The organism is Pseudomonas sp. QTF5 (assembly GCF_000512695.2).
Classification (GTDB): Bacteria; Pseudomonadota; Gammaproteobacteria; order Pseudomonadales; family Pseudomonadaceae; genus Aquipseudomonas.
In genome coordinates, this window is record NZ_AZRW02000001.1 from 1 (window position 1) to 230686 (window position 230686).

The 230686-nt window shown below is 58.3% G+C and carries 211 protein-coding genes, 1 tRNA gene and 10 pseudogenes (1 of these 222 cut by a window edge); 111 read left to right on the forward strand and 111 right to left on the reverse strand.

Going from position 1 to position 230686, the window contains the following annotated elements:
- Together IC37_RS00005 and IC37_RS00010 are read right to left on the reverse strand one after the other, a co-directional pair.
- A pseudogene (locus tag IC37_RS00005) lies at positions 1-351 on the reverse strand (zinc-binding dehydrogenase); the annotation flags it as partial.
- A 152-nt stretch (positions 352-503) separates the two neighbouring features.
- Positions 504-1400: pseudogene (locus IC37_RS00010) on the reverse strand (LysR family transcriptional regulator).
- A gap of 100 nt (positions 1401-1500) precedes the next feature.
- On the opposite strand from IC37_RS00010, the gene IC37_RS00015 reads away from it, so the two are divergent.
- Positions 1501-2163: an NADPH-dependent F420 reductase gene (locus IC37_RS00015; RefSeq protein ID WP_030131067.1), complete on the forward strand. Its 663-nt coding sequence runs from the start codon at positions 1501-1503 to the stop codon at positions 2161-2163.
- A gap of 256 nt (positions 2164-2419) precedes the next feature.
- Here the strand turns inward: IC37_RS00015 and IC37_RS00020 are convergent, their stop codons facing one another.
- Positions 2420-3319 carry a DMT family transporter gene (locus IC37_RS00020; RefSeq protein ID WP_030131066.1) on the reverse strand — a complete coding sequence of 300 codons (900 nt, stop codon included), beginning with the start codon at positions 3317-3319 and terminating at the stop codon, positions 2420-2422.
- A gap of 365 nt (positions 3320-3684) precedes the next feature.
- Positions 3685-4215, reverse strand: coding sequence for an Lrp/AsnC family transcriptional regulator (locus IC37_RS00030; RefSeq protein WP_256580592.1), 531 nt, complete (start codon positions 4213-4215; stop codon positions 3685-3687).
- A 196-nt stretch (positions 4216-4411) separates the two neighbouring features.
- Between IC37_RS00030 and IC37_RS00035 the strand changes: the two genes are divergently transcribed.
- Complete coding sequence (locus IC37_RS00035; protein ID WP_033864918.1) at positions 4412-5800, forward strand: amino acid permease; 1389 nt, start codon at positions 4412-4414, stop codon at positions 5798-5800.
- A 160-nt stretch (positions 5801-5960) separates the two neighbouring features.
- On the opposite strand, the pseudogene IC37_RS00040 reads toward IC37_RS00035, so the two are convergent.
- Positions 5961-6293 (reverse strand): annotated as a pseudogene (locus tag IC37_RS00040) (integrase); the annotation flags it as partial.
- Between the two features lie 191 nt (positions 6294-6484).
- Between IC37_RS00040 and IC37_RS00045 the strand changes: the two are divergent.
- Positions 6485-7051, forward strand: a complete 567-nt coding sequence (locus tag IC37_RS00045) for a nucleotidyltransferase family protein (RefSeq protein ID WP_033864924.1) — start codon at positions 6485-6487, stop codon at positions 7049-7051.
- Between the two features lie 158 nt (positions 7052-7209).
- Here IC37_RS00045 and IC37_RS00050 read toward each other — a convergent pair whose 3' ends face one another.
- From IC37_RS00050 to IC37_RS00080, 7 genes are all read right to left on the reverse strand, one after another.
- Entirely contained in the window at positions 7210-7707 is a 498-nt protein-coding gene (locus tag IC37_RS00050; RefSeq protein ID WP_030131062.1) for a GNAT family N-acetyltransferase, read from the reverse strand.
- 296 nt (positions 7708-8003) lie between these two features.
- A complete protein-coding gene (mqo, locus tag IC37_RS00055) occupies positions 8004-9650 on the reverse strand; it encodes a malate dehydrogenase (quinone) (protein ID WP_030131061.1) in 1647 nt (548 codons plus the stop codon).
- Positions 9651-9964: 314 nt separating this feature from the next.
- Entirely contained in the window at positions 9965-10675 is a 711-nt protein-coding gene (locus IC37_RS00060; protein ID WP_030131060.1) for a GNAT family N-acetyltransferase, read from the reverse strand.
- Positions 10676-10747: 72 nt separating this feature from the next.
- Complete coding sequence (locus IC37_RS00065) at positions 10748-11317, reverse strand: YceI family protein (RefSeq protein WP_030131059.1); 570 nt, start codon at positions 11315-11317, stop codon at positions 10748-10750.
- Between the two features lie 201 nt (positions 11318-11518).
- Positions 11519-11899, reverse strand: a complete 381-nt coding sequence (locus IC37_RS00070) for a nuclear transport factor 2 family protein (RefSeq protein ID WP_030131058.1) — start codon at positions 11897-11899, stop codon at positions 11519-11521.
- 164 nt (positions 11900-12063) lie between these two features.
- Positions 12064-13323 (reverse strand): cation:dicarboxylate symporter family transporter, encoded by a 1260-nt coding sequence (locus IC37_RS00075; protein WP_030131057.1) that lies wholly within the window; start codon positions 13321-13323, stop codon positions 12064-12066.
- Between the two features lie 113 nt (positions 13324-13436).
- The gene (locus IC37_RS00080) at positions 13437-13862 is read right to left on the reverse strand and encodes a VOC family protein (RefSeq protein ID WP_008013629.1); all 426 of its coding nucleotides are present in this window, start codon (positions 13860-13862) and stop codon (positions 13437-13439) included.
- A 117-nt stretch (positions 13863-13979) separates the two neighbouring features.
- On the opposite strand from IC37_RS00080, the gene IC37_RS00085 reads away from it, so the two are divergent.
- Positions 13980-14858, forward strand: a complete 879-nt coding sequence (locus tag IC37_RS00085) for a LysR substrate-binding domain-containing protein (RefSeq protein ID WP_030131056.1) — start codon at positions 13980-13982, stop codon at positions 14856-14858.
- Here the strand turns inward: IC37_RS00085 and IC37_RS00090 are convergent.
- Positions 14849-16180, reverse strand: coding sequence for a PLP-dependent aminotransferase family protein (locus tag IC37_RS00090; protein WP_030131055.1), 1332 nt, complete (start codon positions 16178-16180; stop codon positions 14849-14851). The genes IC37_RS00085 and IC37_RS00090 overlap by 10 nt on opposite strands.
- 88 nt (positions 16181-16268) lie before the next feature.
- Here IC37_RS00090 and IC37_RS00095 point away from each other — a divergent pair, with 88 nt between their 5' ends.
- From IC37_RS00095 to IC37_RS00110, 3 genes are all read left to right on the forward strand, one after another.
- Positions 16269-17165 carry a DMT family transporter gene (locus IC37_RS00095; protein ID WP_030131054.1) on the forward strand — a complete coding sequence of 299 codons (897 nt, stop codon included), beginning with the start codon at positions 16269-16271 and terminating at the stop codon, positions 17163-17165.
- A gap of 429 nt (positions 17166-17594) precedes the next feature.
- Complete coding sequence (ftsH, locus tag IC37_RS00105) at positions 17595-19421, forward strand: ATP-dependent zinc metalloprotease FtsH (RefSeq protein ID WP_030131053.1); 1827 nt, start codon at positions 17595-17597, stop codon at positions 19419-19421.
- Positions 19422-19584: 163 nt separating this feature from the next.
- On the forward strand, positions 19585-21405 hold the full coding sequence (locus IC37_RS00110; RefSeq protein WP_030131052.1) for a DAHL domain-containing protein: 1821 nt from the start codon (positions 19585-19587) through the stop codon (positions 21403-21405).
- A 149-nt stretch (positions 21406-21554) separates the two neighbouring features.
- On the opposite strand, the gene IC37_RS00115 is transcribed toward IC37_RS00110, so the two are convergent.
- On the reverse strand, positions 21555-22373 hold the full coding sequence (locus tag IC37_RS00115; RefSeq protein ID WP_033864923.1) for an aldo/keto reductase: 819 nt from the start codon (positions 22371-22373) through the stop codon (positions 21555-21557).
- Between the two features lie 122 nt (positions 22374-22495).
- Positions 22496-23719, reverse strand: coding sequence for an NTP/NDP exchange transporter (locus IC37_RS00120; RefSeq protein ID WP_051414846.1), 1224 nt, complete (start codon positions 23717-23719; stop codon positions 22496-22498).
- Between the two features lie 243 nt (positions 23720-23962).
- Here IC37_RS00120 and IC37_RS00125 point away from each other — a divergent pair, with 243 nt between their 5' ends.
- A complete protein-coding gene (locus tag IC37_RS00125) occupies positions 23963-24751 on the forward strand; it encodes an alpha/beta hydrolase (protein WP_030131049.1) in 789 nt (262 codons plus the stop codon).
- Between the two features lie 2 nt (positions 24752-24753).
- Here IC37_RS00125 and IC37_RS00130 read toward each other — a convergent pair whose 3' ends face one another.
- From IC37_RS00130 to IC37_RS00175, 10 genes are all read right to left on the reverse strand, one after another.
- The gene (locus IC37_RS00130; RefSeq protein WP_030131048.1) at positions 24754-25266 is read right to left on the reverse strand and encodes a DUF6644 family protein; all 513 of its coding nucleotides are present in this window, start codon (positions 25264-25266) and stop codon (positions 24754-24756) included.
- A complete protein-coding gene (locus IC37_RS00135) occupies positions 25266-25616 on the reverse strand; it encodes a DUF6152 family protein (RefSeq protein ID WP_030131047.1) in 351 nt (116 codons plus the stop codon). The genes IC37_RS00130 and IC37_RS00135 overlap by 1 nt, the downstream gene beginning before the upstream one ends.
- 70 nt (positions 25617-25686) lie before the next feature.
- Positions 25687-25962 carry a hypothetical protein gene (locus IC37_RS00140; protein WP_256580593.1) on the reverse strand — a complete coding sequence of 92 codons (276 nt, stop codon included), beginning with the start codon at positions 25960-25962 and terminating at the stop codon, positions 25687-25689.
- A gap of 440 nt (positions 25963-26402) precedes the next feature.
- On the reverse strand, positions 26403-27413 hold the full coding sequence (locus IC37_RS00145; protein ID WP_030131045.1) for a YhcG family protein: 1011 nt from the start codon (positions 27411-27413) through the stop codon (positions 26403-26405).
- A 90-nt stretch (positions 27414-27503) separates the two neighbouring features.
- Entirely contained in the window at positions 27504-28319 is an 816-nt protein-coding gene (locus IC37_RS00150; RefSeq protein ID WP_030131044.1) for a YfaP family protein, read from the reverse strand.
- 3 nt (positions 28320-28322) lie between these two features.
- The gene (locus IC37_RS00155; protein ID WP_030131043.1) at positions 28323-29942 is read right to left on the reverse strand and encodes a DUF2300 domain-containing protein; all 1620 of its coding nucleotides are present in this window, start codon (positions 29940-29942) and stop codon (positions 28323-28325) included.
- A gap of 1 nt (position 29943) precedes the next feature.
- Positions 29944-34518, reverse strand: coding sequence for an alpha-2-macroglobulin (locus tag IC37_RS00160; protein WP_081729366.1), 4575 nt, complete (start codon positions 34516-34518; stop codon positions 29944-29946).
- Positions 34515-35153, reverse strand: coding sequence for a DUF1175 domain-containing protein (locus tag IC37_RS00165; protein ID WP_018925702.1), 639 nt, complete (start codon positions 35151-35153; stop codon positions 34515-34517). The genes IC37_RS00160 and IC37_RS00165 overlap by 4 nt, the downstream gene beginning before the upstream one ends.
- Positions 35150-36862 carry a DUF2138 domain-containing protein gene (locus IC37_RS00170; RefSeq protein WP_030131041.1) on the reverse strand — a complete coding sequence of 571 codons (1713 nt, stop codon included), beginning with the start codon at positions 36860-36862 and terminating at the stop codon, positions 35150-35152. The genes IC37_RS00165 and IC37_RS00170 overlap by 4 nt, the downstream gene beginning before the upstream one ends.
- A gap of 33 nt (positions 36863-36895) precedes the next feature.
- Positions 36896-37687: a YfaP family protein gene (locus IC37_RS00175; RefSeq protein ID WP_030131040.1), complete on the reverse strand. Its 792-nt coding sequence runs from the start codon at positions 37685-37687 to the stop codon at positions 36896-36898.
- A 320-nt stretch (positions 37688-38007) separates the two neighbouring features.
- On the opposite strand from IC37_RS00175, the gene IC37_RS00180 reads away from it, so the two are divergent.
- Positions 38008-38757, forward strand: coding sequence for an SDR family oxidoreductase (locus IC37_RS00180; protein WP_030131039.1), 750 nt, complete (start codon positions 38008-38010; stop codon positions 38755-38757).
- 16 nt (positions 38758-38773) lie between these two features.
- Here IC37_RS00180 and IC37_RS00185 read toward each other — a convergent pair whose 3' ends face one another.
- Entirely contained in the window at positions 38774-40132 is a 1359-nt protein-coding gene (locus IC37_RS00185) for an MATE family efflux transporter (protein ID WP_030131038.1), read from the reverse strand.
- Between the two features lie 273 nt (positions 40133-40405).
- On the reverse strand, positions 40406-40942 hold the full coding sequence (locus IC37_RS00190) for a helix-turn-helix domain-containing protein (protein ID WP_030131037.1): 537 nt from the start codon (positions 40940-40942) through the stop codon (positions 40406-40408).
- Between the two features lie 135 nt (positions 40943-41077).
- On the opposite strand from IC37_RS00190, the gene IC37_RS00195 reads away from it, so the two are divergent.
- From IC37_RS00195 to IC37_RS00205, 3 genes are all read left to right on the forward strand, one after another.
- Entirely contained in the window at positions 41078-41860 is a 783-nt protein-coding gene (locus IC37_RS00195) for an aldolase (protein WP_030131036.1), read from the forward strand.
- A gap of 41 nt (positions 41861-41901) precedes the next feature.
- Positions 41902-42789, forward strand: a complete 888-nt coding sequence (locus IC37_RS00200) for a dihydrodipicolinate synthase family protein (protein ID WP_030131035.1) — start codon at positions 41902-41904, stop codon at positions 42787-42789.
- 120 nt (positions 42790-42909) lie between these two features.
- The gene (locus IC37_RS00205) at positions 42910-43629 is read left to right on the forward strand and encodes a type 1 glutamine amidotransferase (protein WP_030131034.1); all 720 of its coding nucleotides are present in this window, start codon (positions 42910-42912) and stop codon (positions 43627-43629) included.
- A gap of 226 nt (positions 43630-43855) precedes the next feature.
- On the opposite strand, the gene IC37_RS00210 is transcribed toward IC37_RS00205, so the two are convergent.
- On the reverse strand, positions 43856-44239 hold the full coding sequence (locus IC37_RS00210; RefSeq protein WP_030131033.1) for a hypothetical protein: 384 nt from the start codon (positions 44237-44239) through the stop codon (positions 43856-43858).
- A 94-nt stretch (positions 44240-44333) separates the two neighbouring features.
- On the opposite strand from IC37_RS00210, the gene IC37_RS00215 reads away from it, so the two are divergent.
- Together IC37_RS00215 and IC37_RS00220 are read left to right on the forward strand one after the other, a co-directional pair.
- Positions 44334-45179 (forward strand): LysR family transcriptional regulator, encoded by an 846-nt coding sequence (locus IC37_RS00215; protein ID WP_030131032.1) that lies wholly within the window; start codon positions 44334-44336, stop codon positions 45177-45179.
- 326 nt (positions 45180-45505) lie between these two features.
- Positions 45506-45850 (forward strand): hypothetical protein, encoded by a 345-nt coding sequence (locus tag IC37_RS00220; protein ID WP_218244331.1) that lies wholly within the window; start codon positions 45506-45508, stop codon positions 45848-45850.
- Positions 45851-46112: 262 nt separating this feature from the next.
- On the opposite strand, the pseudogene IC37_RS00225 reads toward IC37_RS00220, so the two are convergent.
- Positions 46113-46373, reverse strand: a pseudogene (locus IC37_RS00225) (hypothetical protein); the annotation flags it as partial.
- Between the two features lie 305 nt (positions 46374-46678).
- Between IC37_RS00225 and IC37_RS00235 the strand changes: the two are divergent.
- Positions 46679-46960: pseudogene (locus IC37_RS00235) on the forward strand (phage infection protein); the annotation flags it as partial.
- A gap of 181 nt (positions 46961-47141) precedes the next feature.
- Positions 47142-47462: an isochorismate lyase gene (locus tag IC37_RS00240; RefSeq protein WP_030131028.1), complete on the forward strand. Its 321-nt coding sequence runs from the start codon at positions 47142-47144 to the stop codon at positions 47460-47462.
- Between the two features lie 41 nt (positions 47463-47503).
- Here the strand turns inward: IC37_RS00240 and IC37_RS00245 are convergent, their stop codons facing one another.
- Both IC37_RS00245 and IC37_RS00250 read right to left on the reverse strand, forming a co-directional pair.
- The gene (locus tag IC37_RS00245) at positions 47504-48100 is read right to left on the reverse strand and encodes a DUF4157 domain-containing protein (protein ID WP_030131027.1); all 597 of its coding nucleotides are present in this window, start codon (positions 48098-48100) and stop codon (positions 47504-47506) included.
- A gap of 184 nt (positions 48101-48284) precedes the next feature.
- Positions 48285-51308, reverse strand: coding sequence for an FAD-binding and (Fe-S)-binding domain-containing protein (locus IC37_RS00250; RefSeq protein ID WP_030131026.1), 3024 nt, complete (start codon positions 51306-51308; stop codon positions 48285-48287).
- Positions 51309-51466: 158 nt separating this feature from the next.
- Between IC37_RS00250 and IC37_RS00255 the strand changes: the two genes are divergently transcribed.
- On the forward strand, positions 51467-52351 hold the full coding sequence (locus tag IC37_RS00255; RefSeq protein WP_030131025.1) for a LysR substrate-binding domain-containing protein: 885 nt from the start codon (positions 51467-51469) through the stop codon (positions 52349-52351).
- A gap of 9 nt (positions 52352-52360) precedes the next feature.
- On the opposite strand, the gene IC37_RS00260 is transcribed toward IC37_RS00255, so the two are convergent.
- Positions 52361-53242: a LysR family transcriptional regulator gene (locus tag IC37_RS00260; protein ID WP_030131024.1), complete on the reverse strand. Its 882-nt coding sequence runs from the start codon at positions 53240-53242 to the stop codon at positions 52361-52363.
- 120 nt (positions 53243-53362) lie between these two features.
- Between IC37_RS00260 and IC37_RS00265 the strand changes: the two genes are divergently transcribed.
- The 5 genes from IC37_RS00265 (at position 53363) to IC37_RS00280 (ending at position 57667) form a co-directional block, all read left to right on the forward strand.
- Positions 53363-53779 carry an ester cyclase gene (locus tag IC37_RS00265; protein WP_030131023.1) on the forward strand — a complete coding sequence of 139 codons (417 nt, stop codon included), beginning with the start codon at positions 53363-53365 and terminating at the stop codon, positions 53777-53779.
- A 10-nt stretch (positions 53780-53789) separates the two neighbouring features.
- Complete coding sequence (locus IC37_RS00270; RefSeq protein WP_030131022.1) at positions 53790-54800, forward strand: SDR family oxidoreductase; 1011 nt, start codon at positions 53790-53792, stop codon at positions 54798-54800.
- 51 nt (positions 54801-54851) lie between these two features.
- Positions 54852-55394 (forward strand): hypothetical protein, encoded by a 543-nt coding sequence (locus tag IC37_RS00275; protein ID WP_030131021.1) that lies wholly within the window; start codon positions 54852-54854, stop codon positions 55392-55394.
- A gap of 300 nt (positions 55395-55694) precedes the next feature.
- Complete coding sequence (locus tag IC37_RS28700) at positions 55695-56108, forward strand: hypothetical protein (RefSeq protein WP_143519132.1); 414 nt, start codon at positions 55695-55697, stop codon at positions 56106-56108.
- 122 nt (positions 56109-56230) lie between these two features.
- On the forward strand, positions 56231-57667 hold the full coding sequence (locus IC37_RS00280; protein WP_030131020.1) for an IS1182 family transposase: 1437 nt from the start codon (positions 56231-56233) through the stop codon (positions 57665-57667).
- Positions 57668-57941: 274 nt separating this feature from the next.
- Here IC37_RS00280 and IC37_RS00285 read toward each other — a convergent pair whose 3' ends face one another.
- Both IC37_RS00285 and IC37_RS00290 read right to left on the reverse strand, forming a co-directional pair.
- The gene (locus IC37_RS00285; RefSeq protein WP_030131019.1) at positions 57942-58514 is read right to left on the reverse strand and encodes a hypothetical protein; all 573 of its coding nucleotides are present in this window, start codon (positions 58512-58514) and stop codon (positions 57942-57944) included.
- 379 nt (positions 58515-58893) lie between these two features.
- On the reverse strand, positions 58894-59943 hold the full coding sequence (locus IC37_RS00290; RefSeq protein ID WP_051414843.1) for a DUF3592 domain-containing protein: 1050 nt from the start codon (positions 59941-59943) through the stop codon (positions 58894-58896).
- Between the two features lie 469 nt (positions 59944-60412).
- Between IC37_RS00290 and IC37_RS00295 the strand changes: the two genes are divergently transcribed.
- The gene (locus IC37_RS00295; RefSeq protein WP_051414842.1) at positions 60413-60841 is read left to right on the forward strand and encodes an NUDIX hydrolase; all 429 of its coding nucleotides are present in this window, start codon (positions 60413-60415) and stop codon (positions 60839-60841) included.
- Positions 60842-60926: 85 nt separating this feature from the next.
- Here IC37_RS00295 and IC37_RS00300 read toward each other — a convergent pair whose 3' ends face one another.
- A complete protein-coding gene (locus IC37_RS00300; protein WP_030131016.1) occupies positions 60927-61106 on the reverse strand; it encodes a hypothetical protein in 180 nt (59 codons plus the stop codon).
- Positions 61107-61207: 101 nt separating this feature from the next.
- Positions 61208-61507 (reverse strand): hypothetical protein, encoded by a 300-nt coding sequence (locus tag IC37_RS00305; RefSeq protein ID WP_030131015.1) that lies wholly within the window; start codon positions 61505-61507, stop codon positions 61208-61210.
- Positions 61508-61652: 145 nt separating this feature from the next.
- On the opposite strand from IC37_RS00305, the gene IC37_RS00310 reads away from it, so the two are divergent.
- Positions 61653-62426, forward strand: coding sequence for a ParA family protein (locus tag IC37_RS00310; protein WP_030131014.1), 774 nt, complete (start codon positions 61653-61655; stop codon positions 62424-62426).
- 125 nt (positions 62427-62551) lie between these two features.
- Positions 62552-62965 (forward strand): arsenate reductase ArsC, encoded by a 414-nt coding sequence (locus IC37_RS00315; protein WP_030131013.1) that lies wholly within the window; start codon positions 62552-62554, stop codon positions 62963-62965.
- A gap of 102 nt (positions 62966-63067) precedes the next feature.
- Here the strand turns inward: IC37_RS00315 and IC37_RS00320 are convergent.
- Positions 63068-63690, reverse strand: a pseudogene (locus IC37_RS00320) (tyrosine-type recombinase/integrase).
- A 206-nt stretch (positions 63691-63896) separates the two neighbouring features.
- Between IC37_RS00320 and IC37_RS00325 the strand changes: the two are divergent.
- Positions 63897-64595: an ion channel gene (locus tag IC37_RS00325; RefSeq protein WP_030131012.1), complete on the forward strand. Its 699-nt coding sequence runs from the start codon at positions 63897-63899 to the stop codon at positions 64593-64595.
- Between the two features lie 166 nt (positions 64596-64761).
- On the opposite strand, the gene IC37_RS00330 is transcribed toward IC37_RS00325, so the two are convergent.
- The 12 genes and pseudogenes from IC37_RS00330 to IC37_RS00390 form a co-directional block, all read right to left on the reverse strand.
- Positions 64762-65331, reverse strand: a complete 570-nt coding sequence (locus IC37_RS00330) for a YSC84-related protein (protein ID WP_030131011.1) — start codon at positions 65329-65331, stop codon at positions 64762-64764.
- Between the two features lie 314 nt (positions 65332-65645).
- Complete coding sequence (locus tag IC37_RS00335; protein WP_030131010.1) at positions 65646-66698, reverse strand: alpha/beta fold hydrolase; 1053 nt, start codon at positions 66696-66698, stop codon at positions 65646-65648.
- Between the two features lie 901 nt (positions 66699-67599).
- Positions 67600-68940, reverse strand: a complete 1341-nt coding sequence (locus IC37_RS00345) for a tetratricopeptide repeat protein (RefSeq protein ID WP_051414841.1) — start codon at positions 68938-68940, stop codon at positions 67600-67602.
- A gap of 166 nt (positions 68941-69106) precedes the next feature.
- The gene (gene arsJ / locus IC37_RS00350) at positions 69107-70327 is read right to left on the reverse strand and encodes an organoarsenical effux MFS transporter ArsJ (protein WP_030131008.1); all 1221 of its coding nucleotides are present in this window, start codon (positions 70325-70327) and stop codon (positions 69107-69109) included.
- A 9-nt stretch (positions 70328-70336) separates the two neighbouring features.
- On the reverse strand, positions 70337-71341 hold the full coding sequence (locus IC37_RS00355; protein WP_030131007.1) for an ArsJ-associated glyceraldehyde-3-phosphate dehydrogenase: 1005 nt from the start codon (positions 71339-71341) through the stop codon (positions 70337-70339).
- A gap of 23 nt (positions 71342-71364) precedes the next feature.
- Positions 71365-71877 carry a cyclin-dependent kinase inhibitor 3 family protein gene (locus tag IC37_RS00360; protein WP_030131006.1) on the reverse strand — a complete coding sequence of 171 codons (513 nt, stop codon included), beginning with the start codon at positions 71875-71877 and terminating at the stop codon, positions 71365-71367.
- Positions 71878-71889: 12 nt separating this feature from the next.
- Positions 71890-72060, reverse strand: a pseudogene (locus IC37_RS00365) (arsenical resistance protein ArsH); the annotation flags it as partial.
- Positions 72061-72170: 110 nt separating this feature from the next.
- Positions 72171-73244 carry an ACR3 family arsenite efflux transporter gene (arsB, locus tag IC37_RS00370; protein ID WP_030131005.1) on the reverse strand — a complete coding sequence of 358 codons (1074 nt, stop codon included), beginning with the start codon at positions 73242-73244 and terminating at the stop codon, positions 72171-72173.
- Between the two features lie 101 nt (positions 73245-73345).
- Entirely contained in the window at positions 73346-73708 is a 363-nt protein-coding gene (locus tag IC37_RS00375) for a metalloregulator ArsR/SmtB family transcription factor (RefSeq protein ID WP_030131004.1), read from the reverse strand.
- A gap of 8 nt (positions 73709-73716) precedes the next feature.
- Positions 73717-74130: an arsenate reductase ArsC gene (locus tag IC37_RS00380; protein ID WP_030131003.1), complete on the reverse strand. Its 414-nt coding sequence runs from the start codon at positions 74128-74130 to the stop codon at positions 73717-73719.
- A 297-nt stretch (positions 74131-74427) separates the two neighbouring features.
- Positions 74428-75498: an NAD(P)/FAD-dependent oxidoreductase gene (locus IC37_RS00385; RefSeq protein WP_030131002.1), complete on the reverse strand. Its 1071-nt coding sequence runs from the start codon at positions 75496-75498 to the stop codon at positions 74428-74430.
- Between the two features lie 38 nt (positions 75499-75536).
- Positions 75537-75887, reverse strand: a complete 351-nt coding sequence (locus IC37_RS00390) for a helix-turn-helix transcriptional regulator (RefSeq protein ID WP_030131001.1) — start codon at positions 75885-75887, stop codon at positions 75537-75539.
- Between the two features lie 258 nt (positions 75888-76145).
- Here IC37_RS00390 and IC37_RS00395 point away from each other — a divergent pair, with 258 nt between their 5' ends.
- The 3 genes and pseudogenes from IC37_RS00395 to IC37_RS30285 all read left to right on the forward strand — a co-directional run.
- Positions 76146-76760, forward strand: a complete 615-nt coding sequence (locus tag IC37_RS00395) for a LysE family translocator (RefSeq protein WP_030131000.1) — start codon at positions 76146-76148, stop codon at positions 76758-76760.
- 83 nt (positions 76761-76843) lie between these two features.
- Positions 76844-76975 (forward strand): annotated as a pseudogene (locus IC37_RS00400) (AAA family ATPase); the annotation flags it as partial.
- Positions 76976-77394: 419 nt separating this feature from the next.
- Positions 77395-77613 (forward strand): annotated as a pseudogene (locus tag IC37_RS30285) (dienelactone hydrolase); the annotation flags it as partial.
- Between the two features lie 243 nt (positions 77614-77856).
- Here the strand turns inward: IC37_RS30285 and IC37_RS00410 are convergent.
- Positions 77857-78762 carry a LysR family transcriptional regulator gene (locus tag IC37_RS00410; protein WP_030130999.1) on the reverse strand — a complete coding sequence of 302 codons (906 nt, stop codon included), beginning with the start codon at positions 78760-78762 and terminating at the stop codon, positions 77857-77859.
- 116 nt (positions 78763-78878) lie between these two features.
- Here IC37_RS00410 and IC37_RS00415 point away from each other — a divergent pair, with 116 nt between their 5' ends.
- From IC37_RS00415 to IC37_RS00430, 4 genes are all read left to right on the forward strand, one after another.
- Complete coding sequence (locus IC37_RS00415; protein WP_030130998.1) at positions 78879-79721, forward strand: type 1 glutamine amidotransferase domain-containing protein; 843 nt, start codon at positions 78879-78881, stop codon at positions 79719-79721.
- A 98-nt stretch (positions 79722-79819) separates the two neighbouring features.
- The gene (locus IC37_RS00420) at positions 79820-80542 is read left to right on the forward strand and encodes an SDR family oxidoreductase (protein WP_030130997.1); all 723 of its coding nucleotides are present in this window, start codon (positions 79820-79822) and stop codon (positions 80540-80542) included.
- A 101-nt stretch (positions 80543-80643) separates the two neighbouring features.
- On the forward strand, positions 80644-81348 hold the full coding sequence (locus IC37_RS00425; protein ID WP_030130996.1) for a type 1 glutamine amidotransferase domain-containing protein: 705 nt from the start codon (positions 80644-80646) through the stop codon (positions 81346-81348).
- 28 nt (positions 81349-81376) lie between these two features.
- Positions 81377-82564, forward strand: coding sequence for an L-dopachrome tautomerase-related protein (locus IC37_RS00430; protein WP_030130995.1), 1188 nt, complete (start codon positions 81377-81379; stop codon positions 82562-82564).
- Between the two features lie 208 nt (positions 82565-82772).
- On the opposite strand, the pseudogene tnpB (IC37_RS28705) reads toward IC37_RS00430, so the two are convergent.
- A pseudogene (tnpB, locus tag IC37_RS28705) lies at positions 82773-82991 on the reverse strand (IS66 family insertion sequence element accessory protein TnpB); the annotation flags it as partial.
- Between the two features lie 233 nt (positions 82992-83224).
- Complete coding sequence (locus IC37_RS30805) at positions 83225-83356, reverse strand: transposase (protein ID WP_081729364.1); 132 nt, start codon at positions 83354-83356, stop codon at positions 83225-83227.
- 929 nt (positions 83357-84285) lie between these two features.
- Here IC37_RS30805 and IC37_RS00450 point away from each other — a divergent pair.
- The 4 genes from IC37_RS00450 to IC37_RS00465 all read left to right on the forward strand — a co-directional run bounded on the left by IC37_RS00450 (position 84286) and on the right by IC37_RS00465 (position 88044).
- Positions 84286-85734: a hypothetical protein gene (locus tag IC37_RS00450; RefSeq protein ID WP_030130993.1), complete on the forward strand. Its 1449-nt coding sequence runs from the start codon at positions 84286-84288 to the stop codon at positions 85732-85734.
- Between the two features lie 143 nt (positions 85735-85877).
- Complete coding sequence (locus IC37_RS00455) at positions 85878-86063, forward strand: hypothetical protein (protein ID WP_030130992.1); 186 nt, start codon at positions 85878-85880, stop codon at positions 86061-86063.
- Between the two features lie 37 nt (positions 86064-86100).
- On the forward strand, positions 86101-86493 hold the full coding sequence (gene tnpB / locus IC37_RS00460) for an IS66 family insertion sequence element accessory protein TnpB (RefSeq protein WP_256580596.1): 393 nt from the start codon (positions 86101-86103) through the stop codon (positions 86491-86493).
- 18 nt (positions 86494-86511) lie between these two features.
- Positions 86512-88044 (forward strand): IS66 family transposase, encoded by a 1533-nt coding sequence (locus IC37_RS00465; RefSeq protein ID WP_030130991.1) that lies wholly within the window; start codon positions 86512-86514, stop codon positions 88042-88044.
- Positions 88045-88188: 144 nt separating this feature from the next.
- Here IC37_RS00465 and IC37_RS00470 read toward each other — a convergent pair whose 3' ends face one another.
- Positions 88189-89118 (reverse strand): LysR family transcriptional regulator, encoded by a 930-nt coding sequence (locus tag IC37_RS00470; RefSeq protein ID WP_030130990.1) that lies wholly within the window; start codon positions 89116-89118, stop codon positions 88189-88191.
- A 109-nt stretch (positions 89119-89227) separates the two neighbouring features.
- On the opposite strand from IC37_RS00470, the gene IC37_RS00475 reads away from it, so the two are divergent.
- The 5 genes from IC37_RS00475 to IC37_RS00495 all read left to right on the forward strand — a co-directional run bounded on the left by IC37_RS00475 (position 89228) and on the right by IC37_RS00495 (position 92652).
- Positions 89228-90313: a TauD/TfdA family dioxygenase gene (locus IC37_RS00475; protein WP_030130989.1), complete on the forward strand. Its 1086-nt coding sequence runs from the start codon at positions 89228-89230 to the stop codon at positions 90311-90313.
- 4 nt (positions 90314-90317) lie between these two features.
- The gene (locus IC37_RS00480) at positions 90318-91076 is read left to right on the forward strand and encodes a TSUP family transporter (RefSeq protein WP_030130988.1); all 759 of its coding nucleotides are present in this window, start codon (positions 90318-90320) and stop codon (positions 91074-91076) included.
- 16 nt (positions 91077-91092) lie between these two features.
- The gene (locus IC37_RS00485) at positions 91093-91572 is read left to right on the forward strand and encodes a YbaK/prolyl-tRNA synthetase associated domain-containing protein (RefSeq protein ID WP_030130987.1); all 480 of its coding nucleotides are present in this window, start codon (positions 91093-91095) and stop codon (positions 91570-91572) included.
- Between the two features lie 76 nt (positions 91573-91648).
- Positions 91649-92041 (forward strand): VOC family protein, encoded by a 393-nt coding sequence (locus IC37_RS00490; RefSeq protein ID WP_030130986.1) that lies wholly within the window; start codon positions 91649-91651, stop codon positions 92039-92041.
- Positions 92042-92346: 305 nt separating this feature from the next.
- Positions 92347-92652 carry a hypothetical protein gene (locus IC37_RS00495; RefSeq protein ID WP_030130985.1) on the forward strand — a complete coding sequence of 102 codons (306 nt, stop codon included), beginning with the start codon at positions 92347-92349 and terminating at the stop codon, positions 92650-92652.
- A gap of 23 nt (positions 92653-92675) precedes the next feature.
- On the opposite strand, the gene IC37_RS00500 is transcribed toward IC37_RS00495, so the two are convergent.
- The gene (locus IC37_RS00500; protein WP_030130984.1) at positions 92676-93065 is read right to left on the reverse strand and encodes a cytochrome c family protein; all 390 of its coding nucleotides are present in this window, start codon (positions 93063-93065) and stop codon (positions 92676-92678) included.
- A gap of 134 nt (positions 93066-93199) precedes the next feature.
- Between IC37_RS00500 and IC37_RS00505 the strand changes: the two genes are divergently transcribed.
- Positions 93200-93997, forward strand: a complete 798-nt coding sequence (locus IC37_RS00505; protein WP_030130983.1) for an alpha/beta fold hydrolase — start codon at positions 93200-93202, stop codon at positions 93995-93997.
- A gap of 15 nt (positions 93998-94012) precedes the next feature.
- On the opposite strand, the gene yfcF is transcribed toward IC37_RS00505, so the two are convergent.
- Both yfcF and IC37_RS00515 read right to left on the reverse strand, forming a co-directional pair.
- The gene (yfcF, locus tag IC37_RS00510) at positions 94013-94645 is read right to left on the reverse strand and encodes a glutathione transferase (protein ID WP_030130982.1); all 633 of its coding nucleotides are present in this window, start codon (positions 94643-94645) and stop codon (positions 94013-94015) included.
- Positions 94646-94758: 113 nt separating this feature from the next.
- The gene (locus IC37_RS00515) at positions 94759-95724 is read right to left on the reverse strand and encodes a GlxA family transcriptional regulator (protein ID WP_030130981.1); all 966 of its coding nucleotides are present in this window, start codon (positions 95722-95724) and stop codon (positions 94759-94761) included.
- 112 nt (positions 95725-95836) lie between these two features.
- On the opposite strand from IC37_RS00515, the gene IC37_RS00520 reads away from it, so the two are divergent.
- Genes IC37_RS00520 through IC37_RS00530 form a run of 3 tightly spaced genes read left to right on the forward strand, consistent with a single transcriptional unit; the run spans position 95837 to position 97502 of the window.
- Positions 95837-96409, forward strand: a complete 573-nt coding sequence (locus IC37_RS00520) for a thioesterase family protein (RefSeq protein ID WP_030130980.1) — start codon at positions 95837-95839, stop codon at positions 96407-96409.
- A gap of 56 nt (positions 96410-96465) precedes the next feature.
- Positions 96466-96969, forward strand: a complete 504-nt coding sequence (locus IC37_RS00525; RefSeq protein WP_008075107.1) for an SLATT domain-containing protein — start codon at positions 96466-96468, stop codon at positions 96967-96969.
- A 47-nt stretch (positions 96970-97016) separates the two neighbouring features.
- Entirely contained in the window at positions 97017-97502 is a 486-nt protein-coding gene (locus tag IC37_RS00530) for an adenosine-specific kinase (protein ID WP_030130979.1), read from the forward strand.
- Positions 97503-97690: 188 nt separating this feature from the next.
- On the opposite strand, the gene IC37_RS00535 is transcribed toward IC37_RS00530, so the two are convergent.
- From IC37_RS00535 to IC37_RS00545, 3 genes are all read right to left on the reverse strand, one after another.
- Positions 97691-98512 (reverse strand): MinD/ParA family protein, encoded by an 822-nt coding sequence (locus IC37_RS00535; RefSeq protein ID WP_030130978.1) that lies wholly within the window; start codon positions 98510-98512, stop codon positions 97691-97693.
- 284 nt (positions 98513-98796) lie between these two features.
- On the reverse strand, positions 98797-99183 hold the full coding sequence (locus IC37_RS00540) for a cupin domain-containing protein (RefSeq protein ID WP_030130977.1): 387 nt from the start codon (positions 99181-99183) through the stop codon (positions 98797-98799).
- Between the two features lie 96 nt (positions 99184-99279).
- Positions 99280-100092 carry an AraC family transcriptional regulator gene (locus IC37_RS00545; protein ID WP_030130976.1) on the reverse strand — a complete coding sequence of 271 codons (813 nt, stop codon included), beginning with the start codon at positions 100090-100092 and terminating at the stop codon, positions 99280-99282.
- A gap of 251 nt (positions 100093-100343) precedes the next feature.
- On the opposite strand from IC37_RS00545, the gene IC37_RS00550 reads away from it, so the two are divergent.
- A complete protein-coding gene (locus IC37_RS00550; RefSeq protein WP_030130975.1) occupies positions 100344-101207 on the forward strand; it encodes a CAP domain-containing protein in 864 nt (287 codons plus the stop codon).
- 175 nt (positions 101208-101382) lie between these two features.
- Here the strand turns inward: IC37_RS00550 and IC37_RS00560 are convergent, their stop codons facing one another.
- The 3 genes from IC37_RS00560 to IC37_RS00570 all read right to left on the reverse strand — a co-directional run bounded on the left by IC37_RS00560 (position 101383) and on the right by IC37_RS00570 (position 104937).
- Positions 101383-102615 (reverse strand): nucleoside permease, encoded by a 1233-nt coding sequence (locus IC37_RS00560; RefSeq protein WP_030130974.1) that lies wholly within the window; start codon positions 102613-102615, stop codon positions 101383-101385.
- A 55-nt stretch (positions 102616-102670) separates the two neighbouring features.
- A complete protein-coding gene (locus IC37_RS00565) occupies positions 102671-103690 on the reverse strand; it encodes a sugar phosphate isomerase/epimerase (RefSeq protein WP_256580611.1) in 1020 nt (339 codons plus the stop codon).
- 80 nt (positions 103691-103770) lie between these two features.
- Positions 103771-104937: a Gfo/Idh/MocA family protein gene (locus IC37_RS00570; RefSeq protein ID WP_030130972.1), complete on the reverse strand. Its 1167-nt coding sequence runs from the start codon at positions 104935-104937 to the stop codon at positions 103771-103773.
- A gap of 199 nt (positions 104938-105136) precedes the next feature.
- On the opposite strand from IC37_RS00570, the gene IC37_RS00575 reads away from it, so the two are divergent.
- Both IC37_RS00575 and IC37_RS00580 read left to right on the forward strand, forming a co-directional pair.
- Entirely contained in the window at positions 105137-106138 is a 1002-nt protein-coding gene (locus tag IC37_RS00575) for a LacI family DNA-binding transcriptional regulator (RefSeq protein ID WP_030130971.1), read from the forward strand.
- 10 nt (positions 106139-106148) lie between these two features.
- On the forward strand, positions 106149-106646 hold the full coding sequence (locus tag IC37_RS00580) for a heme-degrading domain-containing protein (protein WP_030130970.1): 498 nt from the start codon (positions 106149-106151) through the stop codon (positions 106644-106646).
- Between the two features lie 153 nt (positions 106647-106799).
- On the opposite strand, the gene IC37_RS00585 is transcribed toward IC37_RS00580, so the two are convergent.
- The 6 genes from IC37_RS00585 to IC37_RS00610 all read right to left on the reverse strand — a co-directional run bounded on the left by IC37_RS00585 (position 106800) and on the right by IC37_RS00610 (position 114757).
- Positions 106800-107453, reverse strand: coding sequence for a peroxiredoxin (locus IC37_RS00585; protein WP_030130969.1), 654 nt, complete (start codon positions 107451-107453; stop codon positions 106800-106802).
- 162 nt (positions 107454-107615) lie between these two features.
- The gene (locus tag IC37_RS00590; RefSeq protein WP_030130968.1) at positions 107616-109028 is read right to left on the reverse strand and encodes a cytosine permease; all 1413 of its coding nucleotides are present in this window, start codon (positions 109026-109028) and stop codon (positions 107616-107618) included.
- A 55-nt stretch (positions 109029-109083) separates the two neighbouring features.
- Positions 109084-109824, reverse strand: coding sequence for a TorF family putative porin (locus IC37_RS00595; RefSeq protein WP_030130967.1), 741 nt, complete (start codon positions 109822-109824; stop codon positions 109084-109086).
- A gap of 110 nt (positions 109825-109934) precedes the next feature.
- The gene (locus IC37_RS00600) at positions 109935-111677 is read right to left on the reverse strand and encodes an amidohydrolase (protein ID WP_030130966.1); all 1743 of its coding nucleotides are present in this window, start codon (positions 111675-111677) and stop codon (positions 109935-109937) included.
- 18 nt (positions 111678-111695) lie between these two features.
- Positions 111696-113564, reverse strand: coding sequence for an amidohydrolase (locus IC37_RS00605; RefSeq protein WP_030130965.1), 1869 nt, complete (start codon positions 113562-113564; stop codon positions 111696-111698).
- 305 nt (positions 113565-113869) lie between these two features.
- Positions 113870-114757: a LysR family transcriptional regulator gene (locus IC37_RS00610; RefSeq protein ID WP_030130964.1), complete on the reverse strand. Its 888-nt coding sequence runs from the start codon at positions 114755-114757 to the stop codon at positions 113870-113872.
- A 173-nt stretch (positions 114758-114930) separates the two neighbouring features.
- On the opposite strand from IC37_RS00610, the gene IC37_RS00615 reads away from it, so the two are divergent.
- The 4 genes from IC37_RS00615 (at position 114931) to IC37_RS00630 (ending at position 118522) form a co-directional block, all read left to right on the forward strand.
- On the forward strand, positions 114931-116463 hold the full coding sequence (locus IC37_RS00615; RefSeq protein ID WP_030130963.1) for an MFS transporter: 1533 nt from the start codon (positions 114931-114933) through the stop codon (positions 116461-116463).
- Positions 116464-116886: 423 nt separating this feature from the next.
- Positions 116887-117249, forward strand: a complete 363-nt coding sequence (locus IC37_RS00620; RefSeq protein ID WP_030130962.1) for a DUF6124 family protein — start codon at positions 116887-116889, stop codon at positions 117247-117249.
- Positions 117250-117449: 200 nt separating this feature from the next.
- Entirely contained in the window at positions 117450-118025 is a 576-nt protein-coding gene (locus IC37_RS00625; RefSeq protein ID WP_030130961.1) for an antitoxin Xre/MbcA/ParS toxin-binding domain-containing protein, read from the forward strand.
- A complete protein-coding gene (locus tag IC37_RS00630) occupies positions 118025-118522 on the forward strand; it encodes an RES family NAD+ phosphorylase (RefSeq protein WP_030130960.1) in 498 nt (165 codons plus the stop codon). Before IC37_RS00625 ends, IC37_RS00630 begins: the two co-directional genes overlap by 1 nt.
- 146 nt (positions 118523-118668) lie before the next feature.
- Here IC37_RS00630 and IC37_RS00635 read toward each other — a convergent pair whose 3' ends face one another.
- The 3 genes from IC37_RS00635 to ggt form a co-directional block, all read right to left on the reverse strand.
- Entirely contained in the window at positions 118669-119673 is a 1005-nt protein-coding gene (locus IC37_RS00635) for a helix-turn-helix transcriptional regulator (protein ID WP_030130959.1), read from the reverse strand.
- 106 nt (positions 119674-119779) lie between these two features.
- Positions 119780-120313: a cysteine hydrolase family protein gene (locus tag IC37_RS00640; RefSeq protein ID WP_030130958.1), complete on the reverse strand. Its 534-nt coding sequence runs from the start codon at positions 120311-120313 to the stop codon at positions 119780-119782.
- A 218-nt stretch (positions 120314-120531) separates the two neighbouring features.
- Complete coding sequence (gene ggt, locus IC37_RS00645) at positions 120532-122259, reverse strand: gamma-glutamyltransferase (RefSeq protein ID WP_030130957.1); 1728 nt, start codon at positions 122257-122259, stop codon at positions 120532-120534.
- Between the two features lie 151 nt (positions 122260-122410).
- Here ggt and IC37_RS00650 point away from each other — a divergent pair, with 151 nt between their 5' ends.
- The gene (locus tag IC37_RS00650; RefSeq protein ID WP_030130956.1) at positions 122411-122929 is read left to right on the forward strand and encodes a methylated-DNA--[protein]-cysteine S-methyltransferase; all 519 of its coding nucleotides are present in this window, start codon (positions 122411-122413) and stop codon (positions 122927-122929) included.
- A 42-nt stretch (positions 122930-122971) separates the two neighbouring features.
- Here IC37_RS00650 and IC37_RS00655 read toward each other — a convergent pair whose 3' ends face one another.
- The 4 genes from IC37_RS00655 to IC37_RS00670 all read right to left on the reverse strand — a co-directional run bounded on the left by IC37_RS00655 (position 122972) and on the right by IC37_RS00670 (position 125554).
- On the reverse strand, positions 122972-123790 hold the full coding sequence (locus tag IC37_RS00655) for a helix-turn-helix transcriptional regulator (RefSeq protein ID WP_030130955.1): 819 nt from the start codon (positions 123788-123790) through the stop codon (positions 122972-122974).
- 5 nt (positions 123791-123795) lie between these two features.
- Positions 123796-124335 carry a kinase inhibitor gene (locus IC37_RS00660; protein WP_030130954.1) on the reverse strand — a complete coding sequence of 180 codons (540 nt, stop codon included), beginning with the start codon at positions 124333-124335 and terminating at the stop codon, positions 123796-123798.
- 135 nt (positions 124336-124470) lie between these two features.
- Entirely contained in the window at positions 124471-125064 is a 594-nt protein-coding gene (locus tag IC37_RS00665; RefSeq protein ID WP_030130953.1) for an NUDIX domain-containing protein, read from the reverse strand.
- 52 nt (positions 125065-125116) lie between these two features.
- Entirely contained in the window at positions 125117-125554 is a 438-nt protein-coding gene (locus IC37_RS00670; RefSeq protein ID WP_030130952.1) for a hemerythrin domain-containing protein, read from the reverse strand.
- A 153-nt stretch (positions 125555-125707) separates the two neighbouring features.
- Here IC37_RS00670 and IC37_RS00675 point away from each other — a divergent pair, with 153 nt between their 5' ends.
- Positions 125708-126139, forward strand: coding sequence for a GNAT family N-acetyltransferase (locus IC37_RS00675; RefSeq protein WP_030130951.1), 432 nt, complete (start codon positions 125708-125710; stop codon positions 126137-126139).
- Between the two features lie 151 nt (positions 126140-126290).
- Here the strand turns inward: IC37_RS00675 and IC37_RS00680 are convergent, their stop codons facing one another.
- Complete coding sequence (locus tag IC37_RS00680) at positions 126291-126641, reverse strand: hypothetical protein (protein WP_030130950.1); 351 nt, start codon at positions 126639-126641, stop codon at positions 126291-126293.
- Positions 126642-126803: 162 nt separating this feature from the next.
- Between IC37_RS00680 and IC37_RS00690 the strand changes: the two genes are divergently transcribed.
- From IC37_RS00690 to IC37_RS00730, 9 genes are all read left to right on the forward strand, one after another.
- The gene (locus IC37_RS00690; RefSeq protein ID WP_008008546.1) at positions 126804-127058 is read left to right on the forward strand and encodes a hypothetical protein; all 255 of its coding nucleotides are present in this window, start codon (positions 126804-126806) and stop codon (positions 127056-127058) included.
- A gap of 2 nt (positions 127059-127060) precedes the next feature.
- Positions 127061-127390 carry a DUF6388 family protein gene (locus tag IC37_RS00695; RefSeq protein WP_030130949.1) on the forward strand — a complete coding sequence of 110 codons (330 nt, stop codon included), beginning with the start codon at positions 127061-127063 and terminating at the stop codon, positions 127388-127390.
- Positions 127391-127418: 28 nt separating this feature from the next.
- The gene (locus tag IC37_RS00700) at positions 127419-128123 is read left to right on the forward strand and encodes a YoaK family protein (RefSeq protein ID WP_030130948.1); all 705 of its coding nucleotides are present in this window, start codon (positions 127419-127421) and stop codon (positions 128121-128123) included.
- A 205-nt stretch (positions 128124-128328) separates the two neighbouring features.
- Positions 128329-128721 (forward strand): sulfurtransferase complex subunit TusD, encoded by a 393-nt coding sequence (tusD, locus tag IC37_RS00705; RefSeq protein WP_030130947.1) that lies wholly within the window; start codon positions 128329-128331, stop codon positions 128719-128721.
- Position 128722: 1 nt separating this feature from the next.
- Positions 128723-129085, forward strand: a complete 363-nt coding sequence (gene tusC, locus IC37_RS00710; protein WP_030130946.1) for a sulfurtransferase complex subunit TusC — start codon at positions 128723-128725, stop codon at positions 129083-129085.
- Positions 129085-129378, forward strand: a complete 294-nt coding sequence (gene tusB, locus IC37_RS00715) for a sulfurtransferase complex subunit TusB (RefSeq protein WP_030130945.1) — start codon at positions 129085-129087, stop codon at positions 129376-129378. Before tusC ends, tusB begins: the two co-directional genes overlap by 1 nt.
- Positions 129375-129710 (forward strand): TusE/DsrC/DsvC family sulfur relay protein, encoded by a 336-nt coding sequence (locus IC37_RS00720; protein ID WP_030130944.1) that lies wholly within the window; start codon positions 129375-129377, stop codon positions 129708-129710. Before tusB ends, IC37_RS00720 begins: the two co-directional genes overlap by 4 nt.
- Positions 129707-130708, forward strand: coding sequence for a glycosyl transferase family protein (locus IC37_RS00725; RefSeq protein WP_030130943.1), 1002 nt, complete (start codon positions 129707-129709; stop codon positions 130706-130708). Before IC37_RS00720 ends, IC37_RS00725 begins: the two co-directional genes overlap by 4 nt.
- 90 nt (positions 130709-130798) lie before the next feature.
- Positions 130799-131803 carry a glutathione S-transferase family protein gene (locus tag IC37_RS00730; protein ID WP_030130942.1) on the forward strand — a complete coding sequence of 335 codons (1005 nt, stop codon included), beginning with the start codon at positions 130799-130801 and terminating at the stop codon, positions 131801-131803.
- A 139-nt stretch (positions 131804-131942) separates the two neighbouring features.
- Here the strand turns inward: IC37_RS00730 and cysG are convergent, their stop codons facing one another.
- The 6 genes from cysG to IC37_RS00760 form a co-directional block, all read right to left on the reverse strand.
- On the reverse strand, positions 131943-133337 hold the full coding sequence (gene cysG / locus IC37_RS00735) for a siroheme synthase CysG (protein ID WP_030130941.1): 1395 nt from the start codon (positions 133335-133337) through the stop codon (positions 131943-131945).
- Positions 133338-134618: a serine--tRNA ligase gene (gene serS, locus IC37_RS00740; protein ID WP_030130940.1), complete on the reverse strand. Its 1281-nt coding sequence runs from the start codon at positions 134616-134618 to the stop codon at positions 133338-133340.
- A 15-nt stretch (positions 134619-134633) separates the two neighbouring features.
- Positions 134634-135008, reverse strand: coding sequence for a fluoride efflux transporter CrcB (crcB, locus tag IC37_RS00745; protein ID WP_030130939.1), 375 nt, complete (start codon positions 135006-135008; stop codon positions 134634-134636).
- On the reverse strand, positions 135008-136330 hold the full coding sequence (locus tag IC37_RS00750; RefSeq protein WP_030130938.1) for a replication-associated recombination protein A: 1323 nt from the start codon (positions 136328-136330) through the stop codon (positions 135008-135010). The genes crcB and IC37_RS00750 overlap by 1 nt, the downstream gene beginning before the upstream one ends.
- 173 nt (positions 136331-136503) lie before the next feature.
- Positions 136504-137127 (reverse strand): outer membrane lipoprotein chaperone LolA, encoded by a 624-nt coding sequence (lolA, locus tag IC37_RS00755; RefSeq protein ID WP_030130937.1) that lies wholly within the window; start codon positions 137125-137127, stop codon positions 136504-136506.
- 68 nt (positions 137128-137195) lie between these two features.
- Positions 137196-139601 (reverse strand): DNA translocase FtsK, encoded by a 2406-nt coding sequence (locus IC37_RS00760; RefSeq protein ID WP_030130936.1) that lies wholly within the window; start codon positions 139599-139601, stop codon positions 137196-137198.
- A 305-nt stretch (positions 139602-139906) separates the two neighbouring features.
- On the opposite strand from IC37_RS00760, the gene trxB reads away from it, so the two are divergent.
- From trxB to infA, 4 genes are all read left to right on the forward strand, one after another.
- Positions 139907-140866 (forward strand): thioredoxin-disulfide reductase, encoded by a 960-nt coding sequence (trxB, locus tag IC37_RS00765; protein WP_030130935.1) that lies wholly within the window; start codon positions 139907-139909, stop codon positions 140864-140866.
- 68 nt (positions 140867-140934) lie between these two features.
- Positions 140935-141615 carry a leucyl/phenylalanyl-tRNA--protein transferase gene (gene aat / locus IC37_RS00770; RefSeq protein ID WP_030130934.1) on the forward strand — a complete coding sequence of 227 codons (681 nt, stop codon included), beginning with the start codon at positions 140935-140937 and terminating at the stop codon, positions 141613-141615.
- Positions 141616-141702: 87 nt separating this feature from the next.
- The gene (locus tag IC37_RS00775; protein WP_030130933.1) at positions 141703-142410 is read left to right on the forward strand and encodes an arginyltransferase; all 708 of its coding nucleotides are present in this window, start codon (positions 141703-141705) and stop codon (positions 142408-142410) included.
- A 100-nt stretch (positions 142411-142510) separates the two neighbouring features.
- Positions 142511-142729: a translation initiation factor IF-1 gene (gene infA, locus IC37_RS00780; RefSeq protein ID WP_002553999.1), complete on the forward strand. Its 219-nt coding sequence runs from the start codon at positions 142511-142513 to the stop codon at positions 142727-142729.
- A 234-nt stretch (positions 142730-142963) separates the two neighbouring features.
- On the opposite strand, the gene clpA is transcribed toward infA, so the two are convergent.
- Both clpA and clpS read right to left on the reverse strand, forming a co-directional pair.
- Positions 142964-145234 carry an ATP-dependent Clp protease ATP-binding subunit ClpA gene (gene clpA / locus IC37_RS00790; protein ID WP_030130932.1) on the reverse strand — a complete coding sequence of 757 codons (2271 nt, stop codon included), beginning with the start codon at positions 145232-145234 and terminating at the stop codon, positions 142964-142966.
- Positions 145235-145264: 30 nt separating this feature from the next.
- On the reverse strand, positions 145265-145648 hold the full coding sequence (clpS, locus tag IC37_RS00795) for an ATP-dependent Clp protease adapter ClpS (protein ID WP_030130931.1): 384 nt from the start codon (positions 145646-145648) through the stop codon (positions 145265-145267).
- A gap of 224 nt (positions 145649-145872) precedes the next feature.
- Here clpS and IC37_RS00800 point away from each other — a divergent pair, with 224 nt between their 5' ends.
- Positions 145873-146154 carry a cold shock domain-containing protein gene (locus IC37_RS00800; protein WP_030130930.1) on the forward strand — a complete coding sequence of 94 codons (282 nt, stop codon included), beginning with the start codon at positions 145873-145875 and terminating at the stop codon, positions 146152-146154.
- A 60-nt stretch (positions 146155-146214) separates the two neighbouring features.
- On the opposite strand, the gene icd is transcribed toward IC37_RS00800, so the two are convergent.
- The gene (icd, locus tag IC37_RS00805; protein ID WP_007905029.1) at positions 146215-147471 is read right to left on the reverse strand and encodes an NADP-dependent isocitrate dehydrogenase; all 1257 of its coding nucleotides are present in this window, start codon (positions 147469-147471) and stop codon (positions 146215-146217) included.
- Positions 147472-147964: 493 nt separating this feature from the next.
- On the opposite strand from icd, the gene IC37_RS00815 reads away from it, so the two are divergent.
- The 24 genes from IC37_RS00815 (at position 147965) to IC37_RS00930 (ending at position 175156) form a co-directional block, all read left to right on the forward strand.
- Positions 147965-150190, forward strand: coding sequence for an NADP-dependent isocitrate dehydrogenase (locus tag IC37_RS00815; RefSeq protein ID WP_030130928.1), 2226 nt, complete (start codon positions 147965-147967; stop codon positions 150188-150190).
- Positions 150191-150342: 152 nt separating this feature from the next.
- Complete coding sequence (locus IC37_RS00820) at positions 150343-150789, forward strand: NUDIX hydrolase (protein ID WP_030130927.1); 447 nt, start codon at positions 150343-150345, stop codon at positions 150787-150789.
- Between the two features lie 59 nt (positions 150790-150848).
- Complete coding sequence (gene mnmA / locus IC37_RS00825; protein ID WP_030130926.1) at positions 150849-151982, forward strand: tRNA 2-thiouridine(34) synthase MnmA; 1134 nt, start codon at positions 150849-150851, stop codon at positions 151980-151982.
- Positions 151979-152602 carry a high frequency lysogenization protein HflD gene (gene hflD / locus IC37_RS00830; protein ID WP_030130925.1) on the forward strand — a complete coding sequence of 208 codons (624 nt, stop codon included), beginning with the start codon at positions 151979-151981 and terminating at the stop codon, positions 152600-152602. The genes mnmA and hflD overlap by 4 nt, the downstream gene beginning before the upstream one ends.
- 127 nt (positions 152603-152729) lie before the next feature.
- A complete protein-coding gene (purB, locus tag IC37_RS00835) occupies positions 152730-154100 on the forward strand; it encodes an adenylosuccinate lyase (RefSeq protein ID WP_030130924.1) in 1371 nt (456 codons plus the stop codon).
- Between the two features lie 86 nt (positions 154101-154186).
- Positions 154187-155356 carry a cupin domain-containing protein gene (locus tag IC37_RS00840; protein WP_030130923.1) on the forward strand — a complete coding sequence of 390 codons (1170 nt, stop codon included), beginning with the start codon at positions 154187-154189 and terminating at the stop codon, positions 155354-155356.
- Positions 155349-155774: a GNAT family N-acetyltransferase gene (locus tag IC37_RS00845; RefSeq protein WP_030130922.1), complete on the forward strand. Its 426-nt coding sequence runs from the start codon at positions 155349-155351 to the stop codon at positions 155772-155774. Before IC37_RS00840 ends, IC37_RS00845 begins: the two co-directional genes overlap by 8 nt.
- A 244-nt stretch (positions 155775-156018) precedes the next feature.
- Positions 156019-156780 (forward strand): secretin N-terminal domain-containing protein, encoded by a 762-nt coding sequence (locus IC37_RS00850; protein ID WP_030130921.1) that lies wholly within the window; start codon positions 156019-156021, stop codon positions 156778-156780.
- Positions 156781-157291: 511 nt separating this feature from the next.
- A complete protein-coding gene (gene aceA, locus IC37_RS00855; protein ID WP_030130920.1) occupies positions 157292-158617 on the forward strand; it encodes an isocitrate lyase in 1326 nt (441 codons plus the stop codon).
- A 639-nt stretch (positions 158618-159256) separates the two neighbouring features.
- Positions 159257-159670, forward strand: coding sequence for an NADH-quinone oxidoreductase subunit A (locus IC37_RS00860; RefSeq protein WP_007905050.1), 414 nt, complete (start codon positions 159257-159259; stop codon positions 159668-159670).
- Positions 159671-159680: 10 nt separating this feature from the next.
- The gene (locus IC37_RS00865) at positions 159681-160355 is read left to right on the forward strand and encodes an NADH-quinone oxidoreductase subunit B family protein (RefSeq protein ID WP_007940869.1); all 675 of its coding nucleotides are present in this window, start codon (positions 159681-159683) and stop codon (positions 160353-160355) included.
- Between the two features lie 72 nt (positions 160356-160427).
- Positions 160428-162212: an NADH-quinone oxidoreductase subunit C/D gene (nuoC, locus tag IC37_RS00870; protein ID WP_007905056.1), complete on the forward strand. Its 1785-nt coding sequence runs from the start codon at positions 160428-160430 to the stop codon at positions 162210-162212.
- 2 nt (positions 162213-162214) lie between these two features.
- On the forward strand, positions 162215-162712 hold the full coding sequence (gene nuoE / locus IC37_RS00875) for an NADH-quinone oxidoreductase subunit NuoE (protein ID WP_030130919.1): 498 nt from the start codon (positions 162215-162217) through the stop codon (positions 162710-162712).
- Entirely contained in the window at positions 162709-164064 is a 1356-nt protein-coding gene (gene nuoF, locus IC37_RS00880; RefSeq protein WP_030130918.1) for an NADH-quinone oxidoreductase subunit NuoF, read from the forward strand. The genes nuoE and nuoF overlap by 4 nt, the downstream gene beginning before the upstream one ends.
- 137 nt (positions 164065-164201) lie before the next feature.
- A complete protein-coding gene (nuoG, locus tag IC37_RS00885; RefSeq protein ID WP_030130917.1) occupies positions 164202-166916 on the forward strand; it encodes an NADH-quinone oxidoreductase subunit NuoG in 2715 nt (904 codons plus the stop codon).
- A complete protein-coding gene (nuoH, locus tag IC37_RS00890) occupies positions 166913-167920 on the forward strand; it encodes an NADH-quinone oxidoreductase subunit NuoH (RefSeq protein ID WP_008014900.1) in 1008 nt (335 codons plus the stop codon). The genes nuoG and nuoH overlap by 4 nt, the downstream gene beginning before the upstream one ends.
- A gap of 12 nt (positions 167921-167932) precedes the next feature.
- A complete protein-coding gene (gene nuoI / locus IC37_RS00895; RefSeq protein ID WP_218244332.1) occupies positions 167933-168478 on the forward strand; it encodes an NADH-quinone oxidoreductase subunit NuoI in 546 nt (181 codons plus the stop codon).
- Positions 168479-168487: 9 nt separating this feature from the next.
- Positions 168488-168991, forward strand: coding sequence for an NADH-quinone oxidoreductase subunit J (nuoJ, locus tag IC37_RS00900; RefSeq protein WP_030130915.1), 504 nt, complete (start codon positions 168488-168490; stop codon positions 168989-168991).
- 2 nt (positions 168992-168993) lie between these two features.
- A complete protein-coding gene (gene nuoK, locus IC37_RS00905; protein WP_007940879.1) occupies positions 168994-169302 on the forward strand; it encodes an NADH-quinone oxidoreductase subunit NuoK in 309 nt (102 codons plus the stop codon).
- Positions 169299-171152 (forward strand): NADH-quinone oxidoreductase subunit L, encoded by a 1854-nt coding sequence (nuoL, locus tag IC37_RS00910; protein WP_030130914.1) that lies wholly within the window; start codon positions 169299-169301, stop codon positions 171150-171152. Before nuoK ends, nuoL begins: the two co-directional genes overlap by 4 nt.
- Positions 171153-171191: 39 nt before the next feature.
- Entirely contained in the window at positions 171192-172724 is a 1533-nt protein-coding gene (nuoM, locus tag IC37_RS00915; RefSeq protein ID WP_030130913.1) for an NADH-quinone oxidoreductase subunit M, read from the forward strand.
- A 7-nt stretch (positions 172725-172731) separates the two neighbouring features.
- Entirely contained in the window at positions 172732-174195 is a 1464-nt protein-coding gene (nuoN, locus tag IC37_RS00920; protein ID WP_030130912.1) for an NADH-quinone oxidoreductase subunit NuoN, read from the forward strand.
- A gap of 306 nt (positions 174196-174501) precedes the next feature.
- A complete protein-coding gene (locus tag IC37_RS00925) occupies positions 174502-174852 on the forward strand; it encodes a toxin (RefSeq protein WP_030130911.1) in 351 nt (116 codons plus the stop codon).
- A complete protein-coding gene (locus IC37_RS00930) occupies positions 174842-175156 on the forward strand; it encodes a DNA-binding transcriptional regulator (protein ID WP_030130910.1) in 315 nt (104 codons plus the stop codon). The genes IC37_RS00925 and IC37_RS00930 overlap by 11 nt, the downstream gene beginning before the upstream one ends.
- Positions 175157-175344: 188 nt before the next feature.
- Here the strand turns inward: IC37_RS00930 and IC37_RS00935 are convergent, their stop codons facing one another.
- The 6 genes from IC37_RS00935 to IC37_RS00960 are packed head-to-tail and all read right to left on the reverse strand — an operon-like array spanning position 175345 to position 181282.
- The gene (locus tag IC37_RS00935; protein ID WP_030130909.1) at positions 175345-177087 is read right to left on the reverse strand and encodes an ABC transporter substrate-binding protein; all 1743 of its coding nucleotides are present in this window, start codon (positions 177085-177087) and stop codon (positions 175345-175347) included.
- A gap of 48 nt (positions 177088-177135) precedes the next feature.
- Positions 177136-177408, reverse strand: coding sequence for a DUF2160 domain-containing protein (locus tag IC37_RS00940; RefSeq protein ID WP_030130908.1), 273 nt, complete (start codon positions 177406-177408; stop codon positions 177136-177138).
- A gap of 10 nt (positions 177409-177418) precedes the next feature.
- On the reverse strand, positions 177419-178219 hold the full coding sequence (locus IC37_RS00945; protein ID WP_007896138.1) for a carbohydrate ABC transporter permease: 801 nt from the start codon (positions 178217-178219) through the stop codon (positions 177419-177421).
- A gap of 8 nt (positions 178220-178227) precedes the next feature.
- Positions 178228-179094 carry a carbohydrate ABC transporter permease gene (locus IC37_RS00950; RefSeq protein WP_030130907.1) on the reverse strand — a complete coding sequence of 289 codons (867 nt, stop codon included), beginning with the start codon at positions 179092-179094 and terminating at the stop codon, positions 178228-178230.
- Positions 179091-180188, reverse strand: coding sequence for an ABC transporter ATP-binding protein (locus IC37_RS00955; protein ID WP_030130906.1), 1098 nt, complete (start codon positions 180186-180188; stop codon positions 179091-179093). The genes IC37_RS00950 and IC37_RS00955 overlap by 4 nt, the downstream gene beginning before the upstream one ends.
- On the reverse strand, positions 180188-181282 hold the full coding sequence (locus IC37_RS00960) for an ABC transporter ATP-binding protein (protein WP_030130905.1): 1095 nt from the start codon (positions 181280-181282) through the stop codon (positions 180188-180190). The genes IC37_RS00955 and IC37_RS00960 overlap by 1 nt, the downstream gene beginning before the upstream one ends.
- A 337-nt stretch (positions 181283-181619) precedes the next feature.
- Here IC37_RS00960 and IC37_RS00965 point away from each other — a divergent pair, with 337 nt between their 5' ends.
- Positions 181620-183485 (forward strand): sigma-54-dependent Fis family transcriptional regulator, encoded by a 1866-nt coding sequence (locus IC37_RS00965; RefSeq protein WP_030130904.1) that lies wholly within the window; start codon positions 181620-181622, stop codon positions 183483-183485.
- A gap of 107 nt (positions 183486-183592) precedes the next feature.
- Here IC37_RS00965 and cysS read toward each other — a convergent pair whose 3' ends face one another.
- Positions 183593-184975, reverse strand: a complete 1383-nt coding sequence (gene cysS / locus IC37_RS00970; RefSeq protein WP_008014309.1) for a cysteine--tRNA ligase — start codon at positions 184973-184975, stop codon at positions 183593-183595.
- 15 nt (positions 184976-184990) lie between these two features.
- Positions 184991-186688, reverse strand: a complete 1698-nt coding sequence (locus IC37_RS00975; protein WP_030130903.1) for a glutamine--tRNA ligase/YqeY domain fusion protein — start codon at positions 186686-186688, stop codon at positions 184991-184993.
- 261 nt (positions 186689-186949) lie between these two features.
- Here IC37_RS00975 and IC37_RS00980 point away from each other — a divergent pair, with 261 nt between their 5' ends.
- Together IC37_RS00980 and lpxH are read left to right on the forward strand one after the other, a co-directional pair.
- The gene (locus IC37_RS00980) at positions 186950-187453 is read left to right on the forward strand and encodes a peptidylprolyl isomerase (RefSeq protein WP_030130902.1); all 504 of its coding nucleotides are present in this window, start codon (positions 186950-186952) and stop codon (positions 187451-187453) included.
- The gene (gene lpxH, locus IC37_RS00985; RefSeq protein ID WP_030130901.1) at positions 187450-188202 is read left to right on the forward strand and encodes a UDP-2,3-diacylglucosamine diphosphatase; all 753 of its coding nucleotides are present in this window, start codon (positions 187450-187452) and stop codon (positions 188200-188202) included. Before IC37_RS00980 ends, lpxH begins: the two co-directional genes overlap by 4 nt.
- A 123-nt stretch (positions 188203-188325) precedes the next feature.
- Here the strand turns inward: lpxH and IC37_RS00990 are convergent, their stop codons facing one another.
- The 6 genes from IC37_RS00990 to IC37_RS01015 all read right to left on the reverse strand — a co-directional run bounded on the left by IC37_RS00990 (position 188326) and on the right by IC37_RS01015 (position 198260).
- Positions 188326-189855, reverse strand: coding sequence for a DHA2 family efflux MFS transporter permease subunit (locus IC37_RS00990; RefSeq protein ID WP_030130900.1), 1530 nt, complete (start codon positions 189853-189855; stop codon positions 188326-188328).
- Between the two features lie 158 nt (positions 189856-190013).
- Positions 190014-191216, reverse strand: coding sequence for an HlyD family efflux transporter periplasmic adaptor subunit (locus IC37_RS00995; RefSeq protein WP_030130899.1), 1203 nt, complete (start codon positions 191214-191216; stop codon positions 190014-190016).
- Between the two features lie 192 nt (positions 191217-191408).
- On the reverse strand, positions 191409-191891 hold the full coding sequence (locus IC37_RS01000) for a MarR family winged helix-turn-helix transcriptional regulator (protein WP_030130898.1): 483 nt from the start codon (positions 191889-191891) through the stop codon (positions 191409-191411).
- A gap of 261 nt (positions 191892-192152) precedes the next feature.
- Positions 192153-195821 (reverse strand): translocation/assembly module TamB domain-containing protein, encoded by a 3669-nt coding sequence (locus tag IC37_RS01005; RefSeq protein ID WP_030130897.1) that lies wholly within the window; start codon positions 195819-195821, stop codon positions 192153-192155.
- Positions 195818-197545, reverse strand: a complete 1728-nt coding sequence (locus tag IC37_RS01010) for an autotransporter assembly complex family protein (RefSeq protein WP_030130896.1) — start codon at positions 197543-197545, stop codon at positions 195818-195820. The genes IC37_RS01005 and IC37_RS01010 overlap by 4 nt, the downstream gene beginning before the upstream one ends.
- A gap of 64 nt (positions 197546-197609) precedes the next feature.
- Positions 197610-198260, reverse strand: a complete 651-nt coding sequence (locus IC37_RS01015) for an N-acetyltransferase (protein ID WP_030130895.1) — start codon at positions 198258-198260, stop codon at positions 197610-197612.
- A gap of 315 nt (positions 198261-198575) precedes the next feature.
- Between IC37_RS01015 and xthA the strand changes: the two genes are divergently transcribed.
- A complete protein-coding gene (gene xthA / locus IC37_RS01020; protein WP_030130894.1) occupies positions 198576-199388 on the forward strand; it encodes an exodeoxyribonuclease III in 813 nt (270 codons plus the stop codon).
- Between the two features lie 190 nt (positions 199389-199578).
- Positions 199579-200919, forward strand: a complete 1341-nt coding sequence (locus IC37_RS01025) for a substrate-binding domain-containing protein (RefSeq protein ID WP_030130893.1) — start codon at positions 199579-199581, stop codon at positions 200917-200919.
- 132 nt (positions 200920-201051) lie between these two features.
- Here IC37_RS01025 and IC37_RS01030 read toward each other — a convergent pair whose 3' ends face one another.
- A complete protein-coding gene (locus IC37_RS01030) occupies positions 201052-202281 on the reverse strand; it encodes an acyl-CoA dehydrogenase (protein WP_030130892.1) in 1230 nt (409 codons plus the stop codon).
- 169 nt (positions 202282-202450) lie between these two features.
- Between IC37_RS01030 and IC37_RS01035 the strand changes: the two genes are divergently transcribed.
- The 3 genes from IC37_RS01035 (at position 202451) to IC37_RS01045 (ending at position 205053) form a co-directional block, all read left to right on the forward strand.
- Complete coding sequence (locus tag IC37_RS01035) at positions 202451-203380, forward strand: LysR family transcriptional regulator (protein WP_030130891.1); 930 nt, start codon at positions 202451-202453, stop codon at positions 203378-203380.
- Positions 203381-203576: 196 nt separating this feature from the next.
- A complete protein-coding gene (locus tag IC37_RS01040) occupies positions 203577-203978 on the forward strand; it encodes a MerR family DNA-binding transcriptional regulator (protein ID WP_030130890.1) in 402 nt (133 codons plus the stop codon).
- Between the two features lie 175 nt (positions 203979-204153).
- A complete protein-coding gene (locus tag IC37_RS01045) occupies positions 204154-205053 on the forward strand; it encodes a hydroxymethylglutaryl-CoA lyase (protein WP_030130889.1) in 900 nt (299 codons plus the stop codon).
- Between the two features lie 676 nt (positions 205054-205729).
- Here IC37_RS01045 and IC37_RS01050 read toward each other — a convergent pair.
- Positions 205730-207427 carry an AMP-binding protein gene (locus tag IC37_RS01050; RefSeq protein ID WP_030130888.1) on the reverse strand — a complete coding sequence of 566 codons (1698 nt, stop codon included), beginning with the start codon at positions 207425-207427 and terminating at the stop codon, positions 205730-205732.
- A gap of 280 nt (positions 207428-207707) precedes the next feature.
- Here IC37_RS01050 and IC37_RS01055 point away from each other — a divergent pair, with 280 nt between their 5' ends.
- The 4 genes from IC37_RS01055 (at position 207708) to IC37_RS01070 (ending at position 213377) form a co-directional block, all read left to right on the forward strand.
- Positions 207708-208871 (forward strand): isovaleryl-CoA dehydrogenase, encoded by a 1164-nt coding sequence (locus IC37_RS01055; protein WP_030130887.1) that lies wholly within the window; start codon positions 207708-207710, stop codon positions 208869-208871.
- A gap of 12 nt (positions 208872-208883) precedes the next feature.
- A complete protein-coding gene (locus IC37_RS01060; RefSeq protein WP_008014290.1) occupies positions 208884-210491 on the forward strand; it encodes a carboxyl transferase domain-containing protein in 1608 nt (535 codons plus the stop codon).
- Between the two features lie 115 nt (positions 210492-210606).
- A complete protein-coding gene (locus tag IC37_RS01065; protein WP_030130886.1) occupies positions 210607-211422 on the forward strand; it encodes a gamma-carboxygeranoyl-CoA hydratase in 816 nt (271 codons plus the stop codon).
- On the forward strand, positions 211422-213377 hold the full coding sequence (locus IC37_RS01070; RefSeq protein WP_030130885.1) for an acetyl/propionyl/methylcrotonyl-CoA carboxylase subunit alpha: 1956 nt from the start codon (positions 211422-211424) through the stop codon (positions 213375-213377). Before IC37_RS01065 ends, IC37_RS01070 begins: the two co-directional genes overlap by 1 nt.
- Before the next feature lie 39 nt (positions 213378-213416).
- Here IC37_RS01070 and IC37_RS01075 read toward each other — a convergent pair whose 3' ends face one another.
- Positions 213417-214082, reverse strand: coding sequence for a LexA family transcriptional regulator (locus IC37_RS01075; protein ID WP_030130884.1), 666 nt, complete (start codon positions 214080-214082; stop codon positions 213417-213419).
- Positions 214083-214212: 130 nt separating this feature from the next.
- Here IC37_RS01075 and IC37_RS01080 point away from each other — a divergent pair, with 130 nt between their 5' ends.
- The 3 genes from IC37_RS01080 (at position 214213) to IC37_RS01095 (ending at position 217705) form a co-directional block, all read left to right on the forward strand.
- Entirely contained in the window at positions 214213-214554 is a 342-nt protein-coding gene (locus IC37_RS01080; RefSeq protein ID WP_030130883.1) for a DUF6124 family protein, read from the forward strand.
- A gap of 485 nt (positions 214555-215039) precedes the next feature.
- Positions 215040-216191: a M14-type cytosolic carboxypeptidase gene (locus IC37_RS01085; protein WP_030130882.1), complete on the forward strand. Its 1152-nt coding sequence runs from the start codon at positions 215040-215042 to the stop codon at positions 216189-216191.
- Between the two features lie 209 nt (positions 216192-216400).
- Complete coding sequence (locus IC37_RS01095; RefSeq protein WP_030130880.1) at positions 216401-217705, forward strand: leucine-rich repeat-containing protein kinase family protein; 1305 nt, start codon at positions 216401-216403, stop codon at positions 217703-217705.
- Between the two features lie 92 nt (positions 217706-217797).
- Here IC37_RS01095 and IC37_RS01100 read toward each other — a convergent pair whose 3' ends face one another.
- Positions 217798-218502, reverse strand: coding sequence for a YebC/PmpR family DNA-binding transcriptional regulator (locus IC37_RS01100; protein ID WP_030130879.1), 705 nt, complete (start codon positions 218500-218502; stop codon positions 217798-217800).
- Positions 218503-218733: 231 nt separating this feature from the next.
- Between IC37_RS01100 and IC37_RS01105 the strand changes: the two genes are divergently transcribed.
- Positions 218734-220158: a type VI secretion system Vgr family protein gene (locus IC37_RS01105; RefSeq protein ID WP_030130878.1), complete on the forward strand. Its 1425-nt coding sequence runs from the start codon at positions 218734-218736 to the stop codon at positions 220156-220158.
- Positions 220159-220380: 222 nt separating this feature from the next.
- Here the strand turns inward: IC37_RS01105 and IC37_RS01110 are convergent, their stop codons facing one another.
- Both IC37_RS01110 and IC37_RS01115 read right to left on the reverse strand, forming a co-directional pair.
- Positions 220381-221307, reverse strand: coding sequence for a 1-aminocyclopropane-1-carboxylate deaminase/D-cysteine desulfhydrase (locus tag IC37_RS01110; RefSeq protein ID WP_030130877.1), 927 nt, complete (start codon positions 221305-221307; stop codon positions 220381-220383).
- Between the two features lie 189 nt (positions 221308-221496).
- A complete protein-coding gene (locus IC37_RS01115; protein ID WP_030130876.1) occupies positions 221497-223536 on the reverse strand; it encodes an FAD-dependent oxidoreductase in 2040 nt (679 codons plus the stop codon).
- A 207-nt stretch (positions 223537-223743) separates the two neighbouring features.
- Between IC37_RS01115 and IC37_RS01120 the strand changes: the two genes are divergently transcribed.
- Together IC37_RS01120 and IC37_RS01125 are read left to right on the forward strand one after the other, a co-directional pair.
- A complete protein-coding gene (locus IC37_RS01120; protein WP_030130875.1) occupies positions 223744-224874 on the forward strand; it encodes a carbon-nitrogen hydrolase family protein in 1131 nt (376 codons plus the stop codon).
- A 3-nt stretch (positions 224875-224877) separates the two neighbouring features.
- On the forward strand, positions 224878-225918 hold the full coding sequence (locus IC37_RS01125) for an AraC family transcriptional regulator (RefSeq protein ID WP_030130874.1): 1041 nt from the start codon (positions 224878-224880) through the stop codon (positions 225916-225918).
- A 44-nt stretch (positions 225919-225962) separates the two neighbouring features.
- Here IC37_RS01125 and IC37_RS01130 read toward each other — a convergent pair whose 3' ends face one another.
- From IC37_RS01130 to lon, 6 genes are all read right to left on the reverse strand, one after another.
- The gene (locus IC37_RS01130; protein ID WP_081729361.1) at positions 225963-226145 is read right to left on the reverse strand and encodes a hypothetical protein; all 183 of its coding nucleotides are present in this window, start codon (positions 226143-226145) and stop codon (positions 225963-225965) included.
- 159 nt (positions 226146-226304) lie between these two features.
- Positions 226305-227138 (reverse strand): DUF2242 domain-containing protein, encoded by an 834-nt coding sequence (locus IC37_RS01135; protein ID WP_030130873.1) that lies wholly within the window; start codon positions 227136-227138, stop codon positions 226305-226307.
- A 204-nt stretch (positions 227139-227342) separates the two neighbouring features.
- Entirely contained in the window at positions 227343-229214 is a 1872-nt protein-coding gene (locus IC37_RS01140) for a SurA N-terminal domain-containing protein (RefSeq protein WP_030130872.1), read from the reverse strand.
- Between the two features lie 102 nt (positions 229215-229316).
- Positions 229317-229393 (reverse strand) — tRNA-Asp (locus tag IC37_RS01145).
- Between the two features lie 53 nt (positions 229394-229446).
- Positions 229447-229719: an HU family DNA-binding protein gene (locus IC37_RS01150; RefSeq protein WP_002552737.1), complete on the reverse strand. Its 273-nt coding sequence runs from the start codon at positions 229717-229719 to the stop codon at positions 229447-229449.
- Between the two features lie 149 nt (positions 229720-229868).
- Positions 229869-230686, reverse strand: partial view of an endopeptidase La gene (gene lon / locus IC37_RS01155; RefSeq protein WP_030130871.1) — the final stretch only. Its footprint extends 1579 nt past the window's final position; 818 of the gene's 2397 nt are visible here — the last part of the coding sequence; its start codon lies off the right edge, out of view; its stop codon occupies positions 229869-229871.

Sequence of the window (230686 nt, forward strand, 5' to 3'; positions counted from 1 at the left end):
CAGGACGAGAAAAGAGCGGCATAGCTGGACGGTTGACGCGACAACTACCTTGAAAAACGCCGCACCGGCCACATCGAGCAGCAGATCCACGCCTTTACCTTCGGTCAGCCTCAGCACTTCGTCTGCCCAGTTCGGGGTAGTTCTGTAGTTGACGCCCGCTACGGCTCCCAGCCCCTTCACGGCTTGCAGATTCTCGTCGCTACTCGACGTTGCGATCACCTTCGCGCCAAGCGCAGTAGCGATCTGCACGGCAAATATGGACACACCGCCAGTGCCTTGAACCAACACGGTTTGCCCGGGCTGAATTTGTCCAAAGTCTACCAGTGAGTACCACGCCGTGAGCGCGGCAATAGAGGCCGAATATACGTGTGCAGTCGGCACGGGCGCCAAAGCAACGGGGCTTGCAATGAGGGGGAGTCCATATACGGACAGTCAAAGAAGCAGTAGCCTGCGACCGAGATCAATCACAGGTAAATGCGACTGAGGCAACTAAAAAAACCTTCTCAAGGAGCACCAAAGCGGGCGAGCGCAGCATCGATAAATCGTCGGAGTTTGGCTGTTCTCTGACGATTGGCCGTGTAGAGCAAATGCATTTGTCGGCTCGATGCCTGGTAGTCAGCAAACAGTCGAACTAACCCGCCGCTGCGCAATGCGGGCTCAAGAAAGTCTTCCGGTCCAAGGACAATCCCGAACCCGTCCAGTGCTGCCGACAACAGTGCTTTGCTCTCGTTGACCTGCAATCGACTGCCCACTTGCACCCGTTCAACTGCCGAGCCTTTGCAGAATACCCATTCGCGGTCGGCCGGCCGGGACCAGTAGGCATACCCCAGACACTCATGGTTCTTCAGATCACCCGGTGTTTGCGGCACTCCGCGGTCGGTCAGATAGCTCGGTGCCGCACAGGCTAACAATCGATAAGGCGCCAATGGCCTGGCGGTCAAACTGGATGCGGCCAATGGGCCAATCCTGAAAGCCACTTCATACCCCTCCTCCACCAGATCGACGAAGCGGTCGGTCAAATGCAGATCGATTTCAACCTCCGGGTGTTGACGCAAAAACTCCGTCACAAAGGGCATGAGGCTATAGGAGCCGAACGTTACGGGAGCGCTGATTCTCAGTTTGCCGCGCGGGGTGTCGTTCATGATCTGCGCAAGGGAGTCGGCAGCCTGAGCCTCGCTCAGAATGTGCTTACAGCGTTCGTAGTAAGCGCTGCCCAACTCAGTCAGGCTCTGGCGTCGGGTTGGTACGGTTCAGTAGCCGCGCACCTAGCCGCTGCTCAAGCGCGGAAACATGCTTGGCCACCATCTGCGGCGATAGGCCCAAGCGCTCGGCGGCGCTGGCATAGGAGCCGGACTCCGCCGCCATCACAAACGCCCCATGCTCGTCAGGCGATCCATCATTCAACACTCCTGGTAACGAGACTAAGTAGCCGATGATTATTTATCTGCCCTTGGTTGGCAATCATCATAGTTTCTTCTTACCAACCAGCGGAGCAAGGACATGCGTATCGGCATTATTGGGGCAGGCTTCATCGGACGTGCAGTAGCGCAATTGGTCATCGCGGCGGGACACGAGGCGATGCTCAGCAATTCACGTGGGCCACAGACCATGAACAGCGTGCTCAGTGGCATTCCTGGCAGTCAGGTCGGCACTGTCGAGGACGCAGCACAATTTGGTGAAGTTGTACTCGTGGCCATTCCTTTTGAGTATTACCGAAGCGTGCCGGCCAAGTGGCTAGAGGGCAAAACCGTGCTGGATGCCAACAATTACTACCCGGAACGCGACGGTCACATTGCCGCTCTCGACCGATTCGAAACCACCACCAGCCGCCTGCTCGCCGAGCATCTGCCCCACTCCAGCGTGGTCAAGGTGTTCAATGCAATCCTCGCCCAGGACCTGGTGCAGGACTCGCGCCCGAAAGCAGCGCCCGACCGACGCGCACTGCCGATCGCGGCGGATGATCCGGCGGCGAAAGCGCTGGTGATCACGTTGCTGGACGAGATTGGATTCGACGCGGCAGATGCGGGCAGCCTCGATGAAAGCTGGCGATTCGAACGGGCTAAACCCGCCTACTGCATACCGCTTGATAAAGAGGGGCTGAAGGTTGCCTTGGCTGCGGCCCATCGGCAGGTCGAATTGCCCGAGGGATCGTGGCGCCGCTGAATACCCACAACCGACTGGATCCAGAGAAGACTTGGAGCTGACTGAGAACAACGTCAGCTTTGGGTCGTTCACTGCCGGTCCGTCTTACCGGGTTGTACCAGGTCATCCATTACCAGCATGGTCATTCCCTTCCATGGTCACACCGTTCGACGGTGCTCTCATCCTGAGGTAGCACGAGCCTGCCATTAAAGTGGGGCGGCAAGGTAGTGACGGGGAGCGTTGAAGCCAATATGCCAGCAAAGGCCCCGTCAATCGCTCACTCAGTCGTGGGGGCCGGGGCTTTACTGCCCAAGCGGATCAGCTCATTGGAGAAACACAGCCCGACGATGATCAGTGCCGCACCCGCGAACAGGCTTTCGCGCGGTACTTCATGGAGCACCACAAACGCCAGCAGCGCGGCGAACAGTGGCTCGGTCAGTTCCAGCGCCTGCACTTGGGATGGCTTGAGATATTCGATGGCCTTGGTGGTGCAAAAGAAGCCGAGGATGGTCGGCAGCGCGGCCAGCGCCAGCAGTGCGGCGATCGCCAATGGCGACAGCTCGCCGATCACAAAACCATCGGCCGCAGCTGGCATCAGCAGGTACAGGCTGCCAAAAAAAAGCAATTGCCGGGTGAAGTGCAGCCCCCCGGACACACCCATTTGCTTCATGGCAACCGAAAAGGCCCCATAACCGCAGCCGGCCATGGAGGCAAGCGCAGCGCCTTGCAGGGTAAAGCCCTGTTGCAGGTCGGCGCCAAAGATCACCGCGATCCCGGCGATGGCCAGTGCGGCGCCCACGGTCGCGTTCGCGGTGATGGCATCCTTGAGGAAAATGCGCCCCAGGATGATCGAGGAAATCGAGGCACTGGCCATCAGCACCACCACTACACCTGCCGCAGCGTAATGCCGATAGGCGGACGTTTCGAAGTGAAACAGCACGAAGATGCCAAGGAAGGCGCAGATTGCCGCCTGAGTCCATTTGGCCGTAGATGCCGGGCGCTTGAGGAAAAGCAATAGGATCGAAAGTAGCATGCAACCCACCAGGGTCTTGATGACGGCCACACTGCTGGCAGTGAAGCCATTACTCATGAGTACTTTGCTAAGCACACCGATCGTTGCGTTCAATGCCGCGGCGGAGAGTGCAAACATGACGCCTTTGCTGAAACTGGATTGCATTGATGACGGTCCCTGTCGTTGCTTTGTCGTTAGATAGAATGCCGGCCCACATCGACGGCGCTAAGTTCGAGGATACAAAGATCCCGTCAAACCCGGCATTGATTGTGGCATAAACCGGATCGCCCAGCAGAATCCTGTGGGCCTTCTTGAGGTTCTGAAAAACTGTGTTTGCCAATGTCGATACCGAGAAGTGTCACCGTATTCATGAGAGATCCACCGTCTGAAAACGAGAAAAGCCCTGCAAAGCGTAAACTCGCTGGGCTTCCCGGTCAGGCTGACCATCTCATTAAGCCCCGCTCAGGATCTCTTGGCGGGGCTTTTTTGTGGTGCTTGACTCGTCCTGAATAAGGGGCAAGTCCAGGCACTTACAGTGGCAAGGTATTGCAGTGCTTGATCTCCTTGAGCGAAAACCCGGTGTACATTTCCTTGATATTGCCGAGCGTACGTATGCGATGCATGGCGAGTTCATGGAAGGCCTCCATGTCTTTGACGACTACCTGCAAGAGGTAGTCGTATTTCCCCGACACTTTGTGACAGGCAATAATGTTGGGCAGCGCCAGAACGCCCGCTTCGAAATGCTCCATAGCGTCCTCGGAGTGGCTATCGAGGGTGACGCTGATGAAAGCAAAAAGTCCCAGCCCCATGGTCTTTGGGTTCAGGTGCGCGTGATACCCGACAATCACCTCCTCTTCCAGGCGCTTCAGGCGCTTCCAGCAGGCTGGCGCTGACAGGCAAACACGAACGGCGATCTCGGCGTTCGTCAGGCGACCATTCATTTGCAGAATTTCCAGAATTGAACGATCAACCTTATCCATTTCCGCCATGTGTTCTCTCCCTTTAACAATGAGTACGCGGTAGGGCGGTTGGCCCCATCCCGCAGGTCCTTGATCAAGCATCCATTTCCAGAGACGACAAATATTAGAAAGGAAATTTCATAAAGAACACGTTTTGGATAATTAACGTCTGAAAAATAATTAAATACAGACCCGTTTCGAAAGCTAATTTTCGAGGCGCTGAAATACAATTTCTTGTCGTTTCCGACAACCAAGCCACTGGCTCTGACAATAAAAATAAGTAACAACGGAGGCAATATTGAGCATTTTCAGAACAAAAGACCTGGACGCAATGATTGCTGCTGCCCGAGCTCCCGCCGGGTTGAAAAAAGTGCTGGGGCCGATGGATCTGGTCCTGATTGGTATCGGTGCAATCGTGGGGACGGGCATCTTTGTATTGACCGGAACCGGCGCATTGACTGCGGGACCGGCCCTCACTGTTTCATTCCTGATAGCGGCGTTGGCCTGTGCATTTGCAGCGCTCTGTTATGCCGAGTTCGCCTCCTCTGTACCGGTAGCAGGCTCGATTTACACCTACAGCTACGCGACGCTGGGAGAGTTGGTGGCCTGGATGATCGGCTGGGATCTGATGCTCGAGTACGGACTGGCCAGCTCGGCTGTGTCTGTTGGGTGGTCGGGTTACTTCCAGTCCCTGCTGAGCGGATTTGGGCTGAGTCTTCCGGTTGTGCTTACGGCGGCTCCAGGCTCTTTGCCCGGTGTGGAAACCTGGTTCAACCTACCCGCGCTGGTGATTATGCTGGCAATCACCTGGATGCTTTCCATGGGCATCAAGGAATCGGCACGTGTAAACAACGTGATGGTGATCATCAAAATCGCCGTGGTGCTGCTCTTCATAGCCGTTGGTGCGCGACATGTTCAGCCGGCTAACTGGCAACCTTTCGCTCCCTTTGGTGGCCAGGGCATTTTGAGTGCTTCGGCCTTGGTGTTTTTTGCTTTTATTGGTTTCGATGCGGTTTCTTCTGCCGCCGAAGAAGTGAAAAAACCGGCGCGTGACCTCCCCATCGGTATTATCGGTTCCTTGGCCGTTTGTGCGGTGTTGTACGTTGCCGTTTCAATGATCATGACCGGCATCGTGCCCTATGCCCAATTCCTTGGCGTTGATCATCCAGTCTCATTGGCATTGCAATATGCCGGTGAAAGCTGGGTTGCCGGGTTCGTTGATTTAGGCGCAATCGTTGGCATGACGACTGTCATTCTGGTTATGGCTTACGGTCAAACCAGGATCATCTACGCGATGTCGCGCGATGGACTGCTTCCCCAGCGCCTTTCCAGGGTTCATCCACGATTCGGCACCCCATTTTTCGCCACCTGGATGGTCGGAATAGTCTTCGGGCTGATCTCGGCACTGATTCCGCTGAACGTCCTCGCCGAGCTGATCAACATCGGTACATTGGCCGCATTCAGTCTGATCTCGGTGGCAGTGATCGTATTGCGCAAGACCCGACCCGATCTCCCTCGCGCATTCAGATGCCCGGGCGTGCCCGTTGTTCCGTTGCTCGCCATCGCGTTCTGCGTAACCTTGATGACCTTCCTCAAGCTGACGACCTGGCTGGCATTTGGGGCGTGGTTGGCAATTGGCCTGGTGATCTACTTCGCCTATGCGAGGCGCCGCTCGTTGTTGCATTAATCCTGCATTTCGTCAGGTCTCTTTGGAGTGTCAATCAACCTCCAATAGTTTTCAGGTGCGAAATTGCATTCCAGTTGCGCACCTGACTGAACTCCCGCCAGGCCGAGTGATTCAATATCCGGAAGACTGTCAATGTAGCTGATCGATTGGTGATACTGTCTTTTACTATTCGAGCGTATTCCTGGTGGAGAGATGATCTGAGCCGTGCAACCGGGTCGGAAACAAGAAGTCCTCACTCCGGAGGCGGGCCTGATGCATCCAGGTTTCCAGAACCGTTCGGGTTTGCTCAGTGATTTCAAGCTGGGCTGGGTGCTGAGTTTTCTGCTGCATCACGATGGCCCGTGACGACACAGAGGGCCAGATCCCGTGTCATCTCCGCGGGCTGGAGTCTAACCCGGATGGCCCAGAAATCTCTGACTCGAAGCGGGGCTTTCTGCCCGACAAGCTTTCCCTTGTTCCAAGGCTGATGGCTGTATGCACCAATAATCTTCATGTCTTGTCCTCCAGGGAGGACAAGAGTGCATCAGTCACGGTGCGTGGTGGTCGCTAACCGACCCCTAACTGCCGCTCGCAACCGGCAGCGATAACCCCGTATGCGAGCGAGAAGCACAGTCATTTCGCGAATTTTGCGTACCACTGAGGTATCGTCAACCCCCAGAATTAGATCGATCTCAAAGCATGAAGATGACATTGACTGTCGAAGATTTGGTCCGGGTGGCAATGGCCAATCCAATAAACGCTGAAATCACCTCACGCTTGCCTGCGCTCGGTTTAGGTCAGTGCATGCTTACGGCTGGTTGCTTGTTCCAAGCCATTTGGAATCATCGGTCGCGGCTGCCGCCAGCGTGGGGAGTGAAGGATTACGACGTCTTTTACTTCGATGATGATTTGTCCTGGGAGGCCGAGGATGAGGTTATCCATTCAGTTCGGCGTCTGTTTCAGGACCTTGATGTAAATGTCGAGATCAAGAACCAGGCTCGCGTTCACCTTTGGTACAGCCAGCGATTTGGCGGGTCCTATCCTCAGCTTGATTCAACTAAAGACGGTATCGATCGATATCTGATTGCAGGTACGTGCATTGGTCTGGATGTGGACACTGGCGAAATCTACTCTCCCAATGGGCTAGGCGACACACATCAAGGGATTCTCCGCATAAACCCGAGAAATCCAAAGCCAGACTTGTTCGCTCAGAAGGCGAAAAGTTATCAAGCTCGCTGGCCTTGGCTCAGGATTATTGATTCCAGCATTTGATAAAGATCGCAGACCTTCCCAGTACGATTGTGTCGCCAAGCGCCGATTTATTGCCCGCTTTGAAGGACCGCTTTTGGCCAATTGCTGACCGTCGCCAAGGGCAGCAGGCGACCTAGTGCAGATGCTAAAACCTGATTGTCTGGCGCTACCAGTCGTTCTCAAGCTGGGCAATGAGGTTTAGGTCGAACCTGCGTCATTTGTATGAGAGCTGATCGACCGTTTCCCAACGAAGGTCGTTCCTCAATGGCACAAGGCACAAACCCAAGCCTGGGATAGAGCAACAGCCCAGCCGTATTTTCGTTGAAACAGGAGATCTGCACCTCGTTGGCTTCATAGCGCTCGAATGCCAAACACGTCATTGTCTCTACGATAAACGTGGCCACGCCTTTGCCCCGAGCGGTCGGCGAGACGATGACATTGCCGATACAGCAAACGCCATTGCGTTCAGCTCGATAGAAATTGGCGAATCCGACGACGGCTCCATCGATCTCAACGACAGTAGAGTCGAAGCGTTGGGTGATCGCAGCGATCAATTGCGCTTCCGTTAGCGGGTAGTGCGCTTTCGGAAACATGAAAAACAACTCTTGAGCGTTCTGAGGAAAGCCGCATATCGTTTTAATGTCGTCTGTCTTCACTGGCCTGTGGTTCAGTTTCATTGCATATCCCTAAGCTCCATGAATCAGCACTCTAGCCGAATCCCAAGGTTCGCGCAGGGTGAGGGAAATTATTGGTATGGATGGCTGATTATCTCCCTTCAAAAGCGCCAATGATGACAGGGTCAACAAACGGCTGATCACGCGCTGGGGCTGCTCCGCAGCCCAACGGCAGCAAGCTCCCTCGCCACAACAGCATCTCCTTTTGGCGATTCTCGCAAATCATCTTCACTGAATCCCACGCACAAAAAAGCCCACTGACCGTCACCGGTTCAGTGGGCTTTTGACAAGGCCTCTAGTTACAGAGCCATATCTGTCGCAGCATTAGCCTTCGGCGCCTTAGCCGGAGCGGCCGGAGCAGCAGCCGGAGCCGCTACCTGACCAATCACCGGCGGTGGAGTCAGCTGCAATACCTTGGCGGTATAAGCCCACTCTTCAGCCACTTTCACAGGGTTGCTGTTCAGTTGAGTGCCATAGCTTGGCACGATCTGGTGCAGCTTTTCCTGCCAGGCTGGGGTCGCAACCTTGTCCTTGAACACTTTCTGCAGCACGGTCAGCATGATCGGTGCAGCAGTCGAAGCGCCTGGCGATGCACCCAGCAGACCAGCGATGGTGCCGTCAGCAGAAGCAACGATCTCGGTGCCCAGTTTCAGCACGCCACCCGCTGCTTCATCACGCTTGATGATTTGCACGCGTTGGCCGGCTTGCCACAGGCGCCAGTCTTCGGCTTTGGCGTTCGGGAAGTATTCTTTCAGGGCGTTGAGGCGGTCTTCGTCAGACAGCATCAGTTGGCCTGCAAGGTACTCGACCAGCGGGTATTCCTTGATGCCGACCTTGGTCATTGGCCACACGTTGTGCGTGGTCGTGGTGGTCAGCAGGTCCAGGTACGAACCTTCTTTCAGGAACTTGGTGCTGAAGGTCGCGAATGGGCCAAACAGGATGACGCGCTTGCCGTCCAGAACACGGGTGTCCAAGTGCGGAACCGACATTGGCGGTGCGCCAACGGAGGCTTTGCCGTAGGCCTTGGCCAGGTGTTGCTCGGCGATGGTCGGGTTTTCGGTCACGAGGAACGAGCCGCCGACCGGGAAGCCTGCGTATTCCTTGGCTTCAGGAATGCCGGACTTCTGTAGCAGGTGCAGTGCACCGCCGCCCGCGCCGATGAAGACGAACTTGGCGTCGGTTTCGGTTTTGGTGCCGTCTTTCAGGTTTTTGTAGCTGACGCGCCAGGTGCCGTCTTCGTTCTTGGTGATGTCTTGCACTTCGCTAGACAGTTTCAAGTCGAACTTCGGCGTGGTTTGCAGGTGTGCGACGAACTGGCGGGTGATCTCGCCGAAGTTGACGTCGGTACCGAGCGGGCTCCAGGTGGCCGCGACTTTCTGGTTCGGGTCACGCCCTTCCATCATCAGCGGAACCCACTTCTTGATGACAGCCGGGTCTTCGGAGTACTGCATGCCGGCGAACAGCGGGCTCGCTTGCAGGGCTTCGTAGCGCTTCTTCAGGAACTTGATGTTGTCGTCGCCCCACACAAAGCTCATGTGCGGAGTGGAGTTGATGAACGAACGCGGGTTCTTCAGCACGCCTTGCTGAACTTGCCAGGCCCAGAACTGACGGGAGATCTGGAAAGCTTCGTTGATTTCAACGGCTTTCGGGATCTGGACGTTGCCCTTGTCGTCTTCCGGGGTGTAGTTCAACTCGGCCAGGGCGGAGTGACCGGTACCGGCGTTGTTCCAGCCGTTGGAGCTTTCCTGGGCGACGCCGTCGAGGCGCTCGACCATTTCCATCGACAGACCAGGTTCCAGCTCATTAAGCCAGACACCCAGCGTTGCACTCATGATGCCGCCGCCAATGAGCAGCACATCGACTTTCTTTGCCTCTTCCGCGTGAACGGACGTGATCCCCATCGACAAAGCCAGCCCCAGCAGGGCCGTGTTCAGTTTCTTAAACATCTGTAGCACCTATGATAAACGCCATCCGCCCCCAATCCTCAACATGAGCAACCCAGGTGTACGGGTACGCAGGCAGCGTGCCGTGGGTTCCTGCACTTACAAGGATTTGAAGGTGGGCACACAAGGCCGACGTGTCCATCGACCTCAGTTATATGTCCCTCGTGCACTGATTTTTATCATTATTGGCTCAGTTACTTGAGCGACATTGATTCTGTCGGACGTCTGTGGACGTACGAACCGAATAAGTCAAACCAAGTTAATGCGACAGAATATCACGCCTCGACCAGCCTGCGCGCCCGAAAGGACTCAACAGTCTAGTCGGGACGGGGTCCGCGATCGGCGTCTTTGCTCAAACGATCCAGCACAAATGCCTTGGCGTTGCGCGTCATCTGGTCGAGATGCCGGTCGCGCTGCTTCTCTGCATCGATCATCGCCCGCTTGCCGTGTTTCTGCAGCAGATACGTATGTATCTGCCGCACCTCTAAAGAACTGTAGATTGATGTGACATCCAGTAAGCCCATCAAGCCTTCAGTGCCGTGATCACGGGTGTTCATCAGCACTTGAGTGCCGCGCACGTCCAACACTTGAAAGCCCATCGATTCAAACCAGGGCACCTTGGCAACGGTGCAGGTCAGTTCGGCATGCGGGTAGCGGCCGAGCATGTCTTGCAGCATCGCCCGGGCAACGCCCCGCCGCCGATGACTGGCCTGCACCGCCATATACGCCACGCCGCACGCCTCGGGATCGTCCTTGACTGGCAGGTACAGCAGAAAGCCGATGACCGTCTCGGGGTCTTCGTCATCCGTTGCAACGATCAATTCGACAGCAATGCCTTTGGCGCCGCTGAGCGCTTCGAGGTAGAGATGAACCTCATAGCCCACTGCGTATTGATACACGTTGTACAACGGGTTGCTCGGCGCGATGCCCACCATGCTGATGTCGGTCAGGTTGTCGACGACCATCTGCAGGATCTGGCTGTTGATGGGCTCTGGGCATGGCGTGGCAAAGTGGGTGAGCTGGGGCATTGCGTTGTTGACTCCGGGTTAAGCTGAGCATCAGCCCCGCTATTGTCACAGATCGAGCCCCTCACAGGAAAATCACTGCTCGGGCGCGACGATGCGGAAGCGGATGCTGATGTCGTTAGAGACAACCTTGTCGCCCCACTCCCCTTCCCCGATGTTGAAGTCCCTGCGTTTCACAACGATGTCGCCATCGAAGATCCCGATGGCATGTTCCGGCTTCAACAGCACCTTCACCTGCAACTCGCGCGTCATGCCCCTGAGCGTGAGGTTGCCGGTGATCAAGTAGCGGTGGTCGCCCAGTGCTTTCACCCCGGTCGATTCAAAGGTGGCCACCGGATACTTCGCCGTGTTGAACCAGGCAGGCTTTTGCAGCTCACTGTTGGCATCGCTGCCCCCGGCTTCGATGCTGGCAAGGTCGATGGTCAGCGTGGCGCGGGCCGCGGTGGGGTTCGCCGTGTCGAAATCGAGCGTGGCGTCGAACTTGCCGAAGGTGCCATACGCCCTGGTGCCGAACTGGTTATAGGTGAACGATATCTTGCTGGCGGTGGTATTGACCTGGGTGTATTCGACGGCGTGGGCGCAGGGCAAAGTGCCGACCAGGAGGATGGCGAGCAATGCGGCGAAACGCGGGAATCGAGGAGGCATGGGATTCTCCGGTTGAAGCGCCCTTCAGGGATTGAAGTACCGCACCGACGTGGCTGCGATAGCTGGACTTAAGCAAATAATCGTTGGTTACGCTAGGTCCGGGGGTAAATGCGATCTGTCGAGGCTGACACTGATTGGAAAGTCCTCGGCGTTGAGGACTTTCCTGGTTTTTTCAAACAGTAGTGCCACCAACCCGAAGGATCAGACGCTCGGATGGGTATGGTAAATCTTGCTGACGATGGTCCACTTGCCTTCTACCTTCAGCAGGTTGAAGAAGTCGGTGAAGCGGAACCCCGAGACGTTGTCGGTATCGACCCGCGCACTGGCCGCCGTGCCGACGATGTCGATGCGCACGATGGCGGCTTTGGCTTCCGGGGATGGACGGAACGCGTTGTCGATGACGTCGTAGAGATTCTGGATTGCGCCGCCGACGAGCTTGTCGCCATCGACACCAAACATCGTGGCCTGCTCGTTGAAGGCGGGCTTCATCAGTGCGCTGTCGGCTTTCGCGCCACCTTCGTTGTACTGGTTAAGTACGTCGACAATCGCGTTGTATTCCTGAACGTAAGTAAGACTGCTCATTGCATGACTCCTGATAAGTAACTGACACGGGTTATTGCACGGAACCTGTGGGAGCGGGCTTGCTCGCGAAAGCGGACTGACAGTCGACAACGATGTTGAATGTTATGACGCCTTCGCGAGCAAGCCCGCTCCCACAGGGATTGCGTTTGACTGGAGGAGGGTGATCAGGTTTTCTGCACCACCCGGGCAACCCCTGAAGGCTCAATGCTGACCTTTTCCCACTTGGCGATGACCAAGGGTGCAATCGCATTGCCCAGCACGTTCAGGGTGGTGGTGCCGCTGTCGATAATCCGGAAGATGCCGGCAATCAGTGCGACCCCTTCCAGTGGAAGACCGGCCGATGCCAAGGTGGCGGACAGGATGATGATGGCGAACCCGGGAACCCCGGCGGCCCCTTTGGACGTCAGCACCATCGTCACCACCAGCAGTATCTGCTGGGACAGCGACAGGTCGATCCCATAGAGTTGCGCGACAAAAATCGTCGCCACACCGAGGAAGATTGACGCACCATCCAGGTTGAATGCGTAACCCACCGGCACCACAAAACTGACGATACGGCGCGGCACGCCATAGTGTTCCAGCTTGCTCATCAGCTGCGGCATGACCGACGCCGATGCGGCGCTGGAGAACGCCAGAATCAGTTCATTACGGAAATACTTGATCAGTTTGAAAATATTCTCGCCAATCAAGTAGCAAATACCGCCCAGCACCACCAGCGCAAAGACAATCAGAGCCAGGTAAACCACGCCGATCAACTTGAGCAAAGGCAATAGCGAGGCAAAGCCAAAGGTCGCCACGGTAGCGCCGATCATGCCAAATACCCCGATCGGTGCATAAGCCATGACAATACTGACGACCTTGAACATGGCATCAGAAATGCCTTGAACCACCGCCACCACTGGTGCGCTCTTCTCTTTGGGGAGCGAGTTCAATGCCAGGCCAAACAGCACAGCGAAGAACAGCACCGAGAGCAACTTCGCTTCCGACATCGCGACAAAAACGTTATCGGGAACGATGTTTTGCAGGATGACGAGAGCGCCCTTCGAAGGCTCCATGTTGACCGAGGCGGTGCTGTGGGAAATGCCCGAAATATCGGTGCCCGTGCCGGGCTCGAAAATATTGGCGAAACACAGCCCCATCACAATGGCCAGTCCGGTAATCGCGAAGAAATACCCCAGCGACTTGACGCCCATGCGCCCAAAAGACTTGTTATCACCGCCGCCGGCAATCCCCAGAATCATGCAACAGAACACAATGGGAACAACGACCATCTTCATCATCTTGATGAAAATATCGCCAAGGGGTTTGAGGATTTCAGAACTGATCCAGCCTTGATATTGCGGGTGTGTATTGAAGTACCAACCGACGAGCACGCCAAGCAACAGCCCGGCAACTATTTGCCAAACCAAAGGGATACGTTTCATGTCTAGCCTTCTTGTTGGAATGAAAGGACTGCGTTACATGGCAGTTGCTAGAGTCATGAGCTTCCAGCTCACTTGAAATCGAATGGCACAACAAGGTTGTGCCATTACTTCTATTACTTGGCGAAGAGCTGGCTCATATCCTTGAACGCCTTGAACTCAAGTGCGTTGCCACACGGATCGAACAGGAACATGGTGGCTTGTTCGCCGACCTGCCCCTTGAATCGAATGTAGGGTTCAATCACAAACTCGGTACCAAAGGACTTCAGGCGCTCGGCCAGGGCCTCCCACTGCTGCCACTCCAGGATGATGCCGAAGTGCGGAACGGGGACGTCGTGCCCGTCTACCGGATTGCTATGGACGCTCTCCTGAGAAGCAGTTTTGGGGTGTTCATGGATAACCAGTTGGTGACCGTAGAAATCAAAGTCGACCCACTGCGTGCTGGAGCGACCCTCTTGCAGCCCGAACACTTCACCGTAAAAGGTGCGTGCCGCCGCGAGGTCATAAACAGGGATCGCCAGGTGAAAAGGAGAAAGGCTCATCGGAACTCCAATCAAGGTTGTTATCGGTTTTGTTTTGAGTACGGAGCCAATCGTAGAGCCGCAGACCAAGCAAAAAAATCAATATATATTTCTTAGAAACACAATTAATATTTGTGAATGATCAAAGAACTGAAAACACTCATCGCCGTCGCACGGGAAGGCACCTTTGCCGCTGCCGGCAACAGGATCGGGCTGACGCAGGCCGCCGTGAGCGCCCAGATGCAACGTCTGGAGGCCGAGTTGGGTTTCCAGATTTTCGACCGCAAGGGCCGCTCGGCTCACCTGAACAGAATGGGGCATCAGATACTTCTGCAGGCGCAGGAGTTGCTTCGCCTTTATGACAATCTGGGGTCCACCACGGTTGGACTGCCAGCCAGCGTTCTGGTGAACATCGGCGCCATCGCTTCCGTGCAGCGCTCGTACTTACCGGATGCGCTCGCCAAATTTCACCAACAATGTCCGCAATGCCGAACCCGTGTGATCCCGGGTCTGTCGATGGAGTTGGTCAACCTGGTGGATGCCGGCGAGATCGACATGGCGGTGATCATTCGCCCGCCCTTCTCACTGCAAAGCGATCTGCGCTGGACGACCCTGGCCCTTGAGCCCTACCGGCTGATCGTTCCGCGTGATGTGCCCGGAGAAGACTGGTCGGCACTGCTTTCCAGCCAACCTTTCATTCGCTACGACCGATCATCTTTTGGCGGCAGGCAGGTCGATCGTTTCTTGCGGCAAATGCATTTCACCTTGCGTGAAGTGTGCGAGCTGGATGAACTGGAGGCCATTATCAAGCTGGTCGAAAATGGCGTCGGCGTGGCGCTGGTGCCGCAGACGGCGACCCATCAGGATTGGCCCGCCGGGGTGCGCGTGCTGGACCTGGGGCAACACACCTTCCATCGTGATATCGGTCTCGTCCATCGGGCTCGGCAAAGTTTTACCGAACCGGTACGGGTACTGGCCCAACTGATCGTTGAGCAGGTTCAGAGCGGTTACGAATAAGCCCCAATCATCCACTTCACCTTTTCCAGCGCCTCGCGCAGTGCGCCCATCTCCACAGAGCCCAGCGCCAGGCGAAACGCATGCGGGACATTGGCCGAAGTGGCAAACGGTTCGGCGGTGGAAACCGACACATTTTCGCGCATCAACGCCATGGCGATCTGGTCGGCCCTTGCGTCTTCCGACAACGGCAGCCAAAGAAAATACGACGATGGATGGCGAATGAACCGCAGTCCCGCCAGTACCTCGCCGGCCACGACTTGCCTCGCTTGCGCGTCCCGGCGTTTTTCAGCTTCCAGTTGCATGACGGTGCCGTCGTCGAGCCATGTCGTGGCGATCGCCGTCATCACGCCTGGGGTATTCCAGGTGGTCGCTTTGATCGTGCGCTCCAGCGCGGGCACGTTTTGGAGGGGGGCGACGACGAAGCCGACGCGCAATCCGGTAGCCACACTCTTGGAGAGCCCTGACACGTAAACCGTCCTCTCGGGGGCGAGTTCCGCCAGCGGTGCGGGGGGATTTTCCGCCAGGAAGGCGTAAGCGGCGTCCTCGATGATTAGCAGCCCATGCCGGCGCGCAATCGTCACCAGAGACTCGCGTTGATCGGTACTCATCACCCATCCCAGCGGATTGTGCAGGGTCGGCATCGTGTACACGGCCCGCACGCGTCTATGCCGGCACAGGCTTTCCAGCGCCTGCAGATCAGGCCCGTGATCGAGCACTGGAATGGGCACGATTTCAAGGTGCAGTGAGTCGGCCAGGACCTTGAATCCTGAATAGGTCAACGCATCCGCCGCAATCACGTCACCGGGTTGCAGCAGCGCCATCATCGTCACGGCTAGCCCCTGCTGGGCACCGTTGACGATCAGCACCTGCTCCGCCTCAACCGTCAGGCCCCGGACGCGCAGATGGCGCGCCACAGAGGCGCGTTCATGCGGGCGCCCGGCGTGTGGCTGGTAGCGCAGCAGCGATTCCAGATCGCCGGCCGCTGCGAGCTGGCGCAGGGCATTGCGCAACAGTTCTGCCTGCCCGGGAAGCGCTGGATAGTTGAAGTTCAGGTCGGTCATGCCAGCGGCAACGGCATGCTGGTCGATTGCCTGGTTAGGCGACCACGAGGTTTCCCTGACGAACGTCCCCCGCCCCGCTTCCCCGCTGACCAGGCCCATGGCTTCAAGCTCCGCATAAACCCGGGTTGCGGTCACCAGAGCCAGCCCTTCGGTTGCCGCCAACTGACGGTGCGTCGGCAAACGCGTGCCCGGCAACAATCGTCCGGAACGGATATCCGCCGCAAATGCATCCACCAGTGATTTGTAGCGGGAACGAGGCATGTGCAAGTGTATCCATGACAATATTTTGATTGTATTGAGTTTCGTTTATACGATGCCTCCCATGCAACCTGCATAAAGGGGATCCTCAATGGAACGCACATCGAACCTGCAACACCACACCACGGAAAAGACCGCGAGCGGATGGCTCAACGGGTTCATCGGCGTGCTCATCTTCAGCGGCTCGCTGCCGGCGACACGAGTGGCCGTTCTGGAATTTGACCCAGTCTTCTTGACCGTTGCCCGGGCCAGCATCGCGGCTATTCTGGCGCTGTGCATGCTGCTGCTTTTCAACGAAAAACGGCCGGCCAAAAGTCAGCTTTTCTCCCTGGCAATCGTGGCGCTCGGCGTTGTTTTGGGGTTTCCGCTGTTGACCGCGTTGGCGCTGCAATATGTGACGTCCGCGCATTCCATCGTCTTCGTTGGCCTGTTGCCACTCGCCACCGCAGCGTTCGGTGTCTGGCGCGGTGGCGAGCGGCCCCGGCCGGTTTTCTGGTTTTTCTCGGTGCTGGGAAGCCTGCTGGTGGTGGGGTTTGCCGTCTCCCAAGGCCTGACCGCCTCTCCTGCGGGGGACATCCTGATGTTGCTGGCCATCCTCGCCTGCGGATTGGGCTATGCAGAAGGCGCGAAGCTTTCAAGAACACTGGGCGGCTGGCAGGTGATTTCCTGGGCCTTGGTGCTGTCGTTGCCCGTCATGATGCCGCTGACCTGGTTCCTGGCCCCGCCTTCGCTCTCGGGAATCACCCCGACCGCATGGTTCAGCCTGGCTTACGTCTCGCTGTTCAGCATGTTTCTCGGTTTCGTGTTCTGGTACCGCGGGCTGGCCCAGGGCGGAATTGCCGCCGTCGGTCAGCTTCAGCTGCTACAACCATTTTTTGGCCTGGCGCTGGCAGCCACACTGCTGCATGAGCAAGTCAGCCTTGGCATGCTGGGTGTGACCGTTGCGGTGATCCTTTGCGTGGTTGGTGCACGAAAGTTCTCGAAGTAGACCGCTCACGGTCAGAAACCGACTGGTGGTCGGCTTCGGGGTGGCAGGAAGGCTACCCTTTTGGCGTGCTGAGTATTTCGCTGCCGAAGAAGCCCGAAACCATGAACGCGGACAAAAAGGTGCAGATCAAATCCAGTTGAATCCGAGACAGTCCTTCGCGCAAAAAAAGCCCCTTGTCGGGAAGCCGGCACGGGGCTTTTTTTATGTGGTCAAAAAAATAACCGGGCGGGCGCGGTTAATGCCAGTCAGTTAATCCATGTGGGAGCGGGCTTGCTCGCGAAGGCGGCGGGACAGCCAGCATCAATGTTGAATGACACACCGCTTTCGCGAGCAAGCCCGCTCCCACAGGTTTCGTTTCTTAACTGACCGGCAATTAGACGGTCGCGGCTCGTTATGAACGACCCTGCGTTCTCACGCTGAGCCAAGGCCATGAAAAAGAACGAACAGTGGAACCTGTCCTACTTCGCAATCGCTTTTATCGTGCTGAGCCTGATGCAGATATTCTTTGGCGAGCGCCAGGCGGTGCAGCCCCTCCCGTACAGCCAATTCCTGCAACTGCTGAACGAGCAAAAAGTCAGTGATTTGCGGATCGACAAGGACCAGATCAGCGGCAAGTTGCAAGAGCCCATCGACGGACGCGAGCGGTTCTCCACAGTGCGGGTCGACCCGGCGCTGGCGAGCGAACTGTCCCAGTCGGGCGTCGGTTTTACCGGGACCACCGAAAACACCTTTATGAACAGTCTGTTGGGCTGGTTGTTGCCGTTTATCCTGCTCATGGTGTTCTGGAATTTTTTGTTTCGGGGGATGGCGGACAAACAAGGCCTGGGCGGGCTGATGAATGTCGGCAAGTCCCGGGCCAAGGTGTTTGTCGAACGCGACACCGGAGTGACCTTCGCCGATGTCGCGGGCATCGACGAAGCCAAGGCCGAACTGGTGGAAATCGTCTCGTTCCTCAAGGACAAGGCCCGATACGCACGCCTGGGCGCGCACATTCCCAAGGGCACCTTGCTGGTCGGCCCGCCGGGCACCGGCAAAACCCTGGTGGCCAAAGCTATCGCCGGTGAAGCCGGGGTGCCGTTTTTCTCGATCTCGGGGTCCGAGTTCGTCGAGATGTTTGTCGGCGTCGGTGCGGCCCGGGTCCGCGACCTGTTCGAACAGGCACGGCAGGCGGCGCCCTGCATCATCTTCATCGATGAACTCGACGCGCTGGGCAAGATGCGCGGCGTCGGTACGCTGGGTGGCAATGACGAAAAAGAACAGACCCTCAACCAGTTACTGGCCGAGCTGGACGGCTTCGATCCCCGTGAGGGCGTCGTATTGCTGGCCGCGACCAACCGGCCGGAGGTTCTCGATCCGGCGTTGTTGCGGGCCGGCCGCTTCGACCGGCAGATTGTGATCGACCGCCCCGATCGCAAAGGGCGGGAGGCAATCCTTAAGGTTCATCTGCAGAAAATCATCGTGGAGCCAGGGCTCGATGGTGCGCGTATTGCCGAGATCACCACTGGCTTCACCGGCGCCGACCTCGCCAACCTGGTTAACGAAGCGGCCATCGTCGCCACCCGTCGCGGCGCCGAAGCGGTCAATCTGGACGATTTTACCGCGGCAGTAGAACGCCTCATCGCAGGGCTCGAACGCAAGAGCAACCTGCTCGATCCCGACGAGCGCCGGGTGGTGGCCTATCACGAAATGGGGCATGCCCTGGCCGCCAGCACGCTGCCGGCGATGGATCCGGTGCATAAAGTGTCGATCGTGCCCCGCGCCATCGGCTCGCTCGGCTATACCCTGCAGCGACCGACCGAGGATCATTTCCTGATCAGTTGTCAGACGCTCAAGGACCGGATTGTCGTGCTGATGGCCGGGCGCGCCGCCGAGGACCTTGTCTATGGCCAGATCTCCACCGGGGCCGCCGATGATCTGGGCCGCGCGACCGATATCGCCCGGCAACTGATCACCCGGTTCGGCATGAGCGCCGAACTCGGACAGTCGGTGCTGGAGCGGCAAACCCCAACGTACCTGGGGGATCGCATGGCCACGTTGGGTGATAAGGACTATTCGGAACAGACCGCCCGGGAAATCGATCTGGCTATTCGCGCCCTGCTCGATGAAGCCTACCAACGGGCCAAGGCATTGCTGGAAAGTCGGCGAGCCGACCTGGATGAGGGGGCCCGCCTGTTGCTGGAGAAGGAAACCCTCACGCCCGAGGAATTCCCGCCTCTGCTGCCGCTCAAGCCTGCCCCGGCATTACCGCGACCGTGACGCCACGAATCCCCTTTCAATGTTTTTCCGACACTGTTCGCCAACAACGCTAGGCTTACAAACAATGTGGTGATTATCGCCATTTTGCAGGGAGCGCAAAAATGGAAATCATTAACCGTTGGCAAAACCTCTCTCTCAGGATGGCCCAGGGAGGAATGCCGCAATGAAGCTTTCCAATCATTACAAATGGTCTGCCTTGGGCGTCATTGCGCTTGCCCTTTTCAGCGTATTGATATTTTTGCTGATCAAATCCTACTCGTACGATACTTCGTCCTACTTCGAATCGCGCGACTTTGTTCGCCAACTCAAACAGTTCGATGCCACTTGGAACGGGAAGGTTCTGAGAGCAAAAATCGGCATGAACAACAATTTGCTTCTGGTGGCGCATCCTGAAGCAGAACAGCGATGGGCGCAGCTCGATAGCCTTAACGCCGTCGGCCCGTTTTCGACCCTTTGGCAATCTCGACGGCAGGGTTATCTGGATGCGGTAGAAAACAAAACCCGGTTGGTTGAACAATTCAAACAGCACAACACCGTGCTGCGAACTTCACTCGATGCCCTGCCTGAGCTGGAAGATGGCATTCAGGCGCTGCGGGAAGACTTCAACGACAAACCCCCGTTGCTGCATGCTGCGGCGGCCTCACTGGTGTTCGATGTTACGTTGGATACCTTTGAATACGCCCTCAATGTCTCCAGCGAAATGGCTGAGGAAATCGCCGAACATCTGAAAAATCTGAATGAATACGTCAATCAACTGCTGCCGGAACAGCGCCCGCCTTTCACTGCATTTGTAGGCGCTGTGAATGCCATTGTTCGAGAGCAGCCCATCGTCAATGACTTGGTTGATCGCATCAGTGTGATTCCGGTCGCACAGCAACTGGACAGCATCAATGAGTTATTGAACGAAACACAACGGCGCACCAGCGCGACAGACCGCCAATACCACCTTTACCTGGGCATCTGCGCCGGCATCATGGCGCTGCTGTTGTTGTACCTGGCCGCCCGCCTGATTCGCAGTTATGCCGTGATCAACAAGATGAACAATGCATTACAGACAGCAAACGAGCGCCTGGAGCAACGCGTCGAGGAACGCACCCGCGAACTGCTGGAAGCCGAGCGCGAGTTGGTCGAAGCCGCGCGGATGGCCGGTATGGCAGAGGTCGCCACCAATGTGCTGCACAACGTCGGCAATGTGCTGAACAGCGTTAACGTCTCGGCAGATTTGATCACCCGCAAATTGGCGGCCAGTAAAACCCTGGGCCTGGGTAAAGCGGTGAACATGATGAACGAGCATGCCGAAGACCTGGGGCAGTTCATGGCGTGCGATGAAAAAGGCAAACTGCTTCCCATTTACCTCAATCAACTGGTCGACTCCATCGCGGCCGAGCAATCGAGCATCGTTGACGAACTGGCGCAACTGACCAAAAGCATCGATCACATCAAGGACATCGTAGCCACCCAACAAGCCTATGCCGGTGCCGCCAGGCTGGTCGAGCCGTTGAACGTCGTCGATCTGTTCGAGGATGCGTTACGCATGAATTCCGGCGCCTTGAGTCGGCACCATGTCGTCGTCACCAAGGACTACCAGGACACGCCGACCATCATTGGCGACAAACACCGACTGCTGTTGATCCTGATCAACCTGATCAGCAATGCCAAATATGCAATGTCCAAGGTCAGCGACCGTCAGCGCCACATGACCCTGGGCGTGAAGATTATCGATAACGCAACGCTGCGCCTCAGCGTAGAGGATCAGGGCGAAGGAATTGCTGCCGAGAACATGACCCGCATCTTCAATCACGGCTTCACCACGCGCAAGGAAGGTCATGGTTTTGGCTTGCACAGTTGTGCGCTCGCGGCGGTAGAGATGAACGGGCACCTGCGCGTCCATAGCGATGGACCCGGCCAGGGAGCGGTTTTCACCTTGGACATACCGCTGGAGACAGCGCATGCATTGCCGGCAGCCGGAATGTCAGTTAGTTAAGTCGCAAAACCTGTGGGAGCGGGCTTGCTCGCGAAGAGGGCGTGTCAGTCGATATTAATGTTGCCTGACACACCGCCTTCGCGAGCAAGCCCGCTCCCACAGGGATTGTGGTTTTACTCACTGGCATTAGTCGCCCCGCCAAAATACGACTAACCAATCAGAGCCATCAACTGTTGCCGCTGCGCATCCGTCAGCATCGGGCCGAAACCTGCACCGGCGTTTTCCGCCATGTAGCGCGGGTTGCTCGTGCCGGGGATGACACAGGTCACCGCCGGATGAGCCAGCAGGAACTTGAGCGCCAGTTGCGCCCAGCTATTGACCCCCACTTGCGCAGCCCATCCCGGCAGCGGTTTGCCTTTCAATCGAGCCAGCAAACCACCGCCGCCGAAAGGCCGATTGCAGATCACCGCCACACCGCGTTCGCGACACAGCGGCAGGATTCGTTTCTCGACGCCGCGGTCGTCCAGGGCGTAGTTGATCTGTAAAAAGTCCAGCGGCTCGGCTTTCAACACGGCCTCCACTTCGTCGTAGGCCGACGCGGTGTAATGGGTGATGCCGATGTAGCGGATGCGCCCTTCTGCCTTCCATTGGCGCAGGGTCGGCAGGTGGGTTTTCCAGTCCAGCAGGTTGTGAATCTGCATCAGATCGATACGGTCGGTCTGCAACAGCTTGAACGACTGCTCCATCTGCGCGATGCCTTCTTCGCGACCCTGGGTCCAGACCTTGGTGGCCAGAAAGGCCGGCGAGCGCGGCCGATGAATCGACAGCAGTTCACCGGTGGTCTGCTCGGCGCGACCGTACATGGGCGAGCTGTCGATCACCGTGCCGCCCTTCTCGAACAACGCGATGAGCACGGCGGGCAGTTGCTTGTAGGCCGCGTCGGAAGGCGCGACATCAAAGCCGCGATACGTGCCCAACCCGACCATGGGTAACGGCTCGTTGCTGGAAGGAATGGCTCGGGTCAGCATGTTCTTGCCTCCTGTTTCCGTCGACGGCGCCGATGCGGCAAAGGCCGGATCGAAGGTGAAGACCGCCGAAACACCGGCAGCCAGCGTGAGTAGTTTTCTACGCGTGAAGACAGCAGGATCGGTCATGGAATTCCCCCTGACTGTTCATTCATGGTCGCCCTTTGTTCTTGTCGTCTGGCCAGCCACAGACATAACCAGCCCCACAGCCCGGCAAACGGCACGATCACCACCGCCACCAGACCAAACCCCGCGCCCAGTACCGTCAACCCGGCGGAGAGCCAGCCACTGGCGGCATCGCCGCCGCGATACACCAGGGTTTCGATCACATTCTTGGCCTTGTACTTTTCCTCGCGGCTCACCACCGTCCACAGCACTTCTCGCGCCGGGCGCACGATGGCGAACTCGACGGCGCGGCGCAGCCCTTGCGCCAGCGCGACGGTTGCAGGCTCGGGCGCCAGGGCCATGGCGCTAAACGCCACAATCGTCGCCAACGGCAATGCCACCAGCGCCCCGCCGATACCGATCAGGCGGATCAACGGTGCGGTCAGCAGCAGTTGAAATAGCAACGTCAGCGCCGACACGATCAAATCGACGATGGCGAAGAATTGCGTCCTGCTGGCCACATCAGCATAGCTGCCAGCGACAATCCGTCCCTGTTCGAAATACAGCAAGGTCGCGGCACTGGTGTGCAACAACATGAACAGCACCAGCCCCATCAGATAGCGCGAGCGCAGGATCAGTGTGATCCCGGCCAGCATGCTGCCGCCCATGCGCCGCTCATCCAGCCAGCGGCTGCCAGACTGCGACGCTGTGCGCGACAACAGCGCCCGATAGCAGCGCACCGCACATTCCAGCAGCACAGCCGCCGCGACGGTCAATGCCAGCGGCCCAAGACGGGTGGCCATGGTCGCGGCCAGCAACGGCCCGATGAACGTGCCCAGGGTGCCACCCGCCGCAATGAAACCGAACAGCCGCCGCCCTTGTTCACTGGAAAAGCGGTCGACCAGCACGCTCCAGAAAATCGAAACGATGAACAGGTTGTAGATGCTGATCCAGACGAAAAAAACTCGCCCCACTGTCACCGGCGCAATGCGCTGAGCGATCAACACGCCAAACACCAGCATCGACAAGGCGATCAAGCGATAGATCAACGGCACGAAGCGCATGGCAGGCAGCCGCGAAACCAGCGCGCCAAACAGCGGCACCATCACCAGCATCACCACGAAAGTGGCGGTGAACAGCCACTGCAACTTGTCGGCACCGCCCTCAAGACCCAAGGCATCGCGCAAGGGTCGCACCAGGTAATAACTGGCGAGCACGCAGAAATGGAAGGCGAAACCCAACATCAGGGCCGTTCGTTCGGATGGCAGAACCTTGACCCATTTCAGCGCGTCGGTGGCCGTCACGGCGCAGCGCCCGCAGCTTCCAGGTACGAACTTCGAACCATGGGCACCTCTCCTGTACAGCTGAAATTGCTGAACTACACTCTTGCAACACTCAAGCAATAGCTGTCTTAAGGCCCAAAACAGTCAATGTCGTCTAATGCCCAGTCATGTGGGAGCGGCTCCTTAACTGACCAGTATTAGTCCATGTCGCCCACTAAAGTTAGTCGAATGTCGCGAACCCTGATGTCTCTCTTCGTATTCGTTGCCGTTGCGTACCTGGTGCTCTGCGCAGCGCTGTTCGTGTTTCAACGCGCCCTCATTTACTACCCGCAACCACGCGCTATGGACGCGCCCGAAACACTGCTGACGCTGCAAGTCGCCGATGCGCAGGTGCTGGTGACTGTCAGACCGCACGCCGGTCCGAAGGCGTTGATCTACTTTGGCGGCAATGCCGAGGACGTTTCCCGTAATCTGCCCGGCTTCTCGCAGGCCTTTGCGGATCATGCGATCTACTTGCTGCATTACCGAGGCTACGGTGGCAGTTCCGGGTCGCCGTCCGAGGAAGCGATTCAGCGCGATGCGATGACCTTGTTCGACATGGTCTACAACACCCATCCCACTATCGCCGTGGTCGGGCGCAGCCTGGGCTCGGGCGTCGCCGTACGCCTCGCCAGCCAGCGCCCGGCTTCGCGGCTGATTCTGATCACGCCCTACAACAGCCTTGAAGACCTCGCCGCCCGCCAGTTCCGCTGGTTCCCGGTAAAGTGGCTGCTTCAGGACAGGTTCGAATCCTGGAGATACGCGTCTCATATCACCATGCCGACACTGTTGATCGCGGCCGAACACGACGAAGTCATACCGCGCTCAAGCACGGAAAAGCTCTACACGAATTTTGCCAAGGGCGTGGCCACGCTGCAGGTGATACCGGGCACGGGCCACAACTCGATATCCGAGAGCCCGCAGTACCTCAAGCTTCTTGGTTCCGCGTTGTGAAGTCAGGTGTAAGCCAACAGTCGGCCGCACAGCACCACAGTGACCCATAACCCTATCGAGAGCACTGCCTGCATTTTGGCCATTGCAGGTGCCGCGATGTCTGTATTCCACCGGCCGACTGAACGGTAAACACCGACGTGAAAAAGGCCTGCGTTGATGCCCGCCGTAGCGATCAGGCACAGCTTTAAAATGAAAATATTGTTGGTGGCGAAGTCATGGGGATGGGCTGTAAACATCATCAGACCAGCCGGTACGATCAATACCAGGGCAGCGACGGACCATCTCAGCAAATGGCGAGCCAGCGCCGTCACCGGAATATCTTTTGATAGGCCCAGCACCCGCAGATCGAACATGAAAACCGAGCCGACAAGCACCACGAAGCCAATGATATGAACCACCTCGACTACCGGGTACAGCCACAACTCGCTGCGCATGGCCAGCCCAAGTCGCGAATCATCCAGCCAGTCCAGCCAGCTATCCGGACCTGTCCCCGCGCGGGCACTTGTGGTGTCCATCAGCGCAACTCGGTGGTTTTATCGCCGATGGTGATGCGTTCGGCTCGCAGTTCTTCGGGTTTGTTTCGATTCGGATAGCCGACCACGGTAACCGTCGTACCGACATTCAGCATGTCCTTCGACAGCCCACGGTTCTCCATGCGCGATGGCGGTGCCAGAACGATGATCCACGTCTTGTCGGCGGTTTTGAGACGCAAGAACCCGTGCGGATGGGAATAACCGGATTCCTCGATGGTTCCGTTCAGCTGCATGGACTTGCTGGAGTCGTATTCACTCCAGCCGTGATGAGCGAACGCCGCAGTGGCCACCAGTAGCGATGACAGTCCAATGCTCTTGAGCAAGGCTTTCATGATGCGGTCCTCCTGTTGCAGACATTGATTAACATCAGTCATGCGAGAACAGCGTAGCCCGAACGATCGATCAATCGCCGTCGCATTTGACCTCTTTCTTGTACTCATCCCGCTTGGCTTCGATCTTGATCTTGCAGCCACGCTCCCGGTACTCGTCTTTCCACTCTCCACTACGCCAATTGGCGCCGCGACCATTCGGGCATTTGATCTCTTCCTTGTACTCATCGTTTTTGGATTCGATCTTTACCTTGCATGGCCCGTCCCAGTATTCGTCCTTCCACTCGCCCCCCTCGCGCCCGCCCCGCCAGTGATCCGCTGACGCCGGCGTCAAGATGACTGAGCTCATCACAGCCACCATCCACATGCCCAGCATGGATCTCGCGCTCATTTCACTTCCTCTGCAATTAAAGACTATGCGACAGGCCAGGCTTTCCCACAGCCCACCGTATCAGCGCCCTGATCGTAACGGTGGGCCTGCAGGTGATACGACAACGATCTGCGGCAGCTTTCTCCTTGAGCGAGACAAAAGGCTGGTCGGGCTGAAACCGGCTCGCGGTAGAAAGGATGTGTAGCCTGAGTGAGTATCTGGAGATGTCGATTAAACAGTGCTTGTTTACCGGTCTTACTGTGGGTTTTGTAGTGGATGGGCCGGCCTCTTCGCGAGCAAGCCCGCTCCCACAGGGGATCTGCTGTGAACCCATTTTTTGCGATCGCCGCAGATTAAATGTGGGAGCGGGCTTGCTCGCGAAGAGGCCCGCAAGAACACCCTCAAACATAACCACTGATTTACTCGTCAACATTCAACGCATAAAACTCATGCAACTTGGCCTGCAACAGTTTCTTGTCAGGCAGCTGAGTCTGATATTCCGCGATCAATGCGGGCGAAAGTGAACGGTTCAGGGCGTACTCGACGACTTCGTCATCTTTGCTGGCGCACAGCAAGACCCCGAACGCCGGGTTTTCATGGGGCTTACGGACGTTGCGATCCAACGCCTCAAGGTAGAAGTCCAGCTTGCCGAGATATTCTGGCTCGAAACGCCCGACCTTGAGCTCAATCGCCACCAGGCAATTGAGCCCGCGATGGAAGAAGAGCAGGTCCAACGCAAAGTCACGGCCGCCAACTTGCAACGGATACTGCGAACCGACGAAACAAAAGTCACGCCCAAGCTCGATCAGAAAATCCCTGAGCCTGCGCAGTAATCCACCATGCAGATCAGACTCGACATGACCGTGCGCCAAATCGAGAAACTCGACCATGTAGGTGTCCTTGAACACGCTCAAGGCTTCGGGATGTGTTTGCCTAACCAACGGCGAGACTTTTGCGGGATTGATGACGCTTCGCTCAAACAGAGCGGCTTTGAACTGACGTTCGAGTTCGCGGCTCGACCACTTCTCCTGAATCGCCATGCGCAGGTAAAACTCACGTTCTTCCGGGCGTTTGCTTTGGTTGAGAATGATCAGGTTTTGGGTCCAAGGCAATTGTCGCAGCAGTGCTGCGACAATTGGGTCATGCCTGTATGCCTCGTAAAACTTGCGCATACGAAAGAGATTAGCTCTGGTAAAACCACGCAATCCCGGCTGAGTAAGAGCGAGGTGAGTAGCCAATTGAGCGACCACTCCATCCCCCCACTCCGCGGCTTCGATCTTCCGGCTGATGTAAGCCCCGACCTGCCAATGCAATTCAATCAACTCGGTGTTGACTGCCTGCACCGCTCGCTGCCGGGCAGTGACGATCAGTTGCGTGATTTCGTTAAAGCTTGCACCAACGGATGGCGCAGTAGCGCTGAGGTCATTCACGTGAAGGCGTTCCTGTTTAGTAGGTGACGACCTTTCTAGTACTCCTCAACCCGAAATAATAATCACGATGTGTGTCGAAGTGAAACAGACTCACGGATAACTAAACCCCTTAACCAACATCAACTCCCCCGCCGCCCGCATCGGCACCAGGAACGTTTCCATCTTCTCGTTCGGCGTCCCCTCTTCCGTAATCACCGTGATGTGCGCAGTGGTCAACGCCTGCTGAGCCTCTTCCTGCCCTTCATCATCACTGCGATACCCGCCACCGTAGTAGTTCACGTACACCAGGTATTGCCCCTTGATCGGCGCCGGCATGGCGAAGATTTCGGGGCCGTAGCCGGTGGTGACGTCGACGTCGAGTGCGCCGCCGTTGGCCGCGACGCGGTCGCCGTACCAGATGTGGCCGCCGTCAGGCGTGACGAGGTGCAGGTCGAGGTCGGTGCCGTCGCTGTCCCACGCCAGCAGCACGCGCAACTTGGCCGGGGTGGCGCCGCCGCTGGTGTTGAGGAATTGGGTGCGGTGGCGTTGTTGACCATCGGGGCTGCGGACTTCAACGCTGTTGCTGCCGTTGGGGAATGAGAACGGGCGATCGTAGCGGCCGGCGGGGTCAATTTTCAGCGGCATGCTGACGCCGTTGACGATCAGCTTGCCGGGCTCATTGTCCTTCGGGGCGGATTTGATCTGGCCGGTGATGCGAGCAGTGTTGGCCTGCCCTACCGGTGTGTTGACCGAGGAAGCCGGGTAATTCACCTTCTGCCGAAAATTTTCACCTTCGCCTTCGGGCGCGCCCGTGCGCCAGCCGCCAACGGGCGTGTCGAGTTTGACCGCGCTATCGGCGGCGAACGTGGTCGGCCATACGCAAAAGGAACAAAGGAACAGGAGGACCTGTGGGTAACGGAGTTTCATGGCCTATTCCAGCAAGAGGTGGCGGGCGAGCCCTTCGATGTAGGTTTCATCCTGGCCGTTGGGGTGTGCTTCGAAGGCCAGGTGCAGGTATTCGTGGGTCAGGTCGAGGCGGTCTTGCAGCGACAGCACGCCACGCACGTAAATGCGCTGGCGTTCGCGGTCGACAAAAGGACGGCCGAAAGCCAGGCGGCAGACGGCGAAAGTGCCGACTTCGTTGTAGCCGACCTCGCTTTCCAACCGCGGACGCCAGCTGCGGCGTTGGCTCAGCAGCCAGTCTTGGGCCGCGGGCAATGCGTCGCAGGAAGCGACGGGGTTGTCCCAGCGGCTGAGGCTCGCGCGCGGATAAGCGTGCAGCAGGATGGCGTCGTAGCGTTGACCGGCATTGGCCTGTTCGACGGCTTGCTGCCAGGAGAGCTTGTCCGGCCCCGGTTGGTCGGAGTGATAGGTGACGGTGCTGCCGGCGAGGACGAGGTCGCTGGTCCAGGCGGCGATGTTGCGCGACTCGGTCGCGGCCGGGCGTGGGGCGACGCGTTGTCGGCTGCTGCTGTCATCGATGCTCAGGCAATCGCCGTTGCGGGTAGCGTTTTGCAGCAGGTAGGTGCGGATTGCGACGCTCAAGGCTTTGGCGGCTTCGGCGGGTTCGGGTCTGGCTTCGCGCTGCAGGACGCGGGCGACGTACTCTTCGCGGTCCAGGCGGGCGACGAGTTTGTCTTTGAGCAAGAACAACTCGCCGTCGCTGTGAATTTCGAGTTGATTGCCGTTGGCGAACTCGACGCGATAGTCACCTTGCAAAGGCCCAGGCGCTAACACGCGATCCCCCGACAGCACGCGTTTCAGCGGATAACGCGCGAACAGTCCGACCTCAACGCACTTCCCCGCCTCGGCAGGCCATGACAAAGGCAACACCGTCGCCAGCGACTGCCCAAAATTGCGCAAGACCATTTGACTGGTACCACGCCCACCGGCCCAGATCGGTGTGCCGTCCGCCGTCCAGCCAGCGAACCCGCCCTGTCGCGACGAAGGATCCTGATCCCCCAGCCAGCTCCAGGTTTTCACCCGCAACCGGCCACCGAGTTCGCCCACGACATTGCCGTCAGCCGCATTCAGCACCACATCGAGCAACACTCTTCGGGCCTGATCCTGGGCCGGCATCACGGCCAATACCTTCAGCAACTCAGCCACCGAAACCCGGGTCTGCGGTTGCAACGACGGCAAGTCCAGCAACCACTTCGGCGCTTGTCTCGCCTGCCAATACTCGCGCCAATCAGCGCCAGCAATGCCCAGACGCGCAGGTTCAAAATATAACCCGCAAGACTTCACCAACGCCTGATCGCGCTCAATCCTGCCGCCCGCCATGCAGCAATACACTTCGTCCTTCGATTGCCCGCGACACTCATATGCCGGTTCCCGCGCGCCGGTGTCCACCAGCCAGCCGTAGACAAACAGCTTCCACAAACTGCCCAGCGGCGTCTGCACATCAGCAGGCAATGGCTCACGCGAGATCACCTGCGTTGGGCTCAACGAAAGCAATTCACCCTTGAAGCCCAGGCGCAACGGCTCGTCCTGCGCTGTCGCCAGCGCAGGCATCAAACACAGCAGCCACCAGACCAAACGCCGGGGCATGTCAGTGGACCGTGACCTGACCGAGCGCCGGCTTCTGTTCCTGGGCCTGATGCTGTGGCGCATAGACTTGAGTGAAACGCACCGGCGGCAAATTGAACTGACCTTTTTGCGAGAAGCGCACCAGATGACGCAGGCGCAATTCACCGCTCAAGGCATCCACCGGGATCGCGTAAGCCAGTTGCCCCGGTTCGAAACGGGCCTTCTCCAGCGAGGTCGGCTCGGTGCCGGCCTTGCCCATCAGCTTGATGCCCCACGTGGTGCGCTCGACGTCCGCGCCCGGTGGCAGCGGCACTTCGAGCATGCCGTAGCGCAGCGGTTTCGCAGCCTTGCTGGTGATGATCACTTCGTCCAGGTACAGGCTGTCGCTGGACAACGGTTTGCTGCCGACAGCTTCGAGTTTGAATTCGAACGCTTCGTCACCCGGCACCAGACGCGACAGACGACGAGTGATGGTCACGGCCATTGGGTCCACCGGGGGTTGCTTGCTCTGGAAGCTCAACGCGGCGCGAAGCGGGCGTTCTTGCTCCCCGGTCAGCGACAACACTGTCGGCACGGGCACAGCCCCCTGCCACGTCCAATACATCTCACCGGTATCACTGTGCTCTTTCTTCCAGCCTTCACCCGGTGCCAGCGCGATGGTAGGCGAGGCCTGCTCAATGCTGCGTTGCAGCCAGGTCAGCGCCAAGGCACGTTCCAGGGTCGATTGCTGCGGCAACAGGCGTTGCAACAACGTTTGCGCATGCGCCTGATCGAAAGCTTGCAGCGACAGGTTCAGCGCTTCGACAAATGGTTGAGAGCTGACGGCGACTTGTTGTTGCGCAGCCTCCAATTGACCATTGAACGCCGACGGCAAATTGACCTTGGCCTGACGCGCCAACGAGGCGGTCAGCACTCGAGCGCTGGCCAGCCCCAACGCCGAATCCGGATCGCTCATGACCAGGCTCTCTGCGCCATCGTCCATCATGCTCGCCGCATTGCCCTCGCCGGCTTTCACCAGATCGTCGATCAAACCACTGAGCAGCGTGTTCACCGGCAATTGCATCTGTTTGGCAAACGACAGAATCAGCGCACGCTGCAACAACGGCGTGTTCTGCGACTGCTTGGCGTACACCTCCAGCACCCGCTGCCAATGCTCCGGCGGCAGGCTCAGTTCCAGCGCTTTACTGGCGTGCCAGTCGGCGTAATAGGCGTAAGCGGTCAAGAATGCATCCGGCTCACCGTCATAGCCCCACCAAGTGAAACTCGCCGACGGGCCGGCCATTTGCACCAAACGCAGGCGGCTGTTCTGCATGATCAAACGCAAACGATCGCGGATCTGCGGGTTCGACGACAAGGCCGGATAAGCGATGCTCAGCGGCAGCAGACGGCTAGCGGTCTGTTCGACGCCGCCGTACGGATAGCTCAGCAGATCATCAAGCGCCGAACGGAACAGCGCTTGCGGGCTGTCGTCCAGACGCAGGCGAATATCCGTGGCGTCTGCCGGCAACGCTAGCGGCGTATCACCGCTGGCCACATCCAGGCTTTGACTCTGGGTCACCTGCCAGCCTTCGCCGGTCGCGGTCAGGCGCACTGCCAAGGCATCAGCAGTTTTGCCATCCTGCACCAGTTCGGCGGTCCACTCGCCATTGGCCACTGTGAACGCGGGCAATGCGATGTAGTTGATGCCGTTGTTCAAGGTGACCGGTACACGTTGCTCAGCGCCAGCGTAATGAATCACCAGCTCAGCCTTGACCGGTTTCTCGGCCTGACTGAAAGCGAACACGCCGAGATCCGGTTTGTCGCCGTTACGGAACTTGGTCGGGCCGCTCCACTTCAGGTACAGCGGTTTTTCCGAGCGGACAAATTGCTTCTTCTGCCCGACCTGGCCGTCATCGGCGATGGCGCGGGCGGTGATGCGCCAGCGGGTCAGCGAGTCCGGCATTTTGAAGGTAAAGCGGGTTTTGCCATTCGCATCGGTGATCAATTCAGGCTGCCACGCGGCGGTGTCGACGTCTTCGCGACGCGGCCGCTCCAGCACTTTCACGCCACGCTCGCTGCGGTTGGCTTTGCCCGGTGCGCCTGGGCTGCCCGGCAATGCCACGTCGTAGCTGATGAACGACAAACTGGCGCTGGTGCGCACGTTGTTGCGGCGTGGGTGATAGAAGAACTGGTCGATGGTCGGCGCGACTTCCGGTTGCAGCGCGTAGACCATTTCGTCGACCACGCTGACCGTGAGGTGCGCCGGAATCGGCTTGCCGGCGAACTGCGTGGTCAGGTCAACCGACACGGTATCGCCGGGCTGATACGCCTCTTTGTCGGTGGTGATGGTCACGTCGATTTGCGGCGCAACCACCTTGATGCCAGCGTTCTGAAAGCTGTACTGACCGCCCTTGGTGTAGAGCACGGAGAACGTCAGGTTCGGCGCGAAGTTGTCCTTCACCAGGATGCGCGCGCGGTATTGGGTGTCGCTGATTTTTTCCATCTTCAGCCAGTCGCTGCCCTTGGACAGCAGCGCGGTGGCCTCGACCTTGTCGCGCTCGAGCGACACCAGCGCATCGATAATCGGCTCGGGGAAAGTGATCAACGCGAGCGCTTCGTCGCCCGCCTTGTACTCGGGTTTATCGAGGACGATTTCCACGGTGCCGGGCACGGCTTTGACGCCATCGCCGGTGACCGAATGACCGGTCGCGCCAAGCACGCGGCCGTGATCATCCTTCAGCGTCAGGTTGTAAGTGCCCGGACGGTCGAAGGCCAGGGTGAAGCCTTTATCTTTGGCGGCGAGTTTACCTTCGCCAGTGGTCTGATCTTCGAGTCGCACCCAGCTGTAGCTGCTCGGGTTGACCGCTTTGCTCTGCTCGCTGCCACCTTCGTTGGCATAGCTGAATGCAACCTTGCCGCCCACCGCGCTGAACCGCTGAGGCGCGCTCAGGCGGAAACTCGCGGCACCGCGGTCGATGAGGATTTCCTTGGTGGTCTTGACCCGATACGCCGCGCCGTCGCTGGCGAACACGGTGAGCATGTAGCGGCTCGGTTTCTCGGCAGCGGGCAGATCGAGGCTCGCGTTGCCCTTGGAATCGGTGGTCAATTCGGCGCTGGTCAGCTCCACCGGGAATTGCCCGAGGTATTGCAGCTCGTTATCGACCATCGACAATTGTTGGGCGCGCAGGCTCAGGCTCAACTTGGCATTCGCAACAGGTTTGCCGTCCGGGTACAGCAACACCAGACTGCCCTTCACCGGTTCGCCGGTGCGGTAATCCTGCTTCGCCAGGTTCAGGGAAATCTCGAAATGCGGCTTGATGTATTCCGCGACGCGGAAGGCGCTGCTGTAGGCCTGATCCTTGTAGCTGAAACGCAGCTCATAACCGCCCGCCACCGCGTTGTCCGGCAACTGGAAACGCCCCTGAGTACCGGCCTTGGAATCGAGCTTCAGCGCCAGCGATTGCAGCGCGGTGCCCGTGGCATCGAGCACGGTCACATTGACGTCGGCAGCGGTCGGTGCCACGGAATCCCGTGCATTCTTGAACTCGCGGCCGACGATTTTCAGCGACACCCAATCCCCCGGCCGATACAGCGGTCGGTCGGTGAACGCATAGAGTTTGGTGTCGTAGATTTCGCTGTCGTAATAGAAGTTCTCGGAGACGAACACCCCGCCCTCTTCGTCCTCGCCGATCACGAACGAGCGCTCCGGGCTGACGTGTTTCAGACGCAGCAAACCGTCGGCGTCAGTAGCGCCGCTGCTCATCACGCCCAGGCCGTCGGTCCACAGCACATTGACCTTGGGCACCGAACTGCCTTCGTGTTTGCGCGCGGCCCACACCAGCAATTCATCGCCGGCAATCTTGCTCACGGCCACAGTGTTGGAGACGAAAACCATGGTGGTCGCGCGGTACTTGCCGATCAGTGCTTCCACCAGATACAGGCCCGGCTTCAGGTTGCCCAACGGGATGTACACGTTGCCCGGCGAGACACTGACGAACTCGCTGGAAGAACCGGCCAGGTTCACGCCCTCAGGCGGTTGGATCGGTTTGGCTTGCCACAACGGATAACGGAATTGACTGACCACCGGCAGGCCCGGAATCAACGCGAATTGCGGCTGTGCGTCGTAAGGCGTTGGCGCGGCGATGGCGGTGCCCATCTTCAGTTCCGGCACTTCCTCGGTGACTTGTTTGCGCGATTCGTAGGAGAACGCTCGCTGCATCACCCGACGGGATTTGCGGTACCAGTTGTCCCACAAATACGCGAGGGTGTTCGACAGGCCCTCGCCCTTGAACTGGCCGTCACTGACCACACGGTGCAGGTTCTTCTGGCGCTTGAGGAAATCCAGCGGCTTGTCGATGCGATACACACGAATGTCCGCGCCGCCGTAAGGCTCCATGCGGAACCGGCGGTAATCGCGGCCCGGCGCTTCGAGGCGAACCATCGCCTGTTCGTCGCTGGCGAAACTGCTGTCGGCCAGCAGGAAGAAACTCTCACCGGCCACCGGCGTATAGCCGCTCGGCTCGACGGTGTCTTCAGCATTGACCGTGGCTAATGGAGCCAGCAGGGCCAGCAGCAGTGGAATTCGAGAGCAAATGCGCAGCATGCGGGCACCGATCATTGGGAGAGGAAGTTCAGTCGATAGACGCCGATGAAGTTGGGGTTGGCTGCGTCGGGTATCCATCGGGTGTCCTTCCATGTCATGAGTTGCTGCAGGCTTGCGGAGCGCATGCCGTTGTCAGTCGGGGTAGTAGTGCCGGTGTGATAGGCAATGAAACGGCCCATCCAGATCATCAGGTGCTGGTCGTCGCCTTGATCGAAGAACATAAGGTCGCCGGGCCGGGCCTGGGCCAGATCGCGACCGACCAGATGGCTGTTGAACTGGATCAGTTTGATCGCGTTGACGTAGGGCCCGACCTTGCCGCCGCCCTGCTGCCATTGCTGGGCGAGGCCGCGTTGGGCGTCGCTCAGTTGCAGTTCCGGCGGCAGGTAGCGATTGGACAGGCCATTGCTGCGCAGCCATTTATCGTCATGGACCTTCAGCGCTTCGTTGGCGGCGAATCGCACCAGCCCCGCGCAGTCCTGCTGATACCAGCGCGGGCTCGGGCCTTGGGTCAGTTGTTCCTGGGCGATGCGCACGAACCAGGCGCGGAATACCTGGGATTGCTGCGGGTCAAGCGCTGCGGCTTCGCTGGCAAAGGTGCGAGTCCCCAGCAACAACGCCAGCAGGCCGAGGCCTCGGATGAGTGCGGTCACAGGGCCTTCCACTCCAGCGGCAGCCACTGCCAATGGCCGTCGGGCTCGCTGCCTTTGGGCAAGGTCAGGGCGTATTTGCCGTAGCCGCCGAGGGTGCGCAGTTTCGGGATCAGGTAGGTTTGCGCGGCGTTGTAGAACACCGGTTCCATGTCCTGCGGCAGGCTGTCGAGGGTTTCCTGTTGCATCAGTTGCGCCATGGAATCCGGACCGAAATAGATCGGCATCAGCAGGTCTTTCGGCAGCACGTCAGCCAGCGGCGGGAAGCGTTTGTCGAGGGTGCCGAGGGCTTTGTCGACGAGTTTGTCGTCGAGGGAAAACAGCAGCGTCGAACCGTGGCGCGCCAGGCTTACGCGCATAAAGGCTTTGCCGGTGATCGCGTCCGGTTGCTCGGCATCCTTGGCCTTATAGGGACCGAAATTGGAACTGACCTGGCGCTGCCACTGATGGGTCTGGCCTTGCTGTTTCTCGACCACCGGGAACGCGTGATCGGCGACGTTGCCTTCGTAGGCGCCGACCATTGAGCCGAACAGGTTACCCAGGTCGTCGTTGAGTTTGGCGCTGTCATCGTCATTCAGGCTGGCCACCAGCAGCGGCGTGTACAGCCGCGACTCGGCGTACCAGCACAAGCCGGCGGCACCGTCCATGTGTTCGGTCAGGGCTTGGGCCACGGCGTCGTCGGCACCGAGTTTCACCAGCAGCGGTTTCTGTTGTTCGGCGGCCAGTGGCAAGGCCACGCAGGCACTGGCGCCCATCGGCATGGCTTGCCAGATCGGTTTGAAGTCGAAGTCTGGTTGGTTTTCCACTTCGTCCATGGCGAGGAAGCTGTGCCAGCCCTTGTCGTCCATGTCGAAACGCAGGCCGGCGAAATTCGGGATGAAGCGCTGGTAACCCATGGCCAAAACGCTGGAATTGACCGAGAGACGTTGTTTCACCTCGGGCGTACGCGGTGGCAGGCCGAAGGCTTCGGGGAACAGTTTGTCGCCGTTGAGCAAGGCGGCAATGGCTTTGGTCGAAACGCTGCCGGTGTCCTCCGAGGCGCCGTTTTCCGGATCGTAGAGCTTGGCCGGATTGGACAGCACCACCAGTTTGTCGCCATGGGAGGCGAACACCAATGACTTGCTGGCGTTGTAGTTGAGCTGATAAAGCGTGACGGCGTCGGTGCCGACTTTCACCTCGCTGAGTTTGCTCAGCTGCGTATCATCCAGCGCCACTTTCGCCAACGGCTCCAGCACCTTGACCAGCCCGCCGCGATCCATCACCAACAGGAAATCCTTGAGACGCCCATCCGCCCCGCGCCACAGCGCCACATCCGCCGGTTGATCGAACAGCTGCTCGATCAGGCTGTCCTGCAATTTCAGGTCATGTTCGTAAATGATCCGCCGCAGACTGCCAATCAAACCGAGGCGGTCGGCGTGGGCTTCGTAATAGAAGACGAAATCTTCGGTCAGGGTTTCCTTGAGAAACGGCACCGCCAGCAAATCCTTGGGCAGTTGACTCAGGGAATGGGTTTCGAGCAGACCGTCCGGCCGGCTCATGCCCAGTTTGTCACTGGCCAGTTCCGCAGGCGGAGCCTTGGGTTTGTTCAGGAACCACCCTAACCCGCCCGCCACGCCAGCCACCAGGCACAGCCCGACCAGCAGCGTTGGCCAACGGCGAGGAGATTTGGCGGCTGGCGTGTCGGCGGCCGGCGAAACTGTCTTATCACTCATGTTCAAACCCAATTCATCCGTGGTGCGGGATGTTTAATAGTTGAAAGTCTTGACCAGCAGCAGGTCGCCGATCGCCCGCAAGGGCACGATGAACGTCTCGCGTTTTTCGTCGACGGTGTTTTCGTTGAGTACCAGATTGATTTGCGAGGTGATCACCTCGTTCTGGTTGCTGGTCTCATCGAAGTTATAGCCGCCGCTGCCGAAGTTGCCCCAATAGTTCACGTAAACCAGATACGTGCCATGCATCGGCGCAGTCATGGTGAACATCTCCGGGCCGGGGCCATCGACCCCGTCCGGGTCCAGACCGCCGCCGTTGCTCATCGCCGGACGAGCCCAGAACGCATGTTGGCCGTCGGGGGTAATGATGTGCAGATCGAGTTCAGCCTTGGGATCGTCCCAGCCCAGCACCACGCGAATGCGCGCCGGCGTGCGCAGGTTGTTGGCTTCATAGAATTGAACGCGCTTGAGCGACTTGCCCTCGGAACTGCGTACTTCGACGCTGTTGGACCCGGCGCCGAACGCATACGGCCGGGCAAAACGCCCTTGGTCGTCGGTGTACAGATTCAGGGGATTGCCGTTGACCGCCAGGCTGTGCGGCGGACGGAGCGTGCCGAGGGCCTTGAGTTGGCCTTCGATCATCGTGCGATTGCGCTGCACGCCCCGGTCGATGGGCGGCGTGGGATAGGCGACGCGGGGGTTTTCGCTGCGGTCCAGCAGGCCGTGATAACGCCAGCCGCCCACCGGTTCCGACAACTCGGCCGTGGGCTCGGCCCATGCCACCTGGGCGCAGACCAGCGAGATCAGCAGTGAAAGAACACAACGCATGTAACGCCTCCTGCCATGCATACGAAACCTGGCGCCCGATCCTCGGCGCGGTGTTTGACTTTGACTGCTGGGCCTTCGAGCTTCAAAAAATGAGGGGCCAGAAGCTAATGCCAGTCTGTAGGAGCCAGGCTGGCATTAGGCCAGAGGTCGGCAATATAACATTGCCAGCAGTGCAATTTTCTGATCTTTTTGTGAACCAGGTTGTATTTTCTCCGATAACCCGATCGTCGCCCCCGCCGTCATTCAGCAGATTCCGGGTCTTTAATGGTTGCAGGATTTAAAGCCACTACACCCACTGCGCACGCATCGAGAGATTGAACATGAAAATCGTCGTCATTGGCGGTACCGGGCTGATCGGCAGACACCTGTGCAAAAACCTGCAAGACCTGGGGCATGAAACCCTGGCCGCATCACCGAGCACCGGCGTCAACGCCCTCACCGGCGAAGGATTACAAAACGCCTTGCAAGGCGCCGACGTGGTGGTCGACGTGGCCAACTCGCCCTCCTTCGAAGACGCCGCCGTGCTCGATTTCTTCGAAACCAGCGGGCGCAACCTGCTTGCCGCCGAGAAAACCGCAGGCATCAAACACCATGTCGCCCTGTCGGTGGTGGGCACTGAACGCATGCTGGACAGTGGTTACTTCCGGGCGAAAATGGCGCAGGAAACACTCATCAAAAACTCAGGCATACCTTACACAATCCTGCGGGCCACGCAGTTTTTCGAATTCATCGGAGCCATTTCGTACTCAGGCGTGCAAGAAGGCGACACCGTGCGTTTGACCTCCGCCGAGCTGCAACCGATTGCCGCGGTCGATGTCGCGACGGCGCTGGCGAAAGTCGCGGTACAAGCGCCGAACAACCAGACCCTGGAAGTGGCCGGCCCTGAACGCTGGCCGCTGGTGGAATTCGTGCGCTTGTTTTTGCAACACACTAACGACCCGCGCCAGGCCCAACCGGACGACACGGTCCCCTACTTCGGTGCGCCGATCGATGACCACTCGCTGACGCCGGGAGAGCACCCCATCGTCGGGCCGACGCGCTTCGAAACCTGGCTCAAGAGCAGCGTTTGATACTCAAACGAGGGCCCTACACCAACCGTTCGATCTTCTGATGCTGCCAGACCATTTTGTAATACAGCGTCTGCAGCATCAGCATGCCCAGATACGCCACCGGAAACGCCATCCAGACACCTTGCAGCCCAAAACGCGCATCCAGCAGATACGCCACCGGCAACTGCACACCGACCACGCAAATGATCGAAACCGCCACCGGTACCAACACCGTGCCGCTGGCGCGCATGATGCCGCCGATGATCGCCTGAAAGCCAAATACCAACAGGCTCCAGAGCATGATGTGCAACAGGTGTTCGGCCATCACCCGCGTGGAATCATCCGTGAGAAACAACCCCAGCAACCAGTGCGACAACAGATACCCCAACACCACCAAACCACCGGTCAGGCACACGTTGATCAACAACCCGGTGCGCAGAATCGGCCCCATGCGCTCGATGCGCCCGGCGCCGATGGCCTGCGCACCGAGAATCGACGCCGTGATCGCAATCGACAGCGCCGGGAACTGCACGTAATTGACGATCTGCGTCACCGCCCCGTACGCCGCCGTCGCCTGAGAGCCGTGCTGGTTCACCAACGCCAGAATCACCAACTCCGACAACGACAGCACCACCATTTGCAGCCCCGTGGGCAGCCCGATGCGCAGCACCTTGCCGAGGATCTCCATGTCCAGCCGCATCGCCGCCAACATCTCCCGATCCGGCGCCAACGGGTGCCCCTTGCGAATCAACCGCCACGCCAGCCACCCCATCGCCGACAAGTTACCCACCAACCCCGCCCACGCGGCACTCTGAATTCCCATCGGCGGCAGCCCCAACCACCCGAGAATCAACGCCGGTGTCAGTGCCAGCCCGACACACGTCGACACCACCAGTGCCAACAACGGCGACAGCGTATCGCTCACCCCACGCAGCAACTGCGTGAACAACACAAACACCAATAGCGACGGCAAGATCCACATCATCACCTGCGCATACGCCACCGCATCGTCCAGCACATCCACTGGCATGCCCAACCCCTGCAACGCCGGCCGCGCAAACACACTGCCCAACACCGCCGCCACCAACCCGATCATCGCCCCCAACAGCAACGTCGAACCGGCGATGGCCTTCACCAAATGCGGCTCACGAGCGCCCCAGGCCTGGCCGATCAACACGCCAGCGCCCGCGCCGAGGCCGATGACCAGGGCGATGAAGAAGAACACGATAGGGAACATGCCCGATACCGCCGCGAGAGCTTGGGTGCCGAGCATTTGGCCGATGTAGATGCTGTTGATCGTGCCCGACATGGATTGGAGGAAATTGGAGAGGACCATGGGGGCGAGGAATAGGAGGTAGGTTTGCCAGAGGGGGTGGGATTTGGTGGGGGTTTGCATTGAGGGTCCGTCTCGGGTGGGGGCTGGCATTTGGGAAATTCTACGCTACGGAACTGGGAACGAGGCGCTTCTGTTTTGCGGATTTGTGTTGCATCGACCGGTTGAATCCACAGCCAAAAGCTGCCTGTCGCTTCCATGTTCAGGCCATTTTTGCATGTCAACCAGGCCCCCAGAAAAGGCTGGTGAAGAAACGGGTATCCGAACTAATTTCGACGTTAAACGTTTTTAGCTAACGCCGCCGTATGCCCCCCAGATCTGATCGAACCCTGGCGCCTAATCCGAGCTATGTACGACTACGAGCAACTCTGCTTGCTCGTCAGAAACTGTGCGCAAACGGTGAGATTTCTGCGCATTGAAATGCAGGGCGTCGCCTTCATCCAGGGTCTGCCGTTCGTTACCGAAATCGACTTCGACACGGCCACGAACCACGTAGATGAACTCTTCTCCCAGGTGTTCCTTGAAGGCGGACTGGCCAAACGAGCGTGGCGGATAGACCAGAAATGGCAACAACGCCCGATGACCGATATGGCGCGCCAGCGGTACGTGAGCCGCTGGTACACCACCATCATTGGCCTCGCGCTGCTGGCGTCGAACCAGGCTGTAGCCTTCGGCGGGCACCGCCTCGGTGCTGAATAACTCTTCAGCCTGGGCATTCAATGCCTTGGCCAGTTTGAGTGCCACCGCAATGGAGGGCGAACTCACACCCCGCTCCACCTTCGACAGATAGCTCTTGGTCAATCCGGTTTGCCCGGCCAGCTGCTCCAGGGTTATCCCCATCTTCTTACGCAAAATTCTCAGCTGCACCGCCATCCAACGCCGTTCCTTGAAAAATAATGACACTTGGCTTGATTATGACACACGGTGTCATTACGATCACTCTGTGTCCTTGAGAGTCGTTGCAGCGACTCCTTGGCAATTTGAACTGTTTTCGACCAGGTACTGACCGTGACCACGACCATGCAGATCCCCAAGGATCAGCTCGTCACCCTCGCTGAGAAGCAAATGGTGACGACACTGATCGATAACGAATATACCCCGAGACAGAAGCTTGCACTCACCTGCCGAATTCTTTTTGACGGCGGCCATGACTCAGGGCTAGCCGGGCAGATCACCGCCCGCGCCGAAACGCCAGGCAGCTATTATACGCAGCGCCTGGGCCTGGGCTTTGATGAGATTTCCGGGTCGAACCTGTTGGTGGTCGATGAAGACCTCAAGGTGCTTAAGGGCCAAGGCATGGCAAACCCCGCCAATCGCTTTCACAGCTGGCTCTACCGGGCTCGCCCGGATGTGAATTGCATCATCCATACGCACCCACTGCACAGCGCCACGCTGTCGATGCTGGAAGTGCCGCTCGCAGTTTCCCATATGGACATCTGCCCGCTTTTCGACGACTGCGCCTTTCTCAAGGATTGGCCAGGCATTCCGGTGGGCAATGAAGAAGGCGAGATCATTTCCAAGGCCATCGGTGACAAGCGCGCGATCTTGCTTTCCCACCATGGCTTGCTGATTGCGGGCGGCTCGATTGAAGAAGCTTGCGTTCTGGCGCTGTTATTCGAACGTGCGGCCAGGATGCAACTGCTGGCGATGAGCGCGGGAGAAATTCGCCCCATTCCCGAGGCCCTGGGCAAAGAAGCCCACGACTGGATCTCCACCCCGAAACGTCACGGTGCCGCATTCAGCTATTACGCGCGGCGCGCACTGCGTGCCCATGGCGACTGTCTGGCCTGATGGTACCCACACTCATTCATAGAAACGGCAAAGGTGCCTGTATGTCTACTTCTGTAATTCGCGGCATTATCGGCTATACCATCACTCCATTCGCGGTCGACGGCTCACTGGATCTGGCTGCCTTGGGGCAATCTATCGATAAGCTGATCGCTTCCGGCGTGCATGCCATTGCACCTCTGGGTAGTACCGGGGAAGGGGCCTATCTCTCCGATAGCGAATGGGAGTCGGTTGTCCGCTTCAGCCAAGAGAAAATCGCTGACCGAGTTCCGACTGTGGTCAGCGTTTCAGACCTGACCACTGCGCGTACCGTACAGCGTGCTCAACTGGCTGAAGCTTGTGGTGCCGCGGCTGTAATGGTGCTTCCGGCCTCTTACTGGAAGCTGACTGATACGGAAATCGTGGATCATTTCAAGGCTGTAGGTGCAGCCATCAACATCCCGATCATGCTCTACAACAACCCAGGCACCAGCGGCACTGACCTGTCGGTCGATCTGATCCTGCGCATTCTGAGCGAAGTCAAGAATGTCACCATGGTCAAGGAAAGCACTGGCGACATTCAACGCATGCACCGCTTGTTCAAGGCAACAGATGGCAAGGTGGCCTTCTACAACGGCTGCAACCCTTTGGCCCTGGAGGCGTTGGTTGCCGGTGCGACGGGTTGGTGTACCGCCGCCCCCAACCTCATTCCCAAGCTGAACCTGGCGCTGTGGGAGGCTGTTCAGAGCGGCCAGATGGAAGAAGCGCGGACGTTGTTTTATCGCCAGTACGAAATGCTGGAATACATCACTCGTCGTGGCCTGCCGACCACTATCAAGGCAGGTTTGAAAATGCAGGGGCTTGACGTCGGCGGCCCCCGCCTTCCACTTCAACCGCTCGATACTCAAGGTTGCATCTTCCTGAAAGGACTGCTGGACGAGTTGGCATCGTAGTCGCTGGTCGAAGCGGCGTATGAGGCGTTCGCTGCCTACAGGCAGCGAGCGTTGTTATTTTCGTGATCGCGGAAGCGCGATCACCATAGACCTAAAGATCTGGAAGCCGAGGGTAAAACGTTGAAAGTCCATTTCGTGATGCACGAATCCTTCGAAGCACCCGGTGCATTTGAGGACTGGGTAAAAGCTCGCGGTTACCAAGCCACCTGTTCCCGCGTCTACCAACATGATGTCCTGCCAGATACCGCACAATCGTTCGACCTTCTGGTGGTGTTAGGTGGCCCGCAAGATCCGGCGACTACGCTGGAGCAATGTCCGCATTTCAATGCCTTGGCCGAGCGCGAACTCATTAGCAAAGCCATCTCGGCCCGGCGGGCTGTGGTTGGTGTTTGCCTGGGGTCGCAATTGATCGGGGAAGCGCTGGGTGCCACTTTCAACCACAGCCCCGAAAAGGAAATTGGCAAATTCCCGATTTATTTAACCCAAGAGGGTTTGGCTAATCCGAAGTTTTCGCACTTCGGGGAAACCCTGGAAGTCGGCCATTGGCACAATGACATGCCAGGGCTCACTCAGGACGCCAAGATCATTGCCAGCAGCGAGGGTTGCCCGCGTCAAATCGTTGAATATAGCCAGCTGGTATACGGCTTTCAATGCCATATGGAACTCACCAAAGACCTCGTGGAACTGCTGATCCAGGCATCGGAGGCGGAACTGATAACGCTCACTGACCGGCGTTTTGTTCAGCAGCCAGCCGCGCTGCGGGCTAACGACTACGATGAGATGAACCAGAAGCTATTCGTATTTTTGGACAAGCTCGTTGCCGATTACCAGGCCGAGTAGCGACTCAAGACAACGCCGCTGTTTAGGAGGCAGTGGCGTTTATGTGCCAGCTACGGCGGGCAGCTTTGGGTCGATAGCTGCCCTTTGTGACCGGCAGAAATCGGCCAGAAGCAGTCACACACATGGCTGGCATGCCCCTTGGTACAGCCCGCTGTATCTCGAGTCTATGGTTTTTAACTCAGGCTGCTTCTGGTTAAGAAATGCATTCGTGCAGTCGAAAACCTGCTTAAGCCTTGCACCTTGCACGGTCGGCCTGAGTTCTTCCGTCATAGCCCCAATCGGTTGCCGGGTTCTCATTCACAACGATATAAGTCGCCAGTTCGAGATCCGGCAACGTTCGACGAAGCAACGACATGGCGCTTGCCATGAAAGCCCCTTTCTCTTCTTCAGAGTTCGTCCCTGCGGTCACGCAGACTTCAAGATGTGCCGCTGTCCGCTGACCACTACCGCCAATAGTCCAGTGATGCCCCCCCGGCACATCTATCAGCACTGACGTGAGTTCCTGGCGTTTTCCAAGCTCGTCGGCGATCAGGTCAGTCAATTCATTGCATAGGCGACTGCCCTCGTCGGGGGAAAGATCGAGTGACAGCGTAAGTCTGGCAAAAGGCATTTTCGTTCTCCTCGCGGTGTTGAAGACCGAAGTTTATTTGAGAAAAACAAAAGTATACTTGGGACATTCTATGTATCAGGTTTGAGTTTTCCTCATGATTGCGGATATTCCTTCCCCTCTGCTTCGCACGTTCGTCGCGGTGGTCGATTGTGGCTCGCTGGCAGCGGCGGCTAGGCGCGTCGCGCGCAGCGAGTCGGCGCTAAGCCTTCAAATCGCCCGTCTTGAAAACATCATTCGCCAGCCGCTCTTCGACAGGGATGGCCGGGCACTGCGGCTTAACCATACTGGGGGGCTTTTGCTGGCGCATGCGCGCTCGATTCTGGGCCGAATAGACGCCGCGCGAGCAGAGCTCGCGCCGGACACGGTAGTGCCGGTTCGAATCGGTGTCGTTCAGGATTTCGTGGCAGGGGTATTGCGCCCGACTCTCGCCGACGTCCTCGCCGCCACTCCTGGAGCTGCTTTTTCAATTGTCATTGCGAGCACGGCAGAGCTGTTGCAGGCGATAGGCGAGGACCGGATCGACGCCGCACTGTGCGCTGGTGAGCCGTTCGGCGCAAACATCGTTACGCGCCTCCCCATGAAGTGGTTCGGCTACCCGGATCTACTACTCGGTGACGTGGTTCCGCTGGTTGGGATCACTCTGCCCTGCCCGTTTCTTTTGGCCGCGCAGCGAGTGCTGGACGCCGCCGGACGCCCATGGCGCATGGCGCTCACCACCCCGAGCCTTGATGGTCTACGCGCTGCGGTCGAGGCAGGATTGGGCATTACCTGCCGCACTGAAGCAGGATTTGGCCTACCGGCGATGTCGAGAACATCGCTGCCGCAACTGCCGGAAATCGCCTATTCCATCGTTGAGCGGCGCCAAGGGGATGCGGGCACCAAGCTGGCCGTGAGCCGAATGATTGCCCACCTTGAATCAGTAGCGGCATTGCAACAGTGAATGCGATAACTGTAGAAGATAGCTTGTACTTAGAGGCAGCAATCGGCCATATACGGACGTTCATGACCTGCCTATTTCCGATCGATAGGCCAATGGTTCGAAATGTTTTTTAAAACACATGAAGAAACGAGCTAGATAGCTTCGATGCGTATTTCTTATTGCGAATTGAAGTAATAACGATGAGGCTAATAGCGACAAAATTCACAATAAGATTTTTAATTTATTGGATTTGCATGTTGTGCCTTTTCTGCTAGATTCATGTAGCCATACGCATGGTTTGGTAACACTTCTTTGGAATCCGGCTATCAATTAATAGGGAGATTATTATGTCGTATTCATGTGTTGTTATTTATAACTCTACTCCATACAAGGTAAGTGCAGAAGTTGAGTATATGAGTTTGTTTTGCAGTAATGATGAACTTACGATCGATCCCTTTTCTTCTTGGGAGGCAAGTAGTCGAGGCGTTTGTCTGTTGACAGAGATCTCTGCTACTGTTTTTACACCTGACGGAAATGTCGTAGCAACCCCTTATATTTCTTCTGGCACCTCGGATTATCGATTTGCCATTATTCAAACTGGCGCCCATTCATTTGAAGTGACTAGCGTGGAGAATCTAGCAAAAGATATTGTACCTGAAGGGTATCGAGAGCCAACTGTAAGCCAAAAATAACTTTCGCCGAATCGACGGCCTGGCTTTTTAGTAGATACAGGTCGTCATTGCCACTGCAGGAGGCCTTCAATACATATTGAAGGCGGCAGCTGTCGAGGAAATATTTCGGGAACATGAGTGTCCGTTCTTGGTCGATTTCAGCCGGTCGCCACAGGCAGAAAACGGCCAGAAGCGGACAGTCAAAGCTTGCCGCATCTGTCGATTATCTGCCAGGCGATACAACGCATGAACATGGATGCGATCAGACCGTTGATCACTCGTTTCAAGTCTCCAGATAGCCATCTACGATTTGCGAAACGACCGTCAACGCAGTACGCAGCAACTCCGGTTCAGTGCGATAGTGCAACGGCGTGTAGCCATAGGTGTTGGCGCCGTTGAATACGGTGATCGGCTCGTTGCGCTGCCAGATCAGTTCCTCGCCGCGTCTCATGACACCGCTCACGGTAATCGTCGAATACACCACACTGCTGAAGCCTTGAGTCAGCGCGAAACCCCAGTTCAGGACGGTCAATTCGATCTGCGCATACTCATGATGTCGTCCGGTAAACGCCACACATCCAATAGGCTCGCAATGAGGCCAGCACATCCAACAATTGATGTTGGCTGACCCTACGGCATCGCGAGGAAGCTCGCTCCCACAGGTGTATTTGGCGTTTGGAGGATTGCGCTCGGTCAGGCGTTTGCCCCAGCGTAGACGCGACGCTCACCCGCTCCTTGCATCCATCGCTCGCATCGATAGTCACCATCAGCGCAATGAAGTTCTCATAAAAAATCCTCGGCGTAACATCCGCTCCATACCCAATCAATAACACCCCGGAGCACACCATCATGAAACGCCAAATCCTCCTCAGTATCGCTTTCTCGGTTTTTGCAGTTAACGCTTTCGCCGCTTCCTCTGCTCACCCGGTTGTCGCTGAAGGCGGCTCGGATCGTCTGATCGAAAACCGCGTCGCTGAAGGTGGCTCGGATCGTCTGATCGAAAATCGCGTCGCTGAAGGTGGCTCGGATCGTTTGATCGAAAATCGCGTCGCTGAAGGCGGTTCCGATCGTTTGATCGAAAACCGCGTCGCTGAAGGTGGCTCGGATCGTCTGATTCAAAATCGTACTGCATGAATGAGTGGCTTTGCCGCGACACCCGAAAAAGAACCGGCCTCATCAGCCGGTTTTTTTTGCGTTTTTTTTGCCCAATTGCATCGTCAAATGGATTATTGTCGATGCTCGCCTAAGGTAGCCGAGGGTGGGGTTTCGGCGTGTTGGCGTCTCATCAACTGCAGCAAACGGAGTCACTTACATGGAAGTCATCAATCAGTTGCAACCCGCAGAGTGCGCAGGCATGGAGGACATCCGACGCGAAATCGATGCCCTTGATCAGGGCGTTATCAAGCTGTTGGGCAAGCGTTTTCACTACGTGCTGGCGGCCTCGAAGTTCAAGACCTCGGCGACTTCGGTGCGTGCTCCGGAGCGTTTCAAGGCGATGCTGGCGACACGTCGCGAGTGGGCCGAGGCCGAGGGCCTGAGCCCGGATGCCATCGAGAAGATGTACAGCGATCTGGTGAACCACTTCATTGCCGAAGAGATGAAACACTGGGCGGCCCATCAAGCCGAAACCTGATTCTGGTGTCCGGGCTGCATGTCAGGCAGCCTCGCGACACTTCAGTGAGTCTCTTCCCGCACCCACCGTCTGACCTCAGCCTGTATGGCATAAGCCGGCGCTTCCACAGCATTGAAATCTTGGGTATATCGCTGGGCAAACTCTTCTACCCCCCATTCCTGAAACTGCTGCACATGCTTTAGTTCGTGAGCCCAGAGCGCGATGTTCTGTTCCGCGGTTTGAGCGTCACGGAAGAGGATGATGTCGATCAGCGTCACGGCACCGACATCGGGGTTTTGCAGCATGGCAGTGGCGGCGCTGAATTCGCCGTTGTCGCTAACTTTGTAGCGCGCGGTATCGAGGACGCTGGGGTCGTACCAGCGCAGCAGTTGCTCCCGGATGTGCGGTGGAATGGGTTGGAGGCCGGCGTTGGCTGCTTCAGCGCGGGCTTGGGTCAGCCACAGCGCCAGGGCAGGTGCCGCGATCTGATAGATGCCATCTGGCAAGGGGCCGAGCACCTGTCTCGGATCTGGCAGGCAGATGCAGCCGTCCAGGCACACTTGTTTCTCGCCAGCTGGGCAGGCGTTGGTCTGGGCTGGCACTTCAAGAGTCAGGCAAAGAGCAAACAGCGCCATCAGGCGCGTGGTGATGGGCGGCATTGGGCGCTCCAGGGGCGGACGCAGCGCGAACAGTGGATCACCATTGATCGACGACTCGCATAGCTTTAGCGTAGCCCTGAACTAAACGCCCTCAAGATAATCGCAGAGACCGACAGACCACCTTTCCTGCGAATCCCCACTTTAGTAGACATGCGTGCGCGGCAGCTTTTGTATTCAAGCTCCCCTACTCTGCGCGCGCATGCTCCAACACCACTTCCAATGGGTGGCGCAGTTGCCTGTTGGCCTGGCGCTTTACCTGACTGCGGCAGGAGTAACCCGTCGCCAGTGCTTCACCCGACTTGTCGAGCTTGCCGGCCCATGACTGCTCGAAAATGGTCCGCGAGGTGTCCTGGTTTCGTGCCTCGTGGCCGTAGGTACCGGACATGCCACAACAGCCGGTCGCCTCAGTCACCAGCTTAAGCCCAAGCCTTGCGAACACTGCTTCCCATTGCGACGTACTGGCTGGCACATTGGTCTTCTCGGTGCAGTGCGCCAACAAACGGAATGTCTGGGTAGCGGGCTGCGGGTTTTCGGGCAACACATCGAAGAGCCACTCCTGAGGTAGCAAGACTTTCGGGCAATCATTGAGCCCCGGTACTTTTTGATACTCCTGGCGGTAGACCAGCGTCATCGCCGGATCCAGACCCACCAGCGGTACTTCGCAGTCAGCCAGTGCCTTGAGCTGATGAGCGTTGCGGATCGCCGCCTTGGCGAATGCGCCGAGGAAGCCCTGTACGTGCAAAGGCTTGCCGTTGGCGCTATAGGGTGCCAAAAACACCCGATAGCCCAACCGATGCGCCAACTGGATAAAGCTCGCCAGCAACGGGGTTTCGAAGTAACGGGTAAAGGCGTCCTGCACCAACACCACGCTACGCTCACGTTGAGCAGGCGTCAGTTCGCGCAGGGCCGGCACGCTGGCGACAACGACCTTGCAGCGGGTCAACGTGGCCTGCAAGTCGTAGCGGTTGATCAGCGGACTGTCGAGCATGCCGACGTGTCGCTCAAGCAAGCGACTCATCCATTTCGAGCCCATCACTGCGTTGTACAGGCCCGGCGCGTAGGCCATGTAAGGAATGGTGAACTCCAGCGAGCCGATCAGGTAGTCGCGAATCGGGCGTTGATAGCGACCGTGATACAACTCTAGAAAACGCGAGCGGAATTCCGGGACGTTGACCTTGACCGGGCATTGTCCCGCACAGGATTTACAGGCCAGACAGCCCGCCATCGCATCGTAGACCTCGTGGGAGAAATCCGCCTCGCCGCGCGAGCGCGCCAGGTTATTGCGCAACCGCGTCGGTAACCCGCTCAACCACGACAATTTGCCCCGCGCCGCTTCCAGAACATCAATATTGGCCGCGCCTTGCAGACGCAACCACTCGCGAATCAATGACGCCCTGCCCTTCGGCGAATGCTGGCGTTCACGGGTGGCTTTCCACGACGGGCACATCGCATCGTTGGGGTCGTAGTTGTAGCAAGCGCCGTTACCGTTGCAGTGCACGGCGGTGCCGAAACTTTGCCAGACGCGCTCATCGATTTGCCGATCCAGATCACCGCGCAGCGTCACTTCGTTGACCTTGAGCAAGCCTTGGGCGGCATCCGGCGGCGTGCAGATCTTGCCGGGATTGAGCTGATTGTGTGGGTCGAACGCGCCCTTGAGCGATTGCAGCGCCGGGTACAGCTCGCCAAAAAACTCAGGGACATATTCCGAACGCAAACCCTTGCCGTGCTCGCCCCACAGCAGACCACCATAACGCAGGGTCAGCTCGGCCACGGCATCGGAGATCGGCTTGATCAGAGCGGCCTGGGCCGGGTCTTTCATGTCCAGCGCCGGGCGCACATGCAACACACCGGCATCGACGTGACCGAACATGCCATAGGCCAGGCCATGGCTGTCGAGCAAGGCACGGAACTCAGCAATGTAGTCGGCCAATTTCTCCGGCGGCACGGCGGTGTCTTCAACGAAAGGCTGCGGGCGAATCTCGCCTTCGACGTTGCCCAGTAACCCGACCGAGCGTTTGCGCATGGCGTATACGCGGGTCACTGCTTCGGCACCTTCGGCCAGCGTGTGGCCCAGCCGCTCGATCGTTGTGTCGGCCTGCAGATGCTCCACGAACGACGCCACGCGAGCGTTCACTTGCGTCAGGTCTTCCCCGCTGAACTCCACCAGATTGATACCCAGCGTCGCGCGCTCGGCGTCGGTCGGGAAATACTCGGCGACGCTGTGCCAGACAATGTCTTTCATCGCCAGCAGCAACACCTTGGAGTCCACGGTTTCGATGGACAGCGGCTTGTGCGCCAACAACGCGTTGGCGTCGCGCAGCGCATCCATGAAGCTGCCGTAGCGTACGCTCACCAATACCGAATACTTGGGAATCGGCAGCACGTTGAGTTTGGCTTCGACGATGTAGCCCAACGATCCTTCCGCACCGCACAGCACGCTATTGAGGTTGAAACGTCCGTGCTCATCGCGCAGGTGCGCCAAGTCGTAACCGGTCAGGCAGCGGTTGAGTTTGGGGAACACCGACTCGATCAGGTCGGCCTGGGTTTCCTGAATATGCCGCGCCACCCGATGCACCTCGCCGATGCGGCCGGGCTGCGCGCACGCCACTTCCAGCTCCGCATCGGACAGAGGCTGGCTGTGCAGACGCTCACCACCGAGCAGTACGCTGTGCAGTTCCAGCACATGATCGCGGGTCTTGCCATAGGTGCAACTGCCCTGGCCGCTGGCGTCCGTGTTAATCATGCCGCCCACGGTGGCACGGTTGGAAGTCGACAGCTCCGGGGCGAAGAACAGCCCATGAGGCTTGAGCGCGGCATTCAACTGGTCTTTGACCACGCCCGCCTGCACCCGCACCCAACGCTCGGCGACGTTGATTTCGAGGACCGTGTTCATGTGCCGCGACAGGTCGACCACGATGCCATCGGTCAATGACTGGCCATTGGTCCCGGTGCCACCGCCCCGCGGGGTGAGCTTGATCTGGCGAAAGCGTGGTTCGGCCATCAAGGTAGCGATGTGCACGATGTCGTCCGCGTCCAGGGGGAACACCGCCGCTTGCGGCAAACGCTGGTAAATCGAGTTGTCGGTCGCCAGTACGGTCCGAGTGGCATAGTCGGCACTGAGCTGACCGCGGAAGCCGCTGGCACGCAGGGCTTGCAGAAATTGCGGGTACTGTGCCGCGGGTTCAACGGTCGTCAACTGGGCGATCATCGCAGGATGGTCTCTTGTGGGTCTAATCACGGAAAAATCAAAACACTTGTCGCCTGAGCATTAATAGGTCAGCCTCAGGTCGTCGGCTGCGCCAATGATCCTGCAGGTTGTAGCCCCGGACAAACGGATAATCCTGCCGCTATCGATGACTTTTACGAATGAATTACCGCCACCTCACCCCCTCCATGTCGTTGCTGCTGGCCTTTGAAGCCGCCGCCCGACATGAAAGTTATACCCGTGCCGCGATGGAACTCTCGCTGACGCAAAGCGCAGTCAGCCGGCAAGTCCAGGCGCTGGAGCAGCAACTGGGCCTCACGCTGTTTCGCCGTGAAGGCCGGCAGGTGCAGTTGACCGATGTCGGTCGTCTTTATCAGCGGGAAATGAGCGAGGCGCTCGGACGCATCCGCAGCGCCACGTTGCAGGCCATGGCTTATCAATCAGGCAGCGGCACGTTGCGCCTGGCCACATTGCCGACCTTCGGCTCGAAGTGGTTATTGCCGCGCCTTCATGACTTCTACAAAACCCATCCCGGCATGCTGGTGCACATCAACTCCCGGATCGACGCCATCGACTTTGAAACCAGCGGCATCGATGCCGCGATCATCGTCGGCAATGCCGATTTACCGGGCCTGATCAGCCATCGCCTGCACGCAGAAGAAATGATGGTGATCATTTCGCCGCAAGCGGCCCAGGCCCATGACGACTGGACACCAGAGCGCATTGGTGGACAGATACTGCTCAATGTCACGAACAATCCCAACGTTTGGGGGGAGTGGTTCAGCCACCACGGCTTGCCCCATCGAATGATGCGCCTGGGGCCGAGTTTCGAACTCACCTCACACTTGATCCAGGCCGTCAGAGCCGGCATCGGAATCGGTCTGGTGCCTCGTATTCTGGTGGCCGACGAGTTAGCCAACTCAGAGCTGATCAGCCTGGACCTGCCTTTCGCCAGCCAGCGCAGTTACTACCTGACCTATCCGCCGCGCAATGAAATGCTGCCGTCACTCATGGCGTTCCGTACCTGGTTGCTGGAACAGATATGAACGCAGCTTTCAACCAGTGCCGACATCTACGCAAAGGGTTTCAAGCAGCACCTGCTCCAGGATGACAAAAAAACATTTGATGTGAGCCTGTTTCAATGCCTGCGGTCGGGTCACCAGATAGACCTCCATATCTGGAAGTTGGAGATCCGGGAACAACCCGATCAGGTCCTTCGCCAGAATACGGGGCAGCACTGCCACGCCCATACCTCGCTTCACCGATTCGAGCTGAACCGCGAATGAGTTCACGCTGATCTGCGTGCGATCCAGACCCGCGGCCTTTGCCACACACATTTGCGGCAACATATCCAGCGGAGGAAGCAAGCCAATATTGACCGCAGTGGCCGGCGTCACCCCTGGAAACCGCTTCAGATAACCTGCATCGGCGAAGACACCGTAAGCGAGCCTGCCTATGGGGCGATAAATCAGCGACGGCTCGCCCAGATGAACTGTGCGTACTGCAATGTCTGCGGCGCCGCGGACAATCTTGTGAAAGTCGGCTGTTATCAGCAATTCCACCGAGCATCGTGAGTGCGCGGATGTGAAGCGACTCGCGGCCTCCAGCACGCAGGACGAGAATCCCTCTCCTGCACTGACCACGACACTGCCAGATAGCTCTGTGTGTAACTCGGACATGCCCGTAACGGTTTGACGCCTCAAACCCGCTTCAGCAGCCAGGGCAACGTCCACGAGGGATTGGCCTCGCGGGGTCAACCAGCATCCTTCAACTCCCCGCTCGACGAGTGGCTCGCCCAAGGCGCCCTCAAGTTGGGTCAATCGGCGGGAAACGGTAGACGCCGCGACCCCCAGCAATTGGCCAGCCTGAAGAAAGCTGCCACGCCGCGAGACGGCCAACAGCAGACGAAGATCATCCCAATTTGCTTGCAACGCCATGCTTCATAGCCTCCCTGGTCTGCATATGTGCAAAGCCATTATGCAGTAGTCGCTGTTTTTCGACAGAGGCCTCAAAGGTATATCTACAGGCCTCGAAACGAATGGAATGGAACGGACTGTATGACTACTGGCCCCAACGACTTTGCGGAACGCGCCGCCAGCGCCTTCAATCGCCGTGATGTGGAGGCGATGCTTGCGCTGGTTTGCGAAGACTTCATCTACTTCGATGGGATGGGGATGCAAACCGGTCGCGAATCCATGCGCCAGCGAGAAATCGCATTACTCGAAGCGTTCCCCGATGCCCAGCTGACCTTCAGCCCATTTGCCGTCGATAACGATCGTTTAGCACTGACCGCCTTCCTGACCGGCACCTTCACCGCACCATTAGTGCTGCCGGACCGGGTGATTCCACCCCATGGCCGCCACATTGCCGTGTACTACGCCGCACACTTCACCTTCAAAGACGGGCTGGCCATCCGTGAAGAGGCCTTCTTCGACAGTGCGGTGTTGATGTCATTTTTTAGCCGATCAAACTGAGGGTTGAGCGATGCATAGTGTATTCGTTACTGGAGCAACAGGCTTGCTGGGCAATAACCTGGTGCGTGAATTGGTCGCTCATGGCTGTACGGTCAAAGCGCTGGTCCGATCAAGGGCCAAAGGTGAACAGCAATTCAACAACCTGCCGGGGGTGGAACTGGTCGTAGGGGACATGGCCGATGTCGACGCATTCGCAGCGTCACTGCAAGGCTGCGATACGGTATTTCACGCTGCGGCGTTCTTTCGCGACAACTACAAGGGCGGCAGCCACTGGAAGGAACTCGAAAAGATTAATGTGTCGGGTACGCGGCGCCTGCTAAACCAGGCCTACAGCGCCGGTATACGACGGTTCATCCATACGTCTTCCATTGCCGTGCTCGACGGCGCACCTGGCACGTCCATCGATGAGACATGTCTGCGGGCCGACGCCGATGCGGATGATTACTACCGTAGCAAGATCCTCGCCGACCGTGTCGTCTTGTCGTTCCTGGAGGTCCATCCCGAGATGCATGCCTGCATGGTCCTGCCTGGCTGGATGTGGGGCCCTGCCGACATTGGCCCGACCTCCTCGGGCCAGTTGGTCAACGATGTCGTGCGCAGTAAATTGCCCGGACTGATCCCCGGTAGTTTCTCCGTTGTCGATGCCCGCGATGTGGCATTGGCGCAGATTGCCGCCGCCAGGCATGGACGGCGAGGCGAGCGCTATCTCGCGGCGGGCCGGCATATGACAATGCGTGAGCTGGTGCCTGTTCTGGGACGTATAGCGGGCGTCAAGACACCCGTTCGACAATTACCGCTGGCCTTTCTATACACTTTGGCGGCTGTGCAGGAAATCTATGCGCGTATTACCGGCAAGCCCATTCTGCTGAGCATGGCCACGTTGCGCCTGTTGGTACGAGAGAAGGACCGCTCGTATTTCAACCACAGTAAAAGTGAACAAGAGCTTGGCCTGAGTTTCCGGGCGCTAGAGCTGACAATCACCGACACCGTGGCGTGGTACCGTGATCACGATTGGTTTTGAAACACACCAGGACAAGGACGTAAACAAACTGTGAGCAGGAAAATAATCCTGATGCGCCACGGCCAGCCAAAGTTGGTCGCAACCGAAAAAATGTCAGCGCTCGATATGAAAGACTGGATCGAACACTACAACCAGTCCGAAATTACCAACCAACCCGTCCCGGATGCCAGCCTGCAGCTCGCCGCATCCGCCACGGTGGTTGTCTCAAGCGACGCGCCTCGTGCGCTGACTTCCGTCCAGGCTCTTGGCCTGAAGCCCGCCCTCGTCGACGCGCTTTTCGGTGAAGCGCAACTGCCTTATGGTCACTGGAAACTGCCACGGCTATCGCCGTTTACCTGGGCATTTATCCTTCGAGTCTTATGGTTGTGCGGTTACTCACGCAGCGTCGAATCCGTCGGCACGGCGAGGATGCGCGCCAGCACGGCAGCTCAACGACTTCAGTCCCTTGCCAGCGAAGGACCGGTTCTGCTGCTCGGTCATGGCTTTATGAATCGAATGATCGCCAAACAACTGGTGGCAGATGGATGGACTCGCCAAAAACGTAATGGCAGCCAGTATTGGAGTGCGACGGTGTATCAATACGGCGGTGTTTAAGAGGTGCCTGTTGAACGACGTTGCACCGGACCTGCACCAGCATGATCAACCGGGCCGACGCCAAGGCTCCATAGGTAATGGTTCAGCGTTGATCTGTACGGGCGACTAAATTACAGCGGAGCAAGCAGCAATCAATCCTGAGCTGACGTTGACGAGTGTCCGCTCAGGGTCCAGGCTGTGTGAAAACACATTTTTAGAACGATTCGGCCATGGGGGCATTTGTCCAGGTTTTGAGGCACCATATGGTCTCTAGGAATCCAGCAGCTCGACGCAGCTCGCAAACCAAATCAGGAAGAATGAATGCCTTCCCGTCGCCGCCTCAGTAGTGTCTGTCAAAGTATTGCGCACCACGCTGCGAGCAGTCTGTCGTACGTACACCCACATCTGTTGCAAGCACTCAAAGCGACCGCGGAATCGATCGCGACGGTGGATCTACTGAGTGCGACCCCATACCCGAAGGAGCTTCGCAGTCATCCCCACCTTCCCACCGCCCTCTCTTCACTACGTGATCGTTTTGAACAGATTTTGAAATCTGAAGGATTTTTAATAACCGACCTCAACGAGGCCAAGCTATTTTTCATACCTGATGGCCAATACCACGACGAGTATTGTTGCGAATGCCACGCAAGGTTGTCCCATTCAAGCGGCCGTAAATACTTTGCGGCAGTCAATTGCATGGGTAAATCCATTGTTCCCCAGCTTGCCAATATCTGACCAATCCCCTCCGGTAATGTCCTCAATCCAGGTGGAAGGCGAGCTTTGCTTTAAGGCCAAAAGCCGGAATACGCCGAGGATGATCTAAGCTTTTTTTCGTCTAGATCGTATCGGGGGCGATCATGAAGCGATTCATTGAGGGTGAGGCTCGGACGCAAGTCACCTTGCTGCCGGAGTGTCTGGACGATTACGTAGCCGAAGAAAATCCAGTGCGCGTGGTCGATGTTTTCGTCGATGAACTCGACCTGGGCGCACTTGGTTTTGAGGGCGTCGATCCTGCAGCAACTGGTCGTCCGGCGTACCACCCGGCGGTGTTACTGAAGATCTATATTTACGGCTACCTCAATCGGATTCAGTCCAGCCGTCGGCTTGAGCGTGAGGCCGAACGCAACGTCGAGTTGATGTGGCTAACAGGGCGTTTGGCTCCGGACTTCAAAACCATTGCCGACTTTCGCAAAGACAACGGCAAAGCCATTCGCAGCGTATGCCGCCAGTTCGTAGTGCTTTGTCGCAACCTCAATCTCTTCTCCCGATCGATCATCGCCATCGACGGCAGCAAATTCAAAGCCGTCAATAATCGCGACCGCAACTTCACTCAGGGCAAGGTGAAGGCACGCATGCAGCAGATTGAGCAGAGCATTGATCGCTATCTGGCGGCGATGGATTCGGCGGATCGGGCAACGCCCGAAGTGGCCGAGGCCAAAGCAGAGCGGCTTAAAGAAAAGATAGAAACACTGAAAAAGCAGATGCAGAAACTCAAGGAAATCGAGGTGCAGCTCCACGAAAGTCCAGACCAGCAGATCTCCCTCACAGACCCAGATGCACGCTCAATGGCCACGAGCGGCCGAGGCACCGGAACGGTTGGCTACAACGTACAAACAGCTGTCGACGACAAACACCATCTGATCATTGCCCATGAGGTGACCAACGTTGGTAATGATCGTGGGCAACTGAGCAATATGGCGAACCAAGCGCGTGAAGAAATCGAGGCTGAATCGCTAACGGTGGTTGCCGACCGAGGCTATTACAAAGGTCTGGAAATCCTTGCTTGCGAGCAAGCCGGCATCACTACCTACGTACCGAAACCCCTCACATCTGGCAGCAAAGCCGAAGGCAGATTCGGCAAGCAGGATTTCATTTATCTTATTGCGTCGGACGAGTATCGATGCCCTGCGGGGCAGTTACTAACCAGGCGGCATTCGTCGATGGAAGACGGCATGTTATTGCATTGTTACTACTTCTCGGGCTGCCAGTCCTGCTCAATGCAAAAGCAATGTACGACGGGTAAGGAACGCCGTGTGAAGCGCTGGGAACATGAGGCTGTAGTCGACGCGATGCAGGTTCGGCTAGAACATGATCCAGCGATGATGAGGGTTCGTCGACAGACCGTTGAACATCCTTTTGGAACGCTCAAGTACTGGATGGGAAGTACCCACTTCCTGACCAAAACACTTCCGCGGGTAAGTACCGAAATGAGCCTTCATGTGCTCGCCTACAACCTCAAACGAATGATGAGCATCTTCGGCATCGCAGGACTTCTTGAGGCGATCCGGGCGTGAATCCAGCTGCTTGCTCGCCCGTGAGTAGCCATTTGGGCCGCTGACGCGGCCCAAATGGCATTACGAACGATTATGTACCTGACTGAGGTAATTCGCGCTTCCGCCCGCTGATTTCACAGGCAATCCTCGCGCCTCTCAGTTTTCGACATATTTAGCGCGTTTTCACACAGCCTGGGTCGTTGCGGGCCTTCGCGACAGGCAGAAATCGGCCAAAAGCAGCCAGTTGCGATCGGCTGCAAACGGTCAGCGACTTGCCGCTTGGCCATGGCAGAGTTCAATTACGTGTTGGCGACCTCCGGCCCAGCAAGTTAGAAAACTCAAATAAAATCCACACCCAAAACGTCAAAGAGAGCAGAAAATACGCAACGCTCCCACCAGTTATCAATAATCGATTTCCCGACATCGTCTTAAGCACATGATATGAGTAACGTAGATCACTACTTGGCAAAACTTGAAACAGCGGGACCAACAAAAGCATTAGCATGAACCCGACGCTCAAAACCCTTACAAGATAGCTTTTACTCTCAATAGGTTGTAAAGCATGCATGTGAAGACGAGTCAATGACATCACAATAGCAGCAACCCATGACAAAATAATCGCCATAGAAAAGCTAACCATTATTACCAATGGATACCTTGAGCCTTCACTAATGCTCCCAATATCCTTGTAACAAACCAAAATCATCTGCTGGACCAGCAACCATCCCCCCTCAGCCGTATCGGGCACAAGGGCGCTGACCATTACCAGTAAAAGGAGAAGCAACACAATCACCAGTTTTGCCTGCCCTATGCTGAAAACTGGAAAAAAAATACTTGTCCTGCTGCGTCCATAGCCGTCATAGGACATAACCTAACCTCAGTTGATACCTGTGTATTGTGATCGAGATATGCTAATGCGAGTGTAGACCAGAAAATTCCGGTAAATTAGAAACGCTTAGATCAAAATACTATCGCGCATGTCGGGACGAAGACCTGCCGCTCGCCAAATTGTAGAGCTCATGGATTGCACTATTGCGCGTATCGAGAGTTGGCATCGAAAATAAGCGAGCAAACTTGCAAGAGCGACTCTACTAATGACCGCTTCGGGTCGGTTGCTGCCGTGACAGGCAGAAATCGGCCAATAGCTGCCTGCTGGAACCGGTTGAAATCGACCCGAAGCAGTCTTCGCTAACGATTAAACTCACAGGCCTGGACAGCCGTTCGGGCAGATCCGGCGGCATGATGGGTCAGCCCGTAAAGAAGTACTTGCCTTTGATTTTCCTGGGATTGACGAAGACGAAGTCTGGAAAGATTTTTCCTCGGACGTACCAAACAAAAGCCAGGATAACGATACTTATAGCTAATGCGATAGTGGTTGTTGCCGGACTCGATGTAAACCCCTCAAGTGATCTTGGGAATTGGAGAAGCGAAAGGAGTATGTACGCGTTGTAGGCGCCGACGCGATGGTTGTAGAAGCCCCATACCAAAAACAAGGGAATCAAGGTCATTGAAACACCCATAACCCATTTGGCCGTTGGCTCCATCCTGGCGCCGATATCCAATCCCAGAAAGAATGCAATCAAAGCCTGGGCGAGCATTATCGTGATGAGAATATTGACCTTGCGATCGTGCTCGTCACAACGAATTGGATCTGCATACGAGGCTATAAAGTAGGCAAGATGACTGTCTTTTACACCCCGCCCGGAGAGTTGTGAAAACACTTCCGACTTTGCAGTGCCGGCGGCGAGTAGCTCGCGAACTTTTTCCTGAACTTCTTTCTTGCTCAAAGTTGAATGTGAAATGCTTTCTCTTTGCGTCAACTTGACAGATTTCTTAGCAGGAAACACCAGGACAGCCACGGCCCCGATAAAGGCTAGCGTGCCCAAGAAAACGCCGAGGTAAAAACCCCCTCCTAGTGAGTAAGTACCTGGCTTCACTCTACCCGGCTTTGCAGGGTCGACAAGAATTTCGATCACTTTTCCTTCCCTGAATGTTGCAACTGATCTTTCGACCGACTCCAGGCTGGTTTTGCAGGGCCGCTGCGATATTTCGAGCGGATAAGTGTATTGCTCTCCGTTCAACTCAAAGGTCACGTTAACCAGAGGGCAATAGGTCATACCCTTACTGCGCATCTCCTCAGAAATGGAGACAGTGGCGACAGTGGCATTCCACTTCTGCCAAGTCTTCGTCTCGTCCACCTCCTTGTACGAGGAAAGAGACACGAGAAGACAGAGCAAGCCAAAGGAAAATAAAACAACGAACAGGGCCGTCCTTAGCAAGAGCAAGAAGGTCTTCATAAGGCTCCTTGGCCAACGTGAAATGGAGGTCAGTTGGGATATGACACCTTGGCGGCAAGTCCCCCTGCGCGCGGTGTAATGATGCACTGAGGTTAGTCCGTAGATACTCAAATGCAATGCAACTTCCCGCGCTTCCGCTCCTGGCCGGTTTCTGCCGGTTCCCAGCGGCAGCTTTGGGTCGTTTTCTGCCTCTCGCGATGGGCAGAAAACGACCCAAAGCGGACGGTGAAAAAAAGAACTTGTCTCGATTCGCTCCCCTTCAATGTCATCCGGACTTGAGCTGAAGGCCCGTTCGCACGACCGTCGTTTACGAAGCTCCTCAATGGCTTGGCCGATCCAAGAGTTCATCCGGCAGCCAGCAAGAAACTAGTTGAACGGTCATCAAATCGACACCTTTGTGGCGCAGCATTCTCGAAGAGTTACTTCGTGCTTGATCTGCTTTTTAGTCAGCAGACAGAGGGTGCCGCTCATGGGTGCAACGGAAGCCACTGCAAAGCAAAAAGATCTGAAAAGGCGCGCCACGGTGATCTATCGCCGCGACGAGGAAATTCTTTTTGTCCGCAAACGCAACGCCAAATGGAATTTACCTGGTGGCCGCGTCGAGCAAGGTGAGACGCCCCTACAAGCCGCTCTGCGTGAGATGGCAGAGGAGACTGGGTTGACGTTAGACCAACTCTCCTATGTCTCCGAATACGAAGACAGCAGAGTCATTCACTTTCTCTTCGAAGCACTGGTGGCAGGGCAACGCAAACCTCGCCCTTGTAACGAGATCGATGACTGCCGCTGGTTTTCAACAAAGGACTTGGACAAGCGTAATGTCCGTGGTTCGATCCGTACATTGCTCAAGCACTGTGCGTCCGAGTCGAGCAATAGTTCAGCCACATCTAATGCTTGTTAGAAAGAGCGATGGTTAATGCTCAGCCTCGTCGAGCAATCAGGTCGCGTAAGCAGACTGGCCTCATAGGCGACCGCTGACGAGATGCTTACCTAACCTCCGGGTTTCCAGCATCCTGGGCAAAAGTATGAGAGGCCGCCTCTATCCGCTCTTCGAGTTGGGCAATGTAGGTTTTAGCGTCCTCTAGGCTGGGGAACGAAACTGCCGTTTCGCCAAGCCAAACTTTGCAACCGCTTCCTTGCTCATTTGTTTCAATAGTGATTTTCATCTGCAAACCCTTTGCTGTTGAGGTGGCGGAGGGTAGCGCACTTTTTAGATAATTCAAATGTATCAGAGGCTCTATATCAAGCCTTTCAAGGTGATTCGATATCAGTCTTTAGACTTCGTTAGGTCTTTCTCTAGGTGATCAAGCAGTGACGCCAATTTCAGCTCGGCATCAGCCAACGCCTGTTCTGACGCGACTTCCCAGTAGGGTGCGATTTCGAGCAAATCAGGTTCCACTTCGGCCCGCAGGCACCATTGATGATGATCGTGCCATGAGCCGAGCGACCCTTGTATCGACTTCAGGGCTTCGCTGTCACTGTTAGCTTGCAGCCGAGCGCGCGAGTGATAGAGGGAGACTTCCAGGGAAATGATCTGAGCCACAAAATCGTCGACAAAAGACATCATCGTCCTCGCTTGTGAGTGGGTTCGCAGAGCTACTGTTCGTTGCAGCCATTGCGCACGGGCACTGCAATATAAAATTCATCAAGTTGCCCCTGTGGATACGCAGGAAGTCGATAGACTGGAATCTTTTGCCGCAGGAATGGTGTTGATGCGTCGTGTCGTTTTCAATAAAAAAGGTGGGGTAGGCAAGTCGAGTATTGTGTGCAACCTGGCTGCCGCCAGCGCAATGGAAGGCTACCGGACGCTCGTTGTCGACCTGGATGCCCAGGCCAACTCCACGTATTACCTTACCGGCCTGACCGGGGACGACATCCCGGTGGGTATTGCGGACTTTTTCAAGCAAACGCTGTCTTCTGGGCCGGCAGCCAAAAAAAGCCGCACTCATATCGTTGAGACACCCTACGACAATCTTCACCTCATCACTGCCAGCGGCGAGCTTGCTGATTTGCAGCCCAAGCTGGAAGCGAAGTTCAAGATAAACAAGCTGCGTCGGCTGTTGGACGACATTTCCCAGGATTACGACCGGGTTTACATCGATACGCCTCCGGCGATGAACTTCTATACGTTCAGTGCACTCATCGCAGCGGATGCGGTTTTGATTCCATTTGATTGCGATACCTTCGCTCGTCAGGCGTTGTACCAGGTGCTGGCACAGGTGGCAGAACTTCAGGCTGACCATAATGAATCGCTGGTCGTTGAAGGGATTGTCATCAATCACTACGTCAGCACTACTGGCTTTCACCGCAATCTGGTCGAGGAACTCGTCGCAGAAGGGCTGCCGATTCTCCCGGCGTATCTCGGCAGCTCGGTCAAGATGCGTGAATCTCATGAGCGGTGCCAACCGTTGATTCACCTCGACCGACATCACAAGCTGACAGGCCAGTTTGTTGATCTCTTGCGCGTGCTGGAGGAGGCAAACTGAATCGGCACGGGCACTGGAAGATTTGGAAATAGTGCATTCCATCGACTTGAAGACTGGCGATCAAAAACGCTGCTTAACTGAGCAATGTCGTTTTCTCAGGTCACTGTTTGAGCGGGGAGAAAGGAATGGCTGACAAATTCCGGGTGCTGTTTGTCTGCGCCAAAAATGACGTCCGTTCAGTGTTGGCCGAAGCGCTTCTTCGCCACACTGATTCATCAAACTTCGAAGCTTTCAGTGCTGGCCTTGAACCCAGTGAGGTTGATATTCGAACGCTGGAATCTCTCGAACACATTGGCATCGAGACCTACGGCCTGCGCAGCAAGTCGATCAATGAGTTCGAGGGGCAGGAGTTTCACTACGTGATCACGCTGTGTGACAAGTCCTCGGAGGAAGCCTCACGAATGCCGACCTCCGGTGAGGTGATCGTGTGGAGTTTTGAAGACCCGACGACCAGTGAGAAACATGAGCCTTTCCGTCATGCACTCCAAGAGATTCACGACCGCATCAAAATGTTCGTCACAGTGAAGACAAGGCAGTGAACTTGGATCCGCGATAACGATTACGAGCTGTTCTTAGACGTGCATTCCAATGACCGCTTCTGGCCGGATAGCGACGGTTAAGTTGCGACCGTCGCTGGGAATTTACACCTCCGTCTGTTCAGCCATTTCCAGGGCATCATCGACCTCAATGCCTAGGTATCTGACGGTGCTTTCAAGCTTCGTATGACCAAGCAAGAGTTGGACTGCTCTCAAGTTCTTTGTCCTGCGATAGATCAACGATGCCTTGGTTCGCCGTAGTGTGTGAGTACCGTACATGGTTGGGTCAAGGCCAATGGCTGTTACCCAGGCTTTGACTATTCGAGCGTATTGCCTGGTGGAGAGATGATCTGAGCCGTGCAACCGGGTCGGAAACAAGAAGTTCTCACTGCGAAGGTGGGCCTGATGCATCCAAGCCTCCAGAGCCGTTCGGGTTTGCTCAGTAATTTTTCAAACTGGACTGGGTGCTGAGTTTTCTGCTGCATCACGATGGCCCGTGACGACACATGTTCCCCATGGGCTATGTCTCGTACTCGCAGCTTGGTTAAGTCACAGGCGCGCAGCTTGCTGTCGATGGCCAAGTTGAAGAGGGCCAGATCCCGTGTCTTCTCCGCGAGCTGGAGTCTGACCCGGATGGCCCAGATATCTCTGACTCGGAGCGGGGCTTTCTGCCCGACAAGCTTTCCCTTGTTCCAAGGCTGATGGTTGTATGTAGCAATAGTGTTCATGGCTCGTCCTCCACATTGAGGGAGGACAAGGTTGGATCAGTCACGGTGTGTGGTGGTCGCTAACCGCCCCATAGCTGTCAGGCTGAATCCTCTCACATGCATTCGCGACTAGAGTTTCACTGCCGACTCTTCTAAAGCCTGGTCGGATTTCAACCGTGCAGCGTCAGGTCTTGAGCGTTATATATTTCGGTCTATGGGAAACCGGTATGACAAATCCGCAAGATAAAGCCGAATCCGACGAGGATTTAGGTCAGATGGTAATAGGGCGAGGGCCCTGCACCTATCTATTGCTGCTCCTGCTAGGATTGATCCTCCTATTTCCCTTTCTTGAGGAAGGTATATTTGCCCGCACATTGCTCGGCATTCTGTTTTCAATCGTGCTGCTCGTGGGCGCTTTCGCCACCAGGCAAACTCGGCAGGGGTTCATCCTCAAACTAGGCCTGGCGTTGCTTGGGGTTGGCCTTCAATGGGCGGCGTTGTGGGCTGAAAGTACCGCGATTCTTGTCCTTGCCGGGATATCTTATGTGGCGTCCCTTGCAGTCTCGTTCATCGGAGTGCTTCGCTATATTCTCAAGCGCGGGCCAATTACCGCCGACAAGCTGCATGGCGCGCTTGCGGGTTACATCATGCTCGCCTTCGTTTGGTCCTTCGTCTATGCCCTGGTCGAGATATCCAGCGCTGGCTCATTCGGCCCTGGCCACCTTGACTTCGTACAGCCCGGCACCTTCTTCAAACTGATCTATTTTAGCCTCACGACGCTCACGACCACCGGTTACGGTGATGTTATCCCATTGACCAACCACGCCCGCTCACTTGTGATGGTCGAAGAATTTTCAGGCGTCTTTTACGTTGGCGTTGTGATAGCACGGCTTGCCGGTCTGTATCCGTCGAATCAGGCTAAGTGACTCTTGATTTGCCTGAGCCACCTCCGGGCATTAGTGGTCGGTGCGGCCTGTTACGACTGGTCGAAATCGACCCATTGCTGCCCTCCGCTAAGGGCAGCTAGGGATTGTGAATTCAGCAGGTCGATGCAACACAACTAAATTCTATGTAAGCGACATGCAGACGGCCTCAGCGATTGAGCCTGGTAATTTTTGAACCCTGCAATCCCAGCCCGGCCATTAAGCCCTTTTGATCAAAGATGAACGCATAGACATCGGACTGAGCCGTTGAAGTAGTCATCGACTTGGCCATGCCTGAATCTACGACCACGATGCTTGGGCCCACGCCGACCTCGAATCCATTAACATTTTTCAGATCGTTCATCGCTGAATAGGTCATGAAGAACATCACGTATCCAAACCGCTGCACGCCCGCCTGAAGGCCGTATGAGGCTGCTGTGGTCGCGTAGTAGCCCGTCACTTTTCCGTTCTCAATCAATTCGCCTTCGCCATGCTGTGCGCCGGCGATGAGGCCCGCTTTCAGCACATCAGGGAAAACGAGGATACCCTTGGCTCGCTGCGCGAGGGCGCGCGCTTGCGGCGTTTTGGTATACAAACTCTGTAACGCCGCTTTCGCCTCGCGGTCCATTTCCGCGTTAGCAGCCATCGCATCAGAGGCGGAAGTTGATTGACCCATTTGGCAGCCCGCTGTGATCGCGAGGATTGAAATCATTGCCATCATTCGAAGGTATTTGATCATGAGCAATACTCCGTTTCTGTACCTGCCATTGAGGAACCTGCGTGGCGATAGCCGTTGCGGATCAAAGACTGACGGGGTCGATCTTTCCCTTAGACTTTAATCCTAATAAGCAGTTGGTCAAATGCTATGCACATGCATGTTCCTCAGACGAAATCGACAGTCAGCTGTTGGCCGACATCTGCCTTTCGTGATGGGCAGATATCGGCCGAGGCTGTGTAAAAACGTTTTTGATCGTAATAGGTGGCTGGATTCGACACAAAAATTGCGCTCCTCCGCAAATTTCAGGTCTGCTGAGTTGCCGAGTGCCAGCAATCCTAGAGGTCCACTTTGTTGTTCGCGGACTGCGTCAAAAACTCGCTGATCAGTGACGTAACCTGCTGTTGGATTACCTCGCGCGGGCGAGCATTGTCGCCATCCCCGCAAATGATGCCATCGCCAGGAATGTCCTCTTCGAGCAATGCCACTGCACCTGGTTTGCAAATCGACAAGAAGCTGAAATGGCTGGCGTCACTGATCTCGACATAGCGGCTGGACGCTTGGGGCAGGCGTGTGGCCAGGTTGGCGGACTCCAACTGAGCAGGCAGTTCCACCGATGGTGCGCCGGCAGCGATAACTAGCACCGGCACCGGCAGTGCCGCAAGGCTCTCATCGGTCATCCCGCGCGAGAGTCCCAGGTCCAAAGAAACCACAGCGGTGACGCGTTGATCGCGCAAATCGCCGGCCAGACCAGCCTTTAATGCCGGAGTACTCTCAGGGTTGATCTTTTGATAATTGGTGCAACTGGATAACTGCGGATGGAGTTTGCAGTCACGGGCAAACAGGGCCGGGTCGAAACGAGCACCGGCGATCTCCATTGCAGTCCAGCCGCCGAGTGAATGGCCCACTACAGCAATTTGACGCTTTGCGACCACGCCAAATTTTTCAGGTTGAGTGGTGACCGCCTCAATGGCCCGATGCAGGTCAATGGGCCGCTGCCATAACTGCGCCGCCGCTTGCGGGCTGCGATCATGGGTCGTGGTGCCGGGGTGGTTGACCGCTGCGACAATGTAACCCTTATGGGCCAATGCACTCGCCAACCAGTTCTGATTGTTCCAATTGCCTCTGAATCCATGGGAGAGCACCACCAATGGGTGCTCGCCAGCAGAGGGTGGCGCGTTGCGAACCGCAGAAGCACCGACAAACACCACATCGTCGCCGATCAACTGTGGGGTGACGGTCGTTGTACTGGGATACCAGACGACCATCTCCAGCGGACGCTCATTGTGTGGGTCCAGCAGGGTGGAGGATTGGAAGCCGACAGAGTTGACGTCAGCGAGAGCGCTGGTCGTCAGACAGGTTAAAAGCAGGGCGCCGAGAGCTGGTTTCAATGGGGTTGTCTTCCTTGATTTAGATAGGGGTTCAGAACCTGAAACCCACCGATAGCGTGTATCACATCTCGCAAATTATAGAAATCCAGCGCCGTGAGCAGGTGAATCTGCATCGACATTAAAGCCGATACTCCGACTGACATGCATAGTTTTCGTTATCTGCATTGACCGGTCAGCAGCCGGGCTTTCGGGGCAAGTCCGAAGGGCCGCTATTGGCCGATTCTGTTGAAAAAGTCGACCATGGTTTCCGCAGCAGAAAAGTATGCGTCCGAGATTGAAATCTCTACTTTCGGCAGAGGCTTTTCCGGACTCAGATTTCACGTAGCAGTGTGCAAAAAAGGCGTATTAACCAGTCAATGACCAGGCTGTTTGGGCGAACCGACTTTTTCAACAGAATCGGCCGAATTCTGCCTGTCACCAAGGGCAGCAACCGACCCAGGCTGTGTGAAAACGTATGCACCGTTTTGAAGTCTGCGTTGCTACGTAAAATCTGGCAGCGTTTGGCTGGTTAGCCAGACCTAAAATTTGCGTAGGAATGCGATTTCCGTTGCGGTTCTGAGTGTCAAACTCGCTCTAAAACGTTTTCACACAGCCTGGACCCATAGCGGTCATCAGTAAGCGTCGTCCTGTAGTAGACGGTATACGGATGCACCTTGCTGCCCCAACTGCGTGCACTAGCCTAAATACAGGCCGCTAGGAGTTTCATCACTAAGGTGTTTCACCATGCCCACATACTCGCCCACGCTGCGGGGCACTGGGGGGCGGCTGCACAATACCTGCTGCGAACCGTCACCATGCTTTAGCAGCACGGAATTCATGATCGCAATATGTGGCGCCTCCAATCCCTCGTCGCAAACGAGATCGAACGCGCCTTCGCAGTGCGCGGATGATTGACTTCCTGTTATCCCGCATGCAGCGACTGTAATTGACCAGCGCGCATTTTCCAGGCGCGGTTGATCGGGCTCTCAGGCTTTAATGCAAGGCGCTCGGCAACCAGTGCCTCGGCAAGTGCGCGGTTGCCAAGGCGAATAGCTGCTTCGGTCAGCGTCCATGAGAAGACATCACGCTGCGCGTGACTACCGCCGAAGCGGTTAGCTTTGGCGCGTAGCGGCATCAACGATGCTATAGCTTGGGCGTAATCCCCACGACCAAACGCCACCAACCCTTCGCACGCTGGCACACCAATCTCTCTACTCATCATGGCGTTGGTACCACTGCCAGCAGCGGCCCGCTTCAGGGCATCCAACTGCTGAGCTTGTGCGCGACTGTTTCCAGAACCCACGAATGACATCATCGCGTTCACGTCGTTAAAGGCGTAGAAGCCGTCTTCACAACGAGACTCCCATTTTTTGGCCAGTCCTTTCCACCGATCTCCAACGTCATGACCGAGCAGGGAGAGTCTCCAGAGCAGCGCTGATCCATCAAGTAGCTCAAGCGCTTGACCAAATCCACCCGCTGAAATGTCCTCATCAAAGAGACGAAGCGCGCCAGCCACGTCATTAGCCTCAAGGAGGAATAGTGCTTTATGCCACCACAAATGGAAGGCAAACATGCTATTGGGAGCCCAAGCATTGGCGCTGGATGAAAGGTACTTAGCCCCTTCTTCGCTACGGCCCTGCATTTCCATGACATGAGTGACGGCATGCACTGCCCAACCATCCTGCGGGTTCAAGGCAACAGCTTCGCGACCCTGCTCTTCGGCCTGCCGGTAATCCCCTGCCTCTTCCAAGCCAAAGGCATACATCCCTTTCACAAAGCCAAAACCAGGAACGTCGTTATCCCAGCGCGGCATCACACGAGCCACACGATCACGTAGCATGTGCGAGTAACCTAGATAGAAGTCGCCCAAATGGGCGTATTGCAGTGCCAGCAGATCGCGGGGGTGCTCGATCGAAACACGCCCCCAGATTTCGATTGCCCGCTCCCAGTCGCCGCCGAACCAAGCGCGTACTGCACGGATATGCTGTCGCTCGCGATCATTCGCTTTCGGCGCCAACCGCTCTGCCGCGTCCAAGCTCTTGAACAGCTCTGAGTCAAACGTTTTGTCGGTCGCAGTCGTAATCGCGCCAGCACGAAAGGCGTAGGCCAGCGCAAAATCTGGGTGCTCCGCGATAATTTTGTCAGCCGCAGCCAGAGGATCGGCCTGGTAGGCATGCATCAAGTCGCAAGCTCTATCCAGAGCATCGATTGCCTCCTGCGAGCCATAGGAAACAGGATTGCCACGCTTGTCGCGTTTGCTCATGGTTTCCTCCTGACCACGCCCTAAGGGCATACATGATCGAGATGTGAAGATCGCTCTCGATTGTCCCCCCGAATTTGGCTCAGAGACACTTTTCCGACGAAACGTGAATGGCTGCTTCTGGCCGGTTTCAGCCGGTCGTGGAAGGCAGAAATCGGCCAGAAACAGTTCATTTACCAAGCGTGTGACGAGGCAATGCAATCGAAATCAACGCTGCAATCAGCACGAATCCACTCGATATCCATAGGCACGCTTCCAATCCATACACCTGATAGACCCAACCGGAAAGCACCGTGCCGATCAGACGGCCCATGGCGTTGGACATGTAATAAAAACCCACATCCAGCGACACGCCGTCTTCTTTGGCATAGGACACGATCAGGTAGCTGTGCAGCGAAGAGTTCACCGCGAACAGCGCGCCAAAGACCATTAATCCGCCGAGCAGCACCCCCTGTTGCGATAACCCGGTGTTCAGTCCGAGAGCAATTGCCGCAGGCAGGCCCGCCAGTGCAAGTGCCCACAGAAATGCCGCACGACCATCCGGTACGTGCCCACGTTTCTTTCCTGTAATGTTGGGCGCGAAAGACTGCACGATGCCATAGCCAATCACCCAGGCCGCAAGAAATCCGCCAACCTTCCAGAAGCCCCAGTCGAAGACACTGCTCAGGTACACCGGCAAGGCCACCACGAACCAGACATCGCGGGCACCGAACAGGAACATCCGTGCCGCTGAAAGGATATTGATCGCCCGGCTCTTGGACAGGATGTCGCGAAATTTTGGCTTGGCTTTGGCCTTGCCCAAGTCCTTCTTCAACAAAATCAAGCTGCTGATCCAGATCAGCGCCAGAACACCGGCCATGGCCAGCAAGGCGCCTTTGAAACCGATCAATGCCAGCAAGGCTCCGCCAAGAAAGAAGCCGACACCTTTGAGTGCGTTCTTCGAGCCGGTGAGGATTGCCACCCACTTGTAGAGTTTGCCCTGCTGCCCATCAGGAACCAGAAGTTTGATGGAGCTTTTGGCACTCATCTTGTTCAGGTCTTTGGCAATCCCCGAAAGCGCCTGAGCGCCCATCACCCATGGAATCGTCAGCCAGGCCACTGGCACCGTCAGCATCAACAACGCCACAACCTGCATTCCCAGCCCGATGTTCATGGTCCGGTTCAGGCCCAATCGGGCGCCGAGATAACCGCCCACCAGGTTGGTGATCACACCAAAGAGTTCGTAGAACAGAAATAACGCCGCGATTTGCAGCGGGCTGTAGCCCAACGCGTGAAAGTGCAGCACCACCAACATGCGCAAGGCGCCGTCGGTGAGGGTGAAGGCCCAGTAATTGCCCGTCACGAGCAGGTACTGTCGCACTTCCGGCGCGAGGGCTGACAACGCTTTCATCACCGCTCCTTATACGGCCAGGCCGACCATTCTGGCCAGTTCGACGGTGCGGTTCGCGTAACCCCATTCATTGTCGTACCAGGCATAGAGTTTGACCTGGGTGCCGTTGATGACCATGGTCGATAGCGCATCGATGATCGATGAGCGCGGGTCGGTGCGGTAGTCGATGGACACCAGCGGACGCTCCTCGAAACCGAGGATGTCTTTCAGTTCGTTCTCGGACGCGTCCTTGAGGAACTGATTAACTTCTTCGACAGTGGTAACGCGCTCGACTTCAAAGACACAATCGGTCAGCGAAGCGTTGGCCAACGGTACGCGCACGGCATGGCCATTCAGGCGTCCGCGCAGTTCCGGGAAGATTTCGGCAATGGCGGTGGCCGAGCCGGTACTGGTCGGGATCAGGCTCATGCCCGAAGCCCGCGCACGGCGCAGATCCTTGTGGGGTTGGTCGAGGATGCTTTGAGTGTTGGTCAGGTCGTGGATGGTGGTGATCGAACCGTGGCGAATGCCCAGTTTCTCGTGGATCACCTTCACCACCGGCGCCAGGCAGTTGGTGGTGCATGACGCGGCGGTGACGATGCGATGTTCCGCCGGGTTGAACAGCTGATGGTTGACGCCCATGACAATGTTCAGCGCGCCCTTCTCCTTCACCGGCGCGCTGACCACCACACGTTTAACGCCCTGGTCGAGGTAAGCCTGAAGCACCGCAACGGTCTTCATCTTGCCGCTGGCTTCAATCACCAGATCACAGCCCGACCAATCAGTGTCGGCAATCGCCTTGTTGGCAGTGACTTTGATGCGTTTGCCGTCGATGACGATGCTATCGCCTTCGGAGTCGGCCTGGTCATTCCAACGGCCATGCACCGAGTCGAAGTTCAGCAGGTGCGCATGGGTGGCTGCGTCACCTGCCGGATCGTTGATCTGCACGAACTCGAACTCTGGCCAGCTCCACGCTGCGCGCAGAGCGAGGCGACCGATGCGGCCAAAACCATTGATGCCAACTTTGATAGTCATGTTGTTGTGCTCTGTATCTGTTGTCAGTGGGCGTTCGACTGGGTGTCGAACTGGCCGATGTATTCGATATGGGCAGGATGCTGAATGGCGCGAGGGCGCAGCGATTGAACATCGCGGATAGCATCGCTAAATGGCACGCCGCTCTCGATCAACAGCTGAGCGGCGACCAAACCGGTACGACCCGAGCCGCCCTTGCAATGGATGGCGATGGTTTTCCCTTCGGTCAGCAGCTGCTTCAGACGCGAATGGTGTAGCGCCCATGCAGCTTTGAATGCTTCGTCAGGAGCCTGATCATCTTCTACTGGCAAGTGAAACCACTCGATGCCGAGCATTTGGCACTCTTCGGGTAGCAGGTCGATCTCGTTCTGAAGCAACTCCTCGGTCGGCATCAGCGTCAGCAAGGCAGATGCCCCCGCATCCTTAAGGGTTTGCAACGCCTCAAACGGCTTGGTGCCCTTCGTGCCTGGGCACGGGGTAAAGATCAACTGGCCAGTGAACTGTGCCAGGGGCAGTACGGAATAGGGGTGTTGTTGCACGGTAAAAAATCCTCAAATTGAGCGCTGATTGACACGTTTCATGAGTTGTTCCGCCGACTCCTTGCGCTCGGAGTAACGATCAACCAGATAGTCCTGACGGTCGCGCAGCAGCAGCGTGAATTTCACCAACTCCTCCATCACATCAACGACACGGTCGTAGAACGGAGAAGGTTTCATCCGGCCGTCCGTACAGCAGCAAAATGCGCGGCTTGTGGATGGAGGTCTTTTCGATACCAAGCTTGTCTGCCGATGGGAGATCAACCAGTTCGGTATCAAGTTGGGGGATAGGGTCATCAAACATAGTCTTTGTCCTGCGCAACGGCGCTGTTGGATTCATCGAACCAGCGGCGTTTCAGCCAGAGGGCAACAGCGACCAGGGAAATAAGTACCGGCACTTCCACCAACGGACCAATCACTGTGGCGAAGGCGACCGGGGAAGCCAGGCCGAAGGTGGCAATGGCCACGGCAATCGCCAGTTCGAAGTTGTTGCTTGCGGCTGTGAAAGCCAGTGCGGTGGTGCGTGGATAGTCAGCCTTGAGCCATTTGCCCATTCCAAAGCTGATGAAAAACATCACCACGAAATAGATCGTCAGGGGGATAGCAATGCGCAACACATCCAGCGGCAATTGCAGCACCACGTCACCCTTGAGACTGAACATGGCCACGATGGTCAACAGCAGTGCTACCAGCGTTAGCGGGCTGATCTTCGGAATGAAGCGTTCCTGGAACCAGGCTTCGCCTTTACGGGCGATGAGGATCCTGCGGGTCAGGAAACCTGCCAGGAACGGCACACCCAGGTAGATCAGGACCGACTCGGCAATGCTGACAAAGCTGGTCTCAATCACACTGCCTTCCAGCCCGAACAATGGCGGCAATAGCCCAAGGAAAATCCAGGCATACACGCTGAAAAACAGGATCTGGAAGATGCTGTTGAACGCCACCAGCCCGGCGACGTACTGATTGTTGCCACCCGCGATTTGGTTCCAGACCAGTACCATCGCGATGCAACGAGCCAGACCGATCAGGATCAGGCCCGTCATGTATTCCGGGTGGTCCCGCAGGAAGATGATCGCCAGCGCGAACATCAACACCGGGCCGATGACCCAGTTCTGGACCAAAGACAAAACGAGAATGCGCTTGTCCTTGAAGACTTCCGGCAGTTCCTCATAACGGACCTTGGCCAGAGGCGGATACATCATCACGATCAGGCCGATAGCGATGGGGATGTTGGTTGTGCCCACAGAAAAACTGTTGAGCCACTGCGGCCAGCCTTCGAACAGGCTTCCTAAACCGATGCCCAACGCCATGGCAAGAAAAATCCACAGCGTCAGGTAACGGTCCAGGAAGGAAAGGCGGCTTTTACTCATGATCATTGCTCCTGTGGTTACAACGTGCCTATCAGGGCCAGGGTGCAGAGGAACAGGATTTTCATCGAGCGATCTCGTAGTCGAAGGCGAAATCAGACGATTTAGCTTTCACAGCAGGCGAGTGCCCGTTCAGGACGGTCACCCATTTCATCAAGGCGTTTGGCGTCAGGGCTCAACCAATGCTTGTTGCTTTCCAGCACCGTGGTCAGCACTTGATGGACCCAATCCGGGAGATTCGGGTGCAGTCGGTAATACACCCATTGGCCTTGCCGACGGTCCGACAGCAAACCGCAACTGCGCAGCTGTGCAAGGTGCCTGGAGACTTTTGGCTGACTCTCATTCAACGCGCAGGTCAGCTCGCAAACACAAAGTTCGCCTTCACGAGTGATGAGCATCATCGTGCGTACCCGAGTGTCGTCAGCCAGGCATTTGAAAACAGTGGTCGGTGTCAGATGGTCAGCCATATCGTTTCTCAGTGTTTGCTTTTGACCAAGACGAACATCTTGATGCGCTCATGGATTTCGTGAAGGGTGTGACGGAAGGCATCGGGTTTGGTGCTGGTGACCGGATCCTCAAAACTCCAGGCCAATGCCTCACCGGCTCCAGGTAAAGACAGGCATTCCGCTACGGCTTTATCACACAAGGTGATGACGTAATCGAAACGCTCACCACGGAAGTCGTCTATCGACTTGCTGCGTAATCCTTCGGTGCTCACACCAATGTGTGAAAGCGCCTCAAAGGTGCGCGGGTCTACCTGAGTCGGAGCTGTGCCGGCACTGAACGCCTCGAAATGCTCCGAGTCGGTATGCCTCAGCAACGCTTGGGCCAACTGAGAGCGTGCAGCGTTGGCGGTACAGACGAACAGGACACGGACTTTGCTGGTCATTGTGAAGTCTCAGCTAATATACGGTTTAACGAATATATGTTTTCCCGCATGCAAGGTAAAGAAGCAACCACACATTAATCCATCAAAACGATTGGACTCCGCCGACCACCTTCAATGAAAGCTCTGTATTACGGCGTTAGCCAGGTAAAGCGTCTTCCGTGTTTCTTCAAATATCTGCGGCTATGCATATATGGTTTCCGTAATGAATCTGTCATTCACGCAGAAATAGGTCGCCCTTGGTTCAAGGACTACCTGGTCATGCAAAGCGAGATACGCAGCTCGGCGCGATACTCGGCATCAAGCGAACGCTGGGAGCGATGCATCGTGGATGAAGCGCATCAAACTGGGGATGATGTGAGAAGCATCTGGCCCAACGCCTCTGAGGGTGGCCGAAGCAAAGTTGCGCTGTTTCGGCAATCCCACAAAATACAAACCCGGCACGTGCTCCGCCTGCCCGTTGCGTTGCCTCAGGCGTTCATCGCCCGCCACATGCAGACCTGCCAAAAAACCAAGGTTCGGACGAAACCCGGTCGCGAAAACCAAACTGTCCACTTCGGTGTGCTGCCCATCGGCCCAGATCACGCCCGTTGACGTTATCTGCGTGAACATCGGCTTGCGCTCAAAAAGTCCCTGCTTTATGGCTCGACGATAGGTGCCATCGTCCAGTACAGGGGTACTTTGGTCATTCAGCCAACGAGTCTTCTCCATCCCTGTCCACTTGAGCCAAGCATGAAAATCCACACCGAGGATCTTTTGCGGAAAAAATCGAATCGATTCCCTTGCCGCCAATACGACGCTGCTGACTTGACCCAACTCATGGGCAATTTGTACAGCTGAGTTGGCCGCACCTATGACCACTACTCGTTGATCACTGAAGCCGTCGACATTTCGGTAATCAGCACTGTGTAAACGTTGCCCGCGAAAACTCTCCAGCCCTTGAATGTCAGGGATGAACGGCTGATTGAAGCCGCCAGTGCAAACGATCAATGCTTTTGAGCGCAAACGCTGACCATCAGATGCCTGAAGTAAAAACAGTCCATCCTCCCTACACACATTCTGGATTCGTATGTTCTGCCGAATGGGTAGCTGGAAAGCGTCCGCGTACTGCTCCAGATAACGTACGACTTCATCGCGTAGCGGATAATGCTTGGCGTCAGCTGGAAAGGGCATTCCAGGTAGCGATGAGTAAGCAGCAGGGGAAAAAAGTCTCAGGCTGTCGTAGTAGTTGCGCCAATTTCCACCTGGCTGGCTCTCGGCATCCAGGATGAGAAACCTGAGGTTCTGCTGCCGCAGGTGCCAGCCACACGCGAGCCCAGCTTGGCCCGCACCAATAACGATGGCGTCCATGGGCTCATTTTTTACATTCATGTATGCGCACTCATGCATATATAGAGATAATAAAAAAACTACTCTGGCACGCCAGGGCAGCAAAACGGGGCCAGACTCTTCATGTGTTGGAGAATGGCTTCGAGCCGTGTCACCACCGCCGGCCCATCCACCTCGTAGAACATCTGCCGGCTGACCTTGGTAGCACGGACGATGCCCGCGTCTAATAGCACTTGCAGATGACGGGACACCACTGAACGTTCTTGAGGTAATCCTTCGGCAATCTCGCCGATATCCGCACGCCCCAGCTGCATGACTCGCTTGAGCACAGCTACCCGCGACGGCTCGCACAGAGCTTTGAAGAAGGCTCCATCGAGAGAGTTGATTGCGGCATCAATTGCCCGTGAACGTGTAGAAGCTCGGTTTGTCATACGGATGACTATATGTGCAGATCCATGCACACGTCAATTTGTCGAATCAAAAGCCACAGCAAATATCTGTAGAGCCTGATCAATGCCTGCACGCCCACAATAGCGAATCCACAGTCGATTCCGGACCTTCGCGACAGGCAGCAATCGGCCAGAAGCGGTATCTCGACAGCCGCACACCCATCGTCGAGAATGAGCCGGGCTTTCAGCAACCAGCACTACTCAGGGAAGAAGCCGTCCACAGGACTTGCGAGGAAGGACATGATCGACGGTTCCGCCGTTTTGACAGTATTTTTGGTTTACTTGGCAGGCGTTGTTATCCCTGGGCCAAATTTCGTCGCAGTGGTCCATAAAGCGGTGGCTGCTACACGGTCAGAAGCTCTGGCCTTGGTAGCGGGTATCGTACTGATCAACTTGTTCTGGTCCACCTGTGCAATTGCAGGTCTCGGGGTTGTATTTGCTGCGCTCCCTTGGGCTGCGTTTGTTGTAAAGATTCTGGGGGCCACTTACCTGATATGGTTCGGATTCCGACTGCTGATCAACGCAGGGAAGAATGCACTTGGCCCGCTAAATGACGCCGTCGCCGGTAGTTGCAGGCAGTCCTTCATTCAGGGGGTGATTACCAACATTGGCAACCCCAAGTCCATGGCCTTCTATGCCGCTGTTTTTTCAGCCGCAGCCCCCGCCCACGTATCGCCAGGCACGTTTTCGTCGATGCTGGCAGTTGTAGTGGTGGTTTCAACGACCTGGTATGGAATGGTCGCAATCGCTCTTTCGCAACCTAAGATTGCTTGCGCGTATCAAGGGAGGAAAAAAGCAATCGATCGACTGTGCGGTGGTTTGATTTTGTCTCTGGGGATCCGCCAGCTGGTTTAGCACCTGCTCTGCTGCCCATCAGCCTTTAACCGATCATCCAAAACCTGCACAGTTGTCGGCTTTTTTCGCGACAGGAAGGCCCCATGCAACGGATTGTAATTCTGGGCAATGCCGGTAGCGGCAAATCTACCCTCGCCCGCGCCCTCGGCAAGCGCCTTGGTCTGCCCGTGGTGCACTTGGACACACTGTTCTGGGAGCCCGGTTGGGTTGAACCTACCTCCGGCTGATCAGGGTGGCACTCCACATTTCAAAATTTCAGGGAAGGTCGAACAGATGGCCCCTCCACGTGGCCTCGACGTCATCGAAAACTAATCCGAGTGGCACTCATCATATGCTCGGCTCCCGTCTGCGCAGGGCTTTTTATTCTCTTTGTCCAATGGCTGAGCGGCCTCAGCCCCGTGACACAGAGGGTGGCGATAGGAGTGGGCACAATCCAGCTGAAAGGTTTTTTCGTCTTGCTAATTCGCCGGAACAAAGTTTAGACGCTCAACGCTTACAGACTTCCAGGCCATTGGTAGTTGCCTTCAAGAACGCTTACCATTCAGTCAATTCTCCTAGGGCTTGACCGTCCGATTTGGGTTGTGGATTGCTGCCCTTCCCGACAGGCAGCAATCGGCCATATACGGACGTCAGCGGTGCTTCTGCCGTTGGTAACGCGCCGCCATCTGCCGGCGAACATCCATTGGTGGTGCTATCCCACGGATACAGGGGTAACTGGAGCAATCAGATTTGGCTTGCCAGTTCTTTGGCCCAAAAGGGTTACATCGTCGCCGCAATCAATCACCCTGGCACCACGACCCATGACCGCAGCCCTCAAGCAGCTGCGCAGTTATGGCAGCGGCCGGTTGACATAACTCTGAAGCCAACATATCCACAACGGACGCTCTCACACTGCTCCTGCACAACCAGCACGCCCTAGCGGCGGCAATTGAAGAAGTGACCAAGTGGCTTTCAGAGAATGGAGTGCAGTTGAGAGGATGGCTTGAGAGTGGCCGGACTCCGGTGAGGCACACTGAAAAAGTGCAGAAGCGGTAGCTAACAAGCCACTGATTTTGGTAAAAATTAGCAACTTGTCAGACTTCAACGGAATCGAAAGTTAGGCCTGGGTGTTGTCCAGGATGAACTCAATCAACGCTCGGGATGCAGCTGATAATTGTCGGTGAGGCGGGTAAATGATCGAGAAGGGTCGACTGCGCCCGCTCAGCTTTGGAAGTATTTCCACCAGTTGCCCCCGCTGCACTTTGTCCCGCACGATGAAGTCATAAGTCTGGCAGATGCCCAGACCGCTTTCGGCCAGAGAAACAATACCCAGGACATCATCCGAAACCTCCACATTGGCCTGCGGCAGCCATTCGATATTTTTCCCGTCAAGGCAGAACAACCACGGTCCGATCTTACCACTGCTGGGCATGATGAACGGCAGGCAAACGTGCTCGCCTAACATTCCAAGCGTCGTAGGAACACCGGCACGAGCCAGGTATGCTGGAGACGCGACCAGACATAGCCGTGCATCTTCCAGCTTGCGACCCACCAGACCACTGTCCGGCAAATGTCCCAGGCGAATCGCCAGATCGTAGCCTTCGGCGACCAGGTCGACATTACGGTTGGTGATGTTCAGTTCTACCCGCACAGCCGGAAATAGTTGGGCAAACGCACTGAGCAGCGGCGGCAAACGATGATGACCGTAAGTCGTCGGCACGCTCATCCGAACGCGCCCGCTCAACTCGCCTTCCTGGCCGCGGATGTTGCGCTCGGCCTCTTCAATCTGGGCAAACGCAGAACGAGTCTGTTCCAGGTACAGCTTGCCGGCATCGGTCAGGCTGAGCTTGCGGGTAGTGCGTCGCAACAATTGCACGCCAAGACGCGACTCAAGCCTGGTCAACGCACGACTGAGCACCGAGGGCGTGGTCGCCAGGGCCACGGCAGCTGCACTGACAGTGCCCTGTTCAACCACGCGAATAAAGGCTTCCACATCCCCAAGATGGTCGAATCTACGCGGCATTATTGCTTCCTAGGTCCAAATGAATTCCATTGGCGGTAGTTTATCGCCATACCACACATCAATAGAGTATCCAGGCAGGGGCGGCAACTGTTCGCCCGATTAATTCTGGACACGACATGAAAACGCTGACCCGTATTGCATTGGCCACAGCCCTCGCCAGCACCAGCCTGGCAGCCAGCGCTGACAATGTACTTGTGGTGCTTTCCGATTCGGCGAAACTCGATTTGAAGGATGGCAAGGTCTTTGCGACCGGCTTCTACCTGAACGAGCTTTTGCAACCGGTGAAGATGCTGCTCGACGCTGGCCATAACGTCACCTTTGCGACCCCGAACGGCAATGTGCCGACGGTGGACAAAACCTCCATCGATAAAATGTACTTCAACAACGATGAGGCAGAACTTCAGACCTATAAGCACTTGCTTGATCAACTGAAATTGACTCTGCCGGAACAATCGCCGGTCATCAGCCTTTCCCGAGTAGAACAGATCGGTTATGCGCATTTCGATGCGGTGTACATTCCCGGTGGCCATGCACCGATGCAGGATCTGCTCCACAGCCGTCCACTGGGTCGCTTGCTGACGGATTTCCATGGACAAGGCAAAACCACCGCACTCGTCTGCCATGGCCCGATCGCCCTGCTGTCGACCTTGCCTGACGCCGAAAATTTCACCCGCCAACTCCAGAGTGCGAAACCGGTGAAGGGCAGCGCCGACTGGATTTATGCGGGTTACAAGATGACCGTGATCAGCAACAAGGAAGAGGAAGAAGCCAAAGGGCTGCTCAACGGTGGCGCCATGAAGTTCTACCCGCAAACCGCGCTGGAAAAAGCCGGGGGGATTTACAGCAGCAACTCTTCGAATTGGACGCCTAATGTGGTCATCGATCGCGAGTTGATCACTGGCCAGAATCCGGCCTCGGCCATCGAGGTCGGCAAGGCATTGCTCGATCGACTGAAATAACGCGCCTGCGGCACCGCCCTGTCGTTTGCGCGGCAAATCCTGGCGGTCAACGGCCCCCTCCTCGATCCCGGATGTTGCCGGGTATTTGGAGCACTGCAATGAAACCTCGCACTTTCCTTATTACCGGTGCCAGTAAAGGCATCGGACGGGCGCTCGCGACCCAACTGTTCCAGGCGGGCCATCAGGTGGTCGGCATCGCTCGCACCAGCAACGATCCGCACTTTCCCGGCACCCTCATTTCCCTGGATATGGGCGACCAGGAACAGACAGAAAAAATGTTGGCCGAACTCGTTTCACATTATGACTTTGATGGCTTGATCAATAACGTCGGCTTGGTACGTCCACAGCCATTGGGCGAAATACAGCTCGACGACTTTGATGAGGTCATGCAGATCAACCTGCACAGCGCCTTGCAGGCCACGCAGGCATTGCTGCCGGGAATGCGCCATCGAGGTTGGGGAAGGATCGTCAACATCTCCAGCCTGACCGTTCTGGGGATCCCACACCGCACCGCCTATGCCGCGGCAAAAGCCGCGATGGTCAGCTTTACACGCTCCTGGGCATTGGAGCTGGCAACCACCGGAATCACCGTCAACGCCATTGCGCCCGGCCCCACGGAAACCGAGTTGTTCCGCGCCGCAAATCCGCTCGGCAGCGACGGCGAAGCGCGTTATCTGGCGAGCGTCCCGATGGGCAGGCTCGGTCAACCGGATGAAGTCGCAGCGGGCATCGCCTTCCTGTTATCGGAACAGAGCGGCTTTATCACCGGCCAGACATTGTTTGTTGATGGCGGAGCGTCTGTTGGCAAATCCGCTTTCTAAACGGCGACAAAAGCGGCTCCGCCGCTCCAGCGAATCCCCCACTGTGCCAGTGGTCACTACCGCCGGTGTCACTCCTTCAATTTGACTCCCAGAGAAAAATCATGACGTCTTCATCCGCAAACCAACACAAAACGCTATTGATGGTCCTCACCAGTCACGCCAGCAAAGGCGATGGCGGCGAGCCGACTGGCTTCTACCTCGGCGAAGTCACCCATCCACTCGCCGTACTCGAAGCGGCCGGTTTTGCAATCGAGTTCGCCTCGATCCAGGGCGGCGAAGCTCCGGTCGATGGCCTCGACCTGAATGACGCCACCAACGCACGCTACTGGAACGACAGCCGCTTTCGCGCCGCCATTGGCAACACGCAACGCCTGGACGCCATGGATGCGTCGAAGTACGCCGCTATTTTCTTTGCCGGCGGCCACGGCGCGATGTGGGATTTCCCGACCAGCCCTGCCGTGCAAAGCATAACCCGTGACATTTTCGAGGCCGGCGGTGCAGTGGCCGCAGTCTGTCACGGTCCCGCGGCGCTGGTGAACGTGACGCTCAGCGATGGCAGCTACCTGGTCGCCGGCAAGCACCTCAGCGCGTTTACCGACGACGAAGAACGTGCGGTCAAACTCGACAAAATCGTGCCCTTCCTGCTGGCCAGCACCCTGAGTGCGCGTGGTGCACATCATCACGGCGCAGCAGACTGGACTGCCAAGGTGGTGGTCGATGGTCGGCTCGTCACTGGCCAAAACCCTCAATCTGCCACCGGGGTGGGTGAGGCACTACGCGATTTGCTGCTCGCTCAGTCACGCTAAAGCCACATGTGTTTTTAAGGAGAGTGCTATGAAATGCATCGCATTGGCAGGGGTTCTGGTGCTGGTCGCAGTGACACAAAGTCCGGCGTTCGCGGCTGTGCAAACGCCACACGAGCCTGAGCTTTGGCGCAGTTACACCGGTGTTTCATGGGACCTCGGCGCTGAGCACAAGGTCGATGCCGCGTCCCACCAAGCGCCCATTGCCGGTCTACATTTTTCACATGACGGCAGAGCCTTCGTTTCCACCCCGCGCTGGATTACGTCCGCCGTTCCTGCGAGTCTGAATACGTTGTCACTCGACAACACGACAGGGCCTGCCGTCCTGACCGCCTTCCCCTCCGCACAGTGGAATACGACCGATGGCCGCCCCTCACAAACCCTGAGAAACGTGCTCGGATTTCATGTCGATAATACCCACAACTGGCTCTGGGCCTTGGACATGGGGTTTGTGCCTGGTGAGAAGGCAGCCCCGATCGGCGGGCAGAAGATCGTCATTTTCGACCTGAAGACCGGGCAAGTGGTACGCAACCTGCCCCTGGATAACGTGGCGGATCGACAAGGCAGTTTTCTCAACGATATCGCCGTCGATGAAGCTCGACGGATAGCCTACATTTCGGACAGCGGCTTTCGCAGCGCGCCAGACAACTCCACCGGTGTGATTGTCTACAACTTCAGCGAAAACAATGCCCGGCGTGTCCTGCACAAAGACGCGTCCGTTCAAGTGAGAAAAGACGTGCCGGTGATATCCCATGGCAAGACAGTCTGGGAAGGACAACCTCTGAGCATCGGTATCAACGGCATTGCACTGTCCAAAGACAGCAACACGCTCTACTGGACGGTGACAACCGGCGATTCGCTGTTTGCCATCGACACGGCAAAACTCACAGACCCAAACCTACCGGCTGCAGAACTGGCCGCAGCGGTAAAAACAGTCGCGCATCCAGGCATCAGTACGGACGGCATCATGGTCACGGATGACGGTAAGGTTTTGATCACTGACGTGACCCACAACGGCATCGTCAGTGTGGATCCGGCTACCGGGGTGGCACATCTGATAGAAGCCAGCGATCGGGTGTACTGGCCCGATACCGTTACAGCAGGCGTGCAGGATGGTATCTATTTCACATCCAGTAACACGAACGACCACTTTGCCAATGCCGTCGCACGCGGCGCAGAAAGTTACAACATCTGGCGTTTTGTACTACCACTCAAATGAAAATCAGCCAAGCAGTAGTTTTAGTACGGGATCGACAGTGCAGGTCACCATGTCCGGCTTTGGCGGCGCCCCCGTGGCCCAAAGGGTTAACTACAGCAAGAAGGTACAAAGGCTTTCTCGGCAACGGGAAACCGTGGTGAAATCGCGCTGTCAGGCCCGATTCTTTGCCAAGGCAAACCCAGCACCAGGGCATGCAGTTGTTCAGCGCTCAATTCATTTGACAGCCGTGCCGAGAACCCGGCCAGAAGAACTTGCCCTGGTGCAAACGACGGGCCGCCAGCCAGATGCCGAGCCCGTCGTGCACCAGCACTTTCATGCGATTGACGCGGCGGTTGGCAAACAGATAAGCACAGTGCGGCTGCGCCGCACCGAACACCGCCACCACCCGCGCCATCGCGGTGTCGGTGCCGGCGCGCATGTCCATGGGCTCGGTGGCGAGTCAGATGGCGTCGATGCGGATCATCGCAACAGGTCTCGAAGAAAGATCGCGCAGGCAGCAGCGCTTTCGGTCGGCCAGTTCACTTTGACGGTACCGCGTGGGTGTTGGATTTCGAGACAGATATTTGATGACGCAGCTTGCGAGTTTGCTCCGGCTAGCTGCAAGGGCAGCGGAATGAAAGCAGGTTGCAGCGCCATGGCTTTCTGCGTTTGCACTCGAATTCATTTATGGACGAGGTTCGTGTTGAGGCTGTGGCTCAGCGCGACATTGGCAATTGAGGCCCCGGGCTGGGCGCACTCGGCAATGACCTGAGCCTTGAAGGATTTGGAATAGGAACGGCGTTGTGGCTGCATGAAAAATCCGCTTAAAAGGCTAGAAATGGTGTCCACTTAAATTAAGTGGACACCATCGCCTCAAGCGACGGTGTCAGGAAGGTGTGTTGCCCGGACGGTTACCCTCTTTCATGAACGAGTCCCGATTTAATGCGGGAAAAATGGGATTCTTTGGAGAGTGGGAAATTGCATTGACTACCCATTTGCATTGTCACTGACTGGCCAATTGCATCGTGCTGACCAGCCGTTTGCATTCGACTTGACCAACAAGCGTCGTTGTGACGACCGACAGAGGACGGCTAGGAGATGCCATTACTAGGCAGGAGCGCGCTTCAACCGTCGAAGACACTGCGAGCATAATGAATCATCCCGCCAAGACCAAAATGTGAGCAACGTCATGACCGAAGCCCAACGCTGGACAGTGAAATGCCAAGATCCTGAGGATGGAAGTGGCGACGTCATCGTCGACTTGCCGCCTGATCTACTCGCCAGTTTAGGACTCAGCATCGGCGACGTCTTGAGGCATTGAAGTGATCGACGGCGCAATAGTTCTGACGCCGAAGTCGAGCAACTCAGCTCCAGCCTGAATCGAACCGGCGCGCTTTACCTAGTCTTCAAACGGGCGTACGCGAACGGCACATCTCAGCGGCAACGATTAGGCTAAATTACAGTCGGCGAAGACCCGCTATGTAGGGTCGGAAGCCGTCCTTGCTGACAGACAGCAATCGGCCAAAAGCGGCCTCCCAAAGCCAAGGGTTACACTCAGTTTCCTCGACCTAGGGCGTGAAATACAGGCCTATGATTTATATGGACTTTTAAAAAAAGTCGGAATTGGTAGCGCAGAGTTATCTAGGGACCTCTACTATTTCTTTATCGCCGAATTCGGTCTAACCCACTGTTATGCGTCAGCGACAAAGCAAGTCCTTAATCAATAGTCACAGGAGAGTAACATGTCGATAAAAAAAAGAACTGCCTTACTCGTGCTGGCTTTTAGTTTTTTCGGAATTGCGAGTTGTGCCGACATAAGAAACTATTCAGAAATCTCGAGCGCAAGAAACAAGAGCATTGTTCCTGACATTGACTATTACGACCTTGCATACAATGTAGATATTATTGTACTTCCTGCAGAAGTAAAAACCAAAGAAAATGTAGATATAGACAATAACTTTTTAAGCGAATTACAAATTTCAAACTGGGGGAGCGCTATTAAGGATGCGACCCAGGAAGAAATTCACAATAGCGATCATTTTATCGAATTTGGAAATTACAGTGGCCGCATTGAAATAAGCGCAGAAGTGTCTTCAGTATCTATAAGCGACGCACGGGGTGGAGTTCGATCTAAGTGCAATGTTGTTTACACATATAAAGATTTAGTGGCAGGGAAAATACTCGCCAAGCATAATAGTGCCATTGAAGTAATGGCGCTATCCCCTGCCATACCAAAATCCAGCAATAGTTTTTTTTACAGCTTTGACCAACTTACATATGCTATTGCTCGTGAGGCGATTGTTGGTCTCATTCGGTTGCCCTCTATTGCTGATATTCAGCTAACACAGAGGCAAGTGAAGTTTTATAATTCGAACATTAAAAAAAAGCCCAACAAAATTGTTAGCTATGTTTCGATTGACAACCTTACTCACAAGAATAAAAAAGAATTAAACCCTGGTTCTTCAGCGACAAAGAAAATTCAAAAAAAAAGTAACAAATCGAAAGTTAGAGTAGACACTGTCTCTGCTCCCGCTACCCGCCCTCTGGAATCTAACCCAGTTAGTGACACACCCACCGCAAACACCGTTAAACCGAGTGAAAATTCTGTCAGTCAGAACTCAAGCCAGGTTGCGACTGAAGCTAAAGAAAACGATAGAAGTTTAAGAGGCATTACTAGTTCGTCGGAGCGCTTGAAGGATGGCACCGTCAAAAACGACGAGCCAAGTTATAACGGCAGTGGATATATAGACACCCCGGGGCATTATCAACCTCAAAACGAGGTAGAGGCAGAGCAAAAAGCAATGAATGAATGGATAGAAAAGGAAAAAGCAAAGTTACAGGGAGCGACTGGCAATGCCGCTTCACCTACCGGGTATACAGCCGCGCCGGGACGCTATCAACCTCAAAACGAGGTAGAGGCAGAGCAAAAAGCAATGGATGAATGGATAGAAAAGGAAAAAGCAAAGTTACGGGGAGCGACTGGCAATGCCGCTTCACGTACCGGGTATACGGCCGCGCCGGGACGCTATCAACCTCAAAACGAGGTAGAGGCAGAGCAAAAAGCAATGGATGAATGGATAGAAAAGGAAAAAGCAAAATTACAGGGAGCGACTGGCAATGCCACCTCACGTCCCGGGTATATGGTCGCGCCGGACCCCTATCAACCTCAAAACAAGGTAGAGGCAGAGTAAGAAAGAGCAATGGATGGATGGATGGATGGATGGATGGAATAGCAATAAAACAAACCCGCACCTAACGCCAAAGCGTGCGGATCGGAGAATCGGATTCATAGTCTTGGCTGTTCTTAAGGCTTGTCTGCGCAAACTGTCACCGCATGTTGCGTAACAAAGGTCTCGAACTGGCGACTGCGTTACCGGCGCGTTACCACGCCATGTTGATGAACAACCGGGAATTCACCCTGGCGTGCAAAAACCTCCCCCGACCGGACTGGCGCCAAGTGGCAGAGACAGACGACGAACAATGGTTGCTGCTCGACAACAACAGCGTAAGCGCTCCATGAACCCCACATTCAAAGCCGCCACCTGATCCCCGATGCTGTGCTCTCGATTTCTTTCCGGAGCCAGCACCTCATGATGCGTCCCGACGCAAAAGTCGAAAAAGTCTATCTCTACCCCAAACCTGTCGACTTCCGAAAATCCATCGATGGCCTCGCTGCTCTGGTCGAACTGGACATCAAGGTCGCGGTGTTTGACCCGGTGCTTTTCGTGTTCCTCAACAAGCCTCGAAACCGAGTGAAAATTTTGTATTGGGAGCGCAACGGTTTTTGCCTTTGGCTAAAGCGGCTGGAGTCCGAGCGCTTCAAAACATCGCCGGATTGTTCGGATGAAGCCATCGTGCTGACGGTTCAAGAACTCAACTGGTTATTGGACGGTTTTGATTTGTGGCGCAACCGCCCGCATCAAGTTTTGACGCCTCGATTCGTCGCCTGATTCGGTATAATCCAGGGCATGATTTCCATGCCCAAAGACCTTCCTGACGACCCTGCTTTGCTCAAGCAACTGCTTGAGCAAATGCTGAGTGAGCGCGAGTCGGATAAGGGCAAGATCGTTCATCTCGAAGAAGAAAACGCGTTGTTGCGTCAGCGCCTTTTCGGGCGCAAGTCAGAGCAGACAGCCGATCCCGCGACCCCGCAAATGGCCTTGTTCAACGAAGTTGAAAGCGTGGCCGAGTCTGTCGACGAAACGGTGGAAGAAGAGGTTGTCGCTCCGACCAAACATCGCGGTAAACGCAAGCCTCTGCCCGCCGATCTTCCGCGTATCGAAGTCATCCACGAACTGCCCGAGCACGAACTGACCTGCGCCTGCGGTTGCCGTAAACACACCATTGGTGAGGAAATCAGCGAGCAGCTGGAGATCGTGCCGATGCAAATCCGTGTGATCAAACATGTCCGCAAGATCTACGGTTGCCGCGATTGCGAAACCGCACCGGTTACCGCGGACAAGCCCGCTCAACTGATTGAAAAAAGCATGGCCAGCCCAAGTGTCCTGGCGATGCTGCTGACGACCAAATACGTCGACGGCTTACCGCTTCACCGCTTCGAAAAAGTGCTGGGCCGCCACGGTATCGATATCCCACGCCAGACCTTGGCGCGCTGGGTTATCCAGTGCGGCGAACACCTGCAACCCTTGCTCAACTTGATGCGGGATCGACTGCTGGAAAGTCACGTCATCCACTGCGACGAAACGCGTGTACAGGTGATGAAAGAGCCTGATCGAGAGCCGACCAGTCAATCCTGGATGTGGGTGCAAACCGGCGGACCGCCTAATCAGCCTGTGATCCTTTTTGACTACTCGACCAGCCGGGCGCAGGAGGTTCCGTCGCGCCTGCTCGAAGGTTATCGCGGCTACCTGATGACCGACGATTATGCTGGTTACAACGCCTTGGGCGCGCAGTCCGGTGTCGAACGTTTAGGCTGTTGGGCCCATGCACGACGCAAGTTTGTCGAGGCGCAAAAGGTGCAGCCTAAAGGTAAAACCGGGCGTGCCGATATCGCCCTGAATCTGATCAACAAGCTGTACGGTATCGAGCGAGATTTAAAAGAAGTCGGCGATGAACATCGCCACGAAAGCCGACAGCAAAACAGCCTGCCGGTGTTGGCCCAATTGCAAACATGGTTGGAGAAAACCCAGCCACAAGTGACGGCGCAAAATGCACTGGGCAAAGCCATCAGCTACCTGGCCAGCAACTGGATCAAGTTGGTGCGCTACACCGAAGCCGGTTATTTGCCGATCGACAACAACGCCGCCGAGCGCGCGATCCGGCCCTTCGTTATCGGGCGCAAGAACTGGCTGTTCAGCGATACGCCCAAGGGCGCAGCGGCCAGCGCTCAACTTTACAGTTTGGTCGAGACGGCTAAAGCCAACGGCCAAGAGCCCTATGCGTGGCTGCGCCACGCACTTGAGCGCCTGCCACAGGCAACCTCGGTTGAAGATTACGAAGTCTTGCTGCCGTGGAACTGCTCACCCGCATCGCCTCGCTAAGCGCGTCGCCTATTTTTGAACAGGTGGGGTTTATGGAGCGCTTACACAACAGCCTGCAAAGACAAGGCAATCAGGTGCAGTTCTGGGCGGCCCACGATGAGCCGAAGGCCCGCCTCAACCAGTTCAACAACGCTGAGGGTCAACCTATAGCGTCACTGCACGCTTTCGATCAAGGCTTTCGCCAAAGCCACGGATCACCTCCAGTAACGACTTCACCCGCAGCGGCAGATTCCCGGCCGGGTACACCGCGTGCATCTGCGGGCTCTCACCGCCGCTGGAGGTGAGTTTGTACTCGGGACAGACCCGGAGCAGGTGCCCCGCTTGCACTTCGGGCTCCGCCAGCCAGTCCGCCAGGCGGGCGATCCCGACGCCCGCCAGGGCCGCGTGGAACACCGCCAAACCCGAGCTGAAACGAAACTTGGGATGAACCCGAAAGCTGATGGCCTGCTCCTCACTGCGAAAATTCCATTCCTTGAGAATCCGCGGCGCCGTATGCAGGATCAGCGAGTGCGCCTCCAGGGCCTCGATGGAGTCGGGCATCCCGCGCCGCTCCAGGTACCCGGGGCTGGCATACAGATAACGTGAATAACTCCAGAGTGGAAAGCCGATCAGGTCACTGGATTGCGGAAACGCGCCGCGAATCGAGAAGTCCAGCTTGCTCTTGGCCGGGTCGATGGTTTCATCGGTGAAAATCACATCGACGTTCACGTCTGGATAACGCTCGCAGTACTGCGCGATCAACCGGGGCAATACCCCGTGCCCGAGAAACTCGGGGGCGGAAAAGCGGATCCAGCCACAGGCCAGGCCGCTGAGACCGGCCAGGTCTTCCTCCGCCTCACGTTGCAGATCCAGCATTTTGTAAGCGTGAGGCATCAAGCGCTCACCCGCCTCGGTCAAACTCACGGCATTGGACGAGCGATTGAACAACTTGACCCCGACACTTTCCTCCAGGGCTTGAACGGCACGGGTCAGCGCACTGGGGGAGCGCCCCAGAGTACGTGCCGCCGCGACAAAGCTGCGCTTGCGAGCCACCGTCGCGAAGGCTTCAAGTTCCCCCAACATATTCAACGCCACTGACCACCTCATTGCACTTTTCACAACGTGGCATTGCAACACAAAAAAGGCCCTTCCGTTAACCTTCCCGCTCAACCCACAAGGATGGGGCAAACAGGAGCAGAAGGACGTGTCGAAGCTGGATGAAATAGTCGGAAAATCAACGGCCCATATCGGTGAAGAAGTTCATGAATGGCTGGAAAAAAAATCATCGACTTCGACCCGACAGGAGATACCGCAAATTCATCTGTCATTCGAAGAACAGCGCACACTGCAAACCGGCCTGGCATCGCTGGCCGTGACCGACAGCGCCTCGGGCATCCGCCACATGCCGGCCTTGGGGCAGTTGCTGGAAAGTGTCCTGTCCGCCGAGAAAATCCAGCAGTTGCGCCACTTTCCCCAGGCCCGAGAAGTGGCGATGATCGTCAGGGGATTGCCGCTGGACCCGCAACTGCCCGCCACGCCCTACGACATGGAGCCGGGTATCGAGAACGTGTCGGTTCTGGCCGGGGCTATCCTGTCCGTGCTGCAAATCCTGCAAACCCGTCCGCTGGCATACGAGGGTGAAAGCGACGACACGGTGTTCCGCCACGTATCGCCCAAGCGCAAGCGAGAGACCGAAAAGAGCTCCTATGGCTCGCGCGCGGACCTGGACATGCATGTCGACAACCCTCACCTGCCCTTGACCTGCGAACCCGTCTCGCAGTTGTCGGCTTGTCCGGAGTACTTGTCCCTGACCGGCCTGCGCTGCGAGCCCGGCGTGCCGACGCGCATCGTCGCCATTGACGACGTGCTGGCCATGCTGCCGGCCTGCGTCGAAGAAGAATTGTCACGACCGAACTTCGCCATTCGCCGACCGGCCTCCTTCGGCAAACAGGGTAACGTGCTGGAAAACGTCCCCCTGCTGTACAGAAGCGCAACCGGTGGCCTGTATTGCCGCTACAACAAAGCGAGTGTCGAAGCGAACTGCGCCAACGCGCAGCTTGCCCTGCAACTGTTCGCCGCCGCCGCCAATCATCCCGATGTCGTGCACCACATACTGCTGCAACCGGGGGACATGCTGATCTTCAAGAACCAGCAAACCCTGCATGCCCGGGACGGTTTTACCCCCCGCTACGACGGTCGCGACCGCTGGATGCTGCGTGTCTTCGGGGTCAACGACCTGGCACGCGTGATGCCGCTGGACCCTCACCTCCCCTTCATCGTCAGAGCCTGATTTCATGGTCGATATTGTCATCCTTTGCGTGTTCGCCTTCGCCGCCGGCTTGATCGATGCGGCGGTGGGCGGCGGCGGACTGATCCAGATACCCGCGCTGTTCAACGTGCTGCCCACGGCACAACCGGCGGCGCTGCTGGGTACCAACAAAGTCGCAGCGGCTTGCGGCACCGCATTCGCGGCGCGGTCCTTCGTGCGCAAGGTGGTGATCAACTGGGGCCTGGTGATTCCCGCCGCCTGTGCGGCCTTTGTCATGGCCTTCTTCGGAGCGGCCACGGTGTCGTTCGTACCCCAGTCGATGATCCGGCCGGCGGTACTGGTGTTGATCGTACTGATGGCGATCTACACCTTCTGGAAAAAGGACTTCGGCGCCCTGCACAAACCCATGCGCATCGGTACCAAAGAGAAACTGCTGGCGATCGTCATCGGCGGTGCCATCGGCTTCTACGACGGTCTGTTCGGTCCCGGTACTGGCAGCTTTCTGATCTTCCTGTTTATCCGCTGCTTCGCTTTCGACTTCCTTCATGCCTCGGCGTCGGCCAAGCTGGTGAACATCGCGACCAACGTAGCGGCGCTGATATTCTTCATTCCGACGGGTAACGTGCTCTACCTGATCGCAATCCCCATGGCGGCATTCAACATCCTGGGCGCGCTGACCGGTACCTGGCTGGCGGTTCATAAAGGCGTGCCCTTTGTCCGGGCCCTGTTCCTGGTGTTGCTGGTGATCCTGATCAGCAAGCTGTCCTACGATCTGTTCCTGTAAACCTGAGGAAAACCACATGCATCCCATGTTCGATCGCCTGGTGGCGCTACTCGATGCCCGCGCAGCCTCCTACCGAGTGTTGATGCACGATGCCGAGGGCCAGTCGGCGCGGGTCGCCGAAATCCGCGGCACCGAGCCCGGCCAAGGCGCGAAGGCCATGCTCTGCTCGCTCAAGGGTCAGGCCGAACCGTATGCCCTGGTGATATTGCCAGGCGACCAGAAGCTCGACATGAAGAAGGTCGGAGCGGCCCTGGGCGGGAAAAAAGCCGAACTGGTGAAGGCCGAAACCGCCATGGGACTGACCGGGTGCCAGATCGGCGCTATCCCTCCTTTCGTCTTCGATGAGCGGATTCAATTGATCGTCGATCCGGCCCTGACCACCGGCTACCGCGAAATCGCCTTCAACGCCGGTCGACTGGATGCATCGATGGTGCTTGATACGCAGGATTATCTGGCAATTGCCAAGCCTCGGTTGCTGGACATCAGCCAGGCCTGAGCACACCGTTACTGCGTGGGTGAATGCCAGTAACCGTGACTTGCCACTCAATTAACAAGACAAGGAATGCCCGTTCATGAAATTTGGCTACATGATCATCTACGTCCCGGACGTCGTTGCCTCACTCCAGTTCTTTTCGTCAGCCTTCGGGTTTAGCGTTCGCTTCCTCCATGAATCCAACACCTACGGCGAACTCGAAACAGGGGAAACCGCGCTGGCATTCGCCGCCGATGAACTGGCCGCGATGAACTTCAGCGCGGGCCATGTCTCGGCACACTCCTCCCCCAAACCACTCGGAATCGAAGTAGGCCTGGTGACCGAGGACGTTCCGGCGGCGCACGCCAGAGCGTTGAAGGCGGGAGCCACCGAAATTTCCGCACCAAGCGCCAAGCCCTGGGGACAAATCGTCTCTTACGTTCGATGCCCTGACGGAACGTTGGTAGAACTCTGCACGCCGGTACAGCAGTAATCGGGGATCGGTGAGTCGGCATCGCCTCTATAGGCGATGCTGGCGTGTCTCTCTTCGAACGTCCAAAGCCACGCTGCATAAAATTGCTTTCATCACAGAACTGCATGACTTCAGCCAACAAGCCCTTCGCCTCGCCGCTGAATCATCAAAAACGACCGTCCGTAACTCTGCCCCGGCAGCCTCTCACCCTTCGCTATTCTTAACCACACACCACCGCTGGCACGGCTGAACGCAGGGCTTGCGGCATCATCGTCAGGAGTAGGGATCCGGGTAAGGAGCACGCCACTTCAACAGAGTATCGAATAATGAAAATGCTACTGATGGTCGAGTTTCCCCATGAGCCTTTCAACGCGCTTGTCAGGTCGGGGAAGATCGGCGAAATCATGAACCGCGTCCTGGAAACCATTAAGCCGGAGGCGACTTATTTCACTGAGCACGACGGCATGCGAAGTGGGATTTTTCTGATCGATATAGAAGACCCTTCCGAAATTCCCGGCTATGCGGAACCTTTCTTTCTCAACTTTCAGGCCAGCTGCAAACTGCGCGTGGTCATGAGTGCGCAGAACCTGCAAGACGCGGGTCTGGAGGAGCTCGGAAAAGCATGGGGGTGAGGCGCGGCGCATTGAGGCACAGATTATTGCGGCTGAAATGTCTGAAGGTAGGCCAACAGGTTTTCGATCTTCTCCGGATCGCTGAGGCCCCAGAAAATCATGCGGGTTCCGGGGACCACTTCTTTTGGCGCTTCGATGTATGCGGTGAGTGTTTCGCGGGTCCAGACGACGCCTGATGATTTCATCGCGGATGAGTACTGGTAGTCCGTCGTGCTTCCCGCAGGGCGCCCGAAGATGGCATTGAGTTGCGGACCAAAAGAGCCCCGTGCCGAAGTCCCCACTTGATGACAGCTGCCGCAAATGTGGTTAAACAGTTTCTGACCGGCTTCAGCCTCCCCCGCCGCTTCTGCTTGCATGCTGAATAATCCGGTATTAAGCATCAAGGCGAAGGTAAGTGCGGTGGCGTTTTTCATGGGGCGGCTCCAAATCAGGTATTGCTGACAGCAAAAACGGGCGGCTATTTCATCATGACTGGCTGCTGCGCCGAAGCCTTGAAGTTAACCTATAACTCTCTTCGTCCCTTTAACGTCGTTGCAGGAGCGCCAGAATGAAACCCGTCGAACCTTTTTTCCGGGACTCGGGCGTGGGCCCGGGCGTTGTCTGCTTTCATGCCAATGCGAGTCACTCGGTGCAGTGGCGTGGACTGCAAGATCACCTGGCCGCAACGTTTCGGGTTCTCGCGCTCGATTCGTTTGGCGCCGGCAAGAGCCCGCCATGGCCCACCGATCGAATCGTCACCCTCAGTGAAGAAGCGCGCTTCGCCGAGCCGGTGCTCGCCCGCGCCGGCGAACCGCTCATTCTGGTCGGTCACTCTTATGGTGCGGCGGTGGCGTTGGTCGCGGCGTTGCAGAACCCTGGCCGGGTGCGCGCCATGGCTTTGTATGAGCCAACATTATTTGCCCTGCTCGACGCTGAATCGCCTCCACCCAATGAAGCGGATGCCATCCGTGAAGTCGTCGCAGACGCCGGGCTGGCACTTGAGGCGGGCAACCTGGACGCAGCGGCCCAGCGCTTCATTGACTACTGGATGGGCGCCGGGGCCTGGGAGCAAACCCCGGCACAACGCAAGCCTTCCATCGCCGCCGCGGTCGCCAATGTGCAGGGCTGGGCTCATGCGTTGTTGAACGAACCGACGCCATTGCAGGCGTTCCGTTCGCTCAACCTGCCGGTGCTGTTCATGGTCGGCAAGGATTCGCCGGCATCGTCACGGGCAGTGGCGCGGCTGCTGACCGGCTCACTGCCGAACGTTGAAGTGGTAGAACTCGAGGGGCTCGGTCATATGGGGCCGGTGACGCATCCGGAGATCGTCAATCAGGTCATCGTGCAATTTATTGAGCGCAGTTGACCTGACTTCACACCGTTACAGCGCAGGACGCTGCAGGTTGACCCACTCCTGCACCGCAGGCCGCTGCCATTGACGCTGTGCGTATTCCACCAGCGCGGGTGGCACGGCGTCACCGTTGAGTATCAGCCGGTTGAGCATCAAGGCCAGGTCCACATCGGCGATCGACCATTGGCCGAACAAATTCTCGCGGCCGTCAGCCAGTAGCGCTTGCGCGGCACCGATCAGCTTGCGCGCGGCCGACTCGGCAGCGGGCGACAAAGGCGCTGCCTTGAGGCCATAAAACACCACCAGCGTGGATCGCTCCTGCCGAATGGGCAGCAGGTCACTGCGCAGCCATGCCTGGACTTGTCGTGCCTTCGCGCGTTGCATCAAGTCTTGCGGGTAAACCGGCGTCTGAGGGAAAACGTCTTCCAGGTATTCAGTGATCGCCGACGATTCAGACAAGGCAAAGTCGCCATGCACGAGCGTCGGTACGCGCTGGGTCAGTGACAGGCTGGCATAGTCTTGTGCCTGGTTTTCAGCCGCGTCGAGGTCCAGCGGGCTCAGTTCGAATTCGATGCCCTTTTCGCGAAGGACCACGAAAGCCGACATCGCATAAGGGCTGGTGAATTGAGCATCAACGTACAGGCGCAGGCGGGAATCATTCACGGGGGTCATCTCCATATGGTGAGCAGACACGCTACGAGATCCAGAGCCATAAAGAAAATTCATGATTTTTATGGGGGCATTCCTGAGCGGAATACCTACGATTGAAAAGCCGCTCAGCTCGCATTCGGTTGAAACTTCTTCCGGTAAGCCGCTGGAAGCATGCCCACTCGCTGCCGAAAAAGCCTGCGAAAGGAGTTGCCATCCTCGTAACCGACTTTGTAAGTGATGCTGTCCAGCGTCATCCGTGTTGATTCAAGCAGCTGCTTTGCCCTCTCCACGCGTAGCGCTTGCAGGTAGGTCAGCGGCGTATAACCCGTGGCGTCCTTGAAACGCCTTTTGAAGTTCCTGACGCCGAACCCGAATCGCTGGGCCACGTCATTGATCAACAGCGGCTGATGAAAGTGATCCTCCAGCCAATCTTGAACGCGCAGGATATCGCCATCCCCATGGTTCTTCGGCAGTGACCACATGACATAGACCGATTGCTCGCTGCGCACGTTGTCGACCAACAAGTATTTGCCACACTTCTGCGCCAGCTCCAGTGAAGCGAACCGGCGGATGAGGTGCAGCAAAAGATCCATGGCCGCACTCGCGCCCCCGCAGGTGATGACGCGATTGTCCTCGCAAAGGATATGCGCCTCCTCCAGACAGACCGCGGAATACCGACGGCGAAAAAGATCGGCGAAGGCCCAATGTGTGGTGGCACGAATACCGTCCAGCATTCTCGCTTCGGCCAGCATGAACGCTGCTGTACACATTGAAGCCACAACGGCACCTTGGGCATGCTGTTGGCGCAGCCACGGCCCATAACCTGCAAATGCAGGCAAGGCATCCTTCAGGGTGAAGAGGAACCCCGGGATTACCACCAGATCGGTTCGGCAGACTTCGGCGATGGATCGGTCTACGCGTAGCGTCTGCCCGCCCCACGCGGCGACGTCACCGCCATCCAATGAGGCAACGACCACATCAAACGGCGCGCTGGTGGTGCCAGCGAACAGGTTGGCGGCACTGAGCACCTCCAGCGCCAAGGTGGCGCTGGCGGCGGAACATTGATCAGCCAATAACAGAGTAACGTGCATGAATGAATGATCCCGATTGCGCTTTTCGCATGAAAAAAGTCATTTGTGCACCTACCTTATCCGATTTCTCCGCCCTAAAGTGCACCCCTCTACTCCAGCCCTCGGCGTACTTATGAATCTCTGGTTTCGACTTATCCTCATGCTGTTTCGTCGCCCATGGCGCAAGCCGGTTGATGCGCTGGCCACTACCGTCATCCGCATGCGCGTCTGGCCGCTCGATCTCGATCTCAACCGGCACGTCACCAATGGCCGCTATTTCACCTTGGCCGACGTGGGCCGCATGGACTTCGTCCTGCGCAGCGGTGCCTATCGAGTCGCCCTGCGTAACAAAGCGGTGCCGATCGTTGGGGATACCTGGGGCAAGTTTCGTCGTGAGCTGAAGCTGTTCGAATCATTTGAGGTTCATACCCGAATACTCGGCTGGGACGAGAAGTGGAGCTTTATGGAACACCGCTTCGTGAGCAAAGGACGCGTGATCGGCGTCGTCATCATGCGGGGTCTGTTCCGCGCGGCCAAAGGCACGGTCCCGCCTGCCGAGTTTGTCCGGGAGCTGGGATTGGCCGAACGGTCACCCCAGATGTCGACGTGGTTGACGGCCTGGTCGCAAAGCTGCGACGACATGAGCCGCCAACTTCGAGAGGAAGAAGGCCTGGTGACTCAGCTTCGTCCTGTCTCTGAACCCTAACAGGCGGCCAAATAGAAGCTAATATTCCTCTGAATCCCCTGCCAAGGACTGCAACCATGAGCCGGCTCGAGTTACTGACCAAATGGAATCGCATGATCGTTCGGTTGCAGATCGAACACGAAATCAGTGCCCGGGATTTCGAGAAATTCAGTTGGAAACTGGGCATCCCCTGCGTTGTTCTGTCGGCCATCGTCAGCGCCAGCGTCTTTGGCTCGATCAGTGACTCCTCGCCCGTATGGCTCCAATACGTCGCCGGCGTCCTGTCACTCTTGACCCTGGTGTTGAGTTCGGTCCAGACCTTCCTGAACTTTGACACCCGGGCTGCCGGGCACAAAGACACCGCCGAGAAACTCGGGGCAATATCACGTGAGATTCAGGACGAAATCGCCAGCGGCAAGGACGAGGCTATCCTGGGTCCAATCGTTTTGGACATCCGCAAGCGCATTGATTCGATTCTTCTTGATGCCCCGACCTTGCCTAAGTCGACGATAAGGAGACTGGGGGATGTTCGCGTCTACACAGAGCCACCGCCAGCGGGGCAAGACACCGTCCCGGCTTGATCAAAGGCCAGACTTGGTCCGCAGCATCGTGAAAGGAGGCGTTTGAAATGCAACTCATCACGTTGAAAATCGACAAGCCGGAAGCGACGAACTTCATTTTGGGTCAGACGCATTTCATCAAGTCCGTCGAGGATATTCATGAAGCGTTGGTCAATGCCGTGCCCGGTATCCAGTTTGGCGTGGCCTTTTGTGAAGCCTCCGGCAAATGCCTGGTGCGATGGTCCGGCACCGATACTGCCATGATCGAACTTGCACAGAAAAATGCGCAAACCATTGCCGCGGGCCATAGCTTCATCATTTTCCTGGGCGACGGTTTCTATCCGCTGAACGTGTTGAACACCGTCAAAATGGTTCCAGAGGTGTGCCGCATTTTTTGTGCAACAGCCAATCCAACCGAAGTGATTGTTGCTGAGACGGAACAGGGACGAGGGATTCTGGGCGTGGTGGATGGCTTCTGTGCCAAAGACATTGAAGGTGATGAAGACATCCTGTGGCGCAAAAACTTGTTACGGCAGATCGGCTACAAGTTGTGATTTGAGTCAGTGAGAAACCTGTGGCGAGGGAGCTTGCTCCCGCTTGAGTGCGTAGCACTCACAAAAACCGGCAATACTTGTCAGATTTTTGGGGCCGCTGCGCAGCCCAGCGCGAGCAAGCTCGCTCGCCACAAAGGCAGGTATGACTGATGAGCGCTTAAGTGAACAACATTACAAGGCCTTGAGACTCACCTGCCCGAATTCTGCACGAGCTGCTCAACGAAGAACTCCACATGCCCTCTCGGATGAGTCGGCAATGGCCAGGAGTCCACGTTATGAGCAAGGGCCTGGAAGGCTTGAGCGCATTTGGAACGGGGGAAAGCTTCAAACACCGCACGCCCTTTCTGCACGGCTTTGTGTGCACATTCGTCATTCGGCACTGCGCCGACGTATTGCAGAGAGACATCCAGGAACATATCGGTAATCTTTTCCAGCTTGGCAAACAGATTACGGCCCTCCGACGGACTGCCCGTCATGTTGGCCAGCACGCGAAACCGATGCAGGCCGTAGTTCAGGTTGAGCAATTTGATCAGCCCGTAAGCACCGCTGATTGAGGTGGGTTCATCGCATACAACTATTATCACTTCCTGCGCCGCACGGATGAAGTTGACCACTGAGCCACCGATACCGGCGGCCGTATCGATCACTAGCACATCCAGCTTGTCGCCAATATCGCTAAAGGACTGGATCAGCGCACGGTATTGCGCAGGTTCCAGATGAATCATGCTCTGCAAGCCCGAAGAGGCCGGGGCAACACGAATACCTCCAGGCCCAGGCAACAGCGCCTCGGACAACTCGCAACGTCCTTCGATGACATCGGCCAGTGTGTAGCGCGGAGTCAGCCCCAACAGAATATCGATATTCGCCAGGCCCAGATCGGCGTCCACCAATACGACGCGCCGCCCCATTTTTGCCAGCGCCAACGAAAGGTTGACCGCCACCGTTGTCTTGCCCACGCCACCTTTACCGCCCGTTACAGCGATAACTTGCACGCAATGCACATCATCCATTTTGTCTCCCCTTCCCTGCGCATTGTGTGCCAGTACGTAATGGCACCATCCTGATGCCAGAAGAATAGCTGAAAAGCGCAAAATAGCCGCTTTGTCTTCCGACGAGAGGCACTTCGCCACATGTCATCGAGCCTTTTCAACGAAAACGCCGCTAATTGGTTGATTCAGAGAATGACACTGCGTTCCTGAATGCTTGCTGGCAGATGTACCGATGGATGCGGCTGAACTGGCGCCAGGCTCTCAGGCGCCCTGCTCACCCAGAGATGAAGAAACTACCAAGACGTCTAAATCCAGACATCATTGATTGCGGTTCTTTCTCCCTCCTGATCGCCGGTATTCAGCACGCCACGCGGCTCGATCAGTAACATCTTCACCTCTCGCTCAGCATAAGGCTTGTGTTCGACGCCCTTGGGGACGACGTACATTTCTCCCTGCCTGACCACGACGGCGCCCTCTCGAAGATCAATGCGAAGCTCGCCTTCGAGGACGATGAAGGTTTCATCGGTGTCGGCATGGGAATGCCAGACAAAGTCGCCTTCGATTTTCACCACCTTGAACTGGTAATCGTTCATTTCGGCAATGACCTTGGGTGCCCATTGCTCACTGAACAAAGCAAATTTTTCGGCAAAGTTAATCGCGGTGCAGGTCGTTACGCCGGGTTGGGAATGCATGTGAGTAGCCCTTTCTAGCCAAGTTATCGAGTTCTGACTTTAGGAGAGGAGCAGCGCTGCGTATTGCATGATTGTGCAAGTAGCCCAAGAACACCCTCAAGCAAGGCCCAGCCTCTTCATCCACCGGCCGGGTGAGACGCCGTAGGTCTGGATGAATTGGCGCGTCATGTGGCTTTGATCGAAAAAGCCTGCGGATACGGCCGCCTCCGCCATCGAGTAGCCCCCGAACATCAGTGCTCTTGCCAGATCGAGACGTCGTTGAGTCATGTATCGATAGGGGCTCGTACCGTACAGCGCACGAAAATCACGACTCAGGCTCCATCGGTCTCGACCACTGGCCTGCGATAACTCCTCCAGGGTAATGACTCGATCCAGCGACTCATGAATAAGCGCTCGCGCGCGCTCGGCCGCTGCAAAATCAAACGACTTGCGCCGCCCGCGTTGACCGCAGAGCACATCCAGCGCTTGCGCGAGATCATAAATGGCATCGTCTTCTTCCAGAGGTTCGATGCAAGCGTCGAGGTTTTGCAGCAGCACCTGGGTCGCGGCACCAAGCCGTGGGTCGCTCGATAAACCACCCTCGATGAAGGGCAAGGGCTTGCCGCCCAATACTTGCTGAATCAAGGCAGGTTCAACGTAAATCATTCGATAATGAAAACCCGCTTCGGTACCGGCTTCACCGTCATGCACCTCGTCCGGATGCAAAACGATGGTTTTCCCGGGCAGGCTGTGACGCTTGGCGTTGCGGTACTGGAAGCTTTGTACACCCGACAGCGTTCGTCCGATGGCGTACGTATCGTGGCGATGCGGCGTAAACCCATGGCCACCAAAAAAGGCTTCGATGCGCTCCATCTTCAACGGCTGAACCGAGCGCTTTACCCAGTCTTTGTCACCCCTGGTTTTAGTCATGTCCCTGTACCGCCCGAATGATGTCAGTACGGTACCAGTCCGGACGCCTGATGTCCTTGAGTGACTGGCGGATACAAGCCTGAATCCCCCCACGGCCTCGCCGTTAAATTTGTCTCTTCCCGTCGTGAACCAGTCTTCAGACCCACAGTCTTAGCCGTGCCGTAAAAGAAGCTCACCCAACGAAGCGCTCCTACGGTCATTGCTCGTTCCTATCCTCCCTATCGTCGTCATCTCATCAGAGCTGTCCGTTCATGCGCCCAACCGTCCGCTGCTGTCGCTTTATCTCGCTGTGCCTGATGCCTTTGTGTGCACTGTTCGCCAGCCCCGCTCATGCCAGTGGGGAGCGGCAGCTGGTGGAAGTCATCAATGATTACCGCGCCGATCCCGATCGCTGTGCGGGGCGTGCGGTCAAGCCGTTGCGGCCGCTGTCGCTGAAATCGAACCTGGCCTTGCCGGTCGGCTATGGCGGCGGAGGTTTGCGCAACGCCTTGAAAGCCAAGGGCTATCAAGCGGTGACGGTGCGCACCATTCGCGTGGTCGGCGCGCAAGATGCCGATGAGGCGTTTGACATGCTTGAGAGCGACTACTGCGGGGCGCTGCTCGATACCCAGTTCGCCGATATCGGCGTCACTCGCGCCCGTAGCGAATGGCAGATAGTACTGGCGCAACCGGTACTCGACGGACGTGTCGGCGATTCGCGCGCAGCGGGCAAGGCGTTGCTGGCCGAGGTCAATGCGGCACGGGCCAGGCCGCGCTTGTGCGGGCGCCAACGCTTTGCCGCCGCACGACCGTTAACCTGGAATGCCGCCCTGGGGGCCGCCGCGCAAGGCCACAGCAAGGCAATGGCCTACGGCAATTACTTCGCCCACCGCGATCCCGACGGTGATATGCCATTGGATCGGGCCAAAGCCGCTGGCTATCGAGGCCGGCAGATTGGCGAAAACATCGCCGCCGGGCAAAGCTCACCGAACAAAGCGATGGCCAGCTGGCTGGCCAGCCCCGGGCATTGCGCCAACCTGATGAACCCGATGTTTACCCAAGTGGGCGCAGCCTACGCCGCCGATTCGCGCAGTGATGAGGGTGTTTATTGGACGATGCTGTTTGGCGCGCCTTGAGTGCGGCGCGCTCCATAACCCTGAAATGCCAGTCGGTTAATCGCAAACCCTGTGGGAGCGGGCTTGCTCGCGAAGACGGCGGCACAATCAACATTGATGTCGCCTGACACACCGCTTTCGCGAGCAAGCCCGCTCCCACAGGTTCCGACGGTGTTCTTCAGACTCGGGGCATGATTCAAATACTCGACGGCGCTGCCACGCGTTGCCGCCCTTTGAAGGCCAGCGAAAAACAGAAAAATATCGCCAACGCGAACCCTGCCGGGAACAGCCAGATGCTTTTCCAGTCATGGCTGTCAGCCGACGCATAGTGATCAGTGACCGCCCCGGCCACCCAAAAGCCAATCAGCATGCCCAAGCCGTACGTCGCGAGCGTGATCAACCCTTGCGCGGAGCTTCTGAATCGCTCCGAGGCTTTGGCATCGGTGTAGATCTGCCCCGAAACAAAGAAGAAGTCGTAGCAGATGCCGTGCAAAGCGATGCCGGTGAACAACATGAAGGCGAGGTCCCCGTTGTTGCCGTAGGCGAACAACAGGTAGCGCAACGCCCACGCCAGCATCCCCACCAACAGCGCGATCTTGATGCCGAAACGCTGAATAAACAGCGGCAGCAGCAACATGAACAGCACTTCCGAGACTTGCCCGATCGCCATCTTGGCGGTTGGATTGGTCACGCCGATTTCCGCCAGAAACGGGTTGGCATTCTGGTAATAAAACGCCAACGGAATGCAGATCAAAATGGAGGCGATGAAGAACACCAGGTAACTGCGGTCCTTCAACAAACCCAAGGCGTCCAGCCCCAGCATTTGCTTTAAACCGACACTGCCCGGCTCAGGTTTGAGCGGCGCGGTACGCGGCAGGCTGAAGCTGTAGATCCCGAGCACGAAGGAGGCGATGGCCGACATCAGAAACGTGTTGCGCAAGCCACCGGATGAGATCGCCTGTTGCGAATCCCAGGCAAACACAAAGCTGATCACTACGCCCGCCACGATCCAGCCGATGGTGCCCCACACTCTGATCCGCGAGAACTCCAAAGCCGGGTCGCGCATCTGCCGGAACGCCACCGAATTCACCAATGCCAGCGTCGGCATGTAGATCATCATGTAGGCCAGCACGAACGGGTAAAACCCACTGAAGTCAGGCGCTCGATAGAGTTGCCACAGCAGCACCGCGCCGATCAAATGCAACACCGCGAGGATGCGCTCGGCATTGAAGTAGCGGTCGGCAATCAACCCGATCACAAACGGCGCGATGATCGCGCCCCAGGACTGCGTCGAGAACGCCATGCCGATCTGCCCGCCGCTGGCCCCAAGATTACTGGAGAGGAAGGTGCCGAGGGTTACGAACCATCCGCCCCAGATAAAGAACTGCAGGAACATCATTACGCTTAATCGCGCAGTCATCGTGGTCATATCAGTCACCGTCTTATTGTTTTTCTTTTTTGGGAGAAAGGGGCAAACAGGTTTTTCAGGCGTCGGGCAAACCCAATAGCCGTCGATTGAAACGCTCGTCGGAGGTCACGCTGGCGAAATCGTCAAAGGCCTTTTGGGTTTTGCTGATCATGTGCTGCTGGATGAAGGCCGCTCCTTCTGCAGCGCCCTGCTCCGAATCCTTCAGGCAACACTCCCATTCCAGAACCGCCCAGCCGGCAAAGTCGTACTGCGTCAATTTGCTGAAAATCGATTTGAAATCGATCTGCCCATCGCCCAAAGAACGGAAGCGGCCAGGCCGATCGACCCAGCCTTGATAGCCGCCATAGACGCCCGAACGGGCATCGGGGCGGAACTCGGCATCCTTGACGTGGAACATGCGGATGCGCTCGTGGTAGCGATCGATGAAGCCCAGATAGTCCATTTGCTGAAGCAGCAGATGGCTCGGGTCGTAGAGGATCGCAGCGCGCGGATGGTGATCGACGGCCTCAAGGAAACGCTCGAACGAGGCGCCATCGTGCAGGTCTTCGCCGGGATGGATCTCGTAGCAGAGGTCGACGCCGGCTTGCTCGAAACAATCGAGAATCGGCAACCAGCGCTTGGCCAGTTCGGCAAACCCTTGCTCGACCAGACCGCTCGGCCGTTGCGGCCACGGGTAAACATACGGCCAGAGCAGCGCACCGGAAAACGTCGCGTGCGCCTTCAACCCCAAGCGTTGGCTGGCGCGCGCGGCGAGCTTCAACTGATCGATGGCCCACTCGGTTCGAGCCTGAGGCTGACCGCGCAAATGCACAGGAGCGAAGTCATCGAACAACGTATCGAACGCCGGATGCACCGCCACCAGTTGGCCCTGCAGATGCGTCGACAGCTCGCTGATTTCGACGCCTGCCTGGGCGCAGACGGCTTTCAATTCATCACAATAATCCTGACTGTCGGCGGCACGCGCCAGGTCGATGTATTGCGTACCCAGGGTCGGCAATTGAATGGCTTTGTAACCCTGCGCTGCGGCCCAATGAGCAATGTTGGCGAGCGTGTCGAAGGGCGCTTCGGCGGACATGAACTGCGCGAGGAAAATACCCGGGCCACGCAGGCCTGTCGGTGTTGGGGAGGTGTGGTTCACGGGAGGGTTCTCCGGATTTATGGGTTGCAGACCAGTTCGGTCCACTTTGCGTCGCCGCGATGATTGGCGATCACTGCCTCGATGAACGCCATGCCACGCAACCCGACGTCGATGCCCGGCACGCCGGGGGCATCGTTGCCTTCGACATTGCCGCGGATCGCGGTGGCGAAATCACCATAGAGATTGGCCATGGCCTCGAGATAACCTTCGGGATGCCCGGCAGGTAAACGCATGCGCTGGCTGGCGGCCTCGCACAACCAGGGCTGGCCGACACCGGAACGAAGGATGCTCAACGGTTGATCGAGGGAGCGATGGATCAGGCTTGCAGGCTCTTCCTGACGCCACTCCAGCCCGCCCTTGTCGCCATAGACGCGGATCTTCAACGGGTTCTCTTCGCCGGCGCAGACCTGGCTGGCGATCAACACCCCACTGGCCCCGGCGGCCATCTTGAACAGCATCGCCGCGTCATCGTCCAGTTGCCGCCCGGCAATGTGCGCACCCAAGGTTGCGCACACCTGTTCGATGGGTTGGTCCGCGACGAATTCGGCCAGTGAAAAGGCATGGGTGCCGATGTCGCCAATGCAGCCGCCCAGCCCGGACTGCTCGGGCTGATCGCGCCAACTCGCCTGCTTGTTGCCCTGCCCGGCCACGTCCCGACTCAGCCAGCCCTGCGGGTACTCGACGATGACCTTGCGCACAGCGCCGATCACACCGGTACGCACCATCTTGCGCGCCTGCCAGACCATCGGATAACCCAGATACGTGTGGGCGAGTCCATAGAGGCGGTCGCTGCTATTCACCACCGCCTTGAGCGCCAGCAGTTCGGACAGATTCAGTGCCGCGGGCTTTTCGCTGAACACATGAAAACCCGCGCTCAGTGCCTGGCTGGCGATCGGCGCGTGCAAGTGATTGGGAGTGACGATGACCAACAGCTCCATGCGCTGGTCGGCAGGCAGTGCCGCCTCGCAATCCAGCATGTGCTGCCAGTCGCTGTAGCAGCGTGAGGCGGACAACCCCAGCGCGGCGCCGGTGTCCTGATTGTTGCGGGCGTCTCGGCTGAATGCACCGCACACCAGTTCAAAACGACCATCGAGGCCGGCGGCCTGGCGGTGGGCTTTGCCGATGAAGGCGCCCTCACCGCCCCCGACAAACCCCATTCTTATTTTTGTCGTTGCAACGTTCATCGCGAATTTTCTCTTTTCGGGGCGGATTAGCGCTCAGGTTTGACTATGATGTAACCGGTTACATCATGCCGGAAATTTAAGCTCAGTTACTTCGGGTGTCAAACCCGGGATTAAAAATGCAGGTCATTTCAGCGCACGGCCGGACTGCGGTAAGCTCGCCGGCCATGCTTACATCTGCCGGTTCGATAACGAGGTCGTCTTGTCCAATATCCGTGAAGTAGCCCGGCTGGCCGGCGTCTCGGTGGCTACCGTGTCCAGAACGCTGAAGTCGCCCGAGCGCGTCCTCCCCGAAACCCGGGACAAGGTCACCGCAGCCGTGGAACAGGCCGGCTACCGGCCGAACCTCATGGCCGTGCAGTTTCGTTCGCGCCGAACCGGCAACCTGGTGATTCTGGTCCCGGCCATCGCCAACACGTTTTTCGCACGGGTGATCAGCGGTGCCCAACAGGCGGCACAGGCGGCCGGATATCGACTGCTGTTGTGCGACACCCAGGGTCGCGAGGAAATCGAACGGGAATTTGCCGCGCTGGTGTATGCCCACCAGGCCGACGGCGTGATTCAGTTGCGCGCCTACGACCCGTTTGAATCGCCCTTCCCCCACGGCGAGTCACTGCCCCTGGTCAATGCCTGTGAGGTGATTCAAGGCGGGCGGCATCCGACGATCAGCCTCGACAACCGGGCAGCGGCCAAGGCCATGACGGAGCATCTGATCGATCTGGGCCATCGCCGGATCGGCCTGATCAAAGGCCCGAAAAGCAGCCCACTCACACGCGACCGCGTGGCCGGTTATCAAGATGCATTGCACCAGGCCGGTATCAAGTCGGACCCACAATTGATCTGCCACGGGGACTTCACGTTGCAGGCCGGTTTTGATGGCGCGGGAATGCTGCTGGAACTGCCCGACCGTCCGACCGCGTTCTTTTGTGAAAACGATGAAATGGCGATCGGTGCATTGAAGCGCATCAAACAACAGGGTTTGCGGGTACCCGACGATATTTCGTTGGTCGGTTTCGATGACATTCCATTCGCGGCCTATTGTGATCCGGCGTTGACGACCATTGCGCAACCCGCCGAAATCTTTGGCCAAAGGGCCGTTGAAATGCTGATCGCCCTCATCGAAAAAAAGCCCATCCCGGACCGCCATGTGGTGCTGCCGTTCACATTAACCGTGCGTAACAGTACGACCGCCCGAAAGGGATGAGGAAGAAATCATGGACATAAAAACCGACCTGCAACGCATCGCGCTCCAGGAAGAAACCCTGAAGTTTGAGCGCTTCGACAAAGCGACAGCCTGGGAATTGGGCACCCGATTGAAAACTGCCTGCGAGGAGCAAGGCGTGTCCGCCACGATTGAGGTCAGGCTGGCGCGGGACACCGTGTTTTTCTACTCGATGCCGGGAACCTCCGCCAGTAATGCCGACTGGGCACGCCGCAAGCGAAACGTCGTGGAACTGATGGAACTCAGCTCATACCGCGTAGGCCTGTCTTTTAAGCTTCAGGGCGATTCACTCGAAAGTTTAATGGGGTTGCCCCTGCGTGATTACGGCGATCATGGCGGCAGCTTCCCGGTGTCGGTCAAGGGCGTGGGGTGCATTGGCGCCGTCACCGTTTCAGGGCTGCCCCAGCGTGAGGATCATGCCCTGGTGGTTCAGGTGTTGGCGCAGATGTGTGGGGCCGATCTGAACGAACTTGCGCTTGAGGGCGAGTAACCTGTGGGAGCGGGCTTGCTCGCGAAGGCGGCGGCATAGTCAACATTGATGTCGCCTGACACACCGCTTTCGCGAGCAAGTCGGATCGCCGCACCGCCGCTCCCACATGGATTTCGCTTAATTGACTGGCATTGGGGTCTCCCAACGGATCGGTTACTTCGGTTGCGCCACCGTGCGCAGATAAGGTTTCACTGTCTTAAAGCCATCCGGATATTTCTTCCTGGCGTCCTCGTCAGAGACCGAAGTGGGAATGATCACGTCCTCGCCCGGACGCCAGTTCACCGGGGTCGCAACAGTGTGCTTGGCATTCAACTGCAGAGAATCGAGCAGACGCAGCACTTCATCGAAGTTGCGCCCGGCACTCATCGGGTAGATCAGCATCGCCTTGACCTTTTTGTCCGGGCCGATGATGAACACTGAACGCACCGTAGCGTTGTCCACCGCAGTCCGTGCGCCGCCACTGGCATTCGGATGAATCATGTCGTAGAGCTTCGCCACCACCAGGTTCTCGTCCCCGATCATCGGATAGTTGACCGCATGCCCCTGGGTCTCTTCGATGTCTTTGGCCCAGGTCTGATGGTTACTGACAGGGTCGACGCTGAGCCCGACGATCTTGGTGTTGCGTTTATCGAACTCCGGCTTGAGCCCTGCCATGTAGCCGAGCTCAGTGGTGCACACCGGGGTGAAGTCCTTGGGATGGGAAAACAGGATCGCCCACTTGTCGCCGATCCACTCGTGGAAATGCAGTGAGCCTTCGGTGCTTTCGACGGTAAAGTCCGGTGCTTCGTCGCCAATACGGATTGCCATGTTCGTTCTCCTTACTGTTGAGTCGTAGGGAAGCCGCTGGCTGCTGCTCCAACGGCATTCAGGATCTGTGTTGAACCTGTCAACGCGGATCAGTATAGGAGACGCTTGAACACAAGGTGATTATCGCCGCGCCCACTCTGCAGCCCTTGATCGACGGGGCCTTCAAGCCTTCGAGTTACCTTCGACCGACACAGCAAGCCCGGTTGTCCTGGCCACCCAGTAGTAGAGAATGCCCGGTACCACCAGCCCGACGATCCAGGAAATATCGACACCGCCGAGCTGCGCGACCATCGGTCCGGAATAGAAGTGAGTGTCGACAAAAGGCAGCTGAACCAGCACACCGAAGACATACACGCTGATCCCCAACACATTCCAGCGGCCATAACGCCCCGCCGGGTCGGACAACGCGGGAATGTCATAACGCTCTTTGTTGATGAAGTAATAATCCACCAGGTTGATCGCGCTCCACGGCGTGAAGAAGGTCAACAAAAACAGGATGAAGTATTTGAACGTGGTGAGAAACGAGTGCTGCCCCAGCAATGCAAGCGCGGTCGACGCTCCGACAATCGCCAGCACAAACAGCATGCGTTTGCCGGCGGATATCTCGAAGCCACGACGGAAGCCACTGATAATGGTGGCCACGCACATGAAGCTGCCATAAGCGTTGAGGGTAGACACCGTGACCTTGCCGAATACCACGCTCAAATACAGCAAAGAAGCGATCACCCCGGTACTGCCCAGCCCAACGATGGTGGCGACTTCATGCCCGCGAAAACTCGTGCCCGCCAACGCAGCGGCGAACACTCCCAGCACCATGGACGCTTGAGCGCCCAGCACCGTTCCCAGGCCTACGGCGGTGAAGGTCTTCCAGGACGAAGTCTTGCTCGGCAGGTAACGTGAGTAGTCGGCCACGTAAGGACCAAACGCGATCTGCCAGGACGCGGAAAGGGACACCGCCAGCAGGAAAGTACTCCAGCCGAAATGGCGATTTTCCAGCAACAGACCAATGTCGTTGAGCGTCATCAATCGGGTAAACAGATAGACGAAGGCAATGATGCCCAGCACGCTGGCCACCCGTCCGACCAAGTGGATAACCCGATAACCGAAGATCGTCAGAAACGCGATGCAGGAGGCGAAAATCAGGATGCCAGCGCTGTCGCTGACATCGATCAGCTGGGCAATGGCCTGCCCCGACAGTACCGCGCCGGTGGCGCTGAAGCCGAGGTACATCAGGCACACCAGCACAATCGGGATCGCTGCCCCATAGACGCCGAACTGCACGCGACTGGAGATCATCTGCGGCAATCCAAGCTTTGGCCCTTGAGCAGCGTGCAGGGCAACCACCGCACCGCCGAGCAACTGGCCGATCAGCAAACCAATCAGTGACCAGAACACATCGCCGCCCAGCACCACGGCCAGAGCACCGGTGACGATCGCGGTGATCTGCAGATTGGCGCCGAGCCACAGGGTGAACTGGCTGTAGAGGCTGCCATGACGCTCGGCCTCGGGAATGTAATCGATCGAACGTGTCTCGATCAGGGGACTTCGCTGCTGACTATCGCTGACCTTGGTCATTACGGTGCTTTCCTGTGAAGAACAGTTTGTTGTTTTTATCGTGTCGGCTTGAACACTAGAAGGTCTTGCTGGCACTGGCTACCACGGTGGCAGTGCATAGATCGCCATAGCCGTACCAGCTCGCGCATTCGCTTTTCGACAGGTCGGTATCGATGTAGCTGAGGCCCCAGGATACGCCCACGAAGTCACGGGTCAGTTTGGCTTCCCACTCGGTGTAGGCATCACGGCTTTCACCGTTGGCGGACCAGAAAGCCGGGTCTTTGACATCGTTGCGACCCACGCGCAGGTCCAGGCCGATCTCGGCCGGCAATTCGATTTTGTAGCTGAGGTAGGTGTAGAGGGTGTCCTGGTCCTCGCCAAAGAAGTTCGGCGTATCGTTTGAGTAGTTGGCGCCGAGCTTCACGCCATAAACGTCAAGGATGGCGTAGACCTCACTCATGTTGAATTGGCCTTCCTTCGGATAGTCGTACTTGAGGTACCCCAGATCGAGACTGATTGCCTCGGTCGCCTGCCAGTAGTAGCCCGCGTAGTACTCGAGTTCTTGCCGGGTTTTGTAGGGGCCGCCGAAATCGACATTCGAGGTCCAGGCGCCCATGTACAAGCCGCTGCTGTGCACCAGCGTGGCGCCGGCCTGAACCGCCGGATCCCCCAGGGTTTGCGAAATGCCACGGGTGCGGTAGTCGCTGACAAGGCCCAGGGTCAAGTCCAGGCTGAAGTTGTCGTTAAGTGTCAGTGCCTGGCTGGTCAGGGGAGCCAATACAAGGCTGGCAAGGGTCAATGCTGAGCGTACGTTCATACAAGTCTCTTATTTTTATGGATCAGCGGTTGATTTCGGGCATGGCGTTGCCCAGCCCCTCGCAATGCGAGGAGCAGGAGCATTTTTTGGGTGCTGCTGGCGGGTAGTCGTCAGGACGCGGGCGCGTACACCTGCTTGCCAGCGAAGAAAGTCTTCAGGACCTTGGTGTCGAACAGTTCGTCGTCGCTGACCTTGAACACATCACGGTCGAGGATGATCAGATCGGCCTGTTTGCCGGGCGCCAGCGAGCCAATCTGTTGCTCCAGCCGCAGGACTTTGGCGGCATTGAGGGTGTAGGCGTAGAACATGGTCTGGCGATCAATGCTTTCATTGGCATTCAACACACCCAGCGGCCCTTTGCGAGTGCTGGCCTGAGCGATGGCATTCCACGGGTTGGGGCTGGACACCGGCCAGTCACTGCCACCGGCGATGACCGCACCGGCGTTATGCAGAGACCTGGCGGGATACTGATAACCGTAAGCGAACGCGCTGATATACGGTTTGACCAGCTCCACCGTGTAAGACTCGCCGGTGGCCCACAGCAGCTGCATGGAAGCGATCACGCCAAGCTGCTTGAAGCGCGGGAATTCCTTTGGATTGACCAGTTGCAGGTGAGTGATGCTGTGGGCCATCGGTGTCGGGTTGAGCTTGCGCGCGTATTCAACGGCATTGAGTGACTCACGTACGGCACGGTCGCCGACCGCATGCGTGTGCACAATCCAGTCACGCTTCTCCGCCGCGACCACCAATTCACCAAAGTGTGCCGGGTCGATCAGCAACTGACCGTTTTTTTGACTGTTGGTGAACGGAACAATCACCGCTGCCGTCTGCCCTGGAAACTCCAGGACACCGTCAGCGAAGACCTTGATGCCAGGAAAACTCAGGTTGGGCACGCCCTCGAATTTCTTCATCACCTTGGCCAGCACCTCCAGGTCCGCCGGCCGGCTTTTTGGGTTAGCCAGCAGCAGAGCCGCAACGTGGGCATTGAGCTCGCCCTTCTCTGCCAGTTCGCGGTAAAGCGGTAGAACACCGTAACTCTGCTCGGTGGCCTGGAAATCGAACAGCGAATCACCACTTCCGGCATTCGCTGCCGCGTCCATCCAGGCGGTAACGCCATATTGATTATTGACCTTCACTGCCTCGCGGGCAGCCTTCAACATGACCTCGTTGCCGGGCGCGGGAATCTGACTGCGTACCTTGTCCCAGCGCGACTCGGCGAACAAACCATTGGGGGTGAAGTCCGCTGCGTGCCCCACGAAACTGCGGTCCTGTTCCGACAGACCTTTTACCAATGCCGCGTCGATCTTCAGACGCTTGAGCATCGCGTTGTTGGCCCAGCCGGTATGCCCGTCAATCCCGCTGAGAACCACCGGCTGGTCCGCCCAGCGTCCCTGATTGAAGCGCTGACCGAGCTCGCGGCTTTTCTCCCAATAGGCCGAACTCACCCCGGCAATGCTGATCACGTCACCGGCCCGTGCTCGCCCCGCTTCATCCTGCTCGATCACCCATTGCTCGAGTTCGGGCAACGGCTTCACTTCATCCAGCAGGTTGGCCCCCTGGCTGTTGAAGGCCGCAACCACCGGGTGACTATGGGTATCAATCATTCCAGGCATCAATACTTTGCCCGCCAGATCGATTCGTTGCGTCTGGGCATCGGCCAGGGCGTTGATCTCGGCATTGCTGCCCACTTTTAGAATCTTGCCGTCTTGCACCGCCACTGCCTGAACCAGTCCTTGACCGGGTTCGGCGGTAAAGACCTTGCCGTTGAACAGCACAAGATCAGCAGCAGCCATGGCCTGCACCGAGGAAAGGGCCAGGGCTGCGGCCAACAGGTTGGGAATGAATAGTTGCATCGGAACACTCTCTTGTTTTTATTGGGCGATTCGGGAGATGGAAGTGTGTGACAACGCCTTCGGATCAAGTCCAACGAACGGCACCTTGGCCCACACGACCTTGCCGCCGACCATCGTCAGCAGCACCTCGTTTCGGCCCAGCTCATCCTCCGGCACCTGCATGAAGTTCTTGTCCAGCACGATCAAGTCGGCGAACTTTCCAACCTCGACCGAACCGACGACAGCGTCCAGTTTCAGTTGCTCGGCGGCGTTCATGGTGATGGTGCGCAGCACGTCGGTGCGCGACAGCGCCGGGTCGGCATTCAACCTGCCGGCATACTTGGGGCCATAGCTGTGCGGGTTCAGCGGATCGCCTGAACGGGTGACGCCGATCTTCAACGCCAGGAATTCGTCAAGCGGGTCGACGGGCCAGTCGCTGCCATAGGCGACGCGGCCGCCAGCGCGGCTGATGCTGCCGGATGGCTCCATGCGGGCAAAGCGCGCCGCGCCGAGATGTTCATTGGTGCCGTCAATTGTGGACGGTGCCTGCTGGGCCCACTGGAACGACATGTTGGCGGTCACATCGAGCGCCTTGAAACGTGAATAGTCAGCGGGGTCCACCGACTCGGCGTGGGTAATGGCCGGACGAAAACCGTTACCCGGCAGTTGCTGGCGCACGTACTCGATACCGTTCAACGAGTCACGCACCGCTCGGTCCCCGGTGGCGTGAAGGTGCGGGTCGAGGCCGGCCTGCACCGCTTGCAACAGCAACGGATTGAGCACTTGCGGCGGGAAATACAGCTCACCGGCATTCTTGCCAGGCGTCCACTTGGGCGCGGCATCGGTGCCGGCATTACGCAGGTACGGCGTCAACATGGCCCCGGTATCCGCTGGAGCGTTGATGATGCCGTCCATGAACAATTTGACGTGGCGCATGCTCACACCCGGCGCGACTTTGGCTTCGCCCTGGTCGTAGGTATTGGCCAATGCCTTGGCCTCGGCAATGGTTTTCGCCGGGTCTGCAGCGGCGGCGGCAGGGTCGAGTTTGATCGCCAGCAAGGCCCGTGCAGTCAGCTCGCCCGACTGTTGCAGGGTGGTAAACGCTTTGCCATTTTCAGGCCCCGACAAGGCATCGAAGAAACTGGTGATGCCTTGTTGGCGCATGGCATCGAGCGCCGCCCGGGTCTGGTTGAGTTTTTCTGCGTCGCTGGCCGGCGGCACCACGGCGGCCATGGCATCGGCGGCACCGTCTTCGCAGATACCGGTCGGGTTGCCGGCGCTGTCGCGCACGTACTTGCCATCCCCCGGATTGGCCGTGTGCTTGTTGATGCCAGCCACCGCCAGCCCGCGGGAGTTTGTCAGCACGGTATGGAAGTCGGTGGAACGGACCTGAATCGGACGAGTGGTCTTTAGCGCATCCAGCGTCGACTTGTCAGGATCGCCGTCGAGCCCGGTCATGCCCATGCGGTCCCAACTGCCGACTTCAAGCCAGACATCGGGGCCCTTGCCCTTGTCGGCATCCAGACACGCCTGAATGGTTTCCTGGAAAACCTTGCGGGTCATCGTCTGGTATTTCAGGTCGCACAACGTCATGGCGCGACCGCCGTCCCCCGGATGCATGTGCGCATCGACGAAGCCCGGCATCAACATGCGCCCCGCCAGATCGATCAGCTGTGTCTGCGTGCCGATGTACGAAGCAACGCCTTCATCGCTGCCGACATAAACGATCTTCCCGCCCGTGACGGCGATCGCCTGTTGCACGGAATTCTTGCCATCGACGGTGTAGACATAGCCGTTGCGCATCACCATGTCAGCCGGTGTCGAACCCTGTGTCTGACACCCCACCAGCGCCACGCAGGAAAATGCCGTTGTCGACGCAACGGCGATAAACAGCCTGGAAAATTTCAACTGCCTCACCTCTATTTTTATAGTTTTGGAAGTGGCCCGAACAGACGGCCGCAAGCCTCTGATATGCAGGGCATACCCTATAGGGCGCAGGCGTCGGATGGACCTCTACAAATGAGGAGGGGTGAGGCAATTAAATGACAGGGCTCCGAGTTGGTGTAGCGGCGGAACCTGTGGGAGCGGCGGTGCGGCGATCCGACTTGCTCGCGAAGACGGCGGCACAGCCAACATTGATATCGACTGACACGCCGCTGAACTCGATGACGCCTTGCTCGCCATCGGCCAGCTCGATCGGGCGTAAGCCTTTATCAGGTTTTGAAAAGCTCCGCGCCCATGAAGTCGATGAACGCACGCAGCTTCGGCGCCAGGTGCTTGCTCGACGGCCAGAGCATGCGGAAGGTGCCCTGATGATAGTTGTAGTCGTCCAGCACCCTCACCAGTTCGCCGGCAGCGATGGCATCGTGCACCATGAAATCCGGCAGGCAGGCGATTCCAAGGCCATCGCGGGCAACGTGAAACAAAGCCTCGGTGGTGTTGCACACCATCGATGCCAAGAGGACGGGCTCTGCCTCGCCCTCCGGTCTGCGCAAGGGCCATGACTCGAACTTGCCGGTACTCGGGAACTTGTGTTGCAGGCAGGCGTGGTCCTTCAGGTCGGCGGGCACGCGCGGAGTGCCGCGCGCGGCGAAGTACCGGGGCGAGGCAACTAACAACAGCTTGAAGGTGCCCAGTGCACGGGACATCAACCGGGAATCAGTCGGTTCTCCGGTGCGAATGACGGCATCGAATCCGTCCTCGATTACATCGACCAACCGATCCGAGAAATCCACGTCCAGTTCGATAGCGGGGTAGCGGTGCATGAAGGCCGTCAGCGCCGGCATGACCAAGCCACTGGCCAGCGGCAGGCTCACGCGCAGCTTCCCTTGGGGTGCCTGACGAGTTACCAACAACTCAAGCTTGGCCGCCTCGACCTCGCAAAGGATGCGCCGGCAACGCTCCAGGAACAGTGTGCCCTCGGAGGTCAGCGTGATGCTGCGCGTGCTGCGATGGAGGAGGCGCACGCCCAGCCGCTCCTCCAGCCGGGCCACGCTTTTGCCCACGGCGGAAGACGAGATGCCGAGCACGCGCCCGGCCTCCGAAAAGCTGCGGGCTTCGGCCGCCTGCACGAAGAACGCGATGCCGTTGAGAGAGTCCATTCTTCACCGTTCTAAGAAAATTTGTCCGATATGTTCGGAACCTTAGCCCATTTTTCTTAATCGAGCCCGCACTTACGCTGATGGCTGCACAGGTTGGATGCGGCTGTCTTGGCTTTCGAGATACGGCTTTGACGTCTGCCTGCCCCTCTACTGAATCTTTGCGGATGTTTCCCATGACACAAGCCCTGACCGCCACAAGCAGTACCCCCGGACGCGACTGGCTGCAACTGCTTGCCGCCTGCCTTACCGGCATCCTGATCCCGCTGTGCTTCACTGGGCCGGCCGTCGTGCTGCCGTCCATCAGTCAGGAACTAGGCGGGACGGCGCTGCAACTGAACTGGGTGGTCAACGGCTACATCCTGACCTACGGCAGCGCCATGATGGCGGCCGGCAGCCTGACCGACACTTATGGCCGCAAGCGCGTGTGGCTGGTCGGCCTGGCGCTATTCGTACTGATGACGTTCTTAATCCCCCTTGCGCCGACGGTCGGCTGGATCGATGGGCTGCGCCTTGCGCAAGGGCTGGGCGGCGCAGCCGCCTTCGCGGGCGCCATGTCCTCGCTGGCGCAGACCTTCCACGGCCCGATCCGCACACGTGTGTTCAGCCTGCTCGGCACCACGTTTGGCATCGGCCTGGCCTTCGGGCCGCTGGCGGCAGGCTGGCTGGTGGAGGTGGCGGGCTGGCGCTGGGTGTTCCTGGCGACGGCGCTGATCGGGGTGGCCGGTTTCCTGCTGGTATGGGTCAGCGCCACGGAGTCCCGAGACCCAGACTCTACCGGCCTGGACTGGCCCGGCGCCCTCAGCTTCACCGCCGCGCTGACCTTGTTCACCTACGGCATCCTGCTGGCGCCGGAAGAAGGTTGGCGCAGCGCTTCGGTGCTCGGCACGCTGTTGGCCTCAGTCGTACTGTTCATCGCATTCGTACGCATCGAACGCCGCGTCGCGCGCCCGATGCTCGACCTGTCGTTGTTCGGCAGTGGCCGCTTCGTCGGCGTGCAGGTGTTGGCCGCATCGCCGGCCTTCTTCTTTGTCACACTGATCGTGATGCTGCCGGGCCGCTTCATCGGCATCGACGGACTGAGCGCATTGGAAGCGGGCCAAATGATGATCGCCTTGGCAGCGCCGCTGCTGGTCGTGCCGTTCCTTGCCTCGTTGTTGTCGGGCTGGTTCACCTCCGGCTTGCTTTCTGGCGTCGGGTTGCTGCTGGTGGCGGCTGGACTGGTCTGGGTGGGCCAGGTGTTGTCCGGCGGGGCCGGCCCTGCGCTGGTAGCGCCACTGGCGCTGATCGGCGCAGGCATTGGTCTGCCTTGGGGGCTGATGGATGGCATGGCCGTGAGCGTGGTGGAGAAAGAACGTGCAGGCATGGCGACGGGCATTTTCAACTGCGTGCGTGTTTCGGCCGACGGGATTGCCATCGCGGTGGCGGGCGCACTGCTGGCGTTCTTGATTCAGGGCGGGTTGCTCGGCACCTTAGGCACGGCCGATCCAGCCGTTGTGATCGAGGCCGCCAATCGCGCCGCGCTCGGTGATCTGGCGCAGGCCAGTGCCCTTGTCAGCGGAGAGCGCGCCTTGCTGCTGGCGACCTACGACCAGACATTCCGCTGGGTCTTGTACGTCCTGTCGGCATCTTCGGCACTGATTGCGTTGCTGGTGTTCGCCTTGCTGGGTCGATCGCGTGCGCATGAAGAAGTGGGAGCGGCGGCATGAATCCGATTGGGACAGGCTCTCAGCCCCCCGACCGCACACGGCATCGGGCTCGCCCGCAGCACATTCAACACTCACCGAGGAAGCTTGTTTAAAAGACCTCAAAGTTACTTCCTGAAAGCTACAAAACCTTGCGCCGTTGCCTACGGCTGCACCAGAATCCGCCGGCTTGTGCGCCTGGAGCCTCACCGGTAACTTGATTCGCGTCACTGATTCCCAGTGATCGGGTTTAGCAGCCCGGCTAGTCATTCACGGTTGCACATGTCTTATCCAGTCAGGCTTTCGCCTGCACTTGATGGTGGCTGTGCGCATGGCACCTTCGGGTGCGCCGGGTTTTGGGTGACTACCGGTCTGCTAACTTGCGCACAGCTGCCACCCTTTCGTATAGCAGCGAGATGGTTGCGGCTTCACTAGAGGTAAGTCACCATGTTCAAAGCAACGCCCAACCCGCCGGTCACAGACCCGGCATCCCCCTACGAATCTCTCGATTCAAAAAAACTCAACGAGGCCGCCGAACGCGCCCTCAACTTCCACTTCCCGTCGAATGCCGACATCAAAGCCACCGCGCGTACACCCAGCACTATGCTTTCCGTGAACCCAGAAGCCACGGCCGAAACCCTGGCGGTTTTTTTGGTCGAGACGCTAGCCTCGGTCGATGTGATGGTCCATCAGTTGGTGGATCATCTGGAGGGTGAGTCGCGCTACGCCCTGCTGGGCATTTCAAACAGCATCATGGTGGCGGAGATCACGGCGAACCGGGTGCTGGATAAAATTGATCTACCCAAGTAGGTGCAGTCTGCCGTGGTGAGTGGGTCACTGACTTTGGGCTGTGCAGCGATCCCTTTTTTGGGTCCGCTGCGCGGCCCAGCGGGAGCAAGCTCCCTCGCCACAGGTTTCGGGGCGCGTTGTAGGCAAACATCGTTGGATTAGGTCTTTTTTGCCATTTGGCACTATAGTTTATGCCAGATGACAAAGCGGCGGAGGCTGCCATGAGCGCCAAGAAAAAAGATGTTGTAGTCGACGAGGCTGTCAAAGATGCCAGCCGAAAAACAAAGGTTAAACCAAGCGAATCCAATGCTGCCGTAACCGTCTTGAGCAATGGCGAGCGTGCGGTGAAGGTGAAAATGCCGGGTTCGAGTCGCGTGCCCCCAATGGTTGCGGTCTTGCTTTCTGGAAAAAATAGCGATGATCGTATGGAGATTTACAGGGCCGTTAAAAACGGTTTCCCGCTGCAGTCGGTGCTCGACATGATCGAAAACAGCGAGGTGTATAAGCAACGCGGCGTGCTGTCGAAAATCGTTGGTGCATCTGATCGCACGCTAGCACGGAGGTTGAAAACGCCCAATGAAGCGTTGACCGCGGAGCAAAGCACGCGAGCGCTCAACTATGCAGAGGTCTTGGAAAAGGCAACGGATGTGCTGGGTTCGCGTGAGCTTGCCGAGCAGTGGATGGTCAAACCTGCGCGGGGTCTGGATGGTGAAATCCCCATCGACCTGATTTCAAATTCAGTCGGGTATGAGTTGGTGACTGACTTTCTGACGCGCATTGAGTATGGGGTCTATTAATGGCTAAAGACCCTTTGAGCAATGAGATTCACTTCTGGCGCCTTGATCCTGCTGAATATGCCCCCTCCTGGAATTCGGGTATTGGGGCTGAAAAAGTGGGTGGGCGCTGGAACCCTAAAGGTATGGCCACGGTTTATGCAGCCCTGGATGCCTCTACGGCCATCCTTGAAGTTGCGGTGCATAAAGATTTCGATGCGCTGGATTGCAAGCCCCATCGTCTCACGCAGGCCCGTGTGCTGAACCCGTCCAGGATTTATGTGGTGCAGCCCGAAAGCATCGCAAACTCTAATTGGCTGGTACCCGGTACCCCAAGTCGTAGCCAGCAACAGTTCGGTGCGGACCTGTTAAGTGTGTACCCCTTTGTGTTGGTCCCTTCTAGTGTCTCGCCGCATAGCTGGAATATGTTGATGAACCCGCAATTGGCTCATGGGCTGTACGAGTTGGTGTTGCAAGAGCCTTTTGCCCTTGATGGGCGGCTTAATAAGCCTTCGCCATAAAGATGCCTTTGCGGGCAAGCCTCCATGACAGTCAGCCGCGGAACCTGTGGGAGCGGGCTTGCTCGCGAAAGCGGTGGGTCAGGCAACATCAATGTTGACTGTGCCGCCGTCTTCGCGAGCAAGCCCGCTCCCACAGGTTCCGCGGCTTAACTGACTGGCATCGTTGAACGCAGGACAGAACCCAGTTCCACCTTGCTCTTCACGCCCAGTTGCAGGTAGCAGTTGCGCAGGTAGGTGCGCACTGTCGCAGGACTCAACTCCAGGATTTTGGCAATTTCCTTGTAGGAATGGCCGGCGGCAAACAGCATCGCTGCCGTTCGCTCGCGTGGCGCAAGCACCGCTCCGCGCGACTGGGCTTCGAGTGACAGGATAACGTGCTCGGCGTTAGGGCTCAGTGTCAGGGCGCAGCGGCCCAGGCGCATGACGCAGGGTGCTTTTTGCAGTTGCGCGATCACTTGCACGGGAAGCGTTGAACCGTTCCAGCCGGGTAGCTCACGTTCAATGGCTGCACACAGCGTTGCCCCCACGTACAGCAAGCTGCCGTCCATGCGCGCGACGCCAAAGTCCGACGCCCCGTTGCCCGTGTCGAAACGGATCATGTCCTGCACCTGAAATCGCCACAGCTGCAACAGATGGTCGCAGAAGGCCGAAAACAGATCGGCCTCGCTGTCGTTGAAAGCCGAGGCATCAATGCCTCGGTAGAGGCAGACGAAGAACATCAAACCGCTTTCGGGTAACTCGAAAGTGATGCACATCAGGTGGTAGAGGTCGTGGCGCCGGGCGAACGCGTTCACCTCTTCATTGGGGTCGGTGAAGCCGCTGTCGCGCACGACCTCACCAGGTCGACTCATGGTGTCATGGGAGAATTTGTCGTTGCGCGCACACGTGTGCCACTCGGCGGCAAACGATTCGGGCAGATTGATTCGCCCGTGCATCCAGCTTCTGGGCGAAACATCGACGCCTGACGCAGACATCTCGCCCCACCAGGCCGAAGCGAAGGGCACCAGTTGGCTAAAGGCCTGCAAGCCGTCTGTGATAAACCGGGATGCACCGCGATCTCGGGCAAGACGCCCCAGGTGCAATACGCAAAGATTGAATGCCTGCAATGTTGCCATCGACGCCTTGGCGCCGACCTCATCACCCTCCTCCATCGTTCTGATCCTGTTCGCTACATGGCGTATTATTTTTTTGACCATGCCATAGGCGCAGCGATTGCGTCCAGCCCCAGGCTCGCTCGCCACGGGGCTAGCGGTACTTTCAGACTTTGATTTCACTGGCCGGCATCACATCGATCCGCGCCACGGAGCCGGTCAAGTGCGCCAGATCCTTGTTGTGTTCGGCGATGATGTCTTCGGCGCTCATCATGCCGTTGTCGATGGTGGAATGGGCGTCGGCCACCAGCACGACGTCGTAGCCCAATTGATGCGCCTGGCGAACGGTGGCGTTGACGCAGTAGTCGGTTTGCAGGCCGCAGATGATCAGGCGGTCGGCGTCCAGCTCTTGCAGCTGTTCATGCAAGTCGGTCTGGTAGAACGAATCCGGGGTGGTTTTATACACGTGCAGATCTTGGGGTGAAGCCTTCAGGCCGTCGGCCAGTTGCCAGCCTTCGCCACCGTACTGCAGCAGGTCGCCCTCTTCTTCGTGCTGGATCAGGATGACCGGGATGTTGGCGGTCCGGGCTTTGGTGCTGAGGTCGTTGATGGTGTCGATGACGCGCTTGATGTCGAAGCATTCATACTCGCCGGTGCACAGCGCGCGTTGGACATCGATGATCAGGAGTGCGGTGCTCATGGCTTCCTTCCTTAGATAGGTCGGTAGAACGATGGAATTCAACTCCCATTTCGAGCATGTAGCAGCTGTCGAGCCTGCGAGGCTGCGTTCGGCTGCGAAGCAGTCGTAAATTCGGAAATCGCGACCGCTTCGCGCTCGAACGCAGCCTCGCGGGCTCGGCAGCTGCTACGGGGATCGGGGGCCACCCAGGGAGCTGAAGTGGCCGGTGATCGCCTGTTTTAGTAACCGAGTGACAACCCGGTATTACGCCGTGGGTCGTTCGCTCCATAGAAGCGGTTCTTGCCCACTGGCTTGCCTTCCAGCGAAGGCGCACCTACCAGAATAGCTGCGATATGGTTGGGGTCCTGCGGTCCGGCAAATTTGTGCCCCCAACTTTCGAGCATCTTCTTCGTGTCCGGACTGGTGGCGAAGTTCTCCAGGTTGGTTTCTTCCGGCAGCCATTGCTGGTGGAAACGCGGCGCATCCACCGCTTCCTGGATGTTCATGCCGTAGTCGATCACGTTGAGGATGGTCAGCAGAGTTGCAGTGATGATGCGGCTGCCACCGGGAGTGCCGACGACCATGACGACTTTGCCGTCCTTGGTGACGATGGTCGGGCTCATGGACGACAACGGCGCTTTGCCGGGGGCGATGGCGTTGGCTTCGCCCTGCACCAGGCCGTACATGTTCGGCACGCCGATTTTCGAGGTGAAGTCGTCCATTTCATCGTTGAGGATGACCCCGGTTTTGCTCGCCATGACCCCGGCGCCGAACCAGTCGTTGAGGGTGTAGGTCACCGACACCGCGTTGCCCCATTTGTCGACGATCGAGTAATGGGTGGTATTGCTGCCTTCGTGGGGCGCTACGCCGGGTTTGATCTCGCGGGACACGCCGGCCTTCTGCGGATCGATGACTTCGCGGATTTTGGTCGCGTAGTTTTTATCCAGCAAATGGGCGATCGGATTTTTCACGAAGTCCGGGTCGCCGAGGTAGCTGTTGCGGTCCACATACGCGTGGCGCATCGCTTCGATCTGGTAGTGCATCGCCTGAGCCGAGCGGAAGCCCAGGTCTTTCATCGGGTAGCCGTCGAGGATGTTCATGATCTCGCAGATCACCACGCCACCGGAGCTTGGCGGTGGCGCCGAGACCACGTGATAACCACGGTAATCGCACTCGATCGGCGCCAGTTCGCGGGTCTGGTATTTGTCGAGGTCGGCCTGGGTGATGATGCCCTTGTTGGCCTGACTGGAGGTGACGATGGCGTCGGCCACCCAGCCCTTATAGAAACCGTCGGCGCCCTTCTCGGAAATTTCCCGCAGGGTTTTGCTCAAGTCTTTTTGTACGAGTTTCTGGCCGACCTGCATCGGCTCGCCATTGCTCAGGAAGATCGAGCCCGAGTCGCGCATGTCTTTCTTGAAGACGTCGGTGGCGTACTCCAGCAAGTCGACATCGCCCTGCTCCAGCACAAAACCGTCTTCGGCAAGCTTGATCGCCGGGGCGATCACTTCATTGCGGGGTTTGGTACCGTATTTCTTCAGGGCCAGTTCCATGCCCGAGACGGTGCCCGGCACGCCAACGGCAAGATGGCCGCGGGTGCTCAGGTCCGGGACGACGTTGCCCGCTTTGTCGAGGTACATGTCGGCGGTGGCGGCCAGCGGGGCTTTTTCACGGAAATCGAGGAAGGTCTTGCGCCCGTCCGCCAATTGAATCGTCATGAAACCGCCGCCGCCCAGGTTGCCCGCCGCGGGGTACACCACCGCCAGCGCATAACCCACCGCAACGGCGGCATCGACGGCGTTGCCGCCATTCTTGAGCACATCGACGCCGACATGGCTGGCCAGATGCTGGGCGGTGACGACCATGCCGTTTTCGGCTGCGACCGGGGCGACGGAGGCCGCGTGGGCCGTCAGGCAGCTCAGCGCCAATGTGGTTGCCATGAGCGATTTGGTAAAAGGTTCGAACTTCATGAGTCGGTCTCTTTTTGTTTTTAGGCTCTGTCAAAAACAGAGGGAACGGTTCAAGAGCAGTAGGCAAGTATGGCTGGGATTGCGTATTGCGCCTCCCCGACGAGGCAGTATGCTGGGGCCCCTGTTCAGCACTTTTTCGGAGTCCGCCGGCATGTCCTACACCTTCACCACCCTGGCGTCTCCGGTTGGCGAATTGAAACTGGTGGCGAAAGGCGCGCGACTGGCGGCCATCCTCTGGGAAAACGACAAACCGGGCCGGGTAAGGCTGGGGCCGATGACTGAAGCGGCAGACAACCCGATCCTGATGCGCACCGCCCAGCAGTTGCAGGAATACTTTGCCGGCACGCGTAACCGTTTCGAACTGGAGCTGGATTTTGCCGGGACGGAGTTTCAGCAGAAGGTGTGGCAGGCGTTACTGACCATTCCGTTTGGCGAAACGCGCAGCTACAGCGAGATTGCCCGGCAAATCGGCAATCCCGGCGCGGTTCGGGCGGTGGGTGCGGCTAATGGCAAGAATCCGATTTCGATTGTCGCGCCGTGTCATCGGGTGATTGGTGCGTCGGGGAAACTGACAGGGTTTGCCGGTGGGCTTGAGGCGAAAGAGCGGTTGCTGACGCTGGAGGGATACGAGTGCCGCGGGGCCGGCAGCATGGATGATTTATTTATCTAACGGCCCCTACAAAAAGACAGGGAACATCTCACAGGAAATTGCCTAAATCGCCGCCCGCAATTCCCTTGGCGACAAGCCGTAGTGTGAGCGAAAGCGCACTGCAAAACGTGAGGCCGAGGCGTAACCGCTGGCACCGGCAATTTCACCGATGGGGCGAGAAGTGGTTTGTAACCATTGCAGCGCCGTAGCCAGTCGAACACTTTCCAGAATATTCCTGAAACTGTCCCCTTCATTGGCCAGTTGGCGACGCAAAGTCGACTCGCCAAGGTTCAGGTGTTGTGCAACGTGCGCAACAGTCCAGTCTCGCTCCGGGCTGCTCATCACCAACTGCTGCACCCGTTCGCACAGTGGATCATTGCGATCCATCAGCAGCGGTCCAGCCTGGCCGCCGAGGCACAGGCTCAGAAGAACCGCTTCCCCATAGTGGGTGCGTAATGCATCTGGAGCATCCGCATTGATGGAAGCCAATAACTGATCCCATGCCTGCGTCGTATGCCTATCCAGAGGAACACATAGATCTGTCTTCAGGGCACGGCGATGGCTCATGATCTGCTGGCCATATCGGCTGCTGAAATTACGCAGAGTAGAACCGGGAAAGGTCACCACATCGGCCATGTAGTGACCCTGAACGCCGGGGAAATTTGAGATGCCCAGCTCGCGCCCGGCTGGCATCAGAATCAGATGTTGCGGCCCGGCACGCATCTGCCGGTCATCCCATTGCAGCAGCTTTTCCCCCTGCCGAACTCGACACAAGGCAGTAGCGAATATCGGCACCCGTTGCAAGGTATGAGGCTGGCGCGCCCGTATGACACAAGCATCGATAATATTTTCCCGGTGCTGTATGCCGACACAAGGGCGCATCGTTCTTAACGTCCGTAAGTTGAAGTAATGGTCGCTTTGGCCAAGGCGTTGGCATTAAGCATATAGCCCACCAAGGCTCCGCTGGCCTGGTTGTCGAGTGGCAGCTTATCGACTTTCAACGCCCATACGGTGAATTGATAGCGATGCGGCTTATCCCCTACAGGAGGGCAAGCGCCGCCAAATCCCGGTTGGCCATAATCGGTTCGCCCTTGTACGGCACCGGCAGGCAGGTTCGAGCCGACCCCTCTTGGCAAACTGCTGGTTGAAGCGGGTAAGTTGACCACCGTCCAATGCCACCAGCCGCTGCCGGTCGGCGCATCAGGATCGTAGACCGTGATCGCGTAACTTTTGGTGCCCGCCGGGGCGTTTCGCCAGGAAAGTTCGGGGGAAGTATTACCCCCTTCGCAACCGAATCCCTGGAACACCTCGCGACTGGTCAGCGGGCGGTTTTCAGCAATATCCTGGCTCGTCAGCGAGAAGTCGGCAGCGTGTCCCGTGAGGACGACCCCCATGGACAATGCGGATAGGATTATTCTGATGTTCATCGTGACCTAATCTGAGTGTTGGCGTGAGGCACGAGTTTAGAGAGAGCAAAGGCGGGTTACTGTGCCGAAATGCTCGACCATTGTGCCTGAACGCTCTCTCGAATCAGATGAACTCAATTGTAAAACCGCACCGGCTCAAACCGCTTCGAAGATGTTTTTCATCGCCGCATACTGCAACAGCATGATGGTCTTGGCATCGCAGATCTCCCCACGATAAAACGCCGCCAGCGCGTCGTCGAACTTCCACTCCAGCACTTCCAGTTCTTCGGTTTCTTCCTCCAGCCCGCCGCCATCGCTGACTTTCGAAGAGGCGTCGTACTCGGCCATGAAGAAATGCAGCTTTTCAGTGACTGAGCCTGGGCTCATGTAGGCTTCGAAAACCTTCTGCACATGGTGGACGCGATAGCCGGTTTCTTCCTCCGCTTCGCCGCGAATGCGCTCTTCGGGTGCCGCCCCTTCGAGTAGCCCCGCCGCCACTTCAATCAGCAAACCGTCATGGCCGTTGACGAAAACCGGTAACCGGAACTGACGTGTCAGCACCACGGTTCTCTTTTCACGGTTGAACAACAGAATCGCCGCGCCATTGCCTCGGTCGTAGACCTCGCGGGTCTGGCGTTGCCATTCGCCATTGTTGCGTTGGTAATCGAAGGTGATTTTCTTGAGCAGGTACCAGTCGTGGGACAACACCTGAGACTCGATGATGTTGACCCGCTCGGCTGTGTTCGACATGACAACGCATCCTTTTTTCGTCAGAAGATGCACATATTAGACGAAAATGCCGTCACGCAAGCTGAGCCTTGTATTCCTTCTCATATTGCCTGGCCAGCGTCTCTTTCTGTTTGTCGTCGAGCAGCTTGCCGGCCATCTGGAAGAACTTCTGCTCTTCTTCCTCAAGGTGGTGATGCACCTTCTCCGAGAGCTTCTTCGCGGTCGCCAACCAGGCCGGACTGGACATCTCGGTCTCATCCAGCGCTTCCATCATCTCGTCCATTTCGTGGTGTTCGGAGATGGCGTGGCGGCTAAGATCCACGCCGTTGTCGAACTCCATCAGCGGCATGTAGAAATGGCGTTCTTCAGCGGTTGCGTGGGCCTGAAGCTCGGATTTGAGCCGTTTGTAAGCCTCGACCCGTTCCGGGGTGTCGCCGCTGGTCTGGATCAGTGCATCGGCGTAGGTGCGTTGGCGGTCATGGCTTTCACGCAAGGCTTCGAAAATATTCACAGGGTGTCCTCATAGACTGCGTTCTGTAATGACGCTCTTTGAGGCTAGACCTCTGTGGGCTGGCGACGTTCCAGCGCAGGGGCTGGAACAACGACCGCTGGCCGCGATAGGCTTGGGAATGTTGCCCCCCCAATGGCCATAAGGAAGTAGCTGATGACCCTGCGAATCGAATTGTCGAAAAATGCCACCCAAGAAGAACGCGAAGCGATCCTCACGCCGCTGCGCGCCTACAACGCGTCAAAGGCTGGAACCACGGTGTCAGAGCAGATTGCTTTGCTGGTGCGCAACGACAGCGACGAGATTCTCGGCGGGCTTTATGGCCGAGTGTTTTACCGGTGGTTTTTCATTGAATTGTTGTCGGTGCCGGAGCTGGCCCGGGGGCAAGGGATGGGCTCGAAACTGATGCAGATGGCCGAAGACCTGGCGCGGGAGAAGGAATGCGTGGGGATCTGGCTGGACACCTTCGACTTCCAGGCGCCGGAGTTTTACAAGAAGCATGGTTATAGCGAGTTGGGGCACATTGCCGATTACCCGCCGGGCCACAAGCGCTTCTTTTTCCAGAAGCGCCTCATTAACACTGATTAAGACGCGCAACCTGTGGGAGCGGGCTTGCTCGCGAAGCTTTTGGCGCCCCTGAAGGCCCCTTCGCGAGCAAGTCGGATCGCCGCACCGCCGCTCCCACATTGGAATGGCGTCGGCCGATCGTCTGGGGATTGAAGCTAAAACTGTAGACTGCTCAGAGGCAGGTAGCCGACGCCGCCAATCGGCGCTTGGCGACAAAATCATCATGCTGCGCGTAATAGCTCAATGCTGTACCCGAGGCGTCGGTGGTCACGTCCACGAAGGACTCGGCCGAACGGGTGTAGACCGTCGAGCCGCCCTTCTTGCCCGGCTGCAAATACGCGCCCGCATCGACGCCGAACACCGCTTCGTCCTGCCAGGCAAATTGCACGCACTGGGCGACGACTTTTTCCGGTTTGTCCGAGGTCAGGGTTTTGTACGGGGTTTTGCTGCGGGCGTCATTCATCGCCGATCCGGCGCAGCCCGCCAGCAAGGTTGCGGTCAGCGCCACCATCAGAATTCGCATTGCGTTCGCTCATCAAGAAAAAGCGGACTGTATCACCGCGGCGCGGCGTATCGTTCTGCTTTACTTCATTTATACCGCGACACCGCGCAGCGATTCGCGCACCCTGTCGCGCCATTAACGCCGCATCGCCCATTATTCAGGGCGCATTTTTCTGGAAAGGTCATGACACCCAACGCCGAATACTACAAACCGACCGCTGAATATGCCGACAAGCTGATTAGCCAGATCGGTCAGACACCTTCCTGGATCGCCAAGCGAATTGGCGTCACCGACAAGCGGATTCGTTACATTCTCGATGGCGAAAGAACCGTCAAAGGCGAAACCACGCCGATCCAGATGACCTACCCCGAGCAGTTTGCTCTGGAGTGTCTGGCCGCGGCCGCCAAGGCGAGCAAAAAGCAGTCTTCTAAGGAGTGACCATGGCGGCAACCGAACAGCAACACGAGCAGGCGCTGAAAAAGTTTCTCGATGAGCGTCCTGAACTGCGCATCGAACTGGATAACCTGAATCCACTGTTGGCCCAGGCCAAGGGCGAAACAGTGGCGCAGTACCGCGACGAGCGCTTGCATGAAGCGTTCGAAGCCGAGGCTGAGCGCCTGGGTCTGTTTGCCTGGGAGCTGACGCTGCAACTCACTGCCGCCACGCCTGAGGATTACCTGGCCCAACGCCTGGAGGTGCATAAGGAAGTCGCGGAGATGGCCGGGATGGACTGGCTGGAGTATTGCGAGTTATATGGGTTAACCAAATAATCATCGCCGCTCGAGGAAGCTTTCGCCGATGCTGCCTTCGCCCTCAAGTACCCGGGCCACGCCGGGCCATTTGCATACCCATAAATGGCGCGGGCGCATCGGCCTGTCGCTGGTCGCCAGTTTGTCGGTGCTCGCCGGCATGACCGATGCCATTGGCTTTATGGCCAGTGGCGACTTCGTGTCCTTCATGAGCGGTAACACCACCCGCCTGGCCGTGGCGATCAGCGATGGCGACCTCGGGCTGACCCTGCGCCTGGTAATCCTCGTGGCCACATTTGTCGCTGGCAACGCTTTGGGCATTATCGTCAGCCGTTTCGGTGGCCGTCGGGCGTTGCCGTTGCTGCTGTGCATCGCCACCCTGCTCTGCGGTGCTGCGGCGTGGCCTTTCGAGACGCAATTGCCGGCGTTGCTGGCGGCGATCATCGCCATGGGCATGCTCAATGCCGCCGTGGAAGAGGTGAATGGACTGCCGGTCGGGCTGACTTACGTCACTGGTGCTTTGTCGCGGTTCGGCCGTGGGCTCGGGCGGTGGATGCTTGGCGAGCGGCGCAACGGTTGGCGGGTGCAGTTGATCCCGTGGGCCGGGATGTTTGCCGGCGCGGTGCTTGGTGCCGTCCTGGAACATCATCTTGGGCTCAAGGCGCTGTTTGCCAGCGGGCTGCTGGCCGGAGTGCTGGGGTTGCTGTCGCTGAAGATTCCGCGGCGTTGGCAGTTGGGGTATATGCCGCGCTGAATCTTGCATTGAGTTTTCGGGCCTCATCGCGGGCAAGCCCGCTCCCACAAAGATTTGTGTGATGCCCAAAGATTGCAGCTTCGCTACATAACCTGTGGGAGCGGGCTTGCCCGCGATGGCAGCGACTCGGTCTACGAGTAAACGTCCTTCGCCGCCCCGCCGATAAAGCTTTATCATGGCCGCAGTTTTGCTGATCGAGTCCGTCATGAAATTCGCCATTGCGCTGTTTTCCGCCGCTCATGCGCCCTCCTCGCGCCGTGCCTTGCTGTTCGCCCAGGCTGCGCTGGCCGGCGGACATGAGATTGTCCGGCTGTTTTTCTATCAGGATGGCGTCTACAACGCGTCCGGCAGCGTGGTCACGCCTCAGGATGAGCAGGACTTGCCCAAGCAGTGGCGCAACTTTGTCACCGAGCATCAACTCGATGGCGTGGTCTGCATCGCCGCCGCCCTGCGCCGTGGAGTTTTGAATGAAGAAGAAGCCCAGCGCTATCAGCGTGAAGCGGTAGCGGTGGGTACGCCGTGGGAATTGTCCGGCCTCGGCCAGCTGCATGACGCGGTACAGGACGCTGACCGCTTGATCTGTTTCGGAGGCGCGTGAGATGGCTAAATCCTTGCTGATTATCAGCCGTCAGGCGCCGTGGTCCGGGCCTAATGCACGGGAAGCGCTGGACATCGTGCTGGCCGGCGGTGCCTTCGATCTGCCGATTGGCCTGCTGTTTCTCGATGACGGCGTATTCCAGCTCGCCGCGAAACAGGACGCCAAAGCGCTGCAACAGAAAGACCTGAGCGCCAACCTGCAAGCCTTGCCGATGTTTGGTGTCGAAGACCTGTTCGTGTGCGGTGAAAGCGCCGCGGCCCGTGGTCTGGACCCAAAAGATCTGTCGCTTGAAGAAGCCCAGGTACTGGCCGCCCAGGAAATCACCGCCCTTATTGACCGTTACGACCAGGTGATCACCCTCTGATGTCGACTTTGCATGTGTTGTCTCATTCCCCTTTCGGCGACGACCGCCTGAGCAGTTGCCTGCGCGTGATCGGCGCCAACGATGCGCTGCTGCTGAGTGGCGATGCGGCTTATGCCTTGCAGCCAGGCACCGCACCATTCAGCACGCTGCACGCCCGCAAGCTGAAACTGTTCGTGCTGGCCGAAGATGCTCAAGCTCGGGCTCTGCAAGTCCCGGATTGGGCCAAGGCCATCGATTACCCGGCCTTCGTCGAGCTGTCGATTCACTACGACAAGGTCAACAGTTGGCTATGAAATCCCTGACGGTCGGCGCCCGCGCCATTGAACTGGACAAGGACGGTTTCCTGGTCGAACTGAGTGACTGGTCTGCCGAGGTGGCCGCCGCCCTCGCCGCTGCCGAAGACATCGAGTTGAGCCCGGATCACTGGGAGATCCTCGAACTGCTGCGCAGTTTCTACGACGAATTCCAGCTGTCCCCGGCGACCCGCCCGCTGATCAAGTACACCGCATTGAAACTCGGCCCCGACAAGGGCAACAGCCTGCACCTGAACCGACTGTTCAAAGGCACCCCTGCCAAACTCGCCGCGAAACTGGCGGGCCTGCCCAAACCGACGAATTGCTTATGACCGACTATCCAGCACTGACCCTCGAAACACCCGCCGAGCACCCGTTCGCCCAATTCGTGCGGATCCTTGGCAAAGGTAAACGCGGTGCCCGCGACCTGACTCGCGAAGAGGCCCGCCAAGCCATGGGCATGGTGCTCGATGAAAAGGTCGAAGACACCCAGCTCGGCGCGTTCCTGATGCTGTTGCGGCACAAGGAAGAAAGCGCCGAGGAAATGGCCGGATTCACCGAAGCCTTGCGTGAGCGCCTGAATCCACCGGCGCTGGCGGTCGATCTGGACTGGCCGACGTATGCGGGCAAGAAGCGTCATCTGCCGTGGTATTTGCTGGCGGCCAAGTGCCTGGCGCAGAACGGCGTGCGCATCTTCATGCATGGCGGCGGCGCGCACACGGCCGGTCGGCTGTACAGCGAACAACTGCTCGAGACGCTGAACATTCCACTCTGCCGCAACTGGCAGCAGGTCGGCGCGGCGCTCGATCAGGGCGGTCTGGCGTTCATGCCATTGGTGGACTGGGCCCCGCAACTTCAACGAATGATCGACCTGCGCAACACCTTGGGCCTGCGCTCGCCGATCCATTCCCTGGCACGGATTCTCAATCCGCTGGGCGCTCGCTGCGGTCTGCAAAGCATTTTCCACCCTGGCTACCAGGCTGTGCATCGCGATGCCAGCGGCTTGCTGGGCGATACCTCCATCGTTATCAAGGGCGATGGCGGCGAGATTGAAATCAATCCGGATGCCGACAGTCACTTGTATGGCACCACCGGCGGCGAAAGCTGGGATGAAGAATGGCCACAGCTGTCGGCCCAGCGCCACGTCAAACCGGCCAGCCTCGATCCCGAGCATTTGAAAGCGGTGTGGCGTGGCGACGTGGTCGACAGCTATCCGCAAATGGCACTGATCTCGACCATGGCCCTGGCGTTGCGCGGCCTCGGCCAAACCCGCGAGCAAGCGTTCGAAACCGCCCAGCAATATTGGGATGCGCGGGATAGATCGATTTAACCGATCATAACTGCCCAACCTTTGCGCTTTTTGTTCGAACCTATGCGCATAGACTCCTCTCCAACGCTTATCGGTTGAGGAGTTTTGAACATGGGTTTGTTAGTCGAAGGCCGCTGGCAAGATCAGTGGTATGAAAGCAAGGACGGCACGTTTCAGCGTGAACAGGCGCAGCGTCGCAACTGGCTGACCGCCGACGGCAAGCCAGGCCCGACCGGCGTCGGTGGTTTTGCCGCCGAGGCTGGTCGTTATCACCTCTACGTATCCCTCGCCTGCCCGTGGGCTCATCGCACGCTGATCCTGCGTAAGCTCAAAGGGTTGGAAAACCTGATCGAGGTGTCGGTGGTCAGTTGGTTGATGCTGGAAAACGGCTGGACCTTCGATAAAAACCTGGGCTCAACCGGTGACAAGCTTGATCACTTCAATTTCATGCACCAGCGCTACACCGCCGATACCGCCGACTACACCGGCCGCGTCACTGTACCGGTGCTCTGGGACAAGCAGACGAATCGCATCGTCAACAATGAATCGGCGGAGATCATCCGCATGTTCAACAGTGCTTTTGATGAGTTGACCGGCAATGACCTGGATTTCTACCCGGCGCCATTGCGAGCCGAGATCGATGCGCTGAACGAGCGGATCTATCCAGCGGTGAATAACGGCGTCTATCGCGCCGGGTTTGCCACATCGCAGCAGGCTTATGAAGAAGCGTTCGATGAGTTGTTCGGTGAGCTGGATCGGCTGGAACAATTGCTGGGCGCGAATCGTTATCTGACGGGTGAATACCTGACGGAAGCGGATATTCGGCTGTTCACTACGATGATTCGTTTCGATGCGGTGTACTTCGGGCACTTCAAATGCAATCTGCGGCGGATTGCCGATTATCCGAATCTGTCGAACTGGCTACGAGAGATTTATCAGTGGCCGGGGATTGCCGAGACGGTGAGTTTTGAGCACATCAAGAATCACTACTATGGCAGCCACAAGACCATCAATCCGACCGGGATCGTGCCTAAAGGGCCGGCGCAGGATTTCACTGCAGCTCATGATCGGGCGCGGTTGAATGGGAAAGGTGTTTGGCGTAAAGCTGAGGTCTGATCTGAGCATGGGGGTGGTTTTGAGGGCCTCTTCGCGAGCAAGCCCGCTCCCACATTTGATCTGTGTCTGGCCATGAATCTGTGGCTGAACACGGTCAAATGTGGGAACGGGCTTGCTCGCGAAGGGAGCGACTCAGTCCTCAGACCTGCGCCTGAGCCCCTTCAAACCAAGCCAGTTTCTCGCGCAGTTTCACCACTTCCCCGACGATCACCAGCGTCGGCGCATGCACTTCATGCTCCGCCACCAGCCGTGGAAGGTCGGCCAACGTGCCGGTAAACACCCGCTGATTGACCGTGGTGCCCTGCTGAATCAACGCCGCCGGGGTATCAGCCGCGCGACCGTGTTTGATCAACTGCTCGCAGATGATCGGCAAACCCACCAGCCCCATGTAAAACACCAGGGTTTGCGCCGGCGCGACCAGGTCGGCCCACTGCAGATCGGTGGAACCGTCCTTGAGATGCCCCGTGACAAACCGCACCGACTGCGCGTAATCGCGGTGGGTCAGCGGAATCCCGGCATACGCCGCGCAGCCGCTGGCGGCAGTAATGCCCGGAACGACCTGGAACGGAATGCCATGGGCCGCCAGTTCTTCGATCTCTTCACCGCCGCGCCCGAAGATAAACGGATCGCCGCCCTTCAACCGCACCACGCGCTTGCCGGCCTTGGCCAGATCCACCAGATGCTGGTTGATCTGCTCCTGAGGCACGGCGTGATCGGCGCGGCGCTTGCCGACGTAGACTCGCTCGGCATCGCGACGGCACAAATCCAGAATCGCCGGCGCCACCAGACGGTCATACAGCACCACATCGGCCTGCTGCATCAGACGCAAGGCGCGGAAGGTCAACAGGTCGGGGTCACCCGGCCCGGCGCCCACCAGATAAACTTCGCCGGTAGCGACAGGTGCGTCGCCATTGATTTTCGCCAGCAGCAAACGCTCGGCCTCAGCGCCCTGCCCGGCCAATTGCCGATCGGCAATCGGGCCTTGGAATACATCCTCCCAGAACGCCCGGCGTTGCTGCACATCCGGAAACAGGCCTTTGACCTGATGGCGGAAACGCGCCGCCAGGCCGGCCAGTTGACCGTAGGTGGAAGGAATCCAGGTTTCCAGTTTGGCGCGGATCAACCGCGCCAGAACTGGCGCATCGCCGCCGCTGGACACCGCGACGATCAACGGAGAACGGTCGACGATCGCCGGGAAGATCACACTGCACAGGGCCGGCGCGTCCACCACGTTGACCGGCACGCAACGCCGATGAGCATCGGCGGAGACTTGCGCGTTCAGCGGTTCGTCGTCGGTGGCGGCGATGATCAGCCCGCAACCGTCCAGGTCCGTTTCGGCGTAGCCACGCACCAGGCATTCGCCACCGCTGCCGACCACTAACTCGCGCAGTTGCAGTTCGATTTCGGGTGCGACCACCCGCAGCTGCGCACCGGCTTCGGCCAGCAGGCGGGATTTGCGCAAGGCAATCTCCCCTCCGCCGACGACCAATACACGACTGCCGCGAAGGTTATGAAACAGCGGCAGATAGTCCATTTAGCCGATGACCTCAAGGCCACCCATGTACGGCTTGAGCACCTCAGGCACACGGATCGAACCGTCGGCCTGCTGGTAGTTCTCGAGCACCGCCACCAAGGTACGACCGACCGCCAGGCCGGAACCGTTCAGGGTGTGAACCAGCTCAGGCTTGCCGGTTTCCGGGTTGCGGAAACGCGCTTGCATGCGGCGGGCCTGGAAATCGCCGCAGTTGGAGCACGACGAAATCTCGCGGTATTTGTCCTGGCTCGGAATCCACACTTCCAGGTCGTAGGTCTTGACCGCGCTGAAGCCCATGTCGCCGGTGCACAGCGCCAGGGTGCGGTATGGCAGCTCCAGCAGCTGCAGGACTTTCTCGGCGTTGGCGGTCAGGCCTTCCAGCGCTTCCATCGAGGTCGATGGCTCAACGATCTGGACCATCTCGACCTTATCGAACTGGTGCTGACGAATCATGCCGCGAGTGTCGCGACCCGACGCACCGGCCTCGCTGCGGAAGCACGGCGTGTGCGCCACGAACTTGATTGGCAGCAGTTTCGAATCGACGATCTCGCCAGCGACGATGTTGGTCAGCGACACTTCAGCGGTCGGGATCAGGTACAGATCGGCTTCGCCTTCGCGGCTGATTTTGAACAGGTCTTCTTCGAACTTCGGCAGCTGACCGGTGCCCTGCAACGCAGGCGCCTGCACCAGGTACGGGGTGTAAGCCTCTTCGTAACCGTGTTCGTTGATGTGCAGGTTGATCATGAACTGCGCCAGCGCACGGTGCAGACGAGCGATCGGGCCGCGCAGCAGGGCGAAACGGGCGCCGGACAGCTTGGCGGCGGTTTCGAAGTCCAGCCAGCCGAACTTCTCGCCCAGGGCCACGTGGTCCTTAACCGGGAAATCGAAGGCTTTAGGCGTGCCCCAGCGGCGCACTTCAACGTTGCCTTCTTCGTCATCGCCGACCGGCACTGATTCATGCGGCAGGTTCGGGATGCCCAGCAGGATCGAATCCAGCTCGGTCTGGATCGCGTCCAGCTCGACTTTACCCGCGCTCAACTCACCCGCCATGCGCTCGACGTCCGCCATCAACGGCGCGATGTCTTCGCCGCGCTGCTTGGCCTGACCGATGGACTTGGAGCGCGCGTTACGTTCAGCCTGCAGTGCCTCGGTACGGGTCTGGACGGTCTTGCGCTGTTCTTCCAGCGCTTCGATGCGCGCAACATCCAGCTTGTAGCCACGGGATGCCAGGCGGTCCGCTACGTCCTGAAGGTTGCTACGTAACAGTTTGGAATCGAGCATGTCGGTTTCTCGTTATCAAAGTTTGGTCAAGGACAGGCCGGCCCAAGTGGCAAGCAGCCCGCCGAATACGCTGATTGCCGCATAGCCCAGGGCCAGCGGCACTTGCCCGGTTTCCAGCAGGCGCACCGTATCCAGTGAAAAGGATGAAAAAGTCGTCAGCCCCCCGAGGAAGCCGACCATCAACCCGGCGCGCACCGCAAACGGTACCTCCGGGCGAATCAAAAACAGACCGTATAGAACGCCGATCAGCAAACAGCCCACGATATTAACGGCCAGCGTCGCGGTATAGAAGTGCCGCGGCCAATTCGCGTTGATCCAGTTCCCGGTGGCGAAGCGCAATAGCGTACCGGCGACACCGCCGACAGAAACGGCAACGATCAATGGAATCACTATTTTCTCCGCTGCCGGGGGCTTAGACGATCAAGCTGCGCGAGGTGATTAAGCTTTTCGCCGATCTTCAGCTCCAGACCGCGGGGCACTGGTTGATAAAACCGTTGCGGTTCGAGCTCGTCCGGGAAGTAGTCTTCGCCAGCGGCGTAGGCATCCGGCTCATCGTGGGCGTAACGGTATTCATCGCCATAACCTAATTGCTTCATCAACTTGGTCGGCGCGTTGCGCAAGTGCAGCGGCACTTCGAGCGAACCGTGTTCGGTGGCGCTGCGCATCGCGGCTTTGAAGCCCATGTACACCGCGTTGCTTTTCGGCGCGCAGGCCAGATACGTAATGGCCTGGGCCACCGCCAACTCCCCTTCGGGGCTGCCGAGGCGCTCCTGCACTTCCCACGCCGCCAGGCACAGGCTCAGGGCGCGGGGGTCGGCATTACCGATGTCTTCGCTGGCCATGCGCACCACGCGCCGAGCCAGGTACAGCGGGTCGCAACCGCCGTCGATCATCCGCGCGAACCAATACAGCGCGCCATCGGGATTGGAACCGCGCACCGATTTATGCAGCGCGGAGATCTGGTCGTAGAAAGCTTCGCCGCCCTTGTCGAAGCGCCGGCGGGTATCGCCGAGCAGACTTTGCAGCAGGTCGACGCCGATTTCGCTGTTGTCTTCGGCCAGGTCCGAGGCGTTTTCCAGCAGATTGAGCAGACGCCGGCCATCGCCATCGGCGGCGGACAACAGCATCTGGAAACCTTCATCGCTGAGGGTCAGTTGCCGCTTGCCCAGCCCACGCTCTTCGGTCAATGCGCGATGCACCAGCTTGCGCAGGGCCGCTTCGTCGAGGCTTTTGAGCACATAGACGCGCGCCCGGGACAGGAGCGCGTTATTGAGTTCGAACGAGGGGTTTTCGGTGGTCGCGCCGATGAAAATCAGCGTGCCGTCTTCAACGTACGGCAGGAATGCATCCTGCTGGGATTTGTTGAAGCGATGCACTTCATCGACGAACAGGATGGTGCGTTTACCGTACTGCCCGGCCTGTTGCTTGGCGACTTCCACCGCCTGGCGGATTTCCTTTACGCCGGCCAGTACCGCCGAAACCGTTTCGAAGTGCGCATCGGAGACTTCCGCGAGCAGACGCGCCAACGTGGTTTTCCCCACCCCCGGCGGCCCCCAGAAAATCATCGAATGCAGGGCACCCTGCTCCAGCGCTTCGCGCAAAGGCTTGCCGCGAGCGAGCAGGTGTTCCTGACCGACATACTCGTCCAGATTGATCGCACGCAGGCGTGCGGCCAAGGGCTGAGCGATCGGGGCACTGCGAAACAGGTCCATCACTACTTATGAAACCTCACTGGGTCCTGATGCCGATCAGTTAAAGCGCTAAACACCACAATCCCTGTGGGAGCGGGCTTGCCCGCGATGGCGGCATTACATCCAACATCAGAGTCGCCTGACACAATGCCATCGCGGGCAAGCCCGCTCCCACAGGTTCTATGTTCTGCTCTTTATTCCTGGATCACGTCGGCACCCTTGGGGATGTCGAACTTGAATTTGGACGCTGGAATCGGCTCGTTGGCCTTCACGCCAGTGAACAGGATATTGGTGCGCTGACCGACGCTGTCAATCATCTGCATGTCATTGACCAGCCCGTTGCGGAACGACAGACGCAGGCTGTCGAACAGGGTGTCTTTGGTTTTCGGCTTCAAGGTGAAGTCGATCACGCCGCCGGCTTCCTTGGCGCTGATGTCGAAGCTCTGGCTGATCTTGGACACGTCACCGGACAACAACAGTGCCGGAGTCTGGGTCAGACGCTGATCGAGGGTCTTGATGGTGACCTGCTCCAGGTCCGGGTCCCACAGGGAAACCTTCTTGCCGTCAGACACCATCAGCTGCTCTTGCGGCGCATCGGTGTGCCAGTAGAACAGGCCCGGGCGCTGCAAGGACATTTGCCCGGCGGTTTCCTGCAACTGAGTGCCGCTGCCATCGAGGGTCAGCTGGGAGAAGCGCGCGGTCAGGGTCTGGGATTTTTCCAGCAGTTGAGTCAGACGCGCCACGTCCTTGTCATCGGCGTGGGCCGAGAGCGTGGTCAAAGCCAGTACCGGCAGCAACAGCATGCGGATAAGACGCATGGGAGTCCTCATAAACATTCGTGGGAGTGCGGGCGGCGTCTCAAGACACCGCCCCTTTCAAAACCGGATCAGTCGCGCACCGGGCCAGGGGCCAGGACTTCACGCGAACCGTTGGTGTTCATGGACGTCACGACCCCGGCCATTTCCATGGCTTCGATCATGCGGGCCGCGCGGTTGTAGCCGATTTTCAGCTTGCGCTGAACCGCGGAGATGGACGCGCGACGGCTTTCCAGGACGAACTGCACTGCTTCGTCGTAGAGCGCATCGGTTTCGGCATCATCGTCACCGCCACCGCCGCCGTTTTCAAAGCCGCTACCGGCCTCTTCGACACCGGCGAGGATGTCATCGTTGTATTCCGGTGCGCCGCGCAGTTTCCAGGCTTCAACCACCCGGTGAACCTCGTCATCGGACACGAACGCACCGTGAACACGAATCGGCAGACTGGTGCCCGGCGGCATGTACAACATATCACCGTGGCCCAGCAGTTGTTCGGCGCCACCCTGGTCGATGATGGTCCGCGAATCGATCTTGCTCGACACCTGGAACGCCATACGGGTCGGAATGTTCGCCTTGATCAGACCGGTGATCACGTCCACCGACGGACGCTGGGTCGCGAGGATCAAGTGGATACCGGCCGCACGGGCCTTCTGGGCGATACGGGCGATCAGCTCTTCAACCTTCTTGCCGACGATCATCATCATGTCGGCGAATTCGTCCACGACCACGACAATGGTCGGCAGCTTTTGCAGCAACGGCGCCTCGTCGTGGATGCTTTCGCGCTTGTACAGCGGATCGCTCAACGGCTCGCCGGCGTCCTGGGCTTCCTTGACCTTGGCGTTGAAGCCCGACAGGTTACGCACGCCCATCTTCGCCATCAGCTTGTAGCGCCGTTCCATCTCGGCGACGCTCCAGCGCAAGGCGTTGGCGGCGTCCTTCATGTCGGTGACCACCGGGCACAGCAGGTGCGGAATGCCTTCGTAGATCGACAGTTCAAGCATTTTCGGGTCGATCATGATCAGTTTGGCGTCTTCCGGGCCAGACTTGAACAGAATCGACAGGATCATCGCGTTCACACCCACCGACTTACCAGAACCGGTCGTACCGGCCACCAGCAAGTGCGGCATCTTCGCCAGGTCGGTGATGACCGGTTTGCCGCCGATATCGTGACCCAGGGCCAGGGTGACCGGGGACTTGAAGTTATCGTACTCGGGGGTCGACAAGACCTCGGAGAAGCGCACGATCTGCCGGTCTTCGTTAGGGATCTCGATACCGACCGTGGTCTTGCCCGGAATCACTTCCACGACACGCACGCTGGTCACGGCCAGGGAACGGGCCAGGTCTTTCGCCAGGTTGGAGATGCGGCTGACTTTGACGCCGGCTGCCGGCTGGATTTCGTAACGGGTAATGACCGGGCCCGGGTGAATCGAATCCACCGAGACTTCGACACCGAATTCCTTGAGCTTGATTTCCAGCAAGTGGCCGACGGCCGCCAGGGATTCAGGCGAATAATTGAGTTGTTTCTTTTCCGCAGGGTCGAGAATCGAGATTGGCGGCAAGGTGCCTTCCACGGCGCTGTCGACGAACAACGGTGCCTGCTTCTCTTTTTCCACGCGCTTGCTGGGCGCTACGGGTTTGGGCGGTGCCGGGGCGATCACCGGCGGCACCTGCTTCTCGCGCTCGGACATGTGCTTGCTCAGGGCCTGCTCGCGCTCGATCAGGCGCTCCTTGACCTTGGCCTGCTCGCGTTTATCGGTGACGGTCGGCGCGACCACATCATGCATGCGATCGTCGACTTCACGCAGTTGGGCGACCAGTTGCTTGCGTTCCATACGGGCCGCCCACCAGCGATTGGCCGCGCCCTGAAACAGTTCGAACAGATCCAGTGTGATCTTGCCGGTGACGTCCATCACCTTGAACCATGACAGGTCGGTGAACACTGTCAGGCCGAACAGAAACAGCGCGATGAACAGCAGCGTGCTGCCCTGGATGTTCAGCGCGTTCCGGGCCAGATCGCCGAGGCTTTCGCCCAAAGCGCCACCCGCGCCCGCCGGCAGACCGGTCGCCGCATGGAAATGGATGTGGGCCAGCGCTGCACCCGACAGCACCAGAAACACCAGGCCAATCAGGCGCCAGGAGAACAGCCAGCCGCTCCATTGCCACGGTTCGTGGCGCTGGCGGAAGATCTGATACGCCTTGATCGCCAGCAGCAACGGGAAAATGTAGGCGAAGTAACCCAGGACCATGAACAGGATGTCGGCGCTGTAAGAGCCGGCGGGCCCGCCGAAGTTCTGCACATCGTCGATCTTGCTGTTATGGCTCCAGCCCGGATCGTCTTTGCCGTAGGTCAACAAAGCCATCATCAGGAACAGGCACAAGGCGCCGATGGCGATCAATGCACCTTCCTTGAGCCGGTAGTGCAATTGCTGACGCCAGAGCGGAACGACTGTTTTAGGTGCTGCGGTGGATTTCTTCAAAACGCTTCTTTTCCTGCGCCCATGGCGCGTCCATCTGTTGAATGACGATAAAAACTGCCCAATCCAGGCAGGTAAAAAAGTTAACAGGCGCAACCGGGACTACTTTTAACACTGTGCCCTGGTTTTTCGAAATACGGCACGCACCGCTTTTTTGATACAAACACTGTTACAAGTAGGCATTGTACGGGTTTGTTCGCCCGATGCCATGCTTGCTGCCTTGGGTACAGCATAGCCAACAGCACAGTACGCGCGGTCCAATTTGAGCATGCATTCTCTTTTGTGACAAAGGCTTATGAGGTGTTTTTATGAGTGAAGCGAAGCATTCCCGCCTGATCATTCTGGGTTCCGGCCCTGCCGGTTACAGCGCAGCCGTTTATGCCGCTCGCGCCAACCTCAAACCCGTTGTCATCACCGGCATACAGGCAGGTGGCCAGCTGACCACCACCGTCGAAGTCGACAACTGGCCCGGCGACGTCGAAGGCCTGACCGGCCCGGTACTGATGGAACGCATGCAGAAACACGCCGAACGCTTCGACACCGAGATCGTTTACGACCACATCCATACCGCCAAGTTGCAACAGCGCCCGTTCGAGCTCATCGGCGACAGCGGCACCTACACCTGCGATGCGCTGATTATCGCCACCGGCGCTTCCGCGCAATACCTGGGGCTGCCATCGGAAGAAGCCTTCGCCGGCAAAGGGGTTTCGGCCTGCGCCACCTGCGATGGCTTCTTCTACCGTAACCAAGTGGTCGCGGTGGTCGGCGGAGGTAACACGGCCGTGGAGGAAGCGCTGTATCTGTCGAACATCGCCAAGGAAGTTCACCTGATTCACCGCCGCGACAAACTGCGCTCGGAGAAGATCCTCCAGGACAAGCTCTTCGAAAAAGCCGCCAACGGCAATATCCACCTGCACTGGAACCAGAACCTGGACGAAGTACTGGGCGACGCCAGCGGCGTGACCGGTGCCCGTCTACGGCACAGCCATACGGGCGAAACCAATGAGTTGCCGTTGGCCGGCGTATTCATCGCCATCGGCCACAAGCCCAACACCGACCTGTTCCAGGGCCAGCTGAAAATGCGTGACGGCTACCTGCTGGTCAAAGGCGGCAGCGAAGGTGACGCCACCGCCACCGACATCGAAGGCGTGTTCGCCGCCGGTGATGTGGCCGATCATATTTACCGCCAGGCGGTGACATCCGCCGGGGCCGGCTGCATGGCCGCGCTGGACGCCGAGAAGTATCTCGATGACATCCCCACCGCTTGACGGTTAACCTCCTTCAAGGCGGGCTCAACGGCCCGCTACCGCCCTCCCCTTCTGCAAGCCCGGATGCCATGCTGACTTGGTTACAACGCAACACCCTGACCTTCCCGCCGCTGGAAAAAGCCATGCGCGACCCCAACGGGTTGCTGGCCGCGGGCGGCGACTTGTCCGCCGATCGTCTGATTCAAGCCTATCGTCACGGCTGCTTTCCGTGGTTCTCGGAGGGCCAGCCAATTCTCTGGTGGTCGCCGGATCCGCGCACAGTACTGTTTCCCGACGAACTGCACGTCTCCCGCAGCTTGAACAAACTCCTGCGCCAACAACGCTATCAAGTAACCTTCGATCGGGATTTTGCCGCAGTGATCCGCGCCTGCGCCGCACCGCGCGAATACACAGACGGCACCTGGATCACCCAATCGATGCAGGACGCCTATGTCGAACTGCACAAGCGCGGTTACGCCCATTCGGTGGAAGTCTGGGACAATGGCGTGCTGGTCGGCGGGCTCTACGGCCTGGCCATGGGGCAGCTGTTTTTCGGCGAGTCGATGTTCAGCCGCGCCGACAACGCCTCCAAATATGGCTTTGCCACACTGGTGCGACATCTGAAAGACTCAGGCTTTGTACTGATCGACTGCCAGATGCCTACCGATCACCTACACAGCCTCGGTGCCCGAGCGATTCCCCGCCGCGAATTTGCCGGCTACCTCGCGCGGCACCTGGATCAACCCGGCCGTGCCACCTGGGTTTGCTGAGCGACTTTTGCGCGCGTGGCTTACACTTAATGCGGGGAAACGAATTGAGAGCGCCCCCTAATCAAAAGCTTATCCCGAGGGTTGATCATGACCGAGTTGGCGCGTTTGAAGTTCTATGCCACTCAGCCCCACTCTTGCAGCTATCTGCCCGAGGAGCAGGCCACGACGCTGTTCCTCGACCCTAGTCAGCCCATGGATGTGCACGTCTACGCAGATCTGTCGGAAATGGGCTTTCGTCGTAGTGGCGATCACCTCTACCGGCCCCATTGCCAGCATTGCAATGCGTGCGTACCGGCGCGCATTCCTGTGGCGCAATTTACGCCCAACCGTCAACAAAAACGCATTGTCAAACGCAATGCCGACCTGCAAGTGCGCCCGGCCAGACCAAAGTTCACCGAAGAGTATTTCGACCTCTATCAGCGCTACATCGAACAACGCCACGCCGATGGCGATATGTATCCGCCGAGCCGCGACCAGTTTTCGACCTTCCTGGTGCGTGATCTGCCGTTCTCCCGCTTCTACGAATTTCGTCTCGAAGGCAGACTGCTGGCAGTGGCCGTCACTGACTTGCTGCCCAACGGTCTATCCGCGGTCTACACCTTCTACGAGCCCGCCGAAGAGCGGCGCAGCCTGGGGCGTTACGCGATCCTGTGGCAAATCGGCGAAGCCCGACGCCTGGGACTGGAAGCCGTCTATCTCGGCTACTGGATCAAAAACTGCAAAAAAATGAGCTACAAGACCCAATATCGCCCTATCGAACTGCTGATTAATCAGCGTTGGGTCATCCTGAGCTAGAACCCCTTGGCTTAAACCCCATTTTTCGGGCACAATGCACGCCGCTTTTGCCTGGCGCAGTTGCACCGGGCCATTCATTGGACACCGAGGGCTTTACTGCATGTCGAAAGAAGACAGCTTCGAAATGGAAGGCACTGTCGTCGACACCCTGCCCAACACCATGTTTCGTGTGGAGTTGGAAAATGGGCACGTCGTAACCGCGCATATTTCCGGCAAGATGCGCAAGAACTACATCCGTATTCTTACCGGCGACAAAGTGCGCGTCGAGCTGACGCCCTATGACTTGAGCAAAGGGCGCATCACCTACCGCGCCCGCTAATCAAGTCAATACAAAACGCCCGGCTATGCCGGGCGTTTTTGTTTGCCTGGAATTTGATGACCACCCTAAATCCGATGTGGGAGCGGGCTTGCTCGCGAATGCAGTTTCACATTCAACATTGATGCAAGCTGACCCACCGCTTTCGCGAGCAAGCCCGCTCCCACAGGGGTTTGGTGTGTTCTTCAAGACAGCAAAAAGGCGCCTTTCGGCGCCTTTTGCTTTATCGCGTTAACGTCAGGCCATTTCAGCCGTGGTCTCGAACTCGAAGGTCAGCTCGCCGTCCTTGATGTCGATGTGTACCACACCGCCATGTTCGGCCAGTTCGCCAAAGAGAATCTCCTCCGCCAGCGGACGCTTGATCTTGTCCTGAATCAAACGCGCCATTGGTCGAGCCCCCATTGCCGTGTCGTAACCACCGGCCGCCAGCCAGCTGCGAGCAGCGTCGGTGACTTCCAGCAAGACACGCTTGTCCTCCAGCTGCGCCTGAAGTTCGGTAAGGAACTTGTCCACCACGCTTTTGATGACCTCATGACTGAGGCGACCAAACTGGATAATGGTGTCCAGACGGTTACGGAATTCCGGCGTGAAGCTCTTCTTGATCACTTCCATCGCATCGGACGAGTGGTCCTGATAAGTGAAACCGATCGAAGCACGCGCCGCAGTCTCGGCACCGGCGTTGGTCGTCATGATGACGATCACGTTACGGAAGTCCGCCTTGCGCCCGTTGTTATCGGTCAGCGTACCGTGATCCATGACCTGCAACAGCAGGTTGAAGACTTCCGGATGCGCCTTCTCGATTTCATCGAGCAGCAGCACGCAATGAGGCTGCTTGGTGATGGCTTCGGTCAGCAGACCGCCCTGATCGAACCCGACATAGCCTGGAGGTGCACCGATCAGTCGCGATACGGTATGGCGCTCCATGTACTCGGACATGTCGAAGCGAACCAGCTCGACACCCAACGCCTTGGCCAGTTGCCGCGCGGCCTCGGTTTTACCAACACCGGTCGGCCCTGCGAACAGGAACGAACCGACGGGCTTGTCGGGTGACTTGAGGCCGGCACGGGACAGTTTGATCGCAGTCGACAACGAGTCGATCGCCGCATCCTGGCCAAATACCGTGAGCTTCAGGTCACGCTCAAGGTTACGCAGCAGCTCCTTGTCGGAACTGGTGACGTGCTTAGGCGGAATTCGCGCGATTTTCGCGACGATGTCCTCGACCTGAGGCACTTCGATGCGTTTCACGCGCTTCTCGATCGGCTGCAGACGCTGATAGGCGCCCGCCTCGTCGATGACGTCAATCGCCTTGTCCGGCATGTGCCGGTCGTTGATATAACGCGAGGCCAGTTCAGCAGCGGCGCGCAGGGCTTCATCGCTGTATTCGATGTTGTGGTGCGCTTCGAAACGCCCTTTCAGGCCACGCAGGATGCCAATGGTGTCTTCCACCGAAGGTTCCGACACATCGACCTTCTGGAAGCGCCGAGCCAGAGCACGGTCCTTCTCGAAGATCCCACGGAATTCCTGGAACGTGGTCGAACCGATGCAGCGAATATCGCCCGAAGACAGCAATGGCTTGAGCAGGTTCGAGGCATCCATGACGCCACCGGACGCAGCGCCCGCACCAATGATGGTGTGGATCTCGTCGATGAACAGGATCGCCTGTGGACGTTTTTTCAGCTCATTGAGCAGCGCCTTGAAGCGCTTCTCGAAATCGCCGCGGTATTTGGTCCCGGCCAGCAAAGCCCCCAGATCGAGGGAATACACCACACTGTTGGCCAGCAGGTCCGGAACCTGGTTGTCGACAATCCGTTTGGCCAGGCCTTCGGCAATCGCGGTTTTACCCACGCCCGCCTCGCCCACCAGCAACGGATTGTTTTTGCGACGACGCGCGAGGATCTGCGCGACGCGCTCGACCTCCAGCTCACGGCCTACCAACGGATCGATACGCCCCTGGCGCGCGAGTTCGTTGAGGTTGCTGGCATAAGCATCCAGAGGATTGCCTGAAGAAGAAGACTCACCGCCCTCGTCGTCCTGCATATCTTGTTCACCTTCAGAGTGATCGCCATGCCCCGGCACTTTGGAAATACCATGGGCGATGTAGTTGACGACATCGATGCGCGCAACGCTCTGCTGTTTCAGCAGAAACACTGCCTGACTCTCTTGCTCACTGAAGATTGCGACCAGCACGTTAGCACCAGTCACTTCGCGTTTGCCCGAGCTCTGTACATGAAAGACAGCACGCTGCAATACACGCTGGAAGCCCAGGGTTGGCTGGGTTTCACGATCCTCGTCATGAAGAGGGATCAATGGCGTGGTGGAGTCGATGAACTCCTGCAGATCATGCTTGAGTTTGTCGAGGTTTGCGCCGCAGGCACGCAAAACGGTGGCGGCAGCCTCATTATCCAATAGGGCCAGCAGCAGGTGCTCGACGGTCATGAATTCATGACGCTTCGAGCGAGCCTCCTTGAAGGCAAGATTGAGGGTGACTTCGAGCTCGCGGTTTAACATAGCTTCACCTCATACCCAAGTGGTCGGCGATTAACCGTCCTTCTCGATTTCACAGAGTAGCGGATGCTGGCTTTCCCTGGCGTACTGGTTGACCTGCATGGCCTTGGTCTCCGCGATGTCGCGGGTAAACACTCCACATACTGCCCGCCCTTCTGTGTGGACGGCCAGCATGACCTTGGTCGCCAGCTCGCGATTCAGGTTAAAAAACACCTCGAGCACTTCGACGACGAAATCCATCGGTGTGTAGTCATCATTAAACAAAACCACCTTGTACATAGGCGGCGCCTGTAAAGCAGGCTTAGCCTCCTGAACAGCAATGCCTGCGGAATCGTCGTCGTGTACCTCCGGGTGATCTTTTTGGAGAGTCGGGCGATCCTGATTGAATGTTAGTCGAATCTGGCTGATTGCATGCATGGAAAGAAAGGTTCGTCAGTTGTGCAAATACAGTGGTGGGGGCGGTTATGAACGTTTTCAACTCCGACTGCCCGGTCACCTTGACTATCGGAAAATCGGTGTTACAAACAATAGAGCCCACAGTGGGTAAAAAAGGTCCGCTGAGTCAATCTATTTGCAAGATTAGACTGCGGATTAACAGGATGATACTCCAGTGATGGAGTCTGTTGCAGAGGGATATGGGTATGGCTGTCGGTAAGGTGAAATGGTTCAACAATGCCAAGGGGTTCGGTTTCATTAACACCGACGCCAGAGAAGGTCGTGACGAGGATGGCAAGGAAATCGACTTCTTTGCCCACTATTCGGCCATTGAGATGGACGGATACAAAACCCTCAAGGCCGGGCAAATTGTTAGCTTTGAGATCATCCAGGGCCCCAAAGGGCTGCATGCAGTAAAGATCGCGTCTGCCATCTCCCCGAACGAACAGAGCGCCCCTGCCACCCGGCAAGAAACAGTGCCTGGCTGACACAGCCTGTCATCCAGTCATAAAAAAACCGCCCGAAGGCGGTTTTTTTTGTCAGCTGGCTTACATGTGCGAGATCAACGCATCACCAAACGCGGAAGACGACAGCAGTTTCGCGCCCTCCATCAGACGTTCGAAGTCATAGGTCACGGTTTTCGCGGAGATCGCGCCGTTGGTGCCTTTGATGATCAAGTCGGCCGCTTCGGTCCAGCCCATGTGACGCAGCATCATTTCAGCAGAGAGGATCAACGAACCCGGGTTGACCTGGTCCTTGCCGGCGTATTTCGGCGCAGTACCGTGGGTCGCTTCGAACATGGCCACGGTGTCGGACAGGTTGGCGCCCGGCGCGATACCGATACCGCCCACTTCCGCCGCCAGGGCGTCGGAGAGGTAGTCGCCGTTCAGGTTCAGAGTCGCGATCACATCGTACTCGGCCGGGCGCAGCAGGATCTGCTGGAGCATGGCGTCGGCGATGGCGTCTTTGACGATGACGTTCTTGCCGGTTTTCGGGTTCTTGAACTGCATCCACGGACCGCCGTCGAGCAGGGTCGCGCCGAACTCTTCAGCGGCCACTTCGTAGGCCCATTCCTTGAAGGCACCTTCGGTGAACTTCATGATGTTGCCTTTGTGCACGATGGTCAGCGAGTCGCGGTCATTGTCGACCACATACTGCAGAGCCTTGCGCGCCAGACGCTTGGTGCCTTCCAGGGAAACCGGCTTGACGCCGATACCGCAGTTTTCGTCGAAACGGATCTTGGTGACGCCCATTTCTTCTTTAAGGAACTTGATGACCTTGGTCGCTTCCGGCGAACCGGCCTTCCATTCGATACCGGCATAAATGTCTTCCGAGTTTTCGCGGAAGATGGTCATGTCGACATCGCCTGGCTTCTTGACCGGGCTAGGTACGCCTTCGAACCAGCGCACCGGGCGCAGGCACACATACAGGTCGAGTTGCTGACGCAGGGCCACGTTCAGCGAACGGATGCCGCCGCCGACCGGCGTGGTCAGAGGGCCCTTGATGGAAACCACGTAATCCTTGACCGCGTCCAGGGTTTCCTGAGGCAGCCAGGTGTCCTGATCGTAAACCTGAGTCGCTTTCTCCCCGGCGTAGACTTCCATCCAGGAAATTTTGCGCTCGCCGCCGTAAGCCTTCTTAACAGCAGCATCGACAACCTTGATCATGACCGGGCTGATATCAACGCCAATACCATCGCCTTCGATGAAGGGGATGATCGGGTTATTAGGAACATTGAGAGAATGGTCCGCGTTGACGGTGATTTTGTCGCCGACGGCTGGAACCTGAATCTTCTTGTATCCCATGCTGAACTCCATTGTTTGGATTGAACATCTGGCTGCGTTCGAGCGTACCCCAGTTAAATCGGCGCGCAAACCCTATGTTCCGCCCATCTGCCGCAAAGCTGCACAGTTCGCGACGTACAAGCCTGAAAGCAAAGGGAAAAGCGCCAAACTCAAGCACGGCGAACGACTCTACGCCCCACGTCCGCCTGCGACCTTTAGACCAATGGACGAAAAACGTTGCCTATGAACCATCGGCAGATTGCCAGCTACCTATGTATAATGCCGCCGCTGACCAAAGAGTCACGACGGCCGACCGCTCTATCACAAGACGTTGGGCCCGAATAAGCCGGATTGTTATCGCAGTCCACCCGCTTGACGCTCGACTGATGCACCCAACATCACCGCGAAGAAATCTCGACATTCGGCTCATGGATGACTTTGAACGAACGCGCTAACCCGGCGCCCCTCGAGTTTCTGCGCACGCTTTAGCAAAGAAGAGAGAGTTAATCCGAATATGCCCACCCGCTCGAAGATCATCTATACCTTCACCGACGAAGCCCCAGCCCTCGCCACCTATTCACTGTTGCCTATCGTAGAGGCTTTCACCGCCTCGGCTGATATCGCCGTTGAAACCCGCGATATCTCTCTTGCAGGGCGCATTCTGGCCAGCTTCCCCGAGCAATTGGGTGACAAAGCCGTAGCCGACCACCTCGCCGAACTGGGCGACCTGGCCGTTACGCCGGAAGCCAACATCATCAAGCTTCCGAACATCAGCGCTTCGGTTCCGCAACTGCAAGCCGCGATCAAAGAGCTGCAAGCCCAGGGCTTCGCACTGCCGGACTACCCGGAAACCGTGACCAGCGATGCCGACAAGCTCGCCAAATCGCGTTACGACAAGATCAAGGGCAGCGCCGTGAACCCGGTTCTGCGCGAAGGCAACTCTGATCGTCGCGCACCGCTGTCGGTCAAGAACTACGCGCGCAAGCACCCGCACAAAATGGGCGCCTGGGCCAAAGACTCCAAGTCCCACATCGCTCACATGAGCACCGGCGATTTCTACGGCAGCGAAAAAGCCGCCCTGATCGACGCCGCTGACGCCGTCAAAATCGAACTGATCGCTCAAGACGGCACCACCACCGTCCTGAAAGAAAAAACCACCGTGCAAGCCGGTGAGATCCTCGATTGCGCAGTCATGAGCAAAAACGCGCTGCGCAGCTTCATCGCGGCCGAAATCGAAGACGCCAAAGCCAAAGGCGTGCTGCTGTCGGTTCACCTGAAAGCCACCATGATGAAGGTCTCCGACCCGATCATGTTCGGCCAGATCGTTGCCGAGTTCTATAAAGACGCACTGGCCAAGCACGCTGACGTGCTGGCACAGATCGGCTTCAACCTGAACAACGGCATCGGCGATCTGTACGCTCGCATCAAGGCTTTGCCTGCCGAGCAACAAGCGCAGATCGAAGCGGACATCCAGGCGGTCTACGCCGTTCGTCCGTCCTTGGCCATGGTCAACTCCGACAAAGGCATCACCAACCTGCACGTACCGAGCGACGTTATTGTCGACGCCTCGATGCCGGCGATGATCCGTGACTCCGGCAAAATGTGGGGCACCGACGGCCAGCTGCACGACACCAAGGCAGTGATCCCGGATCGCTGCTACGCCACCATCTACCAGGCGGTGATCGAAGACTGCAAGCTGCACGGCGCTTTCGATCCAACGACCATGGGCAGCGTGCCAAACGTTGGCCTGATGGCGAAAAAAGCCGAAGAGTACGGCTCGCACGACAAGACTTTCCAGATCAAGGCAAACGGCGTGGTTCGGGTTTCCGACAGCGCTGGTCGCACTCTGCTGGAACAGTCGGTTGAAGCCGGCGACATCTTCCGCATGTGCCAGACCAAAGACGCGCCGATCCAGGATTGGGTCAAACTGGCCGTCAACCGTGCCCGCGCAAGCGCAACTCCGGCCATTTTCTGGCTGGACCCAATGCGCGCCCATGATGGCGTAGTGATCGAGAAAGTTCAGGCTTACCTGAAGGATCACGACACGACCGGTCTGGACATCCAGATCATGTCGCCCGTCGACGCGATGAAGTTCACCCTGCAGCGCACCCGCGAAGGCAAGGACACCATCTCGGTGACCGGTAACGTATTGCGCGACTATCTGACCGACCTGTTCCCGATCATGGAACTGGGCACCAGCGCCAAGATGCTGTCGATCGTTCCGCTGATGAACGGCGGCGGTCTGTTCGAAACCGGCGCTGGCGGCTCGGCACCGAAGCATGTTCAGCAGTTGCTGGAAGAGAACTTCCTGCGCTGGGATTCCCTGGGTGAGTTCCTGGCCCTGGCTGCTTCCCTTGAGCACTTGGGTGTTACCTACAACAACCCTAAAGCGCTGGTGCTGGCCAAGACCCTGGATCAGGCCACTGGCCAGTTCCTGGACAACAACAAGTCGCCATCGCGTAAAGTCGGCAACATCGACAACCGCGGCAGCCACTTCTACCTGGCGCTGTACTGGGCTCAAGCCCTGGCCGCCCAGACCGAAGACGCTGCACTGCAAGCGCAGTTCGGCGAACTGGCCAAAACCCTGACCGAGAACGAAGCGACCATCGTTGCCGAGCTCAACGCCGTTCAGGGCAAGCCAGTGGACATCGGCGGTTACTACCACGCCAATGCCGAGCTGATCAGCAAGGCCATGCGCCCGAGCAACACCTTCAACGCCGCGATCGCTGCGCTGGTTTAAGGTTGTAAGGATGCAAAGAAGCCCCGGCCCAGTGCCGGGGTTTCTGTTTCTGGCGCTCACATACTTCCAATGTGAACACTGGACCAATGTGGGATCGCCGCACCGCCGCTCCCACATTGACCGTGTTCCACCATAAAAATTGAGGAAGTCTCATGGATTGGCTACCCCACATCACCGTCGCCACCATCGTCGAAGACAATGGTCGCTTCCTGATGGTCGAAGAACTCAAGCACGGAAAAACGGTGCTCAACCAACCGGCCGGCCATCTGGACCCGGACGAAACCCTGATCGACGCCGCCGTGCGTGAAACCCTTGAGGAAACCGGCTGGGACGTCGAGCCAACAGGCGTGGTGGGCATTTACCTCTACACTGCCCCGAGCAACGGCGTGACCTACCAGCGGGTCTGCTTCAGCGCAAAACCGCTCAAACACCACCCGGACTATCAGCTGGATGACGGCATCGTCGGCGCAAAATGGCTGACGCGTGACGAACTGCTGCAACAGCGCGCAAACTGGCGCAGTGAGCTGATCATCCGCTGTATCGATGATTATCTGGACGGTAAACACTTCAGCCTCGAGCTGATCCGCCCTTCTCTTTAGCCTTGCGGGCTCCAGCCTGCTAGAATCGCGTCCTTTTTCAAGACACTCATTGAATCCCTATGCGTGATCCAGCCCCTTCTGACACACAAAAGAAGCGCGTCATTGTCGGCATGTCCGGCGGCGTGGACTCTTCCGTTTCCGCTCTCCTGCTGATCGAACAGGGCTATGAGGTGGAAGGCCTGTTCATGAAGAACTGGGAAGAAGACGATGGAACGGAATACTGCACCGCCATGGATGACCTGGCGGACGCTCAGGCCGTGTGCGACAAGATTGGCATCAAGCTGCACACCGCCAACTTCGCCGCCGAATACTGGGACAACGTGTTCGAGCATTTCCTGGCCGAATACAAGGCCGGTCGCACGCCGAACCCGGACATCCTGTGCAACCGCGAAATCAAGTTCAAGGCGTTCCTCGATTACGCCATGATGCTCGGCGCCGACCTGATCGCCACCGGCCACTACGTGCGTCGCCGCGACATCGATGGCCGCACCGAATTGCTCAAGGGCCTGGATCCGAACAAGGATCAGAGCTACTTCCTGCACGCCGTCGGCGGTGAACAGATCGCCAAGACCCTGTTCCCGGTCGGCGAACTGGAAAAACCCGAAGTGCGCGCGATTGCCGAGAAGCACGACCTGGCCACCGCGAAGAAAAAGGATTCCACCGGAATCTGCTTTATCGGCGAACGCCGCTTCAGCGACTTCCTCAAGCAATACCTGCCGGCCCAGCCAGGCGAGATCAAAACCACTGAAGGCGAAGTCATCGGCCGTCACCACGGCCTGATGTACCACACCATCGGTCAACGCCAGGGCCTGGGCATCGGCGGTTTGAAAGATGCCGGTGAAGAGCCGTGGTACGTGCTGATCAAGGACCTGGAACACAACGAGCTGATCGTTGGCCAGGGCAATGATCACCCGTGGCTGTTCTCCCGCGCCCTGCTCGCCTCGGACATCTACTGGGTCAACCCGATTGATTTGACCGAGCCGCGCAAACTGACCGCCAAGGTGCGTTACCGCCAGAGCGACCAGCCATGCACGCTGGAAAAGACCGCCACCGGCTATCGCGCTACCTTCGATGACCCGCAACGCGCGGTCACCCCCGGTCAATCCGTGGTGTTCTACGACGGTGAAATCTGCCTCGGCGGCGGCGTGATCGAAGTGGCCGAACCCTGGACCAGCAAGGGTCAGCGTTCATGAGCCCGACTCAGGAGCAACTGACGGCCCTGGGTGGTGTGTTTCTCGCCGCCGTGCTGGTCGACAAGATCGCCAAGACCGGCCAGACCAACGAAGCCGGCCTGACCTGCATGCTCGGTAGCCTGTTGATTCGTGACCCCAAGGACACGCTGGAAGTCTATGGCGGTGACGACATCAACCTGCGTGACGGTTACCGCGCCTTGATCGGCGCGCTGGAGCGCGACCCCAGCACCCTTCAGCGCGAACCGTTGCGCTATGCCCTGTCGATGCTGGGGCTGGAGCGTCAACTCGCCAAGCGCGACGACATGCTGGAGGTGATCGGCAAGCGCCTGCCGCAGATTCAGTCTCAGGTCGAACACTTCGGCCCGGCTCACGAAAACGTGATTGCCGCCTGCGGTGCGCTGTATCAGGACACCCTGAGCACCCTGCGCCAGCGGATTCAGGTGCATGGCGACATGCGCAACCTGCAGCAACCGAGCAATGCCTCGAAGATTCGCGCGCTGTTGCTGGCCGGGATCCGTTCGGCACGCCTGTGGCGGCAGTTGGGCGGTCATCGCTGGCAGTTGGTGATCAGCCGGCGCAAATTGCTTAAAGAGCTTTACCCGCTGATGCGCAGCAGCTGAACCGCGCCCGCAATACCGCTTTATAGTCAGTAACGCGTAATACGCCGGTCAGTTGGCAACGGACCGGCGGATTTTTTCATGTATGATACGCGCCCCATTTCGTTGCCCGACTGTCCGAGAACACCCCATGCAGCTCTCTTCGCTCACTGCGGTTTCCCCTGTTGACGGCCGCTACGCCGGCAAAACCCAGGCCCTGCGCCCGATTTTCAGCGAATACGGTCTGATCCGTGCTCGCGTTCTGGTTGAAGTGCGCTGGCTCCAGCGCCTGGCCGCTCATCCTGCCATCAGCGAAGTGCCGGCGTTCTCCGCCGAAGCCAACGCGGTGCTGAACACCCTGGCTGAAAACTTCTCTCTGGAGCACGCCGAGCGTGTCAAAGAGATCGAGCGCACCACCAACCACGACGTCAAAGCCATTGAATACCTGCTCAAAGAGCAAGCGGCCAAGCTGCCAGAACTGGCTGCCGTCAGCGAATTCATCCACTTTGCCTGCACCAGCGAGGACATCAACAACCTGTCCCACGCCCTGATGCTGCGCGAAGGCCGTGATGATGTGATGCTGCCGCTGATGCGCCAGACTAGCGACGCCATTCGCGAGCTGGCCATCCGTTTCGCTGACGTGCCAATGCTGTCGCGCACCCACGGTCAACCGGCATCGCCGACCACTCTGGGCAAAGAGCTGGCGAACGTGGTTTACCGTCTGGAGCGTCAGATCGCTCAAGTCGCTGCCGTGCCGCTGCTGGGCAAAATCAACGGCGCTGTCGGCAACTACAACGCTCACCTGTCGGCCTACCCTGAGATCGACTGGGAAGCCAACGCCCGCGCCTTCATCGAAGACGAGCTGGGCCTGGGCTTCAACCCGTACACCACGCAGATCGAACCGCACGACTACATCGCCGAGCTGTTCGACGCGATCGCGCGCTTCAACACCATCCTGATCGACTTCGACCGCGACATCTGGGGCTACATCTCCCTGGGTTATTTCAAACAGCGCACCATCGCTGGCGAAATCGGTTCATCGACCATGCCGCACAAGGTCAACCCGATCGACTTCGAAAACTCCGAAGGCAACCTGGGCATCGCCAACGCACTGTTCCAGCACCTGGCGAGCAAGCTGCCGATCTCCCGCTGGCAGCGCGACCTGACCGACTCCACCGTACTGCGCAACCTCGGTGTCGGCTTCGCCCACAGCGTGATCGCATACGAAGCCAGCCTCAAAGGCATCAGCAAACTGGAGCTCAACGCTCAGAAAATCGCTGCTGACCTGGACGCCTGCTGGGAAGTATTGGCCGAGCCGATCCAGACCGTCATGCGTCGCTACAACATCGAAAACCCGTACGAGAAATTGAAAGAGTTGACCCGTGGCAAGGGCATCAGCCCTGAAGCGCTGCAAACTTTCATCGACGGCCTGGACATGCCAGCCGCGGCCAAGGCCGAGCTGAAACTGCTCACCCCGGCCAACTACATCGGCAACGCTGTAGCGCAAGCCAAACGCATCTGATCGACCGCTTTACCCGTTTGAGACGCCCGGCAGCGCCGGGCGTTTTTATTCCCGTCTGAAAAGTACTTTTTTTCAATAGGTTACACATGAATCCTGACATTCCTCTTCAACTTCTGGGCGGCATCACGGCGCGCGAATTCCTGCGTGACTACTGGCAGAAAAAACCCCTGCTGATCCGTCAGGCAATCCCTGATTTCGAAAGCCCGATCGACGCCGACGAACTGGCCGGCCTGGCGCTGGAAGAAGAAGTCGAATCACGCCTGGTGATCGAAAACGGCGAGCGTCCTTGGGAATTGCGTCGCGGCCCGTTCGCCGAAGACGAATTCAGCAAACTGCCGGAACGTGACTGGACCCTGCTGGTGCAAGCGGTTGACCAGTTCGTGCCGGAAGTCGCTGAGCTGCTGGAAAACTTCCGCTTCCTGCCAAGCTGGCGCGTCGACGACGTGATGATCAGCTTCGCCGCCCCGGGTGGCAGCGTAGGTCCGCACTTCGACAACTACGACGTGTTCCTGCTGCAGGGCCATGGCAAGCGCAACTGGAAAATCGGCCAGATGTGCGATTCCGAGAGCCCGTTGCTGCAACACGCCGACCTGCGCATCCTCGCTGATTTCGAAGCCACCGATGAGTGGGTTCTGGAACCGGGCGACATGCTCTACCTGCCGCCGCGCCTGGCCCACTGCGGCGTGGCCGTCGATGACTGCCTGACGTACTCGGTCGGTTTCCGCGCACCGAGCGCCGCTGAAGTGCTGACCCACTTCACCGATTTCCTCAGCCAGTTCCTGTCGGACGAAGAGCGTTACACCGACGCCGACGCCCTGCCGGCGGTCGATCCTCATCAGATCCAGCACGACGCCCTCGATCGCCTGAAAAGCCTGCTGGCCGAGCACATGAGCGACGAGCGCCTGCTGCTGACCTGGTTCGGCCAGTTCATGACCGAGCCGCGCTACCCGGAGCTGGTGGCTGGCCCGGAAGAAATCGAAGAAGACGACCTGCTCGCGAGCCTCGAGCAAGGCGCGGTGCTGATCCGCAACCCGAGCGCGCGCCTGGCCTGGTCGGAAGTCGATGACGACCTGCTGCTGTTCGCCAGCGGTCAGAGCCGTTATCTGCCGGGCAAGTTGCGCGAGCTGCTGAAGATGATTTGCGCCGCCGATGCGCTGCACGTCGACAATCTCGGCGACTGGCTCAGCGACGAAGACGGTCGCGGCCTGCTGTGCGAGCTGGTCAAGCAAGGCAGCCTGGGGTTTGCCGATGAATAAAATTCACGTACGTGTCGCAGACTGGCAAAAGGACAACGCCGAGATCCGGCGCATTCGTGAGACGGTGTTTGTCGCCGAGCAATCCGTTCCGCCTGAACTGGAATGGGATGCCGATGACGCTACGGCGGTGCATTTTCTGGCCTTCGAAGGCGACTTTCCGATTGGCACCGCCCGCCTGCTGCCCGATGGGCATATTGGCCGGGTATCGGTACTGAAGGACTGGCGCGGCTTGAAAGTCGGCGATGCGCTGATGCAAGCGGTGATCGGTGAAACCGAGGAACGCGGATTGAAGCAGCAGATGCTGAGCGCGCAAGTGCAGGCCACGGCGTTCTATGAGCGCCTGGGCTTCAGCATGGTCAGTGAGGAATTCCTGGAAGCCGGGATTCCGCATGTGGACATGGTGCGTCATTCGGCTTAATACCGAGTCGCACCCTTCGCGAGCAAGCCCGCTCCCACATTGGATCGGTGGTGTTGCTGCAATTTACGGCAACTCACAAATCCAATGTGGGAGCGGGCTTGCTCGCGAAGAGGCCATTAAGAACACCACAAAACGCCCCGCCATCCTCGGATGCCGGGGCGTTTTGCTGTCTACGATTCAACTTGCCCCACCGCAGGCCGACAAACTGGCAATATCAAGACTTTAAAGGCCGGAGATAACGGATATGTCCCTACGCACCTTGCTCACCACGCTGCTGCTGACCTGCAGTTTTTCGGTCATGGCCGCCACCGAGATCGTGCCCCTGAACTATCGCACCAGCGCCGACCTGCTGCCGGTGGCGCAGAATTTCATCGGCAAGGACGGTCAGGTCAGCGCCTATGGCAATCAGCTGATTGTCAACGCAGAACAACGCAAGATCGACGAACTTAAGGCCTTGATCAGCCAACTCGATGTGGCCGCCAAGCGCTTGCTGATCACCGTCGACACCAACGAAAACAACTTCCAGGGCGATCAGGGTTATTCGGTAAACGCTGCCAAGCCGAGCCAGAATCGCATCATCAACCGCAGCACCGACAGCCGTGACGGCGGCATCCAGCAGGTTCAGGCCAGTGAAGGCACACCGGCGCTGATCCAGGTCGGCCAGAGCGTGCCGCTGACCAGCACGCAGACCGACAGCTATGGCGACCTGCGCAGCCAGACCGAATACCGCAATGTCACCCAAGGCTTCTACGTCACCGCCAGCGTCACCGGCGACATCGTTCATCTGGCAATCAGTACCAACCGTGACCGGATGAGCCAGGAACGTCCCGATGTAGTGAACGTGCAAAGTACCGACACAACGGTCAGCGGCCGACTGGGCGAGTGGATCACCCTGGCCGGCGTAAATCGCCAGACTCAGGCCGACAAACAGGGCCTGACCCGCAGCTACTCGACTCAAGGCCGGGATGACATGACCCTACGGGTGAAAGTCGATGCGTTGGACTAAAGCACCAAAAACTGACTGATTAGTCGTATTAGACCAAAGATGTAGTGCCTGAAAAAAAGCACTACAAAACGTTTGACGAGCCAAAAAAGCAAAGGCATGATGGCCTCGCTCCCGCTAATCAGAGGCCCTGGCAAGGGCTTTCGAGTTGTTGTTCGCACCTACCCCGCGAGCCGATTCGTGTCTGTACCGCCCACAAGGCGTGTTTGACGAGGTTGCCGACTGGAACGAAGTTGTCCCGAGGGACGGAAGCGTAATTAGGTAACCCGGCTCCACACTGAAGTTCGCACCAAGGCCCACGACGCCCGAATGCGCTCGCCAGTTCGCCCTTACCTGCTCACTTCCCCTCGAGCCCATCGTTCATCCCGTCGCCGTCCCCGCCGAACCCGACTTGACCGCCTAAGCTTCTGGTCAGCGAGCAGCCTTTACGCCCCTTTAAAATGCGTTATTTGGCTGGAGCATGAATTTTCACCAAGAACGACTTTTTATCAAAGACGCGACGAGGTTTATCTCCATGGCACTGACACGCGAACAGCAAATTGCAGCCCTCGAAAAAGACTGGGCTGAAAACCCGCGCTGGAAAGGCGTGACACGCAATTACTCCGCTGCTGACGTCGTCCGTCTGCGTGGCTCGGTTCAACCTGAGCACACCTTTGCAAAAATGGGCGCCGAGAAGCTTTGGAACCTGGTGACCCAGGGTGCCAAGCCGTCCTTCCGTCCTGAGAAAGATTTCGTCAACTGCATGGGCGCCCTGACCGGCGGCCAGGCTGTACAACAAGTCAAGGCCGGCATCCAGGCGATCTACCTGTCGGGTTGGCAAGTGGCTGCGGACAACAACTCCGCCGAATCGATGTACCCGGATCAGTCGCTGTACCCGGTGGACTCGGTTCCGACCGTGGTCAAGCGCATCAACAACTCATTCCGTCGCGCTGACCAGATCCAGTGGAAAGCCGGCAAGAACCCGGGCGACGAAGGTTACATCGACTACTTCGCACCGATCGTGGCTGACGCTGAAGCCGGTTTCGGTGGCGTTCTGAACGCTTACGAACTGATGAAAAGCATGATCGAAGCAGGCGCCGCCGGCGTTCACTTCGAAGACCAATTGGCTTCCGTAAAAAAATGCGGCCACATGGGCGGCAAGGTACTGGTTCCTACCCAGGAAGCCGTACAGAAGCTGACCGCTGCTCGTCTGGCAGCTGACGTTGCCGGTACACCGACCATCATCCTGGCCCGTACCGACGCTAACGCAGCCGACTTGCTGACTTCCGACTGCGACCCGTATGACCAGCCATTCGTGACTGGCGAACGCACCCAGGAAGGTTTCTACAAAGTGCGCGCCGGTCTCGACCAGGCCATCGCTCGCGGTCTGGCCTACGCGCCGTTCGCCGATCTGATCTGGTGCGAAACCGCCAAGCCGGATCTGGACGAGGCTCGTCGCTTCGCCGAAGCAATCAAAAAGGAATACCCGGACCAACTGCTGTCGTACAACTGCTCGCCTTCCTTCAACTGGAAGAAAAACCTGGACGACGCGACCATCGCCAAGTTCCAGCGTGAACTGTCCGCCATGGGCTACAAGCACCAGTTCATCACCCTGGCCGGCATTCACAACATGTGGCACAGCATGTTCAACCTGGCGCACGACTACGCCCGCAACGACATGACTGCCTACGTGAAGCTGCAAGAGCAAGAGTTCGCTGACGCTTCCAAGGGTTACACCTTCGTGGCTCACCAGCAGGAAGTGGGCACCGGCTACTTCGACGACATGACCACCGTGATTCAAGGTGGCACGTCCTCAGTAACCGCGCTGACTGGTTCGACCGAAGAAGAACAGTTCCACTGATCTGCTTCGTTTAAGCAAACGGCCCTTGCGGACCGAATAAAAAGCTAACCGCAAAGCCGCCTATCTGACGCCCCGACTGGTTCGGGGCGTTTTTTTTCCTGCGATTTAACAAACACCGCAAAACCCTGTGGGAGCGGGCTTGCTCGCGAATGCGGTGGATCAATCGACATCAACGCTGAATGTCAGACCGCATTCGCGAGCAAGCCCGCTCCCACATTGACCGTAGTGACTCGGGCAAAAACATTGATCCAGAGCAATTTCACGCCCCGAAAAATCAGGTAAAACGACCGTGCTCGCTACTTGCAGTAACGCGCATATAAGACAACTTCCCAGCCACTCACCCGTTAAACAGTTTGAAAATCACGTCAAATAATATTGATTATCATTTAGCGATAACTATGTTCGTTACATTCCCTACAAAACATATTTGACAAAACCCCCGCTAATGCCCGAGCGGCATGGGCTACAGGACTTTGGAGGCACGCTATGTCCTTATTCTTGTAAATAATTTCGCTATCTGAATTTTACTTGCTCGGTGTTTAGCCATAAAATCACCGCGATTGATTGCTGCGACATATCGTCACTGCTTTGTTTCTTTTCAAGCTCAGAGACCTTTGCTCTCTGTTAAGGATTACCAGCATGCCCGAAGCGACCGGACTCATGGCCCACAACTGGGGCTTTGCCATTTTCCTTCTGGGTGTCGGCGGCCTTTGCGCCTTCATGCTCGGCGTCTCCAGCCTCCTCGGGTCAAAAGCCTGGGGTCGCAGCAAAAACGAACCGTTCGAGTCCGGCATGCTACCTACCGGTGGCGCCCGCTTGCGGCTCTCAGCCAAATTCTATCTGGTCGCGATGCTCTTCGTGATCTTCGATATCGAAGCCCTTTTTCTCTTTGCCTGGTCTGTGTCCGTCCGCGAAAGCGGCTGGACCGGATTCGTCGAAGCTCTCGTTTTCATAGCAATTCTGTTGGCAGGTCTTGTCTACCTATTCCGAGTGGGCGCCCTTGACTGGGCTCCGGAAGCTCGGCGCAAGCGGCAAGCGAAGCTGAAACAATGAGGCTTTGGCAATGCAATACAATCTCACCAGGATCGACCCCGATGCTCCTAACGAGCAGTATCCGATTGGCCAGCGGGAAACCGTTTCCGATCCGTTAGAAGATCAAGTCCACAAAAACATTTTCATGGGCAAGCTCGAAGACGTGCTCAACGGCACGATCAACTGGGGGCGCAAGAACTCCCTGTGGCCGTATAACTTCGGTCTTTCGTGCTGCTACGTGGAAATGACCACCGCCTTCACGGCGCCCCACGACATCGCGCGCTTTGGCGCCGAGGTTATCCGGGCATCGCCGCGTCAGGCGGATTTCATGGTTATCGCCGGTACCTGCTTCATCAAGATGGCGCCGATCATTCAGCGTCTCTACGAGCAAATGCTCGAGCCTAAATGGGTCATCTCCATGGGTTCGTGCGCCAACTCCGGTGGCATGTACGACATCTACTCCGTCGTTCAAGGGGTGGACAAGTTCCTGCCCGTGGACGTCTACGTGCCTGGCTGCCCGCCCCGCCCTGAAGCTTTTCTGCAAGGCTTGATGCTGTTGCAGGAGTCGATTGGCCAGGAGCGTCGCCCACTTTCCTGGGTCGTTGGTGATCAAGGCGTTTACCGCGCCGAGATGCCTTCGCAAAAGGAACAGCGCCGCGAACAGCGTATTCAGGTAACCAACCTGCGCAGCCCCGACGAAGTCTGATCCAGATCTGTTCTTACAAAGAAACGAGAAACTGGCTTCATTCTTTACGTTGACCGAAAGCGATAAATAACCATGACTACAGGCAGTGCTCTGTACATCCCGCCTTATAAGGCAGACGACCAGGATGTGGTCGTCGAACTGAACAATCGTTTTGGCCCGGAGGCGTTCACCGCCCAGCCGACCCGCACCGGCATGCCGGTGCTTTGGGTTGCCCGCGCCAAACTCGTCGAAGTCCTGACCTTCCTGCGCAACCTGCCCAAGCCGTACGTCATGCTCTATGACCTGCACGGCGTGGACGAGCGTCTGCGCACCAAGCGTCAAGGGCTGCCAAGCGGCGCCGACTTCACTGTGTTCTATCACTTGATGTCGATCGAACGTAATAGTGACGTAATGATCAAGGTCGCCTTGTCCGAGAGCGACCTCAGCGTGCCGACCGTTACCGGTCTCTGGCCGAACGCCAATTGGTACGAGCGTGAAGTGTGGGACATGTACGGCATCAACTTTGCCGGTCACCCGCACCTGACCCGCATCATGATGCCGCCGACCTGGGAAGGTCACCCGCTGCGCAAGGACTTCCCGGCCCGTGCCACCGAGTTCGACCCGTTCAGCCTGACCCTGGCCAAGCAACAGCTTGAGGAAGAAGCCGCGCGCTTCAAGCCTGAAGACTGGGGCATGAAGCGTTCCGGTGCGAACGAGGACTACATGTTCCTCAACCTCGGCCCGAACCACCCTTCCGCGCACGGTGCGTTCCGTATCATCCTGCAGCTGGACGGCGAAGAAATCGTCGACTGCGTGCCGGACGTCGGTTACCACCACCGTGGTGCCGAGAAGATGGCCGAGCGTCAGTCCTGGCACAGTTTCATTCCGTACACCGACCGTATCGACTACCTCGGCGGCGTGATGAACAACCTGCCGTACGTGCTCTCGGTCGAGAAGCTGGCCGGCATCAAGGTGCCCGAGAAGGTCGACGTCATCCGCATCATGATGGCCGAGTTCTTCCGGATCACCAGCCACTTGCTGTTCCTGGGGACTTACATCCAGGACGTCGGCGCCATGACCCCGGTGTTCTTCACCTTCACCGACCGTCAGAAGGCGTACACGGTGATCGAAGCCATCACCGGTTTCCGTCTGCACCCGGCCTGGTACCGCATCGGTGGCGTCGCCCACGACCTGCCGCGCGGCTGGGAAAAACTGGTCAAGGATTTCGTCGAGTGGATGCCCAAGCGTCTGGACGAATACCAGAAAGCCGCACTGGACAACAGCATCCTGCGTGGCCGGACCATTGGCGTCGCCGCCTACAACACCAAGGAAGCCCTGGAATGGGGCGTCACCGGTGCCGGCCTGCGTTCGACCGGTTGCGATTTCGACCTGCGTAAAGCTCGCCCTTACTCCGGCTACGAGAACTTCGAATTCGAAATCCCGCTGGCGGCCAATGGCGATGCCTACGACCGTTGCATCGTTCGCGTCGAAGAAATGCGCCAGAGCATCAAGATCATCGAGCAGTGCATGCGCAACATGCCGGAAGGCCCGTACAAGGCGGATCACCCGCTGACCACGCCGCCACCCAAAGAGCGCACGCTGCAGCACATCGAGACCTTGATCACGCACTTCCTGCAAGTTTCGTGGGGCCCGGTCATGCCGGCCAACGAATCCTTCCAGATGATCGAAGCGACCAAGGGCATCAACAGTTATTACCTGACGAGCGATGGCGGCACCATGAGCTACCGCACCCGGATTCGTACTCCAAGCTTCCCGCACCTGCAGCAGATCCCTTCGGTGATCAAAGGCAGCATGGTCGCGGACTTGATCGCGTACCTGGGTAGTATCGATTTCGTTATGGCCGACGTGGACCGCTAAGCATGAATAGCCCGCTTATCCAGACAGACCGTTTCGCCCTGAGCGAAACCGAGCGCTCGGCCATCGAGCATGAGCTGCATCACTACGAAGACCCGCGCGCGGCGTCGATCGAAGCCCTGAAGATCGTCCAGAAGGAACGTGGCTGGGTGCCTGACGGCGCGCTCTACGCCATCGGCGAGATCCTCGGCATCCCGGCCAGCGACGTTGAAGGGGTGGCGACGTTCTACAGCCAGATCTTCCGTCAGCCAGTGGGCCGTCACATCATTCGCGTCTGCGACAGCATGGTCTGCTACATCGGCGGCCACGAGTCGGTGGTCAGCGAAATCCAGAGCAAGCTGGGCATCGGCCTGGGTCAGACCACCGTCGACGGTCGTTTCACCCTGTTGCCGGTCTGCTGCCTCGGCAACTGCGACAAGGCGCCAGCGCTGATGATCGACGACGACACGTTCGGTGATGTGCAGCCTGCCGGCGTTGCCAAATTGCTCGAGGGCTACGTATGACCCTGACTTCCTTTGGTCCTGCCAACCGCATCAAGCGGTCGGCCGAGACTCACCCGCTCACTTGGCGTCTGCGTGACGACGGCGAAGCCGTATGGCTCGACGAGTACCAGGCCAAGAACGGTTACGCCGCTGCGCGCAAGGCCTTCGCCGACATGGGCCAGGACGACATCGTCCAGACCGTGAAAGATTCCGGCCTCAAGGGCCGCGGCGGTGCAGGCTTCCCCACGGGCGTGAAGTGGGGCCTGATGCCCAAGGACGAATCCATCAACATCCGCTACCTGCTGTGCAACGCGGATGAGATGGAGCCGAACACCTGGAAAGACCGCATGCTGATGGAGCAACTGCCCCATCTGCTGATCGAAGGCATGCTGATCAGTGCTCGCGCGCTGAAAACCTACCGTGGCTACATCTTCCTGCGTGGCGAATACACCACTGCCGCCAAGCACCTGAACCGTGCCGTGGAAGAAGCCAAGGCAGCAGGCCTGCTGGGTAAAAACATCCTGGGCAGCGGCTTCGATTTCGAGCTGTTTGTCCACACCGGTGCCGGGCGTTACATCTGCGGTGAAGAAACCGCACTGATCAACTCCCTCGAAGGCCGCCGCGCCAACCCGCGCTCCAAGCCGCCCTTCCCTGCCGCCGTAGGCGTGTGGGGCAAGCCGACTTGCGTGAACAACGTTGAAACCTTGTGCAACGTGCCGGCGATCATTGCCGACGGCGTGGACTGGTACAAATCGTTGGCCCGCGAAGGCAGCGAAGACATGGGCACCAAGCTCATGGGCTTCTCCGGCAAGGTCAAGAACCCTGGCCTGTGGGAATTGCCGTTCGGCGTCACCGCTCGCGAGCTGTTCGAAGACTACGCCGGCGGCATGCGCGACGGTTACAAACTCAAGTGCTGGCAGCCAGGCGGCGCCGGTACCGGTTTCCTGTTGCCGGAACACCTGGACGCACAAATGTATGCCGGCGGCATCGCCAAAGTGGGCACCCGTATGGGTACCGGCCTGGCCATGGCGGTGGACGACAGCGTCAACATGGTGTCCTTGCTGCGCAACATGGAAGAGTTCTTCTCCCGCGAATCCTGTGGCTTCTGCACCCCATGCCGTGACGGTCTGCCGTGGAGCGTCAAGCTGCTGCGCGCGATCGAGAACGGTGAAGGGCAAGCCGGCGATATCGAGACCCTGCTGGGTCTGGTCGGTTTCCTCGGCCCAGGCAAGACCTTCTGTGCACACGCACCGGGTGCCGTGGAGCCGTTGGGCAGCGCCATCAAATACTTCCGTCCAGAGTTCGAAGCCGGCATTGCGCCCACCAGCGCCGTCGTCCCGCCTCCGGCAAAGCCGATCGTAGTCGGCGCGTAAACGCTTAAAAAGGCGAAGGGTCCGTGCCCTTCGTCTTCTCGTGTGATGACGCCGTAAACGGCTGTGTTGATTCACGCGAATAACAAGATTCCATTAGCCACGCCCGCTGACACCGGGCCAACGAAGAACTTTGAACCATGGCCACTATCCACGTAGACGGCAAAGAGCTCGAAGTCGATGGGGCAGACAACCTGTTACAGGCATGTCTGTCGCTAGGCCTCGATATCCCTTATTTCTGCTGGCACCCAGCCCTTGGCAGCGTTGGCGCTTGCCGCCAGTGCGCGGTCAAGCAGTACACCGACGAGAACGACAAGCGTGGTCGGATCGTCATGTCCTGCATGACGCCAGCTACCGACGGCAGCTGGATCTCCATCGACGACGAAGAAGCGAAAGTGTTTCGCGCCAGCGTCGTTGAATGGCTGATGACCAACCACCCTCACGACTGCCCGGTCTGTGAGGAAGGCGGTCACTGCCACCTGCAAGACATGACGGTGATGACCGGCCACAACGAGCGCCGCTATCGCTTCACCAAGCGTACTCACCAGAACCAGCAACTGGGCCCGTTCATTTCCCACGAAATGAACCGCTGCATCGCCTGCTATCGCTGCGTGCGCTTCTATAAAGACTACGCTGGCGGCACCGATCTCGGTGTGTTTGGCGCCCACGACAACGTGTACTTCGGTCGCGTTGAAGACGGCACCCTGGAAAGCGAGTTCTCCGGCAACCTCACCGAGGTCTGCCCGACCGGTGTGTTCACCGACAAGACTCACTCCGAGCGCTACAACCGTAAGTGGGACATGCAGTTCTCGCCGAGCATCTGCCATGGCTGCTCCAGCGGTTGCAACATTTCTCCTGGCGAGCGTTACGGCGAACTGCGTCGCATCGAAAACCGTTTCAACGGTTCGGTGAACCAGTACTTCCTGTGCGACCGTGGCCGTTTCGGCTATGGCTACGTCAACCGCGAAGACCGCCCGCGTCAGCCACTGCTGGCCAACGGCGCCAAGCTGAGCCTCGACGAAGCGCTGGATAAAGCGGCTGACCTGCTGCGCGGTCGCAATATCGTCGGTATTGGTTCGCCGCGCGCCAGCCTCGAAAGCAACTACGCGTTGCTTGAACTGGTCGGCGCCGAGCACTTCTACTCCGGTATCGAAGCCGCTGAGCTTGAGCGCATTCGTCTGGTTGTGCAGGTGCTCAAAGACAGCCCGCTGCCGATCCCGAACATGCGCGACATTGAAGATCACGATGCGATTTTCGTCCTCGGCGAAGACCTGACCCAGACGGCTGCGCGCATGGCCCTGGCCCTGCGTCAATCGGTCAAGGGCAAGGCCGAAGACATGGCCGACGCCATGCGCGTTCAGCCGTGGCTCGATGCTGCGGTGAAGAACATCGGTCAGGACGCGCTGAACCCGCTGTTCATCGCCAGCCTGGCTGAAACCAAGCTCGACGACGTGGCTGAAGAATGCGTTCACGCAGCGCCAGACGACCTGGCCCGCATCGGTTTCGCCGTGGCTCACGCCCTCGATGCCAGCGCGCCGGCCGTTGAAGGCCTGGACGCTGAAGCCCTCGAATTGGCTCAGCGCATCGCCGACGCCCTGCTCGCTGCCAAGCGTCCATTGATCATTGCCGGCACCTCACTGGGTTCCAAGGCGCTGATCGAAGCCGCGGCGAACATCGCCAAGGCCCTGAAGTTGCGCGAGAAGAACGGTTCCATCAGCCTGATCGTGCCAGAGGCCAACAGCCTCGGCCTGGCCATGCTTGGTGGTGACTCGGTCGACGCAGCCCTGCAAGCGGTGATCGACGGCAAGGCGGACGCCATCGTCGTGCTGGAAAACGATCTGTACACCCGCACCGACAAAGCTAAGGTCGATGCTGCCCTGAACGCCGCGAAAGTGGTGATCGTGGCGGACCATCAAAAGACCGCCACCAGCGATCGCGCGCACCTGGTTCTGCCAGCGGCCAGCTTCGCTGAAGGCGACGGTACGCTGGTCAGCCAGGAAGGCCGCGCCCAGCGTTTCTTCCAGGTCTTCGACCCGACTTACCTCGACGCAAGCATTCTGGTTCACGAAGGCTGGCGCTGGCTGCATGCCCTGCGTTCGACCCTGCTGAACCAGCCGATCGACTGGACCCAACTGGACCACGTCACCGCTGCCGTTGCTGCGAGCAAACCGCAACTGGCGCGCATCGTCGATGCCGCACCGTCCGCCGCGTTCCGCATCAAAGGCCTGAAACTGGCTCGCGAACCGCTGCGTTACAGCGGCCGGACTGCCATGCGCGCCGACATCAGCGTGCACGAACCGCGTACTTCCCAGGACAACGACACTGCGTTCTCGTTCTCCATGGAAGGTTACTCGGGCTCGGTCGAGCCGCGTCAGCAAGTACCATTCGCCTGGTCTCCAGGCTGGAACTCGCCGCAAGCCTGGAACAAGTTCCAGGACGAAGTCGGTGGTCACCTCCGCGCTGGCGACCCGGGCACTCGCCTGATCGAAAGCACCGGTGATTCGCTGAACTGGTTCGCCAGTGTTCCGCGCGCGTTCAACCCGGCTCCGGGCACTTGGCAGGTCGTGCCGTTCTTCCACCTGTTCGGCAGCGAAGAGAACTCTTCCAAAGCCGCGCCGGTTCAAGAGCGCATTCCAGCCCCGTATCTGTCGCTGGCCAAGTCCGAAGCCGATCGTCTGGGTGTCAATGACGGTGCCCTGCTGAGCCTGAACGTGGCCGGCCAGACCTTGCGTCTGCCGCTGCGCATCAACGAAGAGCTGGGCGTCGGCCTGGTCGCATTGCCGGCCGGTATCGCTGGCATTCCGCCCGCGATCTTTGGCAAATCCGTTGACGGTCTGCAGGAGGCAGCGCTATGACCTGGTTCACTCCTGAAGTGATCGACGTAATCATCGCGGTCCTCAAGGCCATCGTGATTCTGCTCGCCGTGGTGGTGTGCGGCGCGCTGCTGAGCTGGGTCGAGCGTCGTCTGCTCGCCCTCTGGCAGGACCGTTACGGTCCGAACCGCGTCGGCCCGTTCGGCGCGTTCCAGATCGCTGCCGACATGATCAAGATGTTCTTCAAGGAAGACTGGACCCCGCCGTTCGCCGACAAAGTGATCTTCACGTTGGCGCCGGTCGTGGCCATGAGCGCCTTGCTGATTGCCTTCGCGATCATCCCGATCACCCCGACCTGGGGCGTGGCGGATATCAACATCGGCATCCTGTTCTTCTTCGCCATGGCGGGTCTGTCGGTCTACGCCGTGCTGTTCGCCGGCTGGTCGAGTAACAACAAGTTCGCCCTGTTGGGCAGCTTGCGGGCCTCGGCACAAACCGTGTCGTACGAAGTGTTCATGGGCCTGTCGCTGATGGGCATCGTGATCCAGGTCGGCTCGTTCAACATGCGCGACATCGTTGAATACCAGGCGCAGAACCTGTGGTTCGTCATTCCGCAGATCTTCGGTTTCCTGACCTTCTTCATCGCTGGCGTCGCCGTGACTCACCGTCACCCGTTCGACCAACCGGAAGCGGAACAGGAACTGGCCGACGGTTACCACATTGAATACGCCGGCATGAAATGGGGCATGTTCTTCGTCGGTGAATACATCGGCATCGTGCTGATTTCGGCGCTGCTGGTGACCTTGTTCTTCGGTGGCTGGCACGGTCCGTTCGGCATTCTGCCGCAGATCCCGTTCATCTGGTTCGCACTGAAAACCGCGTTCTTCATCATGTTCTTCATCCTGCTGCGCGCCTCGATTCCGCGCCCACGGTATGACCAAGTGATGGATTTCAGCTGGAAGTTCTGCCTGCCGCTGACCCTCGTCAACATGCTGGTGACCGCTGCGGTCGTGTTGCTCAACACGCCCGCCGTCGCGGCTCAGTGAGGATAGAGAATCATGAAGTACATTTTTGACATCGTGCATGGCTTCTTCACCCAGCTTCGCAGCCTGGTGATGATCTTCGGCCATGCCTTCCGCAAGCGCGATACGCTGCAGTACCCGGAAGAAGCCGTGTACCTGCCGCCGCGCTTCCGTGGGCGTATCGTGCTGACCCGCGACCCCGATGGCGAAGAGCGTTGTGTAGCCTGCAACCTGTGCGCCGTGGCGTGCCCGGTCGGTTGCATCTCGCTGCAGAAAGCTGAAACCGAAGACGGTCGCTGGTACCCGGAGTTTTTCCGTATCAACTTCTCGCGCTGCATTTTCTGCGGCCTCTGCGAGGAAGCCTGCCCGACCACCGCGATCCAGCTGACACCGGATTTCGAGATGGCCGAGTTCAAACGTCAGGACCTGGTGTACGAGAAAGAAGATCTGTTGATCTCCGGCCCCGGCAAAAACCCTGATTACAACTTCTATCGTGTTGCAGGTATGGCGATTGCCGGTAAGCCGAAAGGCTCCGCGCAGAATGAAGCCCAGCCGATCAACGTGAAGAGCTTGCTGCCTTAAGGAAGAAAGATGGAATTCGCTTTCTATTTCGCATCGGGTATCGCTGTTGTGTCCACGCTTCGCGTGATCACCAACACCAACCCTGTGCACGCCCTGCTCTACCTGATCATTTCGCTGATCGCCGTGGCCATGACCTTTTTCGCCCTCGGCGCGCCGTTCGCCGGTGTACTGGAAGTGATCGCCTACGCCGGCGCCATCATGGTGCTGTTCGTGTTCGTGGTGATGATGCTGAACCTGGGCCCGGCCTCGGTTCAGCAAGAGCGCGTCTGGCTCAAGCCCGGCATTTGGCTCGGCCCGGTCGCACTCGGTGCCCTGCTGCTGGCTGAACTGCTGTATGTGCTGTTCAGCGATGCCAGCGGTCAGGCCATCGGCCACACCACCGTAGACGCAAAGGCCGTGGGCATCAGCCTGTTCGGTCCGTATCTGCTGGTGGTCGAACTCGCCTCGATGCTGCTGCTCGCCGCAGCCGTCACGGCGTTCCACTTGGGCCGCAACGAAGCCAAGGAGCAATGACGATGCCTGCTATCCCTTTGGAGCATGGTCTGGCGGTCGCCGGCATCCTGTTCTGCCTCGGTCTGGTCGGCCTGATGGTCCGGCGCAACATTCTCTTCGTGCTGATGAGCCTGGAGGTCATGATGAATGCCTCCGCGTTGGCGTTCATCGTTGCCGGTAGTCGCTGGGCGCAGCCGGATGGACAGATCATGTTCATCCTGGTGATCAGCCTGGCAGCCGCCGAGGCCAGTATTGGCCTGGCGATTCTGTTGCAGCTGTATCGCCGCTTCCACACTCTCGATATCGACGCTGCCAGCGAGATGCGCGGATGAACCTTCTCTATCTGACTTTCGTATTCCCTCTCATAGGTTTCCTGCTGCTGTCGTTCTCACGCGGTCGCTGGTCGGAAAACCTTTCGGCGCTGATCGGCGTCGGCTCCATTGGCCTGTCGGCAATCGTCACTGCTTACATAATCTGGCAGTTCAACGTTGCGCCCCCTGAAGGCGGTCACTACACCCAAGTGTTGTGGCAGTGGATGGCGGTGGAAGGCTTCACGCCGAACTTCGCGCTGTACCTGGATGGTCTGTCACTGACCATGCTCGGTGTGGTGGTTGGTGTGGGCTTTCTGATCCACCTGTTCGCGTCCTGGTACATGCGCGGTGAAGCCGGTTACTCGCGCTTCTTTGCCTACACCAACCTGTTTATCGCCAGCATGCTGTTCCTGGTCCTGGCCGATAACCTGCTGTTCGTGTACTTCGGCTGGGAAGGCGTGGGCCTGTGCTCGTACCTGTTGATCGGTTTCTACTACAGCAACCGCAACAACGGTAACGCAGCACTCAAAGCCTTCATCGTGACCCGCGTCGGCGACGTGTTCATGGCCATCGGCCTGTTCATCCTGTTCCAACAGTTGGGCACACTGAACATCCAGGAACTGCTGGTCAAGGCGCCTGAGCACTTCAAGGCCGGCGACTTCTGGATCGTTCTGGCGACCCTGATGCTGCTGGGCGGCGCTGTCGGTAAATCCGCGCAACTGCCGCTGCAAACCTGGCTGGCGGATGCGATGGCCGGCCCTACTCCGGTTTCGGCATTGATCCACGCCGCGACCATGGTAACCGCCGGTGTCTACCTGATCGCCCGTACCCACGGTCTGTTCGCCCTGGCGCCGGACATCCTGCACCTGGTGGGTGTGGTCGGTGGCGTGACGCTGGTGCTGGCAGGTTTTGCGGCACTGGTGCAGACCGACATCAAACGTATCCTCGCCTACTCGACCATGAGCCAGATCGGCTACATGTTCCTGGCCCTGGGCGTAGGTGCCTGGGACGGCGCGATCTTCCACCTGATGACCCACGCCTTCTTCAAGGCGCTGTTGTTCCTTGCATCCGGTGCGGTGATCGTTGCCTGCCACCACGAGCAGAACATCTTCAAGATGGGCGGTCTGTGGAAGAAACTGCCACTGGCCTACGCCAGCTTCATCGTCGGCGGCGCGGCCCTGGCGGCCTTGCCTCTGGTGACCGCGGGCTTCTACTCCAAGGATGAAATCCTCTGGGAAGCGTTCGCCAGCGGTAACCAGGGTCTGCTTTATGCAGGTCTGGTCGGTGCCTTCATGACCTCGCTGTACACCTTCCGCCTGATCTTCATCGCATTCCACGGTGAAGCGAAGACCGAAGCGCACGCCGGTCACGGCATTGCTCACTGGCTGCCACTGTCGGTGCTGATCGTTCTGTCGACGTTTGTCGGCGCGATGATCGTTCCGCCGCTGCACGGTGTACTGCCACAAAGCGTCGGCCATGCCGGCGGCGACGCCAAGCACAGTCTGGAAATCGCCTCGGGCGCCATCGCCCTGGCCGGTATCCTGCTGGCCGCGTTGCTGTTCCTCGGCAAGCGCCGCTTCGTCACCGCCATCGCCAACAGCGGCGTCGGCCGCTTCCTTTCGGCCTGGTGGTTCGCTGCCTGGGGCTTCGACTGGATCTACGACAAACTGTTCGTCAAGCCTTACCTTGCGATCAGCCACATTCTGCGCAAAGACCCGCTCGACCAGACCATCGGTTTGATCCCGCGTATGGCCAAAGGCGGTCACACCGCCCTGAGCCGCACCGAGACCGGTCAATTGCGTTGGTATGCCGCCTCGATGGCTGCTGGTGCCGTGCTGGTAATCGGCGCCGTCGTGCTGGTAGCGGTCTGATATGAACCTTGCGAACTTGCGAAAGGAAACGAGCCCGTCATGATTCTGCCCTGGCTAATCCTGATCCCCTTCATCGGCGGCCTGCTGTGCTGGATGGGTGAGCGCTTCGGCGCCACCCTCCCCCGCTGGATTGCGCTGATCACCATGTCCCTGCTGCTCTCCCTCGGCCTCTGGCTGTGGGCCAACGGTGACTATTCATTTGCCCCGGCGCCTGGCGCCGACCCGACCTGGGCGCTTGAGTTCAAGCACGTCTGGATCCAGCGCTTCGGCATCAACGTGCACCTGGCCCTCGACGGCCTGTCGCTGTTGATGATCCTGCTGACCGGTCTGCTGGGTGTCCTCTCGGTACTCTGCTCGTGGAAAGAGATCCAGCGTCACGTGGGCTTCTTCCACCTGAACCTGATGTGGATCCTGGGCGGTGTCGTCGGCGTGTTCCTCGCCCTCGACCTGTTCATGTTCTTCTTCTTCTGGGAAATGATGCTGGTGCCGATGTACTTCCTCATCGCGCTCTGGGGTCACAGTTCTTCGGACGGCAAGAAAACCCGGATCTACGCGGCGACCAAGTTCTTCATCTTCACTCAGGCTTCCGGCCTGATCATGCTGGTGGCGATCCTGGGTCTGGTACTGGTCAACTTCAACGACACCGGCGTGATTACCTTCAACTACGCCGACCTGTTGAAGACCAAGATGTCGATGACCACCGAGTACATTCTGATGCTCGGCTTCTTCATCGCCTTCGCGGTCAAGCTGCCCGTTGTGCCGTTCCACTCCTGGTTGCCTGACGCTCACGCCCAGGCACCGACCGCGGGTTCCGTGGACCTGGCCGGTATCTTGTTGAAGACTGCGGCGTATGGCCTGCTGCGTTTCGCCCTGCCGCTGTTCCCGAATGCCTCGGCCGAGTTCGCGCCGTTCGCCATGGCCCTGGGTCTGATCGGGATTTTCTACGGTGCGTTCCTGGCCTTTGCGCAAACCGACATCAAGCGTCTGATCGCCTTCTCGTCCGTTTCCCACATGGGCTTCGTGCTGATCGGCATCTACTCCGGCAGCCAACTGGCGCTGCAGGGTGCGGTGATGCAGATGCTGGCGCACGGTCTGTCGGCCGCGGCACTCTTTATCCTCTCCGGTCAGTTGTACGAGCGCACTCATACCCGTGATATGCGCGAGATGGGTGGCCTGTGGTCGAAGATTGCCTACCTGCCAGCCCTCAGCCTGTTCTTCGCCGCCGCGTCGCTGGGCTTGCCGGCGACCGGTAACTTTGTCGGTGAGTTCCTGATCCTGATCGGCACCTTCGCCAGCGCTCCATGGATCACCGTGATCGCGACGTCCGGCCTGGTGTTCGGTTCGGTCTACTCGCTGATCATGGTCCACCGTGCCTTCTTCGGCCCGTCGAAATCGGACGCGGTGCTGCATGGCATGGACGGTCGCGAACTGATCATGGTGGTTGGACTTGCGGCGCTGCTGATCTACATCGGCGTGTACCCGCAACCGTTCCTCGATACCTCTGCCGCGACGATGCATGGCGTGCAGCAGTGGCTCGGCACCGCCTTCACTCAACTCGCTTCGGCCCGGTAAGAGCGCTATGGAATTCACGACTCAACACTTTATCGCGCTTGCGCCGTTGTTGATCACCAGCGCCACGATCATCGTGGTGATGCTGGCTATCGCATGGCGCCGCAACCACTCACAGACCTTCCTGCTGTCGGTGGCAGGTCTGAACCTGGCTTTGCTGTCGATCCTGCCGGCCCTGAAAGTCGCGCCGCTGGCCGTGACGCCATTGCTGCAGATCGACACCTTCGCTTGCTTGTACATGGCGCTGATCCTGGTCGCCACCCTCGCTTGTGTCACCCTCGCCCACGCCTACCTCGGCGATGGCGGTTCGGGTTACCCGGGTAACCGTGAAGAACTTTACCTGCTGATCCTGATGGCCGCCGCCGGTGGCCTGGTACTGGTCAGCGCGCAGCACCTGGCCGGGTTGTTCATCGGTCTGGAACTGCTTTCGGTACCGGTCTACGGTCTGGTGGCGTATGCCTTCTTCAACAAACGTTCGCTGGAAGCCGGTATCAAGTACATGGTGCTGTCGGCTGCCGGTTCCGCGTTCCTGTTGTTCGGTATGGCCCTGCTCTACGCCGACGCTGGCAGCCTGAGCTTCAACGGCATCGGTCAGGCCCTCGCGGCCACCGGTCTGCCAAGTTCTCTGGCTCAGCTGGGCCTGGGCATGATGCTGATCGGCCTGGCGTTCAAGTTGTCGCTGGTACCGTTCCACCTCTGGACCCCGGACGTTTACGAAGGTGCTCCGGCACCGGTGGCAGCGTTCCTGGCCACCGCGTCGAAAGTCGCTGTGTTTGCGGTGATGGTGCGTCTGTTCCAGATCTCGCCAGCGGCGAGCAGTGGCGTGCTGAGCGACGTGCTGACCATCATCGCCATCGCGTCGATTCTGTTCGGTAACCTGCTGGCACTGACCCAGAGCAACCTCAAGCGACTGCTGGGTTACTCGTCCATCGCTCACTTCGGTTACCTGCTGATCGCCCTGGTGGCGAGCAAGGGTCTGGCCGTGGAAGCCATCGGCGTGTACCTGGTCACCTACGTGATCACCAGCCTCGGCGCGTTCGGTGTGATCACCCTGATGTCCTCGCCGTACAACGGCCGTGACGCGGATGCCCTGTACGAATACCGCGGCCTGTTCTGGCGCCGTCCGTACCTGACCGCCGTCCTGACTGTGATGATGCTGTCCCTGGCCGGTATCCCGCTGACCGCGGGCTTCATCGGCAAGTTCTACATCATCGCTACCGGTGTCGAGTCGCAGCAATGGTGGCTGGTCGGCTCCCTGGTACTGGGCAGCGCCATCGGCGTCTTCTACTACCTGCGTGTGATGGTCACCCTGTACCTGATGGAACCGAACCTGCGTCGCCACGATGCCCAGCTGCACTGGGAACAACGTGCAGGCGGCGTAATGCTGCTGGCGATTGCCGTACTGGCATTCTTCCTCGGCCTGTATCCACAGCCGCTGCTGAACCTGGTTCAGCAATCGGGGTTGGCGGGTTGATTGCTTAAGCGATACTCAGCAGAAAACAGAAACGGCACCTTCGGGTGCCGTTTTTGCGTTTTGGGGGACAAGATCAAAAGATCGCAGCCTTCGGCGGCTCCTACAGGATATTGCGTACGCTTTTTTTGAACCTTAACCCCCTCTCCTCCCCGATATCCAGAATCGCCTCGCGGGTGAATCAGCCGCGTCCTACATCCCGATCCTGCCTTCGACTTTAACGTAATGACTTGACCGAATTGGGCAGGAACAGAAGCCTTGACCTATTCGATTCTTGTGATAGAAATATACGCAGGTAACGTACAGAACATGGACGCTCTTTTTATCGAATTACCCGTATTTCAAAAGCATCGAAGTGACTACCTGGATGATGATCTGTTTCACCGGTTCCAGCAGGAGCTGCTGCAAAACCCGGAAGCGGGAGATGTCGTCGAAGGCACCGGAGGTCTGCGCAAAATTCGAGTGGTGGATGAGCGGCGAAACAAGGGCAAGCGCGGTGGGCTGAGGGTGATTTATTACTGGTGGTCCGGTTTCGACCAATTCTGGCTCTTTACCTTGTATGGCAAGAACGAGCAGGACGATCTGACGCCACAACAGAAAAAACTGCTTAAAGAAATGCTTTATCGAGAAATCAAAGCGAGAACGAATGATGAAACGTGACATTTTTTCCGAGCTGGTAGAGGGGTTTGAAGCCTTGGCTGATGAGCGCCAAGGTAAAGTCACACTGCGCACACACAAAGTAAAACTGGCCAAGCTCGCCCCGATTACAGCAGAGGAAGTGGTTGGTATCCGCCAGCAATTGAATCTCTCCCGGCCGGTGTTTGCGATGTACTTGCGCACCAACACCCGGACGCTGGAGAACTGGGAACAAGGGCGGGCGAAACCTAATGCTCAGGCGACAACACTGATCCGGCTGGTTGAGCGCTTTCCGGAGACGGTTCAACAACTGGCGGCGCTGACCTGAAGTGTTTGCGGCGTTTTCAATGACGCCTTCGCGAGCAAGCCCGCTCCCACAGTGGATCTCCAGTGAACACACCATTGGGGGAACTCCTGCGATTAACTGTGGGAGCGGGCTTGCTCGCGAAGGCGGCCCATCAGGCACAAATGAAAACGGCACCTTACGGTGCCGTTTGCGTTTCACAGTCCAGCTGTTTACTTACGTGCCGCCTCCCACGATTTCAGCAGTTCGGCATAGCTCACGGTTTCGCCTTTAGGCTTCTCGTTCGCCAGTTTCGCTTTCGGCGCACCCGGCTGATCGAACCAGTACTGCGCATCCCGTTCCGGATTCATTTTCGGCCCGCAGGTCGGTTGTACCTTGGAGCGTTCCAGACGGGTCATGATCGCATCCTGATCCTTGGCCAGACCGTCCAGTGCCTGTTGTGGCGTTTTTTCACCACTGGCCGCTTCCGCGATGTGGCTCCACCACAGTTGCGCCAAACGAGGATAGTCCGGCACGTTGGTCCCGGTCGGAGTCCATTGCACGCGGGCCGGGCTGCGATAGAACTCCACCAGACCACCAAGTTTCGGCGCCAGGTCGGTCATGGCTTGCGAGTTGATGTCCGACTCGCGGATCGGCGTCAGGCCGACAATGGTTTTCTTCAGGGATACGGTTTTCGATGTCACGAACTGCGCATACAGCCAGGCCGCGAGTTTTTGCTTTTCAGGTGTGGACTTGAGGAAGGTCCAGGAACCGGCGTCCTGATAACCAAGCTTCATGCCCTCCTCCCAGTACGGACCTTTCGGCGAGGGTGCCATGCGCCATTTCGGCGTGCCGTCGGCGTTCATCACCGGCAGGCCCGGTTTGGTCATGTCGGCGGTAAACGCGGTGTACCAGAAGATCTGCTGGGCAATGTTGCCCTGGGACGGCACCGGGCCCGATTCGGAGAAGGTCATGCCCGCCGCTTCCGGTGGCGCGTATTTTTTCATCCAGTCAACGTACTTGGTGGTCGCATAAACCGCCGCCGGGCCGTTGGTATCGCCGCCGCGGGTCACGCTGGAGCCGACCGGATGACAATCCTCGACGCGGATACCCCACTCATCCACCGGCAAACCGTTGGGTATGCCTTTATCGCCAGCGCCGGCCATGGAGAACCATGCATCAGTGAAGCGCCAGCCGAGGGACGGGTCTTTCTTGCCGTAGTCCATGTGGCCATAGACGCGCTTGCCGTCGATTTCCTTGACGTCTTCGCTGAAGAATTTGGCGATGTCTTCATAGGCCGACCAGTTCACCGGCACGCCTAGTTCATAATCATACTTTTCTTTGAATTTCGCTTTCAAATCCGCACGCTCGAACCAATCGGCACGGAACCAGTAGAGGTTGGCGAACTGCTGGTCAGGCAGTTGATAGACCTTGCCGTCTGGCGCGGTGGTGAACGAGATGCCGATGAAGTCTTTGATGTCCAGCGTTGGCGAGGTGTAGGCCTTGCCTTCGTTGGCCATCAGGTCGGTGATCGATTCGGTCTTGCCGTAGCGAAAGTGCGTACCGATCAAGTCCGAGTCGTTGACCCAACCGTCATAGATGTTCTTGTCCGATTGCATCTGGGTCTGCAGCTTTTCCACCACGTCGCCTTCTTGCAGCAAGTCGTGGGTCAGCTTGATCCCGGTGATCTCGGTAAAGGCTTTGGCCAGCGTTTTGGATTCATATTCGTGGGTCGCGATGGTTTCCGAAACCACCTTGATGTTCATCCCGCGAAAGGGCTCGGACGCTTTGATAAACCACTTCAGCTCTTCGAGCTGCTGGGCTTCGGTCAGGGTGGACGGTTTGAACTCGCTGCCAATCCATTTCTTGGCGGCGTCTTCATAGGCATCGGCCCAGGCCGCAGCGCTCAAACCGCTGAGTGCCAGCATGGCTGCCAATGAAACGCTATGTCGCAGCTTATTGTTTTTGTCGAACATAGAGACCTCCTGTTTAGGTTTCGGAGCAACATTGCCGATCGATTTCGACTAGCCCCAACGCATCACAGCCAACAGCCACACCAGGGACAACGCGAACGCCACCCAGATGCTCCAGTCGGTGACGCCGATTACCAGCAAATGCAGGTAGGCGCTGCCGAGAAGACCGATAAACAGCCGATCACCACGGGTGGTGGCAATCGGCAAAAAACCACGCCGAGGGATACTCGGCGAACGCATTTCCCAGGTCGTCATGCCCGCCAGAGTCAAGGCAATGACGCTGAAGAACGCCGCCGTGGGGCCGGTCCAGCTCATCCATTCCATCATCAGTTCCTCATACCCGGCCCAGGGCAAAGCCCTTGGCCACGTGGTTGCGAACAAACCAGATCACCAACATGCCCGGCAGGATGGTCAACACCCCCGCTGCCGCCAGCACACCCCAGTCGATGCCGGACGCCGAGACCGTTCGCGTCATTACCGCCGCGATAGGCTTGGCGTTTACCGAGGTCAGCGTCCGCGCCAGCAGCAGCTCGACCCAGGAAAACATGAAGCAGAAAAACGCCGTAACACCGATCCCGGAGCCGATCAGCGGGACGAAGATCTTCACGAAGAACTTGGGGAAACTGTAGCCGTCGATGTAGGCGGTTTCGTCAATTTCCTTGGGAACGCCGGACATGAAGCCTTCAAGAATCCACACCGCCAACGGCACGTTAAACAGACAGTGAGCCAACGCCACCGCGATGTGGGTATCGAACAACCCGATCGAGGAATACAGCTGAAAGAACGGCAGCAGAAACACCGCCGGTGGCGCCATGCGATTGGTCAGCAGCCAGAAGAACAGGTGCTTGTCGCCAAGAAAACGATAGCGCGAAAACGCATACGCCGCCGGCAGCGCCACGCTCAGGGAGATCACCGTGTTCAGGCTCACGTAATACAGCGAGTTGAGATAACCGGTGTACCAGCTCGGGTCAGTGAAGATCACCTTGTAGTTGGCGAAGGTGAAATCCTGCGGAAACAGCGTCAGACCGCCGAGGATTTCGGTGTTGCTCTTGAAGGACATGTTCAGCAGCCAGTAGATCGGCACTAGCAGGAACAGGATGTAGATCAGCAGCGGGATAAGCTTTCTCTTGCTCATGGCGGGCCTCACCGATTGGCGTCAGAGTGAGTCATGGCGGTGTAGAACAGCCACGACACCAACAGGATGATCAGGAAGTACACCAGCGAGAAAGCCGCCGCCGGGCCGAGGTCGAATTGCCCGATGGCCATTTGGGTCAAGGTCTGACTCAAGAACGTCGTGGCATTACCCGGACCACCACCCGTCAACACGAACGGCTCGGTGTAGATCATGAAGCTGTCCATGAACCGCAGCATTACCGCGATCAGCAGCACGCTCTTGAGCTTGGGCAACTGGATGTGTCGGAAAACCGCCCAGGCCGACGCCCGATCAATCCGCGCCGCCTGGTAATACACGTCCGGAATCGCCCGCAAACCGGAGAAACACAACAGCGCCACCAACGAGGTCCAGTGCCACACGTCCATCACCAACACCGTGACCCAGGCGTCCATGGTGTTGGCCGCATAGTTGTAGTTCAGGCCCATGGCCTTGAGGCTGGCGCCGAGCAGACCAATGTCCGCGCGGCCGAAAATCTGCCAAATGGTGCCGACCACGTTCCACGGAATCAGCAGCGGAATCGCCAGAATAATCAGCACCAGCGACGACCAGCGGCCCTTGATCGGCATGGTCAGCGCGATGGCGATGCCCAACGGAATTTCGATCAACAACACGCAGCCGGAGTAAATGAACTGACGCAGCAGCGAGTCATGCAACCGTGGGTCAAGCAGCACCTGTTTGTACCAGTCGGCGCCGACGAAGTAGCGGCTGGACTGGTCGAAGATGTCCTGCACCGAGTAGTTGACCACGGTCATCATCGGGATCACAGCGCTGAACGCCACCAGCAGAAACACCGGCAACACCAGCCACCAGGCCTTGTTGTTCTGCACCTTGTTCATGGCAGCACCTCCAGCAGGTAATCATCGGCATAGACCATCAGCCATTGCGCCGGAAAACTGATGTACGCCGTGCCTTCGGGCACCGGTTTGTCTTCGGCCAGGCGTACTTTCAGCAGCGCGCCGTCGAGGTTCAGGGTCATGATCTTGTAGGTGCCCAGGTCTTCGACGTGCACGACCTGTGCCTGCATCGCGTCATCACGGGGTTCGCCCCACACATGAACGAACTCCGGACGAATACCGACCTTCAGGGTTTTCCATTCGGACTCGGCGAGTCGTTTCTGCATCGCGTCGGACAACGGCAAGTGAGTCCCGGCAAAACCGACACCGCCGGCTTGCGGCTGGACTTCGATCAGGTTCATTCCCGGGCTGCCGATGAAATAACCGACAAAGGTGTGGCTCGGCCGCTCGAACAATTCCCGCGGCGTACCGAACTGCACGATCTGCCCGCCATACATCACCGCGATCTTGTCAGCGAAGGTCGAAGCTTCGAGCTGATCGTGGGTGACGTAGACCATGGTTATGTTGAACTGCTCGTGGATCTGCTTGAGCTTGCGTCGCAGCTTCCACTTCAGGTGCGGGTCGATCACCGTCAGCGGTTCATCGAAGAGGATCGCCGACACGTCATCGCGCACCAGCCCACGGCCCATGGAGACTTTCTGTTTTTCATCGGCGGTGAGGTTGCGCGCCTTCTTGTGCAGCAACGCCTGAAGGTCGAGGACTTCAGCGATTTCCTGCACCTTGGTGTGAATTTTCGCTTCCGCCATGCCCTGATTACGCAACGGGAAAGCCAGGTTATCGAACACCGTCATGGTGTCGTAGACCACCGGAAACTGGAAAACCTGGGCGATGTTGCGCTTCTCGGGGGTCAGATCATTGACCGCCTTGCCGTCGAACAGCACATGCCCTTGGGACGGGCTGAGCAACCCGGAAATGATATTGAGCAATGTCGACTTGCCGCACCCCGAAGGCCCGAGCAACGCATAAGCACCGCCCTGCTCCCAGACATGGTCCATCTCGCGGATCGCGTAATCCTCAGGGCCGGTCGGCGTAGGGGTGTAGCTGTGGGCAAGGTTCTGCAAACGGATTTCGGCCATCAGGCAACCCTCGCAATACGGCGACCGGGCGCCTGAACCAGCCGCCCCTGCATATCGAACACAAACAGTTTATGGGTCGGGATATAGATGCGAATCGGCGCGTCGACGTCGTATTCGTGGACTCCCGGCAAATGCAGCACCAACAGGAAATACTCGTTGCGCACGTGCAGGAAGGTTTCCGAACCGCTGATCTCGGCCACCTCGACGGTTACCGCCAGCTCAAGGTCATCGTCATTGCTCGGCACCAGCGAAATGTGGCTGGGGCGCACACCAAAACGGAACTCGCCCTCGCCCACCGGTCGCAGATCGACGTTCAACGGGAAGTGCACAAAATTGGCGAAACTGACTTCGTTGCCGGCGATACGCCCCGGCATCAGGTTGATCGGCGGTTCGGAGAACAACTCCGCCGCCAGCACGGTTTGCGGCTGGTGATAAACCTCGGAGGACTTGCCGCTCTGAATCACCCGGCCTTCATGAAGAATCGTAGTGGTGCCGCCCAGCGCCAGGGCTTCGTTGGGTTCCGTGGTGGCGTAAATCGCGATGGTGTGCCGGGCCTTGAACAGCTCGCGCATTTCCTGGCGCAGCTCTTCGCGCAGCTTGTAGTCGAGGTTGACCAACGGCTCGTCGAACAGAATCAGCTCGGCGTCCTTGACCAGCGCCCGAGCCATGGCCGTGCGCTGTTGCTGACCGCCGGAGAGTTCCAGAGGATAGCGCTGGAGGAATTTCTCGATACGCAGCATCTTCGCCGTTTCCAGCACTTTGCTCTGGATCAGCTCATTGGAAACGCCGGACTGACGCAGCGGCGAGGCGATGTTCTCGAACACCGTCATGGTCGGGTAATTGATGAACTGCTGATAGACCATCGACACATTGCGCAAACGCACCGGGCGCTGGGTGACATCGACGCCGTTCATCAGGATGCGGCCGCTGTCGGGCTTGTCCAGACCGGCCATCAGGCGCATGAGGCTGGTTTTGCCGGACAACGTGCGACCGAGCAAAACGTTGAACGATCCGGGTTCGAAGTTAAGGCACGCATCGTCGATCCAGGTCTGGCCCTCGACGGTACGGCTGACGTGCTCCAGGATTAGTGACATGGCTCGGCCTTTTTATTATTGGAGTCAAGCGACCAGAGCACTACAGCGACATTCGTGCCAGAAATCCCAAGCGGTTGATCTGGCTTGAAAAACACGAAAAAGAAGGGAAAACAGCGTTCGTTGCTGAACAGAAATGAACAACCGTGGCTGAACAATTGAACAATCTGGTGGTTGACAATGAACAATAGTGAACAACACTCTGTGGGAGCGGGCTTGCTCGCGAATGCGGACTGTCAGACACATTATTGGTGTTTGACCCACCGCATTCGCGAGCAAGCCCGCTCCCACATGGAATCTCATAACAACAATAAAAATGCTGTTTCAGAGGCTGAATGCCATGGCCGCACCTGCCCCGCCGCTCTCCCACGACGCCATCATCCAGGACTCCTGGTCCCGCTGCCGCGCGTTCGGGCTCGATCATCAGAGCGCGCCGGCGTTCGATCAGCTACCCGCCGATGGCATCGCCCAGTTGCTGGAGAGCCAGCATTCACTGGTGCAGACCACCTATCAGGAAGTCCTGCCGTATTACGAGAACATCCTCAGCAACTCCAATTGCCTGATCATGCTCGCCGACAATCAGGGCCAGGTGCTGACTTCCTGGGGCACCCAGCGTTTCATCAAGCCGAGCCTGACCCGCGGTTTCAGCGCCGGCGCCAGCTGGATGGAGCGTTGCAGCGGCACCAACGCGATCGGCACCGCGTTGGCCTGCGAGCAAGCGGTGCACATCGAGCACGATGAACATTTTCTCAAGGCCAACCGCTTCATGACCGGTTCCGCCGCGCCGATTTTCGATGCCGAGCGCAAGGTGATCGCGGTGTTGGACGTATCCAGCGACAGCTACCTACCGCCATCGCACACCCTGGGCATGGTCAAGATGATGAGCCAGACCGTGGAGAACCGGTTGATCCTCAATCTGTTCCACGGCCAGCATTTCCAGCTGACCTTCAACACTGGGCTGAATAACCTCGACAGCCAATGGGCCGGGTTGCTGATCTTCGATGAAACCGGTCAGGTGCTGTCCGCCAATCGCCGGGCCGACAATCTGCTGGGGATCAGCCTGTCGCGGGTCAGCGTCGAAAGCCTGTTCAAAGTCTCATTGCTGGAACTGCTGAACCAGCCGGACGGCCTGCCATTTGCCTTGCAGGCCTCGGGGCGCAACCGTTTTCAATGCCTGTTGAAGCGACCGAAACAAGTGCCGATTCAGGCGCGGCAGCTTTCTGAAATAAAGAGCTCTGAAACAAAGAGTGCTGAATCCACGGCGCCGGCTCCCATAGCGATCAGCCTCAACACCCTGCACTTTGGCGACAACCGCGTGGAAAAAGCCGTGCGCCAGGCCGAACGCTTGCTGGAAAAGGACATTCCGCTATTGATCCATGGGGAAACCGGAGTCGGTAAGGAAGTTTTCGTTAAAGCCCTGCATCAGGCCAGTTCACGCAGCAAACAGCCGTTCATTGCCGTCAACTGTGCAGCGATCCCCGCCGAACTGGTGGAGTCAGAGCTATTTGGCTATGAGAAAGGCGCGTTCACTGGCGCCAACCAGAAAGGCAGCATCGGGCTGATCCGCAAGGCCGACAAAGGCACGTTGTTCCTAGATGAAATCGGCGACATGCCGCTGCCGACCCAGGCCCGGCTGCTGCGGGTATTGCAGGAGCGGTGCGTGCAACCGGTGGGCAGCAGCGAGTTGTTCCCGGTGGACATTCGGATTATTTCAGCGACTAACCGCTCGTTGCGCGAACAGGTTCAGCTGGGGCGGTTTCGTGAGGATTTGTATTACCGCATCGGTGGTTTGACCCTGGAGTTACCGCCACTCAGGGAGCGCAGCGATAAGGAAGCGCTGTTCAAACGGCTGTGGGAACAGCACCGCGAACCGAGCCAATGGGCTGGCTTGAGCCGTGAAGTGATGGAGCTGTTCAGCCGCCATCCGTGGCCAGGGAATTTGCGCCAGGTCAGCAGTGTGATGCAGGTAGCGCTGGCCATGGCCGAGGAACAACCCGTGCGGCCAGAGCATTTGCCGGATGATTTTTTTGTCGATCTGGAGATGGAGCCGGTGGATTCGCCGGAGACTATAACCTTCGACCTCAATGATGCCGAGGAATTGAATCGGCAATTGCAGGCGGCTGGGGGGAATATTTCGCACTTGGCGCGGCGGTTGGGGGTTAGCCGGAATACCCTTTACAAGCGATTGCGCCAGTCAGGCGACTGATCGTTCCCACGCGCAGCAAAGGAATGCAGCCCGGGACGCTCTGCGTCCCAAGAGCCGAACGCGGAGCGTCCGTTGAGGCATTCCCACGCGGAGCGTGGGAACGATCATCAGTCAGCCAATCGCCAGGTCGTCCCACCCTTCCCGTCTTCCAGCACCACACCCATGGCGGTGAGCTGGTCGCGGATGCGGTCGGATTCGGCCCAGTCCTTATTGGCACGAGCCGTCAAACGAGCCTGGATCAGTGCATCGACCTCAGCCGCATCAACCCGCCCTTCAGCACCGGCCTGCAGGAAGTCATCGGCCTCAAGCTGCAACACACCCAACACGCTGGCCAATTCTTTCAAGCGCGCCGCCAGACCGGCCGCCGCATCAAGATCGCTCTCGCGCAGACGGTTGATCTCGCGGACCATCTCGAACAGCACCGCACAGGCTTCCGGGGTACCGAAGTCGTCGTTCATCACCTGAGTGAAACGCTCGACGAAGGCTTCGCCGCCAGCAGGCGCCACATTCGGCAGACCTTTCAACGCGTGGTAGAAACGCTCGAGCGCGCCCTTGGCGTCCTTGAGGTTGTCTTCCGAATAGTTGATCGCGCTGCGGTAGTGGCTCGACACCAGCAGGTAACGCACGACTTCCGGGTGGTACTTTTCCAGCACGTCGCGAATGGTGAAGAAGTTGTTCAAGGACTTGGACATCTTCTCGCCATTGATGCGAATCATGCCGCAATGCATCCACGCGTTGGCGTAGGTCTTGCCGGTCGCCGCCTCGCTCTGGGCGATTTCGTTTTCATGGTGCGGGAACTCGAGGTCGCTGCCGCCGCCATGAATGTCGAAGGTCTCGCCGAGGCAGCAGGTCGACATCACCGAGCACTCGATGTGCCAGCCCGGACGGCCGTCACCCCACGGCGAAGGCCAGCTCGGCTCGCCCGGCTTGGCGCCTTTCCACAGCACGAAGTCCAGCGGGTCTTGTTTCGACTCGTCGACTTCGATCCGCGCGCCGATGCGCAGGTCTTCGATCTTCTTGCGCGACAGCTTGCCGTAGCCCATGAACTTGGCGACGCGGTAGTACACGTCGCCATTGCCCGGTGCGTAGGCGTAACCCTTGTCGATCAGGGTCTGGATCATGCTCTGCATGCCAGCGATGTGATCGGTGGCTCGCGGCTCCATGTCCGGCTTGAGGATGTTGAGGCGCGCCTCGTCCTCGTGCATCGCGGTGATCATGCGCTCGGTCAGCACGTCGAACGGCTCGCCGTTCTCTTTCGCCCGATTGATGATCTTGTCTTCGATGTCGGTGATGTTGCGCACATAGGTCAGGTTATAACCGCTGAACCGCAACCAGCGGGTCACCAGGTCGAACGCGACCATGCTGCGGCCATGGCCAATGTGGCAGTAGTCGTACACGGTCATCCCGCAGACGTACATGCGCACATTGTTGCCATCCAGAGGCTTGAAGACTTCTTTGCTCTTGGTGAGCGTGTTGTAGATCGTAAGCACTTTAGGTTCCTTGAATCACTGGCCCCACGAATCACGCAAGGTCACGGTACGGTTGAACACCGGATGACCTGGTTTCGAGTCCTTGATATCCGCGACGAAGTAACCTTCGCGCTCGAACTGGAAACGGTCTTCCGGCTGTGCATTGCCAAGCGAAGGCTCGGCACGACAACCGGTGAGGACTTGCAGCGAGTCAGGGTTGATGTTGTCCAGGAAACTGGCGCTGTCTTCGGCCTTCTCCGGGTTCGGAGAACGGAACAGGCGATCGTACAGACGCACTTCGCATTCGACGCTGGCCGCGGCCGGCACCCAGTGCACAACGCCTTTGACCTTGCGGCCTTCAGGGTTCTTGCCCAGGGTTTCCGGATCGTAAGAGCAACGCAGTTCGACGATGTTGCCATCGGCGTCCTTGATCGCTTCGTCGGCACGGATCACGTAGCTGCCGCGCAGACGCACTTCGCCGTTCGGCTCCAGGCGCTTGTAGCCTTTTGGCGGCTCTTCCATGAAGTCTTCACGGTCGATGTAGAGCTCACGGGCGAACGGCAGAACGCGCACGCCCATGTCTTCTTTCGGGTGGCACGCCAATTCGAGGTTTTCGACCTGGCCTTCCGGGTAGTTGGTGATCACGACTTTCAGCGGACGCAATACGCACATGGCGCGTGGGGCGCTGTGGTCGAGGTCGTCACGGATGCTGAATTCGAGCATGCCGAAATCGACTACGCCGTCGGAACGGTTGGTGCCGATCATTTCGCAGAAGTTGCGGATCGATTTCGGCGTGTAACCACGGCGGCGGAAACCCGACAGCGTGGACATGCGCGGATCGTCCCAGCCATGAACGTGCTTTTCATCGACCAGTTGCTTGAGTTTGCGCTTGCTGGTGATGGTGTAGTTCAGGTTCAGGCGGCTGAACTCGTACTGACGCGGGTTCGCCGGTACTGGCAGGTTGTCGAGGAACCACTCGTACAGCGGACGGTGGCTTTCGAACTCCAGGGTGCAGATCGAGTGGGTAATGCCTTCGATGGCGTCCGACTGACCGTGGGTGAAGTCGTAGTTCGGGTAGATGCACCACTTGTCGCCGGTCTGGTGGTGATGCGCGTGACGGATGCGATACATGATCGGGTCGCGCAGGTTCATGTTCGGCGAGGCCATGTCGATCTTGGCCCGCAGCACGCGTGCGCCGTCCGGGAATTCGCCGGCGCGCATGCGGGCGAACCAGTCGAGGTTTTCTTCCACGGAGCGATCACGGAACGGGCTGTTCTTGCCCGGCTCGGTCAGCGTGCCGCGATATTCCTTGGCCTGCTCAGGGCTCAGGTCATCGACGTAGGCCTTGCCGGCCTTGATCAGCTCAACCGCCCAGTCGTGCAACTGGTCGAAATACTGCGAGGCATAGCGCACTTCACCGGACCATTCGAAGCCCAGCCATTTGACGTCGCTTTCGATCGCGTCGATGTATTCCTGGTCTTCCTTGGCCGGGTTGGTGTCGTCGAAACGCAGGTGCGTGACGCCGCCGAATTCCTGGGCCAGGCCGAAGTTCACACAGATCGACTTGGCGTGACCGATGTGCAGGTAGCCGTTGGGCTCAGGCGGGAAACGGGTGACGATCTGCGTGTGCTTACCCGAGTCCAGGTCCGCCTGGATGATCGGGCGCAGGAAATTGACCGGCACGGCAGGGCCGGTCTTGGAATTCGAGGTAGGGTCGACAGTGGGCTTGCTCATAGGATCCTTGAACGTACAAGTGCGCGGCCAGTTGGCCAAATCAAAGCGGCTGTTATAAATCAAAGGGGCTTATCATAGCCGATGCTGTCAAGTGGCTGACAGAGCAGGCCGGCAATCGGCTGCATTTAATCGGTTGCCAATGAAAAACAGCCTCGAAATTCGCGCCCGGCACGCTAAACTGCGTGCCTTGGCCGCCACTGGCCAGACCGGTTGAGGGCCAAAGCGCCCCGAACCCACGAATTTCTATAAAGAGTACTGATCATGACTCAAGTCAAACTGACCACCAACCATGGCGACATCGTCCTGGAACTGAACGCCGAAAAAGCACCGATCACCGTTGCCAACTTCGTCGAGTACGTCAAAGCCGGTCACTACGAAAACACTGTTTTCCACCGTGTCATCGGCAACTTCATGATCCAGGGCGGCGGTTTCGAGCCAGGCATGAAAGAAAAGAAAGACAAGCGCCCAAGCATCCAGAACGAAGCCGACAACGGCCTGCCGAACGTGAAGTACAGCGTAGCCATGGCCCGCACCATGGAGCCGCATTCGGCTTCCGCCCAGTTCTTCATCAACGTGGCTGACAACAGCTTCCTGAATCACAGCAGCAAAACCGCTCAGGGTTGGGGCTACGCCGTATTCGCCAAAGTAGTCGAAGGCACCGACGTGGTCGACAAGATCAAAGGCGTGGCCACGACTTCCAAAGCCGGCCACCAGGACGTACCAGCAGACGACGTGATCATCGAGAAAGCCGAGATCATTGAGTGATACTGCTGATTTCAGACTTGCATCTGGAAGAGGAGCGCCCGGACATCAGCCGGGCGTTTCTGGATTTGCTCGCCGGACGCGCCCGCTCGGCGAGTGCGTTATACATTCTGGGCGACTTTTTCGAGGCATGGATTGGCGACGATGCCATGACGCCGTTCCAGCGCTCCATCTGCCAGGCCCTGCGCGAACTTAGCGACAGCGGCATGGCCATTTTTCTGATGCACGGCAATCGCGACTTCATGCTCGGCCAGGCCTTCTGCAAACAGGCCGGCTGCACGTTGTTGAAAGACCCGAGTGTCGTGCAGTTTTACGGCGAGCCGGTGCTGTTGATGCACGGCGACAGCCTCTGCACCCGCGACGAAGCGTATATGAAGCTGCGGCGCTACCTGCGCAACCCGATCACCCGGTTCATCCTGCGAAATCTGCCCTTGCGCACTCGCCATAAACTGGCGCGCAAGCTGCGCAGCGAAAGCCGCGCGCAAACGCGGATGAAGGCTAATGACATCGTTGATGTCACGCCGGAAGAAGTGCCGCGAGTCATGCAGCAATACGGCGTGAAAACCTTGATCCATGGGCACACCCATCGCCCCGCCATCCACAAGCTGCAGATTGGCGAGCAGGCGGCCAAACGCATTGTGTTGGGGGATTGGGACCGTCAGGGATGGGCGTTGCAGGTGGATGAGAATGGGTTTGCGCTGGCGCCGTTTGATTTCGTGCCACCACCACAATTGGCAGCACCCACAAACTAACTGCCGAACAAAAGAACCTGTGGGAGCGGGCTTGCCCGCGATAGCGGAATCACATACAACAACTTTGTTGACTGACCCACCGTCATCGCGGGCAAGCCCGCTCCCACAGGGACTGTGTTTGACTTAGTGGCCGGCAGCAGCCGGTCCCGCCTTCGCCGCAAACGGCGGCTTCGCCAGCCACACCAGCAGAATCAACCCCATGAACGCCCACCCGAGCAACGTGAAGTAATCCACGGTGGAGAGCATGTACGCCTGGCTGGTCAGCACATGATCCAGCTGCGCGTAGGCCGGGTTACCCGCCCCCCCCAACGCACTCAAGGCATCTCGAGTCGCCGGCTCATACGTGGTGATGCTTTCACTCAAATACGCATGGTGCTGATCGGCGCGGCGAATCCAGATCCAGGTGGTCAACGACGCCGCAAAACTACCGCCCAGGGTCCGCAGGAACGTGGCAAGCCCCGCGCCGTCGGCAATCTGGCTCGGCGGCAAGTCCGACATCAAAATGCTCAAGGTCGGCATGAAGAACAGCGCCACGCCAATGCCCATGAACAACTGCACCAGCGCGATGTGCTGGAAGTCCACTTCGTTGGTAAACCCGGCGCGCATGAAGCAACTTAAACCGATGCACAGGAACGCACCGCCAGCCAGCAGGCGCAGATCGAACTTGTGCGCGTACTTGCCGACAAACGGCGACAGCAGCACCGGCAGAATGCCGATCGGTGCCACCGCCAGCCCGGCCCAAGTAGCGGTGTAGCCCATCTGGGTTTGCAACCATTGCGGCAGGATCAGGTTGATGCCGAAGAACCCGGCATAACCCAGCACCAACACAATGGTGCCGATGCGGAAATTACGGTAAGCGAACAGCCGCAGGTTGACCACCGGATGTTTGTCGGTCATTTCCCAGATCACGAACACCGCCAGCGCAATCACTGAAATAGCCGCGCCGATGAGGATGAAGTTCGACTCGAACCAGTCCAGGTCATTGCCCTTGTCTAGGATCACCTGCAACGCACCGACGCCAATAATCAAAGTGATCAAGCCCACGTAATCCATCGGCTGATAACTGGTCACCACCGGCCGCGCCTTGAGCTGCTGCTGCACCACCATCACCGCGAAAATCCCGATCGGCACATTGATAAAGAAAATCCACGGCCAGCTGTAGCTGTCGGTGATCCAGCCGCCGAGGATCGGCCCTGCAATCGGCGCCACCACCGTGACCATCGCCAGCAACGCCAGGGCCATGCCTCGCCTGGCGGGCGGATAGACCGCGATCAACAGCGTCTGGGTCATCGGATACAACGGGCCGGCCACCAGGCCCTGAAGCACGCGAAAGCCGATCAGCTCCGGCATCGAGGTCGAGATACCGCACAGAAACGAGGCCAGCACGAACAGCATCGTCGCCCAGAGAAACAGCTTCACCTCACCAAAGCGCCGACTGAGCCAACCGGTCAGCGGCAGGGCAATGGCGTTGCTCACGGCAAACGAGGTGATGACCCAGGTGCCCTGCTCCGAACTCACCCCCAGGTTGCCGGATATCGTCGGCAAGGCCACGTTGGCGATGGTGGTGTCGAGCACCTGCATGAAGGTCGCCAGCGACAGGCCGATAGTGCTGAGCAGCAGGCTGGGCGGCGTGAAAGACGCGTTATTGCTCATCGCGAATCCTTTGAAACCTGATTGGCACAGCGCCTGTTACTGACGCAGCGGACCTTGTGGGAGCGAGCCTTTGTGGAGCCTTTGTGGCGAGGGAGCTTGCTCCCTCGCCACAAAGGCTCCACAAAGGCTCGCTCCCACAGGGTCGGTGTGATGGCGAATCAGCGGTGCGCGGTTTTACTGACCGCGGCGCTGTTGTCGTGGATCAACTGAGTGATCATCGCGTCGGCCTCGGCCAACTGACGGTCGTAGATACGGGTGCTGAACGACGCCTTTTGCGGCGGCTGTTGCGCCAGCACCGGGCCGCTCTGGTCACGCAGGTTCACATCGACCTGAGTCGACAGGCCGACCCGCAATGGGTGCTTGGCCAGCTCTTCGGCATTGATGTGAATTCGCACTGGCACCCGCTGGACGATCTTGATCCAGTTACCGGTGGCGTTCTGCGCCGGCAGCAAGGCAAACGCGCTGCCGGTCCCGGCGCCGAGGCTGTCGATGGTGCCGCTGTATTTGACGTCGCTGCCGTAGAGGTCGGCCTCGATGTCCACCGGCTGACCGATGCGCATGTCACGCAGTTGGGTTTCCTTGAAATTGGCGTCGATCCACAGTTGGTCCAGCGGGATCACCGCCATCAGCGCGGTGCCCGGCTGGACCCGCTGCCCCAGTTGCACGCTGCGTTTGGCAACGTAACCGGTGACCGGCGCGATCAAGGTGCTACGGGCATGGGTCAGGTACACCTGACGCAATTGCGCGGCGGCGTACATCACGTCCGGGTGCGACGACACCACGGTGTCATCGACCAGCGCGCTGGTGGTCTTGAGTTGTTGTTGGGCGTTGGCCAGGGCGTTTTGCGCCGAGGTCAGGTCATCACGGGCGTGGGACAATTCTTCCTGGGAAATCGCCCCGCCGGCGGCGAGGTTTTTCCGGCGATTGAAGTTGTCCTGGGCCTTTTGCACTTCGGCCTGCTGCGCATTGACCTGGGCTTTCATGCCATCGACGTTGCTATACAAACCCCGCACCTGACGCACGGTGCGGGCCAGATTGGCCTGGGCACTTTGCAAACCGACTTCAGCGTCGTTCGGATCGAAGTTGACCAGCACCTGGCCTTCGTGGACCAAATCGCCATCGTCGGCGCCGATGCTGACCACGGTGCCAGTGACCAGCGGGGTGATTTCCACCACGTTGCCGTTCACATAGGCGTCGTCGGTGCTTTCGTTCCAGCGACCGTAGAACTCGTGATAACCCCAGACGCCGGCTCCGGCGAGAATCACCACAGTCGTCAGCACAACCAGCATCAATTTGCGTTTGCGCGGATTGCTCGTGTCTTGAGCGTTGTCAGGGGCTTGGGTTGTATCGACAGTAGCCATGACGAGTACCTTGAATTAGTTGTGCTACGTGGCTGGGGTTACGTTGGCAGCGGTCAGGGTTTCGCCCTGAAAACCGCCGCCCAGCGCTTGCATCAATTGAATCGACAGGTCGATCTGCTTGGGTCGCTGTAACTGGCGCAACCGGCGAGGCTCATGGCCAACAGCACCAGGCTCAGGCCGGTACGCAGACTTTTACTGTTCATTGCCACCACCTACCCGCAGCAAGGTGATCGAATCACCGGCTGCCACCAGGATTTTCTTCAGGATCTGTTCCAGGGTTTTCAATTCTTCCGGGGTGATGGCGCCGGCCAGTTCATTCATGGCGTCGGCGCCGATCTGTGGCAGCTGGTCGGTCAGTTGCTGGCCCTGCACAGTCAACACCAGCTGAACCTGGCGACGATCCGCCTCGGAGCGTTGGCGGGCGAGGAAACCTTTCTGCTCCAGACGATCGAGCATGCGGGTCATCGAACCGCTGTCCAGCGACAGGTGACGGCACAGTTCGGCCGGGGTATCGACGCCGAACTGCGCCATGATGATCAGCACTTTGAACTGCGCGGCGGTGATGCCGTGGGGTTCCATGTGCGTGTCGATGATCCGGTCCTTGAGCAGCGCGGCGCGTCCGAGCAGAAGGCCGAGATGGCAATTATGGAAATCGTATGAGGTGAAATGCTTCATCTGACCACCGATTAGCTGCCTAGGCAGTGAATGTATGCCGAGATATTACTGCCTAGGCAGAGGATGTCAACGTAATAGTTAGGAAGCTTTGTAATTGATTGATAAATGGAGTGGGAAAGTTACTTCGGATCGAGGACCGCAGCGCGCCCTTCGCGAGCAAGCCCGCTCCCACACTTGACCGAGTTGTCTGGGCGAACGCGGTTAAATGTGGGAGCGGGCTTGCTCGCGAAGGCAGCGACCCGGTTTTGGAGGGGACGGTGTTTAGAAATCCCGCTTGTAGAAGATGTCCAGCGAACTGGCCACGCCGCTGGCGGCTTCGAGGTAGACCTTTTTGCTCAGTTTGTAGCGCAAGGCAATGGTGTTGGCCGGCTCGAACACCCCGACGCCATAACGCAGGCTGAGCTTCTCGGTGATGTTGCCACTGGCGACCACGCTGGTCGTCTCGCCGCTGCCTTGGGTATCGAGCTGGAAGTCCTGAATGCCCAAATTCTTGGCCAAGCCGCTGGTCACCCCGGAACTGCCCATCAAACCCAACCCGAGGGCGGCTTGGGCAAGCATGTTGTTGTCTTCACCGGTGGTACTCAGCGGACGTCCCAGCACCAGATAGGACAACGCCTGCTCCTGACTCATCGCCGGTTCCGAAAAAATCTGCGTGGTCGGCTGCTCGGCGCTGCCGCTCAGGCGAATGCCGGCGATGACGTCGTCGGTCTGGCGAATCGCTTCGATGTCGAGGTACGGCTGATCGATCGGCCCCGCAAACAACAAGCGCGCCCGGCGCACCGTCAGTCGCTGGCCATAGGCGCGATAACGCCCGTCGTTGAGCCAGAGCTCGCCACGGGTATCCATGTTGTCGCCGATATGCACCTGGCCTTGCAGGTTGGCGGTCAGGCCGAAGCCGGCAAAGCTGAGTTTGTCCTGCCCCACCACCACATCGATGTCCATCGCCATGGCCATCGGCGGTTTGCCCTCTTCGGTCTGCTGACCGACGATCACCGTGTCATCGGAGACCTTGACCGTGGACGGCGGCAGCTCGCGCACGATGATCTCGCCCTTGGGCACCAGCACTTTGCCGACGATTGCCAGTTTGTCGTCCTTCATGGAAATCTTCAGGTCCGGCGCGACTTCCAGCGCGGCGTAGGGTTCGACAGTGACCGGCAACTGCGAGCCCTTGAGCGCCAGATCCACGACCAGCGCCTGGCCCCAGGCAATGTTGCCATTGAGACTGCCCTGCCCGGTCTTGCCGCTTTTCCAACCGCCGTTCAGTTGCACGGTTTCGCCGGCAATCACGGCTTGAAGTTGCAAGGCTTCGAGCGCCATCGGCAGTTCAGACCCGGAGATTTCACCGTCGCGCAGCTCAAGGTTGCCATTGACCAGCGGCGCCAGCAGTCCGCCGGACAATGTGCCGCTGCCGCTCAAATGCCCGGTGAGTTTCTCGACCATCGGCACAAATGGCCGCGCCACCGACAAGTCCAGACCACTGAGGCGGAATGAACCGGTCAGCGGTTTGTTCTTCGGCAGCGGGTTGATCTGCGCCTGAACCATCAGTTCACCGAGCTTGCCGCCGACAAAGTTGAGGTCGGTGTCGATGCGTTTTGGCGTGAGTTTGCTGGTGAGTTTCAGGGTCTGGTACGGGAAATCCAGCCATTGCTCCTTCTCACGCATACGCAAGGTGCCGCCACTGGCGTCGATGCTGATCTGGCCGTTCGGGCCGTTGGCCGGCAAGTCCAGTTGCAGGTCGGCGTTGAGCTTGCCCTTCCAGGCAAAATCCTTCGGCAACCATTGCGCCAAACTGTCGATCGGGAATTGCTTGAGGTGGTAACGCAGCTTCGGCTCGGGCATCAAGCGCTGGTCTTCGCCACACAGGCTGGCCGGGCCGGACATCCAGCAATGGGCGCCAAAGTTGATTTTGCCGTCCGCCAGTCGCTCGAGCTTCGCCGGATTTTGCAGTTTCCAGTCCTGACCGCCGGCCTGGATATCGCCACTGGCCAGACGCCCGCGCCAATTGCCCTTGTCCAGCGTGCCGTCGAGACCGAGCGCCAGTTTCAGCTTCGGTCCTTGCAGGTCGAGGGCGAGTTTCTGGTTTTTGATGTCGCCCTGACCACTGGCGGTCAACGTGCCCAGTGACGTGTCACCGGTCTGAATGCCACTGCCCTTGAGGTCGATCTTCGCCCGCTGGATGCTGTCGAGGGTGGCGTCCAGATTGAGGCTTCGCAGGCGATTGTCTTCGAACGCCAGTTGCGTGCCTTGCAGGCCGAGCTTGCCTTGTGGCGCTTTGAGCGTGCCGGCGACATCAACCCGGCCATTGAGCTGACCGCGCAGTTGCGGCCAGAGCTGGGCCAGACGCGGCATCTTGATGTCGATCCGGCCAGCGAGTTTCTGTTGCAGGCTGCCCTGGCCGTTGATGCTGTTGTCACCTAGGCGAATCTGCAACGCACTGAGGTTCCATTGCTCGCCGCCGCCATCGGCTTTGGCTTGCAACACCGCCGGTTGCCCGCGCAGCTTGCCTTTCAGGTCCAGGTCGGCGGTCAGGCTGAGTTTTTCATTCTTCATCTCGCCTTTGCTGCGCAAGGGGCCGGCCAAGGTGCCTGGCAACTCCGCGAGCCAGTACGCCGGGTTGATTGCCGAGAGGTCCAGCGCCGTATCCCAGGCGATACCGTCGGCAAACTGCAGATTCAGGTGCCCTTCGGCCTTGCCCTGCCCGGCTTCGAGTTTGAATTGCGGCAGGTGGATTTTGGTCAGATCGCCGCTGAACGGGCTGTTCAGACTGAACGCCCCGGCCGGGCCATCCAGTGCGGCTTTGAAGTTACCGATGTAGTTGCCGTCGGTGTAGGAGACTTCACCGTTGAAGCTGCGCAGCGCCACTTGCGGCTCGTCGATCAGCGGATAGAGACGGTGCCACGGGAAATCCAGCCAATCGATTTTCGCTTCAGCACTCAGACCTTTGCTCCAGTCCACTTGCCCGGTGAGTTTGAGGCTTTGTTTGTCGTTGGCCGTCAGGTCAAGGCCGGCGATCTGCGCGCCCTTGGCGTCGACCTTGCCTCGCAGCAACAGCGCAACCGGGCCTTGCTCGGCAGGCAACGTGGCTTTGCCGAGCAACTGGTAACCGTTTTTCAGGTCGCCGTCGCCGGTGAGTTCCAGTTGATTGAGTTGCAGGGTGTCCGGTAGATCGGCGCTAGGTTTGAAGCCATCTGCGGTGATGCGCACTTTGGCCGGCAGGTTTTCCACCAGCGGTTGCAGCTCGCCGGTGAGTTGCCCGTTCAGGTAGCCGCTGCTGTCAGCTTTCAGGTTCAGGGTTTTCAGCAGATCGCCGTCGACCTTCAGGGCCAGTGCCCAGGGTTCGGGGGCCGGCAGGGTCAATTTGCCCTCGGCTTTGAGCGGCCAGTTGCCGGTGGGTTGCAATAGACCAGAAAGATTCAGGCTCAGTTCGTCACGCTGTAATTTCACCGAGTCGATCTGCAAGCCATTGACCGTCCAATGCGCTGCCAGTTGCAGCCCCTTGAACTCTTCACTGCCGTTGAACAGCAGACGGCCGATTTTGACGTCGCCCAATTCGATGGCCAGCGGCAGTTTCAAATCCGGCAGACTGATCGGGCCACTGCTTTGCTCTTCCACGCCCGGCGGAAACTGCAGGCTGACCTGCTCGGCCTGCAGTTGCTCGATGCACAGCGTCATGCGTGTCAAACACAACGGCGACCAGGCGAAAATCGCTTTGCTCAGCTCAACCCGACTGCTGTCCTGCTGCCACACCAGATGATCGGCGCTCCACCGCCCACCCAAACGGCCCTGGAAATTCTCCACAGTCAAACCCGGCACAAACCCGAGCGCCCAACGACTGCCCGTCGGAGTACCCAGCACGGTGACCAGTGTCAGCACGATCAGCATCAGCAGCGCCGGAATCGCCAGCAGCGTTATTTTCAAACCACGCTTCACAGCTCAGGCCCCATGGAAAAGTGCAGTCGAATGCCGCCGTCGTCGTCCATCGCGTGGGCCAGGTCGAGGCGAATCGGCCCCACCGGCGAGACCCAACGTACGCCGATACCGACACCGGTCTTGAGATTCGGCAATTCAAGTGTGTTGAAGGAGTTGCCCTGGTCGATGAAGGTAGCGACCCGCCATTTTTCGGCGACGGAGTATTGATACTCGACGCTGCCGGCCACCATGTAGCGGCCACCGATACGGTCGCCATCGGAGTTTTCCGGGGACAGGCTCTGGTAGTCGTAACCGCGCACGCTCTGATCGCCACCGGCGAAGAAGCGCAAGGACGGTGGCACCGATTTATAGCCGTTGGTGGCGCTGCCGCCGACCTGCACCCGACCGAGCAAACGGTGTTTGTCGAAGACCGTGGTCAGGCCTTTGACCAGCGCCGTGCCGTAGATCAGGTTGGTGTCCGAACCCAAACCTTCCTTGGCGACTTTGGTTTCGAATTGCAGGCGATAACCATTGTGCGGGTCGATGCGGTTGTCGCTTTTCAGATACGAATAGCTGACACCCGGCATCAGCAAAGTACTCAGGCCAGAGTCGTCGCCGAGTCTGTATTCCTCGCGCTGCCACTTGAGCGATACCACCCGCTGCCAGCCGCTGGGCAATTTGCTGTGCCACTCGGGGCCGACGGTGAGCAACTTGCTCAGGCTGTCCTTATCGGCGATCTCTTCACTCTGATAGCCACCGGCAAAGCGCAGTTTGTCGGTCAATGGTGGATCCAGCGGAACGTCGTAAAACAGCCCGACGTTCTGCCTTGGCGCCGAAATTTCGGTCTCCCAGCCATAACTGTGCCCCTGAGGGTTAACCCAATGGCGGGTCCAGTTGGCTTTGGCCCGTGGGCCGACGTCGGTGGAAAACCCCAGGCCGAGCCCCATGGTCCGTGGCTTGCGGGTTTCCAGTTTGACCGCCACCGGGATCACGTCGTCCTTGGACGCGGTCGGCGCTGCGTCCACGCGCACGCCTTCGAAGTAACCGCTCGATTGCAGCGCCTGATTGAGTTCGGCGATCAGTTCGGAGTCATAGGGTGCACCGGCCTTGAACGGCACCATGCGTTGCAGCAGGTCTTCGTCGAACGGCGTGTCACCTTCAAAACTGACCTTGCCCAGCGCATAGCGCGGGCCGCTGTCGTAGATCAATTCGATGTCGGCGACGCCGGCCCGCGGGTCCACCAACAGTTTCTGACGGGTGAAGCGCCCACTGAAAAAGCCGTAGCGCGAGGCCTGGTTCTGGATCAACCGCTTGGCATCTTCGTAACGGCCATGGTTAAGCACTGCGCCGGGTTTCAACAGGTCGCTTTTCGGTACACGAAAGGATTTGAACGAGGCCGCCGGGCCGTCGATGCGTACCGTAACGTTGCGCAAATGGATCGGCTCGCCCGGATCGATGTTCAGCACCAGGCGCGGCGTCTTGCCGCCCTTCACGTCGCTTTCGATTTGCGGCTGGTAATAGCCCAAGGCCTGGGCGGCCTTGCGCGCCTGTTCTTCGGCGCCACGACTGAAGCGCAGCAAGGCTTCTTCATCGCGATCGCCGAGGCTACCGATATAGCCTTCTATATTGGCTTTTAGTTCATCGTTGGACGGTTTGATCCGCACATCCAATTCACTTTGCGCCAGTGCCGCGTAGCTGGAGATCAGCATCAGCACGCCACTGGTAAATCTTCCGGAAAACTTCATAGCGCGGATGCTATCACGAGCGTGGGAGCCTGATAGAGCCTGACCTGCCGCGAAAGTTCTCCCTTCACGCCGTTGCTGTTTGTAACACCTGCGGGTTGGCGTGGAAAAACACGTGCTCACGAATCGGTCCTACGGCCACTTCGCCGATTTCCTCGTAGCCCTGACGCTTATAGAACTCCAGATAACGAGGATTCCCGGTGTCGAGGATCACGCCCTGTGAGTGCTCATCGACCGCGCACCAGTTGTGCACCGCTTGCAGCAATTGTTCGCCAAAGTGTTTGCCTTGAAATTGTGGGTGAATACCCAGCAACGGCAGGACATGCACCGAATCGGACGGCACGCACGCCATCACGGCGGCGTGGTAATCGAGGTAGCGTCGGGTACAGCGAAACCCGGTGCTGAGCACCATCCGCAGGCGCCAGGCCCAGCTTTCGGTGATGCCCAGGCGGCGTTGCGGCGGTGCGATCAGGGCGATGCCGATCAAACGGTCATTCACCAGCAGGCCGATGGCTGGCAAATCCTGAAGAAAGTGTTGCTTTACCAGTTCGCGCACCGTCGCCCTTACTCGTTGTTCATAACCGGGGCGTTCGGCTTCGAACAGGTAGCCGAACGTCGGCTCGTGCCGGTACGCCTGGTACAGCAGGGAGCGTGCTTCGCGGGAATAGCCACTGTCGAGCATGTGGATATCGGCGATGGTGGTGGAGGTTTCGGGCATGACGGTAGATCTCCCCTGGGCGCGGCTCAAAAATGGCGGCGCTCTTATTGTTCCGAGCGTGTTGGCGCTGGCACAGTTCCTGACTGATCCGAAATCGGCGCTGATGCTTAAGCCGCTTTCGCGAGCAAGCCCGCTCCCACAAGGTATAGACCACGATGCTTGCGGCGACATCAATCTATGTGGGAGCGGGCTTGCTCGCGAAGGCGTCTTCACTGCCAACAAATGTCTGACAGAACACAACGAATCCCCTCACCCCAAGGCTGGCCCCATTCCTACATGTCAGCTAGCATCGCACTTTTGCCAGGACTGCCGACCATGAAGATCGTCTCCTTCAACATCAACGGGCTGCGCGCTCGCCCGCATCAGCTGGCGGCGCTGATTGAGAAACATCAGCCGGACGTGATCGGCCTGCAGGAAACCAAGGTCCACGACGACCAGTTCCCCCTCGCCGAGGTTCAGGCGCTGGGTTATCACGTGCATTTCCATGGGCAAAAAGGCCACTACGGCGTGGCCCTGCTCTCGCGCAAGGAACCGATCGCGTTGTACAAGGGTTTCACCACTGACGAAGAAGACGCTCAGCGGCGCTTCATATGGGGCACTTTCGCCGACGCCAATGGCGTGCCGGTGACCATCATGAACGGCTATTTCCCACAAGGCGAAAGCCGCGATCACCCCACAAAGTTCCCTGCCAAGGAACGCTTCTACAGCGATCTGCAGCAGTTGCTGGAAAACCAGTTCAGCAACGCCCAGCCGATTGTGGTGATGGGCGATGTGAACATTTCCCCGGAAGATTGCGACATCGGCATCGGCCCGGACAACATGAAACGCTGGCTGAAAACCGGCAAATGCAGCTTCCTGCCCGAAGAACGCGAATGGATGGCCCGCCTGAAGAATTGGGGTCTGGTGGACAGTTTCCGTCACCTGAACCCGGACGTTGCCGACCGTTTCAGCTGGTTCGACTACCGCAGCCGTGGGTTTGAAGATAACCCCAAGCGCGGGTTGCGGATTGACCTGATCATGGCGTCCCATGGGTTGTTGCCGCGAGTGAAGGATGCCGGCGTGGATTACGATCTGCGCGGGATGGAAAAACCTTCCGATCACGCGCCGATCTGGCTTGAGTTGAGCTGATCCTACAACATCTACACAAAGCTGATGTGGGAGCGGGCTTGCTCGCGAAGGCGCTGGGTCAGTCGACATCAATGTTGAATGATTGACCGCCTTCGCGAGCAAGCCCGCTCCCACATTTGGTAACTGTCATCGTTCAGAAACCTTACTGACTTATTCTCCCGGCACTTTCCCAGGCTTATAAGGTGCCGGCATGACGCTGCGCGTGTTGTTTCTGTCGATGCTCGCCGCCCTGCTGCCATTAACGGTGTCGGCCGGCGACTTGCCGATACCTGAACATGGCCCGGTCCTGCGCATCCAGGGCTCCAACACCATTGGGGCGGCATTGGGCCCGGCGCTGGTCGAGGGATTGATGCGTGAACAGGGCCTGCTCAAGGTTCACCGCGATACCCCGGACAAAGCCAACGAACAACGCATCGTTGGCGAAACCGTTCATGGGCGTCGAGTCGAGGTGGAGGTCGCGGCCCACGGTTCCAGCACCGGATTCAAAGCCCTGAAAAACGCCGCTGCCGATCTCGCGGCCTCGTCGCGCCCGATCAAGGACAGCGAACGGCTGGATCTCGAACCGCTGGGCGACCTGAAAAGCCCGATTGCCGAGCAAGTCATCGCAATCGATGGGCTGGCAATCATCCTTCATCCGCATAATCCGCTGAAGCGACTCAACACCGTACAACTGGCGCGGATCTTCAGCGGCGAAGCGAAAACCTGGGAAGAACTCGGTGGCATCGGTGGGGCGATTCATCTCTACGCCCGGGATGATCAATCGGGCACCTATGACACGTTCAAGGAACTGGTCCTCAGCCCGCGTGGGAAAACCCTGAGCGAAAACGCGAAACGCTTCGAATCCAGCGAGCAATTGTCCGACGCGGTCAGTCTGGACCCGCAAGGCATCGGCTTCATCGGTTTGCCTTACGTGCGCCAGGCCAAAGCCGTGGCCATTGTCGATGGCGACTCCCAGGCCATGCTGCCGCTCACTAGCCTGATCGCGACGGAAGATTACCCTCTGTCCCGTCGGCTGTTCTTTTATCTACCGCCAAATGGGAAAAATCCCTGGGCCAAGGCCTTGGTGAAGTTTGCCCAAAGCAGCAAAGGCCAGGCGATCGTCGCGGCCAATGGTTTTATCGCACAAACCGTTCAGGCCATGGCCGTCACGCCGAATGCGCTGATGCCCGAGGGTTATCAGGCACTCAGCCGTCATGCCCAGCGGCTGACGGTGAATTTCCGTTTCGAAGAAGGCAGCGCAACGCTGGACAACAAGGCCCGACAGGACCTGTCACGGGTGCTCGACTATATAAAGCAGCACGACAAAACCAATCGGCAGGTGACGCTGGTAGGGTTTGGCGACGCCAAGAGCGACCCCGCTCGGGCTGACCTGCTGTCGAAACTGCGGGCGATGGCGGTACGGCGAGAGCTGGTGAAAAGCGGCGTGGTGTTTCGCGAGATTCGCGGTTTCGGCGCCGAGATGCCGGTGGCGACCAACAGCGGGGATGAGGGGCGGATCAAGAATCGGCGGGTTGAGGTTTGGGTGTATTGAACCAGACACCCTCGCGGTGAAAGGTCTGACGCATTCGCGAGCAAGCCCGCTCCCACAGGTGACCGAGTTCTCTCAAGGGAATGCGGTCAAATGTGGGAGCGGGCTTGCTCGCGAATGGCAGGCGCCTCGGTGCTACTGACCGCTACGCATCATCTCTTTAGGCACGTACTTGCCGATCTCGAACTTGCCGATCGCCGCGCGGTGCACTTCGTCCGGGCCGTCGGCCAGGCGCAGGGTGCGTTGCATGGCGTACATGTAGGCCAGCGGGAAGTCGTTGGAAACCCCTGCCCCGCCATGGATCTGGATCGCTCGATCGATCACCCGCAATGCCACGTTCGGTGCGACGACTTTGATCTGCGCGATCTCGCTTTTCGCCACCTTGTTGCCGACGGTGTCCATCATGTACGCCGCTTTCAACGTCAGCAGGCGCGCCATGTCGATCTCCATCCGCGAGTCGGCGATTTTGTCGATGTTGCCGCCCAGACGCGCCAGGGGTTTGCCGAACGCAGTGCGGTTGACCGCACGTTTGCACATCAGCTCCAACGCACGCTCGGCCATGCCGATCGAACGCATGCAGTGGTGAATCCGGCCTGGGCCGAGGCGACCCTGAGCAATTTCGAAGCCGCGTCCTTCACCCAACAGGACGTTTTCGTACGGCACCCGGACGTTTTCGAACAGCACTTCGGCGTGGCCATGAGGCGCGTCGTCATAACCGAACACCGGCAGCGGACGCACAATCTTCACGCCCGGGGTATCCACCGGCACCAGTATCATCGAGTGCTGCGCATGGCGCGGTGCATCTGGATTGCTCAGCCCCATGAAGATCAAAATTTTGCAGCGCGGATCGCAGGCTCCTGAGGTCCACCATTTCTTGCCGTTGATCACCCATTCGTCGCCATCACGCACGGCGCGGGCGGCCATGTTGGTGGCGTCGGACGAGGCCACGTCCGGTTCGGTCATGGCGAACGCCGAGCGGATCTCGCCGCGCAACAACGGTTCGAGCCAGCGTTGCTTCTGTTCTTCGTTGGCGTAACGCACCAGCACTTCCATGTTGCCGGTGTCCGGCGCGGAGCAGTTGAACGGTTCAGGACCCAATAGCGAGCGGCCCATGATTTCCGCCAGCGGCGCATATTCGAGGTTGGTCAGGCCGGCGCCGAGTTCGGACTCAGGCAGAAACAAATTCCACAGGCCTTCAGCCTTGGCCTTGAGTTTGAGTTCTTCCATGATCGCTGTTGGCTGCCAGCGATCGCCCTCGGCGACCTGGCGTTCGAACACCGCTTCAGCGGGATAAACGTAGGTGTCCATGAACGCGGTCACGCGCTCACGCAGTTCTTGCACTTTGGGCGAATAAGCGAAATCCATGGGCAGCTACCTTCTTACTTAAGGGAGGTTGTTCAGGGCATGCAATCGATGCTAGAACAGCGTTGATAATTTACCTAGCCTATTCTCGGCGTGTATTAACATTCATCACCGATATATGATCGACTGATAGAGCCACCTTCCTAAAACAAGAAGCAGAGAGCGCAGCGCAATGAATCTGAGCAAGGTCGACCTCAACCTTTTCATCGTCTTCGACGCGATCTACACCGAAGCCAACCTGACTCGCGCCGGGCAAATTGTCGGCATTACTCAACCGGCAGTCTCGAACGCTCTGGCCCGCCTGCGCGAGACCTTCAACGATCCGCTTTTCGTGCGTACCGCCCAAGGCATGGTGCCCACGCCAATGGCGCAGAACATCATTGGCCCCGTGCGCAATGCCCTCTCCTTGCTGCGCGTGTCGGTGCAGGAAAGTCGCATCTTCAACCCGTTGCAGGCGGTCAAGACCTACCGCATCAGCATGACCGACCTCACTGAAGCGGTGATCCTGCCGCCGTTGTTCCAGCGCCTGCGACGCCTGGCGCCGACGGTGATCATCGAAAGTTTCCTGTCCAAACGTCGCGAGACCACCAAGGAATTGGCCGCCGGTCGTCTCGATTTCGCGGTGGATGCGCCACTCAACACTGACCCGCAGGTGCGTCACGTCAAGCTAATGGAGGACCGTTACGTGTGCGCCATGCGCAAGGGCCATCCACTGGCAGGCAAAGACAAATTCACCCTCGACGATTACCTGTCACTGACCCATATCCATATCTCCAGTCGCCGCAGCGGTTTGGGCTATGTCGATTTGGCCCTGGGCAAAATGGGCATCCAGCGCAAGATCGCCCTGCGCTCCCAGCATTACCTGATGGCGTCCCAGGTGTTGCAGCAGACCGACATGGTCATGACCGTGCCGGAACGCTTCGCCCGTCGCCATGACTTGTACTCGGTGAACCTGCCGGTCAAAGAGGTTCCGCCGGTGGAAACCCACCTCTACTGGCACGAAAGCACCGACCAGGACCCGGCCAACCGCTGGATGCGCGAACAGATGATCGAGCTGTGCCAGCAAGTTACGGCGCATGAGAAGAAGCTGGATAAGGTGTAGGGCTTTGGACCGCGTTATCGTTCTTCGCGGGCAAGCCCGCTCCCACATTTGATCGCATTCCCCTGAGAGAACGCGGTCACCTGTGGGAGCGGGCTTGCTCGCGAAGAAGCCGGTGATACCAACGAAGATCCATGCCCCTTGACGTAAACGTCAACCTGCCATTAGCTTAGCGCCATGACCTTTTTCGAGCGCTTCCATGAGCAGCCAGACCTATAGCATTTCCGACCTCGCCCGCGAGCTCGACATCACCACCCGGGCCATTCGCTTTTATGAAGAACAAGGCCTGCTCAGCCCCGAGCGCCGCGGCCAGGAACGGATTTATTCGCCCCGTGACAAGGTCAGCCTGAAGCTGATCCTGCGGGGCAAGCGCATTGGTTTTTCCCTGGCCGAATGCCGCGAGCTGATCGAGCTCTATGACCCTTCCAGCGGTAACACCAAGCAACTGCACAGCATGCTGGCGAAAATCGCCGAGCGTCGGGAACAACTCGAACAGCAACTGCTAGACATCGAACAGATGAAACTGGAACTCGACACGGCTGAAGAGCGCTGCACCCAGGCGCTGGAACAGACGATCAAGAGCCAGCAGGCCATCCAATAATCGTACGACGATTCAGTGTGGGAGCGGCGGTGCGGCGATCCGACTTGCTCGCGAAAGCGGTCTGTTATTCAACACTGATGTTGGCTGACCCGACGCCTTCGCGAGCAAGTCGGATCGCCGCACCGCCGCTCCCACAGTAGATCGTCGCTCGCCCACTACTACAGGTGAATCCTCCATGTCCCTACCCACCCACGTACGCCTGGTCGAAGTCGGCCCCCGCGACGGCCTGCAAAACGAAGCCCAACCCATCAGCGTCGCGGACAAGGTGCAACTGGTCGACGCGCTGACCGCCGCAGGCCTGGGCTATATAGAAGTCGGCAGTTTCGTCTCGCCCAAATGGGTGCCACAAATGGCCGGTTCCGCCGAGGTCTTCGCGCAAATCCAGCGCAAGCCGGGCGTAACCTACGGCGCCCTCGCCCCCAACTTGCGGGGCTTTGAAGATGCCATCGCTGCCGGGGTCAAGGAAGTCGCCGTGTTCGCCGCAGCGTCCGAATCGTTTTCCCGGCGCAACATCAATTGCTCGATCAGCGAGAGCCTGGAGCGCTTCGTACCGATCATGGACGCCGCCAAACAACACGGCGTCAGCGTGCGCGGTTACGTGTCCTGCGTGCTGGGCTGCCCTTATGAAGGTGACATTGCACCGGAACAAGTCGCCCGGGTTGCTCGCGAGCTTTATGCGATGGGCTGCTACGAGGTTTCGCTGGGGGACACCATCGGCACCGGCACCGCTGGCGCGACCCGCAAGATGTTCGAAGTGGTGTCGGCCGACGTACCACGTGAAAAACTGGCCGGGCACTTTCACGATACCTATGGCCAGGCCATGGCCAACATCTACGCCAGCCTGCTCGAAGGCATCGCGGTGTTCGACAGCTCCATCGCCGGCCTCGGCGGCTGCCCATACGCCAAGGGCGCCAGCGGTAATGTCGCGACCGAAGACGTGGTTTACCTGCTCAACGGCCTGGGCATCGAGACCGGCATCGACCTGGACGCCTTGATTCGGGCCGGCCAACAGATTTGCTCGGTGCTGGGGCGCCCTACCGGTTCGCGCGTGGCCAAGGCCCGCAGCGCACAGTGACAGCGTGGATGTGTCCAGGTGTTACCGCGTGTTCTGACATGTGGGCGGAAACGAGTAACACGGAAACAAATTGTCGGGTTTGGGTCGGATGAGAAATCTCACGAAAAGCTCAAATCATTGAATTTAAAGGGTTTTTAAAAGTTGGCACGGCTCCTGCTATCTCTATGGCATAACAAGAATAAAAACTGCAAACCAATAAAAATAAGACGTAACGACTCTGACATAACAAGAACAACACGGCAGAGACGCAGCTAACAGATTTTTTTGGAGAGGATGTGCTTTTCAGGGTGCTTTTCGAAGTAACCCGCAACCGGGCAGAGAACAATAAAACTACCTTCAGGTAGCTCCCGAACTGGTTGGATCGCTTAGCGAAAAAGCAGATCAGCGCTCAAAAAAATACGTTTGCTCTTGATCCCGGATGGGGATCGACAAAAACAGCGGTAAAGGGCCACGGTTGCCAAAAACAACAACAGACCGCCCCTCAATAATAAAAAAAGAGCACGTAACGACAAAATTAAAGGGGAGCTTCGGCTCCCCTTTGTGCTTTCTTGCCTTCCGGTTTTTCTCGATCCAAATGTGGGAGCGGGCTTGCTCGCGAATGTGGTGTGTCAGTCAATACTGATGGTGACTGATCCACCGCTTTCGCGAGCAAGCCCGCTCCCACATTGGTTACGTGTCAGTCTTTGTTGATGCGCAGCTCCTCAATGCTGATCTCACGCATCCGAAACTTCTGGATCTTGCCGGTCACCGTCATCGGAAACTCCTCGACGAACTTGAAGTAACGCGGCGTCTTGAAGTGTGCGATGCGCTCCTTGCACCAGGTTTGCAGCTCCTGCTCGGTGGCGCTGTGACCGGGGTGGAATTTGATCCAGGCGACGATCTCTTCACCATAACGGGAACAAGGAATGCCGATCACCTGCACGTCGGCTACCGCCGGATGGGTGAAGAAGAACTCTTCCAGCTCCCTTGGATAAACATTCTCACCGCCGCGGATGATCATGTCCTTGTTACGCCCGGCGATGCACACGTAGCCTTCGTCGTTCATGCTCGCCAGATCGCCGGTGTGCATCCAGCCCGCCTCATCGATAGCCTCAGCGGTGCCTTGCGGGTTATTCCAGTAGCCGAGCATCACGCTGTAACCCCGAGTGCACAACTCACCGATGGTGCCGCGTGGCACCAGGTTGCCCGCTTCGTCGATGATTTTGCTTTCCAGTTGCGGCTGGGTGCGGCCAACGGTGGTGACACGCAATTCCAGCTCGTCTGACGGACCGGTCTGCAAAGACACAGGGCTGGTTTCCGTCATGCCGTAGGCAATTTGCACTTCGCTCATGTGCATTTCGTTGATAACCCGGCGCATCACCTCGATCGGACAGGTCGCCCCGGCCATGATCCCGGTGCGCAGGCTCGACAAATCAAATTCGGCGCGCTTGGGCTGATCGAGCATGGCGATGAACATGGTCGGCACGCCGTAAAGCGCGGTGGCTTTTTCTTCGGCGACGGTGCTCAGCGTCAGCAATGGATCGAAAGCGTCGTTGGGGTAAATCATGGTGCTGGCGTGGGTGACGCAGCCGAGATTGCCCATGACCATGCCGAAGCAGTGATACAGCGGCACCGGAATCACCAGTCGATCATTGGCTGTCAGCCCTAGGCTTTCGCCGACCATGTAACCGTTGTTGAGAATGTTGTAGTGGCTGAGGGTCGCGCCCTTGGGGAAACCCGTGGTACCGGAGGTGTACTGGATGTTTACCGCCTGGTCGAAATGCAAGCTGTCCTGGCGTTCGCGCAATTGCTCGACCGACACGCTGGCCGCCAGATCGGTCAGCTGCGACCACGGCAGGAAACCCGATGGCGGCTGCGCATCCAGGCTGATCACCCCGCGCAGTTCCGGCAGTCGTTCGCTCTGCAACTGGCCGATGGATTGCTCCGCCAGTTCCGGTACCAATCCTTGCAACATGGCGTGATAGTCGGAGGTCTTGAAAGCCCCGGCACAGACCAGCCATTGGCAACCGGACTGCTTCAACACGTATTCGAGTTCGGAACTGCGGTAAGCCGGATTGATGTTGACCAGGATCACGCCGATTTTCGCGCTGGCGAACTGGCTGATGCACCACTGGGCACAATTCGGCGCCCAGATGCCGAGCCGGTCACCGGTCTGCAAGCCCAGCGCCAAAAATGCTTTGGCGTGCAGGTCGACGGCCTCTGACAGCTGCTGCCAGGTGTAGCGCAGCTGTTGATGGCGCACGACCAACGCCTCCCCGTTCGGGTATTGCGCGACCGTGTTATCGAACGCCTGACCGATGGTCATCGCCAGCAAGGCTTTGTCCTGGGAACCACGGGTATAGCTGCGCTGTGGGCTTGCACTGGGTTGATCCATGATGACCCTATTGTCTTTATTAGTGGGTTTACCGACGGCACTCTGTGGGAGCGGGCTTGCTCGCGAAAGCGGTGGATCAGTCGACTTCAATGTTGAATGACAAACCGCTTTCGCGAGCAAGCCCGCTCCCACAGGTCTTTCAGAACTGGCTCTACTCTCGCTCAAGTTGACGTTAACGTAAAGGGTGATTGACAGCCATTCGTCACAGGCTTACGTTAACGTAAAGGTGAGAATCGAATCACTGCTCTCCCCACCCTACAAAAAAGCCAAAAGGTGCCCCATGAGCTACCCATCCCTGAACTTTGCCCTCGGTGAAACCATCGACATGCTGCGCGATCAGGTTCAGTCCTTCGTCGCCAAAGAGATCGCCCCGCGCGCCGCTCAGATCGACATCGACAACCTGTTCCCGGCCGACCTGTGGTGCAAATTCGGCGACATGGGCCTGCTGGGTATCACCGTGCCGGAAGAGTACGGCGGTGCTGGCCTGGGTTACCTGGCGCACGTCGTCGCCATGGAAGAAATCAGCCGTGGTTCGGCCTCGGTCGCCCTGTCCTACGGCGCCCACTCCAACCTCTGCGTCAACCAGATCAACCGCAACGGTACACACGAACAGAAAAGCAAATACCTGCCGAAGCTGATCAGCGGCGAGCACATCGGCGCCTTGGCCATGAGCGAACCGAATGCCGGTTCCGACGTAGTGTCGATGAAACTGCGCGCCGACAAACGCGGTGATCACTACGTGCTCAACGGCAGCAAAACCTGGATCACCAACGGCCCCGACGCCAACACCTACGTGATCTACGCCAAGACCGACCTGGAAAAAGGCCCGCACGGCATCACCGCCTTCATCGTCGAGCGCGACTCCAAAGGCTTCAGCCGCAGCAACAAGTTCGACAAGCTCGGCATGCGCGGTTCCAACACCTGCGAGCTGTTCTTCGATGACGTCGAAGTGCCGGAAGAAAACATCCTCGGCGTGCTCAACGGCGGCGTGAAAGTGCTGATGAGCGGCCTCGACTACGAACGCGTGGTGCTCTCGGGCGGCCCGACCGGGATCATGCAAGCCTGCATGGACCTGATCGTTCCTTACATCCACGACCGCAAACAGTTCGGCCAGAGCATCGGCGAATTCCAGTTGATCCAGGGCAAAGTCGCCGACATGTACACCCAACTCAATGCCAGCCGTGCCTACCTTTATGCGGTGGCCCAGGCGTGCGAGCGCGGCGAAACAGCCCGCAAGGACGCCGCCGGCGTCATCCTCTACAGCGCCGAATGCGCGACCCGAATGGCCCTCGACGCGATCCAGATTCTCGGCGGCAACGGCTACATCAACGAATTCCCGGCCGGTCGTCTGCTGCGTGACGCCAAGTTGTACGAAATCGGCGCCGGCACCAGCGAGATCCGCCGCATGTTGATCGGTCGCGAACTGTTCAACGAAACCCGCTAAACGGAGCTGCACATGGCTATTCTGCATACCCAGCTCAACCCCCGTTCGGCGGAGTTCGCGGCCAACAGCGCGGCGATGCTCAAACAGGTCGACGCCCTGCACACCCTGCTCGCGCAAGTGCAGCAAGGTGGCGGCCCGAAGGCTCAAGAGCGCCACACCTCGCGAGGCAAACTGCTGCCGCGTGAACGGATCAATCGCCTGCTCGATCCGGGCTCGCCGTTTCTGGAAATAAGCCAACTGGCGGCCTACGCGGTGTATGGCGAAGACGTTCCCGCCGCTGGCGTGATTGCCGGTATCGGTCGGGTGGAAGGCGTCGAATGCATGATCGTCGCCAACGATGCCACCGTGAAAGGCGGCTCGTACTATCCGCTGACCGTGAAAAAACACCTGCGCGCACAGACCATCGCCCAGCAAAATCGCCTGCCCTGCATTTATCTGGTGGACTCCGGCGGTGCCAACTTGCCGCGTCAGGATGAAGTGTTCCCGGACCGCGAACACTTCGGGCGGATCTTCTTCAACCAGGCCAACATGAGCGCCATGGGCATTCCGCAGATTGCGGTGGTCATGGGCTCGTGCACCGCCGGTGGCGCTTATGTACCAGCGATGGCCGATGAAGCGATCATGGTCCGTCAACAGGCGACGATTTTCCTTGCCGGCCCACCGCTGGTGAAAGCCGCAACGGGTGAAGTGGTCAGCGCCGAAGACCTCGGCGGGGCCGATGTGCACTGCAAGATTTCCGGTGTCGCCGACCACTATGCCGAGAGCGATGAACACGCCCTCGCATTGGCCCGTCGCAGCGTCGCCAACCTCAATTGGCGCAAGCTCGGTGAACTGCAACAACGCACGCCGATCGCGCCGCTGTACAGCAGCGACGAGTTATACGGCGTGGTGTCGGCGGATGCCAAGCAACCCTTCGACGTGCGCGAAGTGATCGCGCGCCTGGTGGACGGCTCGGTGTTCGATGAGTTCAAGGCGTTGTTCGGAACTACGCTGGTGTGCGGCTTTGCCCATCTGCACGGTTACCCGATCGCGATCCTCGCCAACAACGGCATCCTGTTCGCCGAAGCCGCGCAGAAAGGCGCGCACTTCATCGAACTGGCCTGCCAGCGCGGCATCCCATTGCTGTTCCTGCAAAACATCACCGGCTTCATGGTCGGCCAGAAATACGAGGCCGGCGGCATCGCCAAGCATGGCGCGAAACTGGTGACCGCCGTGGCCTGTGCCAAGGTGCCGAAATTCACTGTGATCATCGGCGGCAGCTTCGGCGCCGGTAACTACGGCATGTGCGGTCGGGCCTACGATCCACGCTTCCTGTGGATGTGGCCGAACGCGCGGATTGGCGTGATGGGTGCCGAACAGGCGGCGGGCGTGCTGGTGCAGGTCAAGCGTGAGCAAGCGGAGCGCAGTGGCCATGGTTTCAGCGCCGAGCAGGAAGCCGAGATCAAGCAACCGATCCTCGATCAATACGAAGAACAGGGGCATCCCTATTATTCCAGCGCCCGGCTGTGGGACGACGGCGTCATCGACCCGGCGCAGACCCGCGACGTGTTGGCCCTGGCCTTGTCGGCGTCGCTGAACGCGCCAATCGAACCGAGCCGCTTCGGCGTGTTCCGGATGTGATTTTCTGTGGGAGCGGGCTTGCTCGCGAAGGATTCACCGCGGTTTACCTGATGCACCGCGCTATCGTTCTTCGCGAGCAAGCCCGCTCCCACATGAGTTGTGGAGACGGACAAACATGAGCGACTTCAACACCCTCGAACTGCTGAGCGATCCAAGGGGTTTTGCGACCTTGTGGCTCAGCCGTGAAGAAAAGAACAACGCCTTCAACGCCGAGATGATCCGCGAACTGATCCTCGCCCTGGACAAGGTGTCGAGCGATACCAGCCTGCGTTTTCTGCTGATCCGTGGGCGCGGCAAGCATTTCAGCGCCGGTGCCGATCTGGCCTGGATGCAGCAATCGGCCGAACTCGATTACCACACCAACCTCGACGACGCGCGGGAACTGGCGGAGTTGATGTACAACCTCGCCAAGCTGAAAATCCCGACCGTGGCAGTGGTGCAAGGCGCGGCCTATGGCGGCGCCCTGGGCCTGATCAGTTGCTGCGACATGGCCATCGGTGCCGACGACGCGCAGTTCTGCCTGTCGGAAGTGCGCATCGGCCTCGCGCCGGCGGTCATCAGCCCGTTCGTGGTGCAAGCCATCGGCGAGCGCGCGGCACGGCGCTATGCCTTGACCGCCGAACGTTTCGGCGGGCAGCGGGCTCGGGAAATCGGCCTGTTGTCGGAGAGCTACCCGATGGCTGAACTGGAGCAGAAAGTCGATCAGTGGATCGATAACCTGCTGCTCAACAGCCCGGCGGCCATGCGCGCCAGCAAGGATTTGCTACGTGAAGTCGGCCACGGCGCGCTGACCCCGGCGCTGCGGCGCTACACCGAGAACGCCATCGCCCGGATCCGCGTCAGTCCCGAAGGCCAGGAAGGCCTGCGCGCCTTTCTGCAAAAACGTCCGCCGAACTGGCAAGCCGAAACCACCCTCAAGGAGCCGCGTTGATGAGCGCATCTGTTCTCACCACCCTGTTGGTGGCCAACCGCGGCGAAATCGCTTGCCGGGTGATGCGCACCGCCAAAGCTCTGGGCCTGACCACCGTGGCCGTGCACAGCGCCACCGATCGTGACGCCCGGCACAGCCGAGAAGCCGATATCCGCGTCGACCTGGGTGGCAGCAAAGCCGCCGACAGTTACCTGCAAATCGACAAACTGATCGCCGCCGCGAAAGCCAGCGGCGCTCAGGCGATTCATCCCGGTTATGGTTTTCTCTCGGAAAACGCCGGGTTCGCCCGCGCAATCGAAGCGGCCGGTCTGATCTTCCTCGGCCCGCCCGCCTCGGCCATTGACGCCATGGGCAGCAAGTCCGCGGCCAAAGCCTTGATGGAAACCGCAGGCGTGCCACTGGTGCCCGGCTATCACGGTGAAGCCCAGGACCTCGACACCTTCCGCGACGCCTGCGAACGCATCGGTTATCCGGTGCTGCTCAAGGCCACGGCGGGCGGTGGCGGCAAAGGTATGAAAGTGGTCGAGGAGGTCAGCCAACTGGCCGAAGCCCTGGCCTCGGCGCAACGTGAAGCGCAGTCCTCGTTCGGCGACTCGCGGATGTTGGTGGAAAAGTACCTGCTCAAGCCACGCCACGTGGAAATCCAGGTATTCGCCGACCAGCATGGCAACTGTCTGTACCTCAATGAGCGTGATTGCTCGATTCAGCGTCGGCATCAGAAAGTCGTCGAAGAGGCACCGGCTCCGGGGCTGAGCCCGGAACTGCGTCGGGCCATGGGCGAAGCCGCCGTGCGCTCGGCACAGGCCATCGGTTACGTCGGCGCCGGCACCGTGGAGTTTTTGCTGGATGCACGCGGTGAATTCTTCTTCATGGAGATGAACACGCGCCTGCAAGTCGAGCACCCGGTCACCGAAGCCATCACCGGCCTTGACCTGGTGGCCTGGCAGATTCGCGTGGCCCGCGGTGAAGCGTTGCCGATGACTCAAGACCAGGTGCCGCTGATCGGCCATGCCATCGAAGTTCGGTTGTATGCCGAAGACCCGGGCCATGATTTCCTGCCGGCCACCGGGCGTCTGGCGTTGTACCGCGAATCAGCCGAAGGGCCGGGGCGTCGCGTGGACAGTGGCGTTGAAGAAGGCGACGAGATTTCGCCCTTCTACGACCCAATGCTCGGCAAGCTGATTGCCTGGGGCGAAGACCGTGAACAGGCGCGGCTGCGCTTGCTAAGCATGCTTGATGAGTTTGCCATTGGCGGACTGAAGACCAACATCAACTTCCTGCGCCGAATCATCGGCCACCCGGCGTTTGCCGCGGCCGAACTGGATACCGGGTTCATACCGCGTTATCAGGAACAACTGTTGCCAGAGCCTTCGCCGCTCAGTGACGAATTCTGGCAAGCGGCGGCCCAGGCGTTTGCGCAAAGCCAGCCGACTGTTTCGCGCGCCGATGACCCGAGTTCACCTTGGGCCATTAACAACGGTTTGCGTGCCGGACTGCCGACAGAAATCACCCTGCATTTGAATTGCGAGGGGCAAGACCGGGCACTGACCCTGGGCGATGCCGACGCTCATACCGCACAGCTCAAGGGTGAATACCTGCTGACCGAACACAACGGCTTGCGCCGCCAGCATCGGGCAATCCGCCGTGGCGATACGCTGTATCTGCAATGGGACGGTGAGCTGCGCCGCATCGAGGCGTATGACCCGATCAGTGCCGTCGAAGCCAGTCACAGCCATCAGGGCGGACTCACCGCGCCCATGAACGGCAGCATCGTGCGAGTGCTGGTGGAGGCCGGGCAAACGGTCGAAGCCGGCGCGCAACTGGTGGTGCTGGAAGCGATGAAAATGGAGCACAGCATTCGCGCGCCTCACGCTGGGATTATCAAGGCGCTGTATTGTCAGGAAGGCGAGATGGTCAGCGAAGGCAGTGCTTTAGTGGAGTTGGAACAAACATGAAATGAAGATCGGTCCTACGCGTTGCGAGGACCGATCTGATTAGAATTTGGCAGTCGCCTGAACCACCACGCCGATGATTCGGCATTCTTCGGTGTAAAGGGCTTTCGGATAGGTCGGATTGAGCGGGACCAGGTAACGCTGCCCGCCCTCTTCGATCAGTTTGCGAAAAACCGCCTCGGCGCTGCCGGGCCATTGGGCGATCACCAGTTTGCCAGGCTCCGGCACGATGGCCGGGTCCACCAGAATCAACATGTCCGCGGCAATGCTCACCCCCGTGGGCGCGGTCATCGCATCGCCGACCACCACCAGCCAGAACGCTGCGCCCTGTGCATGGTAATCGGACAGTTCGAAGCGCGGTTTGCTGACAGCCGATGAAGCGCCGTAGGTCAATAACTCCCCGTCGCGCACCTCCCCGGTTTCCCGCCAGTCACTGACCGGGTAGCGAAAGTACGGGTTGTACTTTTGCGCCAGAGAGATCTCTTCATCCTGTGAGATCTGCGGTTCCCTGATCACCATCGCAACTTCCAGATAGTCCATCCCCAGCGCCTGCAAGACACGGTTCATCTCTTGGATGCGGGGCTGACGACGTTTGTTCAGCCAATGGCCGACGCCGCCCTGGGACATTCCGATGCGCTCGGCGAGTATTTCTTGAGTGACTTTGAGTTCACTCATTTTGGCCTTGACCAATTCAATCCATTTATCCATGTGCGGCACGATACGTGGGGTACTCCGACCAACAAAACACAAATTGTAGTATTTAAATTAAAGACACAAATACAGTACGTACTAAGCTGAGCTCACGGATTTGAATCTAATCACGGAGCTTGCCATCGTCATGACCATCCCCAGCAATACCCTGCCCGACATGCAATTCGATACCACCCTCAACTCGCCAAAAGGCTCTGCTGCCGCGCAGCGGGCGCTGGACTATTACTTGAAACCAGCTGTGTCAGAAGAGGCCAACGAAGAACGTTTCTTCGATGTGAACCGTAACATCAGCAGCGAAGAGGCACTGGTCCATGCTTCGGATCTGTTGCGATGTGCCGCCGCCACCGCGCATGAATCAGCCAACCAGCTGCAGGGCGCAAGCCGGGATCTGGCGTTTTCGACGGTGCACATGATCGACATGGCCAAGGCGATGGTCGACCGGTCTCTGGAGGGCAATCAGAACGATTGACGAGGAAGCGCTTTGGAGGAAGACAGGAAAAATTTTCCAATCGCGCAGATAAAAACATTTGACTTGCAAATGATAATGATTATTATTGCATCAACTGATCGCGAGATCAGTCGATGGCCCAAGGGACCTTAGGTCGGTCTCCTGGACTATCTCCTCATCAGGCTAATCACGGTTTTTGACCCGGCTTTTTGCCGGGTCTTTTTTTTGCCAGTTATTCTGGCTTTGGCTTCAGGCTAATGAAGTCTGTGGGTGCTGCAAATTCGATTGGCGCGGATGATATCAAATGAATATCTGTTGGCAAGAGAAGCCCGGTAGCATTGGGCCAAACTAACGCAAAATAGCACTTGAGAATCACTCGCGCAGTCTCTAAGCTGCATCGGCGTCAAGGAGGACGCCCCCCCTTTTCAACCCCGCAATTTCCCCCCGGTTTATCTCTCCCTTGCGTGTAAAGTAGCAGCCATAAAAATCATATTCAGGAACTGATTATGGCCGTGGCTAAATCTTCTTTTGACATCAGCGCAAACTTCGACAGCGGCAACATCGACGTGCTGGACATCAGCAATCCTCTGCAAGCGCTACTGGCGATCAAGCCAGACACCCGCAGCCAGCACTTCCAGTGGTTCCATTTCAAGGCCAGTGGTCTGCACGTCGGTCAAGAACATTGGTTTCGTCTGAACAACGCCAGTAAATCCTCATACAACAAAGCCTGGGATGGCTATCAGGCTGTGGCGTCCTATGACCACGTCAACTGGTTCCGGGTGCCGACCATCTTCGAAGGCGACTGCCTGCGTTTCAGCCTCGAAGCCACTGCCACTCATGCCTGGTTCGCCTATTTCGAGCCCTATAGCCGTGGCCGCCATGACTGGCTGATCGAACAGGCACTGACCAAAGCCGGCACCGAACTGCTTGCCACCGGCAAGAGCGTTGAAGGTCGCGACATCCAGTTGTTGCGTAAAGGTTCAGGTGCCGAAAGTCAGCGCAAGGTCTGGATCATCGCCCAGCAACACCCCGGCGAACACATGGCCGAATGGTTCATGGAAGGGGTGATCGAGCGCCTGGAAAAACACGACGACCCAGTGCTGAAAAAACTCCTGGCCAGCGCCGACCTGTACCTGGTGCCGAACATGAACCCGGATGGCGCCTTCCACGGTCATTTACGCACCAACGCCATGGGCCAGGACCTGAACCGCGCCTGGCAAAGCGCCAGCCAGGAAGTCAGCCCCGAAGTGCTGTTCGTTCAGCAGCAGATGGAAAAGTATGGCGTCGACCTGTTCCTCGACATCCATGGCGATGAAGAAATCCCCTACGTGTTCACCGCCGGTTGCGAAGGCAATCCGGGCTATACGCCACGGATCGAAAAGCTCGAAGAGCATTTCCGTAGTCATCTGAAACATCAAACCAAGGATTTCCAGACCAAACACGGCTACACCCGCGACTTGCCCGGCAACGCCAACATGACCCTTGCCTGCAACAGCGTTGGTCAGAAGTTCGACTGCCTGTCGCTGACCCTGGAAATGCCCTTCAAAGACCACAACGACGCACTGAACCCGCTGACCGGCTGGTCCGGCAAACGCTCGAAGCAGTTGGGCAAGGACGTGTTGACAACCATCGCCGACATAGTCGATACCCTGCGCTGATTACTCTTTAAGATCAAAAGATCGCAGTGTAGGAGCTGCCGCAGGCTGCGATCTTTTGATCTTGGGGACACCTTCGATTTTTAAGATCAAAAGATCGCAGCCTGCGGTGCCCGCGAAGGCTGCCTGACAGCCTCCACACCTTTCCCGCTATCATGTCGCCCATTTCCAGGCCCCCAACGCCCTCCTCCTGATCAATAGCGAATCTGCCCATGGATACCCTCGCACAACTGCGCGCCGGCCAACTGTCGGGCATCACCCGTTTGGACTTGTCCTGCGGCCTGACCGAGTTCCCCCGGGAAATCTTCGACCTGGCGGACTCGCTGGAAGTGCTCAATCTCAGCGGCAACGCCTTGCGCAGCCTTCCGGACGACTTGCACCGTTTGACCCGTTTGCGCGTGCTGTTCTGCTCAGACAATCAGTTCACCGAACTGCCCGCTTGCCTTGGCCAGTGCACCGCGCTGACGATGATCGGCTTCAAGGCCAACGCCATCGAAAACGTGCCGGGCGCCGCCCTGCCGCCGCTGTTGCGTTGGCTGATCCTCACCGATAACTGCATCACGAGTCTGCCGACCGAACTGGGTGAACGCCCGCATCTGCAAAAGCTCATGCTCGCCGGCAACCGGTTACAGCATTTGCCCGAGAGCCTGAGCCATTGCCATCAACTCGAACTGATCCGTATCGCCGCCAATCAGCTCACCGAGCTCCCCGAGTGGCTGCTGACCCTACCGTGCCTGACCTGGCTGGCGTACGCCGGTAACCCGCTGGAAACCGAAGCCGATGCCGCCGCCCTCCAAGCTACGGCGAGCATTTCCTGGTCCCAACTGAGCCTGGAGAAAAAGCTCGGCGAAGGCGCGTCGGGGGTTATTCATCAGGCGTTGTGGGAGCAGACGAAACAGGTCGCGGTGAAACTCTACAAAGGCGAAATGACCAGCGATGGCTCGCCGTTGCACGAAATGAACGCCTGCATCACCGCCGGTATCCACCCTAACCTGATCCGGGTCGAGGGCCGAATTGTCGATCACCCGCAGCAAACGGCCGGGTTGGTGATGCAACTGATCGATCCGAGTTACCGCAACCTGGCCGGGCTGCCGAGCCTGACGTCCTGCACCCGCGACGTCTACGCCGACGACACACGGTTCAACGCTGACGTGGCGCTGCGCATCGCCAGTGGCATCGCTTCAGTGGCTGAACATTTGCACCGCCAAGGCATCACTCACGGCGACCTCTATGGTCACAACATCATGTGGAACGAGCACGGTGACTGCCTGTTGGGCGACTTTGGTGCGGCGTCTTTCCATGCCACTTCGGACAGCCTTGAAAGCCGTGCGCTGCAACGGATCGAGGTGCGGGCGTTCGGGGTACTGCTGGGGGAATTGCTGGAGCGGATCGACTCGGGGTTGAGTGATGAAGGGCGTGAGTCGTTAGAGGCATTGCAACAGCGCTGCTGTCAGCCGGATGTGCTGGCGCGACCGGGGTTCAGCGAGGTTGTGCGGGAGTTAGCTGCGTTCAACTAGCGGCAAATATAAAACCTGTGGCGAGGGAGCTTGCTCCCTCGCCACAGGCTAGCCCCCTCGCCACAAGTCAGATCACAGACTGTCGGAGCCGCTTAACCCGCTAACCCAACAAACATATCTTGCACGTCATCGTGGTTATCGAGGCCTTCGAGGAACGCTTCGACTTCCGCCATCTGCTCATCGCTCAAACCACTGACCGGGTTCTTCGGCTGGTAACCCAACTTGGCCGACAACACCGTGAAACCCTGCTCCGGCAGCGCTTTCTGCACCGCATCAAGGTCCGTAGGTTCGGTCAGGAACAGCGTCGCGCCGTCTTCACCTGGTTCGAAATCCTGGGCACCGGCTTCGATTGCAGCCATTTCCGGATCGGCGTCAGGGCTGTCCGGGGACGCCTCGATCATGCCGACGTGGTTGAAGTCCCAGGCCACCGAACCGGAAGCGCCCAACTGGCCCTTGCGGAACGCGACGCGGATTTCAGCGACGGTGCGGTTGATGTTGTCAGTCACGCATTCAACGATCAGCGGCACCTGATGCGGTGCGAACCCTTCATAGGTCACGCGATGGTATTGCACGGTTTCGCCGAGCTGGCCGGAGCCTTTCTTGATCGCGCGTTCCAGGGTTTCGCGGGGCATCGAGGCTTTTTTCGCCTGTTCAACCACCAGACGCAGGTGTGCGTTGGTGGTGGTATCGGCACCGTTGCGCGCAGCGATGGTGATTTCTTTCACCAGTTTGCCGAAGATCTTGCCCTTGGCGTTGGCTGCCGCTTCTTTGTGTTTAACCTTCCACTGTGCGCCCATTACTCACTCTCTTGATCTATGGCGCCGAGACATCTATTGGCCGACGCATTGCGCCAGTTTATACGGCCTAAAGATGCCAATCGACCAAAAATTCCAAGATCTTCACCCCATGACTGATCGACATTTTCACTAGTGCTTGTAGGGCGATTCTGAAAAGTCGATTTGCGGTGACGCTTCAGGGCTGTGGTTTCGTACCCTCTGCGCCCATCCTCCCTGGCAGAAGCGCGTTCGATGCACAACGACAAGGAAAGCCCCTTCACCCTGACACTCCTCGACGGCGGTTTGAGTCTGCAGGTGTTGCAGTTCAGTGGCCGTGAAGGTCTCAACCAGCCCTATCGATTCGACATCGACGTGATCGGCCTCGCACCGTCAATGCACCTCGACCAATGGCTGCAACAACCGGCGTTCCTGCGACTGGCAGATGACCAGGGCATTCACGGCGTGATCCACAGCGTCAGTCGCGAACATCGCGGCCCGCACCGGGTCGGCTACTCTCTGGTGCTGGCGCCCCATCTTCAACAACTTCACCTGCACAGCTCGCGTCGGGTGTTTCATCGTCTCAGCGTGCCCGCGATCGTGCGCCAGTTGCTGGAGGAGCATCAGTTGCCCGAGCACAGCTACCGCTTCGAACTGGCAAACGGGTGCTACCCGCCCCGGCCTTTTTGCATTCAGTACGATGAGAGCGATCTGGCCTTCATGCAGCGGCTGTGTGAAGAAGAAGGCATCCACTATCACTTCGAACATCAGCGCGACGGGCACGTGCTGGTGCTGGCCGATGACAGCCTGAGTTTCCCCCAAGAGCCATTGCTGATGCCGTTCCAGGACGACGCATTCAACGACTCTGCCTTGCCGGTGATCAGCGAACTGTTCCAGCGCCATGACCCGGACCCCGCCCCTGCACAATGGGAGGCCAGAAACCGCGGCTCGCAGATGATCGGCGACGGAGCAGCTAACCACCCATTCGCCAGAACGGCTCCGGTGCCAACACGCCCCGCGCCCGAACAGCTTCATCATGATCAGCTCAGCCGCCGACGGCTGGAACGTCTGCGTTGCCAGCAACGGCAGATCCACGGCCAAAGTAACCAGAGCGAACTGTGCAGTGGACGGATCCTGCAAGTGGCGCAACACCCGCTCTCAAGTTTCAACGATCAGTGGCTGCTCACCGATATCCGACACCACGGACAGCAGCCGTCGATTCTCGCCGAGGACCAGGCCGGTGGTGCCCGGCGCTACAGCAATCAGTTCACTGCCATTCCCTGGTCAACGGTGTTCAGGCCCGCGCTCAAACAGGCCCGGCCGAGCATCCCGGGTTATCAGACCGCCCGAGTGCTGGGCCCCGTCGGGCAACCGGCGGCGCTCGATGATTTGGGCCGGATACAGGTCATGCTATGGCCGACGCCGACGTTCGAGGCAGAGGAACCCGCCGGGTTCTGGCTACCGGTAGCCCTCGCAACGCCAGACGGTCGGATCGATCCGGCCAGGCTGCCCGTGGCCGGCACCGAGGTGTTGGTCAGTTTTCTCGACAGCGACCCGGACCGGCCGGTGCTGTGTGCCGGTATGGGCCATCCCCAGCCTTCCCGGCCCGCTCCGGAGCCACGCCGCGATGGTCGTCTGCTGCTCGACTGGCTGGTCAACCGCTCGGATCTCATGCCGTGACGCCTTCGTCGATTACCGATTGCACACAGCGGGTGGTGGCGATGTTTGTGCAGAGGGTTCGCGAGAGTCTGGTTTAGGCAGGTCCGGCCTCTTCGCGGGCAAGCCCGCTCCCACAGGATTGATGCTGGCCGCAAATCCTGTGTACGACGCAAAATCTGTGGGAGCGTGGCTTGCCCGCGAAGACGGCGGCACAGTCAACATTGATGTCTCTGACTGCGCCCTTCAGGTTTGTGAACTGAAACCCCGGCGACCCTGCAAGCCGCCGGTGTGGATGAAGATCAGCCGCGTGCCCCGGGCAAATCTTCCCGCCTCGACTTGCTGCTTGAGCGCCATCAGCGCTTTACCGGTGTACAGCGGTTCGAAAAGAATGCTGCTGGCCTGCTCGGTCTGCGCGATGAATTCGAGTAACAACGGATCGACTTTGGCAAAACCGCCACGGCTGGCATCGAACAGCTCATAAGCTGGGCCCTGTAAACCCGCCTCGCGGACAATCGATTCGACTTGCTGCGCCACGCCATGATCGTCAGGCACCGCCAACGCGCCATACACCGGATGTTCGCCCGCCTCGGCCAGAACCAGACCGGCCAAGGTGGTGCCCGTTCCGCAGGCCACCCACCAGCCGTCGTAGTGGCTCCAGCCCAGATTGCTCAACTTTTCGCAGGCCTGAGTCACCAATTGCCGGCAACCTTTCGCCCCAAGCAATCCGCCGCCACCTTCCGGCACTGGATGTAGCTCGGGGTATTGCTCCCGCCAGGGCGCCCAGAAGCCTGGTTCGTGCCGTGCTCGATAGCCTCCATAACCCAACCAATGCAAGTGCATGCCGAACGCCTGCAAGTCCTTCACCGTGGGCGTTTCTTGCCGATGCCCGCGCAGCAGGCCAACCGTGGTGAAACCGAAGCGTTTGCCCGCCGCAGCCAGTGCATGAAGATGATTGGAATGAGCGCCGCCCAGGCTGATGATGCCTTGGGCGCCGCTCTGGTTGGCGGCTTTCAGGTGTTCGATGAGTTTGAACCACTTGTTGCCACTGATCAGCGGGTCGATCTGGTCCAGACGCAGGATCGCGACGTCGATGCCGGCAGTGGTGAGCCAGTCGAAGTGAAGGGATTCGAGGGGGGCTTGGGGTAGCCAGTCTGTTGGTGGGAAAAGCATTGATGCCGGCTCGGGGTAAAGAGCCGGTATCTTAGCAGCCCACTTGTGGCGAGGGAGCTTGCTCCCGCTCGGCTGCGCAGCAGCCGTAAAATCAGCGACGGTGATTAACCTGACACAACACCATCGCTGAAAGGGGGAGTCCTTCGGCCTCCAGCGGGAGCAAGCTCCCTCGCCACAGGGTTATGCGTATTACAACTGAGCCGCCAACCGCGAACCCTGATTGATCGCGCGCTTGGCATCCAGCTCCGCCGCCACGTCCGCCCCGCCGATCAAGTGCACATTCTGCCCGGCCGCGACCAGACCATCCTGCAACTCACGCAACGGATCCTGCCCAGCGCAGATCACGATGTTATCCACCGGCAGCACCTGTGGTTCGCCGCCTTCGCCAATGCGGATATGCAGGCCTTCGTCGTCGATCTTCAGGTACTCGACGCTGTTGAGCATCTGCACCTGTTTGTTCTTCAGACCGGTGCGATGAATCCAGCCGGTGGTCTTGCCCAGGCCGTCACCGACCTTGGATGTCTTGCGTTGCAGCAGGAACACTTCACGGGCCGGCGCATGCGGCTCAGCCTTGATACCTGCAACACCGCCGCGCGCCTCAAGGTGCGTATCGATGCCCCACTCCTTCCAGAACGCTTCGCGGTCCTGACTGGTGGCCACGCCCTGGTGAACGAGGAACTCCGACACGTCGAACCCGATACCGCCGGCGCCGATCACCGCGACGCGCTTGCCCACCGGTTTGCGCTCAAGGATCACGTCCAGGTAGCTCAACACCTTGGCGTTTTCAACGCCGGGAATTGCCGGGGTTCTTGGCGCGATACCGGTGGCCAAAATGATTTCGTCGTAACCGCCCTCAACCAGTTTCGCCACATCTACGCGGGTGTTCAGGCACACCTCGACGTGGGTGGTCTGCAGTTTGCGGTTGAAATAACGCAGGGTTTCGAAGAATTCTTCCTTGCCCGGCACACGCTTGGCGATGTTGAACTGGCCGCCGATTTCACTGGCCGAATCGAACAACGTCACCTGATGGCCACGCTCGGCGGCTACGGTCGCGGCCGACAAACCTGCAGGGCCGGCGCCGATCACGGCGATTTTCTTGATCTGCTGCACCGGCAGGTAATTGAGTTCGGTTTCATGGCAGGCCCGCGGGTTCACCAGGCAGCTGGTCAACTTGCCGCCAAAGGTGTGATCCAGGCACGCCTGGTTGCAACCGATACAGGTGTTGATTTCATCGCCACGGCCGGCCGCAGCCTTGTTGACGAAATCCGGGTCGGCGAGGAACGGCCGCGCCATGGACACCATGTCGGCATCGCCTTCGGCCAGAATCTGCTCGGCGACTTCCGGGGTATTGATGCGGTTGGTGGTGATCAGCGGAATGCCTACCTCCCCACGCAGCTTGGCCGTGACTTTGCTGAACGCCGCACGGGGCACTTTGGTGGCGATGGTCGGAATCCGCGCTTCGTGCCAGCCGATGCCGGTGTTGATGATCGTCGCACCCGCCTGCTCGATGGCCTTGGCCAACTGCACGATTTCTTCCCAGGTGCTGCCGCCTTCCACCAGATCGAGCATCGACAGGCGGAAGATGATGATGAAGTTCGGGCCGACCGCTTCGCGCACCCGGCGCACGATCTCCACCGGCAGGCGCATGCGATTTTCGTAAGCGCCGCCCCAGCGGTCGGTGCGATGGTTGGTGTGGGCTGCGAGGAACTGGTTAATGAAATAACCTTCGGAGCCCATGATCTCGACGCCGTCGTACTCGGCTTTTTGCGCCAGGGTCGAGCAGGTGACGAAATCGCTGATCTGCTTCTCGATGCCTTCCTCGTCCAGCTCTTTAGGCTTGAACGGGTTGATCGGCGCCTGGATCGCGCTCGGTGCCACTTGTTTCGGGCTGTAGGCATAACGCCCGGCATGGAGAATCTGCATGCAGATCTTGCCACCCGCCTCGTGCACCGCACGGGTGACGATGAGGTGCTTGAGCGCTTCTTCCTCGGTGGTGAGTTTGGCCGCGCCGGAGTAAACCCCGCCCTCATCGTTCGGGCCGATACCGCCGGTGACCATCAGACCAACGCCGCCACGGGCACGCTCGGCGAAATACGCAGCCATGCGCTCGAAACCGCCGGGCTTTTCCTCAAGGCCCGTGTGCATCGAGCCCATCAGGGTGCGGTTGCGCAACGTGGTAAAACCCAGGTCCAGCGGGGCCAACAGGTGCGGGTAATGAGCGGCGGCCATCGGTAACTCCACAACGAGCGATCACGGAAAAATGCAGGAGCTCTTCGGCCCCGTCAGTCATGTTCGACAGACTAAGAGTCGCACTGCCGTCACTCAATGACCGTAACTGACAACTTATTGATCCAAATGCGCAGCGCCCCTTGGCAAGCGCGGACGTGAGCCCTACCCTAGTCGCGAACCCTGCACGCGGCCGTTGACTGTTTCCACATGCGCAAACTTTTGTACTTGACCCTCTCCATGGCGTTGATCGCCGCTCTCACGACCTACGCCATGTGGGCCGCGGATCGTCCGGTGGGTCATTACCTGTCAGACCTGCGCATCAGTCTCGCAGTTGATGAGGGTACCCCCGCCGATCGCGGCAATCTGCTGGGCATCCAGCCCGAGCTGTTCCCCACCGATTATCAAAGCCCCGAACGCCTGCACCGCAAGCTCGCGGCCTACTTGCAGAAGGCTCAGGATCAGGGCCTGCTGAATGAAAAAACCATCGTCATACTGCCCGAACATATCGGCACCTGGCTGATGATCAGCGGCGAAAAAGACGAGTTGTACCAGGCCACTACGCTCAAGGAAGCCATGAACTGGCTGGCGGTGAGCAACCCGTTGCAGTTCATCCGCGCCCTGATCAGTGCCGAGGGCGGCAACCGTCTCGACGACGCGCACTTGCGGATGAAAGCCAAGAAAATGGCCAAGAATTACCAGGCGCTGTTCGGCGGCTTGGCGAAAGAATTCCGCATCACTCTGGTGGCGGGTTCCATCGTGTTGCCCGAGCCGAGTGTCAGCGATGGTACCCTGAAGATTGGACGCGGTGCCCTGTACAACAGCAGCGTAGTGTTCGGTCGCGACGGGTTGCCGATCGGCCAGCCTCAGCGGCAAATGCACTCGACTTTCGCTGGGCACAACACTGTCGAAGCCAATTCCGAACACACGATCAATGTCGTCGATACACCGGCCGGACGCCTGGGCGTGCTGATCGGCAGCGACAGTTGGTATCCCGACAACTATCGCAAACTCGACGATCAAGGCGCGCAACTGGTGGCGGTCCCGGCGTTCGTCGTCGGGCGCGGGTCCTGGGATCAACCGTGGCGCGGCTACAAAGGCCAGTCCACGCCGAACTCTGTCAGCCTCAACGCTGGCGAACTCAGTGAAGGTCAGGCCTGGCATCGGCTGACGCTGATCGCCCAACCGTCCGGCAGCCAGACCATCGCCGGCATGAGTGTGTTCCTGCGCGGTCAGTTCTGGGACAAGGGCAGCGCCGGTCAAAGCTTCCTCAGCAGCAACGGGCAACAATTCGCCGACGGCGATGCCCGGGGCGCGCGTTTGCTGAATCTCTGGCTGTAAGCGATGAAACCGCAGCCGATGCGCCTCGGAGATTTGTCGGTGGGCTTCGTCCATAGCCTGGCCGACGCCGTGCGCAGCCATGGCCTGGACCCACAACCGTTGCTCGAACAGTACGGCCTCGACGCCGCGCGACTGGCGGAGGCCGGCGCCCGTCTCTCGATCCCGCGCTACATGCGCCTGGGTCACGGCGCCATTCAACTGACCGACAACCCGGCACTGGGTTTGCGCATGGGCCAGTTCAGTCGCCTGAGCCAGGCCGGCCTGGCCGGAGTCACCGCCGCCCAGGCCCCCACCGTGCGGGAAGCGGCGCGCTGCCTGATTCGCTTCGAAGCGCTGTACGGCTCCAACTATCGCGGCCAGTCGAGCTTTCACGAAGATGCCCAAGGCGCGTGGCTGCGTTTCTATTCCATCAGCCCCTACAACGCCTACAACCGCTTCGTGGTGGATTCGATCATCGCCGGCTGGTTGCAGCAATTGTCCAGCGTAAGTCCTGCCCCGCTACGCGCCGAACGGATCGAAATCGAATTCCAGGCGCCGGATTATCGCGAGGCGTATGCCGTGCTTGGGGATTGTCCGATTCAGTTTGGCGCCGAACAGAATCAACTGCGCCTGAGCCTGGACAGCCTCGCCCAGCGCAACCCGCAGCACTGCCCGAGTACCTGGCGGCACTTGCTGCAACTGTGTGAACGGGAACTGGAGCAACTGACACGCACCCGCAGCCTGCGTGAACGTATCACTCAGTTACTGGGGCCGTTGCTCAATGGTGGTCGGGAACCCGACCTGGAAGAAGTGGCGGCACGCTTGAAACTACCGACCTGGACCTTGCGCCGCAAACTCGCCGAGGAAGGTACGCAATTTCGTGCAATTCTCAACGACACGCGCCGCGACCTCGCCATGACCTACATCCGCGACACCGAACTGGCGTTCGGCGAAATCGCCTATCTGCTGGGGTTTGCCTCAGCCGAAGCCTTTCAACGGGCCTTCAAACGCTGGAACGGCCAGACCCCCGGCGAGTTCCGCCGCAGTCATCGCCAATCCGCGTAAGGTTAGGGGGCGTTCTCAATTAGTTTCCCCGGCGCGTTGTCGCCTTAAAGCTCGGTAGCGTCTTCGGCCGGTTCCAGCGGGTCCAGTTCAAACGCCTGATACTCGAGCAGTTCTTCTTGATAATCGTCCATTATTAAACCCCCATCGCTTGTTGAAAAAATCGTCTGAATAAATGACCAGTGCCCTGAGCATAAAGTGCCCGCATGAAAGAAAAATGACGCGCGCATGACACTACATCGCTACTGAATAAAACGTAGCAGGTGGTCAGGAATTTATCAGGATTTTTTCGATACGAGCTGTAGGAATACGGCTCGATTTGATGTGGATCAATCTTGGAAGGTGTTACGGGATCGGAGTCGTCTGACCCGATCCGTAACATCAGCCTATTACTGGCCGGAGACAGGCATGGCCGAAATTGGCTCGGTCGGTGCCGGCATGGTGCTTGAATCCGTCGGTGGAGCCACCGTTTCCGTGGACGGAGTCGGTTCACTGCTCTGCGCTGGGGTAATCGGCGCGGTTTCAGCTGGTGGTGCGACAGGCTCCGAAGCGGCTGGAGCAGGTTCGGCTGTCGGCGCTGGAGCAGGCGCAGGTTCTGCCGCCGGGGTCGGCGCCAACTGAGCCGGCGCAGCCTTGGCTTCAGGCACACCCAGATCAGTCTTTGGCTTCTCGGGGATGTGCGCGGCCTTCTTCGCTTCCGGCGGCAGGAACAACTCGACCAAGGCAAAGAAACGTTCGTAGAACTTGGCTGAAGATACGGTTTCACTGGCAACCTTGACCATCGAGTCGTCGGACGAACCGATCGGCATCGATACCGAGCCCAACACACCGACACCGAGGCTGGCGGAGTTGTTGGTCTTTTTCAACGCATAACGATCCTGCAAGGCGTTGGCGAACATCGTCGCGTGATGCCCTTCGCTGCCGTCATCGGCACAGACCACGTTGAAGCTGATCTCCATGTGGGTCTCGCCGGTTTGCTGGAAACTTTTGTGCCCACTGACCAGTTTCGAATCGGCGCTGGTGATGATGTAACCCTGGCTGAGCAAAGCCCGACGGGCGGCCTCGCAGGTCTGCGCATCGGTTACCGGGTAGTTGCGCGAAAACGTTCCGGAGTCGTCGAAGTTCTCATGCTCATAGATGGCGGCTTTCTTCGACGAACAACCGACAGCGGCGGCCAGCACCAAGGCCAGCCCGACAACACGCATGGGAATTGATCTAAACATTGAACATCCTGAGGAAAACGGTTCGGGGCGTATTGTGCAACAGATCAATGCTTAGCGGAGCATCGATTATGTCTTAAAACGGTTACATGTTTGTTGAGCCGGGTTCTAAGGAGAGGTCGCACAAGCAAATGACCTAGGCTGGAACAAAAAAAACCCCAGCCTTTCGGCCGGGGTCTTTTGTGTCGCGCAATACTCAGCCAGGCATCAGAAACGCTTGATGTCTGCTTCGCTTTCCAGCTGTTTGCGGTAGGCCGCAAAGTCTTGCTGGCCAATGCGCGAGGCGAGGTAGCGACGGTATTGAACCTTCTCTTCTTCGGTCGGCGCCGCGGCTTCGTTCACGCCGTCCAGACGCACGATCACCAGGCTACCATCGGCCAGGGTCACGCTGCTGAAGGTCGGCTTGTCTTTGGAGGCTGGCTTGGGCATGCGGAACAGCGCTTGCAGCACAGTTGGGTCGACCCCTTCCTGAGCACGAGTCGCCACTTGAGTCACCTTCCAGTTCTGACCATCGATCGCCTTGTCCAGCGCAGTCTTGCCATCGCGCAGGCTGACGATCAGTTGATCAGCCTTGGTTTTGGCGGCAGCACTGGCATGCTCCTTGGTCAGTTGCACACGGATGCTGGCAGCCACGCTTTCCAGCGGCAGTTGCTCAGGCTTGCGGTGTTCCTTGGCGCGCAGCACGATCACGGTTTCCGGGTCCAGCTCGATGGCGGTGCTGTTGGCACCCTCATCCAGCACTTCAGGACTGAACGCAGCGGTCACCACGGCACGGTTGGCCGCAACACCTTCGCCACCTTCACGGCCGAATGGCGCGGAGGTGTGGACGGTCAGCTTCAGGTCCTGTGCTGGCTGGGCCAGATCGGAGGCTTCGAACGATGAGTCTTCCAATTGCTTGGTCGCCTCGACGAAACGCTGCTCGACCTGCTGGGTTTTCAGCTCGCGGGTCAGCTTGTCTTTCAGGCTGGCGAACGTTGGCACTTCAGGGGCTTCAACGCCCAGCAGCTTGATCAGGTGGAAACCGAAGTCCGTGCGAACCGGCTCCGATACCTGATCCTTGGCCAACGAATACAGGGCTTTTTCAAACGCTGGATCGTAGACGCCTGGACCTGCAAAACCGAGGTCACCGCCGTTGTTCGCCGAGCCTGGATCCTGGGAGAATTCCTTGGCCAGGGCCTCGAATTTCTCGCCTTTAGCCAGACGCGCCTGCACTTCTTCGATTTTGGCCTTGGCTTGCGCCTCGGTCACCTTATCGTTCACTTCGACCAGAATATGCGCAGCCCGGCGTTGCTCGGACAGGTTTGCGGTTTCTTTCTGATACGCCGCTTGCAGGTCTTCGTCCTTGACGCTGACCTGATCAAAGAAGGACGCCTTCTTCAATTCGAGGTAGTCGATGACCACCTGATCCGGCGTCATGAATTCCTTGGCGTGTTCGTCGTAGTAGGCCTTGACCTCATCGTCGGTCAGTTTCACCGCCGCAGGATCTGCCTTGACGTTCAGGGTGGCGAAATCGCGGGTCTGTTTTTCCAGACGGGCAAAGGCCAGAACCTGTGCATCGGTGACAAAGCCGCTACCGGCCAGACCAGCGCGCAGCTGACCGATCAGCATTTCCTGAGCCAGCATCTGGCGGAATTGCAGACGGCTGTAGCCGAGTTGACGAATCACCTGATCGAAGCGTTCGGCACTGAACTTGCCATCCACCTGGAATTCAGGTGTTTGCAGGATCACCTGATCCAAAGCCGCTTCGGAGAAAGCGAATTTCGATTTTTCTGCGCCTTGCAGCAGCAGTTTGCGATCGATCAGGCCTTTGAGGGCCGATTCGCGCAGCATTTTTTCGTCGAGCAAGGAAGCATCAAAATCCTTGCCAAGCTGTTGCATGAGCTGACGGCGTTGCATGTCAACCGCCTGGTTCAGCTCGTTTTGACTGATTTCTTCACCATTGACCTTGGCCGCATCCTGGCTGTTGGTCGTCGCCTGGAAAATGGCCTCGATACCGGTGAAAGCCATCAGTACAACGATGATCCCGATAATGGTCTTGGCAATCCAGCCTTGTGAATTGTCCCTGATATTCTGCAGCATGCGTCCCCCAGAAACGGTTGAACTTCAAAATTAGGCAACCGTGGAGCGTGGGTAGAATCCGGATAGAAGAAAGGCGCATCCGAGGATGCGCCTTCTCGTAACTGGCGGAGCGGACGGGACTCGAACCCGCGACCCCCGGCGTGACAGGCCGGTATTCTAACCGACTGAACTACCGCTCCGCTGCCAAGTCAGGAATGACCCCGACCCGGATGGGCAAAAACCTGAATCGAACTTAGTTGACAGCTTCTTTCAGTGCTTTACCGGCTTTGAAACCTGGTTTTTTGGCGGCGGCGATTTCCAGCGTCTTACCGGTCTGTGGGTTACGACCGATGCGAGCTGGACGATCGGTCACGGAGAAGGTACCGAAACCAACCAGAACAACAGAGTCGCCAGCCTTCAGAGCGCCAGTGACGGATTCGATTACAGCGTCCAGCGCACGGCCAGCAGCAGCTTTCGGGATATCAGCGGATGCAGCGATAGCATCAATCAGTTCCGACTTGTTCACTCTAAGTCCCCTTATATCTATTTGAGTTTGATTCTAAGTTTTTTGGTGAAAGCAAAAAAACGAGTGCTGAATGGCCTACAGACACTTAAGAGCCGCTTTATAACAAGGGCTCTAAAAAACTGTCAACAAGCCCCCCAGGCAAATGCGTACTAATGCGTGCTAATTCTTTCCTTAGAGTCAGACTCGCGTTTTTCATCCTTTGCAACGATCTCCGGAACCACATCCGGCAAGGGCTCCGGCGCGTATTGCAGCGCAATTTGCAGGACCTCGTCAATCCATTTAACGGGTTTAATCTGTAGATCTTGCTTGATATTGTCAGGAATTTCCTTCAGATCGCGTACGTTCTCTTCAGGAATGATCACCGTCTTGATTCCGCCACGGTGAGCAGCCAACAGTTTTTCCTTCAAACCACCGATCGCCAGCACCTGACCACGCAAGGTAATTTCGCCAGTCATGGCGACGTCCGCTCGTACAGGAATGCCAGTCAATGCCGACACCAGGGCCGTGCACATGCCTACACCGGCGCTAGGGCCATCCTTCGGGGTCGCCCCTTCAGGCATGTGGATGTGAGTGTCGCGCTTCTCGTGGAAGTCCAGGGGAATCCCCAGGCTCTTCGCACGGCTGCGGACAACGGTCAGGGCTGCGGTGATCGATTCGACCATCACGTCACCCAGGGACCCCGTTTTGATCAACTGGCCTTTACCCGGCACGACCGCGGCTTCGATGGTCAGCAATTCGCCGCCCACCTGGGTCCACGCCAAGCCAGTTACCTGGCCGATCTGATCCTGCGACTCAGCCAGACCATAGCGGAATTTACGCACACCCAGGAAGTGCTCGAGCATGTCGGCAGTGACCTTCACCGAGAAGCGTTTTTCCATTGCATGCTCTTTGACTGCCTTGCGGCAAACCTTGGCAATCTGGCGCTCCAGCCCACGTACACCGGCTTCGCGGGTGTAATAGCGGATAA

Bases quoted from the DNA above. Each gene is read 5' to 3' on its own strand.
- IC37_RS01085 (WP_030130882.1), top strand. From the start codon at position 215,040: ATGGCCGTGGCTAAATCTTCTTTTGACATCAGCGCAAACTTCGACAGC.
- IC37_RS01125 (WP_030130874.1), top strand. From the start codon at position 224,878: ATGAAACCGCAGCCGATGCGCCTCGGAGATTTGTCGGTGGGCTTCGTC.
- IC37_RS00390 (WP_030131001.1), bottom strand. From the start codon at position 75,887: ATGACAAACCGAGCTTCTACACGTTCACGGGCAATTGATGCCGCAATC.
- IC37_RS00295 (WP_051414842.1), top strand. From the start codon at position 60,413: ATGGGTGCAACGGAAGCCACTGCAAAGCAAAAAGATCTGAAAAGGCGC.
- IC37_RS00560 (WP_030130974.1), bottom strand. From the start codon at position 102,615: ATGACCACGATGACTGCGCGATTAAGCGTAATGATGTTCCTGCAGTTC.
- IC37_RS01080 (WP_030130883.1), top strand. From the start codon at position 214,213: ATGACCATCCCCAGCAATACCCTGCCCGACATGCAATTCGATACCACC.
- IC37_RS00615 (WP_030130963.1), top strand. From the start codon at position 114,931: ATGACACAAGCCCTGACCGCCACAAGCAGTACCCCCGGACGCGACTGG.
- IC37_RS00085 (WP_030131056.1), top strand. From the start codon at position 13,980: ATGATCAAAGAACTGAAAACACTCATCGCCGTCGCACGGGAAGGCACC.
- cysG (WP_030130941.1), bottom strand. From the start codon at position 133,337: ATGGACTATCTGCCGCTGTTTCATAACCTTCGCGGCAGTCGTGTATTG.
- clpS (WP_030130931.1), bottom strand. From the start codon at position 145,648: ATGCATGCAATCAGCCAGATTCGACTAACATTCAATCAGGATCGCCCG.
- IC37_RS00300 (WP_030131016.1), bottom strand. From the start codon at position 61,106: ATGAAAATCACTATTGAAACAAATGAGCAAGGAAGCGGTTGCAAAGTT.
- IC37_RS00620 (WP_030130962.1), top strand. From the start codon at position 116,887: ATGTTCAAAGCAACGCCCAACCCGCCGGTCACAGACCCGGCATCCCCC.
- IC37_RS01030 (WP_030130892.1), bottom strand. From the start codon at position 202,281: ATGGATTTCGCTTATTCGCCCAAAGTGCAAGAACTGCGTGAGCGCGTG.
- nuoE (WP_030130919.1), top strand. From the start codon at position 162,215: ATGAATAGCCCGCTTATCCAGACAGACCGTTTCGCCCTGAGCGAAACC.
- IC37_RS00270 (WP_030131022.1), top strand. From the start codon at position 53,790: ATGCATAGTGTATTCGTTACTGGAGCAACAGGCTTGCTGGGCAATAAC.
- IC37_RS00640 (WP_030130958.1), bottom strand. From the start codon at position 120,313: ATGAGCACCGCACTCCTGATCATCGATGTCCAACGCGCGCTGTGCACC.
- IC37_RS00290 (WP_051414843.1), bottom strand. From the start codon at position 59,943: ATGAAGACCTTCTTGCTCTTGCTAAGGACGGCCCTGTTCGTTGTTTTA.
- IC37_RS01140 (WP_030130872.1), bottom strand. From the start codon at position 229,214: ATGCTGCAGAATATCAGGGACAATTCACAAGGCTGGATTGCCAAGACC.
- IC37_RS00050 (WP_030131062.1), bottom strand. From the start codon at position 7,707: ATGAAACTGAACCACAGGCCAGTGAAGACAGACGACATTAAAACGATA.
- IC37_RS00945 (WP_007896138.1), bottom strand. From the start codon at position 178,219: ATGAGCAAGAGAAAGCTTATCCCGCTGCTGATCTACATCCTGTTCCTG.
- IC37_RS01135 (WP_030130873.1), bottom strand. From the start codon at position 227,138: ATGTTTAGATCAATTCCCATGCGTGTTGTCGGGCTGGCCTTGGTGCTG.
- nuoM (WP_030130913.1), top strand. From the start codon at position 171,192: ATGATTCTGCCCTGGCTAATCCTGATCCCCTTCATCGGCGGCCTGCTG.
- IC37_RS00850 (WP_030130921.1), top strand. From the start codon at position 156,019: ATGTCCCTACGCACCTTGCTCACCACGCTGCTGCTGACCTGCAGTTTT.
- IC37_RS01000 (WP_030130898.1), bottom strand. From the start codon at position 191,891: ATGAAGCATTTCACCTCATACGATTTCCATAATTGCCATCTCGGCCTT.
- IC37_RS01095 (WP_030130880.1), top strand. From the start codon at position 216,401: ATGGATACCCTCGCACAACTGCGCGCCGGCCAACTGTCGGGCATCACC.
- IC37_RS00860 (WP_007905050.1), top strand. From the start codon at position 159,257: ATGCCCGAAGCGACCGGACTCATGGCCCACAACTGGGGCTTTGCCATT.
- IC37_RS00485 (WP_030130987.1), top strand. From the start codon at position 91,093: ATGCATCCCATGTTCGATCGCCTGGTGGCGCTACTCGATGCCCGCGCA.
- nuoC (WP_007905056.1), top strand. From the start codon at position 160,428: ATGACTACAGGCAGTGCTCTGTACATCCCGCCTTATAAGGCAGACGAC.
- IC37_RS00330 (WP_030131011.1), bottom strand. From the start codon at position 65,331: ATGATCAAATACCTTCGAATGATGGCAATGATTTCAATCCTCGCGATC.
- tusD (WP_030130947.1), top strand. From the start codon at position 128,329: ATGAAATTCGCCATTGCGCTGTTTTCCGCCGCTCATGCGCCCTCCTCG.
- IC37_RS00750 (WP_030130938.1), bottom strand. From the start codon at position 136,330: ATGGACCTGTTTCGCAGTGCCCCGATCGCTCAGCCCTTGGCCGCACGC.
- IC37_RS00480 (WP_030130988.1), top strand. From the start codon at position 90,318: ATGGTCGATATTGTCATCCTTTGCGTGTTCGCCTTCGCCGCCGGCTTG.
- IC37_RS00020 (WP_030131066.1), bottom strand. From the start codon at position 3,319: ATGCAATCCAGTTTCAGCAAAGGCGTCATGTTTGCACTCTCCGCCGCG.
- IC37_RS00125 (WP_030131049.1), top strand. From the start codon at position 23,963: ATGTCGCCCACTAAAGTTAGTCGAATGTCGCGAACCCTGATGTCTCTC.
- IC37_RS00075 (WP_030131057.1), bottom strand. From the start codon at position 13,323: ATGAAACGTATCCCTTTGGTTTGGCAAATAGTTGCCGGGCTGTTGCTT.
- IC37_RS00650 (WP_030130956.1), top strand. From the start codon at position 122,411: ATGTCCTACACCTTCACCACCCTGGCGTCTCCGGTTGGCGAATTGAAA.
- IC37_RS00535 (WP_030130978.1), bottom strand. From the start codon at position 98,512: ATGGATGATGTGCATTGCGTGCAAGTTATCGCTGTAACGGGCGGTAAA.
- trxB (WP_030130935.1), top strand. From the start codon at position 139,907: ATGAGTGAAGCGAAGCATTCCCGCCTGATCATTCTGGGTTCCGGCCCT.
- IC37_RS01015 (WP_030130895.1), bottom strand. From the start codon at position 198,260: ATGCCCGAAACCTCCACCACCATCGCCGATATCCACATGCTCGACAGT.
- IC37_RS00260 (WP_030131024.1), bottom strand. From the start codon at position 53,242: ATGGCGTTGCAAGCAAATTGGGATGATCTTCGTCTGCTGTTGGCCGTC.
- IC37_RS00420 (WP_030130997.1), top strand. From the start codon at position 79,820: ATGAAACCTCGCACTTTCCTTATTACCGGTGCCAGTAAAGGCATCGGA.
- IC37_RS01105 (WP_030130878.1), top strand. From the start codon at position 218,734: ATGCACAACGACAAGGAAAGCCCCTTCACCCTGACACTCCTCGACGGC.
- IC37_RS00130 (WP_030131048.1), bottom strand. From the start codon at position 25,266: ATGGACACCACAAGTGCCCGCGCGGGGACAGGTCCGGATAGCTGGCTG.
- IC37_RS00505 (WP_030130983.1), top strand. From the start codon at position 93,200: ATGAAACCCGTCGAACCTTTTTTCCGGGACTCGGGCGTGGGCCCGGGC.
- IC37_RS00610 (WP_030130964.1), bottom strand. From the start codon at position 114,757: ATGGACTCTCTCAACGGCATCGCGTTCTTCGTGCAGGCGGCCGAAGCC.
- IC37_RS00590 (WP_030130968.1), bottom strand. From the start codon at position 109,028: ATGACCAAGGTCAGCGATAGTCAGCAGCGAAGTCCCCTGATCGAGACA.
- mqo (WP_030131061.1), bottom strand. From the start codon at position 9,650: ATGTTTAAGAAACTGAACACGGCCCTGCTGGGGCTGGCTTTGTCGATG.
- IC37_RS00090 (WP_030131055.1), bottom strand. From the start codon at position 16,180: ATGCCTCGTTCCCGCTACAAATCACTGGTGGATGCATTTGCGGCGGAT.
- IC37_RS00730 (WP_030130942.1), top strand. From the start codon at position 130,799: ATGGGTTTGTTAGTCGAAGGCCGCTGGCAAGATCAGTGGTATGAAAGC.
- tusC (WP_030130946.1), top strand. From the start codon at position 128,723: ATGGCTAAATCCTTGCTGATTATCAGCCGTCAGGCGCCGTGGTCCGGG.
- IC37_RS00325 (WP_030131012.1), top strand. From the start codon at position 63,897: ATGACAAATCCGCAAGATAAAGCCGAATCCGACGAGGATTTAGGTCAG.
- IC37_RS00060 (WP_030131060.1), bottom strand. From the start codon at position 10,675: ATGCCCCAGCTCACCCACTTTGCCACGCCATGCCCAGAGCCCATCAAC.
- IC37_RS00120 (WP_051414846.1), bottom strand. From the start codon at position 23,719: ATGTTGGGTTTCGCCTTCCATTTCTGCGTGCTCGCCAGTTATTACCTG.
- IC37_RS00565 (WP_256580611.1), bottom strand. From the start codon at position 103,690: ATGTCCGCCGAAGCGCCCTTCGACACGCTCGCCAACATTGCTCATTGG.
- IC37_RS00550 (WP_030130975.1), top strand. From the start codon at position 100,344: ATGCGCCCAACCGTCCGCTGCTGTCGCTTTATCTCGCTGTGCCTGATG.
- IC37_RS00200 (WP_030131035.1), top strand. From the start codon at position 41,902: ATGTCTACTTCTGTAATTCGCGGCATTATCGGCTATACCATCACTCCA.
- IC37_RS00155 (WP_030131043.1), bottom strand. From the start codon at position 29,942: ATGCCCCGGCGTTTGGTCTGGTGGCTGCTGTGTTTGATGCCTGCGCTG.
- IC37_RS28700 (WP_143519132.1), top strand. From the start codon at position 55,695: ATGCCTTCCCGTCGCCGCCTCAGTAGTGTCTGTCAAAGTATTGCGCAC.
- IC37_RS01035 (WP_030130891.1), top strand. From the start codon at position 202,451: ATGAATCTGAGCAAGGTCGACCTCAACCTTTTCATCGTCTTCGACGCG.
- nuoI (WP_218244332.1), top strand. From the start codon at position 167,933: ATGAAGTACATTTTTGACATCGTGCATGGCTTCTTCACCCAGCTTCGC.
- IC37_RS00725 (WP_030130943.1), top strand. From the start codon at position 129,707: ATGACCGACTATCCAGCACTGACCCTCGAAACACCCGCCGAGCACCCG.
- IC37_RS00255 (WP_030131025.1), top strand. From the start codon at position 51,467: ATGAATTACCGCCACCTCACCCCCTCCATGTCGTTGCTGCTGGCCTTT.
- IC37_RS01045 (WP_030130889.1), top strand. From the start codon at position 204,154: ATGTCCCTACCCACCCACGTACGCCTGGTCGAAGTCGGCCCCCGCGAC.
- purB (WP_030130924.1), top strand. From the start codon at position 152,730: ATGCAGCTCTCTTCGCTCACTGCGGTTTCCCCTGTTGACGGCCGCTAC.
- IC37_RS00425 (WP_030130996.1), top strand. From the start codon at position 80,644: ATGACGTCTTCATCCGCAAACCAACACAAAACGCTATTGATGGTCCTC.
- IC37_RS00865 (WP_007940869.1), top strand. From the start codon at position 159,681: ATGCAATACAATCTCACCAGGATCGACCCCGATGCTCCTAACGAGCAG.
- IC37_RS01100 (WP_030130879.1), bottom strand. From the start codon at position 218,502: ATGGGCGCACAGTGGAAGGTTAAACACAAAGAAGCGGCAGCCAACGCC.
- IC37_RS00940 (WP_030130908.1), bottom strand. From the start codon at position 177,408: ATGGAATGGATGAGCTGGACCGGCCCCACGGCGGCGTTCTTCAGCGTC.
- IC37_RS00095 (WP_030131054.1), top strand. From the start codon at position 16,269: ATGGAACGCACATCGAACCTGCAACACCACACCACGGAAAAGACCGCG.
- IC37_RS01010 (WP_030130896.1), bottom strand. From the start codon at position 197,545: ATGAAGTTTTCCGGAAGATTTACCAGTGGCGTGCTGATGCTGATCTCC.
- IC37_RS00275 (WP_030131021.1), top strand. From the start codon at position 54,852: ATGCGCCACGGCCAGCCAAAGTTGGTCGCAACCGAAAAAATGTCAGCG.
- IC37_RS30805 (WP_081729364.1), bottom strand. From the start codon at position 83,356: ATGCAGCCACAACGCCGTTCCTATTCCAAATCCTTCAAGGCTCAGGTC.
- clpA (WP_030130932.1), bottom strand. From the start codon at position 145,234: ATGTTAAACCGCGAGCTCGAAGTCACCCTCAATCTTGCCTTCAAGGAG.
- IC37_RS00595 (WP_030130967.1), bottom strand. From the start codon at position 109,824: ATGAACGTACGCTCAGCATTGACCCTTGCCAGCCTTGTATTGGCTCCC.
- IC37_RS00500 (WP_030130984.1), bottom strand. From the start codon at position 93,065: ATGAAAAACGCCACCGCACTTACCTTCGCCTTGATGCTTAATACCGGA.
- IC37_RS00310 (WP_030131014.1), top strand. From the start codon at position 61,653: ATGCGTCGTGTCGTTTTCAATAAAAAAGGTGGGGTAGGCAAGTCGAGT.
- IC37_RS00990 (WP_030130900.1), bottom strand. From the start codon at position 189,855: ATGAGCAATAACGCGTCTTTCACGCCGCCCAGCCTGCTGCTCAGCACT.
- IC37_RS00450 (WP_030130993.1), top strand. From the start codon at position 84,286: ATGTCGATAAAAAAAAGAACTGCCTTACTCGTGCTGGCTTTTAGTTTT.
- IC37_RS00675 (WP_030130951.1), top strand. From the start codon at position 125,708: ATGACCCTGCGAATCGAATTGTCGAAAAATGCCACCCAAGAAGAACGC.
- IC37_RS00520 (WP_030130980.1), top strand. From the start codon at position 95,837: ATGAATCTCTGGTTTCGACTTATCCTCATGCTGTTTCGTCGCCCATGG.
- IC37_RS00080 (WP_008013629.1), bottom strand. From the start codon at position 13,862: ATGAGCCTTTCTCCTTTTCACCTGGCGATCCCTGTTTATGACCTCGCG.
- IC37_RS00515 (WP_030130981.1), bottom strand. From the start codon at position 95,724: ATGCACGTTACTCTGTTATTGGCTGATCAATGTTCCGCCGCCAGCGCC.
- IC37_RS00955 (WP_030130906.1), bottom strand. From the start codon at position 180,188: ATGGCCGAAATCCGTTTGCAGAACCTTGCCCACAGCTACACCCCTACG.
- IC37_RS00965 (WP_030130904.1), top strand. From the start codon at position 181,620: ATGGCCGCACCTGCCCCGCCGCTCTCCCACGACGCCATCATCCAGGAC.
- IC37_RS00625 (WP_030130961.1), top strand. From the start codon at position 117,450: ATGAGCGCCAAGAAAAAAGATGTTGTAGTCGACGAGGCTGTCAAAGAT.
- IC37_RS01065 (WP_030130886.1), top strand. From the start codon at position 210,607: ATGAGCGACTTCAACACCCTCGAACTGCTGAGCGATCCAAGGGGTTTT.
- IC37_RS00415 (WP_030130998.1), top strand. From the start codon at position 78,879: ATGAAAACGCTGACCCGTATTGCATTGGCCACAGCCCTCGCCAGCACC.
- IC37_RS01025 (WP_030130893.1), top strand. From the start codon at position 199,579: ATGACGCTGCGCGTGTTGTTTCTGTCGATGCTCGCCGCCCTGCTGCCA.
- IC37_RS00775 (WP_030130933.1), top strand. From the start codon at position 141,703: ATGACCGAGTTGGCGCGTTTGAAGTTCTATGCCACTCAGCCCCACTCT.
- IC37_RS00265 (WP_030131023.1), top strand. From the start codon at position 53,363: ATGACTACTGGCCCCAACGACTTTGCGGAACGCGCCGCCAGCGCCTTC.
- IC37_RS00950 (WP_030130907.1), bottom strand. From the start codon at position 179,094: ATGAACAAGGTGCAGAACAACAAGGCCTGGTGGCTGGTGTTGCCGGTG.
- IC37_RS00215 (WP_030131032.1), top strand. From the start codon at position 44,334: ATGATTGCGGATATTCCTTCCCCTCTGCTTCGCACGTTCGTCGCGGTG.
- IC37_RS01120 (WP_030130875.1), top strand. From the start codon at position 223,744: ATGCGCAAACTTTTGTACTTGACCCTCTCCATGGCGTTGATCGCCGCT.
- lolA (WP_030130937.1), bottom strand. From the start codon at position 137,127: ATGCGTCTTATCCGCATGCTGTTGCTGCCGGTACTGGCTTTGACCACG.
- IC37_RS00150 (WP_030131044.1), bottom strand. From the start codon at position 28,319: ATGAAACTCCGTTACCCACAGGTCCTCCTGTTCCTTTGTTCCTTTTGC.
- IC37_RS00925 (WP_030130911.1), top strand. From the start codon at position 174,502: ATGGACGCTCTTTTTATCGAATTACCCGTATTTCAAAAGCATCGAAGT.
- IC37_RS00115 (WP_033864923.1), bottom strand. From the start codon at position 22,373: ATGCTGACCCGAGCCATTCCTTCCAGCAACGAGCCGTTACCCATGGTC.
- IC37_RS00995 (WP_030130899.1), bottom strand. From the start codon at position 191,216: ATGGCTACTGTCGATACAACCCAAGCCCCTGACAACGCTCAAGACACG.
- serS (WP_030130940.1), bottom strand. From the start codon at position 134,618: ATGCTCGATTCCAAACTGTTACGTAGCAACCTTCAGGACGTAGCGGAC.
- IC37_RS00580 (WP_030130970.1), top strand. From the start codon at position 106,149: ATGGACATAAAAACCGACCTGCAACGCATCGCGCTCCAGGAAGAAACC.
- IC37_RS00570 (WP_030130972.1), bottom strand. From the start codon at position 104,937: ATGAACGTTGCAACGACAAAAATAAGAATGGGGTTTGTCGGGGGCGGT.
- IC37_RS00015 (WP_030131067.1), top strand. From the start codon at position 1,501: ATGCGTATCGGCATTATTGGGGCAGGCTTCATCGGACGTGCAGTAGCG.
- IC37_RS00185 (WP_030131038.1), bottom strand. From the start codon at position 40,132: ATGCAAACCCCCACCAAATCCCACCCCCTCTGGCAAACCTACCTCCTA.
- IC37_RS00180 (WP_030131039.1), top strand. From the start codon at position 38,008: ATGAAAATCGTCGTCATTGGCGGTACCGGGCTGATCGGCAGACACCTG.
- arsB (WP_030131005.1), bottom strand. From the start codon at position 73,244: ATGAGTAAAAGCCGCCTTTCCTTCCTGGACCGTTACCTGACGCTGTGG.
- arsJ (WP_030131008.1), bottom strand. From the start codon at position 70,327: ATGAAAGCGTTGTCAGCCCTCGCGCCGGAAGTGCGACAGTACCTGCTC.
- IC37_RS00065 (WP_030131059.1), bottom strand. From the start codon at position 11,317: ATGCCTCCTCGATTCCCGCGTTTCGCCGCATTGCTCGCCATCCTCCTG.
- nuoH (WP_008014900.1), top strand. From the start codon at position 166,913: ATGACCTGGTTCACTCCTGAAGTGATCGACGTAATCATCGCGGTCCTC.
- IC37_RS00490 (WP_030130986.1), top strand. From the start codon at position 91,649: ATGAAATTTGGCTACATGATCATCTACGTCCCGGACGTCGTTGCCTCA.
- IC37_RS00465 (WP_030130991.1), top strand. From the start codon at position 86,512: ATGATTTCCATGCCCAAAGACCTTCCTGACGACCCTGCTTTGCTCAAG.
- IC37_RS01130 (WP_081729361.1), bottom strand. From the start codon at position 226,145: ATGCGCGCGTCATTTTTCTTTCATGCGGGCACTTTATGCTCAGGGCAC.
- IC37_RS00635 (WP_030130959.1), bottom strand. From the start codon at position 119,673: ATGGAGGAGGGTGATGAGGTCGGCGCCAAGGCGTCGATGGCAACATTG.
- IC37_RS00135 (WP_030131047.1), bottom strand. From the start codon at position 25,616: ATGAAAGCCTTGCTCAAGAGCATTGGACTGTCATCGCTACTGGTGGCC.
- IC37_RS01060 (WP_008014290.1), top strand. From the start codon at position 208,884: ATGGCTATTCTGCATACCCAGCTCAACCCCCGTTCGGCGGAGTTCGCG.
- IC37_RS00250 (WP_030131026.1), bottom strand. From the start codon at position 51,308: ATGATCGCCCAGTTGACGACCGTTGAACCCGCGGCACAGTACCCGCAA.
- IC37_RS01055 (WP_030130887.1), top strand. From the start codon at position 207,708: ATGAGCTACCCATCCCTGAACTTTGCCCTCGGTGAAACCATCGACATG.
- ggt (WP_030130957.1), bottom strand. From the start codon at position 122,259: ATGAAGTTCGAACCTTTTACCAAATCGCTCATGGCAACCACATTGGCG.
- nuoF (WP_030130918.1), top strand. From the start codon at position 162,709: ATGACCCTGACTTCCTTTGGTCCTGCCAACCGCATCAAGCGGTCGGCC.
- tusB (WP_030130945.1), top strand. From the start codon at position 129,085: ATGTCGACTTTGCATGTGTTGTCTCATTCCCCTTTCGGCGACGACCGC.
- IC37_RS00305 (WP_030131015.1), bottom strand. From the start codon at position 61,507: ATGATGTCTTTTGTCGACGATTTTGTGGCTCAGATCATTTCCCTGGAA.
- icd (WP_007905029.1), bottom strand. From the start codon at position 147,471: ATGGGATACAAGAAGATTCAGGTTCCAGCCGTCGGCGACAAAATCACC.
- IC37_RS00975 (WP_030130903.1), bottom strand. From the start codon at position 186,688: ATGAGCAAGCCCACTGTCGACCCTACCTCGAATTCCAAGACCGGCCCT.
- IC37_RS00190 (WP_030131037.1), bottom strand. From the start codon at position 40,942: ATGGCGGTGCAGCTGAGAATTTTGCGTAAGAAGATGGGGATAACCCTG.
- nuoK (WP_007940879.1), top strand. From the start codon at position 168,994: ATGCCTGCTATCCCTTTGGAGCATGGTCTGGCGGTCGCCGGCATCCTG.
- IC37_RS00665 (WP_030130953.1), bottom strand. From the start codon at position 125,064: ATGTCGAACACAGCCGAGCGGGTCAACATCATCGAGTCTCAGGTGTTG.
- aat (WP_030130934.1), top strand. From the start codon at position 140,935: ATGCTGACTTGGTTACAACGCAACACCCTGACCTTCCCGCCGCTGGAA.
- IC37_RS00815 (WP_030130928.1), top strand. From the start codon at position 147,965: ATGCCCACCCGCTCGAAGATCATCTATACCTTCACCGACGAAGCCCCA.
- IC37_RS00695 (WP_030130949.1), top strand. From the start codon at position 127,061: ATGGCGGCAACCGAACAGCAACACGAGCAGGCGCTGAAAAAGTTTCTC.
- IC37_RS00700 (WP_030130948.1), top strand. From the start codon at position 127,419: ATGCTGCCTTCGCCCTCAAGTACCCGGGCCACGCCGGGCCATTTGCAT.
- IC37_RS00175 (WP_030131040.1), bottom strand. From the start codon at position 37,687: ATGCGTTGTGTTCTTTCACTGCTGATCTCGCTGGTCTGCGCCCAGGTG.
- IC37_RS00680 (WP_030130950.1), bottom strand. From the start codon at position 126,641: ATGCGAATTCTGATGGTGGCGCTGACCGCAACCTTGCTGGCGGGCTGC.
- IC37_RS01070 (WP_030130885.1), top strand. From the start codon at position 211,422: ATGAGCGCATCTGTTCTCACCACCCTGTTGGTGGCCAACCGCGGCGAA.
- IC37_RS00375 (WP_030131004.1), bottom strand. From the start codon at position 73,708: ATGGCTGACCATCTGACACCGACCACTGTTTTCAAATGCCTGGCTGAC.
- IC37_RS01040 (WP_030130890.1), top strand. From the start codon at position 203,577: ATGAGCAGCCAGACCTATAGCATTTCCGACCTCGCCCGCGAGCTCGAC.
- hflD (WP_030130925.1), top strand. From the start codon at position 151,979: ATGAGCCCGACTCAGGAGCAACTGACGGCCCTGGGTGGTGTGTTTCTC.
- IC37_RS01110 (WP_030130877.1), bottom strand. From the start codon at position 221,307: ATGCTTTTCCCACCAACAGACTGGCTACCCCAAGCCCCCCTCGAATCC.
- IC37_RS00140 (WP_256580593.1), bottom strand. From the start codon at position 25,962: ATGAGCTCAGTCATCTTGACGCCGGCGTCAGCGGATCACTGGCGGGGC.
- IC37_RS00630 (WP_030130960.1), top strand. From the start codon at position 118,025: ATGGCTAAAGACCCTTTGAGCAATGAGATTCACTTCTGGCGCCTTGAT.
- IC37_RS00110 (WP_030131052.1), top strand. From the start codon at position 19,585: ATGAAGCTTTCCAATCATTACAAATGGTCTGCCTTGGGCGTCATTGCG.
- IC37_RS00800 (WP_030130930.1), top strand. From the start codon at position 145,873: ATGGCTGTCGGTAAGGTGAAATGGTTCAACAATGCCAAGGGGTTCGGT.
- IC37_RS01075 (WP_030130884.1), bottom strand. From the start codon at position 214,082: ATGGATAAATGGATTGAATTGGTCAAGGCCAAAATGAGTGAACTCAAA.
- IC37_RS00600 (WP_030130966.1), bottom strand. From the start codon at position 111,677: ATGCAACTATTCATTCCCAACCTGTTGGCCGCAGCCCTGGCCCTTTCC.
- nuoL (WP_030130914.1), top strand. From the start codon at position 169,299: ATGAACCTTCTCTATCTGACTTTCGTATTCCCTCTCATAGGTTTCCTG.
- IC37_RS00585 (WP_030130969.1), bottom strand. From the start codon at position 107,453: ATGGCAATCCGTATTGGCGACGAAGCACCGGACTTTACCGTCGAAAGC.
- xthA (WP_030130894.1), top strand. From the start codon at position 198,576: ATGAAGATCGTCTCCTTCAACATCAACGGGCTGCGCGCTCGCCCGCAT.
- IC37_RS00045 (WP_033864924.1), top strand. From the start codon at position 6,485: ATGACATTGACTGTCGAAGATTTGGTCCGGGTGGCAATGGCCAATCCA.
- IC37_RS00220 (WP_218244331.1), top strand. From the start codon at position 45,506: ATGTCGTATTCATGTGTTGTTATTTATAACTCTACTCCATACAAGGTA.
- IC37_RS00160 (WP_081729366.1), bottom strand. From the start codon at position 34,518: ATGATCGGTGCCCGCATGCTGCGCATTTGCTCTCGAATTCCACTGCTG.
- IC37_RS00930 (WP_030130910.1), top strand. From the start codon at position 174,842: ATGAAACGTGACATTTTTTCCGAGCTGGTAGAGGGGTTTGAAGCCTTG.
- infA (WP_002553999.1), top strand. From the start codon at position 142,511: ATGTCGAAAGAAGACAGCTTCGAAATGGAAGGCACTGTCGTCGACACC.
- IC37_RS00170 (WP_030131041.1), bottom strand. From the start codon at position 36,862: ATGAGTGATAAGACAGTTTCGCCGGCCGCCGACACGCCAGCCGCCAAA.
- IC37_RS00820 (WP_030130927.1), top strand. From the start codon at position 150,343: ATGGATTGGCTACCCCACATCACCGTCGCCACCATCGTCGAAGACAAT.
- IC37_RS01050 (WP_030130888.1), bottom strand. From the start codon at position 207,427: ATGGATCAACCCAGTGCAAGCCCACAGCGCAGCTATACCCGTGGTTCC.
- IC37_RS00385 (WP_030131002.1), bottom strand. From the start codon at position 75,498: ATGAATGTAAAAAATGAGCCCATGGACGCCATCGTTATTGGTGCGGGC.
- IC37_RS00655 (WP_030130955.1), bottom strand. From the start codon at position 123,790: ATGCGCCCTTGTGTCGGCATACAGCACCGGGAAAATATTATCGATGCT.
- IC37_RS00380 (WP_030131003.1), bottom strand. From the start codon at position 74,130: ATGACCAGCAAAGTCCGTGTCCTGTTCGTCTGTACCGCCAACGCTGCA.
- IC37_RS00845 (WP_030130922.1), top strand. From the start codon at position 155,349: ATGAATAAAATTCACGTACGTGTCGCAGACTGGCAAAAGGACAACGCC.
- IC37_RS00960 (WP_030130905.1), bottom strand. From the start codon at position 181,282: ATGTCACTAATCCTGGAGCACGTCAGCCGTACCGTCGAGGGCCAGACC.
- IC37_RS00210 (WP_030131033.1), bottom strand. From the start codon at position 44,239: ATGCCTTTTGCCAGACTTACGCTGTCACTCGATCTTTCCCCCGACGAG.
- IC37_RS00245 (WP_030131027.1), bottom strand. From the start codon at position 48,100: ATGCCGCCCATCACCACGCGCCTGATGGCGCTGTTTGCTCTTTGCCTG.
- IC37_RS01115 (WP_030130876.1), bottom strand. From the start codon at position 223,536: ATGGCCGCCGCTCATTACCCGCACCTGTTGGCCCCGCTGGACCTGGGT.
- IC37_RS00345 (WP_051414841.1), bottom strand. From the start codon at position 68,940: ATGAGCAAACGCGACAAGCGTGGCAATCCTGTTTCCTATGGCTCGCAG.
- ftsH (WP_030131053.1), top strand. From the start codon at position 17,595: ATGAAAAAGAACGAACAGTGGAACCTGTCCTACTTCGCAATCGCTTTT.
- aceA (WP_030130920.1), top strand. From the start codon at position 157,292: ATGGCACTGACACGCGAACAGCAAATTGCAGCCCTCGAAAAAGACTGG.
- IC37_RS00355 (WP_030131007.1), bottom strand. From the start codon at position 71,341: ATGACTATCAAAGTTGGCATCAATGGTTTTGGCCGCATCGGTCGCCTC.
- IC37_RS00495 (WP_030130985.1), top strand. From the start codon at position 92,347: ATGAAAATGCTACTGATGGTCGAGTTTCCCCATGAGCCTTTCAACGCG.
- IC37_RS00285 (WP_030131019.1), bottom strand. From the start codon at position 58,514: ATGTCCTATGACGGCTATGGACGCAGCAGGACAAGTATTTTTTTTCCA.
- mnmA (WP_030130926.1), top strand. From the start codon at position 150,849: ATGCGTGATCCAGCCCCTTCTGACACACAAAAGAAGCGCGTCATTGTC.
- nuoG (WP_030130917.1), top strand. From the start codon at position 164,202: ATGGCCACTATCCACGTAGACGGCAAAGAGCTCGAAGTCGATGGGGCA.
- IC37_RS00935 (WP_030130909.1), bottom strand. From the start codon at position 177,087: ATGTTCGACAAAAACAATAAGCTGCGACATAGCGTTTCATTGGCAGCC.
- IC37_RS00455 (WP_030130992.1), top strand. From the start codon at position 85,878: ATGTTGCGTAACAAAGGTCTCGAACTGGCGACTGCGTTACCGGCGCGT.
- IC37_RS00660 (WP_030130954.1), bottom strand. From the start codon at position 124,335: ATGAACATCAGAATAATCCTATCCGCATTGTCCATGGGGGTCGTCCTC.
- IC37_RS00720 (WP_030130944.1), top strand. From the start codon at position 129,375: ATGAAATCCCTGACGGTCGGCGCCCGCGCCATTGAACTGGACAAGGAC.
- IC37_RS00690 (WP_008008546.1), top strand. From the start codon at position 126,804: ATGACACCCAACGCCGAATACTACAAACCGACCGCTGAATATGCCGAC.
- IC37_RS00540 (WP_030130977.1), bottom strand. From the start codon at position 99,183: ATGCATTCCCAACCCGGCGTAACGACCTGCACCGCGATTAACTTTGCC.
- IC37_RS00315 (WP_030131013.1), top strand. From the start codon at position 62,552: ATGGCTGACAAATTCCGGGTGCTGTTTGTCTGCGCCAAAAATGACGTC.
- IC37_RS00410 (WP_030130999.1), bottom strand. From the start codon at position 78,762: ATGCCGCGTAGATTCGACCATCTTGGGGATGTGGAAGCCTTTATTCGC.
- IC37_RS00395 (WP_030131000.1), top strand. From the start codon at position 76,146: ATGATCGACGGTTCCGCCGTTTTGACAGTATTTTTGGTTTACTTGGCA.
- IC37_RS00530 (WP_030130979.1), top strand. From the start codon at position 97,017: ATGCAACTCATCACGTTGAAAATCGACAAGCCGGAAGCGACGAACTTC.
- IC37_RS00070 (WP_030131058.1), bottom strand. From the start codon at position 11,899: ATGAGCAGTCTTACTTACGTTCAGGAATACAACGCGATTGTCGACGTA.
- IC37_RS00545 (WP_030130976.1), bottom strand. From the start codon at position 100,092: ATGACTAAAACCAGGGGTGACAAAGACTGGGTAAAGCGCTCGGTTCAG.
- IC37_RS00980 (WP_030130902.1), top strand. From the start codon at position 186,950: ATGACTCAAGTCAAACTGACCACCAACCATGGCGACATCGTCCTGGAA.
- IC37_RS00240 (WP_030131028.1), top strand. From the start codon at position 47,142: ATGGAAGTCATCAATCAGTTGCAACCCGCAGAGTGCGCAGGCATGGAG.
- IC37_RS00430 (WP_030130995.1), top strand. From the start codon at position 81,377: ATGAAATGCATCGCATTGGCAGGGGTTCTGGTGCTGGTCGCAGTGACA.
- IC37_RS00840 (WP_030130923.1), top strand. From the start codon at position 154,187: ATGAATCCTGACATTCCTCTTCAACTTCTGGGCGGCATCACGGCGCGC.
- IC37_RS00525 (WP_008075107.1), top strand. From the start codon at position 96,466: ATGAGCCGGCTCGAGTTACTGACCAAATGGAATCGCATGATCGTTCGG.
- IC37_RS00030 (WP_256580592.1), bottom strand. From the start codon at position 4,215: ATGCTTGATCAAGGACCTGCGGGATGGGGCCAACCGCCCTACCGCGTA.
- nuoJ (WP_030130915.1), top strand. From the start codon at position 168,488: ATGGAATTCGCTTTCTATTTCGCATCGGGTATCGCTGTTGTGTCCACG.
- IC37_RS00280 (WP_030131020.1), top strand. From the start codon at position 56,231: ATGAAGCGATTCATTGAGGGTGAGGCTCGGACGCAAGTCACCTTGCTG.
- nuoN (WP_030130912.1), top strand. From the start codon at position 172,732: ATGGAATTCACGACTCAACACTTTATCGCGCTTGCGCCGTTGTTGATC.